Annotated in this window: 233 protein-coding genes, 6 pseudogenes and 1 other annotated feature (2 of these 240 cut by a window edge); of the genes and pseudogenes, 46 read left to right on the plus strand and 193 right to left on the minus strand. The window is 38.1% G+C overall.

Features of this window, described 5'->3' with window-relative positions:
- The 31 genes from hslV to RCG22_RS07845 form a co-directional block, all read right to left on the minus strand.
- Positions 1-393, minus strand: partial view of an ATP-dependent protease subunit HslV gene (gene hslV / locus RCG22_RS07695; protein WP_066252722.1) — the 5' portion only. 150 nt of this gene lie to the left of the window's left edge; 393 of the gene's 543 nt are visible here — the first part of the coding sequence; it begins with the start codon at positions 391-393; the stop codon falls past the left edge of the window.
- A 267-nt stretch (positions 394-660) separates the two neighbouring features.
- Entirely contained in the window at positions 661-1968 is a 1308-nt protein-coding gene (gene trmFO / locus RCG22_RS07700; RefSeq protein ID WP_308106427.1) for an FADH(2)-oxidizing methylenetetrahydrofolate--tRNA-(uracil(54)-C(5))-methyltransferase TrmFO, read from the minus strand.
- A gap of 195 nt (positions 1969-2163) precedes the next feature.
- Positions 2164-4242 carry a type I DNA topoisomerase gene (gene topA / locus RCG22_RS07705; protein WP_308106428.1) on the minus strand — a complete coding sequence of 693 codons (2079 nt, stop codon included), beginning with the start codon at positions 4240-4242 and terminating at the stop codon, positions 2164-2166.
- Between the two features lie 343 nt (positions 4243-4585).
- Positions 4586-5473, minus strand: a complete 888-nt coding sequence (gene dprA, locus RCG22_RS07710; protein ID WP_308106429.1) for a DNA-processing protein DprA — start codon at positions 5471-5473, stop codon at positions 4586-4588.
- A 90-nt stretch (positions 5474-5563) separates the two neighbouring features.
- Positions 5564-6466 (minus strand): succinate--CoA ligase subunit alpha, encoded by a 903-nt coding sequence (sucD, locus tag RCG22_RS07715; protein ID WP_308106430.1) that lies wholly within the window; start codon positions 6464-6466, stop codon positions 5564-5566.
- A 22-nt stretch (positions 6467-6488) separates the two neighbouring features.
- Positions 6489-7649 carry an ADP-forming succinate--CoA ligase subunit beta gene (gene sucC / locus RCG22_RS07720; RefSeq protein WP_098261171.1) on the minus strand — a complete coding sequence of 387 codons (1161 nt, stop codon included), beginning with the start codon at positions 7647-7649 and terminating at the stop codon, positions 6489-6491.
- Between the two features lie 229 nt (positions 7650-7878).
- Positions 7879-8646: a ribonuclease HII gene (gene rnhB, locus RCG22_RS07725; RefSeq protein ID WP_308106431.1), complete on the minus strand. Its 768-nt coding sequence runs from the start codon at positions 8644-8646 to the stop codon at positions 7879-7881.
- A gap of 14 nt (positions 8647-8660) precedes the next feature.
- A complete protein-coding gene (gene sdaAA / locus RCG22_RS07730) occupies positions 8661-9566 on the minus strand; it encodes an L-serine ammonia-lyase, iron-sulfur-dependent, subunit alpha (RefSeq protein WP_308106432.1) in 906 nt (301 codons plus the stop codon).
- A 31-nt stretch (positions 9567-9597) separates the two neighbouring features.
- A complete protein-coding gene (gene sdaAB / locus RCG22_RS07735) occupies positions 9598-10260 on the minus strand; it encodes an L-serine ammonia-lyase, iron-sulfur-dependent subunit beta (protein WP_098261565.1) in 663 nt (220 codons plus the stop codon).
- 121 nt (positions 10261-10381) lie between these two features.
- Positions 10382-11065: a helix-turn-helix transcriptional regulator gene (locus tag RCG22_RS07740; protein WP_286137859.1), complete on the minus strand. Its 684-nt coding sequence runs from the start codon at positions 11063-11065 to the stop codon at positions 10382-10384.
- 245 nt (positions 11066-11310) lie between these two features.
- Positions 11311-12174 carry a ribosome biogenesis GTPase YlqF gene (gene ylqF / locus RCG22_RS07745; protein ID WP_308106433.1) on the minus strand — a complete coding sequence of 288 codons (864 nt, stop codon included), beginning with the start codon at positions 12172-12174 and terminating at the stop codon, positions 11311-11313.
- Between the two features lie 36 nt (positions 12175-12210).
- Complete coding sequence (gene lepB / locus RCG22_RS07750; RefSeq protein WP_098261167.1) at positions 12211-12768, minus strand: signal peptidase I; 558 nt, start codon at positions 12766-12768, stop codon at positions 12211-12213.
- Positions 12769-12988: 220 nt separating this feature from the next.
- The gene (gene rplS, locus RCG22_RS07755) at positions 12989-13333 is read right to left on the minus strand and encodes a 50S ribosomal protein L19 (protein WP_066252697.1); all 345 of its coding nucleotides are present in this window, start codon (positions 13331-13333) and stop codon (positions 12989-12991) included.
- Between the two features lie 145 nt (positions 13334-13478).
- A complete protein-coding gene (trmD, locus tag RCG22_RS07760; protein WP_098261166.1) occupies positions 13479-14222 on the minus strand; it encodes a tRNA (guanosine(37)-N1)-methyltransferase TrmD in 744 nt (247 codons plus the stop codon).
- The gene (gene rimM, locus RCG22_RS07765; RefSeq protein ID WP_098261165.1) at positions 14219-14737 is read right to left on the minus strand and encodes a ribosome maturation factor RimM; all 519 of its coding nucleotides are present in this window, start codon (positions 14735-14737) and stop codon (positions 14219-14221) included. Before rimM ends, trmD begins: the two co-directional genes overlap by 4 nt.
- A 12-nt stretch (positions 14738-14749) precedes the next feature.
- Positions 14750-15136 (minus strand): YlqD family protein, encoded by a 387-nt coding sequence (locus tag RCG22_RS07770; protein WP_308106434.1) that lies wholly within the window; start codon positions 15134-15136, stop codon positions 14750-14752.
- Positions 15137-15215: 79 nt separating this feature from the next.
- Positions 15216-15446: a KH domain-containing protein gene (locus RCG22_RS07775; protein ID WP_098261163.1), complete on the minus strand. Its 231-nt coding sequence runs from the start codon at positions 15444-15446 to the stop codon at positions 15216-15218.
- Between the two features lie 9 nt (positions 15447-15455).
- Positions 15456-15728: a 30S ribosomal protein S16 gene (gene rpsP, locus RCG22_RS07780; protein WP_066252689.1), complete on the minus strand. Its 273-nt coding sequence runs from the start codon at positions 15726-15728 to the stop codon at positions 15456-15458.
- Between the two features lie 291 nt (positions 15729-16019).
- Positions 16020-17372 carry a signal recognition particle protein gene (gene ffh, locus RCG22_RS07785; protein WP_098261162.1) on the minus strand — a complete coding sequence of 451 codons (1353 nt, stop codon included), beginning with the start codon at positions 17370-17372 and terminating at the stop codon, positions 16020-16022.
- 12 nt (positions 17373-17384) lie between these two features.
- Complete coding sequence (locus tag RCG22_RS07790; RefSeq protein WP_098261161.1) at positions 17385-17717, minus strand: putative DNA-binding protein; 333 nt, start codon at positions 17715-17717, stop codon at positions 17385-17387.
- A gap of 95 nt (positions 17718-17812) precedes the next feature.
- A complete protein-coding gene (gene ftsY / locus RCG22_RS07795) occupies positions 17813-18799 on the minus strand; it encodes a signal recognition particle-docking protein FtsY (protein WP_098261160.1) in 987 nt (328 codons plus the stop codon).
- Between the two features lie 17 nt (positions 18800-18816).
- On the minus strand, positions 18817-22383 hold the full coding sequence (smc, locus tag RCG22_RS07800; RefSeq protein WP_308106435.1) for a chromosome segregation protein SMC: 3567 nt from the start codon (positions 22381-22383) through the stop codon (positions 18817-18819).
- Positions 22384-22438: 55 nt separating this feature from the next.
- Entirely contained in the window at positions 22439-23179 is a 741-nt protein-coding gene (gene rnc, locus RCG22_RS07805) for a ribonuclease III (RefSeq protein ID WP_308106436.1), read from the minus strand.
- Between the two features lie 170 nt (positions 23180-23349).
- Positions 23350-23583: an acyl carrier protein gene (gene acpP / locus RCG22_RS07810; protein ID WP_098261157.1), complete on the minus strand. Its 234-nt coding sequence runs from the start codon at positions 23581-23583 to the stop codon at positions 23350-23352.
- Between the two features lie 97 nt (positions 23584-23680).
- A complete protein-coding gene (fabG, locus tag RCG22_RS07815; protein ID WP_098261156.1) occupies positions 23681-24424 on the minus strand; it encodes a 3-oxoacyl-[acyl-carrier-protein] reductase in 744 nt (247 codons plus the stop codon).
- Positions 24421-25368, minus strand: a complete 948-nt coding sequence (gene fabD / locus RCG22_RS07820) for an ACP S-malonyltransferase (RefSeq protein ID WP_308106437.1) — start codon at positions 25366-25368, stop codon at positions 24421-24423. The genes fabG and fabD overlap by 4 nt, the downstream gene beginning before the upstream one ends.
- A gap of 12 nt (positions 25369-25380) precedes the next feature.
- A complete protein-coding gene (plsX, locus tag RCG22_RS07825; protein ID WP_308106438.1) occupies positions 25381-26385 on the minus strand; it encodes a phosphate acyltransferase PlsX in 1005 nt (334 codons plus the stop codon).
- A 12-nt stretch (positions 26386-26397) separates the two neighbouring features.
- The gene (gene fapR, locus RCG22_RS07830; protein ID WP_308106439.1) at positions 26398-26964 is read right to left on the minus strand and encodes a transcription factor FapR; all 567 of its coding nucleotides are present in this window, start codon (positions 26962-26964) and stop codon (positions 26398-26400) included.
- Between the two features lie 143 nt (positions 26965-27107).
- Complete coding sequence (gene recG, locus RCG22_RS07835) at positions 27108-29156, minus strand: ATP-dependent DNA helicase RecG (RefSeq protein ID WP_308106440.1); 2049 nt, start codon at positions 29154-29156, stop codon at positions 27108-27110.
- 116 nt (positions 29157-29272) lie between these two features.
- Positions 29273-30955, minus strand: a complete 1683-nt coding sequence (locus tag RCG22_RS07840) for a DAK2 domain-containing protein (protein WP_308106441.1) — start codon at positions 30953-30955, stop codon at positions 29273-29275.
- Positions 30956-30989: 34 nt separating this feature from the next.
- Positions 30990-31352, minus strand: a complete 363-nt coding sequence (locus tag RCG22_RS07845; protein ID WP_098261150.1) for an Asp23/Gls24 family envelope stress response protein — start codon at positions 31350-31352, stop codon at positions 30990-30992.
- 284 nt (positions 31353-31636) lie between these two features.
- Between RCG22_RS07845 and rpmB the strand changes: the two genes are divergently transcribed.
- Entirely contained in the window at positions 31637-31825 is a 189-nt protein-coding gene (gene rpmB / locus RCG22_RS07850) for a 50S ribosomal protein L28 (protein WP_026566424.1), read from the plus strand.
- Positions 31826-31988: 163 nt separating this feature from the next.
- Here the strand turns inward: rpmB and spoVM are convergent, their stop codons facing one another.
- The 17 genes from spoVM to RCG22_RS07935 form a co-directional block, all read right to left on the minus strand.
- On the minus strand, positions 31989-32072 hold the full coding sequence (gene spoVM / locus RCG22_RS07855) for a stage V sporulation protein SpoVM (protein WP_035445740.1): 84 nt from the start codon (positions 32070-32072) through the stop codon (positions 31989-31991).
- Positions 32073-32178: 106 nt separating this feature from the next.
- Positions 32179-32826, minus strand: a complete 648-nt coding sequence (locus tag RCG22_RS07860) for a thiamine diphosphokinase (RefSeq protein WP_098261149.1) — start codon at positions 32824-32826, stop codon at positions 32179-32181.
- Positions 32827-32880: 54 nt separating this feature from the next.
- The gene (gene rpe / locus RCG22_RS07865) at positions 32881-33525 is read right to left on the minus strand and encodes a ribulose-phosphate 3-epimerase (RefSeq protein WP_308106442.1); all 645 of its coding nucleotides are present in this window, start codon (positions 33523-33525) and stop codon (positions 32881-32883) included.
- A gap of 2 nt (positions 33526-33527) precedes the next feature.
- Positions 33528-34409: a ribosome small subunit-dependent GTPase A gene (rsgA, locus tag RCG22_RS07870; RefSeq protein ID WP_308106443.1), complete on the minus strand. Its 882-nt coding sequence runs from the start codon at positions 34407-34409 to the stop codon at positions 33528-33530.
- 93 nt (positions 34410-34502) lie between these two features.
- Entirely contained in the window at positions 34503-36494 is a 1992-nt protein-coding gene (gene pknB, locus RCG22_RS07875; protein WP_308106444.1) for a Stk1 family PASTA domain-containing Ser/Thr kinase, read from the minus strand.
- Positions 36491-37249, minus strand: a complete 759-nt coding sequence (locus RCG22_RS07880) for a Stp1/IreP family PP2C-type Ser/Thr phosphatase (protein ID WP_166254000.1) — start codon at positions 37247-37249, stop codon at positions 36491-36493. The genes pknB and RCG22_RS07880 overlap by 4 nt, the downstream gene beginning before the upstream one ends.
- Before the next feature lie 5 nt (positions 37250-37254).
- Positions 37255-38346: a dual-specificity RNA methyltransferase RlmN gene (gene rlmN / locus RCG22_RS07885; protein ID WP_098261145.1), complete on the minus strand. Its 1092-nt coding sequence runs from the start codon at positions 38344-38346 to the stop codon at positions 37255-37257.
- A gap of 3 nt (positions 38347-38349) precedes the next feature.
- Positions 38350-39699: a 16S rRNA (cytosine(967)-C(5))-methyltransferase RsmB gene (gene rsmB, locus RCG22_RS07890; RefSeq protein WP_308106445.1), complete on the minus strand. Its 1350-nt coding sequence runs from the start codon at positions 39697-39699 to the stop codon at positions 38350-38352.
- A gap of 1 nt (position 39700) precedes the next feature.
- Positions 39701-40639, minus strand: coding sequence for a methionyl-tRNA formyltransferase (fmt, locus tag RCG22_RS07895; protein WP_308106446.1), 939 nt, complete (start codon positions 40637-40639; stop codon positions 39701-39703).
- A complete protein-coding gene (gene def, locus RCG22_RS07900; RefSeq protein ID WP_308106447.1) occupies positions 40636-41121 on the minus strand; it encodes a peptide deformylase in 486 nt (161 codons plus the stop codon). Before def (RCG22_RS07900) ends, fmt begins: the two co-directional genes overlap by 4 nt.
- Positions 41122-41238: 117 nt before the next feature.
- Positions 41239-43653, minus strand: coding sequence for a primosomal protein N' (gene priA / locus RCG22_RS07905; protein WP_308106448.1), 2415 nt, complete (start codon positions 43651-43653; stop codon positions 41239-41241).
- Positions 43640-44863: a bifunctional phosphopantothenoylcysteine decarboxylase/phosphopantothenate--cysteine ligase CoaBC gene (gene coaBC / locus RCG22_RS07910; protein WP_308106449.1), complete on the minus strand. Its 1224-nt coding sequence runs from the start codon at positions 44861-44863 to the stop codon at positions 43640-43642. The genes priA and coaBC overlap by 14 nt, the downstream gene beginning before the upstream one ends.
- A 203-nt stretch (positions 44864-45066) precedes the next feature.
- Positions 45067-45285, minus strand: a complete 219-nt coding sequence (rpoZ, locus tag RCG22_RS07915) for a DNA-directed RNA polymerase subunit omega (RefSeq protein ID WP_098261140.1) — start codon at positions 45283-45285, stop codon at positions 45067-45069.
- A 2-nt stretch (positions 45286-45287) separates the two neighbouring features.
- Positions 45288-45902 carry a guanylate kinase gene (gmk, locus tag RCG22_RS07920; protein WP_098261139.1) on the minus strand — a complete coding sequence of 205 codons (615 nt, stop codon included), beginning with the start codon at positions 45900-45902 and terminating at the stop codon, positions 45288-45290.
- A gap of 11 nt (positions 45903-45913) precedes the next feature.
- Positions 45914-46177, minus strand: coding sequence for an extracellular matrix/biofilm regulator RemA (gene remA, locus RCG22_RS07925; RefSeq protein ID WP_026566410.1), 264 nt, complete (start codon positions 46175-46177; stop codon positions 45914-45916).
- Between the two features lie 67 nt (positions 46178-46244).
- On the minus strand, positions 46245-47120 hold the full coding sequence (locus RCG22_RS07930; RefSeq protein WP_098261138.1) for a YicC/YloC family endoribonuclease: 876 nt from the start codon (positions 47118-47120) through the stop codon (positions 46245-46247).
- 106 nt (positions 47121-47226) lie between these two features.
- Positions 47227-49905 (minus strand): calcium-translocating P-type ATPase, SERCA-type, encoded by a 2679-nt coding sequence (locus tag RCG22_RS07935; RefSeq protein ID WP_308106450.1) that lies wholly within the window; start codon positions 49903-49905, stop codon positions 47227-47229.
- Positions 49906-50085: 180 nt separating this feature from the next.
- On the opposite strand from RCG22_RS07935, the gene RCG22_RS07940 reads away from it, so the two are divergent.
- Entirely contained in the window at positions 50086-51795 is a 1710-nt protein-coding gene (locus RCG22_RS07940; RefSeq protein ID WP_308106451.1) for an Rqc2 family fibronectin-binding protein, read from the plus strand.
- A gap of 304 nt (positions 51796-52099) precedes the next feature.
- On the opposite strand, the gene pyrE is transcribed toward RCG22_RS07940, so the two are convergent.
- The 42 genes and pseudogenes from pyrE to mraZ all read right to left on the minus strand — a co-directional run bounded on the left by pyrE (position 52100) and on the right by mraZ (position 95655).
- Positions 52100-52759, minus strand: a complete 660-nt coding sequence (gene pyrE / locus RCG22_RS07945; protein WP_308106452.1) for an orotate phosphoribosyltransferase — start codon at positions 52757-52759, stop codon at positions 52100-52102.
- On the minus strand, positions 52756-53472 hold the full coding sequence (gene pyrF, locus RCG22_RS07950; RefSeq protein WP_308106453.1) for an orotidine-5'-phosphate decarboxylase: 717 nt from the start codon (positions 53470-53472) through the stop codon (positions 52756-52758). Before pyrF ends, pyrE begins: the two co-directional genes overlap by 4 nt.
- On the minus strand, positions 53444-54385 hold the full coding sequence (locus RCG22_RS07955) for a dihydroorotate dehydrogenase (protein ID WP_098261133.1): 942 nt from the start codon (positions 54383-54385) through the stop codon (positions 53444-53446). Before RCG22_RS07955 ends, pyrF begins: the two co-directional genes overlap by 29 nt.
- A complete protein-coding gene (locus RCG22_RS07960; protein ID WP_308106454.1) occupies positions 54382-55155 on the minus strand; it encodes a dihydroorotate dehydrogenase electron transfer subunit in 774 nt (257 codons plus the stop codon). Before RCG22_RS07960 ends, RCG22_RS07955 begins: the two co-directional genes overlap by 4 nt.
- A complete protein-coding gene (carB, locus tag RCG22_RS07965; protein WP_308106455.1) occupies positions 55152-58358 on the minus strand; it encodes a carbamoyl-phosphate synthase large subunit in 3207 nt (1068 codons plus the stop codon). Before carB ends, RCG22_RS07960 begins: the two co-directional genes overlap by 4 nt.
- Positions 58351-59442: a carbamoyl phosphate synthase small subunit gene (locus RCG22_RS07970; RefSeq protein ID WP_098261130.1), complete on the minus strand. Its 1092-nt coding sequence runs from the start codon at positions 59440-59442 to the stop codon at positions 58351-58353. Before RCG22_RS07970 ends, carB begins: the two co-directional genes overlap by 8 nt.
- Positions 59439-60723: pseudogene (gene pyrC / locus RCG22_RS07975) on the minus strand (dihydroorotase). The gene RCG22_RS07970 and the pseudogene pyrC overlap by 4 nt, the downstream one beginning before the upstream one ends.
- A complete protein-coding gene (locus RCG22_RS07980; protein ID WP_308106456.1) occupies positions 60683-61627 on the minus strand; it encodes an aspartate carbamoyltransferase catalytic subunit in 945 nt (314 codons plus the stop codon). Before RCG22_RS07980 ends, pyrC begins: the two are co-directional and overlap by 41 nt.
- Positions 61628-61780: 153 nt before the next feature.
- Entirely contained in the window at positions 61781-63094 is a 1314-nt protein-coding gene (locus RCG22_RS07985; RefSeq protein WP_308106457.1) for a solute carrier family 23 protein, read from the minus strand.
- A gap of 159 nt (positions 63095-63253) precedes the next feature.
- On the minus strand, positions 63254-63796 hold the full coding sequence (gene pyrR / locus RCG22_RS07990; RefSeq protein WP_308106458.1) for a bifunctional pyr operon transcriptional regulator/uracil phosphoribosyltransferase PyrR: 543 nt from the start codon (positions 63794-63796) through the stop codon (positions 63254-63256).
- A 184-nt stretch (positions 63797-63980) separates the two neighbouring features.
- Positions 63981-64892, minus strand: a complete 912-nt coding sequence (locus RCG22_RS07995) for an RluA family pseudouridine synthase (RefSeq protein WP_308106459.1) — start codon at positions 64890-64892, stop codon at positions 63981-63983.
- Positions 64864-65373 (minus strand): signal peptidase II, encoded by a 510-nt coding sequence (gene lspA / locus RCG22_RS08000; RefSeq protein WP_286137853.1) that lies wholly within the window; start codon positions 65371-65373, stop codon positions 64864-64866. Before lspA ends, RCG22_RS07995 begins: the two co-directional genes overlap by 29 nt.
- 90 nt (positions 65374-65463) lie before the next feature.
- The gene (locus tag RCG22_RS08005; RefSeq protein ID WP_098261123.1) at positions 65464-65757 is read right to left on the minus strand and encodes a hypothetical protein; all 294 of its coding nucleotides are present in this window, start codon (positions 65755-65757) and stop codon (positions 65464-65466) included.
- A 142-nt stretch (positions 65758-65899) separates the two neighbouring features.
- Positions 65900-68665 carry an isoleucine--tRNA ligase gene (gene ileS, locus RCG22_RS08010; protein ID WP_308106460.1) on the minus strand — a complete coding sequence of 922 codons (2766 nt, stop codon included), beginning with the start codon at positions 68663-68665 and terminating at the stop codon, positions 65900-65902.
- A gap of 74 nt (positions 68666-68739) precedes the next feature.
- Positions 68740-68982, minus strand: a binding site (T-box leader).
- 49 nt (positions 68983-69031) lie between these two features.
- Entirely contained in the window at positions 69032-69547 is a 516-nt protein-coding gene (locus tag RCG22_RS08015; protein WP_166253891.1) for a DivIVA domain-containing protein, read from the minus strand.
- A gap of 87 nt (positions 69548-69634) precedes the next feature.
- Positions 69635-70408, minus strand: coding sequence for a YlmH family RNA-binding protein (locus RCG22_RS08020; protein WP_308106461.1), 774 nt, complete (start codon positions 70406-70408; stop codon positions 69635-69637).
- Between the two features lie 30 nt (positions 70409-70438).
- Positions 70439-70702 carry a YggT family protein gene (locus RCG22_RS08025; RefSeq protein WP_066252618.1) on the minus strand — a complete coding sequence of 88 codons (264 nt, stop codon included), beginning with the start codon at positions 70700-70702 and terminating at the stop codon, positions 70439-70441.
- Positions 70703-70708: 6 nt separating this feature from the next.
- Positions 70709-71170 carry a cell division protein SepF gene (locus RCG22_RS08030; protein WP_308106462.1) on the minus strand — a complete coding sequence of 154 codons (462 nt, stop codon included), beginning with the start codon at positions 71168-71170 and terminating at the stop codon, positions 70709-70711.
- Positions 71171-71181: 11 nt separating this feature from the next.
- A complete protein-coding gene (locus tag RCG22_RS08035; protein ID WP_308106463.1) occupies positions 71182-71859 on the minus strand; it encodes a YggS family pyridoxal phosphate-dependent enzyme in 678 nt (225 codons plus the stop codon).
- Positions 71856-72683: a peptidoglycan editing factor PgeF gene (gene pgeF / locus RCG22_RS08040; protein WP_308106464.1), complete on the minus strand. Its 828-nt coding sequence runs from the start codon at positions 72681-72683 to the stop codon at positions 71856-71858. Before pgeF ends, RCG22_RS08035 begins: the two co-directional genes overlap by 4 nt.
- Positions 72684-72752: 69 nt before the next feature.
- Positions 72753-73022, minus strand: a complete 270-nt coding sequence (locus tag RCG22_RS08045) for a YlmC/YmxH family sporulation protein (RefSeq protein ID WP_098261116.1) — start codon at positions 73020-73022, stop codon at positions 72753-72755.
- A gap of 96 nt (positions 73023-73118) precedes the next feature.
- Positions 73119-73898: an RNA polymerase sporulation sigma factor SigG gene (sigG, locus tag RCG22_RS08050; protein WP_026566385.1), complete on the minus strand. Its 780-nt coding sequence runs from the start codon at positions 73896-73898 to the stop codon at positions 73119-73121.
- Positions 73899-74242: 344 nt separating this feature from the next.
- A complete protein-coding gene (sigE, locus tag RCG22_RS08055; RefSeq protein ID WP_098261115.1) occupies positions 74243-74962 on the minus strand; it encodes an RNA polymerase sporulation sigma factor SigE in 720 nt (239 codons plus the stop codon).
- Between the two features lie 44 nt (positions 74963-75006).
- A complete protein-coding gene (spoIIGA, locus tag RCG22_RS08060; protein WP_308107111.1) occupies positions 75007-75945 on the minus strand; it encodes a sigma-E processing peptidase SpoIIGA in 939 nt (312 codons plus the stop codon).
- A gap of 211 nt (positions 75946-76156) precedes the next feature.
- Positions 76157-77293 (minus strand): cell division protein FtsZ, encoded by a 1137-nt coding sequence (ftsZ, locus tag RCG22_RS08065; protein ID WP_098261113.1) that lies wholly within the window; start codon positions 77291-77293, stop codon positions 76157-76159.
- A 38-nt stretch (positions 77294-77331) separates the two neighbouring features.
- A complete protein-coding gene (gene ftsA, locus RCG22_RS08070) occupies positions 77332-78624 on the minus strand; it encodes a cell division protein FtsA (RefSeq protein WP_308106465.1) in 1293 nt (430 codons plus the stop codon).
- A gap of 126 nt (positions 78625-78750) precedes the next feature.
- Positions 78751-79113, minus strand: a complete 363-nt coding sequence (locus RCG22_RS08075) for a small basic family protein (protein ID WP_308106466.1) — start codon at positions 79111-79113, stop codon at positions 78751-78753.
- Complete coding sequence (locus tag RCG22_RS08080; RefSeq protein ID WP_308106467.1) at positions 79113-79844, minus strand: DUF881 domain-containing protein; 732 nt, start codon at positions 79842-79844, stop codon at positions 79113-79115. Before RCG22_RS08080 ends, RCG22_RS08075 begins: the two co-directional genes overlap by 1 nt.
- A gap of 55 nt (positions 79845-79899) precedes the next feature.
- Positions 79900-80610 carry a DUF881 domain-containing protein gene (locus RCG22_RS08085; protein WP_286137850.1) on the minus strand — a complete coding sequence of 237 codons (711 nt, stop codon included), beginning with the start codon at positions 80608-80610 and terminating at the stop codon, positions 79900-79902.
- Positions 80597-81376: a cell division protein FtsQ/DivIB gene (locus RCG22_RS08090; protein ID WP_308106468.1), complete on the minus strand. Its 780-nt coding sequence runs from the start codon at positions 81374-81376 to the stop codon at positions 80597-80599. The genes RCG22_RS08085 and RCG22_RS08090 overlap by 14 nt, the downstream gene beginning before the upstream one ends.
- A 295-nt stretch (positions 81377-81671) precedes the next feature.
- The gene (gene murB, locus RCG22_RS08095) at positions 81672-82580 is read right to left on the minus strand and encodes a UDP-N-acetylmuramate dehydrogenase (protein WP_098261109.1); all 909 of its coding nucleotides are present in this window, start codon (positions 82578-82580) and stop codon (positions 81672-81674) included.
- Positions 82581-82641: 61 nt separating this feature from the next.
- A complete protein-coding gene (gene murG, locus RCG22_RS08100; RefSeq protein ID WP_098261108.1) occupies positions 82642-83745 on the minus strand; it encodes an undecaprenyldiphospho-muramoylpentapeptide beta-N-acetylglucosaminyltransferase in 1104 nt (367 codons plus the stop codon).
- A gap of 164 nt (positions 83746-83909) precedes the next feature.
- Entirely contained in the window at positions 83910-85010 is a 1101-nt protein-coding gene (gene spoVE / locus RCG22_RS08105) for a stage V sporulation protein E (RefSeq protein WP_098261107.1), read from the minus strand.
- Positions 85011-85116: 106 nt separating this feature from the next.
- Positions 85117-86469 carry a UDP-N-acetylmuramoyl-L-alanine--D-glutamate ligase gene (murD, locus tag RCG22_RS08110; protein WP_308106469.1) on the minus strand — a complete coding sequence of 451 codons (1353 nt, stop codon included), beginning with the start codon at positions 86467-86469 and terminating at the stop codon, positions 85117-85119.
- Entirely contained in the window at positions 86470-87444 is a 975-nt protein-coding gene (gene mraY, locus RCG22_RS08115) for a phospho-N-acetylmuramoyl-pentapeptide-transferase (protein ID WP_066252589.1), read from the minus strand.
- Position 87445: 1 nt separating this feature from the next.
- Positions 87446-87886, minus strand: a complete 441-nt coding sequence (locus RCG22_RS08120) for a hypothetical protein (RefSeq protein ID WP_308106470.1) — start codon at positions 87884-87886, stop codon at positions 87446-87448.
- Between the two features lie 2 nt (positions 87887-87888).
- Positions 87889-89349 carry a UDP-N-acetylmuramoyl-L-alanyl-D-glutamate--2,6-diaminopimelate ligase gene (locus RCG22_RS08125; protein ID WP_308106471.1) on the minus strand — a complete coding sequence of 487 codons (1461 nt, stop codon included), beginning with the start codon at positions 89347-89349 and terminating at the stop codon, positions 87889-87891.
- 195 nt (positions 89350-89544) lie between these two features.
- Positions 89545-91464 (minus strand): stage V sporulation protein D, encoded by a 1920-nt coding sequence (locus tag RCG22_RS08130; protein ID WP_098261103.1) that lies wholly within the window; start codon positions 91462-91464, stop codon positions 89545-89547.
- A gap of 118 nt (positions 91465-91582) precedes the next feature.
- Positions 91583-93811 (minus strand): penicillin-binding transpeptidase domain-containing protein, encoded by a 2229-nt coding sequence (locus RCG22_RS08135; protein ID WP_308106472.1) that lies wholly within the window; start codon positions 93809-93811, stop codon positions 91583-91585.
- Position 93812: 1 nt separating this feature from the next.
- Positions 93813-94166: a cell division protein FtsL gene (gene ftsL / locus RCG22_RS08140; RefSeq protein ID WP_098261101.1), complete on the minus strand. Its 354-nt coding sequence runs from the start codon at positions 94164-94166 to the stop codon at positions 93813-93815.
- Positions 94167-94227: 61 nt separating this feature from the next.
- Positions 94228-95160 carry a 16S rRNA (cytosine(1402)-N(4))-methyltransferase RsmH gene (gene rsmH, locus RCG22_RS08145; protein WP_308106473.1) on the minus strand — a complete coding sequence of 311 codons (933 nt, stop codon included), beginning with the start codon at positions 95158-95160 and terminating at the stop codon, positions 94228-94230.
- Between the two features lie 63 nt (positions 95161-95223).
- Positions 95224-95655, minus strand: coding sequence for a division/cell wall cluster transcriptional repressor MraZ (gene mraZ, locus RCG22_RS08150; protein ID WP_066252575.1), 432 nt, complete (start codon positions 95653-95655; stop codon positions 95224-95226).
- Positions 95656-96089: 434 nt separating this feature from the next.
- Here mraZ and RCG22_RS25495 point away from each other — a divergent pair.
- Both RCG22_RS25495 and RCG22_RS25500 read left to right on the plus strand, forming a co-directional pair.
- Positions 96090-96502, plus strand: a pseudogene (locus RCG22_RS25495) (transposase); the annotation flags it as partial.
- 1 nt (position 96503) lies between these two features.
- A pseudogene (locus RCG22_RS25500) lies at positions 96504-96798 on the plus strand (transposase); the annotation flags it as partial.
- Between the two features lie 235 nt (positions 96799-97033).
- Here RCG22_RS25500 and bshC read toward each other — a convergent pair.
- The 4 genes from bshC to RCG22_RS08175 form a co-directional block, all read right to left on the minus strand.
- The gene (gene bshC, locus RCG22_RS08160; protein WP_308106474.1) at positions 97034-98668 is read right to left on the minus strand and encodes a bacillithiol biosynthesis cysteine-adding enzyme BshC; all 1635 of its coding nucleotides are present in this window, start codon (positions 98666-98668) and stop codon (positions 97034-97036) included.
- A gap of 88 nt (positions 98669-98756) precedes the next feature.
- Positions 98757-99149: a DUF3397 domain-containing protein gene (locus RCG22_RS08165; RefSeq protein ID WP_286137901.1), complete on the minus strand. Its 393-nt coding sequence runs from the start codon at positions 99147-99149 to the stop codon at positions 98757-98759.
- Positions 99149-100051: a 2-dehydropantoate 2-reductase gene (locus tag RCG22_RS08170; RefSeq protein ID WP_098261097.1), complete on the minus strand. Its 903-nt coding sequence runs from the start codon at positions 100049-100051 to the stop codon at positions 99149-99151. The genes RCG22_RS08165 and RCG22_RS08170 overlap by 1 nt, the downstream gene beginning before the upstream one ends.
- A gap of 114 nt (positions 100052-100165) precedes the next feature.
- Positions 100166-101707: an acyl-CoA carboxylase subunit beta gene (locus RCG22_RS08175; protein WP_308106475.1), complete on the minus strand. Its 1542-nt coding sequence runs from the start codon at positions 101705-101707 to the stop codon at positions 100166-100168.
- 226 nt (positions 101708-101933) lie between these two features.
- On the opposite strand from RCG22_RS08175, the gene RCG22_RS08180 reads away from it, so the two are divergent.
- Complete coding sequence (locus RCG22_RS08180; RefSeq protein WP_098261095.1) at positions 101934-102410, plus strand: N-acetyltransferase; 477 nt, start codon at positions 101934-101936, stop codon at positions 102408-102410.
- A gap of 37 nt (positions 102411-102447) precedes the next feature.
- Here RCG22_RS08180 and RCG22_RS08185 read toward each other — a convergent pair whose 3' ends face one another.
- The 4 genes from RCG22_RS08185 to RCG22_RS08200 all read right to left on the minus strand — a co-directional run bounded on the left by RCG22_RS08185 (position 102448) and on the right by RCG22_RS08200 (position 104811).
- Positions 102448-103077: an RsfA family transcriptional regulator gene (locus tag RCG22_RS08185; RefSeq protein ID WP_098261094.1), complete on the minus strand. Its 630-nt coding sequence runs from the start codon at positions 103075-103077 to the stop codon at positions 102448-102450.
- A gap of 86 nt (positions 103078-103163) precedes the next feature.
- Positions 103164-103922, minus strand: a complete 759-nt coding sequence (locus RCG22_RS08190) for an enoyl-CoA hydratase/isomerase family protein (protein ID WP_308106476.1) — start codon at positions 103920-103922, stop codon at positions 103164-103166.
- Positions 103923-104027: 105 nt separating this feature from the next.
- Entirely contained in the window at positions 104028-104201 is a 174-nt protein-coding gene (gene rpmF, locus RCG22_RS08195; RefSeq protein WP_026566356.1) for a 50S ribosomal protein L32, read from the minus strand.
- 88 nt (positions 104202-104289) lie between these two features.
- Positions 104290-104811: a YceD family protein gene (locus tag RCG22_RS08200; RefSeq protein WP_098261093.1), complete on the minus strand. Its 522-nt coding sequence runs from the start codon at positions 104809-104811 to the stop codon at positions 104290-104292.
- A 235-nt stretch (positions 104812-105046) separates the two neighbouring features.
- Between RCG22_RS08200 and RCG22_RS08205 the strand changes: the two genes are divergently transcribed.
- Positions 105047-106267: a nucleotidyltransferase gene (locus tag RCG22_RS08205; protein ID WP_308106477.1), complete on the plus strand. Its 1221-nt coding sequence runs from the start codon at positions 105047-105049 to the stop codon at positions 106265-106267.
- A 22-nt stretch (positions 106268-106289) separates the two neighbouring features.
- Here RCG22_RS08205 and RCG22_RS08210 read toward each other — a convergent pair whose 3' ends face one another.
- Positions 106290-107315: a SepM family pheromone-processing serine protease gene (locus RCG22_RS08210; RefSeq protein WP_308106478.1), complete on the minus strand. Its 1026-nt coding sequence runs from the start codon at positions 107313-107315 to the stop codon at positions 106290-106292.
- Positions 107316-107323: 8 nt separating this feature from the next.
- Positions 107324-108103 (minus strand): patatin-like phospholipase family protein, encoded by a 780-nt coding sequence (locus RCG22_RS08215; RefSeq protein WP_308106479.1) that lies wholly within the window; start codon positions 108101-108103, stop codon positions 107324-107326.
- A gap of 237 nt (positions 108104-108340) precedes the next feature.
- Between RCG22_RS08215 and ylbJ the strand changes: the two genes are divergently transcribed.
- A complete protein-coding gene (ylbJ, locus tag RCG22_RS08220; protein WP_308106480.1) occupies positions 108341-109561 on the plus strand; it encodes a sporulation integral membrane protein YlbJ in 1221 nt (406 codons plus the stop codon).
- 8 nt (positions 109562-109569) lie between these two features.
- Here the strand turns inward: ylbJ and coaD are convergent, their stop codons facing one another.
- Together coaD and rsmD are read right to left on the minus strand one after the other, a co-directional pair.
- On the minus strand, positions 109570-110055 hold the full coding sequence (gene coaD, locus RCG22_RS08225) for a pantetheine-phosphate adenylyltransferase (RefSeq protein ID WP_308106481.1): 486 nt from the start codon (positions 110053-110055) through the stop codon (positions 109570-109572).
- Positions 110056-110067: 12 nt separating this feature from the next.
- Complete coding sequence (gene rsmD, locus RCG22_RS08230) at positions 110068-110628, minus strand: 16S rRNA (guanine(966)-N(2))-methyltransferase RsmD (RefSeq protein WP_098261087.1); 561 nt, start codon at positions 110626-110628, stop codon at positions 110068-110070.
- Between the two features lie 372 nt (positions 110629-111000).
- On the opposite strand from rsmD, the gene RCG22_RS08235 reads away from it, so the two are divergent.
- Positions 111001-111390, plus strand: coding sequence for a DUF7147 family protein (locus RCG22_RS08235; RefSeq protein ID WP_098261086.1), 390 nt, complete (start codon positions 111001-111003; stop codon positions 111388-111390).
- Between the two features lie 181 nt (positions 111391-111571).
- Here RCG22_RS08235 and RCG22_RS08240 read toward each other — a convergent pair whose 3' ends face one another.
- The 5 genes from RCG22_RS08240 to RCG22_RS08260 all read right to left on the minus strand — a co-directional run bounded on the left by RCG22_RS08240 (position 111572) and on the right by RCG22_RS08260 (position 113722).
- Positions 111572-111847, minus strand: a complete 276-nt coding sequence (locus RCG22_RS08240; RefSeq protein ID WP_098261085.1) for a YlbG family protein — start codon at positions 111845-111847, stop codon at positions 111572-111574.
- A gap of 159 nt (positions 111848-112006) precedes the next feature.
- Positions 112007-112450, minus strand: a complete 444-nt coding sequence (locus RCG22_RS08245) for a YlbF/YmcA family competence regulator (RefSeq protein WP_098261084.1) — start codon at positions 112448-112450, stop codon at positions 112007-112009.
- Positions 112451-112510: 60 nt separating this feature from the next.
- Positions 112511-112876, minus strand: a complete 366-nt coding sequence (locus RCG22_RS08250; RefSeq protein ID WP_098261083.1) for a hypothetical protein — start codon at positions 112874-112876, stop codon at positions 112511-112513.
- A 109-nt stretch (positions 112877-112985) separates the two neighbouring features.
- Positions 112986-113225 carry a YlbE-like family protein gene (locus RCG22_RS08255; RefSeq protein WP_098261082.1) on the minus strand — a complete coding sequence of 80 codons (240 nt, stop codon included), beginning with the start codon at positions 113223-113225 and terminating at the stop codon, positions 112986-112988.
- Between the two features lie 20 nt (positions 113226-113245).
- Positions 113246-113722, minus strand: a complete 477-nt coding sequence (locus tag RCG22_RS08260; RefSeq protein ID WP_308106482.1) for a YlbD family protein — start codon at positions 113720-113722, stop codon at positions 113246-113248.
- A 76-nt stretch (positions 113723-113798) separates the two neighbouring features.
- On the opposite strand from RCG22_RS08260, the gene RCG22_RS08265 reads away from it, so the two are divergent.
- Positions 113799-114278, plus strand: a complete 480-nt coding sequence (locus tag RCG22_RS08265; protein ID WP_308106483.1) for a PaaI family thioesterase — start codon at positions 113799-113801, stop codon at positions 114276-114278.
- Positions 114279-114364: 86 nt separating this feature from the next.
- Positions 114365-114661, plus strand: coding sequence for a hypothetical protein (locus tag RCG22_RS08270; protein ID WP_308106484.1), 297 nt, complete (start codon positions 114365-114367; stop codon positions 114659-114661).
- Positions 114662-114683: 22 nt separating this feature from the next.
- On the opposite strand, the gene RCG22_RS08275 is transcribed toward RCG22_RS08270, so the two are convergent.
- Together RCG22_RS08275 and RCG22_RS08280 are read right to left on the minus strand one after the other, a co-directional pair.
- Positions 114684-115763 (minus strand): CAP domain-containing protein, encoded by a 1080-nt coding sequence (locus RCG22_RS08275; RefSeq protein ID WP_098261079.1) that lies wholly within the window; start codon positions 115761-115763, stop codon positions 114684-114686.
- A gap of 182 nt (positions 115764-115945) precedes the next feature.
- A complete protein-coding gene (locus tag RCG22_RS08280) occupies positions 115946-116377 on the minus strand; it encodes a CBS domain-containing protein (RefSeq protein ID WP_098261078.1) in 432 nt (143 codons plus the stop codon).
- A 186-nt stretch (positions 116378-116563) separates the two neighbouring features.
- On the opposite strand from RCG22_RS08280, the gene RCG22_RS08285 reads away from it, so the two are divergent.
- On the plus strand, positions 116564-116923 hold the full coding sequence (locus tag RCG22_RS08285) for a YugN family protein (protein ID WP_308107112.1): 360 nt from the start codon (positions 116564-116566) through the stop codon (positions 116921-116923).
- Positions 116924-116981: 58 nt separating this feature from the next.
- On the opposite strand, the gene RCG22_RS08290 is transcribed toward RCG22_RS08285, so the two are convergent.
- The 7 genes from RCG22_RS08290 to cyoE form a co-directional block, all read right to left on the minus strand.
- A complete protein-coding gene (locus RCG22_RS08290; RefSeq protein WP_308106485.1) occupies positions 116982-117446 on the minus strand; it encodes a DUF420 domain-containing protein in 465 nt (154 codons plus the stop codon).
- Positions 117447-117564: 118 nt separating this feature from the next.
- Positions 117565-118470, minus strand: coding sequence for a cytochrome c oxidase assembly factor CtaG (gene ctaG, locus RCG22_RS08295; RefSeq protein ID WP_308106486.1), 906 nt, complete (start codon positions 118468-118470; stop codon positions 117565-117567).
- 140 nt (positions 118471-118610) lie between these two features.
- On the minus strand, positions 118611-118946 hold the full coding sequence (ctaF, locus tag RCG22_RS08300; protein WP_066252518.1) for a cytochrome c oxidase subunit IVB: 336 nt from the start codon (positions 118944-118946) through the stop codon (positions 118611-118613).
- A 4-nt stretch (positions 118947-118950) separates the two neighbouring features.
- On the minus strand, positions 118951-119577 hold the full coding sequence (locus RCG22_RS08305) for a cytochrome (ubi)quinol oxidase subunit III (protein ID WP_098261074.1): 627 nt from the start codon (positions 119575-119577) through the stop codon (positions 118951-118953).
- Complete coding sequence (gene ctaD / locus RCG22_RS08310; RefSeq protein WP_098261073.1) at positions 119577-121448, minus strand: cytochrome c oxidase subunit I; 1872 nt, start codon at positions 121446-121448, stop codon at positions 119577-119579. Before ctaD ends, RCG22_RS08305 begins: the two co-directional genes overlap by 1 nt.
- Positions 121449-121479: 31 nt before the next feature.
- Positions 121480-122538, minus strand: coding sequence for a cytochrome c oxidase subunit II (gene coxB / locus RCG22_RS08315; protein ID WP_308106487.1), 1059 nt, complete (start codon positions 122536-122538; stop codon positions 121480-121482).
- Positions 122539-122653: 115 nt separating this feature from the next.
- Positions 122654-123589: a heme o synthase gene (cyoE, locus tag RCG22_RS08320; protein ID WP_098261071.1), complete on the minus strand. Its 936-nt coding sequence runs from the start codon at positions 123587-123589 to the stop codon at positions 122654-122656.
- Positions 123590-124160: 571 nt separating this feature from the next.
- Here cyoE and RCG22_RS08325 point away from each other — a divergent pair.
- Positions 124161-125069, plus strand: a complete 909-nt coding sequence (locus tag RCG22_RS08325; protein ID WP_098261070.1) for a COX15/CtaA family protein — start codon at positions 124161-124163, stop codon at positions 125067-125069.
- Between the two features lie 42 nt (positions 125070-125111).
- On the opposite strand, the gene pyc is transcribed toward RCG22_RS08325, so the two are convergent.
- From pyc to RCG22_RS08340, 3 genes are all read right to left on the minus strand, one after another.
- Entirely contained in the window at positions 125112-128555 is a 3444-nt protein-coding gene (gene pyc, locus RCG22_RS08330) for a pyruvate carboxylase (RefSeq protein WP_308106488.1), read from the minus strand.
- 71 nt (positions 128556-128626) lie between these two features.
- Positions 128627-129832 (minus strand): FtsW/RodA/SpoVE family cell cycle protein, encoded by a 1206-nt coding sequence (locus tag RCG22_RS08335; RefSeq protein WP_308106489.1) that lies wholly within the window; start codon positions 129830-129832, stop codon positions 128627-128629.
- Between the two features lie 203 nt (positions 129833-130035).
- A complete protein-coding gene (locus tag RCG22_RS08340) occupies positions 130036-130317 on the minus strand; it encodes an Fpa/YlaN family protein (protein WP_098261558.1) in 282 nt (93 codons plus the stop codon).
- Between the two features lie 222 nt (positions 130318-130539).
- On the opposite strand from RCG22_RS08340, the gene RCG22_RS08345 reads away from it, so the two are divergent.
- Complete coding sequence (locus RCG22_RS08345) at positions 130540-131037, plus strand: peptidyl-prolyl cis-trans isomerase (RefSeq protein WP_308106490.1); 498 nt, start codon at positions 130540-130542, stop codon at positions 131035-131037.
- Between the two features lie 37 nt (positions 131038-131074).
- On the opposite strand, the gene RCG22_RS08350 is transcribed toward RCG22_RS08345, so the two are convergent.
- A complete protein-coding gene (locus RCG22_RS08350) occupies positions 131075-132403 on the minus strand; it encodes a PhoH family protein (RefSeq protein ID WP_098261066.1) in 1329 nt (442 codons plus the stop codon).
- 205 nt (positions 132404-132608) lie between these two features.
- Between RCG22_RS08350 and RCG22_RS08355 the strand changes: the two genes are divergently transcribed.
- Positions 132609-133193 (plus strand): YhcN/YlaJ family sporulation lipoprotein, encoded by a 585-nt coding sequence (locus RCG22_RS08355; RefSeq protein WP_098261065.1) that lies wholly within the window; start codon positions 132609-132611, stop codon positions 133191-133193.
- 208 nt (positions 133194-133401) lie between these two features.
- Here the strand turns inward: RCG22_RS08355 and RCG22_RS08360 are convergent, their stop codons facing one another.
- Positions 133402-133857, minus strand: a complete 456-nt coding sequence (locus RCG22_RS08360) for a pyridoxamine 5'-phosphate oxidase family protein (protein WP_308106491.1) — start codon at positions 133855-133857, stop codon at positions 133402-133404.
- A 168-nt stretch (positions 133858-134025) separates the two neighbouring features.
- On the opposite strand from RCG22_RS08360, the gene RCG22_RS08365 reads away from it, so the two are divergent.
- A complete protein-coding gene (locus RCG22_RS08365) occupies positions 134026-134226 on the plus strand; it encodes a YlaI family protein (protein WP_308106492.1) in 201 nt (66 codons plus the stop codon).
- A 68-nt stretch (positions 134227-134294) separates the two neighbouring features.
- On the opposite strand, the gene RCG22_RS08370 is transcribed toward RCG22_RS08365, so the two are convergent.
- The 3 genes from RCG22_RS08370 to typA are packed head-to-tail and all read right to left on the minus strand — an operon-like array spanning position 134295 to position 136767.
- Complete coding sequence (locus tag RCG22_RS08370) at positions 134295-134588, minus strand: hypothetical protein (protein ID WP_098261062.1); 294 nt, start codon at positions 134586-134588, stop codon at positions 134295-134297.
- Between the two features lie 15 nt (positions 134589-134603).
- The gene (locus tag RCG22_RS08375) at positions 134604-134909 is read right to left on the minus strand and encodes a YlaH-like family protein (protein ID WP_098261061.1); all 306 of its coding nucleotides are present in this window, start codon (positions 134907-134909) and stop codon (positions 134604-134606) included.
- Positions 134910-134928: 19 nt separating this feature from the next.
- Entirely contained in the window at positions 134929-136767 is a 1839-nt protein-coding gene (typA, locus tag RCG22_RS08380; RefSeq protein ID WP_308106493.1) for a translational GTPase TypA, read from the minus strand.
- Between the two features lie 176 nt (positions 136768-136943).
- Here typA and RCG22_RS08385 point away from each other — a divergent pair, with 176 nt between their 5' ends.
- Positions 136944-137129, plus strand: coding sequence for a YlaF family protein (locus tag RCG22_RS08385; RefSeq protein WP_308106494.1), 186 nt, complete (start codon positions 136944-136946; stop codon positions 137127-137129).
- A 25-nt stretch (positions 137130-137154) separates the two neighbouring features.
- Here the strand turns inward: RCG22_RS08385 and RCG22_RS08390 are convergent, their stop codons facing one another.
- Together RCG22_RS08390 and RCG22_RS08395 are read right to left on the minus strand one after the other, a co-directional pair.
- Positions 137155-137955 (minus strand): inositol monophosphatase family protein, encoded by an 801-nt coding sequence (locus RCG22_RS08390; protein ID WP_098261058.1) that lies wholly within the window; start codon positions 137953-137955, stop codon positions 137155-137157.
- A 263-nt stretch (positions 137956-138218) separates the two neighbouring features.
- Positions 138219-138413, minus strand: coding sequence for a hypothetical protein (locus RCG22_RS08395; protein WP_066252482.1), 195 nt, complete (start codon positions 138411-138413; stop codon positions 138219-138221).
- Positions 138414-138592: 179 nt separating this feature from the next.
- On the opposite strand from RCG22_RS08395, the gene RCG22_RS08400 reads away from it, so the two are divergent.
- The gene (locus RCG22_RS08400) at positions 138593-139225 is read left to right on the plus strand and encodes a YktB family protein (protein WP_308106495.1); all 633 of its coding nucleotides are present in this window, start codon (positions 138593-138595) and stop codon (positions 139223-139225) included.
- A gap of 41 nt (positions 139226-139266) precedes the next feature.
- Here RCG22_RS08400 and RCG22_RS08405 read toward each other — a convergent pair whose 3' ends face one another.
- Both RCG22_RS08405 and RCG22_RS08410 read right to left on the minus strand, forming a co-directional pair.
- Positions 139267-139539, minus strand: a complete 273-nt coding sequence (locus RCG22_RS08405) for a UPF0223 family protein (RefSeq protein WP_308106496.1) — start codon at positions 139537-139539, stop codon at positions 139267-139269.
- Between the two features lie 42 nt (positions 139540-139581).
- The gene (locus tag RCG22_RS08410; RefSeq protein WP_308106497.1) at positions 139582-140541 is read right to left on the minus strand and encodes an NAD(P)H-dependent flavin oxidoreductase; all 960 of its coding nucleotides are present in this window, start codon (positions 140539-140541) and stop codon (positions 139582-139584) included.
- A 207-nt stretch (positions 140542-140748) separates the two neighbouring features.
- Here RCG22_RS08410 and RCG22_RS08415 point away from each other — a divergent pair, with 207 nt between their 5' ends.
- Positions 140749-142221 carry an aminotransferase class I/II-fold pyridoxal phosphate-dependent enzyme gene (locus RCG22_RS08415; RefSeq protein ID WP_308106498.1) on the plus strand — a complete coding sequence of 491 codons (1473 nt, stop codon included), beginning with the start codon at positions 140749-140751 and terminating at the stop codon, positions 142219-142221.
- Positions 142222-142276: 55 nt separating this feature from the next.
- Here RCG22_RS08415 and RCG22_RS08420 read toward each other — a convergent pair whose 3' ends face one another.
- From RCG22_RS08420 to RCG22_RS08430, 3 genes are all read right to left on the minus strand, one after another.
- Positions 142277-142402: a GapA-binding peptide SR1P gene (locus RCG22_RS08420; RefSeq protein ID WP_098261053.1), complete on the minus strand. Its 126-nt coding sequence runs from the start codon at positions 142400-142402 to the stop codon at positions 142277-142279.
- A 287-nt stretch (positions 142403-142689) separates the two neighbouring features.
- Positions 142690-143964, minus strand: coding sequence for a group II intron reverse transcriptase/maturase (gene ltrA / locus RCG22_RS08425; RefSeq protein WP_308106499.1), 1275 nt, complete (start codon positions 143962-143964; stop codon positions 142690-142692).
- Positions 143965-144498: 534 nt separating this feature from the next.
- Positions 144499-144798, minus strand: coding sequence for a DUF3055 domain-containing protein (locus tag RCG22_RS08430; RefSeq protein WP_308106500.1), 300 nt, complete (start codon positions 144796-144798; stop codon positions 144499-144501).
- 165 nt (positions 144799-144963) lie between these two features.
- Between RCG22_RS08430 and RCG22_RS08435 the strand changes: the two genes are divergently transcribed.
- Positions 144964-145398, plus strand: a complete 435-nt coding sequence (locus RCG22_RS08435; RefSeq protein ID WP_176525498.1) for a DUF1885 family protein — start codon at positions 144964-144966, stop codon at positions 145396-145398.
- 24 nt (positions 145399-145422) lie between these two features.
- Here the strand turns inward: RCG22_RS08435 and RCG22_RS08440 are convergent, their stop codons facing one another.
- The 6 genes from RCG22_RS08440 to RCG22_RS08465 form a co-directional block, all read right to left on the minus strand.
- On the minus strand, positions 145423-145665 hold the full coding sequence (locus RCG22_RS08440) for a hypothetical protein (protein WP_308106501.1): 243 nt from the start codon (positions 145663-145665) through the stop codon (positions 145423-145425).
- 195 nt (positions 145666-145860) lie between these two features.
- Entirely contained in the window at positions 145861-147276 is a 1416-nt protein-coding gene (gene lpdA, locus RCG22_RS08445; RefSeq protein WP_308106502.1) for a dihydrolipoyl dehydrogenase, read from the minus strand.
- Positions 147277-147282: 6 nt separating this feature from the next.
- Complete coding sequence (locus RCG22_RS08450; RefSeq protein ID WP_308106503.1) at positions 147283-148599, minus strand: dihydrolipoamide acetyltransferase family protein; 1317 nt, start codon at positions 148597-148599, stop codon at positions 147283-147285.
- A 78-nt stretch (positions 148600-148677) separates the two neighbouring features.
- Positions 148678-149655, minus strand: a complete 978-nt coding sequence (locus tag RCG22_RS08455; RefSeq protein ID WP_066252465.1) for an alpha-ketoacid dehydrogenase subunit beta — start codon at positions 149653-149655, stop codon at positions 148678-148680.
- 3 nt (positions 149656-149658) lie between these two features.
- Positions 149659-150774 (minus strand): pyruvate dehydrogenase (acetyl-transferring) E1 component subunit alpha, encoded by a 1116-nt coding sequence (pdhA, locus tag RCG22_RS08460; protein ID WP_098261048.1) that lies wholly within the window; start codon positions 150772-150774, stop codon positions 149659-149661.
- 460 nt (positions 150775-151234) lie between these two features.
- Positions 151235-151897 (minus strand): YkyA family protein, encoded by a 663-nt coding sequence (locus tag RCG22_RS08465; RefSeq protein ID WP_308106504.1) that lies wholly within the window; start codon positions 151895-151897, stop codon positions 151235-151237.
- Positions 151898-152055: 158 nt separating this feature from the next.
- Between RCG22_RS08465 and def (RCG22_RS08470) the strand changes: the two genes are divergently transcribed.
- Positions 152056-152610 (plus strand): peptide deformylase, encoded by a 555-nt coding sequence (gene def, locus RCG22_RS08470; protein WP_308106505.1) that lies wholly within the window; start codon positions 152056-152058, stop codon positions 152608-152610.
- Positions 152611-152688: 78 nt separating this feature from the next.
- On the opposite strand, the gene RCG22_RS08475 is transcribed toward def (RCG22_RS08470), so the two are convergent.
- Positions 152689-153459 carry a Cof-type HAD-IIB family hydrolase gene (locus RCG22_RS08475; RefSeq protein WP_098261045.1) on the minus strand — a complete coding sequence of 257 codons (771 nt, stop codon included), beginning with the start codon at positions 153457-153459 and terminating at the stop codon, positions 152689-152691.
- Between the two features lie 504 nt (positions 153460-153963).
- On the opposite strand from RCG22_RS08475, the gene RCG22_RS08480 reads away from it, so the two are divergent.
- Together RCG22_RS08480 and rnjA are read left to right on the plus strand one after the other, a co-directional pair.
- Positions 153964-154173: a DNA-dependent RNA polymerase subunit epsilon gene (locus tag RCG22_RS08480; protein WP_098261557.1), complete on the plus strand. Its 210-nt coding sequence runs from the start codon at positions 153964-153966 to the stop codon at positions 154171-154173.
- A 6-nt stretch (positions 154174-154179) separates the two neighbouring features.
- A complete protein-coding gene (gene rnjA, locus RCG22_RS08485; protein ID WP_098261043.1) occupies positions 154180-155847 on the plus strand; it encodes a ribonuclease J1 in 1668 nt (555 codons plus the stop codon).
- 171 nt (positions 155848-156018) lie between these two features.
- On the opposite strand, the gene RCG22_RS08490 is transcribed toward rnjA, so the two are convergent.
- The 11 genes and pseudogenes from RCG22_RS08490 to RCG22_RS08540 form a co-directional block, all read right to left on the minus strand.
- Positions 156019-156678: a potassium channel family protein gene (locus RCG22_RS08490; protein ID WP_308106506.1), complete on the minus strand. Its 660-nt coding sequence runs from the start codon at positions 156676-156678 to the stop codon at positions 156019-156021.
- An 84-nt stretch (positions 156679-156762) separates the two neighbouring features.
- On the minus strand, positions 156763-157680 hold the full coding sequence (locus tag RCG22_RS08495; RefSeq protein WP_308106507.1) for a DUF4349 domain-containing protein: 918 nt from the start codon (positions 157678-157680) through the stop codon (positions 156763-156765).
- Between the two features lie 143 nt (positions 157681-157823).
- Positions 157824-158279 carry a TlpA disulfide reductase family protein gene (locus tag RCG22_RS08500; protein ID WP_066252448.1) on the minus strand — a complete coding sequence of 152 codons (456 nt, stop codon included), beginning with the start codon at positions 158277-158279 and terminating at the stop codon, positions 157824-157826.
- A gap of 64 nt (positions 158280-158343) precedes the next feature.
- Positions 158344-158892, minus strand: a complete 549-nt coding sequence (locus tag RCG22_RS08505) for a peroxiredoxin (protein WP_098261040.1) — start codon at positions 158890-158892, stop codon at positions 158344-158346.
- Positions 158893-159172: 280 nt separating this feature from the next.
- Positions 159173-160297 (minus strand): N-acetyldiaminopimelate deacetylase, encoded by a 1125-nt coding sequence (locus tag RCG22_RS08510; RefSeq protein WP_308106508.1) that lies wholly within the window; start codon positions 160295-160297, stop codon positions 159173-159175.
- 123 nt (positions 160298-160420) lie between these two features.
- Positions 160421-161131, minus strand: coding sequence for a 2,3,4,5-tetrahydropyridine-2,6-dicarboxylate N-acetyltransferase (gene dapD, locus RCG22_RS08515; RefSeq protein ID WP_308106509.1), 711 nt, complete (start codon positions 161129-161131; stop codon positions 160421-160423).
- Between the two features lie 70 nt (positions 161132-161201).
- A complete protein-coding gene (gene ccpC, locus RCG22_RS08520) occupies positions 161202-162089 on the minus strand; it encodes a transcriptional regulator CcpC (RefSeq protein WP_098261038.1) in 888 nt (295 codons plus the stop codon).
- A gap of 33 nt (positions 162090-162122) precedes the next feature.
- On the minus strand, positions 162123-163634 hold the full coding sequence (locus RCG22_RS08525; protein WP_308106510.1) for an MDR family MFS transporter: 1512 nt from the start codon (positions 163632-163634) through the stop codon (positions 162123-162125).
- 55 nt (positions 163635-163689) lie between these two features.
- Positions 163690-164132: pseudogene (gene cbpB, locus RCG22_RS08530) on the minus strand (cyclic-di-AMP-binding protein CbpB).
- Between the two features lie 152 nt (positions 164133-164284).
- Positions 164285-164521, minus strand: coding sequence for a YkuJ family protein (locus RCG22_RS08535; protein ID WP_066252435.1), 237 nt, complete (start codon positions 164519-164521; stop codon positions 164285-164287).
- 209 nt (positions 164522-164730) lie between these two features.
- Positions 164731-165942, minus strand: coding sequence for an EAL-associated domain-containing protein (locus tag RCG22_RS08540; RefSeq protein ID WP_308106511.1), 1212 nt, complete (start codon positions 165940-165942; stop codon positions 164731-164733).
- A 250-nt stretch (positions 165943-166192) separates the two neighbouring features.
- Between RCG22_RS08540 and RCG22_RS08545 the strand changes: the two genes are divergently transcribed.
- The 5 genes and pseudogenes from RCG22_RS08545 (at position 166193) to RCG22_RS08565 (ending at position 170268) form a co-directional block, all read left to right on the plus strand.
- Complete coding sequence (locus RCG22_RS08545; protein WP_308106512.1) at positions 166193-166927, plus strand: C39 family peptidase; 735 nt, start codon at positions 166193-166195, stop codon at positions 166925-166927.
- 163 nt (positions 166928-167090) lie between these two features.
- Entirely contained in the window at positions 167091-167963 is an 873-nt protein-coding gene (locus tag RCG22_RS08550; RefSeq protein ID WP_308106513.1) for a metallophosphoesterase, read from the plus strand.
- Positions 167964-168122: 159 nt separating this feature from the next.
- Complete coding sequence (locus RCG22_RS08555; protein ID WP_308106514.1) at positions 168123-168596, plus strand: YkyB family protein; 474 nt, start codon at positions 168123-168125, stop codon at positions 168594-168596.
- 162 nt (positions 168597-168758) lie between these two features.
- Positions 168759-168959, plus strand: a complete 201-nt coding sequence (locus RCG22_RS08560) for a hypothetical protein (protein WP_066252426.1) — start codon at positions 168759-168761, stop codon at positions 168957-168959.
- A 158-nt stretch (positions 168960-169117) separates the two neighbouring features.
- A pseudogene (locus tag RCG22_RS08565) lies at positions 169118-170268 on the plus strand (aminotransferase A).
- 43 nt (positions 170269-170311) lie between these two features.
- On the opposite strand, the gene RCG22_RS08570 reads toward RCG22_RS08565, so the two are convergent.
- From RCG22_RS08570 to RCG22_RS08595, 6 genes are all read right to left on the minus strand, one after another.
- The gene (locus RCG22_RS08570) at positions 170312-171190 is read right to left on the minus strand and encodes an NAD(P)-dependent oxidoreductase (RefSeq protein ID WP_308106515.1); all 879 of its coding nucleotides are present in this window, start codon (positions 171188-171190) and stop codon (positions 170312-170314) included.
- Positions 171191-171366: 176 nt separating this feature from the next.
- Positions 171367-171840 (minus strand): hypothetical protein, encoded by a 474-nt coding sequence (locus RCG22_RS08575; RefSeq protein ID WP_098261029.1) that lies wholly within the window; start codon positions 171838-171840, stop codon positions 171367-171369.
- A 95-nt stretch (positions 171841-171935) separates the two neighbouring features.
- A complete protein-coding gene (locus RCG22_RS08580; protein WP_308106516.1) occupies positions 171936-172721 on the minus strand; it encodes an SDR family oxidoreductase in 786 nt (261 codons plus the stop codon).
- 180 nt (positions 172722-172901) lie between these two features.
- On the minus strand, positions 172902-174614 hold the full coding sequence (gene ptsP / locus RCG22_RS08585; protein ID WP_308106517.1) for a phosphoenolpyruvate--protein phosphotransferase: 1713 nt from the start codon (positions 174612-174614) through the stop codon (positions 172902-172904).
- Positions 174614-174880: a phosphocarrier protein HPr gene (locus tag RCG22_RS08590; RefSeq protein ID WP_066252410.1), complete on the minus strand. Its 267-nt coding sequence runs from the start codon at positions 174878-174880 to the stop codon at positions 174614-174616. Before RCG22_RS08590 ends, ptsP begins: the two co-directional genes overlap by 1 nt.
- Positions 174881-175189: 309 nt before the next feature.
- Entirely contained in the window at positions 175190-175384 is a 195-nt protein-coding gene (locus tag RCG22_RS08595) for a hypothetical protein (RefSeq protein ID WP_066259849.1), read from the minus strand.
- 233 nt (positions 175385-175617) lie between these two features.
- On the opposite strand from RCG22_RS08595, the gene RCG22_RS08600 reads away from it, so the two are divergent.
- On the plus strand, positions 175618-175806 hold the full coding sequence (locus tag RCG22_RS08600; RefSeq protein WP_066252404.1) for a YkvS family protein: 189 nt from the start codon (positions 175618-175620) through the stop codon (positions 175804-175806).
- A gap of 70 nt (positions 175807-175876) precedes the next feature.
- On the opposite strand, the gene RCG22_RS08605 is transcribed toward RCG22_RS08600, so the two are convergent.
- Entirely contained in the window at positions 175877-175996 is a 120-nt protein-coding gene (locus RCG22_RS08605; protein ID WP_286138105.1) for a DUF6254 family protein, read from the minus strand.
- A gap of 144 nt (positions 175997-176140) precedes the next feature.
- Between RCG22_RS08605 and RCG22_RS08610 the strand changes: the two genes are divergently transcribed.
- On the plus strand, positions 176141-176752 hold the full coding sequence (locus RCG22_RS08610) for a CPBP family intramembrane glutamic endopeptidase (RefSeq protein ID WP_308106518.1): 612 nt from the start codon (positions 176141-176143) through the stop codon (positions 176750-176752).
- Between the two features lie 35 nt (positions 176753-176787).
- On the opposite strand, the gene RCG22_RS08615 is transcribed toward RCG22_RS08610, so the two are convergent.
- Entirely contained in the window at positions 176788-177837 is a 1050-nt protein-coding gene (locus RCG22_RS08615; protein WP_308106519.1) for a YkvI family membrane protein, read from the minus strand.
- Positions 177838-178025: 188 nt separating this feature from the next.
- Between RCG22_RS08615 and RCG22_RS08620 the strand changes: the two genes are divergently transcribed.
- A complete protein-coding gene (locus tag RCG22_RS08620) occupies positions 178026-180176 on the plus strand; it encodes an ATP-dependent Clp protease ATP-binding subunit (RefSeq protein WP_308106520.1) in 2151 nt (716 codons plus the stop codon).
- Between the two features lie 36 nt (positions 180177-180212).
- On the opposite strand, the gene RCG22_RS08625 is transcribed toward RCG22_RS08620, so the two are convergent.
- Together RCG22_RS08625 and RCG22_RS08630 are read right to left on the minus strand one after the other, a co-directional pair.
- The gene (locus RCG22_RS08625) at positions 180213-181907 is read right to left on the minus strand and encodes a M3 family oligoendopeptidase (protein WP_308106521.1); all 1695 of its coding nucleotides are present in this window, start codon (positions 181905-181907) and stop codon (positions 180213-180215) included.
- Positions 181908-182009: 102 nt separating this feature from the next.
- Positions 182010-182450: a MarR family winged helix-turn-helix transcriptional regulator gene (locus tag RCG22_RS08630; protein ID WP_098263140.1), complete on the minus strand. Its 441-nt coding sequence runs from the start codon at positions 182448-182450 to the stop codon at positions 182010-182012.
- Positions 182451-182713: 263 nt separating this feature from the next.
- On the opposite strand from RCG22_RS08630, the gene RCG22_RS08635 reads away from it, so the two are divergent.
- On the plus strand, positions 182714-183955 hold the full coding sequence (locus tag RCG22_RS08635; RefSeq protein ID WP_308106522.1) for an MFS transporter: 1242 nt from the start codon (positions 182714-182716) through the stop codon (positions 183953-183955).
- A gap of 23 nt (positions 183956-183978) precedes the next feature.
- On the opposite strand, the gene RCG22_RS08640 is transcribed toward RCG22_RS08635, so the two are convergent.
- A complete protein-coding gene (locus RCG22_RS08640; protein WP_286138107.1) occupies positions 183979-184500 on the minus strand; it encodes a hemerythrin domain-containing protein in 522 nt (173 codons plus the stop codon).
- 224 nt (positions 184501-184724) lie between these two features.
- Here RCG22_RS08640 and RCG22_RS08645 point away from each other — a divergent pair, with 224 nt between their 5' ends.
- Positions 184725-185072: a hypothetical protein gene (locus tag RCG22_RS08645; protein WP_098263142.1), complete on the plus strand. Its 348-nt coding sequence runs from the start codon at positions 184725-184727 to the stop codon at positions 185070-185072.
- A gap of 200 nt (positions 185073-185272) precedes the next feature.
- Here RCG22_RS08645 and RCG22_RS08650 read toward each other — a convergent pair whose 3' ends face one another.
- The 4 genes from RCG22_RS08650 to RCG22_RS08665 are packed head-to-tail and all read right to left on the minus strand — an operon-like array spanning position 185273 to position 188737.
- Positions 185273-185557 (minus strand): ferredoxin family protein, encoded by a 285-nt coding sequence (locus RCG22_RS08650; RefSeq protein WP_066252392.1) that lies wholly within the window; start codon positions 185555-185557, stop codon positions 185273-185275.
- Positions 185557-186852 carry an FAD-dependent oxidoreductase gene (locus RCG22_RS08655; RefSeq protein WP_308106523.1) on the minus strand — a complete coding sequence of 432 codons (1296 nt, stop codon included), beginning with the start codon at positions 186850-186852 and terminating at the stop codon, positions 185557-185559. Before RCG22_RS08655 ends, RCG22_RS08650 begins: the two co-directional genes overlap by 1 nt.
- Positions 186845-187876 carry an electron transfer flavoprotein subunit alpha/FixB family protein gene (locus tag RCG22_RS08660; protein WP_308106524.1) on the minus strand — a complete coding sequence of 344 codons (1032 nt, stop codon included), beginning with the start codon at positions 187874-187876 and terminating at the stop codon, positions 186845-186847. Before RCG22_RS08660 ends, RCG22_RS08655 begins: the two co-directional genes overlap by 8 nt.
- A gap of 36 nt (positions 187877-187912) precedes the next feature.
- The gene (locus RCG22_RS08665) at positions 187913-188737 is read right to left on the minus strand and encodes an electron transfer flavoprotein subunit beta/FixA family protein (RefSeq protein ID WP_098263145.1); all 825 of its coding nucleotides are present in this window, start codon (positions 188735-188737) and stop codon (positions 187913-187915) included.
- 379 nt (positions 188738-189116) lie between these two features.
- On the opposite strand from RCG22_RS08665, the gene RCG22_RS08670 reads away from it, so the two are divergent.
- Positions 189117-189851, plus strand: a complete 735-nt coding sequence (locus tag RCG22_RS08670) for a ZIP family metal transporter (protein WP_308106525.1) — start codon at positions 189117-189119, stop codon at positions 189849-189851.
- 18 nt (positions 189852-189869) lie between these two features.
- Here the strand turns inward: RCG22_RS08670 and RCG22_RS08675 are convergent, their stop codons facing one another.
- Positions 189870-190112, minus strand: a complete 243-nt coding sequence (locus tag RCG22_RS08675) for a Spo0E family sporulation regulatory protein-aspartic acid phosphatase (protein ID WP_308106526.1) — start codon at positions 190110-190112, stop codon at positions 189870-189872.
- A 227-nt stretch (positions 190113-190339) separates the two neighbouring features.
- Between RCG22_RS08675 and RCG22_RS08680 the strand changes: the two genes are divergently transcribed.
- Positions 190340-191125, plus strand: a complete 786-nt coding sequence (locus tag RCG22_RS08680) for a carbon-nitrogen family hydrolase (protein ID WP_308106527.1) — start codon at positions 190340-190342, stop codon at positions 191123-191125.
- Between the two features lie 328 nt (positions 191126-191453).
- Here the strand turns inward: RCG22_RS08680 and RCG22_RS25505 are convergent.
- From RCG22_RS25505 to RCG22_RS08715, 7 genes and pseudogenes are all read right to left on the minus strand, one after another.
- A pseudogene (locus tag RCG22_RS25505) lies at positions 191454-192402 on the minus strand (transposase).
- Between the two features lie 332 nt (positions 192403-192734).
- A complete protein-coding gene (locus tag RCG22_RS08690; RefSeq protein WP_098263148.1) occupies positions 192735-195029 on the minus strand; it encodes a thiamine pyrophosphate-dependent enzyme in 2295 nt (764 codons plus the stop codon).
- Positions 195029-196042 carry a 2-oxoacid:acceptor oxidoreductase family protein gene (locus tag RCG22_RS08695; protein WP_308106528.1) on the minus strand — a complete coding sequence of 338 codons (1014 nt, stop codon included), beginning with the start codon at positions 196040-196042 and terminating at the stop codon, positions 195029-195031. Before RCG22_RS08695 ends, RCG22_RS08690 begins: the two co-directional genes overlap by 1 nt.
- Before the next feature lie 277 nt (positions 196043-196319).
- Complete coding sequence (locus RCG22_RS08700) at positions 196320-197039, minus strand: LutC/YkgG family protein (protein ID WP_308106529.1); 720 nt, start codon at positions 197037-197039, stop codon at positions 196320-196322.
- 2 nt (positions 197040-197041) lie between these two features.
- The gene (locus tag RCG22_RS08705; protein WP_098263151.1) at positions 197042-198466 is read right to left on the minus strand and encodes a LutB/LldF family L-lactate oxidation iron-sulfur protein; all 1425 of its coding nucleotides are present in this window, start codon (positions 198464-198466) and stop codon (positions 197042-197044) included.
- 46 nt (positions 198467-198512) lie between these two features.
- Positions 198513-199229 carry a (Fe-S)-binding protein gene (locus RCG22_RS08710; protein ID WP_308106530.1) on the minus strand — a complete coding sequence of 239 codons (717 nt, stop codon included), beginning with the start codon at positions 199227-199229 and terminating at the stop codon, positions 198513-198515.
- Positions 199230-199439: 210 nt separating this feature from the next.
- Complete coding sequence (locus RCG22_RS08715; RefSeq protein ID WP_308106531.1) at positions 199440-200168, minus strand: FadR/GntR family transcriptional regulator; 729 nt, start codon at positions 200166-200168, stop codon at positions 199440-199442.
- A gap of 328 nt (positions 200169-200496) precedes the next feature.
- Here RCG22_RS08715 and RCG22_RS08720 point away from each other — a divergent pair, with 328 nt between their 5' ends.
- Positions 200497-202191: an L-lactate permease gene (locus RCG22_RS08720; protein ID WP_098263153.1), complete on the plus strand. Its 1695-nt coding sequence runs from the start codon at positions 200497-200499 to the stop codon at positions 202189-202191.
- A 127-nt stretch (positions 202192-202318) separates the two neighbouring features.
- Complete coding sequence (locus RCG22_RS08725; RefSeq protein WP_308106532.1) at positions 202319-204064, plus strand: B12-binding domain-containing radical SAM protein; 1746 nt, start codon at positions 202319-202321, stop codon at positions 204062-204064.
- A gap of 19 nt (positions 204065-204083) precedes the next feature.
- Here the strand turns inward: RCG22_RS08725 and RCG22_RS08730 are convergent, their stop codons facing one another.
- Together RCG22_RS08730 and RCG22_RS08735 are read right to left on the minus strand one after the other, a co-directional pair.
- Positions 204084-204221: a hypothetical protein gene (locus RCG22_RS08730; protein WP_308106533.1), complete on the minus strand. Its 138-nt coding sequence runs from the start codon at positions 204219-204221 to the stop codon at positions 204084-204086.
- Entirely contained in the window at positions 204221-204382 is a 162-nt protein-coding gene (locus tag RCG22_RS08735; RefSeq protein ID WP_166257651.1) for a hypothetical protein, read from the minus strand. The genes RCG22_RS08730 and RCG22_RS08735 overlap by 1 nt, the downstream gene beginning before the upstream one ends.
- Positions 204383-204516: 134 nt before the next feature.
- Here RCG22_RS08735 and RCG22_RS08740 point away from each other — a divergent pair, with 134 nt between their 5' ends.
- The 5 genes from RCG22_RS08740 to RCG22_RS08760 all read left to right on the plus strand — a co-directional run bounded on the left by RCG22_RS08740 (position 204517) and on the right by RCG22_RS08760 (position 209323).
- Positions 204517-204870: a DUF3905 domain-containing protein gene (locus tag RCG22_RS08740; RefSeq protein ID WP_098263156.1), complete on the plus strand. Its 354-nt coding sequence runs from the start codon at positions 204517-204519 to the stop codon at positions 204868-204870.
- Positions 204871-204981: 111 nt separating this feature from the next.
- On the plus strand, positions 204982-206109 hold the full coding sequence (locus RCG22_RS08745) for a CdaR family transcriptional regulator (protein WP_308106534.1): 1128 nt from the start codon (positions 204982-204984) through the stop codon (positions 206107-206109).
- A gap of 122 nt (positions 206110-206231) precedes the next feature.
- Entirely contained in the window at positions 206232-207644 is a 1413-nt protein-coding gene (gene glcD / locus RCG22_RS08750) for a glycolate oxidase subunit GlcD (RefSeq protein WP_308106535.1), read from the plus strand.
- The gene (locus RCG22_RS08755) at positions 207641-208966 is read left to right on the plus strand and encodes a (Fe-S)-binding protein (RefSeq protein ID WP_308106536.1); all 1326 of its coding nucleotides are present in this window, start codon (positions 207641-207643) and stop codon (positions 208964-208966) included. The genes glcD and RCG22_RS08755 overlap by 4 nt, the downstream gene beginning before the upstream one ends.
- A 153-nt stretch (positions 208967-209119) precedes the next feature.
- Positions 209120-209323, plus strand: a complete 204-nt coding sequence (locus tag RCG22_RS08760) for an alpha/beta-type small acid-soluble spore protein (RefSeq protein WP_066252362.1) — start codon at positions 209120-209122, stop codon at positions 209321-209323.
- A gap of 57 nt (positions 209324-209380) precedes the next feature.
- Here the strand turns inward: RCG22_RS08760 and RCG22_RS08765 are convergent, their stop codons facing one another.
- The 6 genes from RCG22_RS08765 to RCG22_RS08790 form a co-directional block, all read right to left on the minus strand.
- Entirely contained in the window at positions 209381-210541 is a 1161-nt protein-coding gene (locus tag RCG22_RS08765; protein WP_308106537.1) for an anti-sigma-I factor RsgI family protein, read from the minus strand.
- Positions 210538-211284: an RNA polymerase sigma factor SigI gene (gene sigI, locus RCG22_RS08770; protein WP_098263161.1), complete on the minus strand. Its 747-nt coding sequence runs from the start codon at positions 211282-211284 to the stop codon at positions 210538-210540. Before sigI ends, RCG22_RS08765 begins: the two co-directional genes overlap by 4 nt.
- A gap of 193 nt (positions 211285-211477) precedes the next feature.
- Positions 211478-211942: a hypothetical protein gene (locus RCG22_RS08775; protein ID WP_308106538.1), complete on the minus strand. Its 465-nt coding sequence runs from the start codon at positions 211940-211942 to the stop codon at positions 211478-211480.
- Between the two features lie 109 nt (positions 211943-212051).
- A complete protein-coding gene (locus RCG22_RS08780) occupies positions 212052-213563 on the minus strand; it encodes an aldehyde dehydrogenase family protein (protein WP_308106539.1) in 1512 nt (503 codons plus the stop codon).
- Between the two features lie 44 nt (positions 213564-213607).
- Positions 213608-214705, minus strand: coding sequence for an SDR family oxidoreductase (locus RCG22_RS08785; RefSeq protein ID WP_308106540.1), 1098 nt, complete (start codon positions 214703-214705; stop codon positions 213608-213610).
- Positions 214706-214844: 139 nt separating this feature from the next.
- Positions 214845-216425 (minus strand): peptide chain release factor 3, encoded by a 1581-nt coding sequence (locus RCG22_RS08790; protein ID WP_308106541.1) that lies wholly within the window; start codon positions 216423-216425, stop codon positions 214845-214847.
- Between the two features lie 109 nt (positions 216426-216534).
- Here RCG22_RS08790 and RCG22_RS08795 point away from each other — a divergent pair, with 109 nt between their 5' ends.
- The 3 genes from RCG22_RS08795 (at position 216535) to RCG22_RS08805 (ending at position 219285) form a co-directional block, all read left to right on the plus strand.
- Positions 216535-216861 (plus strand): hypothetical protein, encoded by a 327-nt coding sequence (locus RCG22_RS08795; RefSeq protein ID WP_308106542.1) that lies wholly within the window; start codon positions 216535-216537, stop codon positions 216859-216861.
- Positions 216862-217009: 148 nt separating this feature from the next.
- A complete protein-coding gene (locus RCG22_RS08800; RefSeq protein ID WP_308106543.1) occupies positions 217010-218743 on the plus strand; it encodes an AAA family ATPase in 1734 nt (577 codons plus the stop codon).
- A gap of 119 nt (positions 218744-218862) precedes the next feature.
- Positions 218863-219285, plus strand: coding sequence for a YkvA family protein (locus RCG22_RS08805; RefSeq protein WP_308106544.1), 423 nt, complete (start codon positions 218863-218865; stop codon positions 219283-219285).
- Positions 219286-219311: 26 nt separating this feature from the next.
- Here RCG22_RS08805 and RCG22_RS08810 read toward each other — a convergent pair whose 3' ends face one another.
- Positions 219312-219449 carry a YjcZ family sporulation protein gene (locus tag RCG22_RS08810; RefSeq protein ID WP_098263168.1) on the minus strand — a complete coding sequence of 46 codons (138 nt, stop codon included), beginning with the start codon at positions 219447-219449 and terminating at the stop codon, positions 219312-219314.
- A gap of 35 nt (positions 219450-219484) precedes the next feature.
- Positions 219485-219580, minus strand: coding sequence for a YjcZ family sporulation protein (locus tag RCG22_RS08815; RefSeq protein WP_066252345.1), 96 nt, complete (start codon positions 219578-219580; stop codon positions 219485-219487).
- A gap of 250 nt (positions 219581-219830) precedes the next feature.
- Here RCG22_RS08815 and RCG22_RS08820 point away from each other — a divergent pair, with 250 nt between their 5' ends.
- Complete coding sequence (locus RCG22_RS08820) at positions 219831-220649, plus strand: glycerophosphodiester phosphodiesterase (protein WP_308106545.1); 819 nt, start codon at positions 219831-219833, stop codon at positions 220647-220649.
- 44 nt (positions 220650-220693) lie between these two features.
- On the opposite strand, the gene RCG22_RS08825 is transcribed toward RCG22_RS08820, so the two are convergent.
- The 6 genes from RCG22_RS08825 to RCG22_RS08850 all read right to left on the minus strand — a co-directional run bounded on the left by RCG22_RS08825 (position 220694) and on the right by RCG22_RS08850 (position 226056).
- A complete protein-coding gene (locus RCG22_RS08825) occupies positions 220694-221146 on the minus strand; it encodes a CotY/CotZ family spore coat protein (protein ID WP_308106546.1) in 453 nt (150 codons plus the stop codon).
- 181 nt (positions 221147-221327) lie between these two features.
- Positions 221328-222023 carry an ATP-binding protein gene (locus RCG22_RS08830; RefSeq protein WP_308106547.1) on the minus strand — a complete coding sequence of 232 codons (696 nt, stop codon included), beginning with the start codon at positions 222021-222023 and terminating at the stop codon, positions 221328-221330.
- Between the two features lie 433 nt (positions 222024-222456).
- A complete protein-coding gene (locus tag RCG22_RS08835) occupies positions 222457-223287 on the minus strand; it encodes an undecaprenyl-diphosphate phosphatase (RefSeq protein ID WP_308106548.1) in 831 nt (276 codons plus the stop codon).
- A gap of 256 nt (positions 223288-223543) precedes the next feature.
- Positions 223544-224740, minus strand: coding sequence for a C40 family peptidase (locus tag RCG22_RS08840; RefSeq protein WP_308106549.1), 1197 nt, complete (start codon positions 224738-224740; stop codon positions 223544-223546).
- A gap of 298 nt (positions 224741-225038) precedes the next feature.
- A complete protein-coding gene (locus RCG22_RS08845; RefSeq protein WP_308106550.1) occupies positions 225039-225638 on the minus strand; it encodes a hypothetical protein in 600 nt (199 codons plus the stop codon).
- A complete protein-coding gene (locus RCG22_RS08850) occupies positions 225619-226056 on the minus strand; it encodes a helix-turn-helix transcriptional regulator (protein WP_098263178.1) in 438 nt (145 codons plus the stop codon). The genes RCG22_RS08845 and RCG22_RS08850 overlap by 20 nt, the downstream gene beginning before the upstream one ends.
- Positions 226057-226204: 148 nt before the next feature.
- Between RCG22_RS08850 and RCG22_RS08855 the strand changes: the two genes are divergently transcribed.
- Entirely contained in the window at positions 226205-226984 is a 780-nt protein-coding gene (locus RCG22_RS08855; RefSeq protein WP_308106551.1) for an alpha/beta fold hydrolase, read from the plus strand.
- Between the two features lie 77 nt (positions 226985-227061).
- Here the strand turns inward: RCG22_RS08855 and RCG22_RS08860 are convergent, their stop codons facing one another.
- The 5 genes in view from RCG22_RS08860 to RCG22_RS08880 are tightly spaced (at most 20 nt apart) and all read right to left on the minus strand, a layout consistent with a single transcriptional unit that may run on beyond the window.
- Positions 227062-228126 carry an alpha/beta fold hydrolase gene (locus tag RCG22_RS08860; RefSeq protein ID WP_308106552.1) on the minus strand — a complete coding sequence of 355 codons (1065 nt, stop codon included), beginning with the start codon at positions 228124-228126 and terminating at the stop codon, positions 227062-227064.
- A 5-nt stretch (positions 228127-228131) separates the two neighbouring features.
- A complete protein-coding gene (locus RCG22_RS08865; protein ID WP_308106553.1) occupies positions 228132-228710 on the minus strand; it encodes an MreC domain-containing protein in 579 nt (192 codons plus the stop codon).
- Positions 228711-228730: 20 nt separating this feature from the next.
- On the minus strand, positions 228731-229486 hold the full coding sequence (locus RCG22_RS08870) for a hypothetical protein (protein ID WP_308106554.1): 756 nt from the start codon (positions 229484-229486) through the stop codon (positions 228731-228733).
- Positions 229487-229506: 20 nt separating this feature from the next.
- A complete protein-coding gene (locus RCG22_RS08875) occupies positions 229507-230310 on the minus strand; it encodes an alpha/beta fold hydrolase (protein ID WP_098263182.1) in 804 nt (267 codons plus the stop codon).
- 15 nt (positions 230311-230325) lie between these two features.
- A protein-coding gene (locus tag RCG22_RS08880; protein WP_308107113.1) for a long-chain-fatty-acid--CoA ligase crosses the window boundary here: on the minus strand, positions 230326-230686 show its 3' end. Its footprint extends 1262 nt past the window's final position; only the last 361 of its 1623 coding nucleotides appear in the window; its start codon lies off the right edge, out of view; the stop codon is at positions 230326-230328.

Here is a 230686-nt window from a genome sequence, read left to right on the forward strand (position 1 = left end):
TGAACCAATCGCAAGAATCCCATCGTCAGGTTCGATGACTTCACCCGTTCCTGATACAAGCAGCAAATATTCATGATTCATAACAATAAGCATCGCTTCAAGCTTTCGGAGCACTTTATCACTTCTCCACTCTTTGGCAAGCTCTACAGCAGCTCTTTGAAGGTTACCGTTAAATTCTTCTAATTTCCCCTCGAACAGTTCGAAAAGAGTAAACGCATCCGCAACAGAACCAGCAAAACCGGCTAATACCTTTCCATTAAATATCTTTCTTACTTTTCTTGCTGTGTGCTTCATCACTACCGCATTACCAAATGTCACTTGTCCATCACCAGACATTGAATATTCACCATTATGATGGATTGCAAAAATTGTTGTTGCATGAAATTGGTTCATTAAGATGAGCCTCCCTTTGGAGTGATATATATTCACATTTCCTCGCAGATAAAGTATGTAACCTGTGAAAGGACTTTTTACATGAAAGTTTATAAAGAAATTTTACTGATATCATGTTGATAATGTTCAATAGTTTATTTTGAGTAATTAATTTCTATTTGTAAATACTCATTAGTTAATTTTAAAAAAACATTCACATTTGTCATAATATTCACCTCGCAAGGGCTACTAAATCGTAACATACTTCCAATGCCCTTGCAATAAACTTTACAAAACTTTCACAAAGTTCTGAATTGTTTCTAGTGCTCTATTTGCATGTTCTAAATTTCTTTCTTGCTTTCCTTTAATTCTTACCGCCAGCTCCGGAAATAAACCAAAGTTTGCATTCATTGGTTGAAAATTTTTAGCGTTTGTAGTTGTAATATACCGGGCCATGCTTCCAATCGCAGTCTCTGCAGGAAATTCAAGCGGCTCATTTCCTTGTATTAGACGCGCTGCATTTATACCAGCGACTAATCCGCTAGCAGCAGATTCTACGTAACCTTCTACCCCAGTCATCTGACCAGCAAAAAACAAATTTTCCCGATTACGGAATTGATATGTTGCATTTAACACCTTGGGCGAATTGATAAACGTATTACGGTGCATGACACCATAACGGATAATTTCTGCATTTTCTAGCCCAGGTATTAATTGTATTACTTCTTTTTGAGCACCCCACTTTAAATGTGTCTGAAAACCGACAATATTAAAAAGAGTTCCAGCAGCATCGTCTTGACGAAGTTGTACAACAGCAAATGGCCTTTTTCCTGTTTTCGGGTCCTCTAAGCCAACTGGCTTTAACGGTCCGAAAAGCATGGTTTTCTTTCCCCTTGATGCCATCACTTCAATTGGCATGCACCCTTCAAAAAAGACTTCTTTTTCAAATTCCTTTACAGGGACTGTTTCAGCAGATATCAGTCCATCATAAAAACGATTAAACTCTTCTTCAGTCATCGGGCAGTTAAGATAGGCTGCTTCCCCTTTATCATAACGGGATTTTAAATAAACTTTATCCATATCAATGCTATCTTTTTCTAGAATTGGCGCCGCAGCATCGTAAAAATAAAGGTAATCCTCACCTGTCAAACCTTTGAGCTGTTCTGATAGATCCGGGCTTGTCAATGGCCCTGTTGCAATTATAGTTGTTCCCTCAGGAATTTCAGTTACCTCTTCATTTATGACCGTAACATTTTCATGATTTTTAACCAAGTCTGTTACTTTCGCAGCAAACTCATGGCGATCAACCGCTAACGCACCTCCAGCAGGAACAGAGCAGGCATCCGCAGCAGCAATAATAACAGAATCAAGCTTTCGCATTTCTTCCTTTAACACGCCTACTGCATTCGTTAATGTATTTGCCCGTAAAGAATTACTGCAAACCAATTCGGCAAATTTATCTGTATGATGTGCAGGTGTTTGTCTCACCGGTCTCATCTCATATAAGCGTACCTTAACTCCGCGCTTGGCAATCTGCCACGCTGCTTCACTTCCTGCCAATCCAGCACCGATAACATTTATAGTTGTGTCTTTCATTTAGTAACCTCCTTATTTTAACCTTTGTTTAATCTATCAAGGGATGTGTATGTACCTATCAATACTCTTCCCACATTTAAGTCCATCTTGCATTGTACTATACGAATAAGAAAGAAAAAAGTTTTAAGTATTTCGGAAAGGTTTATTTAAAGTTATTTTGCAAAATGAAAAGAGTGGACTTTGTCCACTCTCCCCTTAACTTTGCGGCTCTTCCTTGTAATCACACTTAACACATTGAACTTGAACACCTTTTTTTAATTTCTTTTCTACGAGCAGCCCCTCACACTTAGGGCATTCCCTTGGCAGTGGTTTATCCCACGAGATAAATTCACACTCAGGATATTTGGTACACCCGTAGAACAGTCGCTTCTTCTTGCTTTTCCGCTCAATAATTTGACCCTCTTTACAGCTTGGGCAGGTAACACCGATTTCTTTAACAATTGGTTTAGTATTTCGGCAATCAGGAAAATTGCTGCATGCCATAAATTTACCATATCGGCCCATTTTGAAGACCATTGGGTGCCCGCAATTTTCACAATCTTCACCCGCTGGCTCATCTTTAATTTCAACAAATTGCATTTCTTCCTCTGCTTTTTTCAAATGAATATCAAAGTCTTGATAAAACTCATCGATAATATGGACCCAGGGAACCTTTCCATCCTCGATATTATCTAAACCTTGTTCCATCTTAGCTGTAAATTCGACATCTACTATATCGGGGAAAAACTCTAAAATCAACTCATCAATAATTTCACCAAGTTCGGATGGAACAAATCTTTTATTATCAAGTGATACATAGCCCCGTTTTTGTATTGTATCAAGGGTAGGTGCATAAGTTGACGGACGGCCAATCCCCAGCTCCTCTAGCGTCTTAACCAGCCTTGCCTCTGTATACCTTGGCGGTGGCTGCGTGAAATGCTGCTTCGGCTCGATGTCCTTCTTAAACACTTCATCTCCTTCTTTAAGGGCTGGAAGCATTTTGTCCTTTTCATCTACCTGGTCATCTGACCCTTCAACGTAAAGTTTCATAAAGCCGGGAAACTTAATTTTTGAACCATTGGCACGGAATAGAATGTTGCCATTTTGTAAATCTACACTCATTGTATCCATAACAGCCTGAGCCATTTGACTAGCTAAAAACCGATCCCAGATTAATTTATATAAGCGGAATTGGTCTCTCGATAAAAATGACTTTAGACTATTAGGATCCCTTAAAGTACTGGTTGGACGAATCGCTTCATGGGCATCTTGAGAATTTGCCTGCTTTTTCTCTTTTCTTTGTTCCTCTTTTAAATAATCTTTCCCATATTCAGAGGAGATGTAATTAGCCGCTTCCGTTTGAGCAACTTCAGAAATCCTTGTAGAATCCGTTCTCATATAGGTAATGAGACCAACCGTTCCCTCTTTGCCAAGCTCAATTCCTTCATAAAGCTGCTGTGCCAGCATCATCGTTTTCTTTGCTCGGAAATTTAGTTTTCTGGCTGCTTCTTGCTGCAAGGAAGAGGTAATAAAGGGCGGTGCCGGATTTCTCTTTCGTTCCTTTTTGGTAACAGCTACAACTTTGAATTTATTTTCATTCATTTGCTTTAAAATCGTTTGGACATCTTGTTCAGATTTTAATTCAAATTTTTCCTTGTCTGCTAATGAAAAATATTGTGCGCTAAAATGATCTTTCCCCTTTAAAAATTCCCCATCTATCGTCCAGTATTCTTCTGGGACAAAGGCTTTAATTTCATTCTCTCTATCAATAATTAAACGAACAGCAACAGATTGGACCCGACCTGCACTTAACCCTTTCTTGACCTTTTTCCATAGCAGCGGGCTGATATTATAACCAACAAGTCTGTCAAGGATTCTCCGAGCTTGCTGAGCATCCACTAAATCCATATTGATTGGACGAGGATGTTTAAATGACTCTTTTATTGCATCTTTTGTGATTTCATTAAAAACGACACGGCAATCTGAATTAATATCAACAGATAAACTATGGGCTAAATGCCAAGCAATAGCTTCCCCTTCGCGATCCGGGTCAGCCGCGAGATAGATTTTTTTTGCTTTTTTTGCTGCTGCTTTTAATTCCTTTAATACGGGGCCTTTTCCGCGAATGGTAATATATTTTGGTTCATAACTATTTTCTACATTGACCCCCATTTGGCTACGTGGCAAATCGCGAATATGACCCATCGATGCTTTAACTTTATATTTATTCCCTAAATATCGTTCAATCGTTTTTGCTTTTGCCGGCGATTCAACGATTACAAGAAAATCTGCCATTTAAAAATCCTCCTTAAGAGGGAAAGCGTAGAAGTGCCCCGAATCTAGCAAATGTCTGTTTCTAAGAAGCTTTTCATTTGTGAAGCTTTCCTAATTTCAGTTTTACCTAATTTGACCGGAGAAAATACTTTACAAAACTGCCCTATCCCAAGTTTTTCATTATATATTAATTTATTTATTATTTATTCTATTTCCTAATATTCCTTTTTCGAACATCTGTTGGAAAATGTATAACAAATTAGAAAATAATGCAACCTTTTTTAGGTAAATTCTCCATTAATTCATAAAAACCTTTAAAATTCACAACTTTTTTAAGCAAATTTTCTTTAGATAACTTAGATTCTTATCTAATTTCCTCTAAAATATCCTCTGCACTTGTTACAAGTTTAGCACCTTGTTGGATTAATTCATTTGTACCGATGGAATATGGATTAAAAATATTCCCAGGTAAGGAAAATACCTCTCTACCCTCATTTACTGCAAAATTCGCTGTGATTAATGATCCGCTTTTTCGTTTTGCTTCTATTATAAGTGTCCCCTGGGACAAGCCGCTAATAATTCGATTTCTGGACGGAAAATGCCATCTAAGCGGCTTTGTATCCGGAGGATATTCGGAAAGAACTAGCTGGTTTTTCATCATTTCTAAAGCTAAACTCATATTTTCCTTTGGATAGATATGATAGAAACCACCTGCAATCACTGCAATTGTCCTCCCGCCATTTTTTATCGCATATTCATGGGCAAGGGCATCAATTCCCCTTGCTAACCCACTCACAATGAGAACACCTTTGTCAACTAAACCAGGGAAAATTGACCGGATTGCATTTTTCCCATATTGGGTCGCTTGACGTGAACCAACCACCGCGAGTTTTGGGACAGTTTCAAGAAGCGAGAGATCCCCTTTGATAAACAACGCCCATGGTGGCTGGTAAATTTCTTTCAATAATGGCGGATATTCCTTATCAATAATTGTAATGACTGTAATTTCGTTTGTTTTATATTGACGAATTTGATCACGGATAATGTCAGGATGAAGTGGTATATTTGAAGGCTTTTCTGAAGGGTTGTTGGTTACCAGTGGCGGAAACAAGAAGGTTTGCTGTGGAGGTTGCTTTTGTAACTGATATATATTTCGCAATGTCGGGTCTTTTTTTAAAACTTGCAAAACAGTATTCCAAGATATATCGGGATAATGCAGCAAGGAAATAAGTCTTTCTTTGAATTCATCCATGTGAATATTTTTCCTCCTTAAGATATAGAAATAGTATAAATAGCCCCTCAATTATGAGGGACTATTCGATAATATCTAGTTGCACATTTATTAGTGTGTTTTACACTTTTCGTAAAGACCTTGTTCTTTTAAAACTTCAATTAATGTTTCACCCATTACAGATGGAGTGTCAGCAACTTTAATACCGCATTCGTTCATTACGCGGATTTTTTCATCTGCTGTTCCTTTACCACCAGAAATAATTGCACCTGCGTGACCCATACGTTTCCCTGGAGGCGCTGTACGTCCGCCGATGAAGCCAACAACTGGCTTGGTCATGTTTGCTTTAACCCATTCTGCTGCTTCTTCTTCAGCAGTACCGCCGATCTCACCAATCATGATTACCGCATAGGTTTCAGGATCTTCATTAAATGCTTTTAATACATCGATGAAGTTTGTTCCGTTCACAGGGTCGCCGCCAATACCAACTGCAGTACTTTGGCCAAGTCCGGCCTGAGTTAATTGGTGCACCGCTTCGTATGTTAATGTTCCGGAGCGAGATACAACACCTACATGGCCTTTTGTATGGATATAACCAGGCATGATGCCGATTTTACACTCATCAGGAGTAATAACACCTGGGCAATTCGGGCCAACCAAGCGGGTCTTTTTGCCTTCCATATAACGTTTAACTTTAACCATATCCAAAACTGGAATATGTTCAGTAATGCAAATAGCAAGATCTAATTCCGCATCAACTGCTTCAATAATCGCATCAGCTGCAAATGGTGCAGGTACGTAAATAACGGATGCAGTAGCACCAGTTGTGCTGACAGCATCTTTAACCGTGTTAAAAACAGGTACACCTTCTACTTCCATACCGCCTTTTCCTGGTGAGGTACCGCCAACAATTTGTGTACCATATTCAAGCATTTGCTTTGTATGAAACAGGGCAGTTGAACCTGTAATCCCTTGAACAATAACCTTTGTATTTTTATTAATAAAAACGCTCACGTTAATTCCCCTTTCTTCGATCCTATTTCACTAATGAAACGATTTTTTGTGCGCCGTCAGCCATGGATTCAGCAGCAATTATGTCTACGCTTGACTCTGAAAGAATTTTCTTACCTAAGTCAACATTAGTTCCTTCTAAGCGAACAACTAATGGAACACTTAGCCCAACTTGCTTAGCTGCTTCTACAATCCCCTCAGCAATAACATCACACTTCATGATTCCACCAAAGATATTGACGAAAATACCTTTTACGTTTGGATCAGAAAGGATAATTTTGAATGCTTCTGTAACCTTTTCAGCTGTCGCACCGCCACCAACATCAAGGAAGTTAGCGGGATCTCCGCTGTAATGTTTGATAATATCCATCGTTGACATAGCAAGTCCAGCACCGTTAACCATACAGCCAATATTTCCATCTAAAGCAACGTAGCTTAAATCATATTTAGATGCTTCGATCTCCTTTGCATCCTCTTCTTCAAGGTCACGATACTCTAAAACATCCTTCTGACGATAAAGGGCATTTGAGTCAAAGTTCAATTTTGCATCCAGGGCCATTACTTTTCCGTCACCTGTAACTACGAGCGGGTTAATTTCTGCAATTGAACAATCTTTTTCGATGTAGGCGCTATACAAGGCTGTCATAAATTTTACGGCCTGATTAATTAATTCTTTTGGAATATTAATATTGAACGCAATTCGGCGTGCCTGGAATGGTTGTAATCCGACGACCGGGTCAATTTCTTCTTTAAAAATTTTCTCCGGAGTTTTTTCAGCAACCTCTTCGATTTCTGTTCCGCCTTCTTCTGACGCCATTAAAACAACACGTGACGTAGCACGGTCTAAAACTAAACCAACATAATACTCTTTTTTGATGTCACAACCTTCTTCGATAAGGAGGCGCTTGACTTCTTTTCCTTCAGGACCTGTTTGGTGTGTTACAAGTGTTTTACCGAGGATTTCGCTTGCATATGTACGAACCTCATCAAGGTTTTTCGCAACTTTAACACCACCGGCTTTCCCCCGTCCACCAGCATGAATTTGTGCTTTTACCACACAAACCTGTGTGCCTAGTTCTTTTGCTGCTTCTACTGCTTCTTCTACAGTGAATGCTACTTTCCCATTCGGAACTGCAACCCCGTATTTTCTGAGGATCTCTTTCCCTTGATACTCATGGATATTCATTTCCCATCCTCCTATTCAAACTCTTCTAAAAACTGACTCCGTTTTCATTTTATATAATGACAGATACCTTGTCTACCATTATGCTAAAAAATTATATACATCTTTAAAATATTCGGAATAGTCAATCACTTAATTCTAATAAATCAAGGAAATCGACTCCTTAATTGGTACAATTTGTTTTCTACAATAATAAAAAAAGCAGGCACTGCCTGATTTTTATTATCGGGATTTAAATATAATCCTTGACTGGTGCGAAGCTTTTTCTGTGATAGGAGGTTATGCCATGCTTATGGATCGCCTCGATATGTTCTTTTGTTCCGTAACCCATGTTTTGCTGAAATCCATAGACTGGATAGGTTTGTGATAGTTCTTTCATCAAATGATCTCTTGCCACTTTTGCGACAATCGAGGCAGCTGCGATTGAGATACTTTTGGCATCACCTTTGATAATAGATTCAGAGGGAAACGGAATATCAAGTTTCATTGCGTCAATCAGCAATAAATCTGGTTTTGGCTCTAATGAAACAATAGCAGCATTCATTGCTTTTTTGGTCGCTTCATAAATATTCATTTCATCAATTTCCTTCGCATGAATCATCGAGATGCTATAGGCAATTGCCTCCTTACGAATGATTTCATCGAACTCCAGACGTTTTTTTTCAGATAGCTTCTTAGAGTCATCTATCCCTGCTAAAAAAAAGTCTTTTGGTAAAATAACAGCTGCAGCCACTACTGGACCAGCTAGCGGACCTCTCCCTACTTCATCGACACCCGCAATTAATTCATATCCTCTATTGTGCCCTTTAAGCTCATATGAACTCATTTCAACAAACTTTTCTTTTAATCGTTGATTTTCTGCCAATTTCTTTTTCCATTTATGTACAAGCTGTTGGACACCCTTTCGCTCATCATGAAGGATGCCCAACAAGAACGGATCATTTTCTTGTACGACGTTTTCTAATTGCTGTTCTATCTCTGTAATGGTTAATAGCTTCATTTTATCTCCTATGGTTACGATAACACTAGGTCTTTTAGCTTAAAGGTTTTACTTTCGCCAAAGATTTCCTGTTCCAGTCTTCTTCCTGTCGGAGTTGCTGCAAGTCCACCCTCTGCCGTTTCCCTTAAAGAAGATGGCATGGATTGGCCAATTAGGAACATCGCATGAATGACCTCATCACAGGGGATTCTGCTTGTAATGCCAGCTAGTGCCATATCGGCTGCAGTAATGGCATTGGATGCGCCCATTGCATTTCGTTTCACACAAGGAACTTCCACAAGGCCTGCTACAGGGTCACATACCAATCCCAGCATATTCTTTAGTGTAATTGCCATCGCTTCTGCAGCTTGCTTTGGTGAGCCGCCAGCTAGTTCTACAATTGCAGCAGCTGCCATTCCACTTGCTGAGCCTACCTCTGCTTGACACCCGCCTGCCGCACCGGAAATAGAGGCATTATTAGCGACAACAAAACCAAACGCTGCTGAGGTAAATAAAAATTCGATCATTTCTTCTCTGGTTGGATTTAACTTTTCTTTTACTGCAAATAATGTACCAGGTACAACACCTGCTGAACCAGCTGTTGGAGTAGCACAGATTACTCCCATTGCGGCATTAACTTCATTGGTTGCTACCGCTTTACTGACCGCATCTAATAAAACTGTCCCGCCTAGGGCCTTGCCGCTTTTAATATAGTTTTGAAGCAGAACAGCGTCTCCACCGGTTAGGCCTGTATGGGAATGCACACCCTTTAGACCTCTTTCCACTGCTTGTTCCATGATTGTTAAATTATTATCCATTTTTCCAATTACTTCTTCTCTACTAAGACCTGAAACTTCTATTTCTTGACGAATCATGATTTCAGCAATTTTTACTTGATTGCTTTCTGCAAGTTGTACAAGTTCTGCTACATTTCGAAACATGAATATTCCCCCTGATGTGTGCTCAATTTATCTAAACAACCATACGAATGATTTGCGATACATTTGAAAGATTTGTTAATTCCTCAATAACTATATCTTCAATTCTCTGGTCGACTTCAATAACCATTAAAGCCATTTCACCTTTTTCTAACCTCGAAACCTCCATATGGCCGATATTAATCTCATAGGATGATAAAACATTGGTTACCGCAGAAATGATACCAAAGCGGTCTTGATGAACAACCAAAATGGCAGGATGTTCGCCCGATAACTTTAACGGGAAAGAATTTAATTCTGTAATTTCAATGGTTCCACCGCCAATAGAAATCCCCACCATTTCAAGGTCGTTTACCTCATCATATAAGTTGATTTTTACCGTATTTGGATGATCCACTACTGCATCTTCCGTTCGAAATTCAATCGCTAATCCCATTTCATTTGCGATTTCCAAAGCTTTAGGCAATCGTTCATCCTTTGTATCAAAATCTAACAGCCCTGCGACAATAGCAAAGTCTGTTCCGTGTCCCTTATAGGTTTTTGCAAATGAACCATATAATGAGATTATGGCTTTCTTTGGTAATCTTCCGAACAAGGTCCTTGCCACCCTGCCAATTCTTGCTGCACCTGCTGTATGAGAACTTGACGGCCCAATCATAACTGGACCGATAATATCAAAAGCGGATCGATATTTCATGTATAACGGCTCCTTTTTTTCTTCAATATTTATGATTTCCATAATAATAAGGTCTTTTTAATCAATTTTACTAGGAATGCTACGAAGTAACTAGCGATAAATCTTGGTAGTATTCCAACCGTTACCTTTTTTCCCTTATTTTTGAAATCTCGTCAATTTGGTATTCATTGTGTGTTCGGATTTTTTGAAGGTAATTGTAGATTGTAAACTTTGACACACCTAATACGGTAGCCAAGTACTCAGTCGATCCCTTTATCAAGAAAGCCCCTTTTTCTTCTAATCGAGCAACACATTCTATCTTTTCTTCAAGGGTGAATCCACCCGGAGCTTTTTTAAATTCATGAATGACTTGGTCGACCATATTCTGAATAACATCTTGGACAGTCGAATAAAAATTTTCAGATTTAGTTTGTTCCAAATCATAGCTAATAAACTCTTCTAATTCCCCTCCAACTTGCATCAACAGAGAAATATCGTAATTCATACATAGGGCACCTATCACCTTCTGCTCATGGTCACGTAAAAAGACCGTTGAAGACTTCATAATATTACCTTTACTTGATTGTGTTTTATAGTTAGGAATATCATGTACTTCAGAAAAGGGCTTAGCTAGTTCGGTTAGAACTAAATCTGTTATTGGCGAGCCAATTTTCCTTCCTGTTACGTCACCCGCTAAATAAACTAATGACTTTTTCAAATCACTAAAATCATGAACAGCAACCTCACAGCGCCTGCCAAACATTTTCACTAGCATATCAGCCGTTCGAAATGCTAAATTAAAAACGGGTTCATTCCTGTCACTCAAAATTTTCCCCTCCCGCTATTGAAAACGATTACAATTGTAAACTTACAAATAGAATCGGTTAAGTCGTTTTTCAATTACATTAACAATCAAGATTGTATCATATATTCTCTAATATTAAAATAAAATTGTAATAGTTACAAAAAAATTGTAATAACAAAAATTCTCCTTATTACTTAAAAATCAATAAGGAGGGATGACAAAAAAATAGGCTCTCCAATTGGAGAGCTTGATGAAGTCAATATTCTTTATTCAACAATAAAATCAGCTGGTCGTTCAAATGTAACCCGGCCAAATTTTTCTGACCTTATTTCCTTGATGACCAACTCAGCAACTTTATCATAATTTACGATACCACCTGCCATTAGGCAACCACGCAGTACGCCAATTTTGTCAAACATATCGACCACATCTTCTGGAAGACTGTCAAGATTGTAACGTTCTTTTAAACGCTCTGGATATTCTCGTTCTAAAAACCTTAGCGTATAGACCGTGAGATCCTGAAGATTTAATAACGTATCTTTGATTGCGCCTGTGACCGCAAGTTTTTTACCGACTTCTTGGTCTTCAAATTTTGGCCATAATATCCCAGGGGTATCAAGCAGTTCCATTTCCTTCCCCACTTTAATCCATTGCTGGGCCTTAGTTACACCAGGTGTATTTCCTGTTTTAGCAATATTCTTCTTTGCCAATCGATTAATTAACGTCGATTTACCTGCGTTAGGAATTCCGACAATCATCGCCCTGATTGCTCTTGGATTAGTTACACCTCTAGCTCTTAAACGGTCAAACTTTTCCTTTAAGATTTCCTTAGAAGCGTTGGCAATATCTCTCATACCTTCACCCGCAAACGAATTAATCGCAAGTGCTTTTATTCCCTTTTTAGCAAAGAACTCTATCCATTCCCTAGTTGCTCCTATATCAGCCATATCAGCCTTATTTAATAAAACAAGTCTAGGCTTATGCTGAATAATTTCATCTATCATCGGATTTCTCGAGGAATAAGGAATCCTCGCATCTACCAATTCAAATATAATATCTACTAATTTTAACTTTTCCGTGACCTCTCTGCGAGCCTTAGCCATATGGCCTGGAAACCATTGGATCGTCATCGTTGGCCACCTCCTTTAAGGTCGTAAGCGCCCTGTCTATTTCACTGTTACAATATGTGCATCATTTAACGGCCAGTATACGAAACTTGTTTTCCCGATAATTTTATCAAACGAAACGGTTCCGATATGGCGACTATCTTTACTGAAGCGGCGATTGTCACCCATGACAAATAATTCACCTTTTGGAACAGTTTTACGGCCAATTTTTTCTTCCAAGGTAAAAGGATCTGTTAACGGTCCATCCTCTACTTCTTTTTTATATTTATCCAAATACGGCTCTTCATACGCTTTTCCATTAACAAATAATGTATCATCTTTATACTCAATGGTGTCACCTGGAAGTCCAATTACACGCTTTATGTAATCCTTTTGTTCTGGTGCATGAAAGACAATGATATCAAATCGCTTAGGCTCACCAATATTATAACTAAACTTATTTACAATCATTCGATCCTGATCCTTTAAAGTCGGCATCATCGATAATCCATCGACAACAATCGGTGCAAAAAGAAAGTATCGAATAACCGCAGCTAAAATAACGGCAATCAAAAGGGCCTTTGTCCATTCCCAAAGTTCATTTTTCTTTTTTGTCATAACAATCCCCGCCAATCTCTGCAAAAAATGTTTTATCAAACTTATTTTACATAACTTCAACAAATTTAACACGATGGGATTCTATTTTTTAATCAAACTTTAATTATTTGTTAAAAAATCAGCAACAATTTGAAAACCCCATAATTTTATGGTTATAAGGCAGCAAAACGAAAATATAAAAAAAGAGCCTGCTCCCGAGCAAGCCCTTTTTCTTTTCATATTATCGAATCTCTTTAATTCTTGCTTTTTTACCACGAAGGTTACGCAAGTAGTAAAGCTTAGCACGGCGAACTTTACCGCGACGAAGTACTTCTAGCTTCGCAATTTTTGGTGTGTGTACTGGGAAAGTACGCTCAACGCCTACTCCGTAAGAAATTTTACGAACTGTAAAAGTTTCGCTAATTCCACCACCACGACGCTTAATCACAACACCTTCAAATAACTGAATACGCTCACGAGTACCCTCGACAACTTTAACGTGTACACGTACAGTGTCACCGGGACGGAATGAAGGAAGATCAGTACGAAGTTGTTCTCTTGTGATATCTTCAATCAATTTTTGCATCGTTTTCAACTCCTTCCAACAGACGCTCATGCACATCAAACTCTTAAATACATTGCAGCGGAACATCGTTATAGGACCATAATCTGATTTGTATCAGTTCAAGTCACAAGTAGTATCATAACATAATTGCTAGGACCGCGCAATACTACTCGTATTCTTTTTTTACTTCTTTAAGCCATTTTTCCTGTTCCTTTGTTAATTCTATTTTCTCCAATAAATCCGGGCGTCTTAACAGTGTACGCCGTAATGCTTCCTTAGTGCGCCATTCTTCTATTAATTTATGATTACCTGATATTAGTACATCAGGAACCTTTAGACCACGGAAATCAGCTGGTCTTGTGTAGTGCGGATGTTCAAGTAGTCCCGTGCTGAAAGAGTCCTTCAAATGTGATTCCTGATTTCCGAGCACTTCCGGCAGTAGTCGGACAACGCTATCAACCACAACCATCGCACCAAGTTCACCGCCAGTCAAGACATAATCACCAATCGAGATTTCATCTGTTACTACATGTTCACGAATTCGTTCGTCATACCCTTCATAATGACCACAGATAAAAATCAAATGATCTTCTTGTGCTAACTCCTCTGCTTTCCGCTGCTCATATCGTTCACCTTGCGGACAAAGAAGAATCACACGTGGCTTCTTACTTATTGCTTTTTCCTTAAGATCTGATACTGCATCAAAGATAGGCTGTGGTTTTAGGACCATTCCTGCCCCGCCACCATAAGGATAATCATCAACAGTAGAATGTTTGTTATCTGCATACTCGCGGAAGTTAACAACGTTATAGCAGACCGCCGATTTCTCAGCAGCCTTTTGCAAAATTGATTGACCAAGTACCCCGGAAAACATCTCCGGAAATAATGTGAGAATATCAATCCTCATCATGAAAGTAACCCTTCCATAGGATCGATTAGGACGACTTTTTCTTTCACATCTACTTTCTTGACTACATCATGGATATAAGGAATTAGTAAATCTTTGCCGCCCTTACCTTTGACAACCCAAACATCATTGGCACCAGGAGAGAGGATTTCGGTTACTTTTCCAAGTTCTTCTCCGTCGATAGTAGTTACCAGACAACCAATCACTTCATGGTAATAAAATTCATCCTCTTTTAATGTCCCTAGCTGGGACTCAGGAACTTTTATAATTCCATCTCTAAACTTTTCTACTTCATTGATATTGTTATAACCTTCAAAGCTAAGTAATTCAAAATTCTTATGGGTTCTGTGGCTTTTGACAGTTAATTCAATTGGCGAACTGGAATTCGGCATAAATAAATATAATACATTTCCTGTTTTATAACGTTTCTCAGGGAAATCTGTCTTTGATATGACCCGAACTTCACCTTTAATACCCTGTGTATTTACAATTTTCCCGACATTAAACCATTTTTCCATTGTTTTACACCTCTAGCGTATATCTTCTATTATTCCATCTTTAATAATAATTGTAGGTTGCCCAATCTGCTCATTCCATATGTCACCTATCTTTATCTCTACAAGCGCTTGGACTTCCTTTTCCTTTAATTCACTACCTAATGGGAGTATATGTAATTGTTCGATTTGAAACTCAAGCAGCTTTTCTTTTTCCGACCGCTTATTGAATTCTTTTTCATAATGATTCTTCAATGCGCCTGGCGAAAAGTTCTTGGTTTTATCTATACGTTTCAATTCAAATTGAAGCTGATTTTTTTCTCTTTGCAGCTGGAGTTTTTGTACTTCAAAATGATTAAATAATTTTTTTTTGCTATTTTCCGTTAGAATTTGTTTTACCACAACGGTCTGAATAATTTGCACAGAAATACCTCCCATTTGCCTCACATCGTATGAAAAAAAGGGAGGAATAAATTCCTCCCTTTCCTCTAGATGCAATAAGCTATTCACTAATTTCTAGAAATATTTTCTTTTGTTGTGATGATCCTGCTGCATATACAACAGTTCTAATGGCCTTTGCAACACGCCCCTGTTTGCCTATCACTTTACCCATATCTGTTTTATTAACAGATAGCTGATAAGTGATACGGCTGTCGTCTTCCTTAACATCCACACGGACGTCTTCCGGAAAATCAACAAGAGGTTTAACAATCGTTTCGACTAATTGCTTCATAGTCGATTCTTACTTACTTAATTTTGCATTATGGAATTTTTCCATGATGCCTTGATTTGAGAAAAGGTTACGAACTGTATCAGATGGTTTTGCACCGTCTTGTAACCATTTAAGAGCTAATTCTTCGTTGATGTCAACTTTTGCCGGTTGTGTAACTGGATTATAAGTTCCAACAACCTCAATGTAACGTCCATCACGTGGTGAACGAGAATCTGCTACTACGATACGATAAAAAGGAGTTTTGTTAGCTCCCATACGCTTTAAACGAATTTTTACTGCCATTTTAAATAAGCACCTCCGAATAGTTTCACACAAGATAGTATAATATCAATTCTTTTATAGTTTGTAAAGTGTTTTTTCTTTACATACAGCATTACCAATAATTAACTAAATAAACAGATAAAAATTTGAACTTAGATGACTGTCTAGCTCCAGCGCCCAACGGCTAGTGGCCTTCGCTCTCCGCCCTACGATAAGTCAACATCGAATCGCAATCGCTCTCCGTGTTTCCTTTATCTCAGTTGGAGTGCTCTAGGCCATACGCCGCTAAACGGGCGCTTCCGCTTTTCGATTTTAAAACGGCTTAAAAGGGAATTTAAACCCGCCCTTTTTCTTGCCTTTTTGCTGCATACCAGTCATTTGTTTCATCATTTTTTTCATATCTTCAAACTGCTTTAACAAGCGGTTTACTTCTGTTACAGAACGACCGCTGCCTTTGGCAATACGATTTTTCCGTTTGGCGTTTAAGATTTCCGGGTTATTCTTTTCTGCCATTGTCATTGAACGGATGATTGCCTCAACATGAGCAATTTGCTTTTCATCGATTTGAAGATTATTTAACCCTTTAATTTTGTTTGCACCAGGCATCATCTTCAATAGTTCATCAAGCGGTCCTAAATTACGAACCTGGCCAAGCTGATCCAAAAAATCCTCAAGCGTAAAAGAAGCTGTCCGCATTTTTTGTTCTAATTCCTTAGCCTTTTCTTCGTCAACATTAGCCTGGGCCTTCTCGATCAACGTCAGCACGTCACCCATACCAAGGATTCTAGATGCCATTCGTTCAGGGTGAAAAGGTTCCAACGCGTCTAATTTCTCGCCTAAACCGACAAATTTAATCGGGGTTTGCGTTACAGCGCGAATCGAAAGTGCCGCACCACCCCTAGTATCGCCGTCTAGCTTGGTTAATACAACCCCAGTTAGGCCGAGCTGCTCATTAAAGCTTTGAGCCACATTGACCGCATCTTGACCCGTCATTGCGTCGACGACTAAGAAGATTTCATCAGGTTTTGTTAATTCTTTAATGTCCTTTAACTCACCCATTAATGCTTCATCCACATGGAGTCGTCCTGCAGTATCAATAAGGACATAGTCATGATGTTCTTCTTTTGCTTTGGCAATCGCCTGCTTGGCAATTTCAACAGGGCTTACTTGATCACCAAGTGAGAACACAGGCATGTCTAATTGTTTACCAAGTGTTTCAAGCTGTTTGATTGCAGCCGGTCGATAAATATCGGCAGCAACAAGCAATGGCTTACGGTTATACTTTTTGCGAAGCAAATTGGCAAGCTTTCCGGAGGTTGTCGTTTTACCGGCACCCTGTAAGCCAACCATCATAATAACGGTTGGGGGGCGATTAGACGCGGCGATTTTGCTTTGTTCCCCGCCCATCAATTCCGTTAATTCTTCATTAACGATTTTAATAATCTGCTGACCGGGTGTTAAGCTTTTCAGTACTTCCTGCCCAATGGCACGTTCACTGACCTTTTTCACAAAATCTTTAACAACCTTGAAGTTTACGTCTGCTTCTAGCAAAGCCAGGCGTACTTCACGCATCATTTCTTTTACATCCGCTTCTGAAACTTTCCCTTTTCCACGGATTTTTTGGATTGTATTTTGCAGTCGGTCGGCTAATCCTTCAAATGCCATTCATGCCGCCTCCTAATCTAAATTCTCCAGCTCAGCAACGGCTTCTAACATTGCCTGCTTTGAAGGGTGATCCTCATTGAGCATTTCTTTTACATTTCTTAAAAGTTTGCTGCGCTCTTGAAATTTCTGAAATAATAGCAGCTTTTCCTCGTACTCCTCGAGCATTGTCGCCGTCCGCTTAATATTATCATATACGGCTTGGCGGCTTACATCATACTCTTCAGCTATTTCACCTAAAGAGTAATCATCGAGATAATAGAGAGACATATAGCTTTGCTGCTTTGGGGTTAACAACGAATGATAAAAATCATAAAGATAGTTCATTCGTGTCGTCTTTTCAAGCATGCAATCCCCTCCAATGAGCATGTTAAGTGAAAAGCCTTTACAAAAGTAGTTTACAGGGTCAGACATTATCTGTCAAGATACTACCTTTACATCCATTACACTGTTTTTTCCACTTGATCTGCAAATAATCCATACACATATCTTTCCGCGTCAAATTCCTGAAGGTCATCCATTTTTTCGCCTAAACCTACAAATTTTACCGGGATTTTTAATTCATTACGGATGGCAAGAACAATTCCGCCCTTTGCCGTACCATCTAATTTTGAAAGAACAATTCCGCTGACATTTGTCACTTCTTTAAAGGTTTTTGCCTGGATAAGAGCGTTTTGACCTGTTGTTGCGTCAAGGACTAATATTACTTCATGTGGAGCCCCGGGTATTTCTTTTTCAATGACTCGCTTGACCTTTTCAAGTTCCTTCATTAAATTCACTTTGTTCTGTAAGCGGCCAGCGGTATCACAAAGCAATATATCTGCTTTTCGAGATTTTGCTGCTTGAATGGCATCGTACATAACTGCGGCAGGGTCAGAACCTTCTGCCTGCTTAATAACATCAACACCGACTCTCTCGCCCCAGACTTCCAGTTGTTCAATCGCTCCGGCACGGAAGGTATCACCTGCTGCTAAAAGTACTTTCTTTCCTTCATTCTTAAACTTGTAACTTAGCTTACCGATGGTTGTTGTTTTTCCAACCCCGTTGACTCCAACAAATAAAATGACGGTCAGGCCATTTTCTTGAATATTTAATTTTGAGGATTGTTCTTCCCCTGCATTATAGATATCTACCAACTTCTCGGAAATGACACTTTGGACTTCCTGAGGATCTTGTATGTTCCGGCGTTTGACTTCCATTTTCAACTCATCGATTAGTTTCATAACTGTATCAAAGCCGATATCGGCCTGAATCATGATTTCTTCTAATTCTTCGAAGAAATCTTCATCCACTTTGCGGTATCTTGCGACAAGGTCGTTTACTTTACCTGAGAAATTATCCCTTGTTTTCGTTAGACCTTCTTTAAACTTCTCGGTTACTGCATCCGTTGATTTGGTGATTTTTTCTTTTAATTTTTTAAAAAAACTCATATTATCACTTCCTAATATTAAGATTCAACAAGCTCTTTTGTGTCTTCTAAGCGGACGGACACTAGTTTTGAAACGCCTGATTCTTGCATGGTTACCCCGTAGAGGACATCTGCTTCCTCCATGGTCCCTTTGCGGTGGGTAATCACTATAAATTGCGTCTCCTTGCTATATCGTTTTAAATATTGGCTGAAGCGCTGGACATTTGCTTCATCCAAGGCCGCTTCGACCTCATCAAGGATACAGAAGGGAACTGGGCGTACTTTTAATATGGAAAAAAGAAGGGCAATCGCTGTTAATGCTCGTTCTCCACCTGATAATAAGCCCAAATTTTGCAGCTTTTTCCCCGGTGGCTGCGCAACAATTTCAACACCTGTATTTAATAAATCACCTGGTACGGTAAGCACCAAGTCGGCTCTTCCACCGCCGAAAAGTGTTCTAAATACCGGTTCAAAATGTTCACGAATCCCATTAAAGGTCTGTTCAAAGCGTTTTTTCATTTCTTCATCCATTTCATCAATTACCTTGAATAGAGTCTCTTTTGCTTCTTGGAGATCGTTTTTTTGTTCATTAAGGAACTCGTATCGTTCGGAGACACGCTCATACTCTTCAATGGCACCTATATTGACATTCCCAAGTTCTTCAATGGACAACTTGATTAGCTTGACCTTTTTCCGCGCTTCTTCAATGGATATCTTTAATGGATATTGTTCTTTTGCACCTTCAAACGATAATAGGTATTCCTCTCTTAAGCGGGCAAAACGGTTTTCGAGATCGACATCCAAGCGGTTGATTTTCACTTCCTCGTCTTTTAAAACGACAGTCATTCCGCGGTGAAGTCTTTTTAATTCCTTGACTTCCAATTCTAAGTCTTCTAAAGCCGATTTTAAGGATAGGCGTTCTTCTCGTCTAACCGTAATTAACTGTAACGCGGCTTCTTTATCCTGTTGTTTTCGAATAGCAGCAGTTTCTAACTGTACCTCTCCAGACGAACTATTTGTCATTTCCGAGGTTAACAAATTTAAGTCTTCTGTAAACAGTGAAAGCTTTTGTTCACTCTCTTCAAAATCTGCTTTTAGATTTGTATAACGTTCCTGTGTACTCATATACTGTTCATTTTTAGAAGCAAATGCTACTTTCAAATCACTTATTTCAATTGTCAGCGCTTCTTTCGAGGTTAAATCACTCGACTTACGTTCAGTAAGTTTCGCTATTTGAGCCTCCAGCTCAGCTATTAAAGTTTTATAGGACTCCATCGAAAGGGTTAATTCATTTTTTCTTTTTAATAAAGTTGTTTTCTCATCAGTAAATTGCCCTTTTTCTAAATCATAAATAGCTAAACGTTCGTTGATATTTTTTTCTTCTTGTTCTGCTTGACGAAGGTCACCCTTTAAAGAAAGTTCATTTAATCTCAATTCTTCGCCATCTTTGCGCAATTCTTCAAGTAGTTTTTCTGAGAGCTGAACGTCATCTTTTAGTGACTTGACCAGCTTTTCTAGTTGGGTTGTTTTTTCTTCCATCAAATTAAGCTTATCTTTTAATTCCTCAAGCTCAACTTTGCGCGTTAATAATGAAGAGTTTTTTTGTTTAATGGCACCACCGGTCATGGAACCGCCTGGATTGACGATATCACCATCTAACGTGACCAGCCTACAGCGATATTGTAGAATTTTAGCTAATTCATTGGCACCTTTTAAGTCACTCGTAATGACTACATTCCCCAACAGATTGCTCATGACCTCCAAATATTTTGGATCAAATTTAACAAGACTTACAGCGGTTCCAACAAACGATGTATGCTTTTGAATAGAAGCTAACTGAGCTGCTGATAAGGGTCTTCCCTTAATGACACTCAATGGCAAGAAAGTAGCCCGGCCAAATGAATTCTGTTTCAAATATTGAATGGCTGTCCGTCCATTTTGCTCATTATCTACAATGATATGCTGCAGAGCTCCGCCAAGGGCTGTTTCTAATGCCGTTTCATACGCTTTCGGGACCGTCACAAGCTCGGCAACCGCTCCTTCAATTCCCTTTAGGTTTTTCCCTCTAGCCTTAAGGATTTCTTTTACCCCTTGAAAAAAGCCTGAGTAATCCTCTTCCAGCTCTTCAAGCATTTCTTTTCTTGACTTTGCCTGTTGGAGAATTTGATAAGCCTGGTACAGTGTCTTTTCTTGTTTTTGATAATTATTCTTGGTTGTCTCCAGCTTTCGCTGCCGTTCTCGAAAGGAATCTACCTGCTCTGCTATCTTTTGTTGTATATCTTCTAAGGCTGTTTGGATATTCGCTTTTTTAACCTTAGCAATTTCCCGTTCCTCGATAAACTTGTCATTCTCAGAATCAAGACGTGAACTTTTTCTTTCCTGCTGTTCAAGCTGCTGTTCAATGTATTTCACTTCATTTTTTGCAGCAGCTTGGTTGTTTAGCCACTCGATATATTCACTTTTTAATTCTTCTATTTTGTCTTCAATATTTTCGGTAAATAACTGCAGCTTTGCTTGTTTTTCTTTTAATTGAGTTTGCAATTCGCTTACTTGCTTCCCAAGGTCCTCGGCAGATGCTGCAAGTATGTCCCGATTATTTTTTAGCTGGGTAATTTTATCTGTTAATTCTAAGATATTCGTTTGAAGCTGCTCTTTATTTTGGGAGGCATTTTTCTTCCGTTCTTTTAAGACTTCTTTTCGGCCTTCCAGTTTTTCTAACTCCTCTGTAGCATAGAGGAGTACATTCTGAAGGTCTGTTATAGACTCATCGAACGCGGTGATTTGATCTCTTTTTTCAACTATTTTTGCTTCCTTTACTTGCAGTTCAGAAGAAAGCCGAAGCTCTTCCTCCTGATGTTCGTTTAACTGTTTGGAAAGACTTTCCCATTTTTGATGAAGATCCTCAATTTCGTATACTGTTAAGGCCACTTCAAATTTTTCAAGTTCCTCTTTCTTCTCTAGAAAATCCTTTGCCATCGATGCCTGGATTTTTAATGGTTCAACTTGGCTTTCGAGCTCATGTAAAATGTCATTTACCCGGTTTAAATTGTCTTGAGTTTCAAACAGTTTTACCTCTGCTTTTTTCTTTCGCTGTTTATATTTTAGAACACCGGCAGCTTCATCAAAAATGGTTCTACGTTCTTCGGCTTTACTATTTAAGATTTCTTCCACTTTTCCTTGGCTAATAATTGAAAATGCTTCTCTTCCCAACCCGGAATCCATGAATAAATCAACAATATCTTTGAGGCGGCATTGCTGCTTATTAATTAAGAATTCACTATCACCAGAACGGGATACTCTTCTTGTGACACTTACTTCATTATAATCAAGTGACAGGCCTTGCTCCTGATTATCCAAAGTTAAAGTTACTTCAGCAAAATTTAGGGGTTTACGGGAATCGCTTCCTCCAAAAATAATATCCTCCATTTTACTGCCTCTAAGCGATTTAGCCGACTGTTCGCCCAATACCCAACGAATAGCATCGGTAATATTGCTTTTTCCACTGCCATTTGGACCTACTACAGCTGTTACTCCCGGTACAAAATCAACTCCAATACGATCAGCGAAGGATTTAAAGCCAATAATGTCCAACCGTTTTAAAAACATTTCTTAATCCTCCCTATGCTTGCAAGCTGGACTACTTGCAAACATTTTGTCATTTCTAAGTTGTTTTTTCCTTTAAAATATCGAGAGCCATCTGGGCGGCATGTTGTTCGGCTTCCTTCTTTGATTTCCCGGTTCCTACACCTAATTCCTTACCATTCAAGGAAACTTTCGAAACAAATTCTTTATTATGGGCAGGCCCTATTTCTTGAAGAACACGATATTCAATCGCGCCTGTCCCATCCCGTTGAATAAGTTCCTGCAACTGGCTTTTATAATCCATCACATGAGAAAAAGCACCAGCATTAATCTTTGGAAAAACAACCTTCTCGAGAAATTTAATGACTGTTTCAATTCCTTGGTCTAAATAAAGGGCTCCAATGAATGCTTCAAAAACATCCGCTAGAAGAGCGGGACGCTCCCGTCCACCTGTCATCTCTTCCCCTTTACCCAACAAAACTAATTTTCCAAAGTCAAGTTCATTGGCAAATGCAACAAGAGATGGCTCGCATACAATAGCAGCTCGAAGCTTCGTCAATTCTCCCTCTGTCATCGTAGGATATTTTTTGTAAAGGAATTGTGAAACAGTTAACTCAAGAACGGCATCTCCTAAAAACTCAAGCCTCTCATTATCTTCAAAAGGCTTTCTGCGATGCTCATTCACATAAGATGAATGAGTAAATGCTTGTTTTAATAGTTTTTCGTTTTCCAGCCTAATACCAATCGTATTTTGAAAATCTTTAAATAGATTTTCTTTTGCGCGGTTATTTAAATCTTTTTCCTTATTGTTCTTGCGCATAAAAACTTCTCCACCTTGCATCAAATAATTTACACACCACTCAAGTATAAGTTTAAAAAAAATATTTAGCAAAACGCAAAGAAACTTGGCATCACATCGGGAAGCCAAGTTCTATTTTACAGAATAAAGCTCCGTTTGAAAACGGAGCTTTTGTGAATAAAATCTAACGATTACTTTATGCTTTGTATGTAATTAACAGCGTCACCAACTGTGCTAATTTTTTCAGCGTCATCGTCAGAAATTTCCATATCGAACTCATCTTCTAATTCCATAACTAGTTCAACTACGTCAAGGGAATCAGCACCAAGATCATCTTTGAATGATGCTTCAAGTTTAACTTGAGATTCATCCACGCCTAAGCGGTCAACGATGATTTTTGTTACACGTTCTAATACCTCTGCCATGCCTGTTCACCTCCCCTCAAGCTATTATAGAGTATTTCAACAAAATAATACACTAAGATTTTATTAAAATTAATTTTGAACCTATATTACTGTCTAGCTACATTACCATGCCGCCATTTATATGCAATGTTTGTCCAGTCATATAGGCAGAATCGTCAGATGCAATGAATGCCGTGATTTTAGCGATATCTTTAGGCTCTCCTAATCTTGCTAACGGAATTTGTTTTAACATTTCTGTTTTTACTTCTTCAGTTAATTTATCAGTCATATCTGTTGTGATGAAGCCAGGTGCAATCGCATTTACGGTAATATTGCGCGATGCAAGTTCTTTAGCAGTTGTTTTTGTTAAACCAATAACTCCGGCCTTTGCAGCGACATAGTTTGCCTGTCCGGGATTCCCGCTTACACCGACAACCGATGCAATATTAATAATGCGCCCTACACGTTGCTTCATCATTTGTCTTGTTACCGCTTTTGTACACAGGAAGACACCTTTAAGGTTGATATTAATGACGTCGTCCCATTCTTCTTCTTTCATTCTCATCAATAAATTATCTTTTGTAATTCCAGCATTATTTACGAGAATATCAAGTTTTCCAAAATTGTCGATCGTCCCCTTAACCATTGCTGCAACTTCTTCAGTGTTTGATACATCGCATTTTACAGCAAATGCCTCTCTGCCCAAAGCTTTAATTTCATCAACAACCTCATTAGCCTTTGCTTCACTACCAGAAAAATTTACTGCAACATTTGCTCCTTGACGTGCAAGTTCAAGGGCAATTTCTCTGCCAATCCCTCTCGATGCACCTGTTACAAGAGCTGATTTCCCTTCAAGATTCATAGTCTTTCCTCCTTTAGCGCATCCATAACAGCTTGTGCACTTTCCTCATCGGATACTGAATAGGTTGTAACTGTTTTATCAATTTTTTTAATTAAGCCTGAGAGAACTTTCCCAGAACCAATTTCTATGAATGTATCGACACCCAAATCAATCATCTTCCGAACAGAATCTTCCCATAAGACAGGGGAATAAAGTTGTTCAATTAACTTATCCTTGATCTCTGATGCAGAACTGATTGGTTCTGCAGTGACATTGGCCACGATTGGGATGCTGGCATCTTTCATCTCAATTTCATCTAATACTTCTCGCAATTGTACCGCGGCTGGCTTCATTAATGCGGAATGGAATGGACCGCTCACGTCTAATGGAAGCACTCTTTTTGCCCCTGCTTCTTTTGCTTTCACTGCTGCAAGCTCTACCCCTTTTTTAGAGCCTGAGATAACAATCTGACCTGGACAGTTTAAATTTGCTAATGATACTGGATTACCATCATCACTAATTTCTGTTGTCACCGTTGAAAGGGGTGCACGATCAAGACCTAATACCGCTGCCATCGACCCTTCCCCATTTGGAACGGCACTTTCCATAAACTCGCCCCGTTTTCTAACCGCAAAGACTCCTTCTTCGAAAGTAAAAGTGCCCGCAGCAACAAGGGCCGTATATTCACCTAAGCTATGGCCAGCAACATAATCAGCTTTAATCCCAGATTTTTGGAAGTATTCCAATATAGCAATACTGGTTGTTAAAAGGGCTGGCTGTGTATTATAAGTAATTGTTAATTCTTCTTTTGGACCCTCAAAGATTAATTTACTTAGTTGCGTATTAAGCGTTTCATCCGCTCTATTAAAATAATCCATTACATCCGGATGGTTGTCTGCTAACTCTTTACCCATACCGACTGCTTGTGACCCTTGCCCAGGAAACACAAATGCTATTTTGTTCATTACCTTACTCCTTTACCTTTCAACTTTTGTGGTACCCGCTTCTTCTGTTGAAACTTTTATTAATCCAACAACATCATTGCTTACCATTTCCCTTGTTTGCCGGATTGCGCTAAAAATAGCTTGCCCATTCGAAGAGCCATGAGCCTTAATAACCGGTGCATTTAAACCAAACAGTGCAGCACCGCCATATTCGGAATAATCCATTGTATTCTTTAAGGTTTTTAGATTTGGTTTTAAAACAGCGGCCGCTAATTTACTTGTAAAACTGCTCATTAACGCCGTTTTTAACATTTTAAACATAGATAGTGCCGTTCCTTCAATTGTTTTTAGGACCATGTTTCCCGTAAATCCATCGGTAACAACCACATCAGCAACACCATCTAGCAAATCTCTTGCCTCAACATTCCCTACAAAGTTAAGATCGGCATTTTTTAACATTTCAAAGGCAAGCTTGGTCAGTTCATTCCCTTTCTTTTCCTCGGTCCCAATGTTTAACAGACCTACTCTTGGCTTCGTAATGCCTCTTACTTTTTCACTATAAATAGATCCCATCAATCCGTATTGGAGCAGATGCTCCGGCTTGGCATCTGCATTTGCCCCAACATCTAGTAACAGAAAGCCTTCACCGCCAATGGTTGGAAGTGTTGGCGCTAAGGCTGGACGGTGAATCCCATTTATTCTGCCAACCACAAATAGACCCGCGGCTACTAAGGCACCTGTATTTCCCGCAGAGATACAAGCATCCGCCAATCCATCTGCTACTTGCTGTGCGGCCAACACCATAGAAGCATCTTTTTTACGGCGCACCGCTTTTACAGGTTCGTCCGTACCAAGGATAACTTCGGTGGTATGGATAACTGAAATCCGTTCATGATTTGTTAGTGTTTCTTTAATTTTATTTTCATCCCCAACAAGGGTAATATGTAAATCTGAAAATGCTTGTACAGCTTTAAGTGCCCCTAAAACGATTTCTTTTGGAGCATTGTCGCCGCCCATTGCATCAATTGCTAGTTTCATTTTTCTCATCCTTTACCGATTTTTCGAACGGTACATTTCAAATTCTCCGGTAAAAACAAGTTCATTATTCACAAAACTTGTGACTTCGACACCTGTTCTGCCTAAGTTCCCATCAATTTTTATTACTTTTGCTTTGGCAATCACACGCTCGTTCAATTTCACCAAACGATTGAATTGAATATTCGCTTTTGCTGTTAATGCTAATTCATCGTTAATAACGGCTACAGCGAGGGAATTAGCCTGGGCGAATACATGATGGCCACGAGCGATGTTATTTCGTTTAAAGACATGTTCTTTTTTTACATCAAAAATCGAAATGGCATTCTGATCCAGTTCTATATGAATAATTTCACCGATGACTTCTTCTAGCGGTAAGGAGCGGACTTCATCTTCAAACCGTTTTTCTGCAACGGTCTTAATTCGTTCCCGAAGTTCAGGAATGGATAATTCTAAACGGTCTAGACGAATTGTTTGTACGCTCACTTCAAATTTTTCTGCTAAATCCTCATCAGTTATAAATGGATTTTCATTAATTGTAGTAGTCAATAATTGTTGCCGTTCTTTTTTACTTTTTCTCATAATTTTTTCACACCGTCCGAGATCTTATGACTAGGTACTAATAGTAGTATAAAATTAGAAAAAGCAGATTGCAAGAATTTGTTTTCTATTCATAGCATCTACTTTTTCTATTTAGAAATTCTTAAAAAGGTAAATGAACTGATTTAATCTAGCTTTTCCCCTTCTAAAACCCCTGATTCCCCAAGCGCTTCTCTTAAGAATAGATACTCAGGGGCTGTCCAAAAAGTTTTTGACTGGATAAGAATCATTGCATCATTTCTGGCTGTTTCTAGCGCACGATAGTCATGGACCATATCTGCAACCTTAAATTCAGGAACACCGCTTTGCTTTCTGCCAAAAAAGTCACCTGGTCCTCTAAGTTCTAAATCCTTCTCACTTAGAACAAATCCATCATTTGTTTCCGTCATGATCCGCATTCTTTCTTGACCCACTTCTGATTTAGGGCTTGCAAGTAAAATGCAGTAGGATTGATCGCTGCCCCGTCCAACACGTCCACGCAGCTGGTGGAGCTGCGAAAGGCCGAATCTTTCTGCATCATAAATAACCATCATCGTCGCATTCGGAACATTTACTCCTACCTCAACTACTGTGGTTGAGACAAGCACCTGTACTTCGTTGGCACTAAACGCCTTCATTACTGAATCTTTTTCTTCCGAGCTTAAGCGACCGTGCATAAGCCCCGCCTTATAGCGATTTTGAAAGAAGTGACTTAGAGTAGTGAACACATCAATCGCGTTTTGGACATCGAGCTTTTCTGATTCTTCGATCAGCGGACAAATAACATAGGCCTGATGCCCTTTTTGTAATTCCTTTTCTACAAAAGCTAGGACGCGTTCGAGCATTTCCGGTTTTGCCCAGTAAGTTTCAATTGATTTTCGCCCTGCAGGCATCTCATCAATTATGGAAACATCCATTTCACCAAATACCGTGATGGCAAGGGTTCGTGGAATCGGTGTCGCAGTCATAAAAAGAACGTCAGGATTCTCACCTTTTTCCCTCAGCACTCTTCGCTGTTCCACCCCAAAGCGATGCTGTTCATCGGTGATTACAAAGCCCAATTTTTTGAAGGTGACCTCATCCTGTATAAGTGCGTGTGTACCAATCAAAATATCAACGTTACCATTCGCTAGTTCTTGAAGAATTTCTTTTCTGCGTTTGCCCTTAATAGAACTTGTCAAAAGTTCGCACCTAATATCGAATGGATCTAGCATGCTTTTTAAGCTTTGTGCATGCTGCTCTGCCAGAATTTCTGTTGGTACCATTAAAGCTCCCTGAAACCCCGCAGTCACACTGGCATATAAACCAATCGCAGCAACAACCGTTTTCCCTGAACCCACATCCCCTTGTAACAATCGATTCATCCGGAGTGGTGATTTTAATTCCGCTAATACTTCATTGACTACCTTAGTTTGAGCATTTGTTAACGGAAAAGGAAGACTTTTAATAAAACCTTCTACCTGTAACTCATTATAATTTTGGCAAATACCCGGGGAATGTTCACGTTCAAACTTCCTTAATGCCTGCATTTTTAGTTGAAACAAAAGAAATTCTTCATAAACAATGCGCCTTCGTGCTTGTTTGACATCTTCTTGGCTACTTGGAAAGTGCATTGTTTTAATCGCTCTCTGTTTATCAAGCAGGCGATATTTCTTTAAGAAAACAACTGGAAGTGTTTCTTCTATGAATTGTCCATATTGTTGGAATGCATTGTTGATAAATTTGCGAATACCCTTTGTTGTTAATTTCCCTCGTAAGGAGTATACCGGCTCAAAATCCTTTGTCTTTGTGTTTGTGCCTTGTTGCATTTCAGTTGCTGTGATTGTTTGCCGATGGGCATCCCATTTTCCAGTGATCGTTATCGTTTCATTGATAATAATTTTATTTTTTAAATAGGGCTGGTTAAAAAAGACTACTTTAATTAAATGAGAGCCAACGAAAAGCCGGATCATTAGTTTGGATTTCTTCCTTCCAAAATAGCTAAGAGAAGGTTCACTATGAACCTTCCCTTCTACTGTTACTTTCTCATCATGCTGCACCTCTGTTATATCACGAAGGCGGTAATCTTCATAACGATAAGGAAAATACTCCAATAAATCTTTTATCGTAAAGATTTTCATTTCTGAAAAAATCTCAGCAGTTTCTTCACCAATTCCCCTAATAACGGTTATTGATTGATTAAGATGTGGATTCACTTTTACAAGACTCCCCCCTTAGCGCTGTTATATCTATTGATATTGTTCTAATTTACTCTTTCTAACTTCTTTTTCACAAAAAAAGAAGGGATCTCCCCTTCTATTTTAGCGGTTCATTATTCAATTGAAAAGATAAATGAATACAACGGCTGGCCGCCATTATGGATTTCAACCTCAACATCTCGATAATTCTCTTCAACAAATTGGGTTAACTGGCTTACTTCTTCTTCGCTTACGTCTTCCCCATAAATAATCGTCAAAATTTCGGAATCATCATCGAGCATTTGGGAAAGTAACTCTTCAGCTACTTTTCCTTTGTTCTTGTTCTTAACAACAATTTTCCCTTCAGCAATACCCATGAAATCATCTTTCTCAATGTCTAATCCATCAATTTGGGTATCTCGTACAGCAAAAGTAATTTGGCCCGTTTTAACATGTTCTAAGGCATCATTCATTGATACTTTATTGGCTTGAAGCTCAGCTGACGGATTAAATGCTAAAAGAGCTGAAAGTCCTTGCGGGACAGTTTTGGATGGTATGACATAAATATCTTCTTCTGAAACATCGGCCGCCTGCTGGGCTGCCATGATAATGTTTTTATTATTAGGTAATATAAATACCTTCTTAGCGTTAACTTCTTTAACAGCCTTGACGATATCCTCTGTACTCGGATTCATCGTTTGCCCGCCTTCTATGACGGCATGTGCCCCAATACTTCTAAATAGATCTGCAATGCCTGATCCCATCGATACCGCAACAATTCCGTATTCTTGCAGCTCTTTAGGTGACCCCTGCTTTTCAGTAACGGGCGCAACATGTGTTTCGCCAACAATATTGGTATGCTGTTGACGCATGTTTTCAATCTTCATATTAATTAAATTTCCGTACCTTTGCCCGTAGCTTAGTACATCGCCCGGTTGCTCGGAATGGATATGGACTTTCACAACTTCTTCATCGGCAATGACTAATAAAGAATCTCCTAATTTGCTGAGGTCATTGCGGAAAACGACTTCACTGAAAGGATGCTTGGCTGTCTTTTCCTGTTCAAAACGAACCATAAATTCAGTACAGTATCCAAATTCAATATCTGCCGTGTTTATATGTCCTTGGACACTCTTGTGATGTTCCGTATTTACCAATTCATCCATAGAAAGTGATGCAGAAGGTGTATCGGGCAGCATTTCGCCTTTTAGGACTGCTAGAAATCCTTCATAAACAAATACAAGCCCTTGTCCGCCGCTGTCAACCACACCGACTTCTTTTAAGACTGGAAGCAGGTCAGGAGTGCGTTTTAGTGATGCCTTTGCTTCTTTTAATACTTCTTCCATAATGACAATAATATCGTTTGAATTCTGGGCAGCTTGAACGCCCTTCTTAGCTGAATCCTTAGCGACGGTTAAAATGGTTCCTTCAACAGGCTTCATGACTGCTTTATAAGCAGTCTCTACCCCTGACTCGAGGGCATGTGCAAAATCATTCCCTGAAATTTGCGCTTTCATTTCTACTGCCTTCGAAAAACCGCGGAATAATTGGGAAAGGATGACACCTGAATTTCCGCGTGCTCCCATTAGTAAGCCTTTAGATAGAGCTATTCCAACTTTACCAATATGTTCTTGAACATTATTTTTTACTTCTTTCGCCCCTGAGGTCATTGATAAATTCATGTTCGTTCCAGTATCACCATCGGGCACGGGAAAAACGTTTAGAGCATCCACCATTTTTGCATTTGCAGCCAAATGATTTGCTCCTTGAATCACCATCTCGGCAAAACGTTTTCCATCTAAAGCTGTTATTGACACAAACTTTCCTCCTCACTTGAGGTTCGGAGCGAACTTAAGTGTTCGTCACTCGAACTCCCTGAACGTAAATATTTACCGATTCAACGGCAAGTCCAACAGTCTTATCGAGGGTGTATTTAACCTTTGATTGCACGTTGTGGGCAATTTCGGAAATTTTTGTTCCATAGCTAACAATAATGTACATATCAATATGTAATTCCTCATTTTCTTGGCGGACAATCACGCCCCGAGTAAAATTTTCTCTTCGTAATATTTCCGTAATTCCGTCTTTGATTTGATTCTTTGAGGCCATACCGACGATGCCGTAGCATTCGATTGCTGCTCCTCCGGCGATGGTTGCGATTACTTCATTTGAAATATCAATTTGTCCGAACTTTGTTTTTAATTCAATGGACATGAATCGTTCCCCCTCCTGAAAAAATTGCTCCTTGACTACAGTCATTTTACTATAGTCAATGCAATATTGAAAGTTATTCCTGCCTGTTTACTATAAGAGCATTTTATTAATAGTCATGTCAAGGTATTTTTCTTGAAAGCTAACTATTGCAATCAAATACGTTGTATGATAAATTATTAAGGTATCTCAAGACTAGAAAATTTGTTCAGCCAATTTTCTTTTTTCTGATGAGGATCTTAAAGATAGCTGTATAAAGCTTTTGGTAGTTAAGGAGGGAAATCATTATGCCACGTCAATGTGTTGTAACTGGAAAGAAAACAACAACTGGTAACGCACGTTCTCACGCTATGAACGCAAACAAGCGTACATGGGGTGCTAACCTACAAAAAGTACGTATTCTTGTTGATGGAAAGCCTAAACGTGTTTGGGTTTCTGCAAGAGCGTTGAAATCAGGTAAAGTAGAACGCGTTTAATATGGAATGGGCATCCGAATCGGATGTCTTTTCTTTTTGTCCAAAAAATAAAATTTAACATAACAGCACTACTCTTTATTATTCCCAAATAACCGAAATAAAAAGCACCCAAATTTATCGGGTGCCATTCGTTAAGAAAAGGTTATCAACACTAATACCTATGCTATTCGTTCTTTTTAAACGCCCCAATCATCGCACGGACAAGTCCGCCTAAAAATTTCGGCAATTTAATTGTATAGAATTTCATACTGTCCCTCCTCATAAATCTCCCCAGCTTATTTCAACTCAACTTTTTTCGAACGCCCTACCATTTTATTCAAACGAACGAAATCAGTACCTAATTGTATTGCCTATTAATCATGACTTCTTATCACTATTAATATGCCTTCAGAAAATGAAAAAGTACCATAATCACTATTAAGTTCATTACTAATACATAGTGTGGACCCGATTGAAATATGACGATTTTCCAAAGGAAATTTAAAGCCCTCAAGGGTGAGATTCTGTACATTAAGTGTTAAAGGAACGAAGGAAATATATTTTTTTGTATTTATTTTTTCAATCGTATAACGACCAGGTCCTTTAATAAAAATGAGATTATATTTATCAATTAAGCAGATATTCGCTGATTTTTTAGTTCTAAGCGGATTTACTAATAAGTGGACATTGGCAAATAAATGATCGAGCCGGCCCCCGGTTGCACCAAATAACCGGATCATACTTGGATTTTGATCAAGTGCCCAATTGAGGGCTAACTCCATATCTGTTTCATCTTTTTCAGGCTTATACTTCTTCAATTCGGTTACGCGTTCTTCAATAAACATCAATTCTTCTGCTGATACAGAATCAAAATCCCCAAAAGCAATCTTTGGAGTAATATTTCTTTTTAACAAATAATAGACACCCCGGTCAACTCCAACCCAAATCGAGTCTTTCTCTAAGTACTCGCTTAAATCAGGCAAAAGGCTTTCAGGGCCGCCGGCTAGAATATTTATAATCATAAAAAATCTCCTTTTCCATATGCAAAAAGCCAGCACGAAAGCTGGCTTTTTGCATTAACCTCTTATCAGCGAAATTGCCTCCGCATAATCTTCTTGATTATATATAGCTGAACCCGCGACTAACACAGTAGCTCCTGCTTCCACACACAGTTTTGCCGTTTCTGAATTGACACCGCCATCAATTTCAATCTCAATGTCTAAGCCTTTTTGCTCAGCCATTTCTTTAACTTTCTTTATTTTCGGAAGGATCTCTGGAATGAATTTCTGCCCGCCGAAACCTGGATTGACAGACATTAATAATACCATATCAATATCTCCAATGATGTGTTGAATACTCTCAACGGGAGTAGCAGGATTTAAAACCACTCCCGCTTTGATACCAAAGGACTTTATATTTTGAATTGTGCGGTGAAGATGACGACATGCTTCCACATGAACTGTAATATAATCGGCTCCAGCTTTAGCGAATGCCCCAATATATTGATCCGGATTTTCAATCATTAGGTGGACATCAAGTGGCAGCTTCGTGATTGGTCGAATGGCCTCAACAATGAGTGGACCAATCGTAATATTCGGTACAAAGTGACCATCCATGACATCAACATGAATATAGTCTGCTCCACCTTTTTCAACAGCAATAATTTCTTCACCCAATTTCGAAAAATCGGCAGAGAGAATCGAAGGTGCTATTTTTACCATACTTAATACCTCGGCTTTCTATCTTTTATCTCCTGGAGGAAATTCAAATAATGTTCATATCGATACGCTGGGATTTGACCAGCTTCAACTTCCTTTTTGACACCACATTTTGGTTCAGTTCCGTGCAGACAGGCTCTGAATTTACAATTCTCACTAGCTCTTTGTATTTCAGGGAAACAAGAAGTCAAATCTTCCACTTCAATATTCGTAAATTCCAATGAGCTAAATCCTGGTGTATCTGCGATTAGACCATCTCCAATCTGAATTAACTCCACATGTCTTGTTGTATGCTTTCCTCTGCCTAGATGCGAGGAAATATCATTTGTTTTTAATTCAAGATCCGGTCTTAAGACATTCAGCAAGGAAGATTTCCCCACTCCTGATTGGCCGGCAAAAACGGATATTTTATTATTAACGTGCGGACTTAAAAGTTCGACGCCTGCTTCTGTTTCGGAAGAAGTTAAGATTACTTGATAACCTGCAGTAGTATATTGCTCTGCATATATCTTTATCTTCTTTTGTTGCTCATCGTTGGTCAGATCCATTTTGGTAATACATATAAGCGGTTCAATCCGATTAAACTCAACCAGAACAAGGAAACGATCTAAAAGAACTGTACTAAAATCTGGCTCAACAGCCGAGAACACAAGAATTGCTTGATCGACATTCGCGATTGGCGGACGAATCAATTCGTTCTTGCGTGTCTTAACTTCCATAATATACCCTTCCAAGTCATTTTCAGCTTGAAAAACAACCTCGTCACCGACAAGAGGGGTAATTTTATTTTTTCTAAATACCCCTCTCCCACGGCATTGAATCATTTTATTGTCATCAAGTACATAATAAAAACCGCTTAATGCTTTAACAATTTTCCCTTCAGGCATAGTCACACTCCTTGTCTTTCAATAAGAAAACGTCAACTTATCATTCATATTTTGCGGGAAAGCTGATTTTTATAAAAAGCAAAGAAATATTGTTTATTCTGATTCCGGGTAGTTAATTACGTCCTCTGCTATTACTTTCTTGTCGCGAATAATCTTGTAACCGGCTTTACCACCAAAAGGAATCGTAAGTTCAATTTGTTTTTTTGTTGTTTCAGTAATAAAAAAGGTTTCAGCAGGTTCTGTCATACTGTGATTCATATCTTCGATGTAGATAAGAACTTCTTGTTTTTCCACTGGTTCACCAGGCACTGGCACAGGGACAGTTGGTTCGTAATCAATTGTTATGTCTTTAATTACCGTTTTAGGCGGTTTTTCTTCTTTTCCTTTTGAAATAATAACTGAAACCTTATCGCCTTTTTTCAGTTCTGTTCCAGACGATGGTGTTTGTGAAATCACCATGCCAGCAGGTATTTTCTCATCATATTTTTCTTCTGAGACGTTTAATGACAACCCTACTAATGAGGCATAATCCTCGGCCCCTTTTAAATTGTACTCGGTTAGGTCCCTTAGGACAATTATTTCAGGTCCTTTACTGACTTCAAATTCTAATTCAGTATCTTCTGGAATAATTTTTTCGCCACCTGAAGGGTTTTGGCTAATAATAGTCCCTGGTTCACTATCATCGTATTTCTCAGTTTTTAATATATCTTTAAAATTCCCATCTTCTAATAAATGGAAAATATCATCATAAAGCCTGCCTACATAATTAGATAGTACAATTTTTTCTTTTCCGGTACTAATATATAAATTAACTTTTGCGTTCTCCTTGACTGTATTGCCAAATTCGGGGTCGGTCTTGACAACCTTTCCTTCAGCCACCAAATCATCAGAAATTTCAACCTGTTTGTCAACCACTAATCCGCTGAGTTGAAGCTCAGAAATCGCATCATCTGCATCCATCCCACTTACATCAGGAATTTTGACGTCCTTAGCAGACAATAAACCAGGTAAAAATGTAACAGCTAATATTCCAAGAATGGAAAGAATAAGGAAAGTTGATATTAACACGATCGGCCATTTTTTTCGCTTTTTCTTACTACTTTGCTCCTTTTTTTGTGCATCCTTTTTAACAGGAGATATTTTTTCATTACTATGCACTAATGTTTCATCCAGGTTTTTATGTGGACGGTCATCAGTTATAATTGGAATGGCTTTGGTTGCCTCATCATCAATTGGAATAATAAACTTTGGTTCATTCATTCTTTCAGGATTTAGTGCCGTCCTTAAATCCTCCTCCATCTCATCAACACTGTTATAACGATGGAATGGGTCCTTTGCCGTTGCTTTAAGGACAATATTTTCTACACTTTGCGGGATATTTGAATTCCACCTTCTAACAGAGGGTGTTTCGGACTGGAGATGCTTTAATGCAATCGATACTGCCGATTCCCCCGAGAAGGGAAGCCTGCCCGTTAATATTTCGAACATGACAATTCCAAGTGAATAAATATCCGATTTTCGATTAGCCATTCCGCCACGAGCCTGTTCCGGCGATAAATAGTGGACAGAACCTAAAACAGAATTGGTTTGGGTAATGCTTGTTGCGCTTAATGCCATGGCTATTCCAAAATCAGTGATTTTCACATTGCCATTCCGGTCAATTAGTATGTTATGCGGCTTGATATCACGGTGAATAATATGATTTTGATGGGCATGGGAAATTGCAGACGTTATTTGCATCATTATATCTAATGCTTTTTCGACACGGAGTGACGAATGTTGATTTATGTATTGCTTTAATGTTTGCCCATTCACGTATTCCATGACAATATAGTATAAGGAATCCTCTTCACCCACATCAAAAATACTAACGATATTTGGATGGGTTAGACTTGTTGCTGATTGTGCTTCTCTATGAAAGCGTCGAATAAACTCCTCATCATTGACAAAATCGAGGCGGAGCATTTTTACGGCTACTTCTCTGTCTAAAATCATATCATGTGCTAAATAGACATTGGCCATTCCGCCTCCGCCAATCATTTCAAGAATTTTATAGCGGCCGCTTATTCTTTTTCCAATAATCACTGCTCATCACCCAATTCAATATCATTAGCATACTCTAATATGATTAGGGTAATATTGTCTTCTCCGCCATTCTCATTTGCGATGTCAATCAGTGTGGAAGCTTTTTGTTCAAGCGAATCTTCATTTTGAAGTATATTAACTATTTCTTTTTCATTAACTTTATTTGACAACCCATCAGAACACAACAGGAGAAAATCTCCTTCTTCGAACATAATTGTTTTAATATCAATTTTTACATCTTGTTCCGTTCCTAACGCTCTTAGTATCCAATTTTTCCTTGGATGATGTTCGGCATCTTCTTTGCTGATTTGTCCGGTTCGAACTAATTCATTAACCAGTGTATGATCCTCAGTTAACTGCTTGAAGCCTGAATCATTTAAGATAAACACACGACTATCCCCTACATGTGCAATCGTTGTAAAGTTATCTGCAGCAATCACAGCTTCAATAGTAGTCCCCATACCTTCACATTCCACGTGACTTCTTGAATGGTCAAACAATAATTGATTAACCTGAAGAACATGGGTTTTCAGCCATGCTTCTGCTTGATCAGCTGTTTGAATTCCTTCGGATTGCTCCCACATTTCTTGAAGATGCGATACTGTCATTTTACTTGCAACATCACCGGCAAGGTGTCCGCCCATACCATCTGCTACGATGGCAAGGCGGTGTCCGTCCCGATTAACAAAAGTACCACCACTATCCTCATTGTTCTGCCGAACTCTACCCTGGTCCGTTTTAAATACAGCCTTCACTTTTGTCACCTCGTCTCCTCTTTCCGCTCCTTTGCACGAAGTTGCCCGCATGCTGCAGCGATATCTGACCCTTGCTCCCTGCGAATGGTTACGTTAATTCCTCGGTTTTTTAATGTTTTTTCAAAAGCGAAAATTTTGTCTCTTGGTGTCCGAACATAATCTCTTTCAGGAACATAGTTTACAGGAATTAAATTCACATGGCATTTTAAACCTTTTAATAAAACAGCTAACTCCTCCGCATGTTCGACTGAATCGTTTACACCGCCAAAAAGACCATATTCAAAGCTTATTCTACGTCCTGTCTTATCGATATAATACCTTACTGATTCCATTAAGTCATCAAGTTTATATGCCTTGTTAATAGGCATTAACCTTGAGCGCAATTCCGTATTAGGAGCGTGCAAAGAAATAGCAAAATTAATTTGTGTATTTTCATCTGCAAATTGATAGATTTTTGGAACAATACCGCTTGTCGATACGGTTATATGGCGTGCTCCGATATTAAGAGCCTTTTCATGATTAATTATTTTTAAAAATGAAAGCATGTTATCGTAGTTATCAAATGGTTCACCAATACCCATGATGACAACGGAATTTACACGCTCATCTGTTTCGTCAAGTGTTTGTTGTACTTTTACAACTTGAGCGACGATCTCGCCTGCTTCTAAATGTCTTTTTAATCCGCCTAATGTGGAGGCACAAAAAGTGCAGCCAATTCGGCAGCCAACCTGTGTCGTAACACAAACGGAGTTTCCATAATCATGGCGCATTAGCACCGTTTCGATCGAATATCCATCATGAAGTTCAAACAGAAATTTGATTGTTCCATCAGATGATGTTTGTTGAATCGCCGTTTTTAATGTTGTAAGGTCAAAATGACTTGCAAGCTTATCACGTAAACCTTTTCCGACGTTACTCATATCCTCAAATGATGTAATTCGTTTTTTATAAAGCCATTCAAAGATTTGTTCGGCACGGAATGGCTTTTCACCATTCTCTGAAAGCCAATTCTTTAATTCGTTAAGCTGCAATGAATAAATTGATTTCTTCTTTATTTCCTTAGCTGTATTTGTCTCAGTTGTATTTAATTGTTCCAACCGTTACACCTTCTTCCTTAAAACTGCAATATAAAATCCATCTGACCCAATATCTTGTGGGAATATTTGCAAATCAAAGCCCGTGATTAATGGCTGGATAGCTTCAGGCATCCTGCTTTTGAAGGATGCATCTCCTTCAAATTGAGGGTTATTCTGAAGGAATGTCTTAACCGTAAATTCATTTTCCTCTTTATCTACTGTACATGTACTATAGACAAGAATGCCGCCCTTTTTCAATAAGGGGGTTACGGACGTTAATAAGTCTTGCTGAATTGTACTTAACCGCTGAATATCCATCTCGGTTTTAGTATACTTCATATCTGGCTTTCTCCTCATGACCCCGAGACCGGAACAAGGAGCATCAAGAAGAATCCGGTCAAATGATTCAGTTTGGAACTTTTCTTGTATTTTTCTTGAATCAGATACACTTGTTTTAATATTTTCTAACCCTAAACGTTTTGCATTATCATTAATTAATCTTACTTTGTGCTGATGAAGATCAACCGAGATAACTTCACCCGTATTATTCATTTTCTCAGCAATATGTGTACTTTTACCACCCGGTGCCGCGCAGGCATCGAGGATAAATTCGTTTGGCTCCGCCCCTAATGCATAGGCTGCAAGCATTGAACTTTCATCTTGTATCGTAAACATTCCATACTTAAATGAGATTGTCGATGCTAGATTTCCCTTTATCGATCGAATTGCCTCAGGAATAATAGGACTCGTTTCGATTTGAAAACCATCCTCTTCTAAAATTGCAACACATTCATCTCTTGAAACTTTTGTAAGATTAACTCTGGCTGTTTGCAATGGAGCTGTTAGGTTGATCTCACACATTTCTTTCGTTTTTTGGTAACCAAATTGGTTTACCCATCTAGTAATCAGCCATTCAGGGTGACTCGTTTCAAGTGATAATCTTTTGTTTGGGTCCGTGACAACCTCCATGGACGGAAGTCCTTCTCTTTGAATGCTCCGCAACACTCCATTTACTAAACTTGCTATCCCTTTATGACCACGACTTTTAGCAATTTCCACTGCTTCATAGATAGCAGCTCTATCCGGTATACGATCGAGATAAACCATTTGATAGAGCGTAAGTCTTAGTAAATGATGAACCCAACTGGCTAACTTCTTATTATCTTTGACAAACGGCTCTAAATAATAGTCAAGCGCCATTCTTCTTTGTAATGTTCCATACGTCAATTCAGTAAGAAGTCCGACATCCTTAGCAGACAAATCGTGTTTTTCAATTGTAGAATTAAGCAGTAAATTACTGTAGGATTGGTTTTTTTCAATCGCAACTAAGATATCCATTGCAATTGCTCGTACATTCGTTATTGTTGAAGTCATTTTATTCTCCCAGCTTGGTGCCAATTGAAATTTTTGAACCTCTTAAAAATTGTTCACTCATCATTTTTGTTTTTCCAGAAGGCTGTAGCTCAATGATTTTGATGGCCGTTTCATTACCGGTACTTACTGAAAACCCGTCAGGTTCTATCGTAAGAATTGTTCCAGGTGTAACGCTCTTTTGTCCTGTTAACTTTTCTGCCCGCCATATCTTTATGACCTGACCATTCAAGGTGGTAAAGGCAACTGGCCATGGATTTAGGCCGCGGATATGATTATAGATTTCTTCACCTGTTCTCGACCAAATAATTTTTTCTTGTTCGCGCTTAATATTGGCTGCAAACGTGGCTTCTTCATTATTTTGAGGCTTGGGGGTCAGACGGCCATCCAATAGAAGCGGCAAGGTTTCAGATAACAATTTAGCTCCGGCTGTGCTCAATTTGATATGCAGTGTTCCCACATTGTCCTCTTCTGCAATCGGGACTTCAATTCTTGTTAAAATATCACCTGCATCTAATTTTTCCACCATATACATGATGGTGACACCAGTTTTCTGTTTTCCTTGCATAATAGCATAATGGATAGGAGCACCACCGCGTAGTTCCGGAAGCAGGGAGGCATGAACATTTATACATCTGTACCTAGGAGCTTCTAGCAGCTGTTTAGGTAAGATTTGGCCAAACGCAGCCGTGACAATTAAATCCGGATTCAATGAAAGGATTTTATCAAGTTCTTCTGCTTGACGAATTTTTTCTGGTTGATAGACGGGAATATCGTGCTTCAACGCCTCAACCTTCACAGGGGGAGGGGTTAGAATCCTTTTTCTTCCCACCGGTCGATCTGGTTGGGTAACTACACCAATGACTTCATATCCATCCTGAATCAATTGTTGTAAAATCGGGACAGAAAAATCTGGAGTACCCATAAAAACTATTTTGGTCATTCAGTTTCTACTCCTTTTAACTCATCTTCCTCTAAATATCTCGTTACTTTGGTTATAAATAAAATCCCATCAAGATGATCGATTTCATGTTGAATCGCCCTTGCCAGGAACTCCTCTGCCTCTAACGTGTATTTTCTGCCTTTTCGGTCAAAGGCATTAATTTTAACAAAATTCGGCCGTGTCACTTCTCCGAACAATCCAGGGAAACTCAAACAACCTTCTGGTCCAGATTGTTCTCCCGAGGTCTCTATAATCACAGGGTTAATCATTTCAATTGTCCCTAATTCATCATCAATATCCACAATTGCGATACGTGCGTCCAATCCAATTTGCGGAGCAGCTAGTCCCACCCCGTCATATTCAATCATCGTGTCATACATATCATCAAGTATTTTTGCAAGCTTTCTATCAAACTTAATCACTGGTTTACAAGTCTGCTCAAGTATCTCAGCAGGGTAATTTACTACTTTGAGTACAGTCAAATTCTTTCCCCCATTAATGCCAATCTTTTCAAGGCTTTATAAATTTATTAATTGCTTACATTTTCACCAAAAAAGCGAAATAATAACCTTTTATAGCATGATTATCTAAGGCTTGCCTTACATTAAAATGAATGGGTTAACATCTATTGAAACCAGTAAGCCGCTTTTGGTATCTTTTTGATATTGGTCCAAGATCGTTTTTAACATTTTTGTCATGTTCGGTTCCCGCTTGTATTTTATCAGACATTGATAGCGATATCTATTATTAATCTTAGGTATTGGCGAGGCTGCAGGTCCTAAAACGACAGCATCCTTTGATACTTGCGAACGTACATAATTAACAATTTTCTCTGTCGCCGCTACAACTGTCATCAACTTTTCATGGCTGACTGTTATCAAGGATAGATAATAGAAGGGTGGATAATGACGGATTTTTCGAATCATCATTTCACGCTGATAAAAGAGATCATAATCTTGTGTTCCCGCAAGCTCGATACTGTAGTGTTCCGGCGAATAGGTCTGAATAATGACCTCTCCCGGCAACTGATGACGTCCCGCCCGACCGCTTACCTGAGTTAATAATTGAAACGTTTTTTCAGATGCACGGAAATCAGGTAAATGCAGCATGGTGTCAGCTGAAAGCACACCAACCAAGGTGATATTGGGGAAATCCAACCCTTTGGCAATCATTTGGGTCCCGAGGAGAATGTCTGCTTTGCCATTCTGGAAATCAGTTAATAATCGTTCGTGTGATCCCTTGCGTCCGGTAGTATCGACATCCATGCGAATAACTCTTGCCTCAGGAAGTATCTTACCAAGTTCGTCTTCGACCTTTTGAGTACCAGTCCCGAAATAACGAATATAATCACTGGAACACTCCGGGCATTGATGCGGAACATGACTTTCATACCCACAATAATGACATTTCATTTGTTCATTTACCCGGTGATAGGTAAGCGAAATATCACAGTTTGGGCAATTCATTACATAGCCGCAATCACGGCACATGACAAACGAAGAATGTCCCCGTTTATTTAAAAATAAAACAGATTGTTGTTGTTTTTCTAATCTGTCCTTGAGCATGTCAAAAAGCTTTCGAGAAAACATGGACCGATTTCCGTCACGAAGTTCCTCGCGCATATCAATGATCTCCACTGCTGGCAAGGCTTGATTATTCATCCGGCTTGGGAGCGATAATAGATGATACACCTTCTTTTGAGCCCTGGCAAACGACTCAAGTGACGGAGTAGCACTTCCGAGCACAACCGGACAGCTATACGTTTTTGCCCTTTCTATTGCCACTTCTCTAGCATGATAACGGGGCATTTCCTCTTGTTTATAGCTGGTTTCGTGCTCCTCATCAATAATAAGAATGCCGAGGTTTTCAAATGGGGCAAAAATGGCTGATCTCGCTCCAACAGCTACTTTTACTTCTTTTCGTTGAATTTTACGCCACTCATCATATTTCTCCCCCGCAGACAAACCACTGTGCAAAACTGCCACTAAGTCCCCGAATCTCCCTTTAAATCGATTCACCATCTGAGGGGTGAGTGAAATTTCCGGTACGAGTACAATGGCTTCCTGTCCTCTTTCAATAACTTCCTGAATAGATTGGAGATAAATTTCTGTTTTGCCGCTCCCCGTTACACCATAGAGCAAGAATACTTCATGTCGTTTGGTTTCAATTGCGTTTAGGATCGGTCCAATCGCTGTTTGTTGGGAATTTGTTAGTGGTAATGGCTTGGTTCGTTTAAAAGTCTTATGTTCAAAAGGATTGCGATAAACCTCCATGTCATACTCAATAAGCAGCTTTTTTTCAACCAGCACCTTTACTGTTGCGGAGGTTGTTTTTACTTTAGCGACAAGCTGTCTTAATTCGACTGGCTCGAAATGCTCGGTAAAATAACTCAATACCTGTTTTTGCTTTTCCGCTTTTGCCGGGAATCGGTCTACTTCCAATTTTAATTCTTCCAGCGATACAAGCGGTCGAACAAACTTCCGCTGCTTCTTTCTAACCTTTTCCTTCACAATGTAAATGACTTCAAGCGTCCCTTTTGCTGCTTCCTTTAGTAATAAAGGAACGATTCCCTGTTTCAAAGCATCTTCCCAGTCAACCATAAGATTGTTCTCAAAAAGAGTTTGGAGAGGTTCTGATGATAAAGCAGACGCCTCCACCCCCTGAGCAAGTTTAACTTTTTTTTCGTATTTAGCCTTTAACGCCGCAGGAAGCATAACCTGGAAGGCAAAGATTTTAAAACATAGCGTATGCTCAGTCATCCAATCACCTAGTTCAAGTAATTCCTTGTTTAAGACTGGCTCGAAATCCATCGGCTCGATAATTTCTCTTAATTTTTCAAATTCAGATTGTGTTTTAAGTGAAGTGACAAATCCTTGGATTTTTCTCGGACCAAATGGAACGATCACTCTCATTCCCGGCTGAATTGTACCACTCCATTCAGCTGGAATTAAATAATCGAACGCCCTATCGGTTTGTTTTGCCGGGATATCCACAATCACATTAGCGATTTCCATTTTCATCCATATCCTTCAAAAGGAAAGTAATTTCACCGATAATCCTTTTTGCCACTTCACTTTTTGACATAAGCGGTAAATCCAAAACAGAGCCGGACCGTTTGAAAAGAGTGACAATATTTGTATCTGTCCCAAACCCCGCTCCTTCTGCTTTCACGTTATTCGCAACAATCATATCTGCATTTTTTGCCGTTAATTTTTTCCTTGCGTACTCTTCAATATTTTCCGTTTCAGCTGCAAAGCCCACCAATACTTGGTTCTTTTTCCGTTTTCCCAATTCTAACAATATATCTTTTGTTCTTTCTAATTCAATACTTGAATCACCGGCCTGCTTCTTAACCTTATGGTCATATGTGATTTTTGGACGGTAATCGGCAACTGCAGCTGTTTTAATGACGACATCAGCAGTGTCATAGTATTTCAAGACTGCGTTGTACATTTCTTCGGCGCTCTCGACTTTCACCATGTCCAATCCCAATGGAGCTGGCAACTCAACTGGACCCGAAACTAATACAACATGGGCTCCTTGTTTTTTTGCCTCCTCAGCCAGTGCATACCCCATTTTCCCTGTGGAATGATTGGAAATAAAACGGACCGGATCAATCTTTTCCCGGGTAGGCCCTGCTGTTACGACTACTATTTTACCTTTTAAATTTTTGTGAGCTTGATTGGTAAAAAACTGTTGGACAAGCTCGACAATCTTTTCTGGTTCTTCTAATCGGCCCTTTCCGACATAGCCACAGGCAAGATACCCTTCACTTGGTTCAATAAATTGATATCCGAAATCAGCTAAAATAGAGAGGTTTTTTTTCACAGCTGGATGGTCGTACATATGCACATTCATCGCAGGGGCAATCCAAACTGGTGATGTAGCTGCTAGCAATACCGTTGTGATCATATTATCGGCGATTCCACCAGCTATTTTCCCTATCGTATTTGCAGTTGCAGGGGCCAAAAGGATTAAGTCGGCCCAATCAGCTAAATCAATATGAGCAATTACATGCGGATTTTTTTCATCAAAGGTATCAACATATACCTCATTACGTGCTAACGCCTGAAAAGTTAATGGGGTAACAAATTTTTGTGCAGATTCACTTAAAATGACTTTTACATGGGCTCCCGCCTGTACTAGCTTACTTGTTAGTGCGGCAGCTTTATATACGGCGATTCCGCCTGTAACACATAATAATATTTTTTTATCCTGTACCATTATTGGATTCCCCCGCTTCTCGTCCATTTCACTCTTCCTTTATTATGCTAGAATGAAAACAATTTTTCATCTTTTTCCACTCGTAATTCGACAAATTCTACATAATCAGGATAACCAAAATAAAAAAGGCTGACACGTAAGGATTACCCCCTTTTGTCAGGCCTTCTCTCAGAAAATCTCTGTCAATTTATCATTGATGAAAACTATTCCGCAGATCCTTCAGCTTTTTTGGAAATCCGGTAGGTTAATTCACCGCTATATATTTCCTCAAGTGCCTTGCCAACATGCTTGTAGGAAACATACTTTGGCAATCTTTCATCCTTTATTTGGGACATAACACGTGCACGCTTCGCAGCAACAGATACAAGCGAGTATTTAGAATCAATTTTTTCAAGTAGCGAATCAATAGAAGGATATAACATTATCATTCAACCTCCAGCAATTTTTTATAACGGTGTTCAACACGTTCCCTACGGCAATGCTCCGCGGTAACAATACATTTTACGCGTTCACATGCGCGCTCCACTTGGTCATTTTCAACAACATAATCATATAGTTCCATCATTTCAATTTCCTCGCGTGCAGACAGCATGCGGTTTTGGATGATGTCATCTGTTTCTGTCCCTCTGGTGACAATCCGATTCTTTAATTCGGATAAACTTGGTGGCATAAGGAAAATAAATAAACCTTCAGGGAACTTTTCTCGAACCTGACGGGCACCTTTTACTTCGATTTCTAAAAAAACATCCTTACCAGCATCTAAGGTTTCACGCACATAGTCCACAGGGGTCCCGTAATAATTACCGACAAATTCGGCATACTCCAACAATTTCCCCTGTTCTATTAATTGTTCAAACTCTTCCCTTGACTTAAAGAAGTAATCGACACCATCAATTTCCCCTTCTCGCGGTACGCGGGTTGTCATCGAAATAGAGTATTCAAAAGCTGTATCCGGGTGGGAAAATATTTCTTTCCGAACCGTTCCTTTTCCAACACCTGAGGGCCCAGAAAGTACAATCAGCAATCCTTTTTCCTGCATTTTAAAAAATCCTACCCTTCATCAATTATTTCGTCACGATCAGCTAAGCGGTGTGCTACCGTTTCAGGTTGTACAGCTGAAAGAATAACATGATCACTATCCATAACAATTACTGCTCGTGTCCGCCTGCCGTATGTGGCGTCAATTAATGCACCCCGGTCCCGGGCATCTTGTATTATTCTTTTTATTGGAGCAGATTCAGGGCTGACAATTGAAATAATTCGATTGGCAGAAACGATATTTCCAAATCCAATATTAATTAATTTAATCGACATGGTATTCATCCAATCATTAATAATATATTTTGACCGTCCCAAACAGTTTCTAAACAAGATTACTCGATTACTCGATATTTTGCACCTGTTCTTTCAGCTTTTCAAGTAAACTTTTAATATCGACAACCTTTTTTGCAATGTTGGAATCGTTCGCTTTAGAACCAATCGTATTGGCTTCTCTGTTCATTTCCTGAACGATAAAATCTAACTTTCTCCCGATTGGTTCGATACTATCAAGGGTTTGCAAGAATTGCTGCAGATGGCTCTTTAAGCGAGTGACTTCTTCATTTATATCTGCTTTATCAGCAAACACAGCTACTTCCGTCAATAGTCTCGTCTCATCCAATTGCCCATTAACAAACTCTTCCATTCTTTTGGTTAAACGCTCTTTAAAGGATTGAACCACGAGTGGAGCAAATTTCTGGAGTTCTAATACATGGGTATCTAATTGAGATAAAATGGCGAGCAAATCTTTTTTTAATTCTTCTCCTTCTGCCATTCGCATTTTTTTTAACAGCCTGGCAGCTTCTTCTATTGCAGCTAGAACTAGATTCTCAAGCTCTTCATTACCAGTTTCACTTTCTTCAATATGTAAAAGTTCACTTCTATTAAGCAAGTCCTGAAGCGTTACCGTTCCCTCAACGTCATATTTTTCATGAGCATGTTTAATCACTTGGTAATACTCATCAAGCAATTTCCAGTCAACGTGGACTTTGCGGGTTACGACACCTTCACCCTCCAGGCTAACGTAAACTTCTACCCTGCCACGGCGGATATACTGATTAAGTTTCTTTTTCATACGATCTTCTATTTTTAAAAGCTGCCTTGGCATGCGGATATTCATTTCACAAAAACGGTGGTTCACTGTTTTTACTTCCACATTAACAGAGAAGCAATCTGATTCTGTTTTAGCTCTTCCAAAGCCTGTCATACTTATAACCATTTAGTGCACATCCAATCTCCTGAAAAATTGATCGGCTTGCTAAAAATTCTTTAATAGGCAAAAGGTAATAGAGTGGAATCTATTACCTTTTGGATTATAACACACTTTATTTTGTTTTTCTTAACAAAAATGACCCTGCTAGTAAAAAAGTTGGTATGGATGATAATCCAACAATCAACAGCCAATCCTTAGCTGCTATCGGCAGTGTATGGAAAATAGGCTGTAGCGGCGGGTAATAAATGACGACAAACATCAATGCAAGCGAAGATATAACCGCCCAAACTAGATACTGATTTCCGAAAGGATTTCTTGAAAGGACTGATTTTTCACTGCGACAATCAAAGACATGAATTAATTGAGCCATTACAAGTGTAGCAAATGCAACGGTTTGTGCATACTGCAACTCGGATGGATTATTATCGTAAACAATCATAAAGGAAATCAATGTGACGAGCCCGATTAGAAACCCCCGTGACACTACCTTCCAGCCTAATCCTCGTGAGAAAACACCTTCATCGGGGCTGCGCGGTTTGCGTTTCATTACATTTTCTTCAGGACGATCGAGGCCTAAGGCCATAGCCGGCAACCCATCTGTCACCAAATTCACCCAAAGAATTTGGATCGGAATGAGCGGCAGCGGCAGTGCTAAGATCATCGCAAATAGCATGACCAAAATCTCCCCAACATTGGAAGCCAGTAAGTAACGAACAAATTTCCGAATATTTTCATAGATATTTCTACCTTCTACGATTGCAGCCTTAATTGTGGCAAAGTTATCATCCAACAGGATTAGAGCCGATGCTTCTTTGGCGACATCTGTACCTGTAATCCCCATTGCCACTCCAATATCAGCTGCCTTAATGGCCGGAGCATCATTCACTCCATCCCCTGTCATCGCGACAATATGACCGCGATTTTGTAAAGCTTTAACAATTTTCAGTTTATGTTCAGGTGAGACCCTCGCAAATACCGACACATCATCTACGACTTCTTCGAGCTCATCGACTGACATTTTAGATAAAGCATTCCCATCTATGACCTTACTTTTATTGGTTATGATCCCAAGTTGTGCGGCAATCGCTTTTGCCGTAATCACATGGTCACCCGTAATCATCACTGTTTTAATACCCGCTTCTTTACATTCCTTTACCGCCTTTTTCACTTCAGGTCTTGGCGGGTCAATCATTCCCTGAATGCCAATAAGGGTTAAATTTTTCTCTGCTTCATGTTCACTTAAAATGATCGTGTTCGCTTGAATAGGTTTAAACGCAATTGCAATCGTTCGAAGTGCCTGTGAGGCTAGTCCGTTTATTGCCTCTTGAACGTTTTCCTGTGTCTGCTTATTTAAAAATTGTGTCCGCTCGTCCCAAAGGACCGACTCACTAATTCCTAAGATGACGTCCGGGGCCCCTTTAGTAACAATAAAATGCCGGCCCTGCTTGTCTTTCACATGTACGCTCATCATTTTCCTGGCTGAATCAAAAGGGAATTCATTAATAATCGTAAATTCATCTAATAATTTAGTTCGAGCAAAACCTGCTTTCATAGCGCTTACCAACAGTGCCCCTTCTGTTGGGTCTCCGTCAAGAAAATATTCATCATCCCTCACGATTAAATCTGAATGGTTACATAACATTCCAAAGATCAGCATTTGCTGCAAGGCCTTTTCATCGCGTGGATTAATATTTCTTTCATTTCTATAAAAATTACCTTGAGGTTGATAGCCAACCCCGTCAACCGTCCACGTTTGACCCCCACTCCACAAATGAGTAACCGTCATTTTGTTTTGAGTCATTGTACCTGTTTTATCAGAACAGATGACTGATGCACAGCCAAGGGTTTCAACGGCGGGCAGCTTCCTGACAATTGCATTTTTCTTGATCATTTTTTGAACTCCGAGCGATAATGCCACGGTAACAATCGCCGGCAGTCCTTCCGGGATAGCTGCAACCGCAAGAGATACACCGGCTAAGAACATTTCATAGAGGTCATGTCCACGTAAAACACCAACTACAACCACAAGAACGGTTAGCAACAAGGCGACCGTTATTAGGATTTTACCCAACTGCTCTAAGCGGCGCTGTAATGGAGTATCCTGGGACTCAGCATTTTGGAGTAAATCAGCAATTTGCCCCATTGCTGTTTTCATGCCTGTTGCAATAACGACGCCTATCCCGCTTCCCCGTGTTATCATCGTCCCCATAAACGCAATATTCTCCATGTCGCCAATTCCCGGGTTTGGGTTCGTCAAGGACTCAATATGCTTTGAGACGGGGACGGATTCTCCTGTAAGTGCGGATTCTTCAATTTCTAAACTTTTTGACTCAATTACCCGGACATCCGCTCCAATGCGATCTCCGCTAGTAAACTTCAAAATATCCCCTAATACTATTTCTTTTGAAGGAATTTTAATCCATTGACCATCACGTAGAACTGAAACCTGTGGTGCCGATAATTCCTTTAAAGCATCAAGCGATTTCTCTGCCCGCCTTTCTTGAAAAAAACCAAGAAATCCGTTGATTATGACGATGGCAATAATCGCAATCGCATCGATATATTCACCAAGCAATCCGGAGATCAGTGTAGCTGCAAGGAGAACCAAGACCATAAAATCCTTAAATTGACTAAAAAATAAGAGTAAAGCGGATTGCTTTTCTCCTTCGTCCAATTCATTGAGGCCGTACTGATTTATTCGTTTTTTTACTTCTTCCTGTGATAATCCAGAAGAAAAGTCGGTTTCTAAGGCCTTTTCTACTTGTTCTATCTTCATTTCATGGAATTTCATCCGACCATCTCACTTCCCCCATTATTGTATGAGACTTGCTCTATGGAAAGCTTATTCAGGGTCGTCCAAAAAAATGCTATGATATGGTGAAAGTTAAATTAGAATAAAGTTAAAAATAAGACAGGATTTTTTTAAGTAGGATATAATGAATTCATATGAATGTAGTAAAGGATGTTTTCCATGTCATTTGATGGTTTATTTACAAAAGCAATGGTCGATGAACTTGTTCGTTCCTTAAAAGGCGGGCGTATCAATAAAGTTCATCAACCCTATAAAAATGAAGTGATTCTCACAATTCGTGCGAATGGAGTGAATCAAAAGCTGCTTTTATCCGCTCACCCAAGCTACGCACGTGTCCAATTTTCTAATGAAGCCTATGAAAATCCAAGTGAAGCTCCCATGTTTTGTATGCTCCTTAGAAAACATATTGAGGGATATATTTTAGAGGATTTATATCAAGTAGAAACAGACCGGATGATTGTCCTAGAAATTAAGGGCAGAAATGAGATTGGCGATATCAGCTATAAACAATTAATTATTGAAATTATGGGCAGGCATAGCAATATCGTTCTGGTCGATAAAACTCGAAATGTCATTCTTGACAGCATCAAACATGTTTCCTTTGCGGTCAACAGTCATCGGGCCATTTTGCCTGGGCAACCTTATATTTCCCCACCTGAACAACATAAGCAAAATCCGTTTACTGCCACGGAAACGGATGTATTAAGAAAAGTGGATTTTAATGCAGGAAAAATTGACCGCCAATTAGTTGAGCAATTCGCTGGTGTCTCTCCTCTTTTTGCCAAGGAAGTTATCTTCCAAAGCGGCCTTGCGAATCGTGCAACTGTTCCGGAAACATTTCTTAGCATGGTGAAAAATGTTGAAGCGGGTGATATTTCCCCTTCGATTGTCTCAGCAGGCGGTAAGGATGCTTTTTACTTATTTCCACTTGAGCATTTAAAAGGAGAAATAAAAACCTATCATACACTAAGTGAAATGCTTGACCGTTTTTATTTTGGCAAAGCGGAGAGAGACCGGGTAAAACAGCAGGGGAATGATATTGAACGGTTTATTGATAATGAGATAGAAAAGAATGTAAAGAAAATTGACAAGCTCAAGGCTACTCTAAAAGAAGCTGAGCGTGCCGATCAACATCAACGCTTCGGCGAGTTGTTAACTGCCAATTTATATGCCGCTAAGAAAGGAATGAGTGAGATTGAAGTTCTCGATTATTATGATGAATCCGGTGGCACTCTATTAATTCCGCTCGATCCCAGAAAAACACCATCTGAAAATGCCCAAAAATATTTTTCTAAATACCAAAAGGCAAAAAATTCTGTTGAAATTGTCGTTGAGCAAATTGAAATAGCACAAGTTGAAGTAGCTTATTTTGATAATTTATTGCAACAGGTACAAGCTGCTTCTCCAAAGGATATTCAAGAAATTCGTGAAGAACTAGTTGAGGGCGGTTATATCCGTGAACGGCAGAAAAAGAAATTGAAAAAGCCCCAGAATGCTAAGCCGGTTTTAGATCAGTTTGTATCTAGTGATGGGACAGATATCATCGTCGGGAAAAATAATAAGCAAAACGACTATTTAACCAATAAGCTGGCCGCAAGGGATGAGATTTGGTTGCATACGAAGGATATTCCCGGGTCTCACGTGGTGATACGCAGCAAAGAACCGTCTGACGAGACGATTCGGGAAGCTGCTGTTTTGGCCTCCTATTATAGTAAGGCAAGAAATTCAAGCTCAGTTCCTGTTGATTTCACTAAGGTCCGGTTTGTTAAAAAACCAAGCGGTGCTAAGCCAGGTTTCGTGATTTATGATAATCAACAGACCGTTTTTGTCACACCGGATGATGAATTGGTGCTTAAATTGAAGAAATAGGAACAAAAAGCGCAAGCGCCCGTTCAGCGGCGTATGGCCTGGAGCACTCCAACTGAGATAAAGGAAACACGAAGAGCGTTAGCGAATTCGTGCTTGACTTATCGTAGGGCGGAGAGCGAAGGACACTAGCCGTTGGGCGCTGGAGCTGGATTCAAAGAGACTAAATCAATTTATCCACAATTAATATTTTATAATTTCCTATACAGCAAGGAAAGAGGATGTCCGGAAGATCTTGGACACCCTCTTTTTCTATTTATCAGCGGGAATTACCTGTTTATCAGCGAAAACACATGATTTTTCAGCGTTAATTAAATTTTATCAGCGATTCTTTTTCCACGAACAGTTTGCTCCATGTAGCAGGATCCTTGCTCCATGAAAGTAGACTTTTCTGATCTTCTGCAGTAACGTTGCCATTTAAAATCGCTACATCTATTAATGTGGCAAAATCAGTTAGAGAAATACTGTTAATCCCGTTTTCTTGTAGCAGTTCTTTTCCCTTTTCAAGCCCATATGTAAAAATGGACACAACTCCAAGCACTTCACAGCCTGCTTCTCTTAACGCCTGAACAGCTGTTATCACACTGCCGCCTGTTGAAATTAAATCTTCTACAACAACAACTTTTTGACCCGATACAACCTTGCCTTCAATCTGATTACCTTTACCATGTCCTTTTGCTTTGGAACGTACATAGCACATAGGCAAATTCATAAGTTCACTCACCCATGCGGCGTGTGGGATTCCCGCTGTCGCGGTACCGGCAATAACTTCTGCTTCTGAAAAATTCTCTAGGATAAGTCTTTGCAACCCAGCTGCAATTTCTCTTCTAACTGCAGGGAAAGAAAGCGTTAAACGATTATCACAATAGATTGGCGACCGAAGCCCTGATGTCCAAGTAAATGGTTCCTGCGGCTTTAAGGCCACCGCATTAATTTCTAATAATTTTTCGGCAATTACGTGTTTCATCGTCTGATCCCCTTCCATGCTTCCATCCATTTTTCATAGCTTTTTACCGGGTCTACTGACCTCGTAATTGAACGCCCGACCACAATCGAGCTTACACCTGATTTTCTCGCGAATTCTGGTGTAGCAACTCGTTTTTGGTCTCCAACCTGATCCGATGACATTCGTATTCCCGGGCATACAGTCAAAAATGCCGGGCCGGCATTCTCCCGAATATATGCCGCTTCCCATGCCGAGCATACCACTCCATCCAGGCCTGCTTCTTTTGTAAGCAAAGCATAATGCATAACGGATTCTTCCAATGAAACAGGAATGAGCTGTTCCTTCTTCATTTGCTCTTCCGATGTGCTTGTCAACTGGGTTACGGCAATACATGCCGGCCGCTTCCTTCCAGATGTGCTCCCCGCTTCCAGACCTTCAAGGGCGGCTGTCATCATCTCTTTTCCCCCGGCAGCATGAACATTTACTAAGTCACATTCCAACCGAGCCAGTCCCTTCATTGCACTTTTCACCGTATTTGGGATATCATGAAGCTTTAAATCTAGAAAAATATGATGACCTTTTTCTTTTATTTGATGAACGATTGAAGGACCTTCCTGATAAAATAACTCCATTCCAACCTTCACAAAAAGCTTCTTTCCTTCAAAAGGCTGCAAAAAACGATTTACTTCGCTGCCATTGGCAAAATCAAGCGCGATGATAAGCGGGTTGTCCATGTTTCTTCCAGCTCCTTCCTGTACATTCATTGATGTGTTCAAACCCTAATTTTTCTAGTAAATCAGGTAGTTCTTTAATAATCGTCGGGCAAACGAATGGATCCACAAAATTTGCAGTCCCAACCGCTACCGCACTTGCGCCAGCATAGAAATACTCAATTACATCTGCTGCTGACTCTATTCCACCCATGCCAATAATCGGAATGGATACCGCTTGACTGACTTCATAAATCATTCTTATTGCAACAGGCTTAATGGCCGGACCCGACAAACCGCCTGTTCGATTGGCTAAAATCGGTTTACCCGTTTTTAAATCTAGCCGCATTCCAACAAGTGTATTAATCATCGTCAGACCATCCGCACCTCCGGCTTCAACTGCTTTAGCCATTTCCACAATATTCGTCACATTGGGTGACAGCTTCACGTACACCGGCACTTCGGAAACTTCCTTAACCTTCCGCGTTAATTCCTTCGCTACTTCTGGTATCGTACCGAATGCAATCCCGCCTGTTTTTACATTTGGACAAGAGATATTCAATTCCAACGCATGCACATTTGGTGCTTGGGAGATTTTGCGAGCAACCTCTACGTAATCCTCCTCGAGAGACCCGGCCACATTGGCAATAATCGGTGTATCGTACTGAGATAACCAAGGAAGTTCCTCGCCAAGTACTTTGTCTAACCCGGGATTCTGCAATCCGATCGCATTTAGCATTCCTGCTGTTGTTTCTGCCACCCGCGGTGTTGGGTTTCCGAACCTAGGTTCTAAGGTTGTTGCTTTAATCATGATCGCGCCAAGAACACTCAAATCATAAAATTGGCTGTACTCCCGTCCAAACCCAAAACATCCTGAGGCAGGCATAATTGGATTTCTCAGTGTTAAACCTGGTAATTCAATGTTCAATCGGCTCATATTAATACCTCCCCGGCACGAAAAACAGGTCCATCACTGCATACTTTTTTATAGGAAACCCCTGTAGGATCATCTGCACGTTTACAAACACAAGCAAAGCAAGCACCAATTCCGCAGCCCATTCTTTCTTCCAATGATAAGAATACCTTTTTATCGGAATAGCCTTGTTCAATTGCTTTTAACATGGGGGTTGGACCGCATGTATAGATACAATCAAACTCTAAATTTTTCATAACATCTGTGACAAACCCTTGTCGCCCGTAAGAACCGTCCACAGTAGTAACATAGGTTTCACCATTATTTAAAAATTCCTTTTCGTAAAAAACTGCCTCTGCGGTTTGAAAGCCGAGGACATGGATAACCTTTACACCTTTAGCAACTAATTGATTAGAAAGTTCATACAGTGGAGGAACACCGATTCCACCACCTACCAGTAAGGCCGTCTCACCAACGCTGACTTCATTGACAGGAAATCCATTTCCCAGTGGTCCAAGGATGTCAATTAACTCCCCTGGACCTGATTCTGCAAGTAACGATGTCCCCTTACCATCTTTCCGATAAATCATCGTCATGCTCTTTTGCTTTTTATCGAAGGAAGATATACTAATGGGTCTTCTTAAAAGCGGATCCCACCCATTTGAGACTCGTATATGCACAAATTGACCCGGAGCACTAATTTGATCGACTAATTCTCCTTGTACAGTAAGCTCATATATATCTGCCGCTATTTCTTGTTGGCTGCTAATTTTGCATAACTCTTTTCTAATCATGCAAAAACAGCCTCCTTTGTCACTGAAGCCATCGCTTCTGCTGAAAAGTTCATCGATTCAATTACTTTTAAGATTGCGTCTGCCGTGTCTAGTGAGGTTAAACATGGAACACCATTTTCTACGGCCTCCCGGCGAATCCTAAAGCCATCACGCTCCGGCTGTTTTCCTTTGGTCAGTGTATTGATAATGAATTGCGCCTCTCCATGTTGAATGACATCAAGAAGTGTCTTTCCTTCCGAACCAATTTTCCCAACCACCTTGACTCTGAGTCCGGCAGCTTCTAAGACAGCCGCTGTCCCACTTGTTGCCATTAAACGATAGCCGTTAGCGGAAAAGCGCTTAGCCAGTTTTAACGCTTCTTGCTTATCTTTATCCGCGACAGTAAACAAGACTGTGCCAAACTTTTGGATGGTCATTCCAGAGGCAACTAATCCTTTATAAAGTGCTTTTTCAAGTGTGACATCCTTACCCATTACTTCTCCAGTCGATTTCATTTCCGGCCCGAGTGTTATATCGACACTTTTAAGCTTCGCAAAGGAGAATACGGGAACCTTTACGAAAACTCCTTCTTTTTCAGTGACAAGTCCCGGAATGTACCCTTGATCTACAATCGATACGCCTAAAATAGCTTTCGTCGCAATTTTTGCCATCGGAATATTTGTTATTTTACTTAAAAACGGAACCGTACGGCTTGAGCGCGGATTAACTTCTAGTACATATACTTGGTTTCCTGCCAGAACATACTGGATATTTAGTAATCCGATAATGTTTAAGCCTTTGGCTAATTTCTCTGTATAGTCTACAAGTGTTTGTTTTACGATCTCCGAAAGAGTTTGCGGCGGATAGACAGCGATGGAATCACCAGAATGAACCCCTGCACGCTCGATATGTTCCATGATTCCAGGGATTAATACATTTTCCCCATCACAGATGGCATCTACTTCGATTTCTTTACCTGTTAAATAACGGTCAATCAACACGGGATGATCCGGATTAATTTTCACAGCATTTTTCATGTAATGCAGCAATTCCTCTTCATGGTAGACAATTTCCATGGCTCTTCCCCCAAGAACATACGATGGGCGGACAAGGACGGGATAACCGATATCATTGGCAATTACGGCTGCTTCTTGAGCAGATAGTGCTGTTTTTCCTAACGGCTGCGGGATATTTAATTGTTGAAGCGCATGTTCAAACTTATCTCGATTTTCAGCGCGATCTAAATCCTCAAGGCTTGTTCCAAGGATTTTAACCCCATTTTCAGCAAGCTCTGCGGCTAAGTTAATCGCTGTCTGCCCGCCAAATTGGACCACTACTCCAATTGGATTTTCTAACTCAATAATACTCATGACATCCTCAATTGTCAGTGGTTCAAAGTAGAGTTTATCGGAAATACTGAAATCGGTGGATACCGTTTCAGGATTATTATTAATGATGATTGCTTCATAGCCTGCTTCCTTAATGGCTTTAACAGAATGAACTGTTGCATAGTCAAACTCAATTCCTTGACCAATTCGAATGGGTCCCGATCCAAGGACAATGACACTTTTTCTATCCGTTACCACTGACTCGTTTTCCTCTTCATACGTGCCATAGTAATAAGGTGTTTCTGATTCAAATTCTGCTGCACAGGTATCAACCATTTTGTAAACCGGGATAATTCCGTGACTTTTACGCAGATTTATGATCTCTTTTTCTGTTGCTTTCCAAAGTTCAGCTATTTTTTTATCGGTAAATCCTTTTTGCTTTGCTTCCATTAAGATTTCCTTTTCAAAAGGATTGGCAGCAATCTTAGCTTCCAGCTCGATGAGTCCTTCCATTTTCTTCAGGAAAAATAAATCTATTTTACTCCATTGATGCAAGGTTTCAATGGTTAAACCACGTTTTAACGCTTCTGCAATGTAGAAGAGACGCTCATCGCCTGCTTTTCGAATCCGCTTTTCAAGCAATTCATTATCGATGTCCTCTGCACCGTTTAATTCAAAATGGAAGACACCCGCCTCAAGGGAACGAATGGCTTTCAAGAGAGATTCTTCAAACGTGCGGCCAATTGCCATGATTTCGCCTGTTGCTTTCATTTGTGTTCCTAATGAACGATTTCCCGATTCAAATTTATCAAACGGCCATCTCGGGATCTTTGTTACGATATAATCGAGAGCCGGTTCAAAGCTTGCGTACGTTTTCCCCGTAACAGGATTCAGCATTTCATCCAGTGTTAAGCCAACGGCAATCTTCGCTGCAAGCTTTGCAATCGGATAGCCCGTTGCTTTAGAGGCTAATGCCGATGAACGGCTGACACGGGGATTTACTTCGATAATATAGTAATTATAGCTATATGGATCTAAAGCCAGCTGAACGTTACAGCCTCCTTCGATTCCCAAGGCACGTATGATTTTAAGTGATACATTCCGGAGCAGTTGATATTCTCGGTCACTTAAAGTCTGGCTTGGTGCGACAACGATGGAGTCCCCTGTATGCACACCCACCGGATCAATATTCTCCATATTACAAACAACGATGGCATTGTCGTTTCCATCACGCATCACTTCATATTCAATCTCTTTGAACCCGGCGATACTTTTTTCAAGCAAGCATTGCTTCACAGGACTGTGCTTAAGTCCACTTGAAACGATTTCCTCAAGTTCTTGTTGATTATGACAGATTCCTCCGCCCGTACCTCCAAGTGTATATGCAGGTCGGACAATTACTGGGAAGCCAATCTTTTCTACAAAAGCATTCGCTTCAGCTATTTCATGGATAATTTCACTATCAGGGACCGGTTCATTTAATTCATTCATTAAGCTGCGGAATAAATCGCGGTCCTCTGCTTGTTTAATTGCTGAAAGTTTCGTACCAAGAATTTCAACCTCGCACTCAGCCAAAACTCCTGATTCAGACAAGTCAACAGCAAGATTTAGACCTGTTTGCCCGCCAAGAGTAGCTACAAGGGCATCCGGACGCTCTTTCCGAATAATTCTGCTGACAAACTCAACGGTTAATGGTTCGATATATACGGCATCAGCAATTTCTGTATCTGTCATGATCGTTGCGGGATTAGAGTTTACTAAAATGACCCGATAGCCTTCTTCTTTTAGTGCAATACAGGCTTGGGTACCGGCATAGTCGAATTCTGCTGCCTGCCCAATGACGATTGGTCCTGAACCAATTACTAATATGGAGTTGATATCTGTACGTTTAGGCATTTGCTGTAACCTCCTGTTTGTTCTCTTCCATCATCGCAAGAAACTGATCAAATAAACCGTTCGCGTCTTCTGGTCCCGGAGAGGCCTCTGGATGGTATTGAACGGTAAAAGCCGGATAATCTAAATGACTTAGTCCCTCGACCGTATTATCGTTTATAGCAATGTGAGTGATCGATAATCTTGTATCTTTTATAGACTCTGCTTCCACTGTATAGCCATGATTTTGTGAGGTAATCGCTATTTTCCCTGTGGACAGATCTTTGACAGGGTGATTCGAACCGCGATGACCAAACTTCATTTTCTCTGTATTAGCCCCGCAGGCAAGTGCAAATAATTGATGACCTAAACAAATGCCAAACAATGGTACACGACCTAAAACCCCTTTTAACATATCAATGGCTTCGGGAACATCCTTAGGATCCCCAGGACCATTGGAAAGCATAATCCCGTCCGGACTTAATTGAAGAATTTCATCAGCCGTTGTATGATAGGGAACCACGATGACATCACAATCGCGTCGGTTTAGTTCACGTAAGATACCGTGCTTCATCCCGAAATCAACAAGGACAACTCTTTTCCCGCGCCCCGGACTTGGATAAGCATTTTTGGTTGATACTTGTTTTACTTGATTGACTGGGAGCGACGATTTTCGTAATTTATTTAAAACCTCGGTCGGATTTTTTTCGATACTGCAAATGGCGCCTTTTAAGGTTCCATATTGACGGATGATTCTTGTTAATTTTCGCGTGTCTATCCCGGCAATTCCCGGGATTTTTTTCATTTCAAAGTATTCATCTAATGTATATTCACTTCTCCAGTTCGATGGGAAGTCAGCTGCTTCCTTAACCACGAAGCCTTTGACGGCCGGGGTGATTGATTCAAAGTCGTCACGGTTTATCCCGTAGTTCCCAATTAGCGGATAGGTTAGTGTGACAATTTGCCCGCAATAGGATGGATCAGATAGAATTTCTTGATAGCCCGTCATACCTGTGTTAAAAACGACTTCACCAATCGTTTCAGTATCACTGCCAAATCCTTTACCGATAAAAATTGTACCGTCTTCTAAGATTAGTTGTTTTTTCATGCTAGTACACATCCTTTTTCCCAAGCTATTTGCCCACAAGCTATGGTCATCTCTGGCCAGCCTTTACACTTCCAGCCGCCAAATGGGGTATTTTTCCCTTTTGATAAGAACTCTTCTGGCTTAATTTCACTTTCATCCTCGAGGTTCAAGATAACTAAATCAGCTGGTGCTCCTACTTCTATTCTTCCGAGCGTCAGCCCGAACGCCTCTGCTGGTTTTATTGTTAAAAATGCGATTAATTGCTCGAGTGAGATGATATTTTTTAATACAAAATGAGTGTAAAGCAGTGGGAATGCTGTCTCTAGTCCTACAATCCCGAATGGGGCGAGAATCATTCCCTCACTTTTTTCTTCTGCCGTATGCGGGGCATGATCGGTTGCAATAAAATCAATCGTTCCATCAAGAAGTCCCTCAATAAGGGCTGTTCTGTCATCCGTTCCGCGCAGCGGAGGATTCATCTTGAAATTTGTATCAAGTCCCGGGATGTCATCTTGAGTTAATAATAAATGATGCGGTGTCACTTCAGCAGTGACATTAATGCCTGCCCGTTTTGCATCCCTTACCACCCGGACCGATTCCTTTGTACTGATATGACAGACATGATAATGACAGCCTGCTGCTTCAGCTAAGAGGACATCTCTGGCAATTTGGACTGATTCACAGGTGGAAGGAATTCCATTTAGTCCATGTTTCTCCGAAAATGATCCTTCATGAACACAGCCTTTATTTATTAAGGTGTTTTCTTCGCAGTGAGCAACGATAGCCATTTGGTTAGCTGCAGCCTTACGCATGGCCGCAAGCATCCTTTCTGCCGACTGAACACCAACACCATCATCAGTAAAAGCAAACGCTCCAACTCTTTTTAGTGCCTCAAAGTCTGTTAAATCCTGCCCCAGCTGTCTGGTTGTAATTGACGCATACGGCAATACCCGAATAGATGCCGTATCTTGAATACGCTGTTGCAGCCATTCCATTTGTTCTTTGGTGTCAGGCACCGGTCTGGTATTTGGCATCGCTGCTATCGTTGTGAACCCGCCCCTGGCTGCGGCACGTGTCCCTGTAGCGATGGTTTCCTTTTTTTCCCCCAGGTTCGCGAAGATGAACATGTAAATCGATAAATCCCGGTGAAACAAACTTCCCGGCTGCATCCACTTTACGATCAACATCTTCATCTATATGTGATTCAATTTTCGTTATCATGCCGTTTTCTATTAAAATATCAGCTTCGTTCGTTTCACCATTAAATGCTATGTAACATGCGTTCTGTATAAGTAGTTTCATATTGTTTTCCTCCTTCAAGACTCTCAATTGACCTTTTAATGGCTGCCATTCTGACATATACACCGTTTTCCATTTGTTTGAAAATTCTTGATCGCTTGCACTCCACAAGACTATCAGCTATTTCAACATTTCTATTAACCGGAGCAGGATGCATAATGATGCTTTCTGACTTCATCATTTTTTCTCTCTCTAATGTAAGACCAAATTGTTGATGGTACTCATTTGCTGTAAAACTGCTTTTAGTTTGGTGCCGTTCATGTTGAACGCGGAGCAACATCACAACATCACTCTCTTGTACTGCCTGATCAATGGGCCTATACCTGGATATATCTACACTTCTAGTATCAAACCATTCTTTTGGACCTGAAAAAATCACCTCAGCACCCAGCCTTGTCAGAACATCTGCATTTGATCGGGCTACACGACTATGTCGAATATCGCCGATGATGGCAATTTTTAAACCTGAAAATTGGCCATACTCTTGCTGGATGGTCATCAAATCCAGAAGTGATTGTGTGGGATGATGTCCGCAGCCATCCCCGCCATTTATGATTGGAATCTTTACCTTGCCTACTAGTTCGTCAAAGTAACGATCCTGTTCATGACGAATGACGATACTATTAACGCCAATCGATTCTAATGTTTTCACTGTATCGTAAAGTGTCTCCCCTTTTTGAACACTTGAGGTCAAGACTTCAAACGGGATAACCTCTAAACCTAATCTTCTTTGCGCCACTTCAAAGCTGCTCTTTGTTCTAGTGCTTGGTTCGAAGAATAAGTTAGCAGTAAACATTTGGCTTTCGGGTTTCCATCTCATCCCGCCTGCAAACCTCTTGGCATCTGTTAAGATTTCATAAATCTCTTCCACCTTCAATTCATTCGTGGTCAGTAAGTGATTTACCATCCATCATCCCCGCCTCTCAATTGTTATAAAAAAACACTCTGAACATCGGTTCAGAGTGTAAGAAATCACAACTTATCTCATGATTCAAAATCATGGAACTAAGCTTACACCCTTATAAACCTCACAGGATTTATTTAAAGAGTTGAAACTTTATTATGCAGTTTTTCGCTTTTCAGAGATTTTATTATCCTCAAGCATATTTTCATCGATTGGTTCTTTGCCAGGCAGGATGATATTTAAGAGAACCCCGCAAATGGCTGCCAAAGCCATACCTTGAATTTGTAATGATTCCGATACCTTGATCACAGCACCGCCGATTCCAATCACTAGGATGACGGAAGAAATGACAAGGTTGCGTTTGTTTCCAAAATCAATTTTGCTATCAACCAGCATTCGCAAACCAGAAGAAGCTATTATTCCGAAAAGCAGAATCGAAACACCTCCCATAACTGGGGTTGGAATAGTCCCGATCAAGGCTGTAATTTTTCCAATAAAACCAAAGATAATCGCGAAGACTGCTGCACCAGCAATAACATAGACACTGTATACTCGGGTGATGGCAAGGACTCCGATGTTTTCACCGTACGTTGTTTTCGGTGGACCACCAATCAACGAGGAAATAATTGTTGCTGTTCCATCCCCTAATATCGACCGGTGCAAGCCTGGTTCCTTAATATAATCACGGCCAACTACTTTACTAAGCACCAGTTGGTGTCCAATATGTTCTGATAAAGTTACGATTGCCACTGGTACCATTAACAGGGCCAAGTCCCATGTGAATTTTACTTTATAGCTTATGAAAGGAAACATAAATTCAGGCATTTCAAACCACTTCGCATCTAGGACTGGTTTAAAATCGACGACCCCGACCGCAAACGCGTAGATATATCCAACAATAATTCCTGCTAAGATAGGAATCATGCTTAACATTTTTTTTGCATAGATTGAAAAGATAATGGTTGCTATTAAGGTGACAAGTGCGACAGAGAAATGAAGCATACTATACTTTCCACTTGCAGGATTATTCATCGCCATATTCACAGCAGTTCCTGATAGCGCTAATCCGATAACAATGATAACTGGTCCTACCACAATTGGCGGAAGCAGGTTCATGATCCAACGATGACCCGCCTTGCTAATTACAAGGGAAACTATTCCATAAACAAGTCCCGCAAGGAACGTACCTACCATGGCACCGCCAGGTCCTCCTGCTGCTTTTGCAGCAATCACCGGGCCGATAAAGGCAAAGGATGAGCCCAAGTAGGCTGGTACTTGGAATTTTGTTATTAAGAGAAACGCCAATGTGCCAAGTCCGCTTGAGATAAGGGCAATCGATGGGCTTAACCCCACAAGGTAAGGGACAAGAATGGTTGCTCCAAACATAGCGAATAAGTGCTGTAAGCTCAAGGTAATCCATTGAAAGGGTTTAGGAATCTCTTTTACGTCTAAGATTGGTTTATTGTTCATTATATTTTCCCCCATTTTTAATACTGGATAATTTTTTTCATAAAAAAACCTCTTTGTCCGTGAAGGTACAAAGAGGGTATGGATATGCCTAATAAAGTTTTAATTCGGCATAATCCCCTTTGTCAGCCTCACAGGACTACATTTAAAAGGGTCTGCTATTTATTTTTCAAATATACTTACTTGCTCGATTTTATCGACTTCGGTTAGCTCGACAACAATTTTTTCTTCACTAGAGGTTGGGATATTTTTTCCGACATAATCTGCCCGGATGGGAAGCTCCCTGTGTCCCCTATCAACTAAGACTGCAAGCTGAATCACTGCAGGGCGTCCTATATCGATTAAAGCATCAAGTCCTGCCCTGACTGTTCTACCCGTATATAAAACATCATCAACGAGTATCACCTTTTTATTATTTATGCCAACCGGAATATCCGATCCTTTAACAAGGGGCTCTTGGTTTTCCGTCTTTTTTGTTAAATCGTCGCGGTATAGGGTAATATCTATTTCACCTACTGCAATTGCCTTTCCCTCAATCTCTTCAATTTTTGCTGCAAGTCGATTGGCAAGATAAATTCCTCTTGTTCGAATCCCAACCAGTATGCAGTCATCGATCCCTTTGTTTTTTTCAATAATTTGGTGAGCAATTCTAGTCAACGCTCGACCGATTGCTTGTTCATCCAGGACAACAGCTTTTTGGTTCATATTACACCTTCTTCTTTTGTAAAAATAAAAAACCTCTCAGCCAATTTTGGTGAGAGGTTAACGAGTTAATTTAAAGATATGGACATAATTTATCCATAATCTTAACCGTTTCCTTCTCAGCCTCACGGGACTGTTTTAAAGGCTTATTAAGCTAAAATTATCTTACTTTAAATTAACGACTGTGTCAATGATTATTTCGAAGCTGTGTAAGCAGCATTTCCATATCTTCAGGAAGCGGTGCTTCAAATTCTAAATATTCGTTTGTTCTCGGGTGGTTAAAGCCAAGCACTCCTGCATGTAATGCTTGTCCTTCAATTTCCAGCGTTTTTTTCGGTCCATATTTTGGATCTCCAGCAAGCGGATAGCCAATATATTTCATATGAACACGAATTTGGTGTGTTCGTCCTGTTTCCAATTGACACTCAACAAACGTAAAATCTTTAAACCGTTCAATCACATGGAAATGCGTGACAGCATGCTTCCCATGGTCAACTACTGTCATGCTTTGGCGGTCTTTTGTATCCCGGCCAAGCGGGGCATCCACTGTTCCAAAGTCATGGGGAATGACACCATGAACAATCGCTTTATATTTACGGGTAACCGTTTTAGCTACTAATTGATTCACAAGGCTTTCGTGGGCCATATCATTTTTGGCCACCATCAGCAGTCCCGTTGTATCCTTATCTATCCGGTGAACTATCCCTGGTCTTAATACACCATTGATACCCGATAAATCATTACAGTGGTACATTAAACCATTGACTAATGTCCCTGAGATATGCCCGGGAGCAGGATGAACGACCATCCCCCTTGGTTTATTTACAACCAAGACGTCTTTATCTTCATAATAAATCTGTAAGTTTAGATCTTCAGGTAAAACATCTAGTTCTTCTGGGTCTGGAATGGTGATCACAATTTGATCATTTGTACTGCATTTATAATTGGTTTTTATCTGCTGCCCATTCACAAGGATATTACCTTCTTTTATCCATTGCTGTACTTGTGTTCGGGACCATTCGGGGTCAAGATTAGAGATCACCTTATCAATCCGATCTCCTTTTTGCTCCTCAAGAATGGTGTGTTCCATTTTCTCCATATGATTTCTCCTTTGATTCTCTCTCTTCAAGCAACATTTGAATCATTAACATGATAACACCGATTACTAATGCAGAATCCGCAATATTGAAGACAGGGAAATTATAACCAAAAACATACGTATGAATGAAGTCAACAACTTCCTTACGAATCACCCGATCAATAAAATTGCCAACTGCACCTCCAAGCATCAGAGCTAACGATACGCCTAGCATCCATTTACCTTTTACTGCTTTATAAAGATAATACATAATTGCGACGATAACGATCACAGTAATTACATAAAAGAGCCACATTTGACCTTGCAAAATCCCCCATGCTGCTCCACGATTTCGGTGTGAAGTAATATAGAAAATGTTATCAATGACGGCAATACTTTCTCCTAGATACATGTTACTTACAATTAACCATTTCGTAATTTGATCTAATAAAATAACAAAAAGAGCGATTAAGTAATAAAACACTAAGAAATACCTCCACATAACCTGGGACTTACCATTCCAGGCGCTTTTACTTTTCATACTTCTTAAGCATTTTAGCATACTTTATCGCTAAACGAAAATGGTACTTGATTAAAAAGAATGGTAAATCGTTTTTTTGAAGTAACTCTCCAAATACTCTGAATCCTTTTGTGATTTTAATGTTGGAATCATGTTTAATAAATCATTGGATAAAAATTCACCGGAAATTTCACATAGGCCATAATTTCCATTTTCTAATTTGTTAATAGCAGTCATAATATCTGACAATTCTTCCTCTAAAATGGTTATTAACCATCCTTGGGATTGTTTGTTTTTTAAAGAATCTTCGATTTCTTCTTTCGTTTGACGGAGTTCCAAGAACAGCTTTTCCTGCATGGCATTCATAGTTGCTACCTCCGTTAATCATTTGTCTTATTATTTCCGTGACCTATTACTTCACACGGAAAAACATTTAACAACTACTACAACAATTAACGGAGAAGGAAAAAATTAAAAGCCCCATGCAAAATGCACAGGGCTTATGATTTTAATTATGGGTGTAGTTAGCTTTCACTACTTCGGCACAACGTGGGCAAAGTGTTGGATGTTCTGAATCTTGACCAACATCTGGCGTAACAATCCAGCAACGCTCACATGTTTCACCTTCAGCTTTTGTAATAACAATCGCCGCTGTTTCTAATTTCAGCGCATTTTCAGGTGCTTCCTCATAGTGACCTGCTACTTCGAAGCCTGAGATGATAAACAACTGCTTCATATTTTCATCAATTGAATCTAAAAGTGCTCTCGATTTTTCATTAACATACAGGGTTACTTTTGCCGTTAATGATTTTCCGATCACCTTTTGATTCCGGGCTTCTTCAAGTGCTTTTAATACATCATCACGCAGATGCATAAATTCAGTCCACTTATCTTCCAAAGCTTTTGCATTCGTTAATTCCTGATACTCCGGAAGGTCTGTCAATTGTACACTTTCTTCAATAACGGATGGGATGTACTTCCACACTTCATCAGCAGTGTGAGATAGAATAGGCGAAACCAACTTCGTTAAAGCAAGAAGTGATTCATATAAAACAGTCTGGATTGCACGTCGTTCATGATTATCTGTGGCCTCAATATAAAGGACATCTTTTGCAAAGTCAAGATAGAATGAACTTAAATCAAGGGTACAAAAATTATTAATAGCATGATAAATACCTGCAAATTCATAGTTTTCGTAGGCATTACGCACATTTCTGATCAGCTTGTTTAATTTGACCATCATAAACTGATCGACTTCCCTTAAATTTTCATAAGGAACTTTATCACTAGGGGTAAAGTCTGCTAAATTTCCCAATAAGAAGCGGAACGTGTTACGGATTTTCCTGTAAACTTCAGCCACCTGTTTTAAAATCGGATCGGAAACACGAACATCCGCTTGATAATCTACAGAGGCAACCCAAAGTCGTAAAATGTCTGCGCCCAACTGATTCATTACCTTCGCCGGTACAACCACATTTCCTATTGATTTACTCATCTTTCTTCCTTCACCATCAAGTGCAAAGCCGTGGCTTAATACTCCTTTATATGGTGCTTCACCTGTAACAGCGACAGCAGTAGATAATGACGAGTTAAACCAGCCGCGATATTGGTCAGATCCCTCAAGATATAAGTCAGCAGGACGGACTAAATCATCTCTTTCAAGTAAGACCGCTTGATGGGAGGAACCGGAATCAAACCACACGTCCATGATATCCGTTTCCTTTGTAAATGTTCCGTTTGGACTTCCTGGATGTGTAAAGCCCTCCGGAAGTAAATCTTTTGCCTCACGTTCAAACCAAATATTGGAACCATTCTCGCGGAATAAGTCAGATACATGATTGATCGTTTCATCCGTAATAATTTCTTCCCCATTTTCTGCGTAGAAAACAGGAATAGGTACTCCCCAGACACGTTGACGAGAAATGCACCAGTCCCCACGGTCACGAACCATATTAAATAGCCGTGTTTCGCCCCAAGCTGGTACCCATTTGGTTTCCTTCACAGCTTCGAGTAATTCATTGCGGAAGTCCTTAATAGACGCAAACCACTGTGCTGTAGCACGATAGATGACCGGCTTCTTCGTTCTCCAGTCATGCGGATAAGAGTGAGTAATAAACGAAAGTTTTAGTAATGCACCTGCATCTTCTAAAGCTTGTGTAATAGGTTTATTCGCAGTATCGTAAAATAATCCTTCAAAGCCTGGTGCTTCAGCTGTCATTACACCTTTATCATCGACAGGACATAATACGTCTAAGCCGTATTTTTGACCAACATAAAAGTCATCTTCCCCGTGACCCGGTGCTGTATGAACACAACCCGTACCGGCATCTGTTGTTACATGTTCTCCCAACAAAACCAATGAATCACGATCATATAGAGGATGACTCGCTAAAATATTTTCTAATTCATTACCCTTTAATTTATTAACAACCGTTGCATCTTCCCAGCCAATTTCCTTCGAAACAGATTCAAGAAGAGCTTCTGCAACAAGATATTTGTTCCCATTCACAGAAACCACAACATATGTTAAATCAGGGTGAACGGAAATACCTAGGTTTGCTGGAATAGTCCATGGTGTTGTTGTCCAGATAATAATTTGAGTATCAGCTTCTAAAACACCTTTTCCATCTTTCACCTTAAAGCCAACATAAATAGATGCGGACTTTTTGTCTTGATATTCGATTTCAGCTTCAGCAAGTGCTGATTCACTTGACGGTGACCAATAGACAGGCTTTAGACCTTTATAAATATACCCCTTTTTTGCCATTTCGCCGAAAACCTTAATTTGTTGTGCTTCATATGCCGGCTTAAGAGTAATATACGGATTTTCCCAGTCACCACGGACTCCAAGACGTTTAAATTGTTCACGTTGATTATCGATTTGCTCAAGGGCGTATTTCGTACAAAGCTGACGGAATTCTGCAACCGTCATTTCCTTACGTTTTACTCCCTTATTAGTTAAAGCTTGCTCAATTGGAAGGCCATGTGTATCCCAGCCAGGTACGTATGGTGCATGATAACCGCTCATTGATTTATAACGGACAATCATATCCTTTAAGATTTTATTAAGGGCATGCCCCATATGGATATCACCATTGGCATACGGAGGACCATCATGTAAAACAAACATCGGACGCTCTTTGGTTCGCTCCTGAACCTTTTGATAAATATTCATCTCTTCCCATTTTGCCTGAATCTCTGGTTCTCTTTGTGGAAGATTACCACGCATTGGAAATTCTGTTTGTGGCATTAACAACGTATTTTTATATTCCATCTCTACTTCCTCCTGTAATCCTCTTCATATAACAGAATAGCCAATCGACAAACAAAAAAACCCTCTCATCCCAAAATAGGGACGAGAAGGTTTTATTCCCGCGGTACCACCCTGATAAATAGAACAAAATAATGTCCCATCCTCTTAAAGATTCGTAACGTGAATAACTCGCCTAAGCCTACTTTTCCTTTAGAAGGAGGTTCGACTGCGGAACTCGAGGGTGATTTTCCAATTTCCCAACTTTACCGGGCTTCCACCACCCCCGACTCGCTTTATAAAGCCTTAGAAAATTGTACTGTCCCTTTCATCGTCGTTGACCATTCTTTATAACTGTTAAGAAATTATATGCTAAAAAAACGTATTTCGTCAAGCTAATGAATCTTCTTCTTGATGAACTTTTAACTCAGTCGCATCTAGCTCGTACTCTAATAAATGATCCCAATCATCCGTATTCAACATATCCAACTGCGCTTCGATTAACATTTTAAAACGGGTTCGGAATACTTTTGATTGCTTTTTTAAATCCTCAATTTCCAGAGCAATTTTCCTTGCCTTTGAGAGGGATTCATTGACGATTCGGTCCGCATTTTTCTCTGCTTCCTTAATAATCAGCTTTGCTTCCTTTGAGGCATTACGTTTTACATCTTCCCCAGCTTCTTGAGCAATGATAATTGATTTATTTAGAGTATCCTCAATTGTGACAAAATGAGAAAGGCGCTCATTCATATCGTTCAAGCGCTCTTCCATTTCTTTTTTCTCTCTGAGCACTAATTCATAATCTTTGATGACTTGATCAAGAAATTCGTTCACTTCATCTTCATCATATCCTCTAAAACCCTTATTAAACTCTTTATTGTGAATATCCAACGGTGTTAACGGCATTGATGCCACCTCCATAAAATCTCTGATTCTATATGTATAAGCAAATATTCGACAGCATTCTTCGAATTTCCTTCTTTATTTATGTAGTTATTTTTGTTTTCCGACATTAATTCGCCATTTTTCTTTTTTTGTTTTCCCTTCAATGGCGAGAACTTTTGCTCTTCCATAACCTCTTACCGAAAGCATATCACCGATTCCACATTCAAATGAAGGGTTTTCGGTTAATGTCCAATTTACTTTTACAAGCCCTTGTTGAATAAAAAGCTGTGATTTTTGCCGTGATACATGATATATACCTGAAATAACCGTATCAAGTCGTAAGGAAGATACTGTTAATTCACTCTCAATCAATAATTCTTTGGTTGGAATTGCATTCTCAATATCCGTTTCAATCAGTTTTACCCCTGCCCTGCCAATTGTTTCAACATTGCTTTTAATATAATCACTTATTTCTTTTGCAGCGAAAAATTGGCACTTACCATCTTTTGTAAGAATGTCACCGAATTTCCCCCGCTTTAGTCCCAAGGACATGAGCGTGCCCAAGACCTGTCGATGTTCAATCGTGACGAACTTGACGGGATATTGGATTTCAAAAAGACTGATTTGAAATTCATCTTCAGTAACGGGTAAATAATCTGGAAAGATTAGGGCTCTTTTCCGTTCAACATCAGGGGTGCCGCCAAAAAGTTTGTAGTTCACATCACCATGTTCACCAATTAACATTTTTAGGATATGCTGCTCCCTTGGATCAAGAAAATCTGTTAACTTTGGAGAATAGGTTGTCTCGACATAATCCTTCCAATTTAACACCTGGTCAATATAATCTCGTTCTTCCGGACGAAAGTGCTGATATATGTTCATTTTTCATTACACAACCTAGACTCAATATTCTTAAGCTAGCCAGCCATATACGCTGTTTAACCCACTACTAGCGAAATTTAAAACAAGAAATGCAACAATGGGCGAAATATCCATCATCCCAATCGGAGGGATTATTTTTCTAAATGGCTCTAAATATGGTTCACAAATCTTCGCTAGAAATTGACCAATCGCTGACTCCCTGGCATTAGGAAACCAAGACATTAATATATAAATAATTAAAGCCCACGAATAATAATAAATTACCTTACCAAGTATCACAAAAATTAATTCCATTAGGATCTACCACCTCGTATTTTGATTATCAAAATCAGGAATCAAATCGGATATATTTCCTGATACCTCAACATTATCAGGTGTACATAAAAATATACTTAAACCAATTTTTTGAATGTCTCCCCCGAGTGCATAGACAACTCCACTTAGAAAGTCCACAATTTGCCTTCCTTGTTCACTATCAATTCGCTGCAGGTTCACTACAACTGCACGGCGATTTTTTAAATGGTCAGCAATATCAGTGGACTCCGAATATGTTCGTGGTTCGACTAATATGACCTTGGACGACTTTGAAGAGATGGGCGCTTTTTGGACACTTTGTAAGCTAACTACATTTTGATTTTTTACCACTGGCTGCAGCTTTTGTTTAACAGGTGCTAGCTCAGCTGTTTGTGCATAATCTTCATTATTATCATCATATTCCTCATCCAAAAAGAAAAAGGTTTTTAATTTTGATTTAATCGTCATTATCTTCTCTCCTAACCATCTTCACCAACAAGCGCTGTACCTATTCTTACCATTGTAGCCCCTTCTTCAATTGCAATGACATAATCATTAGACATGCCCATTGAGAGCTCTGTACACGGGGCGTAATCCAAATCTAAGGCCTGAACTTGATCGCGAAGTTCTCTTAATTTCCGAAAACATTCTCGAATTTGATTTTCATCATTTGTTAAGGGAGCCATTGTCATTAATCCTTCCACACAAATCTTCTCAAATTTGTGAAGCGATTCTATAAATAATACCGCTTCCCCAGAACTTAAGCCGTGCTTAGATTCCTCCCCGGATACGTTAACTTGAATCAGACATTTTACCTTTTGCTCAGCTCGTTTATTAATTTCTTCAGCAAGTGAAATCCGGTCCAAGGAATGAATATATTCTACTTTATTAATTATATTTTTTACTTTACGTGTTTGCAGTGAACCGATATAATGCCAGGTAGGCTTGTCCTTTAGAACTTCCCACTTTTGAAGAAGCCCTTCATCACGATTTTCACCTAAGTTTGTTATACCTGCCTCTAAAGCTTCACTTGCTCTCTCTGTACTAACATATTTTGTGACGGCTATTACTTTTATTTCCTCAGGGTTCCGCTTTGCTCGAAGACAGGCGTTAATAATTTTTTGTTTAATTTGTTCAAAATTTACTGCTACCCTCATAAATGTTCCGTTGTCTCCTTCCAACCAATAAAACTTAACATTCTTCCTGTCCGACCTTGATCACGACGGTGGGAAAAGAACTCCTCATCACAACTAGAACAAAATCTAGTCTTCAGGATATTAGACTCTGGTACACCAGATTTCATAATAATATGCCGATTTACTTCACGTAAATCTAAAGAATATTGACCATCATTAATTAAATTATAGGGTAATATTTCGACATCTTCTAGTGTATTTTCAACCATATTTATGACATGCTTATCAACAATATAACATTTTTCACATATCGATGGACCAATTGCGACTAAAATTTGTTGAGGATCGATACCTTCGCGTCCCCATGCAATGATCATTTCCTTAGCAATCTGACCTACGGTCCCTTTCCAGCCAGCATGTGCAATTCCAATCATCTTTGATTCAGGTGCAATAAAAAATAGAGGGACGCAGTCGGCAAAGCACAGCGATAACAGAATGCCCTCCTCATTCGTATAAAAACCATCGGTGTCTTTAATTGAATTTTCATAGGAATGGGACCCTTTCCCACGATCTGCTTTGGTTATTTTCTTCAGATGAATACCATGTGTTTGTTCTGCCCCCACCCAGGTGTTTAGAGGAAATTCCACTAGATCAGACACTATACTTCTGTTGGAGCAAACAGCACTTAATTCATCACCAACATGAAAGCCAAGGTTTAAGGTATCGTAATCCCCTCTGCTCGTTCCTCCATGTTTGGTGGTTATACCGACAGCCAAACCGGGCAATTGTTTTATCCAGTTTTCTATTGTGAAAAACGACTGATTCTTTAAAACAAAGGGTTCCATTCCCATACCTCTTTTGTTTTTCTATAGTTTACCATGAAAAGAAAAAATGGTCACCGTTAATAACTAATATCATCCTTCAGTTTCCGAAGGTAACATCTCCTCACTTCCTCTATATCGAACCAAAATTACATCCTGACCAATTTTTATGATATTTTTCCAAGGAATAACGACGTCATCATCTTTTCCAAAGAACCCTAGTACTCTGCCGCTGCCGCTAATCACAACCGCATCGATTTTTCCTGTCGTTAAATTTATCTCAATATCACCAATATTTCCAAGCCTTTTTCCATCTGCTACATTAACCACATCTTTTATTTGGAATTCGGATATTTTCACCATCATCTCTCACTCCCAATTTAATTACTATAGAAAATATATGATAGTTCCACCCATTTTAGTAAAAGGAATAAAAAATAAAGCTGCCCAAAGGACAGCTTAACTTTGAATATTTTTATTCATTTGTCTGATAGCCGCCTTCTCTAGTCGAGAAACCTGAGCTTGTGAAATCCCGATTTCATCCGCGACCTCCATCTGGGTTTTTCCTTGAAAAAATCGTTTACGTAAAATTAATTTTTCACGATCGTTTAACCTTCGCATGCCTTCTTTTAAAGCAATTTCTTCAATCCAGTGGATATCTTTATTCTTCTCATCGCTTAATTGGTCCATTACATAAATCGGATCGCCGCCATCATTATAAATTGGCTCGAAAAGGGACACTGGGTCCTGTATGGCATCAAGGGCGAATACAATTTCTTCATGTGGAACCTCTAAGACCTTGGCAATTTCTTCTGCAGTCGGCTCCCTTGAAGTCTCGCTCATCAATCGTTCCCTTACTTGAAGGGCCTTATAGGCAATATCCCTAAGGGACCTTGACACACGAATTGGATTATTATCACGAAGATACCTTCGAATTTCTCCAATAATCATCGGAACCGCATAGGTTGAAAACTTTACGTTTTGGCCTAAATCAAAGTTATCAATTGACTTCATCAGCCCTATACAGCCAACTTGAAACAAGTCGTCAACAAACTCTCCTCGATTGTTAAAACGTTGAATGACACTTAATACGAGTCGTAAATTACCGTTGACGAGCTTTTCTCTGGCATAAATATCGCCCTCTTGCATTTGCTTGAAGAGTATTCTCATTTCTTCGTTCTTTAAGACAGGAAGTTTTGCTGTGTCCACACCGCAAATTTCAACTTTATTTCGAGTCAATCCTTTTCCCTCCTCACAGGAGTTGCTGTACAAAAAACAGTATCTCCTTGAGAAGGAAAAATATGCACTTATCCACGTTGGTGGACAAGTGCATATTTGTCGAAAAATGGAATAAAGTCGCGAAAATCTTAGGTTTTTTTTATGAAAAAAAAATTCTTTTCCCGCGGTAAAAATAGTAATTCGTTTTACTTAGACAACTGTCTAGCTACATCGCCCAGCGTCTAGTGGACTTCGCTCTCCTCCCTACGATAAGTCAACATCGAATCGCTACGCTCTCCGTGTTTCCTTTATCTCAGTCGAAGCGCTCCAGTCCATACGCCGCTAAACGGGCGATTCCGCTTTTCTTATACCATTTTATTAAATTCTTTTCGTAGCCTTTTAATAATTCTTTTTTCTAAACGGGAAATATACGATTGAGAAATACCCAGCATATCAGCTACGTCTTTTTGTGTTTTTTCTTCTCCATTTGTAAGGCCAAACCGTAGTTCCATTATTTGTTTTTCACGGTCTGTCAGTTGATGGAGAGCTTTAGTCAAAAGCTTTCGATCCACGTTCGCTTCTAAGTCCTTTGTGATAATATCATCATCTGTTCCTAATACATCAGATAATAAAAGTTCATTCCCATCCCAATCAATATTTAATGGCTCATCAAAGGATACTTCAGATCTGATTTTATTATTACGTCTTAAGTACATGAGAATTTCATTCTCGATACATCTAGAGGCATATGTAGCTAGTTTTATTTTTTTCTCAGGATTAAAGGTGTTTACAGCTTTTATTAATCCAATCGTACCAATACTAATTAAATCCTCGATATTAATCCCTGTATTCTCAAATTTCCTAGCAATATAAACAACCAGACGAAGATTTCGCTCAATTAATATCGACCTTGCAGCTTTGTCGCCACCGGGAAGTTTTTTTAATAGCATCTCTTCTTCATCTTTATTCAAAGGAGGCGGTAATGCCTCGCTACCACCAATATAATAAACTTCATCTGTTTTTAAGCCTAATTTCATTAATAGTTTATACCAGTAGTAGGATAGGCGAAGCCTCCATTTTTTCATGCGTGTTCCTCCTTCTAAAATATGTTTTTCTGAGTATAGTAATATTAACTTACCTTAACGGTATCTGTTTGGTGCTTTTGTCCTGTCAGCATCTTTGGATGAACAATACATTGAAATGCATCCTCACTAGAGAGTTGCTTAATTGTGAAAGATACAAGTCCCTTTTCACATAAATACTGAGTCCCATTGTGTTCAATTAAGATACTTTCAGGTTTAACTGCTATGATCAGCTGATGCTCTTGTCCAATAACTCGCGTAGGAATGATTCTAAGCCTATTTTGCCATTCCTCTGGGAGCTCCCCGCTGCCATTAATAAGGGCATCAGGATCGTCTGCAAGTTTCCTTATTATCCCAGAGATAGTGTCTAACTGGTTTTTAATTGATACAAACATAACAGGAAGCTTTGACAATGGATCATAAAGTTGATTTCCACTATCCACTAATCCTTTTAGAGTAAGGGTTTCGTTGTCAATTTTCACAGTTACCTTAACAATTTGATCAAATTGTATTTTGGTCATCTCCATACTTTCAATATTTTTTCTAGAGAAGTGCCATGCGACAGGAAATCCAATAAAGACAAATAGCCAGCTAATTGGATCCCCGAACCCTTTTACACTTGTCATTAGGACTCTAGTGGTCAATTCAGAGTCATATTGAATAAAATAATGGGTCCCCATTAATGCCCCGCCAATTAAAAAAGTTGAAACATAAAGTGTCATTAAGGCTTTAAAGAAAAAAGTTAACCGTTTATACCCAAAGGCTATTAATACCATCACGATTGAAAATAAGAATTTTGAAATTGGGTGGCTTGTGTAGACATTTAATGGTGTAAATGATAATAAAATGATCAATGAACCAATAAAGCCACCAGCAAACAGCCGTGCTAATTTTACTTCTCTTTTTAGAAAAATAGCTGTTAAATATAGAAGCAGGCTATCAAAAAACAAATTTAGTGCCCAAATCACATCTAAATAAATAGTCAGGCGAGCTTCCTCCCTTTAAATTGTCAGCTTTTCCTTTCTGTTTACGAAAAAGTATAACGTACTTGTATGGCTGAAGTGTGTCACTTTCTGTAATCAAAAAAACAGAATTTTCCACTATTCACAACGGATTTTGTCAGATAGATTTGGTTGCAATAAAATAGAAAAAGACACGACCTATTGTTGGCCGTGTCTTTTTTGTTGTATTCAATATTTATCTTCTCCGATTACGATTGCGTAAGAAGGTTGGAATATCCAATGTTTCTTCTTGGGAAACTTGACTGTGGCGAACTGGTTCTTGCTGAACCTCTTCACGTTTTGGCTGTTCCCTCTTAACATTGCCCATTGTCGGCTTAGCTTGTCCAAATGTCGGACGAGTAGCTTTTTGCTGCGTACCTTCTTCTTTAAATCCAGTCGCAATTACTGTAACAATAATTTCATCTTTAAGCGCCTCATTGATAACCGAACCAAAAATCATATTAACTTCCTGGTCAGAAGCAGTGGCTACTATATCGGCAGCTTCTTGTACTTCGTAAAGACTTAAATTTGTTCCGCCTGTAATGTTCATTAGAACCCCTTGTGCTCCATCAATTGAGGTTTCTAATAAAGGAGAACTAATAGCTTTCTTTGCAGCCTCCGCTGCACGGTTTTCACCTGCAGATACACCGATTCCCATTAATGCAGAACCCTTATTAGACATAATTGTTTTCACATCTGCAAAGTCCAAGTTAATTAGACCGGGGACAGCAATTAAATCCGAAATACCTTGAACACCTTGGCGAAGCACATTATCTGCTTCACGGAATGCTTCAAGCATCGGCGTGCTTTTGTCAACGATTTCCAAGAGTCGATCATTAGGAATGACGATTAAAGTATCCACAGCTTCTTTCATTGCACCGATACCGCCAGATGCTTGACCTGAACGTTTTTTACCTTCAAATGTAAACGGGCGTGTAACAACACCCACAGTCAATGCGCCTAAGTCACGGGCAATTTGAGCAATTACAGGTGCAGCACCTGTACCAGTACCACCGCCCATTCCAGCTGTTACAAATACCATATCTGCGCCGCTTAACGCTGCTTCTAGTTGTTCTTTACTTTCTTCTGCAGCTTTCTTCCCCACATCAGGATTTGCACCTGCTCCTAGTCCGCGGGTAAGCTTTGCACCAATTTGCATCTTAACTTCTGCTTTGGAAAGATTTAATGCTTGAGCATCTGTATTAACTGCGATAAATTCTACCCCTTGAACGCCATGTTCAATCATACGGTTTACCGCGTTATTACCACCGCCGCCAACACCGATTACTTTTATTGTTGCAAGAGAATCTAAATTTGTATCAAATTCTAACATGACAATCCTCCTAATTCGTCGCTTCCTTTTTCGAATTTCTATTCAAAAAAGTAACCAAGGAATTTCTTTACTTTTGATGACATCTTATCTTCCGGATGTTTTTCTACTTTTGGTTTAGGCTGTTGTTGTTTTGGTACTCTCTTTTCGACAGGTTCAGCAATAGTTGATGAACCAATGGTACCACCTGGTAATCTAGCATTCTTGTAGGCGTATTTAATTAAACCAACAGCCGTAGTATATTGAGGTTCTCTCACACCAATATAGTCAGGCACGGCAATTCGGACCCGGTTTTGCAAAATTACTTGGGCAAGTTCTAGAACACCTTGCATATTTGCAATTCCGCCAGTTAAAACATAACCGCCGGGGAGATCACTTAATCCTAAGCGTTTCATCTCATGTAATACTAGTTCAAAAATTTCTTCCATTCTAGCTTCAATAATATCAGAAATTTCCAGCTGATTAAATTGCTGATGTTGATCACTACCAATTATTGGAACACTAAACACTTCATCTTCTGAAGCCTCATCATAAAAGGCATGTCCATGTTTAACTTTAATTTTTTCAGCATCTTCAGTTGAGGTTCGTAATCCTACAGAAAGATCTTTAGTGATATAGTCTCCACCAACTGGAATGACACTAGTTTGAGTTATAAATCCCTCTTCAAAAACAGCGATTGTTGTTGATCCTCCACCAAGGTCAATAAGAGCTACCCCAAGGTTTTTCTCATCCTTTGACAAAGCATAATCTCCTGCTGCCAAAGGTTGAAGGACAATGTCTACAATCTCGAGTCCGGCGCGTTCTACACAACGGAGGGTGTTAATGATAATGGATTTAGAGCCGGTAATGAGTGTTCCGTCCATTTCCAAGCGGACACCAATCATTCCGCGAGGATCATTAATTTCATCTTTTCCATCCAAAATAAATTGTTTTCGAATAACGCCAATGTTCTCTCTTTCAGGTGGGATTGATCCAACATGTGATGCCTCAATAACACGAATGACGTCCTCATTCGTAATTTCTCGGTTTTGGCTTGAAACTGCTACAATCCCATGACAGTGTTGCAGCATAACATTGTTCCCGGAAATGCCAACCACCACATCCCGAATTTCCATCCCAATCATTCTTTCCGCTTGTTCAATTGCCCTTTTAATCGAATGAACGGTGTCGTCCATGTCTACAATGGAGCCTTTTCGTAATCCTTCAGACTTCACATTTCCAACACCAATTATATTTAATGAGTCTTTACCCGAGTCATTGACCATTTCACCAATGATAACTTTCACACTGGATGTACCGATGTCAAGACTAACATATATTTCATTGCTGTTCATTCTTTGGCACCTCCTTTAGATTTCCTTAAGTTGAACAACAACTATATTTTTTTGTCCAAGAAAAGTTTCCATAGTCATATTTTATTAAATTATTCGTCACAACTAAATGATTCCCTTTAAAAAATTTCAATTTTTTTCTACTTTTTCTTTGTTTGTTGACCATTTCGTCAATATTATTCGCCTTATTACGGCAATATTCTGAAATAATCTAACACCAAACGCGAAAACTGCCGCTAAATATAAGTCTACACCAAGATGTACACCGAGAAAAGCTAAACTTGCAGCAAGCATAATATTAAAAAAGAATCCTGATACAAACACCTTTTCGTCATATATATTTTGCAGGTAAGCCCTGATTCCACCGAAAAGAGTGTCGAATGCCGCTAAGACAGCAATCGACAAATAATTGGAATATTCTTCAGGAATTCGTATCTCTGATAATAAGCCAAGAATGATCCCAATTATTAATCCAATGAATGGAAGCCACATTAAGAATCGCCCCCTTCTTTTTCCGGTTCCATGTAGCGGATACGTATGGAATTATCATAGGCTGGTACCGTTATGTTCAGATTTGGTCTTGAAACGGAAAGTTTTAGATTTTCAATAAAAAATTCTTCCAAAGATTTGGATACTTTCATCCGATTGTATAGTTTTTCAGCTGAACTATTACCATCAACACCCACGATAATTTCAATTGGCAGACTATTAATCGTATGTCCATCGATTTTTGTGACCCCATTGATGTCACGAATCACAGTCGTATTAATAACTCTTTGGCCATCAATCGCCACATATTTTGCTTCATACATATTTAATTCGTTAAGTAACCTTTTTAAAAGTTCTGGAGAAACAACCTTATTCACTGGGGTACCCGGCTTGATTTCTTCGATTACCGGCTCTATATGTAATGTAATTCCAGGAACATTTATTTCAGTTAAACCAGCTTCAATCTTTAATTCCTTTAGTGTATCGATTAAAGTTTGTTCTTTACTTTGTTTTCGCTTAGATTCATAGGCTGCCAGCTTTTCTTCATTCGAACGGATTTCACTTAACAAATTGGATTGAAGTTCTTTTTCTTTAAGTAATGCTTCACGCAGCTGCCAAATATCACGTGTGTCACGTTCAGCAGGTTCTTTAACCGTTTGAAATTGGACAGCAATCATGAAACCAACCAAGACTGCTATCAATGTAAAACTTGCATTAAGTTTTTGGTTGTCCACTTTTTTTCACCTAACCTTTTAAATTATCAACTCGTGGACAGTACTTAGAAATAGCCTAACTCCCTAGAATTGGATTTAGGACAATTTCATCGTCTTTTTCTAATGTAAAAACGATATTATCATTCACTAGTTGATCCTTCACCCCTCCAATTAGGTTTATCGATGACGAGAGGACGTCAGGGTCTCCGATGGCTGTAATTGTAAATGGTGCCGGATGTTCAATACCATCAACCGTTATAACCGGTCCATTACAAATAATATAAGAATGGCTAGTCAGCCTTTGTCCATTTATGGCAACTGCTGCAGCTCCTGATATATATAGTTCATTGACCACTTTAAATACGTGATGTTCATGAACGAGGTAATTATTGATGTTGTCTTCTTTTGGGTCGTATGCACCATCAGTGAGGGTAACCTTGACCCCTTTCCCATGGACTTTCACCTTTCCTAAAAACATTCGATATTTTTCAGCATCTTCTGCAAGGTTAAGAAAAATCTGTGCTTCCTTCGAAAGTTCCTTTTCATTTTTAAGAACCATATCTTGTTTTTGGTTTAACTCCTTTTGCAGTTCACGATTGCTTTTTTCTTCTGCAATTAATTGATTTCTTAATGCAAGCGTCTTCTCCCATTGTTTACCAGATACGTTGGGGTTTTTTTCTTTATTTTCTATTTGCGTCAAATGATAAGAAAAAGCAATCATAAATCCTAATACAAGGCAGACTAGGGATAAAACAACATGTTTACCCCTTACCTTAATCTTGCTCAACTTTTTTTTCCTCCACTTCCGATTCAAAAGACTTAAAATATGATCCTACTTCTAAGTCAATAATCCCCTTTTGGTTAGGGTCTAATTGCGAGATAATTGAAGGATAATACAACATCTTTTCCGAAAAACTTCTTAATGTCGCACTCACCTCAAATCCATCATTCATAAATAATGAAATATGGTAGGGATCTGTTTTCTTCGGAGTGTAATGGATTTCAGAAATAGAGTTTGAAATTTCGCTAGGAAGATTTTCTAAATCTTTAACCATTTGATTAAGGGCTCCCCCTTCTTTGAACTCAAATAAAATTGGAGAGTTAACAGGAATTTTATTTGCCTCTCTATTTTTTATAATTTTCCCATTATCCATAATCGGAAAAAACTTATTCCCTTGTTTAAGATAGGCAATTCTTTTATGTTCTTTTACAAAAATAATCACTGTATTAGGCCAACGAATCTTTATTTCTGCCTTTTTGATTTCAGATAATCGCTGTATTTTAGAAACAGTTTCTTCCTTTTTTATTTTCCAAATATTCGTATTATTCGAAAGTCCGCTCTGACTGACTACTTCCTCAGCGGAATACACTCCATTACCTTTAATTGTTATCGTCTTCACATGACTTAAAGGTGATTGTGAATAAGCGATAACAACTATCATTGTAAAAAACAGAATTAACAAGAGCACAAGTCGTCTATTTGCTTTTCGTCGTCTTTGCTCCTTTAACTTAGGGATTCGGTCCTCGAGAGCAACAATTTTTCCTTTTTCCATTTATTTTTCCTCCAAATAAAAAGCAGCTGCCTCAGGAAAAGCTTTCTATGCCTGTCCAAACATTCGATAGTGTTACCTCGAAAAGAGAAACAACGGCACGAAAAATCATGCCGTCTGTTACTTTTCGAGGATGCACCTATAATATTATCAGTAATTATAACACAATATTTGTCATTCGTACGGGAATTATGATAAGAAATGAAAGTATTATTTCTTGGAAATTTTGCTACTTGTCTTATCCCATCGTCCGAATAGCGGCTAGTATACTAGCCGCTATTCGGACGATGAATATTTCTTACTTTCTCCCTACTATTTCTACTTCTGTTTCCATTTTTACTTCATATAAACTGTAAATGATATCCTTTACATGTTGAATTAAGGCAAGCACATCACCTGCTGTTGCATTTCCGGCATTCACGATAAAGTTCCCATGCATTTCTGATATTTTTGCGCCGCCGATACTATATCCCTTTAAGCCAGCTACTTCAATTAATTTTCCAGCGTAATTCGGCAATGGATTCCTGAATATACTTCCCGCACAAGGAAAATTCCACGGCTGTGTTTCTTTTCGATAATCCTTATTCTTAATCATTTGTGAAACAATTACTTCTTTATCACCTTCAACAAGCTGAAATGAAGCTTCCACAACAATGCCGGGTCGGATTTTCTGGAGGACCGATGTTCTATAAGAAAACTTCATTTCTTCATTCGAAAGCCACTCCATCGTCCCATCTTCAAATAAAATATGAGCCCGTGTCAGTATTTTGCTAATATCAGATCCATGTGCACCTGCATTCATATATACTGCACCGCCAACAGATCCAGGGATTCCACTAGCAAATTCCAGACCGGACATCCCTTTTTTACTAATAAGGGTAGCCAAACTTACCAAGGAATGTCCGCCGCCTACTGTAATCTCTGTGCCATTGATTTTGAGTTCATCAATTCCGGAACCGAGTTTAATTACTGCCCCTTCAATGCCCTTGTCAGAGACTAAAAGATTAGAACCTCTCCCAATTGCCCGCCAATTTAAGCTGTATTTTTTCACCAACCCCATAACCTGTTTTAAATTTTCTACAGATGAAGGTTCAATAAAAAGATCAGCAGGGCCGCCTATTTTAATCGTTGTGTGGTTGACAAGCGGTTCATTTTTTTTCACTTTACCAATCTTTAAATTTTCTAATTCAGTTATAATTGCGTCCATATTAATCACCCTAACTTTCCAAGATGCATTTATTTCAGTTTATGCTGCAAACTATTTTGGGCTACCCTTGTTTTGTCTTTACAAGCTCCTGCATTAAGGAATAAAGTCGAAAGGCTGAATCCGGAACACCCATTTTTTTAGACTTAAGCTTCATTTCCTTTAAATTATCCTTATTTAAAAGAATACGATCTATATGATTTACAAGGCTTTTATTATTTAAATCCTTTTCTAGGAGTAATTCTGCCGCGCCATGGTCACTTAATGATCTTGCGTTTTTCTCTTGATGATTATTTGTAACATATGGGCTAGGGATAAGAATGCTGGGAATACCGAGCGAAGTAATCTCTGCCAGTGTCGTTGCTCCTGCTCTTGAAACCACTAGGTCAATCCCCGCCAGAACTTCTGGCATATTATGAATAAAAGGTTTAATTACTACGTTTTTAGGGTTTCCAATTAAGTCCACTTCTTTTTTGACATCTTCAAAATGAACGTCACCTGTAATATAAAGAATTTGATATGGTTTTTCAGCCAATTCTGCAAATGCCTTTACGACAGCTTCATTTATAGGTCTTGCACCACGGCTGCCTCCAAATACTAAAACAGCTGGCATTGTTGTACTAAGTCCTGCCGCAAGCCGACCTTGAATCCCATCCTTGCCAATTACTTCAGATGCACGAGGATTACCTGTGAAAACCGTCTTCTCTTTCGGAAAGAATTCTTTAGCTTCTTCAAAGCAGATTGCAATTTTGTTTACATAACGGCTTAAAAATTTATTAGTTAACCCGGGAACACTATTTTGCTCGTGGATGATTGTCGGGATTCCTAGCTTTGATGCAGCATATACAACCGGCCCGCATACATATCCACCTGTTCCTATGACAATGTCCGGTTTGAACTCCCTTAACATTCTTTTACTGTCTTTTACACCTTTTAGAAAGCGCAGGACAGTTTTAATATTTTCAAAGGAAAGCTTTCTTTGAAAACCAGTAATATGAATGGATTTAAAAGCTATATTCTCCCTAGGAACAAGTTTACTTTCCAATCCGTTACGAGTCCCTATGTATAAAAATTGTGCATCTTTATTTTGTTTTTGAATTTCTCGAATGAGTGCAAGGGCCGGATAGATATGTCCACCTGTTCCTCCACCGCTAACAACTATTTTCATTTTTTCCACCTCATTAACTATTTAACACCAGATTGCCATAACTATCTTACTATAAAAACGAACGAAATAACTCATATGAAAAAAGAATGTTATCTAATTGTAAAGTTATCAATTACATTTCTTATTAAAATAAAAAGAACCCTGCCACTAAACAGGGGGAAGGTTCAAAATCGTGAATACCTGCTAATATTAAGGAGAACCCCGATAGCCATTAACATTAACGTCAATGAAGAACCTCCATAGCTTAAAAATGGCAAGGTAATACCCGTAACGGGCATAAGCCCTGTAACAACTCCGATATTAATCATCACTTGAATCGCCACCATGGCGATAATTCCCACCGCCAAAAAGCTGCCATATAAATCTGGTGCACCTAATGCAATTCGAATCCCTCTCCATAACAACAATGCAAATAATAGTAATATGAACGATCCACCAATAAAGCCCAATTCTTCTGATAAAATCGCAAAGATAAAGTCCGTTTGTGGTTCTGGTAAGTAAAAGAACTTCTGCCGACTTTCGCCAAGTCCAAGTCCAAACAATCCGCCTGGACCTATCGCGTAAAGCGACTGAATAATTTGAAAGCCACTATTTTGCGGGTCGGACCAAGGGTCTAAAAAGGAGGTTATCCTTTGGATTCGATACGGTGCCGAAGCAATTAAGCCCACGAAACCGGCGACACCTAATAGCCCAAGAAAACCAAAATGGCTAACCCGTGCACCTGCAATAAATATCATCACGACACAGGTTCCCATCATAACCGTTCCTGTACCTAGATCCGGTTGAAGCATAATCATTGAAAAGGCAACAAAGGCAAGCCCTAATGAGGGAACAAGACCTTTTTTAAAAGAAGTAATCAGCTTTTGTCGTTCTGAAAGATATTTCGCCAAAAACGCAATCATCGCCAGCTTCATAAATTCTGAGGGCTGGATGGAAAATGCTCCTACCCCAATCCAGCTTCGAGAACCATTTCTCTCATTACCAATCCCAGGAATTAAGACTAAAATTAGTAGGACAAAACAAGCAATAATGAAGGTTTTCGACCAGGTCCGCCATGTCCAATAGTTAATGTTCATAATAAAAAACATGGCAATTACTCCAACCCCTGCAAAAAGAGTTTGTCTTTTTGCAAAGAAAAAGGAATCATTAAACTTATGTTCAGCCCAAATAGCACTTGCACTGTACACCATGATAAGCCCTATAGCCAATAGCGTGAATGTTACGATCATTAAAATAAAATCAGGAGTTGTTCTCTTTGTCGGCACAACATACACCTCAACTGCTAAGTTTTAGGGCTCCGTTATATTAACATAGATAATTGTCTAGCTTGAGCACTAAACGCGTGCTTCCGCTTTTCTTGTAGACAAGCCCTTACTTAAGCTTATGCACCGCTTCGATAAAAATGTCTCCCCTGACTTCAAAAGTTTTATATTGATCCCAGCTTGCACATGCAGGAGATAACAATATAACATCACCTGTTTCGGAGTAGCGATAAGCTTCAGGCACTGCCTTGTCAACATTATCGACACGTACGATTGTTTTTATTCCAGCCAGTTTCCCAATGCGTTCCATCTTGGGCGCAGTTTGCCCAAATGTAATCATCGCTTTTACATTTTTTAAATAGGGCAGGAGCTCATCAAACTCATTACCGCGGTCTAACCCGCCCGCTAAAAGTATAATTGGAGCTTCAAAAGCAGCCAACGCATTAATCGTTGCTAGGATATTTGTCGCCTTAGAATCATTGTAAAATTTCCTTCCATCTACCTCTGTAACATACTGGAGTCGGTGCCTGACACCAGTAAAGGTTTCCAGAACCCTTTGTATGGCTCTGTTTTCCACTCCTGAAAGCTTTGCTGCAGCCATAGCAGATAAGATATTTTCTAGATTGTGGTTGCCGGGAAGAGCTATATTTTCGATTTCCATCACTTTTTCTCGTTTAAACATTATCCAGCCATCAGAAATATATGCACCTTCCGGAAGTTCCTTCTTTGTCGAAAAAGGAATGATGACGGCCTTAGAATGCCTAGCAACCTCTAAGGTCTCTTCTTGATCGGCATTGACAATTAGATATTCGAGTTCTGTTTGATTTTTTGTGATATTTGCCTTTGCTGCAATATATTCCTGTTTAGTCCCATGATAATCTAAATGGGCATCATATAGATTGGTTAGAATGGCAATCTTTGGATTAAAATCAACAATTCCCATTAGTTGAAACGAAGATAATTCAATGACAATCGTATTTTCTGATGTTGCTTCTTCGGCAACCCCTGATGCAACAGTACCAATATTCCCTGCAATTAGCGGATGCTTTTGACCCGCTTTCATCATTTCATAGACTAAGGTAGTTGTTGTTGTTTTTCCATTTGTTCCTGTAATCCCAATAAACGGGGCTTCCGATATTGCATACGCAAGCTCCACCTCCGTAATGACTGGTATGCCTTTTTCAATAGCTCCTGCAATCATTGGGTTTTTATAAGGAATACCAGGATTCTTGACGATAAGCTCGAATCCCTCATCAAGAAGTTCAATTGGATGTTCACCACAAATGACTTTAATCCCTTGCTCTAACAACCCCTGAGCCTCAGGATTCTCCGAAAAAGGCTTTTTATCATTTACGGTTACAAATGCACCAAGCTTATGTAATAATGCGGCTGCTGTTACCCCGCTTTTAGCTAAACCTAGGACTAGAATTTTTTTATGACTGAAAGAATTAATCTGTTTCACTTATAACCACACCTCAATATAGATTCCTAGTATCGCAAGAATTAATCCAACACTCCAAAAAGTGACGACGACCCGCCATTCTGACCAGCCTACCAATTCATAATGATGATGCAACGGACTCATACGGAAGATCCGTTTCCCAGTCGTTTTAAAGGAAATAACCTGTAAAATAACAGATAAGGTTTCAATGACAAACACGCCGCCAATAATGATCAGCAAAATTTCAAGCTTAGTCAGAATAGCAATCGTAGCAATTGCTCCTCCGAGAGCAAGTGAACCTGTATCTCCCATAAAAACCTTAGCAGGGTGCGCATTAAACACTAAGAACCCTAACACTGCCCCTACAACTGCTACAGAAAAGATTGCAATTTCCATTTGAGATTGATTCCAAGCAAGCACTGCTAATGCACCAAAAGCAATAGCTGCGGTGCCTGACACCAAGCCATCAAGTCCATCTGTTAAGTTGACTGCATTTGAGAAGCCTACTAGCCAGAATATGACGAAGAAGATGAAAAACCAGCCTAAATCAAATGTGGTTTCAGTAAATGGAAGGCTAATTTCAGTAGAGAAGCCCTGTTGTTTGTAAATAAGGTAAAAGATAATGGAAATAATGATTTGACCTGCTAGTTTTTGTTTAGAGGTTAACCCTAAATTCCGTTTTAAGACTACTTTGATAAAATCATCTAAAAAGCCAAGTAATCCAAAGCCAAGTGTTACGAGAAGCAATAAATACGTTTTAACGGTTGGTTCTGAAAATTTACCTGTCATTACAAGAGTTGTAATGACGATTGAAAACATAATCATCACACCGCCCATGGTCGGTGTGCCAGATTTTTTCTGATGGGATTTTGGTCCTTCTTCACGAATGCTTTGTCCAAATTTCAACCTTCTTAAGAAGGGAATAAAAACAGGAGAAAGTAATACCGATATAAGAAAACCCATTATAATTGTGAAAAATATAACTTGCTCAAGCATTTTATTCCCTCCTTTCTGGTTTGTTTTTACTCGTGATCTCGTTTAACATCACAGCTATATCATATGTTTCATTATTTTTATTAAGAAGTTTTTTATTTGAAAATTTAAAGTTAGTTATCTCCATAATTTTGTCTGTTTCTCCATTTAATTTTTCAATATATCGTTTTAAAATAGTTACGATTGCAGCAGCAGGATCGTTTGTAAAGAATACTGGAAATTGATTCGGTATATACCTTGGAAGATCGTAGTTGATATTCCAAATGGCTGCGATCGCCCCATTCGAAATCGCTTCGGAAAGCTCCCCATCCGTTCCATTAAATGATACAAATAATCCTTTTGGCTGTGCTTCGTTTGCTTGGTCGCACACGGAAGCAAACGAATGGTCGTCTTGGATGCCACGGCTATCAAATAGACTCCCCAAGTCTTTCAAAGCTAAATACATAGCTATCTCCCCTCAATTGCTTCTCGTGCCACGAGTCTATCATCAAAATCGTGAACTATATTGCCAATAATTTGATATGTTTCATGTCCTTTACCTGCAATTAAGACCACATCATCTTTTGATGCCTGTTGAATTGCTGTATTAATTGCTTCTTTGCGGTCAGGGATGATTTTATATTTCTCACCCTTAACCCCCGCTTCCATTTCCTTCAAAATTGCTAAAGGGTCTTCACTTCTAGGGTTATCCGAAGTAAGGATTGGATCAGTAGCCCATTGGCAGGCTATCTGAGCCATTAATGGCCGCTTGGTACGATCGCGGTCTCCACCGCAGCCAACAATGACAAAAACTTTTTTCTTCGCAATATGCTGAATCGTTTTTAATACATTTTCAAGACTATCAGGTGTATGGGCATAGTCAACGATAACGGTAAAATCTTGTCCTGCATTTACAAGTTCAAACCTTCCGGAAACACCTTCTACACTTTCAATAGACTTGATAATTTGATTAATTTCGATTCCTGACACAAGGGAAGCAGCTATACTAGCTAAAACATTATAAACACTGAATTTCCCAATTAATTGCATTTGAACCGGATATATTTCTGTTTCAATTATAAGATTGAAACGAGTGCCTGAAGAAGTCATTTGAATATCCTTCGCCTGAATATCAGCCCTCATGTCAATACCATAGGTAACTATATGTGCAGCGGTTGCCCTGCTATACATTTCTGATGCTTGGTCATCTGCATTTAAAACAGCAAATTTGGGGTGTTGATGATTAAATGTATTCCCAAGCTGGGCAAATAATAAACTTTTGGCACGCTTATATTCGTCCATTGTTTTATGATAATCAAGATGGTCCTGCGTTAGATTTGTGAAAACTGCCACATCATAATCACAGCCATGTACCCTGCCAAGATCTAAGGCATGCGAAGACACTTCCATTACTGCTGTTTCTACCCCTCTATCAACCATTTGTTGAAAGGTTTTTTGCAATGTCAAGCTTTCAGGAGTTGTGTTTTTTGTTTCAATGGTCTCTTCAGCAATTTTAGTGTACATCGTGCCTATCAAACCTGTCCTTTGACCGGCATCTACCATTATTTTTTCAATTAAATGGCTGGTGGTTGTTTTCCCGTTTGTTCCTGTGATTCCAATTAAATGCAGCTTTTTGGTTGGCTGCCCATAAAAGGAATCAGCAAGCACAGCCATTGCTCTTGTTGTATCTTTCACAAGAATTACCGGCACATCAAGTGCTATCGGACGTTCTGCAAGTATGGCTGCTGCACCGTTTTTAACAGCTGCTTTCGCAAAATCATGGCCGTCAACTGTGTAGCCTTTAATACAAATAAATAAGCTCCCGTTTTGCACCTTTCGATTATCGTTCTCAATCGATGTAATTTCCAAATCCTCACCTTTAAAAGGAATTAAAAGATGCAAATTCTTAAGCAGCTTTTGTAGCTTCATTTCACTCAAATCCTCTCATAACCGTTCAAACAAAATACCGGTATCTACCTTAGGGATCTTTCCCTAACGAAAGTTCCATCTTATTTTACATTAAAATATTTTATTTTGCTATTTAGTAATCAAACCTTAATGAAAAAATTAGGCGGCGGAAACCATTCCGACCGCCCTGCCACAAAGAATTGCATTTCCCCCGAATTAATCTTCCTTCCCGAAATATAGCCTTATTTTCGAGCCTTCTTTGACTTTGGCTCCTGCTTCAGGTGATTGTCTAATCACCACATCTCCCTCTCCACTTGCATCCACCTTTAAGTTAATAAGCTGATCCATTAACTCCATTTTCGTTAAACCAGTAAAATCAGGGAGCTTTATTAAAGGGGTATCCGGCCATTTTAGTTCTTTTTCAATTTGGTCTTTTCTCGGCTTAATACCCATTGCTTTCATGCTATCCTTCATAATATTACCTACGATTGGAGCCGTGATGGTTCCCCCAAATGCCGTTACTCCTTTCGGATTATCAACAGCAACATATACGACAATCTCTGGGTCATCTGCAGGAGCAAAGCCCATAAAAGAAACAATAAAGTTATTTTCTAAATATCTCCCGTTTTGTGCTTTTTGCGCTGTACCAGTTTTACCACCTACACGGTAGCCTTCAACAAATGCCCTACCACCTGTCCCTTGGGCGACAACACTTTCAAGTGCATGGCGAATTTCTTTTGAAGTCTTTTCGGAAATTATTCTTCTTTTTTCAACTGGAGAATTTCTCATCACAATCTCTTTTGTTACGGGATCAATTAACTCCTTCGCAATAAACGGCTTGTATAATATTCCACCATTGACCGCTGCGGACACTGCAGTTACCTGCTGGATAGGTGTTACAGATACTCCTTGTCCAAAAGCAGTCGTTGCCTGTTCAACAGGACCTACTCGATTCAAATTAAATAATATCCCCGTACCTTCTCCTTGTAAATCAATACCCGTTTTCTGTCCAAACCCAAAATCCTTAACATATTTAAAAAGCTTCTCTTTTCCCAAACGATCACCTAATTCAACAAAGCCAGGGTTACACGAGTTTTCAACCACTTCTAAAAAGGTTTGATCACCATGACCGCCCCTCTTCCAGCATTTTAACCTCGCCCCGGCTACCTGAACCGAACCAGAATCATGGAAATGTTCCTTCTCCAAGTTAACCTTTCCTTCATTCAATGCTGCAGCCAGGGTAATGATCTTAAAAGTTGAACCAGGTTCATAGGTTGACCAAACTGGCAGGTTCCGGTTATAGACCTCTTGGGGGACATTCCGGAAATTTGCAGGATCAAAAGTCGGTCTGCTTGACATGGCTAAAATTTCACCACTATTTGGGTTCATGGCAAGTGCAATAATACCATCTGGATTGTATTTCGCCTCAGCAATATCCAGTTCTCTTTCGACAATAGTTTGTATTTTTGAATCGATTGTCAGTTTTAAATCAAGACCGTTAATTGGCTGTTCATAATCATCTGCCATACTATTCATTCTTTTTCCTTTGGCATCCGCATAAAACTTAACTGCTCCACGTTCACCGCTTAACTCTTTATCATAGTACTGCTCTAGCCCCATCAATCCTTGGTTATCCACCCCGGTAAATCCAAGCACATGAGAAAGATAACTCCCATTTGGGTAATGGCGCTTGGAGTCTTCCCCAATATAGACGCCATCTAGACCAAGGGCTCTGATCTCTTTTGCCTTTTCATGGGAAATTTTTCTTCCTTCCTTTATCCGCACGGAAGAAGCACTTTTTGTAATTTCTCGATATGCTTTCTCTTTTGGCATATTTAACACGGAGGCCAGCTTCTCTGCTGTTGCAGCCGGATCTTTTACTTGTCTTGGCATAACATAAACAGTTGGCGCACTAATATTTGTTGCCAGTGGCACCCCATTACGGTCAACAATTTGTCCACGCTCAGGTTCGAAGGGGATATTACGACTCCATGAGTCCCTTGCCCCAGAAGTCAGCCAATCCCCCAAAACAAATTGAACATATCCAAGCCGTACATCAATAATTAAGAAGGTTAGAATACCAACAAATAGAGCAATCATTAAACGTTTGCGAACAGTTACATTAGAAACACGCATTTTTTGAACGAACCTCCTTTTTCTATCGTTCATTTATATGCTTGTACTCCCTGTATTAGAACGCAGCTTAACGTGTATAAAGAAGAGAAAATCCCACTTAAATAAGCGGGATTAACAATTAATCTTGGACTTTTACTTCAGTTTTTTCTTGGACGTCTGATCCAGCCTTATTGTCTAAATTCCATTGCTCTTCAGGGGTTTTTAAATCAACTATTAAGAAATCACCGTTTCGCATAATAGTCTTTGGTTTGATATTCTGCTGAGCTACGTAGCCTTGGCCCTTTGAATTTAGTTTTAAGCCTGCAATATTAGCAACTTTCATGACATCTCTAAGTGACCATCCTGTCATATTTGGGGCAAGTTTTTCTCCATCAGTTTGGATAATTACCTTTTCACCTTCTAAAACAGTCGTTCCTGACGCTGGCAGTTGTCTGACAACCTTTACTCCCTTACCAATTACAACCGATTCAATACCTTTTGCCTTTAGTTCCTTTTCAGTTTCATCGGCCGACTTCCCAATAAAATCTGACAGTTTGTTTAATTGTGCTTTTTGACTCTTAGAAGGCTTAATATTTAAATATTGCAGGCTGTTTTTCATGACAGGGTTAAAAATACCCGATACAGGAAGGGCACCCATCCCAGTACCGTCAAGATCAGGCTGCTGAACAGCAACATAGACAATTAATTTGGGATCATCCTTAGGGGCCATACCTAGAAACGAAAACATATAATTATCTGCCCCTTGTAAATACCTTCCGTTCGGCCCTGGTATATTAGCGGTCCCCGTCTTCCCGGCAACACTGTACCCATCGATTTTATAACGGCCACCCGTTCCATTTGGTGAGGTAACAACGGTTTCAAGGATATCGCGGACCTGTTTTGCTGTTTCTTTTGATATTGGAGTTGAAACTACTTCAGGAGAGTTTGATTTAATTGTTTCTCCTGTATCATGATTAACAATTTTTTTGACAACATGCGGTTTTATCATTTTCCCGTCATTAGCTATTGCTGTTGCCGCTTGAATTTGTTGAATCGGTGTTATTGCCGTTCCTTGTCCGTAGGCCGTCGTAATTTTTTCAATCGGATAGGTAAACTGAATCTTTCCAGATGTTTCATCTGGAAGGTCAATGCCTGTAGGTTTATCAAAACCAAACTTTGTTAAATATTCTCTAAACTTTTCAAATCCCAACTTCTCTTTTGCGATTTTCGCAAAGGCAACGTTAGACGAACGTTGCACACCTTCAAGATAAGAGATCGTTCCCCACCCTGAGTAATTATGGTCATGAATTGCTTTGTCCTTATTAGTGACTTGATAGGAGCCAGATTGATAGGTTTCATTCGGATTAAATACCTTTTCCTGGACAGCTGCTGCAAGCGTAAAAATTTTCATCGTCGAACCGGGTTCAAATGAGGTTTCAATCGCTTCATTATGCCAGCCTTTATCAATCCCTTCTTTTGTTTTCGGATGAAAGGTCGGGCGTTGCCCCATCGCTAATATTTCCCCCGTTTTCGGATCTGCAACTATTGCAATAATTTTTTCAGGTTTATATTCCTTGTCTACCTTGTTCATTGCATCTTCTAGAAAGGTTTGTATTTTTTGGTCGATGGTCAAATAGACATCATTCCCATTTTGAGCAGGAGAAATTTTTTCCTTCCCATCAGGAAGTATATACCCCCATAAATCGCTCTCAAAATTTACCTTCCCATTCTTCCCTGTTAATTCATCGTTAAGAATTTTCTCAATTCCCATTTTCCCAATCGATTTAATCGTTTTATCTTTTTGCTCAATCCGGTCTGCATACCCCACTAAATGTGAAGCGAAAACTCCATTTGGGTAAAAGCGTTTGGAATCACGAATAAAAGTGATTCCTGGCAGCTTCAAATCTTCTATCTTTTTCTTTGTTTGATTTGTAATATCTCTGCCTGACTTACCAAACTCAACTTGAAACTTTTTACTTTTTTTCCCTTTGGATAAGATACTATAAATCTCTGATTCATCCATTTCTAGGTACTTTGACAATTCTCTTGCTGTTTTGTCCAGATTTTTTACATGCTGTGGTTTTTTTGGATTTGTTGTCATCTTCTTATCTAAAATTGCAATTATGGTATATGCATTGGTATCCTCTGCAATTACTCCGCCATTCCGGTCAAAGATATCGCCCCTTAAGGCAGTCAAATTCCCTTCTCTGCTATATTTTTCTTGTGCTTTCGCCGCTAGCGGCTGCCCGTCAACCTCTCCGGAGATTTGAATAGAAAAATACCTAAAAATTAATACAAAAAAGAGCAAGCCAAAAAATCCAAATAAAATGGCTGCTCCTACATTCATATATGGCTGTTTCTTGTTCATTTTAATGCACTACCTTGACATTATTTTCATCTTTAATAAGGCCCATATCCTTAGCCTTTTTATAAATCCGGTCGTAAGCACTTAATTCGCTTACTTGTACCTGTAAATCGCTATTTACCTTCTGTTGTTCAGATACTTTTGCTTCGATAATCTGAATATCTTTATTGACCTCGTAAATTTTTGCTTGGTTCGAAATAATATGAACGGCACCAAAACACACAAATCCGGCAAAGGCTAGTCCAATTATTTTTTCTCCAGGAGTGAGCCAGGATTTTTTGATTAGTACTTGACTCTTTTTTTCGACTTTCTTCTCTGTTAGTTGCTGCTCTAAATACTTCCTGGCAAGATTACTCAAACATTTCCCCTCCAGATTTTTTCTTTTTCTTTTTCTGTCACGGCCTAGGCGATGGCATTTTTTATAATTTTTCTGCTATACGGAGCTTTGCAGACCTTGCACGATTGTTTTGTTCCAATTCTTCTTCAGAAGGAAGAATAGGTTTCCGTGAAATTAGCTTTAAAATCGGTTTATACTCATCTGGAATGATTGGTAAACCTGGAGGTAAATTAGGAGTTTCACTTGCTTTCTTAAAGGCTGCTTTACAAATCCTGTCCTCTAGAGAGTGAAAGGTAATAACACTTATTCTCCCCGCTGGGTTTAATAAATCGATTGCTTGATTTATTGACTTTTCAAACACAGCTAATTCATCATTGACAGCAATCCTGACTGCTTGAAAAACCCGCTTGGCAGGATGTCCACCTTTTCTTCTAGCCGGCGCCGGGATAGCATCCTTTATCAATTCAACTAATTCTGCTGTTGTCTCAATCGGTTTCAAAGCTCTTGCCGCTTCAATTTTACGGGCTATTTGTTTAGAGAATTTCTCTTCACCATAGCGAAAAAAGATGCGAACTAAGTCTTCCCATGCCCAATGATTAATCACGTCATAGGCAGAAACATCTGCTTCATTATCCATCCTCATATCGAGTGGTGCATCATGATGGTAGCTAAAACCTCTTTCCGGTGTATCCAATTGTGGCGAGGATACCCCGAGATCGTATAGAACTCCGTCCACCTTAGCAATTCCTCGATTTTCTAGTTCTTCTTTTAAATATAGGAAATTGCTTTTAATTATCTCTAATTGGTCTCCATATTGCGCTAACTTCTCTTTAGCATGTACAATCGCAGTTTCATCCTGGTCAAATGCAAAGAGTTTTCCTTGGGGCCCGAGTTTTGAAAGAATCAAGGCACTATGTCCTGCCCCACCCAAAGTACAATCAACATAAATACCATCTGACTTAATATTTAATCCTTCAACAGCTTCCTTTAACAACACAGTTGTATGTTCAAACATGTAGTAACCACCTTTTCCAATCGAACGATCTATAACAGAAATTATATTAACATAATTTATCCATTATATATCAAAGCCAATCATATTTTCTGCAATTTCCGCAAAAGATTCTTCTGACTGTGAAAAATAGTCTTCCCAAATCTGTTTGCTCCAAATTTCAATTCGATTGGAAACACCCAAAATTACACATTCTTTTTCTAGCTTTGCATATTGCAATAGTGGTGCTGGGATATTAATTCTTCCTTGCTTATCAAGTTCACTTTCTGTTGCTCCAGAAAAGAAGAAGCGAGTAAAAGCACGGGCATCTTTTTTTGTCAGAGGTAAGCCTTTTAACTTTTCTTCAATCAGCTCCCACTCTGATATGGGGTAACCAAATAAACATTGATCCAATCCACGCGTGATTATAAACATCTCACCAAGCTCATCACGGAATTTGGAGGGCACAATCATGCGGCCTTTATTATCAATGCTGTGATGGTATTCACCCATGAACATACCCATGACCCCCACTTTCTATTAAAAATGTACCACATTCCCCCACTTTCCACCACCTATTTTTTAACTATTCGCCTTAATTCTTAATATTCCTTTTTCATTATGTTATTTTTTTACAAAAAAAGAAAAACTCCACTGCTTAAGTGGAGTCAGGCTTTCGAGAAACTCTCGACAGCCTCTTATTTTATTCAGATATTTTAATAATCCACTGCATTAATTTGCTTAAATATTATTAGTTTAAGCTTTGGGACTTGTCTGTTGATTGGCACTCCAGACACTTCGCTTTCCGCGGGCGTGCCGGGGAGCCTCCTCGGCGCTGAAGCGCCTGCGGGGTCTCCCCTGCCCCGTACTCCCGCAGGAGTCTTCGTGTCTTCCGTACCAATCAACAGAGTGTTATTAATAAATCTTAATAATCTACCAATATCTAATAAAAAGTGGCGAAATCAAAGTTTAAGCTAAAAGAATCTAACCAAAAAGAATATGAATTTATTTCAAATGATGAATTAGGTCCTGATCATCACCTTCTTCGTTTGATTGATAAATTTATTGATTTTTCTTTCCTTACTGAAAAAATTCATCCGTATTATAGTGATGACAATGGACGCCCTTCCAACCCACTTATTCTATTTAAAATGATGTTTATTGGTTATATTTACGGTATCCGTTCAGAAAGACAATTACAAAGAGAAATTGAAATGAATGTTGCTTACCGTTAGTTTTTAGGTTTTTAGGTTTGAAGTTCAAAGATCCTGTTCCACACCACTCTACGATCAGTTGGAATCGCCAGCACCGATTTAATGGTACCAATATTTTTCGGGAATTATTTGATGAAATCGTCCTTCATGCAACGCTCCAAAAATAAGGTAAAAGTAGTGACACGTCATGTTTGGGAGGAGCACAAAGAAAAGGTAAGGAAAAATCGCTTATCTAAATCTGGAAAAATGCTTTATAAATTTAGGAAGGAAAAAATTGAGAGAAGCTTCGCAGACTCAGGAAGAGCTGCAAGGGCTTCGCTATTGCCGGTTACGGGGATTAAAGAATGCAAGTGAACAGGCTCTCCTTACGGCAGCCTGCCAAAGTATGCCACTTAGCCAAGTTGGAAAAATTGTGTGGCGATTCTTCAGGTTGATTTCTCCCTGTTGATTTGCGCGGAAGGCACGAAGACTCCTGCGGGAGTACGGGGCAGGGGAGACCCCGCAGGCGCTTCAGCGCCGAGGAGGCTCCCCGCCACGCCCGCGGAAAGCGAAGTGCCTGGAGCGCAAATCAACAGGATCATTAGCAGGGACAAAAATCAATAATTGGTTTCGGTGAAAAAAAAATTGCCGAGAAAAGCACCCTTTCTCGACAATCTGACTCCACTTCTAAAGTGGAGTTTAACTTAAAATTTCATAACCTTGTGCCGTCCATCAAATTCGAAACTTCCTGCCATTAAGTCATTAATAATGTTCAATCCATATTGATTGAGATAATAAAAGATATTCCAAACCCTTTCTTGAGGAAAGCCGTCTGGTCTTAAAGCAAGATCAACACGTGCATATTTTTTAATAATATTATCGTGTTTTAATCGTACCGATTCATCTAATTTCTTTTCCAAAAACTCGATTTCTTTTATTAAATAACTTTCGTTTTTCTTTAACAAAGGTAACAGTCCGCGGTCCAACTCGAGCGTTTTTGCTTCTAATTGACGATACTGCTTTACTAATTGGTCTTTCGTCATTGAAAATAGTGACTCCACTTCTTTATCCTTAATTGATTCTAGAAATTGGTGTCTTCCTTTTTCCGTACCACCGCTCAATACGTCTGCTAAATTTAGATGTAATTCTGCCACATCCGTTTCAACTGATCGGTCAAGGATAGTAATATTCAAACGGGGTACTATCGGCGGCATTTTAATATCAAAATGTTCAAAAACTAATTTGAGTTCTGCCCAGTATGCTATTTCTCCTGGACCCGCAATAAAAGCAATTGTTGGAAAAAGCCATTCCTGCATTAACGGCCGCGTCACCACATTATTGCTTAAATAAGCCGGATTCTCCTCAGCAAGCACGACTAAATGTTCTCTCGTAAATGCCAAGGAACCACTTTTCCCCACAAAACGATCCTTCCCTCGATCGTATTCAAGTAAAATCCGTTCACCCATATTTTGATCATAGTAAAATAGGTTTGCATTTTCTTCACTTGCTTCAATCGTAATTGGAAAACCACTTTTTTCAATTTTCCTCTGTTGTTCCAATAATTTGTCTGTTATTGCTTCATGTTGAAAAATTTGACTCTTGAAAAATTCTTTCTGCAGCTGACGAAACTCTTTGTTACCAGAATCGACAATTAACAACCCATAATCCTTAAACAGTTCCATAATTATATTTGCAAAAAAGTCAACGAAGGTAGCTGAAATCGACACTTGTTCTTTCGCAAATTCTAATAATTTATTCGTGTGCTCGGTCTCACCGAAATTCTCAATTAGATTTTGCATCCATGTAAGACAAACCTCTTGATTTAACTGTATATCAGAGACCATTTTCTTCTTAACTACTCTTTCCGGATAGGTCCATTTATCCGCCTTTTGATTAACGGGCACAAATACATGATTAACTTCTTGGAAATCATGATCTTCTCCCGCAATCCAAAATACAGGAACAACTGGTATTCCTAGCTGCTTCTCCTTTTGTTCCGCTAACTTAATAATTGAAATAACTTTATGTATTGAATAAAGCGGTCCTGTTAAGATACCTGCCTGCTGCCCCCCAATAACTACGAGGCTATTATTTGTTTTAAGTTTATCAATTGACTTTATAACAGCTTCAGACGATGGAAACCGCTTCATAAAGCTCTCAATGTGTTCAGCAACTTCCACGCGAGGAAAGGACCGGTTACTTAGTTCAGAAACCCTTTTGTCATCATCAGTAAATTCATTATACCTGTAATGAAAAAAAGACTGGATTTCAGGAGATTGTTCCAAATAATTCGACGCAAACCGATTTGTTGCTGGTAGAGAGAGATTTAAAATCTCCATTCATGTACTTCCTTTCTGATCACCCAAATTCATTCTTTTAAGAGTATACCACTACCAACCGCATTTGAAAAAAACTTTGGCTTACTATTCAGTTGGAAAAGGTAAATATTATTGCCCGATGAAGTAATCCAAATAGAGTTAAGGTAATATATGCCAGGAGGAAGAGAATAAAATTAAATCGCCAAAAACCCTTCAACACTTTTCTCAAGACAATTTCTTCTTTAACCTTCCAATGAACAAACACAAAAATCATTGCAATTAAAATCATTATCAGTATTATTAACCAAAAAAGCGATTTCCCCCAAATAGTTTCAATTAAAAAATGAACTGAAATAACAAATAAAATTGTTGTGTAATCAAGAGCCTTGTGAACTGATTTCCGGTTATTGTTTGTCACTAGTTTTGTAATAATAAACACAAGTAGAAATCCTAAAAATGGTAATGCAAAGAATATAGAAATTATAGAGGATAAAAAAGCCATCAAGAAGTTACCCCCTTTATCCACTCTTTCCCTTTTATTAAATAATAAAGGGTTTCAATGGTAGGTGCCGTCATTTCTTTGCGTTGTGCTTCCCCTAAAATATAACCAAGGATTGCATCTACTTCTGTCATTCTGTTTGCTTCAATATCTTTAAGCATGGAGGAGCGGTTTTCGGAAGTATTTTTACAAATATCAATAATTTGCTGCAAATGATCTTCAACATTTTCCAAAGTTAATACTGTTGAAATTTCGGAAAATAATTTTTTTAATACTTGAAGGTAGTATTGATTTTTTATTAATTCACCATTGTTCACCTGAAGGATGGCTGTTAATGGATTAATCACTGCGTTGACAATTAATTTATTTTGCAGCATTCTCATGTAATCTTTTTTGAGAATCACTGGAAATTCATTTGGCGCTGAGGAAACAAACTCATTCAAAAGAGTTGGATCCCCCTTAAAAACAGCAACATTTGTTATTCCCTCACCATTATGAGCTAGAGTAAATAAATTCTCTTTAAGTGCTCCGTGTTCCACAGACCCCACAAAAATATTTGTATTCGAAATCACTGACAGCTGTTTTAAATGCCCCATACCATTCTGTAAAAATAATAGATTGTTAGGAGTTATCGGGAACCGATTAATTGTCTCAATGATTGGATTAAGTTGATACTGTTTAACGGCGATTATTGTTAGATCCTCCGCTCCCGTCCACTCTGAAATGGGCAGGGCCTTTACAAAGGAAATCGTTTGTTCTCCTTTTTTCTTTAGAACGATCCCATATTTATTTAACTCAGATGCTTGCTCTGTCGTTCTTGTGTAGACTGTAACCTCAAATACTCTACTAATATAAGCGGCAAATAATAAGCCAATCGAACCAGCACCTATAATTCCTACCCTCATGGAAACCCCTCTTTTTAGTCAACTTTACCCATATTTTATCAGAAGCTGTCGATAGTTTGTTAGAAAGATTAGAAAAAAAAGCCCTATTCGATAATCATCGATTAGGACTTACAATCAGACAGGATAAACCGGATGCTTGCGGACGCTGAAAGTTATTTCTTTTGTTTCATAGTAAGTAAAGCGTTGAATAAGCACATTTCGTAATTCAGATGGAGCAACAATTTCATCTACAATAAGCTCGGATGCTAGCTTATAAATATCGATATGTTCTTTGTATTCTCTCTGCTTCTCTAGGACAAAAGCATTTTTTTCTTTTGGGTCTTTTATTTCATTAATCTTATTTGAATAAACGGCATTGACAGCAGCTTCCGGCCCCATAACAGCAATCTGCGCAGTCGGCAACGCTATGCAGCAATCCGGTTCAAAAGCAGGACCTGCCATGGCATATAAACCGGCACCATATGCTTTCCTAATAATGACAGATATTTTCGGAACGGTGCTTGAACTCATTGCAGCAATAAATTTTGCTCCATGACGGATAATCCCAGCACGTTCAACCTTTGTTCCGATCATAAAGCCAGGTACATCTGCCAAAAATAATAATGGGAGATGAAATGCATCACAAAGCTGAATAAATTTAGCAGCTTTATCAGCAGAATCAACGAATAAAACGCCGCCTTTTACTTTTGGCTGATTAGCAATAATTCCAATCGCTCTTCCATCGATTCTAGCTAATCCAGTTATCAATTCTGAGGCAAATAATTTTTTAATTTCATAAAAACTATCTTGGTCCACAAGCCTATCAATACATTCATACATATCAAACGGGGCGTTCTGGTTTTCTGGAATGATTGCTTCTAATTCACGTCCCTGTTTCGCAGCAATCCCATTAGTCATCTTTGTTTTTTCTTTAAAACTGCCTGGAAAGAAGCTGATATACTTTTTAGCTGATTCTATCGCTTCTTCCTCATTAAAGGTGAGTACATCCCCACAGCCACTGACAGAACAATGCATCTTTGCACCGCCCATTTCTTCAAGCGATACCTTTTCGCCGATAACCTTTTCAGCCATGCGGGGTGATCCCAAATACATAGAAGCATTTTGATCGACCATAATTACAATATCGCAAAATGCAGGGATGTAAGCTCCACCTGCCGCGGATGGGCCAAACAGAATACACACTTGAGGAATCATCCCGGAAAGCTTCACTTGATTATAAAAGATTTTTCCAGCGCCACGACGATTTGGAAACATCTCAACTTGATCTGTAATTCTCGCTCCAGCAGAATCGACCAGATAAAATAACGGAACTTTTAATTTCTCGGCTACTTCTTGAATGCGAATAATTTTTTCAACCGTTTTTGCTCCCCATGAACCTGCTTTGATTGTCGAATCATTTGCCATGACACATACCGTCTGGCCTTTAATTCTACCAATCGCCGTTACAACACCATCAGCAGGAAGATCCCCGGCTTTAAAATTGGCAAACTTACCATCTTCTTCATAATTTCCTCCATCAAACAATAAAGCAAGACGTTCTCGAACAAAAAGCTTTTTTTGTTCTTTAGCCTTCTCATGATATTTTGGATGTCCGCCCGCCTCAATCATCTTACGGTTCTCGTTTAAGTGATTATTCCATGTGTTATTTACAGCCATAATTCCCCTCCTCAAAAAACTTCCGTAAATATGTTTCTGAATCATTCTCTACCTACCATGCAAATAATGAAAACGCCTTGAACTTATTTGAAGAATTTTTTGAGTTTTTGTTATATAATGATAGTGATTCATTTGAATAATCCAAAAAATGTTTCATATCATGATATTCAGGGACAAATGAATATATACAAGGTTATGAGGTTCTCATTTATAAGGGGGTTTGGCTATGGTAACAAAGGTGGAAAAACTAAAAGTAAACTTTAAAACACTAGAAGAATTTAAAAAATTTAAAGAATATGGGATTCAAGAACTATCAATGTCGGAAGACCTTGAAGAAAATTTGGTCGATAACGATAGCGACTCTCCATTTTACGGAATTTACTTTGGGGACAAATTAGTAGCACGGATGAGTTTATATCAAATTGAAGCAAAATTTGACCGCTACTTCTATCCACCGCAAAACTACTTAGAGATTTGGAAGCTTGAAGTATTACCTGAATATCAAGGTAAGGGGTATGGGAAAGTACTTGTAGAATTTGCGAAGAGCTTTGGTCTCCCAATTAAGACAAACCCTAGAGTCCAATCAAGAGACTTCTGGGAGAAGATGGACTTTGCCAATGTAGAATACGATATGGAGCGTGACCGTGGGGAAAATCCATTGGTTTGGTATCCAACCGGTGTCGAGGCACAGCATAATAATTAACATATAAAATAAAAAGCGGACGATTAGTCCGCTTTTTCTACTTTTCTACTCTTTCAAGGTTTCCATTTTTGTCCATTTGAAATTTCACCTTTTGTTGTCGGTCCTCATCCTGCAGGACGACCATTTTCCGTGCTCTTTCCATAATTTCAATTAACGAACGATAATCCTCTTCAATCGCTTTTAAATTTTTGGCTAATCTTTCATTCTCCGCAGCCAAATGGTATGCCTTCTTTTCCAACTCTTTAATTTTTTCAGTAGAACGCTTCCGGTCTGCTTCAAAACTGGTTGAGGCTTGCGCTTTTTGTTGGAGACCTTCTAAGAAATGAATAACAGTCGCAAACGTGATTTTGCTGCCTTGCTCATTAACTACGGGTGATGGAACGACTTCTTCCTTAACGGCTTCATGAACGGATTCTTCTTCATTATAGGCTGGTTGCTTTTTCAACTCTTTACGCTGCTTTTTTGCTAGCTCTATTCCCGATTTATATTGTTTTCTGACAAATGAATTCCAACGAAAGCCACAGGCTGCTGAGGTACGCGTCAGCTGCTTCCCTACTTCCTCAAAAGCTTGAAGTTGTGTCCCGCCTTCTCGGATGTAACGTAACACAACTTCAGCAAGCAACAAGTCTTCGTCTTGAGACCATGCATCTTGTCGAGTCGGTGACATAAAATCATCCCTCCTAGTGTTTTTATAATACATATGCATCTACTAGAAAAGATAGACTTAATCAAGCCCTGTGTTTTCATCTTAAGTCATTGTTTTTTTCGTATAAAAGCTTTTACGTATTCATGATGAGCATCGCTTTCCCAAAGAACAGCACAATTTCTTACCTCATCCTCCATTCTTTCACGCAGTTTTGTTTCCTCCCACTTTCTAATCCAGATCTTTTTATAGGAGTTTAGCACACTTAAATCGTTCGATAGCATTGTTTCAAGATATGATTCACAAGCCTGAAGAGAGTTATCCGTATATAAAGAGTTGATAAAGCCAATTTCTTTTAAATAGGCAACTGTTTGGAGTTCAGCTTCCATTAAAAGTTTCATAGCAATCGCCGATGGCAGCCTTTCAGCTAAAATTGAACCTCCTCCCCAACCTGTTGTTATTGCTTGCTTCCCCTGGACAAACCCTGCTTTTATTCCTTCTCGGGCAAGACGAAAATCACAAGCCGCTGCAAGTTCACACCCCCCACCGACTGCTGTTCCATTAATAAGAGCAATAGTAGGGATAGGCAAGGTAAGTAGAGAATAAAGGATATTTGCCATTTTTGAGAGCATGTTGTATGCCTCTTCCTTTGTATGAAGTTGGTGAAAAACAGATAAATCTCCACCTGAACAAAAAGCCTGATCGTCTTTTCCGGTAATAACAAGTGCCTTAATATCAGGTTCAGTTGCTTTTTTTATCGCTTCTGCCAAGCCTTCCATCACGTCAAAATTAATAGCATTTCTTTTTTCACTTCTATTAATCGTAAATAATAAATAACCCTTTTCGTGTTTTTCAATCGAATATGACATACTGTCGCAACCTTTCATTTTATATTTTTTTATGTAAGTATTTATCTAAAAACGACAAAAGCACAAGGACTCTTAAGTCCTTGTGCTTACTATCTTACCTTAAAATTAGTCGTTTACTACATCTTTTCCTTTGTATGTTCCGCAAGCTTTACATACGCGGTGTGAAAGTTTCATTTCACCACAGTTTGGGCAGCTTACCATACCAGGTACGTTTAATTTAAAATGAGTACGACGTTTTCTTTTTGCAGTTTTAGAAGTCCTTCTAAAAGGTACAGCCATTCTTCCCACCTCCTTAAAGAGTATTAAGAAAGTAATGAAGACCAGGAACACTGGGCTTCACTTTGCTTCTTAGATTTGTCGATTAGATTTACGAAGAAGAATTGTTTTCGTCAAAAAACTTTGCAAGACCTGCAAGCCTTGGATCCATTTTTTTAGATTTATCTTCCTCATGAACAACTTCCCAATCCTTGCCAGACTGTGGAGCCGCATCTTCATGATTAACATCTTCGCAAAAAACCTGCATTGGAACTTCAAGTAAAAGAATCTCTCGAAGGATTGGCATAATATCAATCACATCACCATTTACTTGATATGCTTCCTCTTCAGTTTCATATACTGAAGCTTGTAAGAGGAACGTTTCAGTTGTTTCGACATTAATTGGAAGTCTAACATCCACTAAAGTACGAGAACAAGGAAGTATTAAGTAACCTTCAATTTTTAAATGGAAAGTTACTTTTGTTGAATCAATATCTCCCCGACCAGTAATATGCATCGGAGAAACTTCTCGAATGGTTGGATCATCTTGTATAATCTCATCCACACGAACTATTTCATCAATCAAAAAATCCTTGTTTCGATATTTTTGTAATTGACTTAATGTCCATTTCAATTGAATCACCCCAAGGCAACAAAAATAATTATAGCCTTCGATAAATTTTTTGTCAATGTTTTTTCTTTACACCCCGTCAGGTGATTAAAAAAGGCAAAACGCTCACATGAGTTTCCTATACTAGTTTAACCAGATAAGCTATTTGCAAACATCTTTAATATCTTATCATATAACTTGATTGATTACCTTAAAATTTTGCTATAATATTAGTACTTTTAAAAAAGGGAGAGAAGATATGAAATCTGTTGGTTTAATCGTGGAGTACAATCCTTTCCATAATGGACACGCCTATCATTTGCAAGCGTCTAAAGAGGCAGCGCAGGCAGATGTTGTCATTGCTGTAATGAGTGGGAACTTTTTGCAGCGCGGAGAACCTGCCCTTGTATCCAAATGGCAGCGCACTAAGATGGCCTTGCTTAATGGAGTTGATATTGTTTTTGAACTTCCGTATCGTTTTGCTACTCAAAAAGCGGAGACCTTTGCCTTCGGGGCTGTGTCAATTTTAGATGCTGTCCACTGTGAATCCCTTTGTTTTGGAAGTGAAAGTGGAGATTTATCCGACTTTCTTCAAACGATTGATTACTTAAAAGAACAGCAAAACCCATATAATGAAAATATCAAAAGTCACTTAGATACTGGTGTCAGCTATCCAAAAGCCCTATCCCTAGCTTTTCAACAATTGCCTGCTGCAGATAATTATTTGGATCTAGCAAAGCCCAATAATATTCTGGGACTTGAATACATAAAAGCAATCCAACAGCAAAAGTGCGCAGTCAGACCGCTGACAATCGCTCGGAAAAACGCTGACTATCACGATGAGCATTTCGCTTCGGCAACAATTGCCAGTGCAACTAGTATCCGTAAAGCTATTTTTACAAATGACAATAGCCAAACAAATATTGATCAATATGTGCCAGAGCAAACGAAAATTTTGTTAAAAGAGTATATTCAGCAATATCATGGATTTCACCAATGGGAGAATTATTGGAACTACCTGCAATTTCGCTTGATTCATTCTAGCCCTGGTGAACTTAGGGAAATCTACGAGGTGGAAGAGGGGCTTGAAAACAGGCTTCAAGCTGCTGCTCTTGAGGCAGATAATTTTCATCAATTTATGCAGAAAATTAAAACAAAACGCTATACTTGGACAAGACTGCAAAGGCTATGTGTTCATATTTTAACGAATACAAAAAAAGAGGAAATGGCAAGACATTCGGAAAAAGCCACTTATTTAAGACTTCTAGGAATGACCTCTACTGGTAGAGAATATTTAAATAAAAAGAAGTCTCACCTTAGTTTGCCGCTTATTTCGAAGCTAGCTTCGTTTAAGGGAAATGAAATAAACCTCGATATTAAAGCTGCTCGTATTTATTCGCTCGGGATTCCCAGTCATTTAAAAGCAAAGATGCTTCGGCAAGAATATGAGCAGCCGCCTGTATATATAAAAGGGAAATAAAAAAGATGATGCAGCCGCACCATCATTTTTTATTTTCCTTCAAATTTTCTAAATAATTTACCGCGTCATCAAAGGTATCAATTGGAATGATTTTCATTTTAGTCTTAATATCCCGAGCTGTCTTTACAGCATCATGGTAATTAGAATTCTTTATCCCTTTTTCATTAGGGGCTAAAAAATATTCTGCACCCGCCTTATCAGCTGCAACAATTTTTTGTTCAATTCCTCCAATAGGTCCGACTGTACCATCCCCATCAATCGTTCCAGTGCCAGCAATTTGATAGCCTTTAGTTAAGTCCCCTTCTGTTAACTGGTTATAGATTTCTAATGAAAACATAAAGCCGGCAGATGGTCCACCTATTTCATCCGTCTTTACCCTAACCTTCGGCTCCACTACTATTTCTTTATCGTCCACAAGCGAAATCCCAATACCCACCTTTTGAGGATCCTCTTTAAAAGGCTGAAGTTCTAATGTAACGGTATTTGTGCTTTTATTTCGCTGATAAGTTAATTTTACTTTGTCACCAGCTTGTTTTTTGCTTACGTAATCAATAAATTTCTCCGAAGAAGGCAATTGCTTTCCATCCACCTTAAATATGCGGTCCCCCGCTGAAAGGTTCCCATCCGCAGGCATATCTGGAATCACCTGCATAACATAAATCCCCTTATATTTATATTTCACAGGCAATCCTGCTTTACGGTACGCAACCTCAATCGCGTTAAGTTTCGACCCGGCCATCAAATGAAGTTGTCTTGTATTGTATTCTTCCTCAGTTTCTTTTTTATTTAAAATCATATCTAATGGATAGAGTTCTTCATATTTTCGGCTTTTTGCTTCTAAATAGGAGTAAATATTTGCCCTGCCCATCCTAACTGTTGTAAGCATAAAATTGCCTACATCCTTTTCACCACCATCAACCGTGATGATGGGTCCAAGTTCTTTTGCCATTCCAGGTTTTGAAACATAATAAGGTAAAGAATAAAACATTCCCCAGATTAAAATAATGGCAACAAATAGTGTAGATCCTATATATATTTTTTTTCGCATGGCAATTTCTACCCCTTCCACTGGTCAATCACGGTTTTTATTTGATGTAAAGATTTTTTTGCTTCTTCCTCACCAAGATTAATGATTTCATCAATATTTGTGAAGGCTCGTGAACTATAAATTTCCACTGGGGGTCGAATCATTACACTAGCTGCAATTTCCCTATTGTTAATTATTTCCGCTTGCATAATGTCTATACTTTGCATAATTACATCATAAATAGATAGAATCTCTGCGTTTCGTTTCACCCTGGAAACATCTACTGCGATCACTATATCCGCCCCCATCTCTTTAGCAACAGACACAGGAACCCGGTCAGATACACCACCATCCACTAGGATTCGTCCATTATATTTTTCCGGAACAAAAATCCCGGGGATAGAGATACTTGCTCTAACTGCATCAGCGACTGGTCCTGTTTGAAATACAACTTTTTCCCCTGTCAGCAAATCAGTGGCGACGATTCCAATTGGGATGTCTAGCTCCTCAATGTTTTTTCCATGTGTAAAAACTTTAATAAATTCCTTTACTTTTTTCCCTGAAATAAACCCCATTTTCGGAACAGTAAAATCCAAAAAGTATTTTCTTTTAAAGGCAGTCGATAGTTTATATAACCGCTCCATGTCAATTCCAGCTCCGTAAAAACTCGCAACAAGCGCTCCCATACTGCTTCCTGCAATAAGATGAATCGGAATTCCAGCGTCCTTTAATGCTTTAATAACTCCTAAATGAGCAAACCCGCGTGCACCACCTGAACCAAGCGCCAAGCCTATTTTAGGGTGCTCCATAACGAAAGACCTCCTATTTAAAGCGATTGAAAATTTTATCATCTTATCAAAATGGACCCACCGAAGTCTATTCCACGGAAATGAGAATTCTCGTTCAATCTTATGGTCTAAATATACGTTCTATGAGTATATTTGTGTTATATGAGGACAAGTCAGGATAAGAATATTTCTTATTTTAACATTCAATTTATTGATTGCACAGTTTCAGGCGATTCCCCTCGGAAGGAGGCCCCCTCATTGTTTCGGTCCAAACTAAAAACTATTTTTTTATCCGTTTCTGTCACCATTTTAGCTGCATCACTTATTTCATTTCCACAAGAGTCTTTAGATGCTTCCATACGGGGACTAAATATGTGGTGGGAGATTGTCTTTCCTTCCCTATTACCTTTTTTTATCGTTTCTGAGATGTTGATTGGATTTGGGGTTGTCAAATTTATTGGTGTATTATTGGAACCATTGATGAGGCCTCTTTTTAAGGTACCTGGTGTTGGCGGATTTGTTTGGGCGATGGGTATGGCATCAGGATTCCCTGCTGGTGCGAAATTTACCGCCAGGCTGCGGCAGGAAGGCCACTTAACACAAATCGAAGCAGAAAGACTCGTTTCTTTTACTAATTCATCAAATCCTTTATTTATCTTTGGAGCTGTATCCGTTGGATTTTTCTATAACCCACAATTAGGTGTACTCCTTGCCATAGCCCACTATTTAGGAAATATTTGCGTTGGATTAATCATGCGTTTTTATGGAAATGAATCTCCTGACGAACCTAGTACGAAAAATAAGAAATTCAAAATACGATCGGCTCTTTCTACTTTACATCAAACCAGATTAAAAGATAATCGACCCATTGGTAAACTTCTAGGCGATGCAGTCAATTCTTCCATTCAGACTTTATTAATGGTTGGCGGCTTTATTATTTTATTTTCCGTAATTAATAAATTACTTTATCAATTACATATCACAGCAGCACTGGCAAAAGCAGTTGAGATATTGTTATCCTCAATGTCTTTCCCGGATATGTTAAGTATTCCCTTTATTTCCGGTTTATTTGAAATCACATTAGGCAGTAAGCTAACTAGTCTGGTACAGGATGCTACTCTAGTGCAGAAAGCAATGATTACCAGCTTTATCCTCGCCTTTAGTGGATTTAGTGTCCAAGCACAGGTTGCAAGCATCCTGGCCCAAACAGATATTAGATTTAAGCCCTTTTTTATTGCAAGAATCCTTCAAGGTATTTTCGCAAGCTTGTTTGCCTTGATTTTGTGGAAACCCGTTTACTTGCGCTTCAGTAGGCAAGAGCAGCCTTCTAATGCCCTGCCCGTTGGTTTTTTCGAGGAAGGTTCCTGGTCAAACCATTTTTATCATAAAATGATTGACGTCGGTCCTCTTGTCACCATCTGTTCTCTTTTAGTGTATGTGCTTATTTTGTTTTCCCGCTTAAATAAAAAAAGAGCCTAGCTCTTTTTTTATTTATCTTTATATTTCTTTTTTAGTTCTTTTTCCACAATTGGCGGGACAAGTGACGAGATATCGCCATTATATTTTGCTACTTCTTTTACAATACTAGAGCTTAAAAATGAATATTGATTGTTGGTCATGATAAAGAAGGTTTCAATATCCTCATTTAGTACTCTATTCATCGAAGTGATTTGCATTTCATACTCAAAATCTGATACCGCCCTTAATCCACGAATAATAGCACTAGCATTAACAGCCTTTGCATAATCCACAAGTAAGCCCGAATGGACATCTACTTTAACATTAGTTAGATCTTTTGTTACAGCCTTAATTAGATTCATTCGCTCTTCAATAGTGAATAAAGGATTTTTCGATGAATTGTTTAAAACGCTCACATAAACAGTATCAAATACTTTGGCACCTCTTCTAATAATATCTAAATGGCCATATGTAATTGGATCAAAACTTCCCGGACAGACAGCTATTCTTGTCAAAATGACTCCCCCTTATTCAATATCTGTTTTTATATAAATAGTTACCGCGATCATACCATATTTTTCATGTTTTATTTGTGTCAAACGCCCCGCTGATTTTGGTAACTCCACATCAAAACTATGTTCACAGACAATTATGCCATCTTTTTTTACAACATCCTGTTTATCCATTTTTTCCATTAAACTGACCAGTTGTTGTTTTTTGTATGGTGGGTCTAAAAATATGTAATCAAAGCAGATATCTCTTTTGATGAGAGCCTTTAATGCTCTATCTGCATCGTTGCGATAAACCTCGGTTTGGTCCTCAAATTTACAAGCTTTAATATTTTCATGAATTACTTGAATAGCCTTGGATTCCCGGTCAATAAAGATCACTTTATCCAATCCCCTGCTAAGTGCCTCCAAACCTAATCCACCACTGCCAGCAAATAGGTCCAACCCTATTCCGCCATCAAAATAAGGACCAATCATATTAAATAAAGCTTCTTTTACCTTATCTGTTGTCGGCCTTGTTGTATTTCCTGGAACTGCCTTTAAAGGTCTACCTTTACAAACACCTGAAACCACTCTCACGTACTTATCACCACATTTTTTCATAAATAATTTCTTAGTACATCCTACCATAATTTATAAAAAGTAGACAATTCTGCGGATGATATCTTTTCATTACGAATTTTTATTATAAAGTACGTATAAGCTTTTGGGTTGTGGAAATAATGAAAGTAACAACATCAATTCGAGGATGTTGTTGCCAACCGCGGAGAAGACTTACGTTTCCCCATAAGTTCTTCCTCCGGTTTCTCCTCTCCCTTTGCCTTCTATCCTTTATGAGGATGTGGAAGGACCCTGCAGAATTTTCTGCAGGTTTTTTTTATTTTTATTTTAAAAATGAATCATCCATGATAAAGTATTGATTAATTGCCCCATTTTAAAGGAGAGTTTTCAGTGATCCAGCGTTTTATTGAATTAGGAGAAGGATATTCAGATTTATATGAATTGCTAGAGCTTACAGATGCGAATCAGCATCGTCTTCAACACATGCTCGCACTAAATACAAAGATTGATGATAAGGAGAGAACTTCCCTGGTTGTGATTTTAAAGCCAACTGACCCTGGGAAGTTCCAAGCACTATATATTTGCCGCGAGGGTGTCCCAAACCCCAATTTTATACCTAATAAAAGATATGACCTCTTTGCCGCTGCAGCTGATAAACATGGTAAGAATATACACGAGCTATCTGTAAAGCCATCTACCATCTTTTATGAAAAAGAACTATATTACCAGCACCTTATTGGTATTCTCCGTCTAAATCATTATTTATTGCCACTACAATAGGAAAAGCGGAAGCGCCCGTTTAGCGGCGTATGGACTGGAGCGCTTTGACTGAGATAAAGGAAACACGGAGAGCGAAGCGCATTCGTGCTTGACTTATCGTAGGGAAAAGAGTGAAGTCCACTAGCCGCTGGGCGCTGGAGCTAGACATTAGGAAAAGGTGAGGGATTTCTCCCTCACCTTTTTAAATACCCATTTTATAATCGTATTCTTTTGCTTTATCTGGTGATGAATTCTCATATTCCATTCTTAAGAATGGTTTATAGGAAGGTTCTACTTTCTTTACAAACGAAAAAGAATTCAACTTTTCCATTATTTCATTCACTTCTTCTTGATTACAATACAGAACGACATATTTCAACTTTTTTGAAACGTAATGTACATTTCCGAACCGTCTAAGCATTTTGGCTTGTTTTAAAGAGTAAAGCCAAACAACCAATCCTTGTCTTTGAACAAACATACTTTTTTCCCCTTCAACAGAACCATCATTTTAACTAAGTCTAGCATATCAAAACGCTTCATTTCAATTCAAACTTTGATTCTTTTCAATATTCTATGATTGCAACAGAATAAACACTGCGATTATAAAGAAAAAATCAGCCTTATTTAGCTGATTTTTTTACCCGCAATTACAACTGCCGCCTCCGCCGCAACCACTGCTATGACTGGTTTGGGTTTCAAAAAACTGGTTGCCTGTTGGAACTTTTATATGTTCAGAGACCGAACCGCCGACAATGATACTAATCGCATCCAGCAGATCTTGCAAATCATTTTCAGCTAATTTAAACTCAGCTACAAGAGGATCCAAATCCATTTCCCGCTTATTTTCACGGATTTGAGTCATGACTTTTTTATAATCAGGATGGTATTTACCAAATCGCTGAACTTCTTCATATAGTTCCTTTAAACTCACAAATCGGTTTATTTTCCGTTGTGATTCCTTGTTATTTTGCAATTTATATAAACAAATTTGATATTGTTCAGCTATATCAGATTCTAAAACCATTTTTGCTAATTGCTCAGCTTGTTCTAATAATTCAATACTTTCTAACGTAGCAAGCACTTTACGCCCACCTCCACAGATATTTTAACATGAAAGTGTTAGTAATGCGAAAATTTCCTATTATCTAGGGATATTTACCATAAATTCTTTTGCAATTCCATAGGATTCATTCTTTAAGTTGACAACCTCGAGCTTCACTATATGTCTACCTGGTGATAAGTCACTAATAATAAATGCTGCTGAATTAACTTCGGTTTTCTTCATCCCATCAACCCAAACCAAAATCTTACCAATTCTCTGCTTGGATTGGTCTGTTTCCCGGAAACTGACTCCTGTAACGATACATTCAATCAATACTTGTTCACCCTTTATTTGATGGTGAACAACTACCGAAGGAAATTCTGTGCTTGGCAATACATGATTAAATCCCGAAAGTATGCCTATCAATAAGACTAGTAGGATTAGGTACGGAAAACGATTTTTCATTTCATTTCACTCCTTCTTTTGCTTGTATTGTTCGCCCTCATCTAATTTTTTAGTCTCCACTTCTCTTTCTCGCACAAAAAAAGCCACATGATGGATAATGTGACTTAAGTTAATTTTGATTTTTCATCGCTTGAAACATGTGATACATCATCGAAGCCATTTGTACACTATTTGAAAATTTATTAACCTGGTCTGGAATGGTCTTTTTATAATAATGTAACGATTCAATTTCAAGTGTCTGTAATTCATAGGGATTCCGAGAAAGCTTTCGATACCAGATTGGCTGTTCACGAATAAATTGTTTTAGGTCCTTTTGACCTTCGATATATTCAAGCACATCTCTTCGCATTAGTTTAAATTTCCTTTCTCTCAATCTTTTCTAAATACAAATGGATTTTTAGGTCCTTCCGACGGCTTCACAGACCCCACTGCCGGATTATTCCCTTGAAACTGTGTAATTACTCCTTGAATTGCACCAAGTGCCTGACTTAAGTTATTAATATGGTTTTGCACTTGATTTGGGTCCATTTTCTTTACCATACTAACAATACTGGACATCCAATCCCCTTTAGATTCTACGCTGCTGTCACTTTCTGAAACATTGACAGTTCCAATTGTTTCCCAGTGACTATCATCCTCACCTAATAAATACCAATCTTCATATAACTCCTGCCAGGTCGATTTCCCTTTCCGGACTTCTTGGATAATTTTCGGGTTATTTTTTACAAATTCTTTAAATTGTAACACGGAAGGGTGTAATTTTTTTTCCGTCACTTTTCTCACCTCAGCCCATATTAATGCCAATAATAGAATATGAAATAATTTTACAAATGTGATTGCTCCCATCAAGTTGAATATATTTAATAATTTCCTGGTAAATGGTAAGATGTCAAAAGACAAAGAAATGTGGGAGGAAAAGATTTTGAAAGATGAATTACGTCAATTATTTGAAACTTGTATCGAAGGTGGTTCAGAGGAAGACTTAAATTCCCTAGCCCACTTTTTAGAAGGATTCCAAAGAAAAATTCAGAACAACAGCACCTATATTGACGGGATTCTCCACATGGAGAGAAAAATAGATGAGACAAGTTGTGAAATAACGATTCCTTTACACCCAGTTCTCAATAATAACCTAAATATACTCCATGGAGGAATGACGGCAACCGTCCTTGATACAGCGATGGGGAGTTTAGCTAATTATCTTCAGCCAGAAGGATTTGGGGCTGTAACAAATCAATTAAATATCCATTACATTGCACCAGGTATTGGAGAAACACTTCGATGTAAGGCAGAGGTTGTACATAAAGGCACTAAAACGATGGTTATTTCAGGGGAAGCTTATCGTGCTGACGGAAAAAAAATCGCTTATGCAACAGGTACTTTCTTTACCATCAGTAAATAATGATTGAAGGAGTTTGATCAAACATGGTCACCGCTATTGTTATCCCAATAATTTGCCTTTACTTTTTTTTCCTTACAAAAAAAGAAATGAGGGAGAATGATAGGAAGTGGCTTAATTCTGGCTTTGTAAATCAAGAAGCAATCTTGACGGGGGAAATTAAAGACATTTCAGAGGAAAAACAACGTTTTTACTATCACCGCAACATTTATGTCCAGTCATTAAAGCTGCAAACAGAAACAAGATTAATAACAACTCAAAAGATAACACCCGTAACCAACCACTTCAAAAAAGAGTCCTTTCAAATAGGGGATGTGATACGGGTGTATGGAACCTGGGATAACAATAAATTTTTATTTAATGAATATAAAGTTGAAAAAAGGTGACCAAGTGGTCACCTTTTTTCATTTATTGTTCTGTTTTTTGAATAAAGTTTTGTGTATAGTACTTCTGATATACTCCAACACCAAGGTGTGAAAAATCCTTATTTAACAGTGATTCACGATGTCCCTTACTATTTAACCAACCCTCGACAACTGCAGGTCCATCGGTATAATTGGCTGCAATATTCTCCCCGGCTGCTTTGTAGACCACCTGTGCTGTTTTCAATCGCTTGGAAAGGTCTCCAAACTTCTTAGAGGTGTGTGAAAAATCATTGTTTTCAGACATATCCTTACTATGCTTGAACGCAGCCTCCGCTGTATTTTCATCCCATTTTAATTCATTTAGTTTATGCCTTGCCCGTAAGACATTGGTTATATCAAATATCTCTTGTTCCGCATCTTCTTCAATTGTACGCTGTAATTCCTCGGAAATTACAGGGGCTTGAATTAAGATTCCACTATAAACAAGTTCATATGGGCGTTGTTTAATTAGTGTTTCTGCATTCAGGAAACGTACACTTGAAAGATTGCCGGTAAACTTATCAAAATATAGCTGGACGTATATATCACCTAATTGTACCATTGGCCGAAGATTTAAATCGGTATCGTTTAATTCAAAGCGATAGGTGTTCCCTCTATATTCAAGATTAATATTAGTATCAATAAATTGGGTATTAAAAATTTCCTCAACAGGCTGGCCTATTTCAAACGGGGCCACATCTAGATTTTGACCAAGGGCAAAAATCGTCACTACACGCTTATTTTCAACACCAACTTGCAGATAATTTTTATGGTCGTGATTATAGATGTACCACTGATAGCCATACATGGACTCATCAATTCTCGTTGGTGTTCCAAGTTTTTTTTGTAGTTCAGATAAATTTTTCCCAATCAATATTGCTAAGCCCTCTTTCGGTTTTTCAGAGGATATTTTTTTACTTTGCTTTAAATCAGGAATTTGTGTGTTGGCTGGTTTCATTTCTGTCGTATGATCTTCTTTGATCAAAATATTACCATCATTATTATCATTTATACTTGCATAAAAACCAATGGTTAAAAAAACGGCTGAAAGGATAAGTATTCTAGACAGTATACGCAGAGGCATTCACCCTCTCTATTACTTTTTCTATCATTATATGTATAGATAAAATTATTATATCATTTATATCATGAATAGTAATAGGCATTATCAAAAATGTCAGTCAAATGAAATGATTAAAAGAAAACAGGTACTATGAGTACCTGTTTCATTTTCGTAAAACTATTTTATTTATATAATAATTTTGATTATTGGACTCCGTTAAAGCTTTGCTCAGATATTTCCGTTAATGCTACTTTAGCCTGATCATCCGTTAATTCATGAACGGCGAAATCTCCAAGGGAAACGATCCCGATTAACTTTCCTTCCTCTACCACTGGTAATCGTCTAATTTGATGTTCTGACATTAACTTTGCAGCCTCTTTGCTCGTGGCATCAGTTGATATGGTAATAAGGTTATTACTCATGATATCCTCGACTTTGGTTGAACCAGGATGTTTTTCAGCAACTCCTCGAATAACAATATCACGGTCTGTAATCATACCTACTAGCTGTTCCTTATCAACAATCGGAATGGCCCCTACATTAAGCTGTTTCATTTTTAAAGCAACTTCATAGACATTATCCAATAACGTGCAACTTTCAACATCACTTGTCATGATATCTTTGATTTTTTCCATATTAATACCCCCATGTATTTTTGCTTCTTACATTTTTCTAGTTTTTCCAATCAAGAATGTTTTATTCGTTGTATGAATTCATTGCAAGTTGCTACATTTTCAACTATTATTAAATTGAATTATATTGCTTTACTATTGAAATAAGAAACATAGGGGCAATGGTATTGTTTTTAGGAGGGATTAATGATGAAATTCGAGAATACCGAATTTGAAAAGTTAAAGGCTGACTTAAACCGTTTAGATGAGGTAATGCTAGATCACGGTTTAGTTCGAGAGGGACAATGGGACTACGAACGTGTTACATACGACCGCAAGTTTGAATTAAGAGAAGGTGTATTTTACCTGCGTGTTCGTGGCCATGCAATTGAGGGCGACATTGGTGCTGATAAGGCAACCATTCAATTAATGACCCCACTACTTGGCAAACATTATTATCCACATGGTGTTGAATATGGTGAAGGCGAAACTTTCCCAACCTCTCTCGTGAATCAATGTAAAAAAATACTTGATGATGTTAAAACTGAGATCAGTAAATTCGCCTTATAAGCAATAATAAAAGACGCATAGATTTATGCGTCTTTTATTATTTTACATATAATTTATTCTAGAAGCCAAGAATTGCTTTTATCATCGATGTTGTCTCGCCACCTTGATAAAATACGTATAGCAATAGGTAAACGGCTACACCCGTGATGGCAGTAAAGAACCAAATAAAACTAGTTAATGGTCCAAGCTTGCGATGGATAGTAAGTTTGTTTTTGTATCCTGTCATGATAGATACAATCCCGAATCCAGCCCCCGTAGTTGCAAGAGTAATATGAAATATTAAAAATATAGTGTAATATTTTTTAATATCATCAGGACCTCCAAATGAAGTATTCCCAATAAATAGTGTTCGAGATGCATAGATAATAAAGAAGATAACAGCAAAAATAGCCGCAATAAACATCGTCTTTTTGTGAGATTCAATCTTTCTTTGCTTGATTTGCCACCAACCAATAGCAACGGTAATAGCACTTAATACAATAAAGGATGTACTGATTGTCGGTAAAATCGGTAAGGAATTCATTCAAAAATCCTCTCTTTTCATATATTCTAGAACAATCTTAGTGTAACTAAACTAGTTTTTCAACAAATAACATTTAAATCATAGTAATCAGTAAAAAATCTCCCTATAAGAGGGAGATTTATTTGATTAGTGATGGATTTAAGGTTTGTTTCATTTCTCGTTCAGAATCAGCCTGGTCCTTACGGTACCATTCAAAGAAAACATGCCCAAGGATAACTCCATAAATGATTTCTTGAATAATCTTCATTAATACTCCACCAAGTTGCTGGTCATGTAGTAAGGACATGGAACTAAAAAGTTCAGGACCACTCAAATTTAAGCTTTCGAAATTGGCAGTACCTACGCAAAGGCTCATAACTTGTCCCCACACATGTGGATCAGAATAGGTCCCATACATGGGTGTATCTGCAAAAATAATTAAAGCGCAAGCAGGGGTTAATAATATTCCATCAGCAAAAATATATCCAACCTTTTTCAGTCCACTTAAAGTCTGATGATCAGGCATTTGGTTAAGTAAAGGCCACCACATGAAGGTGGCTACAATAAATAGAAGTATAGAGTAGCCAGCATGCAACCATACATTTTGCATAACATGATCGAAAATCATAGGCACATGATAAAAGGAAAATAATCCATTAAAAACTATCAATGCAATGAGTGGCTTGGTTAACACCACAAAAACGGAATTAACTACCCCATTGCTAAATAATTTTCTCCAAAACCAGTTCGGAATACTTAAGATAAAAATTGGTGGAACGACTAAAACTAAAGCAGCCATTTGTATCATGTGGACCCAAAACATAAGGTGGGCTAATAAATCGATTGGAGATCCTTTAATAGCATAAAGCAGGATCATCGATAATAAAAATAAACCACCTTGTTTTTTTGTTAAAGGCTCACTATCTAAAAATAAGCTTCTGTATTTTGTGGTAAGAACAAAATACCCTACAGTAATGGCTATTATAATCAGTAAAAAATACGGGCTCCAAAGTGCTTTAAAACCGAATATATCTAATGTAAGCACCCAAATCACCTCATTATGAATTAGAAGAATTATTGACTATATTATACCCTTGGACAAAACGATTAGCAAAGAAATGGAACCTTCTATATACATACTGTTAAAAAAGAAAATCGGCCTAAGCCGATTTTCTTTTTTACATATTACCACCAAATAATAGTTGTAAATGCAAGAATAGTGACTGCACCTACCAACACACCTGAGTACAAAAAGAGTGAAGGAGCTTCATGTCCTTTGTGACTCATATGCATGAAATAATATAATTGAAAAATTACCTGCACAACAGCTAAAAGGATAATAAATGGAACTGTAAACCATGCAGTAAATCCTTTTATATAAACAGCGGAAAAAGCAATGAGCGTCAAGAAAATCATTAACGCAAATGAAACCAATTGATATCTCATTTCTTCTGCATTTTTCTTGCGACGATATTCAATGTCAACTCTTGGGTTACCTGAATTTAACTGTTGATTTGCCATCAGCTTATCCCACCATTCCCATTAAATATACTACTGTAAAGATAAATACCCAAACAACATCGATAAAATGCCAATATAAACTAAATACATAGAATTTCGGCGCGTTGTAAAGGTCTAAGCCACGTTTAGAATTTCTAAACATTAATGTTAGACACCAAAGTAGACCAAAAGCAACGTGACCTCCGTGAAAACCAACTAATGTGTAGAAAGCAGATCCGAAAGCACTACTTGTAAATGTATGCCCTTCATGAACATAATGGGTAAACTCATAAACCTCAAGTCCTAAGAAACCTGCACCTAAAAGTGCTGTAAGTCCAAGCCAAACCATCATTTTTTTGAAGGCAAAGTTCTTCATATGGTACATCGCGTAAACACTTGTTAATGAGCTAGTTAACAATAGCATCGTAGCGACAAATGTTAACGGTAATTCAAATAAATCCTTTGCTAAATGGTGAGTTGTACTTGGAACTTTATCCTTTAATGCAAGGTAAGTGGCAAAGAGAGAGGCAAAAAGAACCGTCTCTCCACCCAAGAAAAACCAAAATCCTAAGAATTTATTTTTTGATTCAAGGGTTGATTTTTCTGGCGCAGCAGGCCAAGTTTCATAAGTAAATTTTTCATCAGCGTGCATTATGCCTTAACCCCCTTATCATCCTCATCCATTAAATCTTCCTTATGAATATGGAATCCATGATCATCCTTCACTGAACGTAAGAACATGGAACCAAAAGTTACTAATAATCCAATGATCAATACTGGTAATGCCCACGCTTTATCATTTACATGGTACATTGCACCAAAGGCTGCAATGAATAATCCCATGGCCATAGTAAACGGTAAAAATGAAGAATTTGGCATATGAATATCACCAAGAGGTTCAGCTGGAGTCATTCCCTTTTTACCATCCATTTTTTCTAACCAGTAAGCATCTAAACCACGAACAAGTGGGAGTTGCTTAAAGTTATAAAAAGGAGGAGGTGAAGGAATAGACCATTCAAGTGTTCGGCCATCTCCCCATGGGTCATTGCCAACTCTAACATTTTTCACGGATGTCATAATGACGTTATAGAGAAGGACTAATACTCCCAACGACATAAATAACGCACCCACGGAACTTACCATATTTGCAGAGCTAAATCCTTGGCCAGGAAGGTATGTGAATACACGTCTTGGCATTCCCCATAAGCCTAAGAAATGCTGAATAAAGAATGTTAAATGGAAACCGATAAAGAATAACCAGAATGTAATCTTCCCTAATGTCTCATTTAACATCGTACCGAACATTTTAGGCCAATAAAGATGTGTCCCTGCAAGGACTGCAAATACAACCCCACCAACAATTACATAGTGGAAGTGAGCAACTACGAAATAAGTATCATGATACTGATAGTCAGCTGCTGCAGATGCAAGCATTACACCTGTTACCCCACCGGCAACAAATGACGGGATAAAAGCAAAAGCGTAGAGCATTGGAGTTGTAAATTTAACACTACCGCCCCACATTGTTAACAGCCAGTTAAAGATTTTAATACCTGTAGGTACACCTATAGCCATTGTTGCAACAGCAAAGATTGCATTAGCGACTGGACCTAAACCAGTTGTGAACATATGGTGTGCCCAAACCATGAAGCCTAGGAACCCAATTAAAACAGTTGCAAAAACCATTGATGAATAACCAAACAACCGTTTTCTTGAGAACATTGGAAAAATTTCCGAGAAAATACCAAACGCAGGGAGTACTAAAATATATACTTCAGGATGTCCGAAAATCCAGAAAAGATGTTCCCAAATAACGGTATTACCACCCATAGTGACATCAAAGAAATTCGCGCCAAACAATCGATCAAACATCATTAATACTAAACCAACTGTTAATGGAGGAAATGCAAATAAAATTAGAGCTGAAGTTACAAAAGTCGTCCATGTAAACAATGGCATTCTCATATACGTCATACCCGGAGCACGCATGTTAATGATAGTAACCAGGAAGTTAATACCACCAATCAAGGTTCCAATACCGGAGATCTGTAATCCTAAGATATAGAAGTCTACACCATGCCCTTGTGAATGAAGTGCAAGGGATGCGTAAGATGTCCAACCTGCATCAGGTGCTCCTCCTAAAAACCAAGAAAGGTTTAAGAAGATTCCACCAAAAAAGAACAACCAAAATCCTAGTGCATTAACAAATGGAAAGGCAACATCGCGTGCTCCAATTTGTAATGGCATGACGGCATTCATAAAAGCAAAAACCAATGGCATTGCCGCCAAGAAAATCATCGTGGTTCCATGCATTGTTAAAATTTCATTATATAAACCTGCACTTACAAAATCATTATTAGGTACTGCAAGCTGGATACGGATAAATACTGCCTCAAGTCCGCCTACTAAGAAGAAAAATCCACCTGCAATAAGATATAGGATGGCGATTTTTTTATGGTCCACTGTTGTTAAAAAGTCCCATAAAGTCGCGCCAAATCCCTTTTTTTGAGCATAGGTACTCACAATTTTACCTCCCTTTCTACCAATTCCCCTTTTATTGCTGAGCCTTTAAGCCCATTAAATACTCAGCTAATGCATCAAGCTGTTCTTCAGACATTTCCGGGTATTTACCAGTCATCATGTTACCTGGTTTATAGGTTTCTGGATTACGGATCCAATTTTTTAATTCTTTTTTATTATGGTCTAAAACACCGGCTACACGAGATCGATCACCAAAGTTTGATAAGTTTGGTGCCAGACGTGCAGTTTCAGGCATTTTATTTGAAGGTGTAACGGCATGACAGCCAATACAGCTTTGATTAAATATTTCTTGACCTTGAGCAGCCACAGTACCTTGAGCTTTTTGTGGTTCTTTCACATTTTGCATCGAGGTAACCCAGGCATCAAATTTGTCTCGACTGATTGCTTTAACTTTAAAGTCCATCAAAGCATGTGATGGTCCGCAAAGTTCTGCACATTTCCCATAAAAAAGATTACCTGCTTCTTTTGCTCGTTTATCATCAAACTCTAACCAGAATTTATTAACATTTTCAGTATTCGTATCCAACTTACCACCAACTGCTGGAATCCAAAATGAATGTTTAACATCGGAAGATTTTAAATTGAAATAAACTTTTTCATCCGTAGGGACGACTAAATCCTGACTTGTCACAATCTTCTGACCAGGATACTCAAAATCCCACCAGTATAAATGTGATCGAACATTAATAACAAGCGCCTTAGTATTTTTCTTATCCATTGGAGATACATCTGCAAGTTTAAATGTTGCAGCTACAGTAGGAACGGCAAGAATTAATAGTAAAAGAATAGGTACAGCAGTCCAAATAATTTCTAATTTGTGACTCCCTTCTACCTGTTTTGGAATCTTGTCATCCTTCCTTCTAAAACGAACCATTACTATAAAGAATATGACCATTACAATAACGATTACCCCAACCATAATTAATGTACTTAGCTTCATTAAATCATATTGCATGTCTGCAACTTCACCGGCTGGCTTTAACGCGGAAAGGTACGGTTCGCCACATCCGGAGAGTACAAGCGCTAAAATTCCAAACAACGAAATCAAACGCCACTTTGCAAGCCTTTTCATAGCTTAATCAAACCCCTCTTTCACTAATGTATTCTTAAAAATATTTTTGATTGATCAAAGAAGTATGTAGTATGGTTGTTTCCTCGTTTTCATTAGGAAACAATCATTTGCAAAACTAAATCAATGTAACTATAACCATTGCTACAAAAATAATAGTTAAATATTGCAAGGAGTAAACAAACATTAGTTTTGCCCACTTTATGTCATCTTTGATTCTATATCCATAAATCCCTAATGCAAGCCACCCGATATTTAATACGATGGCCAGAATTAGAAATGGGATTCCTAATTTGGTTAGAAAAAACGGAATAGGCTGAAGTGCAGCTACCCAAAGGATGATGTGAATTTTTGTAGTTTTAAAACCCTTTACTACAGGTAACATCGGAATACCAGCTGCCTTATATTCTTTCACCCTTCTCATCGCCAGTGCATAAAAATGCGGAGGCTGCCATACAAACATTAATACGAATAATGACCACGCCATGATATCAAGATTTGCATCAACTGCTGCCCAACCGATCAGCGGAGGCACTGCACCTGATATGCTCCCAATAATAGTATTGGAAACTAATTGACGTTTTGACCACAATGTATACAGGAAGACATAACTAAAAACTCCAAGCAGTCCAATTACTGTTGCAGTCATGGTAGTAAAGAATAAAGACAGTGTTCCCAGTCCAATAAGTAAAATACCTAACGAGAGAACTTTTCCTGGACCTACTTTCCCTGTAACAGTTGGTCGTGCTTTTGTTCTTTCCATTAAATGATCAATATCACGATCAACATAATTATTGATTGCACATGACCCAGCAATGATTAAAGATGAACCTACTACTGTAAAAAACACAATATCTAAATTATTTAGAAAACTTTGCCCTGAAAAATGAAGCGCGAGCCATAGTCCGGTAAACGTTGTAATTAGATTTGAGTTTACAATCCCAATTTTGATTAGGGCCATCAAGTCTTTCCATGCTGTGGTTTTTATATCGGAATGCAGGCTTGCAGTACCATTTTCTATGGCAGCTTCTCCAAAAGCCTTAGAGTTTGGCATTTGTTTCTCCTCCTAAACCTAAAAAACAGTTCAATTTTATCAATTCGAAAAAATAATTAATTATAAAGTGCAGTGAGAAATAAAACACTTTCTCTGTATATTAAATCACACTTTCCGATATTTTTGTGAACTTTTTTTGAATAATTTAAAACTAAATTGTGACAAAGTTCATTTTCGTAAAATATAGTTGCATTTTTTTACAAAAATCTAAACCAATTAAATTTATTATCTCCAAAATTCGTTATAAAACCTTGTATCTTTAAAAAATTCATAGTTAATTTATATGAGTACTAATTAGGAATAATTCTAATTAAAATGCCTCATATATATTTCTAACAGACTCTAATCAAAGTTTCAATGGTTTTCACTATAATAATAGTGTAAATTATTTATTATTCATCAGCTTGGTTTAATTATAAAAGTTATCTTAAAATCTCTCCTTAATTCCTGTTCATTTTCGACTTTATTCGTTATTATTAATAGGGAATTTAATTTACAGATGACTTTTCCATTATTATACTGTTAGGCTTAACTTATGACAAATTTTTGAATTTTTTAAGAGGTGAATTTTTTGAGGCAATCTTTGAAGTGGTTATCGGTTGCCACTACCATTGGAATGATTTTTATCTTAATAGGCGGGGCTTTAGTAACAAAGACAGGTTCTGGTATGGGCTGTGGACGATCTTGGCCCCTTTGCAACGGAAAATTTCTTCCGTTGGAAATAACCCCGGAATTAGTTATCGAACTATCCCACCGACTTGTTTCCGGTGTAGTAGGCATCATGGTTCTTGTACTTTCTGTTTGGTCATGGAAGGCGATAGGCCATATTAGAGAAACGAAATTTCTTTCCTTCCTTTCCTTTTTCTTTTTACTTTTACAAGCACTAGTTGGAGCAGCGGCTGTAAAATGGGGGCAATCGGGATTTGTACTCGCTTTACATTTTGGAATTTCACTTATTTCCTTTTCAGCGGTTTTATTGTTAACACTGCTAATTTTCGAAATTGATAAGAAGTTTGATGCAGAAAAGCTCTATATTGATAAGCGAATGGGGTTTCATATTATCGGAGTCTCCATTTATAGCTATCTTCTCATCTACACAGGCGCACTTGTTCGCCACACAAAATCGAGTCTTGTTTGTCGAGACTGGCCATTATGTTTAAATGACTCTCCTTCCTTGCCCTCAAACATGTACGAATGGGTACAAATGGGGCACAGAGCCGCTGCCGGTTTAATTTTTCTATGGATTGGTTACATCCTTTATTTGGTTGTTCGACATTACAAAGACCAAAAGATACTTTATTGGGGCTGGATTATATCCTTCATCCTAGTTTCCTTACAAGTTATTGCGGGAGCATTCATTATTATCAGCAGACTAAACTTGTATATCGCCCTACTGCATGCATTCTTTATTACGTGCCTGTTTGGCGTTTTAAGTTACTTTATTTTGTTATATTCTAGATCAAAAAGAAATAATCAATAAAAAAGCTGCCAGGGATACCCATACCCTGGCAACTTTTTTATTTTAGGCTTTGGTTAGTTCAATTAAGAGGTCACCAGTTAGTATCGCATCACCATTTGTGACATAGATATCCTTTACCACACCTGAAAAAGGTGCTTGAACCGTTGTCTCCATTTTCATTGCTTCGGTTATCATTAAATGATCACCACGTTCAACTTTTTCCCCTTTTTCAACGACCACCTTAACCACAGTTCCCGGCATCGTCGCTGCAAGGTGATTTTCATTTTTCTCATCAGCTTTTAGCCTTGATAAAACCGTAGATTTTACATTCTCATCCTTTATGAATACTTCTCGCGGCTGACCGTTTAGCTCAAAATAGACAACCCTCGTACCATCTGCTCGAGGATGACCAATTGAAACAAGCTTTACAATTAATGTTTTCCCTGTTTCAATTTCAACCTCTATTTCTTCACCCAAGCGCATTCCATATAAGAACGTTGGTGTATCTAATACCGATATATTTCCATACAGTTCATCCGTTTTAATATAATCCATAAATACTTTAGGGTATAAAGCGTACGAAATTATTTCAAAAGAGGTAACCTGGCGGCCAAGTTCTTTGTATAGTTTTTCCTTCAGTTTTTCAAAATCAACCGGTTCAAGTAATTCACCTGGACGAACTTCCAACGGTTGTTTACCTTTTAATATGACCGTTTGAAGTTCCTCTGGAAAACCACCATAAGGCTTGCCAAGATACCCTTCAAATAATTCAACAACGGAATCAGGAAAATCGAGCATATGCCCCTTTAATAGTATATCTTCTTCATTAAGATCATTTTGAACCATAAAGAGTGCCATATCACCAACTACCTTTGATGATGGCGTCACTTTAACAATATCCCCGAACATGTTATTAACTCTCGAATACATTTCTTTCACTTCATCCCAACGCTCGCCTAGGCTAACTGCTCTAGCCTGTTGTTGGAGATTGCTATATTGTCCGCCCGGCATTTCATGTTGATAGACTTCAGTATGAGGGGAGATCATTCCGCTTTCAAAATCTTGATAATATTTGCGGACATCCTCCCAATAATACGACAATTTTTCAAGTGATTCTATGTTTACTTTTGGTTTTCGAGGAGTACCTTCAAGCGCATAATATAGCGAATTAGCACTAGGCTGTGAAGTTAATGCAGCCATTGACCCCAAGGCAGTATCAACAATATCCACTCCACCGTCAATCGCACGCGCATAAGTAAAGAGACCATTTCCGCTTGTGTCATGTGTATGGAGATGAATTGGAATATTAACCGTTTCTTTTAACTCAGAAACAAGTCTATAAGCTGCTTCAGGCTTCAATAATCCTGCCATATCCTTAATGCCTAGGATGTGGGCACCTTGTTCTTCAAGCTCTTTGGCCAACGCTTTATAATAGTGTAGATTGTATTTCGTCCTAGTCCCGTCTAATATATCCCCGGTATAACAAATCGAAGCTTCAGCTATTTTACCGCTTTGACGGACGGCATCAATCGCAACTTCCATTCCTTTAACCCAGTTTAAGCTGTCGAATATTCGAAAAACATCTATTCCAGCGGACGCAGATTGATCAACAAATTCACGAATTAAATTATCCGGATAATTTTTATATCCCACTGCATTGGCACCACGGATTAACATTTGGAATAATACATTTGGAATTTTCTTACGCAGTGACACTAATCTATCCCAAGGGTCTTCTTTTAAGAATCTGTAAGCAACATCAAATGTTGCTCCTCCCCACATTTCAAAAGAGAATAAATCAGGCAAAAATTTTGCAGAGTGCTCAGCGATATGGAGAATATCTGTCGTCCGCATCCGGGTAGCTAATAGCGACTGATGGGCGTCTCGAAAAGTGGTATCGGTTAATAATACCTGTTTTTGATTTTTCACCCATTCCACAAGTCCTTCGGCACCATACTTGTCGAGAATTTGCTTTGTCCCTTCTTGATACGGTAAATCATAAGGTAAATTAGGGATCCTTGGCTTTGGAAATACCGGTCTCTTCTTCTTTTCAACACCTGGAAAACCATTTACAGTGACTGTACCAATGTATGAGAGCATTTTAGTCCCACGGTCTTTTCGGAATGGGAAAAGAAACAATTCAGGTGTTGTATCAATAAAGGACGTATCATATTCACCATTCCTAAACTTCTCATGCTTCACAACGTTTTCTAAGAACGGGATATTTGTTTTAATCCCTCTAATTCTGAATTCCTGCAGATTACGAACCATTTTTGATGCAGCTTGTTCGAAGGTTAAAGCCCATGTTGAAAGTTTTACTAATAAAGAGTCATAATAAGGTGTAATTACTGCACCTTGAAAGCCATTACCAGCATCAAGCCGTACCCCAAAGCCGCCGCCTGAGCGATAGGCCATTATTTTCCCGGTATCAGGCATGAAATTATTAAGCGGATCTTCTGTTGTTACTCTTGATTGTATCGCAAATCCATTAATTTGAATTTTATCTTGTTGTGGAATTCCAATAATTGGACCATGTAATTCATGGCCCTCTGATACCAATATTTGTGTCTGGACGATATCGACACCTGTTACCATCTCAGTCACAGTATGTTCAACTTGAACACGTGGATTTACTTCTATAAAATAAAAGTCATTTCCTGAAACTAAAAACTCGACCGTACCAGCATTCAAGTAATCAACATTTTTCATCAGTTTTAAAGCAGCATTACAGATCCTAGTTCGTAACTCATCAGAAATGGAAACACTCGGAGCAACCTCTACGACCTTTTGATGGCGTCTTTGAACAGAACAATCGCGGTCAAAGAGATGGACAATATTCCCATGCCTATCCCCAATGATTTGTACTTCGATATGCTTAGGATTTTCAATTAATTTTTCAAGATAGACTTCATCATTTCCAAAAGCTGCTTTTGCTTCCGATTTTGCCCGATTGAAGGATTCCTGGATTTCCTCTTTCTGTTTGACAATCCTCATTCCGCGCCCGCCTCCGCCAAGAGAGGCCTTTATGATAATAGGTAAATTATGAACTCGGGCAAAATCCTCAACTTCACTAACCTCTGTAACCGGTCCGGGACTGCCCGGAATGACTGGAATCCCAGCTAGCTCAGCCTGATGCCTTGCTTTTACCTTATCACCAAACATATCAAGTTGTGTAATTGACGGACCGATAAATATAATCCCTTCCTCTTCACAACGTTTGGCAAAATGGATATTTTCTGACATAAAACCATAACCGGGATGAATAGCATTTGCCCCACTTTTTTTGGCAATTGCAATGATGCCATCAATGTCTAAATAAGCATCAATTGGTTTTTTTCCTTCCCCAACCAAATAAGCTTCATCTGCCTTATAACGATGATAAGCCCCTGAATCTTCTTTCGAATAAATAGCAACAGTTCGAATATTCAGCTCAGTACAAGCGCGAAAAACCCTTATCGCTATTTCTCCCCTATTGGCAACCAATACTTTATTTATCTGTCTTGTCACTTAAAGCACCTCATATTCTATGTATTTTTATAAAAACGCGGAGTGCAAAAAATTTGTCCTCCGCGCTTCGATTAAATATAGAAAACCTTACCATCTTTTGGACGAATCTTTTTATCAACTTGTTCCTGTTTATTTTTATATTTTTTTTCATATTTAGTGAACATAGAAACATTTACAAGTATTCCAGTCGCACCTGCTAACATTAAGAGTGAAGAACCCCCATAGCTAATAAATGGCAGAGGTACACCAGTTAGCGGAATTAGCCCTGAAACACCCGCAAGATTGATAAACGACTGAATTCCTATCATGCTCGAAATTCCAATCGCAAGCAGACTGCCAAAAGGATCTTTACATTGCAGGCCAATATAAATTCCCCTTAATACAATATAGAAAAGGAGAATGATAACGAAACCTACACCCCAAATCCCTAATTCCTCTGCAATTACCGCCATGATGAAATCTGTATGTGATTCTGGCAAATAGCCCAGCTTTTGAATACTTTTCCCAAGACCTAATCCATTCACTCCGCCGGAACCAATCGCAATATAGGAGTTTGCCAAGTGAAACCCTTCATTATTAACGTATTTATCCGTAAAGGGATTATCTAAAACCGCAAAACGGCTTTGTTGTTCTTCTGAAAAAAACTTCCCCCAGGAAACTAAAATAAGCGGCAGCAGGACAACAAGCGCCAAAATAAGTAATTTACCAATACTTTTAAAATTCATCCCGGAGCATAAAACAATCATACAAGCTATGGCAATGATAATAGCTGCTGTTCCGAAGTCCGGTTGAAAAATAATTAGTGCACATACAATAAAAAGATATACTAAAGGCGGGAGAACTCCTTTATTAAATTGATTGATATAGGCTTGCTTTTTTGCATAGACAGCTGCTAAATAAATGATGGCTGCAAGCTTAACAAATTCTGATGGCTGAAATAAGAAAGTGCCTATGGGGTACCAGCTTTGCGCATTATTTTTTTCTACCCCAAATACAAATAATCCTAATAGAGACAAAATAGATGCCAGCACAATCAAAACCATAACTTTTTTGAACATCATAATCTTATATGGAATAACGGCTGCCAATAAGAAAATAACTGTAAAAATCAGCAACCATACTTTTTGTTTTTGGTAGAAAAAATCAGATGGATAACCATATCGTTGAACGGCGGAAGCCATGCTCGAGCTATAGATCATCACCAGTCCAAAGGCACACAAAAGGATGGTGGCAATAATTAAGGTATAATCATATGATTTCAATATCTTTTTCAGCATATAGAAGGTCCTCATTTTCAATATTGATTTATATCATTCTATTATAATAGAAAATAAACATTATTACTTGAGGAAAAGTTAATTTGTTACAACAATTTAACAAAGAATATTCTGAAGTAGAAAGTAGTAAACGCCTGTTGTGTCTTCCTTGGAATAATAAAAAACCCAAACAATGAACATTGATTGTTTGAGTTCTTTTGCTCCTATTTCCTTAACGAGGCATCGTGAAGTGCTGATAATTCACTTTCTAATGCATCTAGGATTGTCTTACCATCTTTACTATCAATTAAGCCTAATCTAACAGCAAAATCTATTTCTCTTGATAAACCAAACATCTGCGTATCCAATACCTCTTCATAAAGTGGGCATTGAGGCATCGTGAGATTGTCCATTTGCACTTTGATTAGCTTTAATATTTTTTCAGCGTCAGCCTGTAGTATGGCATATGCTTTTTCCTGATGATTCACGATCATTTCAGACGCCAACATTGATCCCCCCATTTCAGAGCGATAATTCAACTTATCTATAAATTTTACCGTTTACACTGGAAAATTGCAAGAACATAAAGTAGATTACATAAAGGAGTTATTTAAAAACGGCTGCTGTTTTCAGTATGATCCCTCTTCTAACCAAACCAGCTTATGCGATTATGACATTTACTCAAAAAAAAGTTATACTAATTAAAGAAGGGTTTAGGGGGAATGAAAATGGAAAATATCATTATCATATCAGGCGAAGTGAAATATTCGATTACACTTGATCCGGGTGTGTGGATTTTTGATGACAGACGAGTTGATTTAACCACCTTTTTTTCAAAAAAAATAGAGAGTTCCAATCCTATAGATGAATATACTAAAGCCGTTTCAAAGCATTGGGACCGTGAAATTATCGAGGGAGCAATTTATCCTCCTACATTGAAATCCGAAAAGAAATTTGAAAAGGAAAAGGTGTTGACTGGCACCTTTGGAATTCCGTTGAAGCCTTTTTTATTAAACTCTGAGCCAGCTAGTGATGCTCACACTTTTGTCATTCAATGCACAGAGGGTGAATATGAGTATCCACTTGAAACGGCCTATGATTTTATATTGGGATTCTCCAATAAAGGAAAGCCACTAACGGCAGATGGTCCCATTCATGTCTATTTAGGTGATGGTTCAAATCTACAAAGTCCAATAAAAAATGTAATGAGTTTCATCATAAAATAAGACGGGTGCCTTGGGCGCCCGTTTCTTTTATGGATATTTACAGCAAATCAGCTGCCAAAAGTGCCAATCCTGACCTCTCCCCTTTTAATAATTTTACATGCCCGGAAATTACTTGATCCTTAAACTTCTCTACAACATACGTTAAACCATTGTTGTAAGCATCAAGATAGGGATGGTCTATTTGTTCAGGGTCGCCCATTAAAACGATTTTACTGCCTTCCCCGACACGGGTAAGGATTGTCTTCACTTCATGCTTCGTTAAGTTTTGTGCTTCATCAATAATGATAAACTGCTTCGGTAAACTTCTCCCTCGAATATACGTTAATGCCTCCACCTCAATTGAACCCATTCCTGCTAAAATAGCATCTAGTTCACCAGGCTTTTTGGTATTGAAAAGATATTCAAGATTATCAAAGATGGGCTGCATCCATGGTCTAAGTTTTTCCTGTTTTTCTCCTGGTAAAAAGCCTAAGTCTTTTCCGACCGGTACAATCGGCCTAGCCACTAATAGTTTCTTATATTCCCTGAAATCTTCTGTTTGCATTAATCCTGAAGCAAGTGCTAGTAAGGTTTTCCCTGTACCTGCTTTCCCTGTTAAGGTAACTAGATGAATATCCTTCCGAAGTAATAATTCAATGGCCATCGTCTGTTGAACATTCCTTGAATGGATTCCCCACACATGATCTTGATTTAGTGCTAATTTTTTTACCTTCGTGCTCGTTTTGTCGACCATCCCAATTGCTGATGCTGAACTGCCAAGGGCGTCCTTCATAACTAGAAATTGATTTGGATAAAATGGGTGATTTGCCAGTTCAGAGAGATTTAACTCTCCTTTCTCATAAAAGCGTCCTAATAATTCAATTGGTATCAATACTTCAAAAAAGCCAGTGTATATATGATCTATATCTACTACACGATCACTTAAAAAATCTTCGGCCTCTAAACCAATTGCATCCGCTTTTACCCTGACAAGAGTATCCTTACTTACTAGAATAACCGGCTTCCCATTTTCCTTCGTTTGTTCCTCTAAGAATAAATTCTTTGCCACTGCAAGAATGCGATTATCATTTGTTTTTTCAATAAATATATCCTGAAGTTCATGAAAGCTACGATGGTTTAATTCAATTCTAATTGTCCCCCCGCTCTCTAGTGGGATTTTTTCATGAAGCTTTCCTAATGCCCTAAGTCCATCAATTAACCTTGATACATGTCTTGCATTTCTCCCGACTTCATCCATATACCTTTTCTTTGAGTCCACTTCTTCAAGAACCACTGCAGGAATAACAACTTCATTATCTTCAAAAGAGAAGAGGGAATACGGGTCTTGTAATAAGACATTTGTATCTAACACGTATATCTTACTCAAAGCAACGCCTCCTGCTTTACTTGTTGTGGGATTGCCAACTTGCAAACAACCCTTTTGCTAGATTGGACTTTGGTAAAATATATGTTTATTGGAATAAAGATAGAAGGAGTTCCGCACAATAAATGTTAGTGAGACCATTCAAGACAGAGGATTGATCATAGTTTTATCTCAATTATTTATTAAGCTTTACGGAGGTGGATGATACATGAAGAAAGCCTTAATTATCACAACGTTATGTCTGATGATAGCCGGTTGCAACACCAAAAATGATCTGACAAACAATGGGAACGATAAATTTGTTAAGGTAAAAAACAGCTATATTGAAAATGTTGACCGGAAATCCGGTCAAGAAATCTCCAAACGGTTAGTAAAACTTGCAACCAGTATCCCAAATGTTAAAGATGCCACAGCTGTAGTGATAGGCAGATATGCGATTGTCGGTATTGATGTAAATTCGAAAATTGATCGTTCGCAAGTTGGATCGATTAAATATTCTGTCGCTGAAAGTTTAAAAAAGGACCCATACGGCGCCAAAGCAGTCGTCGTTGCTGATGCAGATACCACACAGCGCTTAAAAGAAATACAAGCAGACATCAAAAAGGGGAGGCCGGTACAGGGCATTATGGAAGAACTCGCCGATGTGGCAGGCCGACTAATGCCAGAAATACCTGGAGACTTAATTACACCAAGCCCTAAAAAAGCTCCCGAAAAACCTGATAAAAAACTCCCTGCAAAAGATGATAAAAAGTTAGAAAAGGAACAAGAAGACCAATCCAACCATTATAAATAGAAAAGCGGAAGCGCCCGTTTAGCGGCGTATGGACTGGAGCGCTTCGACTGAGATAAAGGAAACACGAAGAGCGATAGCGCATTCGTGCTTGACTTATCGTAGGGAGAAGAGCGAAGTCCACTAGACGCTGGGAGCTGGAGCTAGACAGCGAACAAATTTCAAAGAGAAATTCTGAGTATAAAATGTGAAAAGAAAGGCTTAGGAATTCCTAAGCTTTTCTCATTGCTTCCATGACTTGTTTATCTAGCTTTTGGGCAGCGTTCTTATCATAGGTTTTATCATACTGAACATCAGAAACAATTTTAGACCCATAAAACATAACATCCCTGACCGCTGTAATTGAAACTTCAATCAAAGCAAGTTTCAATGGTACATCCTTCAGACGTTCTTCCTTTACCTGTGCCAGTCCTTGAATTGCATAGGTAGATTCGTTTGCAATCAAATTAATAACCACTTGATTATTTTCACCTAAATTAGCAAGTATCCTCGAACGATTATCCACAGCAAAATAGATTGTACTTTCATCCTTTGCAAGCACCCAAGAAATTGCGCTGATATTTGGCCCACCTGTTTCATAATCAACCGTTGCCAATGTCACAAACCGCTCCTTTTGCAGTTCATCATATAAAGGCTTAATTAGCTTTGGTTCAACTTGATTAACCATTAAAACATCCCCTTTATTTCTTCATTTACCCTGTTTAAAAACAGATATTCTCATATTACTACTATCCCATGCTTTCATCAAATTAAACCAATTGATTACTTTCAAACTTTCTGCCATGATATAGTAGAGGAAATAAACGGCTTTAGAAATTGTTAAAGAGGTGTCTTAATGAGAGTTAAATGTGTAATTTGCGATATAATCGAAGCGATTGAAGATGAATCTTTTGAGGCTAAGCGTCTGCGTAATCGTCCCATCCATACATATATGTGTAAAGAATGCAAAACAAGAATAACTGAAAAAACAAACGCAAGATTTGAGACAGGTAATTTCCGATTATATCGTACAAAATCGGAAGAGGATGACTGGTAAAAAAGGAAGCGCCTTTTGGCAAAAAAACCATCATGCACAATCCAAAGTGGAATGTGCATGATGGTTTTTTATTCTTCTTCAATTGGGTAGTTCTCATATTTCTTCGGGTCTTGATTAATTTGTTTTAGCATGATATCAATTAATTCCTGAGGAAATCGAGCTTTTTTTGTCTCTTCCCCCTGTTGGTAGGAAACATAATACATGAGATCATCTTTCGTTACCACAAGGTTTGAGAGGTGAAGATCAGCTATCATTTCTTCAAAAAGCATTAGAGTATCCTTTGCCGCTGTGTCATCAGGCCGTGCGTCGCATACAACCTTAATTGTAAGCCAATTATATAGTGTATCCTGTACGGATTTCATTTCAATAAACCCCCGTTATTTCGCTTCAGCCTGATGCTTTTTGGTTTGATGTAAGCGTATTTTATAAATTATCAATAACACCGCAGCACCTGCTAGTCCTTCCGCAATAGGCAGAGCATAAGAAAGAATAAGCATTACAAAGCACCCAATTAAGAGGCAAATATAAATCACAAAGTTTTTCAAAAGAGGCAATTTTTTTGCAAAGCCTAACTTATAGACAATTGCTGCTAAAATTACAATATAAACATACTGTAACCAAACAGCAGTTTTGACATCTGTTAGCTCAATAAAAAATCTAAGACTGGGAGAGAATCCTTCCATCTTCATGCACTCCTTTTACTTAACTTTGCTCTGCATATTTTTTCTTTTTAGCGGCTTTTTCCCGTTCATTCTTGTCAAGAATTTTTTTACGAAGACGAATCGATTCAGGTGTAACCTCACAATATTCATCTTCATTTAAATATTCTAATGACTCTTCTAATGTCATGATGCGCGGTTTTTTAATAACAGATGTTTGGTCTTTGTTTGCAGAACGAACATTTGTTGCTTGTTTCATTTTTGTAATATTAACGGTGATGTCATTTTCACGAGTGTTTTCGCCAACGATCATCCCCTCATATATTTCAGTACCCGGCTCAACAAAAATGGTTCCACGGTCTTCAACTTGCATGATACCATAGGTCGAAGCTTTTCCAGATTCCATGGAAACAAGAACACCTTGATGTCTTCCGCCTACTTGACCTGGTAACATTGGCTGGTAGCTGTCAAAGGTATGATTAATAATTCCATAACCGCGTGTCATTGTTAAAAACTCGGTTGTGTATCCAATTAATCCACGAGCTGGAACGTTAAAGATTAAGCGTACTTGACCTGAACCATTGTTTATCATATCAATCATTTCACCTTTACGGGCACCGATTGATTCCATCACTGAACCTGTATGTTCTTCCGGTACATCAATTTGAACTCTTTCAACTGGTTCACTGCGAACACCGTCAATAACCCTAACAATTACTTCAGGTTTGGAAACTTGAAGTTCATAACCTTCACGGCGCATGTTTTCAATTAGGATTGATAAATGAAGTTCACCACGGCCCGAAACAATCCAAGCATCCGGTGAATCAGTGTTATCAACACGTAAGCTTACATCTGTTTGTAATTGCGAGCGAAGTCTTTCTTCAATCTTTCTTGAAGTTAAATACTTTCCTTCTCTACCCGCAAATGGACTGTTGTTTACAACGAAAGTCATTTGCAGTGTTGGCTCGTCGATTCTTAGAATTGGCAGAGCTTCCTGATGTTCAACAGGACAAACGGTTTCACCAACATTTATATCTTCCATTCCTGAAACAGCAATCAAGTCACCTGCTACTGCTTCTTGAATTTCCTGACGTTTTAAACCAAAGAAACCAAAAATCTTGGTAACGCGGAATTGTTTTACTGTACCGTCTAACTTCATGAGGGCTACTTGTTGGCCTACATGCATCGTTCCACGGAATACTCGGCCGATCCCAATTCTGCCAACATAATCATTGTAATCGAGAAGGGCAACCTGGAATTGCAACGCTTCCTCACGATTATCAACTGGTGCAGGGATATATTCGACAATGGCTTCATACAAGGATTGCATGTTTTCATCTTGCTTTTCCGGGTCAGTACTTGCAGTACCATTAATTGCAGAAGCATAAATAACTGGGAACTCAAGCTGATCTTCATTTGCACCAAGCTCGATAAATAAATCGATTACTTCATCAATTACCTCTGCAGGTCGAGCAAAGTCACGATCAATTTTATTTACAACTACAATTGGAGTTAAATTCTGCTCTAATGCCTTTTTAAGTACAAAACGAGTTTGTGGCATACAGCCCTCATAGGCATCAACTACAAGCAATACTCCATCAACCATTTTCATAATCCGTTCAACTTCGCCGCCAAAGTCTGCGTGTCCCGGTGTATCCAATATATTAATCCTTGTTTCTTTGTATTGAACTGCGGTATTTTTCGCAAGGATTGTGATTCCACGTTCTCTTTCTAAATCATTGGAATCCATAGCTCGTTCTTCTACGTGCTCATTGGAACGAAACGTCCCTGATTGACGAAGTAATTGATCCACTAACGTCGTTTTTCCGTGGTCAACGTGGGCAATAATTGCAATATTACGTATATCATTTCTAATTTCCAAAAAGTTCCACTCCTACCTATATTCTAAAAATAAAGCTATTTATAGTTTCCCATTTATAACTAAAACATTATACCACAAATAAAGTGGAAACTCCTAACCATTTTATTGTAGAATAAAAAATATACTTAAAACAGTGATACTTTAAACTGTATTTTTATGATAAAGGGGTATAAAAAATGAAGAATGTGAAATGGCCTTTACTTGTTTATGCAATCCTTGCAGCAACAAGTATCATGGGAATTGGTATTGCAATAAGTGAAAAAAGCATAACAGGAGCAATCGGCTGTATCGTTGCCATTGTTGTTATAATGGGAATGGGCTTTAAAACAAAAAAAAGAATGCGTGAAAATGGAGAAATTTAAAAAAGAAGCCTTATCGGCTTCTTTTTTACCATTTTCCCTCTTTTAGGTAATCATTTAAAATCGATTGATGTAAACCGGGTTTGGCTGCAAATAAAGAGTCCTGCGAAAGGAAATTCAGTTTTTCTCCCCTCAAATTGGTCACAATTCCGCCTAGTTCTTCTATGATTACCGCCCCTGCTGCAAAATCCCATGGGGATAACCGCATCGAAAGATAGGCGTCAACTCTTCCCGTCGCAACAAAAACCATTTCGAGGGCGGCAGAACCATAGGACCTTGTTCCCCTCGCTGCTTTAACCAGAGGAATCATTAATTTATGATCAATACGATGATTTTCCATCACCCATGTTGCATTTAATGCAAGGATTGATTCCTTAACAATTGATTCCTTTAGTGCATTTAAAGGTGTTTCATTTAAATAAGCTCCATTTCCACTAGTAGCATGGTATAATTCGTCATGGACGACATCGTAAATGAGTCCTATCTTACCCACGCCATTTTCATATACACCAACGGAAATAGCAAAGTTTCTTTGTTGATGAACAAAATTCAACGTTCCATCAATTGGATCAATCATCCATACAATTCCCTCAAGACTATCAAGTGAATCTCCAAATCCCTCTTCCCCCATTATTTTATGATCTGGATAAGCTTCTCTAATTTTACTAATAAAAAATTGCTCAATTTCTTTATCAATATTCGTCACAAGATCATTAGCGTTACTTTTCGTTTCAATATTTAATGTTTGATTAAAAGAAAGCCTGATTTTAGCTCCTGCCTCATTTATCCATTCCTTAGCATGAGCATAAATTTGGTCCAAATTCATGATTCTCCTCCAAATAACATATTTCCATCTTAGCTTTCAATTCAATGTATGTAGTATGATTCATGTTAATTTAAATGATGTACCTTTAGCTTAATCAAATTGTTATAATACAGCAACTTATTGGCTTTATGTGAGTTCTAATTAATGGACAATAATAAACGAACCCCCCACATTTTGCTGGAGTTCGTTTTAGATGTGTATAGGATATATTCTATTTTGATTCATTCTTATTTATATCTCCTTGGATAAAAAAACTGTTTTATTTATCAAAGAGCCTTTAATCGTAATAGTTCTTGGCGGATTTTTTCTAATTTTTGTTTGCACTCTCTCATTTTTTTCTCATTTTTTTCTTCTATCGCTTCGAACAATGTTGCTAATTCATAATCCATTTCTAATCTCAAAACCGCTGTTCTTTCCTTTTCGCCTGCTTTTTTAAGTGAGGTATTCATCAATTGTTTCACGTTTCTCCTCCCCTTCCTAAATTTAACTAATTTTTCAGATTATTTTTTTACTGTATAATATGAGTAAGGGAGATATGTTGCAACAAATATGTGCTCTTACCTAGAGAGCATCTAACTACTTGTCTTCCAAAATGATATGCTACAATAAAGGACAAATGTTTTGTTGGAGGTTTAAATTTATGAGCTTCAAGGGATTTACTAATGAGGATTTTGATGTATTTTTAATAGATGGCTTAGAGGCTAGAATGTCTGCTCTTAAAGAAACCGTTCGACCAAAATTGGAAGGTTTAGGAGAATACTTTGCGCCCATCCTCTCAGCATTATCAAACGATGAAATGTTTGTTCATGTTGCCAAGCACGCTAGACGTACTATTAATCCGCCAAAGGATACATGGGTGGCTTTTTCGAATAACCCTCGCGGTTATAAAATGATGCCCCACTTTCAAATTGGCATGTGGAACACCCATTTATTTATTTGGTTTGCTGTTATTTATGAAGCACCCCAAAAGCAGGTAATTGCTGAAAGGTTTTCAAAAAAATTAACGAAGATTTATAAAGAAACACCAAAAGATTTTGTTTGGTCTGTTGATCACACAAAACCAGAAACCATTGAACATCGAAAACTGAAAAAGGACGATTTAGGTTCGTTTTTTGACCGTCTGCAAAATGTAAAGAGCGCAGAATTGTTATGTGGTTATACAATCGACAGGGAAAGAGTTATCCAGTTAGGTTCAGATGGGTTAATTCAGCAAATCGAGGACGTTTTTAACACAGTAACCACACTTTACAAAATATCTCAAAATAGGAAATAATCAAAAGAAGCTCCCCGACCAAATGGTTTGGGAGCTTCTTCTTATTTCATTTTAATTCTATCCCCGGATACGGAATTTTTTGCCTTTTTTATGGTTTGATAGGACGAATAGCCACTCATTTCTTCAAATTCACCGCAAATTGTTTTTTCTTCCGCTTTACTTGGGACGATTTCTTTAAAGCGACGATATACCTTCATTACGGCATCACGATCAATTCCTTGTTCATAAGCCTTCTCAATTGATTCAAAAAATGCGATTACATCGACTATTTCATCTGTACTCCAGTGGTAATCTATAGGGTATTGGTATTCCATTATTTTCACCTCTAACTAGTTTAACTAATATGCATCATACAATTATTTTCCCCACTTTGCACGAATTTGTTCAGCATCGCAAATCATTCGATCAAACAATTCTTGAACGGCAGGGACATCTTTGATTAGACCCATTACTTGTCCCGCCCAGGCGAAACCTGCTTCCGGCTCACCATCATAAATATACCGTTGATTGGCCCTTCCACTAATAAGATCTTTTAATTGATCATAACCACCATTGTTCTTTTCAATATCGATTATTTTTTCTGTCCAGCTATTGGCTAATGCTCTTGCCGGAGCTCCTATAGTTCTCTTGATAACTACCGTTCCAGATTCGTTTCCTTCGACTAGGGTTTTCTTATATAACTCGTTTGCGTGAACACATTCTTTAGTAGCAATAAATCTGGTGCCCATTTCAATCCCCTCTGCCCCTAAACTAAGGGCTGCCATAAGCCCTCTGCCGTCTCCTATCCCACCTGAAGCAATAACGGGTATAGAAACCGCATCTACCACTTGAGGAACCAAAACAAGCGTACCAATATCATCTCGCCCTAAGTGGCCTCCACCTTCCTGCCCCACTACCATAACTGCATCTGCACCAAGTTCTTCTGCTTTTACTGCCTGTCTCCTAGCGGCCACAAGAACCAAAGTTTTTATTTGAGTGCCTTTTAATTGGTCAAATATTGGGGCAGGGTTTCCCCCCGTCATTGAAACAACTGGTACCTTTTCATCAATAGCGACCTGAAGAAAATCAGAAAATGGTCTACCATGCTGTCCAATGGCAAAATTAACACCAAAGGGATTGTTCGTCATTTTTTTCACCTTACGTATTTCAGTTCTTAGCTGTTCAGGATCACCTAATGACATAGCCGTAATTTGGCCAAGCCCCCCTGCGTTCGATACTGCTGCAGCCAATTCTGAATAGGCTAAATAGGCTAGACCTCCTTGTATAATCGGAAATCGTATATTTAGTAATTCAGTAACACGAGTTTTCCATTCCAAATTAATCCCTCCTAAAAACATTCTATTTTGTTATTTCGTCTCTTTCGGGTAATTTTCCTTTCTTAATGGAAAACTATTGTTAACAGAATAGGAATATAATATATATTTCTTTGCAAGGCATGGGAATAATGCTATAATTCCTATGGTTTTTATGTTATAAAAAGCAACATATTTAGAGTATTTTTATTAAAGAGGTGTGGTTATAAATTGTCTCAAAATCAAACACCGCTTTTTAGCGGTTTATTAGCACACGCAAAAAAAAATCCCATTCAATTTCATATTCCTGGGCATAAAAAGGGAGCCGGGATTGACCCAGAGTTTCGAAACTTTATTGGGGACAACGCCCTGTCTATTGACTTAATTAATATTGGACCATTAGATGATCTCCATCAGCCAAAAGGCATCATTAAGCAGGCACAGGATTTAGCTGCAGAAGCTTTTGGAGCTGACCGAACCTTCTTTTCTGTACAGGGGACAAGCGGGGCAATTATCGCGATGATTATGGCAGTATGCGGCCCTGATGATAAAATCATCGTTCCAAGAAATGTTCATAAATCCATTATGTCCGCCATCGTTTTTTCAGGCGCTATTCCCGTGTTTATCCAACCTGAAATCGATAAGGACCTAGGAATTTCTCACGGGATTACACCCGATGCAGTTGCAAGGGCCCTGCATCAACATCCGGATGCAAAAGCTGTGTTAGTAATCAATCCAACTTATTTTGGAATTTCCGGAGATTTAAAAAAGATTGTTGAAATTTCTCATTCTTATCATATTCCTGTCCTTGTCGATGAAGCTCATGGTGTTCATATTCATTTTCATGATGACCTTCCACTTTCTGCGATGCAGGCCGGTGCAGATATGGCCGCTACTAGTGTCCATAAATTGGGCGGGTCGATGACCCAAAGTTCCATCCTAAATGTAAAAGAAGGACTTGTTTCTGCAAAGCATGTCCAGTCGATTCTAAGCATGCTTACTACTACTTCCACTTCTTATTTATTACTTGCTTCACTTGATGTGGCACGTAAGCAGTTGGCTACAAAGGGAAGGGAACTAATTGACCAAACCATTAAATTAGCACAATCCATGCGGAAAAGAATTAATGAAATTGAACATCTACATTGTATTGGTGAGGAAATTCTAGGCTCAAAAGCAACCTATGATTACGATCCAACCAAGCTGATTATTTCCGTTAAGGAATTAGGATTGACTGGATATGACGTTGAAAAATGGTTAAGAGAAAAACACAATATTGAAGTGGAACTTTCTGATCTTTATAACATTCTTTGTATTATTACGCTTGGAGACACAGAGGTGGAGGCAAGTTTGTTAATTAATGCCTTAAAAGATTTGGCAGACGAGTGTGAACATCGTACCGAAAGAATCGAACCGGTTGAAGTTCTTCTTCCTGAAATCCCCGTGCTCGCTCTAACACCAAGAGATGCATTTTATTCGGAAACAGAAGTAATACCTTTTGAAGAATCTGAAGGAAGAATTATTGCTGAATTTATTATGGTTTATCCACCTGGGATCCCAATCTTTATTCCCGGTGAAATAATTACAAAGGAAAACCTTCACTATGTTCGGAAAAACCTTGAAGCAGGCTTACCCGTACAAGGTCCGGAAGATGAAGAAATCAAATCAATTCTGGTCATTAAAGAGTACAAGGCAATAAAATAGAACAAAAATACAGGATTCCGTTTATCGGAATCCTGTTTTAATTTATGTTTTCTTATTATAAATCTTCTTCTGTATGATGTCCCTCGCAACAATTGCATTTTGTAGAATAAAGGACCGTTACTTTTTCATCTTCAAAATGATCAATAGTAGAGTTACATGTTTGGCATACTAAAGTACCCATCTGTTCAATCCCCTTTTCATTATTGAATTTACTCAAAATGAAGCATTTATATATCACAATTTAATAATAATATATCACATTAGAAATATCAAGCCTAATTTGTATGTCACATTTAAAAAAATTAGATCATTTAAACGGGTTGTTGATTTCAGCTCCCTCTAATCAACTTGTCCAAAAAAATTAAATGATACCCATAATCGGAATAGAGTAGAGGGAAAATAATTAATTTATTTATTTACGCCCCTCTCACACCACCGTACGTACGGTTCCGTATACGGCGGTTCAATTTATATTACAGTGTGTACTTTTAGATAATGTTCTAAAGCAGAGGGAAGTCCCCTCTGCTTTAGTCTTTTATTTGAGATTGCTCTTTGTACGACTTTCGATAATCCGATATACCGGTAACCTCTTCGACAGAAAGTTAATCCTTTCGCCTCTTCCTCAGGAATCCCTAATTGAACAAGCGATTTGATTTGTTTCCGTGATACCTTCCATTGCTTCCAGATGATAACTCTAATTCTGGAGCGAAGCTTCATATCTATAGCAGTCATCGCTTTTTTCATGTTTGAGATTCTAAAGTAATTGACCCACCCAAGTATGACCTGTTTTAGTTTTAAAATTCGGAAGTCTAGCTGTACACTCCAATTTCGCTTTGTTAGTTTTCGGAGCTTCCTTTGAAACTTCTGTATTGACATGAGATGGGGTTTTACTTGATACCTCTTGTTATTGGTATCGTAATAATACCCAAATCCTAAGAATTTTAAATCTTTTGGGCGAGAGATTTTGCTCTTTTCCACATTGACTATTAATCCTAGTTTTTCTTCTATAAATCTCACGATTGATTTCATCACTCTGTTTGCTGCTATCTCACTCTTTACAAAAATGAGAGCGTCATCAGCGTATCTCACAAACCGTAGTCCTCTTTTCTCTAGTTCCTTATCGAGTTCATTTAACATAATATTACTCAATAATGGGCTAAGGTTCCCTCCTTGCGGAGTCCCGACTGGTGTTTCTTCATATTTCCCTTTCACCATGACTCCACTGACTAAGTATTTTCTGATTAACGAGATGACATCGCCATCATCTATTGTGTTGGCAATTATTCGCATGAGTTTGTCGTGATGGACTGTATCGAAGAATCTTTCGAGGTCAATGTCTACCACCCAATCGTGTCCATCGTTTAGAAATTCCAAGCTTTTTATAATAGCCATCTCACAACTTCTTTTTGGTCTAAAGCCGTAACTGAATTCGCTGAATTGCTTTTCAAATATCGGATTGAGAACTTGATGAATGGCTTGCTGAACTACCCTATCCACTACTGTTGGTATTCCCAACTTGCGCATCTTACCGTTTTCTTTTGGGATTTCCACTCTTAAGGCAGCTTGTGGTCGGTATTTTCTTGTTCTGATGCGCTGACGTAGTTCATCCTTGTTCTCTTTCAGATATTGATTTAGTTCGTCGACTGTTACTCCATCGACCCCACTCGCACCTTTATTTTTGTAGACACGTAAGTAGGCTTCATTCATATTTTGATTGCTTAGAATCTGTTCTAAAAGTTCCACACTCGTTTCTCCCTTCCTCTCACGTAATAAGTGATAGCTCCATTTTGGTTATCCTTTGAGATACGCTCATACTTTCCCCATTAACACATTCGGAGTAGGTCACTTATGCATTCGTGGTGTTGAAACACTATAAATTGTTCAGCCCTTCATGAATTACTTCATTACTATGGCTTCTGCTGACTTCTTGCGGCAAACCTTTTTCGACTGTACCTATGTACATCCGCAAGACCTCCCAGGGTAAGACAACTATCTTTCCTCTTTTACTCGCCTGATTTACCCTACAAAGTTACGCACATCTTTTGGACTTTGACTTGCTTGGGAGCCTTATCCCTTTGTAGAGCCTTAGTATCAGATTTCTGTTCGTCGAGCCAAGATTTTATTCCACGCTTCCTCCAGCCCTTACCTCACGGTAAGTACCTTGCGCTTCCTTAGTGGTTGGTCGATGTGTACCCCCACAGTGGACTTTCACCACCTAGATAGTTGCCATGCCTGGCACACCAAAGAAAAAAAGGCCTCATCGGCCTTTCCTTGAAATTATTCGTACTGGGTTACAAACGGGATGGATGGCAGTGTTTCGCTGAAAAACTCTGCTAAATCTGCAGCTTGTTGATGGTCAGGGATACGGAAAACGGTTTGAAGGTATTCAATATCTTCGATGTCTTTGGGGTCAAGGAGGGTGGAACGGCCAGTTTGCATGCAGACAACTAGAGGTTTACCAAAAAACATATTGGTGTAAATGATTCCGAAATCATAACGAGTATGTTCCGTTGTAAAACCGATAAACCTTACTTTTGCATTTTCATGTTCATCGTAGAGCTTATCAAATAATTCCATATGGATCCTCCTTTTTTAAAAGAATGTTTAGAATATTATTATAATTGATATTCACAAAAGAAACAAGAAAACTTCTACTTTTATTTAAAGCATAGTTGTCATAAGATTTAAATAAATGCTAGAATAGAGAGGCATATATTATTGGACTAATGGGGGGGAATGATGATGGCTGTCAATGCATATATAAAGCTAGTGCCTTCATCTGCTAAACAAACTGTAACAAGCGAAGAAGTAAAAGAATTATTTTATGACTATAAAAATAACACGACAAAAACCGGTAATCAAATTGGGTGGCAATACGGAGAATCTGCCTTTCCGTATGAAATTAAAGAAACTGTCGAAGCCAAAGGAAAATGGTTCTATCTACACTCTAATGATGAACGCTATTACGCCATCTTAATTGGGGTTGATCGGGAAACGATTAAAAATGACGATGGTCAAGAACTGGAACAAACTTACATACAAGTCACATTACCGGAACAATCTACGTATGGTGATAAAGGAAAAGCGAATGAGTTTTGTAAATACCTCGCGAAAAAGCTTCAAGGGGAGCTCCATCTTTTTAATGAGAGAGTCATGTATTATTATCCACGAAAGTAAAAAAGCTCCTTTGGGGCTTTTTTTTTAATGAATAAATAATTCCATGGTATAGTGAATTGATGTATAAATAACAAGGCTTAAACTAGTGATAAAAAGCGTTTTACGCACTGATTTTGTTACTTGATTTCCTAATAAAAATGCTAAATAATAGAACACAAAAAACATGATGACTTTATAAATCAGCTGGTCATGCGTTGATAACCATTCAATAAATGTATATCCGCTCCAAATGATAAATTGTAGTATCACAACAATATAGACCTTCATATTTATCACCACTCTTAATACTTCATCTTCTTTTTAAAATGCTAGTATCTTAAGTATATGTTCTAAAACCAAGAGTTATATAATATTTTTTGGATGACAAGGATTTTTTTGCTTAATCTTTTTTAAAGATACAATTCGCTAAAAACAATAAAAGTCCTTTCCGTTTTTTAACGAAAAGGACTTTATTATTTATTTTTACTTAATGATGTGTATTGGGCTTCCGATTGCAACTTCGGCAGCTTCCATTGTAATTTCACCAAGTGTTGGATGTGCATGTATGGTCATCGCAAGATCCTCAGCAGTCATACCTGCTTCAATCGCAAGTCCTAGTTCAGCAATCATATCTGATGCACTAGTACCGGCAATCTGGGCTCCAATTACTAGTCCATCTTCTTTACGAGTAATTAATTTCATGAATCCATCACCACTATCAAGTGATAACGCACGACCATTGGCAGCGAATGGGAATTTAGATGCATTTACTGCAATTCCTTCTTCTTTTGCTTGGGCTTCTGTATATCCAACTGAAGCTAATTCAGGCTCAGAGAAAACAACTGCAGGAATACCTAAGTAATCAATCTCTGCTGCATGTCCGGCAATTGCCTCAGCGGCAATTTTAGCCTCATATGATGCCTTATGGGCCAATTGAGGACCAGCAACAACATCACCAATTGCATAGATATTGCTGATATTTGTCCGGCATTGTTTGTCAATTTCAATCAGGCCGCGCTCAGTTAATTTGACACCTGCCTGCTCTAGACCCATTTCATCCGTGTTAGGACGTCGACCAACCATTACAAACACGTAATCAGCTTCGAGTTTTTTCTCTTCGCCTTTTGTTTCGAATGATACTACAACACCATTTTCGGTTTCTTCTACACCCTTAGCAAATGCCTTTGTATAGAATTCCGCACCTTTTTTCTTCATACTCCGCTTAACAAGCGCAGCCATTTGCTTATCGAAAACACCAAGTCCTAAAATCTCTTCGGCACCTTCTAAGATAGTCACTTGGCTGCCAAAGCTTGCATAAGCACCACCTAATTCAATTCCGATTACTCCACCGCCAATGACAATGATCTTTTCAGGAATTTCCTGTAAATTAAGTGCACCTGTCGAATTAAGAACACGTTTCGAATATTTAAAGGCAGGTAACTCAATCGGACGTGATCCAGTCGCTATAATGGCATTTTTGAAGGTATAAGTTTGAGCTGAATTTTCATCCATAACACGTAGTGTATTGGCATCCACAAAGAAAGCTTCACCACGGACAATATTTACTTTGTTTCCTTTTAACAACCCTTCAACGCCGCCGGTTAATTTATTGACAATACCCGATTTAAATTCTTGTACCTTTGAAAAATCAACTTTTACATTTTCAGCAGTAATCCCGAATGCTTCTGAATGCAACGCTGTCTCATAGCGGTGACCTGCTGAAATTAAAGCTTTAGAAGGGATACATCCTACATTTAAACAAACGCCGCCTACATATTCCTTTTCAACAATCGTAACTTTTTGTCCTAACTGGGCAGCACGAATTGCTGCAACGTATCCGCCGGGACCAGCTCCGATGATTATAGTATCTGTATCAATTGGGAAATCTCCAACTACCATAATATTTTAAGCCTCCATTAACAATAGTTCTGGATCGTTTAATAAACGTTTAATATGATTCAATGCATTTTGTGCTGTTGCACCGTCAATCATCCGGTGATCAAAGCTTAATGATAAAGCTAAAACTGGTGCCGCAACAATTTCACCGTTTCTAACGATTGGCTTTTCTGCAATTCGGCCAACGCCCAAAATGGCAACTTCTGGGTGATTGATAACTGGAGTAAACCACTGGCCACCAGCTGAACCGATGTTTGAAATAGTACAAGATGCGCCCTTCATTTCATTTGGAGCAAGTTTTCCATCACGTGCTTTTCCTGCTAATTCATTAATTTCATTAGAAATAGTGAATACTGACTTACGGTCTGCATCTTTTACCACCGGAACGAGCAAGCCTTTTTCCGTATCAGCTGCAATTCCAATATTATAATAATGTTTATGAATAATTTCGCTTGACGCATCATCTAGTGATGTATTTAAGGCTGGGAATTCACGTAATGCACTTGTTAATGCTTTGACGATGTATGGTAAGAAAGTAAGCTTAATGCCCTTGGCAGCTGCAACTTCTTTAAATTTCTTGCGGTGAGTAACTAGTTTAGTTACATCCACTTCATCCATAAGTGTTACGTGTGGTGCAGTATGCTTGGAATTAACCATAGCCTTAGCAATTGCTTTCCGTATTCCACTCATTTTCTCGCGAGTTTCTGGGTATTCACCTTGTGGAATCGCAACAGCTTCTTGCGTTACCTCCACTTTAACTGTTTCAGCTTCTACATTAGCAGCTGCTTGTGGTGCAGGTGCTGCTCCGCCGCTAACATAGGAATCAATATCACCTTTAAGAATACGCCCATTATTTCCAGTACCAGGTACCAAATTGATACTAATACCTTTTTCTCGTGCATATTTACGAACAGAAGGCATAGCAATAATCCGTCGACTTGGATCAACATCTGTCTGCTGCACCACAGCTACCGCTGCCGGCTGTTGAGCTGCATCTTGTTTAACCTCAGGAGTAGGAGCTGCTGGTTTTTCCTCCTGTTTAGGTTCATCAGCATGTTCATCGCCCTTAAATTGAATGTCTTCGTATCCTGGGGCATCAAAGGTTACTAAAACCTGTCCCACAGTTGCGACTGTACCTTCTCCAACTAAAACATCAATAACTGTTCCTGCCACAGGGGAAGGGATTTCAACCACTGCTTTATCATTTTGAATTTCGCAAAGTACATCATCTTCGGCAATTTTGTCGCCTGGCTTTACGAACCATTTAACAATTTCGCCCTCATGAATTCCTTCACCGATATCAGGCATTTTAAATTGAAATGACACTAGGATTCATCCTCCAAAATTACATGTATTTTTGAGCATCGAAATTATAGTAATTAGATCGTCAAATTACGGATTTAATTAAAAGTTTAAAACTTTTTTAGCAGTTTCAATTACATCCTTGTAGTTTGGAAGCCATGCAGCTTCCGCCTGAGGGAATGCAAAGACAGTATCTGGTGCAGCCACACGCAATACAGGTGCTTCTAAGCTTAATATTGCTCGGTCATTAATTTCTGCAACAACGTTGGCAGCAATACCTGCTTGTTTTTGTGCTTCTTGAACAACAATCGCACGACCGGTTTTTTCAACGGAAGCAATAATTGTTTCAATATCGATAGGACTTACAGTTCTTAAGTCGATCACCTCAGCTGAATGACCTTCTTTTTCTAATTCTTCAGCTGCTTTTAATGACTCGTGAACCATCGCTCCATAAGTAACGATCGTAACATCTGTTCCTTCACGTTTTACTTCAGCTTTTCCTAATGGAATGGTATATTCGCCTTCTGGAACTTCTTGACGGAAAGAACGGTATAACTTCATATGTTCTAGGAAAATAACTGGGTCATTATCACGGATTGATGAAATAAGCAGCCCCTTCGCATCATATGGAGTTGATGGAATAACAACCTTTACACCAGGCTGTTGAGCCATAAGGCCTTCTAGGCTATCAGCGTGCATATCAGGAGTATGTACGCCGCCTCCAAATGGCGAGCGAAATGTTATCGGCGCGTTAAATTTTCCGCCTGTACGATAACGAAGACGAGCAGCCTGACCAGAAATAGAATCCATTACTTCATAAACGAATCCAAAGAATTGAATCTCTGGAACAGGACGGAATCCTTGTAAACTAAGACCGACTGCTAAACCGCCAATTCCGGATTCAGCAAGCGGTGTATCAAAAACACGATCTTCGCCAAATTCCTTTTGTAACCCTTCAGTTGCACGGAATACCCCTCCGTTTACACCCACGTCTTCCCCAAATACTAATACATTCGGATCATTGCTTAATTCCACTCGCAATGCATCTGTAATTGCTTGAATCATTGTCATTTGAGCCATGGCTTACTTCGACTCCTTTTCTTTATATATTTCATACTGTTCTTTTAGATTTTGCGGCATTTCTTCATACATAATTGACATTAGATCAGTAACCTTTTGTTTAGGCGCTGTATCAGCTTTTTTAATGGCTTCTTTAATGTCTTCTTTCGCTTGTTCAATTACTTCATTTTCCTTTTCCTCGGTCCATAGACCTTTCTTTTCAAGGAATTTACGGAAACGTACAAGTGGATCTTTCTTTTCCCATTCATTATCAAGGTCGGCAGTACGATAGCGTGTTGGATCATCTCCAGCCATGGTATGAGGACCATATCTATAAGTTAAAGTTTCAATTAATGTTGGGCCTTCTCCGTTTAGGGCACGGACGCGGGCATCATGTACAGCTGCGTAAACAGCAAGTGGGTCCATTCCGTCTACTTGAACACCAGGAATTCCGGCAGCTACTGCCTTCTGAGCCAATGTCTTTGCAGCTGATTGCTTGTCAACAGGTGTTGAGATCGCAAAACGGTTGTTTTGAACAATAAAGATTGCCGGAGCTTTATAGGCACCTGCAAAGTTGATTCCTTCATAGAAATCACCTTGTGAGGTTCCACCGTCACCTGTATAAGTAATCGCTACAGATTTCGCACCTCGTTTTTTCATTCCTAGCGCTACACCAGCTGTTTGAACATACTGAGCACCAATAATGATTTGCGGGATTGCTATATTAACACCATCAGGAATTTGTCCACCTTCAAAATGACCTCTTGACCATAAAAATGCCTGGTATAAAGGTAATCCATGCCAGATAATTTGCGGTACATCACGATATCCCGGTAAAATAAAGTCTTCTTTTTCAAGTGCAAACTGTGATGCTAGTTGTGAAGCTTCTTGTCCAGCAGTCGGAGCATAGAAACCTAATCTTCCTTGACGATTTAATGAAATAGAGCGTTGGTCCAAAATTCTTGAATAAACCATACGGCGCATTAATTCTTGAAGCTGTTCATCAGTAAGGTCCGGCATTGCTGCCTCGTTTACCACTTCACCAACTTCATTTAGAATTTGAAGTGTTTGAAATTGTTCTTCGACAACTTCGAGTGTTTTCTTCGCGTCAAGCTTGACGTTCTGAGTTTTAGAAACCATTGTGGTCACCTCTTCCTTTCCATTCAAAGCTTAAATTTTTTTAATTACCCACTAAGTTAGAATGCCCAAAACATTTTCCACTTATCATTTGGATAATCTTGTGATATTACATTGGATTTGGTAGGCAAAGTGCATGAAAGATACTCTAAGTAGTTTTTCACATAAAAGACCCATTAAGCAAAAGATCTTATATCTACCATCATCTTATTCTGTACCACTATTTTTTGTAACATCATTAATACAATTAATTAACTCATTTCAAAGTTTACATCAATATTTTTCACGCGTCAAATACTATGTTTTAAATTTTTCAACACAAACAAGTTGTTAATGATTTAATCGTTATTTTTTCTGTATTACCTTTTCTCAACTTCTGTTATATAAGATTTACCTCTTAAATCAGGTGTTATAATATAAAAAAAATCGGCCTATTCAGCCGATTACTTTGATGCCATAACATTTATTTGCCCGATTTTAGACCTGCTTGCTTATAAAATGACAACTTTTTATTATTGTATTGATCTGTTAGCATATTAAATTTTTCATTGGCAGTATAAACCCGCTTATACGTTTCATTTAACTTAGTTACTTGTGCTTCAAGATCTTCAAGAGGTAAATTTTTATTTTTAAACATTCCATACAATTCTTTATCGTCTTTCAGCGCTTCATTATATTCTAGGTATAAAGCGTCATGCGCTTTATATCTTTCCATCATAATTTCATATAATTCATTGGCTAATTTCGTCAAAGCAGGATCTTCAAATTTATCTTTAATATCTCTAGCCTTTATGAATTCTTTCTGAGATTCTTTAATACTGCTCGTTTCCTTCTCCATTAACTCTTTTCTTTCATCGGCCAAAAGGACAGCTTCATCTGAAAGCTTTACGATTTGATCATATTCTTTCATGCCCAGTTTGATTATCTGATCATAAATTTCTTTTTCTCTTTTTTCCAGAGTAACAAGTGGATTCTGTTGTTCCTCAAATATTTTTTCTGCTGAAACGACTTTTTCTAACACATCATACATTTTTTCGACTGGAGTCTTTTCTTTCGTACATCCAGCAATAATAACAATTAAAATGGATAAACATAATAATAAACTACACTTAACTTTTAATGACAATTTATAAACCTCCTGCCTATTCCAAATTTAACTATATCGACACCTTGTTTGTTTGACAATAAAAAAATCAGATCATTTAATCGCATGTTAACTTTTTATTAATTGTCTGATAGACTATTTATTATGAATTAAGTTAAAGTACAGGAGTGAGTGGAATCATGATTACGATGGAAGATATCATCCGAGATGGCCATCCTTCCTTAAGAAAAGTGGCAGCAGCAGTATCCATGCCGCCATCAGAAGAGGATAAACAAATACTTTCTAGCTTATTAGAATATGTAATAAATAGTCAAACTCCAGAAAAGCAAGCCCAATTTGGGTTACGCCCAGGTATAGGATTGGCTGCACCGCAAATAAATGTTCTAAAAAGAATGATAGCCGTGCATCTTACCGATGACACAGGCACTCTTTATAGTTATGCATTATTTAATCCCAAGATTATCAGCCATTCCGTTGAAAAGGCCTACTTAGAAGCAGGGGAAGGCTGCCTATCAGTTGATCGAGTGATTCCCGGCTTAGTCCCACGGCATGCAAGAATCACTGTAAAGGGGACAACGCTAAACGGGGAAGAAGTGAAACTAAGGTTAAAGGGGCTTGCTTCCATTTGCTTTCAACACGAAATCGATCATTTAAATGGTATAATGTTTTATGATTATATCAATAATGAAGATCCTTTAAAACCAATAGCCGGGGCAAAAGCGATTGAACGGTAATCAAACAGGGTTGTACCTTAATTTTATGGTGTAGATATAAAGAACCGACCGCTTGACAGGGTCGGTTCTCTTCTTTGTTTATATTAATTGCAGTTCTTTTAACCCATTCCAAATGCCATCTTCGGAAACATCACTTGTAATAAGATCGGCAAGTTCTTTGGCTTCAGGGACACCATTGCCCATTGAAACTCCTGTACCAACCGCTTTCAACATTTCCAAATCATTTAGACCGTCTCCGAACGCATAGACATCTTCCAACTCAAACCCTAAGCGTCCGATCATTTTTTTGATACCTTCTGCTTTTGAACCACCTTTCGGTAAAACATCGACAGAATATGGATGCCATCTAATAAAATCAAATTGAGGATAGTTTGAGAAATATAAACTTTCATCTTGATTTTCACAAAAAAGGAGGCTCTGATACATCATTCGGTTTACATAAAAGGAGTTGTCCTCCTCTGGATGTGGGAAATTCAGACTCCCCATGCTTTTTTCAATAAATGGATGATGCTTCACACTTGCCTTCATTGTTTTCTCGTTCATAAAAACTAAGGGATGATTGTTCGACTTAGCCTTGTTATAAAGTTGTTTAAGCTCATTTTCATCCAAAGGGTTCTCATAGATTACTTCATTTTCAAAAACTACAAATTGACCGTTAAAACTCACATAGGAGTCAATGTCAAGCGCTTTCCGCAGACCTTCAAACATAAATGGAGCTCTCCCTGTGGCAATTGCGACAAATACGTCGTTCTTCTTTAGTAAATTGATTGCTTTTTTCGTACTTTCAGGTAGGTTTTTTTCATGATCGAGCAAAGTGCCATCTATATCAAAAAATACAATCTTCTTCATTTTATTATGTACTCCTTTTCCAGGTATCTCTTCTCTCAGTACTTATTTTTAAAAACACTAAACTTAATATTAAAAAATGTCAATTTAACATTTATCAATGGAATTCCATGTTTAACCATGATTGAATCAGCAATTTTAACATATAATATAGTAAAAATACTCTTATTTTAAAAAAACTTCAATAATCTGCCATCACTTACTTTACATTGGACAAGGATTGTATAAAATAAGAGGTAAGGAGATGATCCACTATGTTAAAGAAGCTAAGGAAAAAGCTTTTAAAACAGTGGAAAGAATTACTGCGAAAGAAATCGATTGCCTAAATTTTTTAGGGCCCTTCAAACTTGCGAAGGGCTCCTTCATTATTGTAAATTGTAAAAACAACGATTCTTTTTTACATACTTTTCATATAAGTCTAATGGTTTCTAAAGAAAATAAATGAAAAAGATGAAAATGTTTTATATAATAGAAAAAGTTATGAACTCAGTTGGGAGCGATATTGTAATGATATTTAAAGTTTACTATCAGGAAAGCAACAAAGAAGTACCTGTCAGAGAGAATACCAAAACTCTGTTTATTGAAGGAGAATCGGTAAGAGATGTCCGCTCAAAAATTGCCGATCGCGGGTTTAATGTTGAATTTGTACAAGAAGTTACGGGAGCTCATCTAAACTATGAACTTCAAAATGAAGACTATAAAGTATTGGAGAAATGATAATTTATGAAATTTGTTAAGAATGATCAAACTGCGGTTTTTGCCCTGGGCGGTTTAGGCGAAATTGGCAAAAACACGTATGCAGTTCAGTTTCAGGATGAAATAATATTAATTGATGCCGGAATAAAATTTCCTGAGGATGAACTATTAGGTATTGATTATGTTATCCCTGATTATACCTATCTGGTTAAGAATCAAGATAAAATAAAAGGTTTATTTGTTACTCACGGACATGAAGATCACATTGGTGGTATTCCCTATCTATTACGCGAGATTAATGTTCCAATTTATGGCGGGAAACTCGCTCTTGGATTAATTAAAAATAAATTAGAGGAACACGGCCTATTAAGAAACGCGAAGCTGATTGACATTAAAGAAGACGATATCATCAAATTCCGCAAAACATCTGTCACTTTTTTCCGCACCACCCACAGTATTCCTGATTCCTATGGAATTGTCGTTAAAACTCCGCCAGGGCAAATTGTCCATACAGGAGATTTTAAATTCGATTTTACCCCTGTCGGTGAGCCAGCCAATTTAACAAAAATGGCTGAAATAGGCAAAGAAGGCGTTTTATGTCTACTTTCAGATAGTACGAATAGTGAAATACCTGAGTTCACCATGTCAGAACGTCGGGTTGGCGACAGTATTAACGATATTTTCCGTAAAGTAGACGGCCGGATCATATTTGCTACCTTTGCATCTAATATCCATAGATTGCAGCAAGTCGTAGAGGCAGCTGTAGTATACGGTAGAAAAGTAGCGGTATTTGGCCGCAGTATGGAAGCAGCTATCAATATCGGACTTGAATTAGGATATATTAATGCACCTAAAGAGACTTTTATTGAAGCGAATCAAATCAATCGTCTTCCTGCCGATAAGGTAACAATCCTATGTACCGGAAGTCAGGGCGAAGCAATGGCTGCACTTTCAAGAATAGCTAATGGTACCCACCGACAAATTCAAATCATCCCTGGTGACACCGTGGTATTTTCATCATCACCAATTCCAGGGAACACGATTAGCGTGAGTCGAACGATTAATATGCTCTATAGAGCTGGTGCGGAAGTTATTCACGGTAAGCTAAGTAATATTCATACGTCTGGTCATGGTGGTCAAGAAGAGCAAAAGCTAATGCTGCGGTTAATACGTCCAAAGTTCTTTATGCCAATACATGGTGAATATCGCATGCAAAGAATGCACGCCAAGATTGCAGTTGATTGCGGTGTTCAAGAAGAAAATTGTTTTATTATGGACAATGGTGAAGTGTTAGCACTTTCTGAGGATACAGCACAGGTTGCAGGGAAGATTCCATCCGGTTCTGTTTATATCGACGGTAGTGGTGTAGGTGACATTGGAAATATCGTCTTACGTGACCGTAGAATTCTTTCAGAGGAAGGTTTAGTGGTTGTAGTCGTAAGCATTAATATGAAGGAATTCAAGATTGCTTCAGGACCAGACCTAATTTCTAGAGGATTTGTCTATATGAGAGAATCTGGTGATTTAATTAATGATGCTCAGAATTTAATCACAAAGCATTTAAATAGAGTGATGGAAAGAAAGACAAGCCAATGGTCGGAAATTAAAAATGAAATCACAGATACATTAGCACCTTTCCTTTACGAAAAAACAAAGCGCAGACCAATGATTTTACCAATCATTATGGAAGTGTAAGCATAAAAAAGCGGAAGCGGCCTAAACAGCCCGCTTCCGCTTTTCTTATTGTCTAGCTACAGCGCCTAGGGGCTCGGGGTCATAAGCCAATCAGACCTGAAGGTTAAAGAGCAACCTTCATGCCTGCTCGTCTTATGCCTGACGCCCCTGAGCAAGGCGCTTCCGCTTTTCTTATTCTAATACCTTTTTTTCAAATTTATTGATGTCTTGGTCGGTTCCGATCACAATTAGAACATCCATCGCATGAAAGGTTTCTGTTGCTTGGGGAGAAACAATAATTTCTTCTCCTCTTTTTATTGCTACAATATTCAACCCATATTTCTTGCGAATATCCAAATCCATTATCGTGTAACCGTTAAGTTTTTCATTCGCCACTATCTCAACAATACTGTGTTCATCCGAAAGTTCAAGATAGTCAACCACATTACTTGAAGCAATATTGTTGGCAATCCGTTTTCCCATATCTCGCTCCGGGTGAACAACACTATCTGCACCAATTTTCCTCAATACTTTTTCATGGTAATCGTTTTGAGCCTTTGCTGTTATACGCACCACACCTAATTCCTTAAGAATAAGAGTTGTTAGTATACTGGATTGAATATCATCGCCAATCGCTACGATTACATGATCGAAGTTACGAATCCCCAGGCTTTTCAAAACAGCTTCATCTGTTGTATCGCCAACAACCGCATGAGAAGCAATCATCGCAAATTCATTTACACGTTCCTCGTTTTTATCAATTGCAAGGACTTCCATCCCCTCATCTGTTAGCGTGCGACATATACTACCGCCGAATCGACCAAGCCCTATGACAGCAAAACTTTTCTTCATATCTAATACCCCCGGCTAAATCATAATCTATCTTGGTTCCATTTTAGCATCATTCAGTAGATTAAAATAGAGCAAGCGATTCTTCTAATCCTGTCCCTGTTTTGATTTCCTCTTTTTAAAATAGAAAAGGAGAAAAAATCCGATAATAAATATTATCGCCAATACTGGAAGGTTACCTACGATAAAAACAACCAAGCCTGATAAACCAACTAATAACATATTGATGCTTTTCATAAATTGTTTTTTTGTTTTCTCCCAAGTATTTAATTTGTCTTTATCAAGGCTCGGAACCACAACGGTTTTTTCGTAAAGGGTGATGTTAATGGTTGATAGAGAGGTTTGATTTTTTAAGTACTTCATTTTTCCTTCAATGGTCTCAATTTCCTCTTGAACCGCTCCTAAATCAGCTGAAATCTTTAATAAATCTTCCGTTTTTACAGCACTTTTCATAAAAGTGGTTAACCTTTCTTCCACGACCCTTTTTGATTTTAATCTGGATTCAAGGTCAACATATTCCTCGGTTACGTCCTGCCCTGTTATGCTTCTTTGTAGAACCTCTGCCGCTTGGCCCTCAGCATCATGTAGAAAGGCCTGAAAATGCTTTTGTGGGATTCTAATCATCATGTTGCCACTCACCTGCTCGCTGCCTTCTTTTGATACATTGGACTCTGAAATATAGCCTCCGTATTTTATTACCTTTTCTTCAAGGAGACGGACCGTTTGATCAAATTTCTTTACGCGCAGCTGGAGATCCGCTTGATAGATAACCATTTGATTTTGGACTTTTATTATTTTGGCAGAATTAGCTGCTTGTTGTGATTTATCATTTTCACCGTTGTATAAGTCAGCTTGTTCACCGCCACTTGATTCAGCTGAGTTCGTTTTAGCATTATTACTGTCAGCCATATCCGCACTTTTTTCTTCGCTGCCGGCACTACACCCTGTTATAAAAATGACTAGGAAAATAAAAAAAATAGTAAACAAACGGTTTAGTTTTTTCACTTTTAGACACCCCTTTTTGTCTGGTGATTACTGCATGTATAATCTTATCTTTATACATACGGACGAGTAAAAAGAGGTTAAGTTACAGTTATAAAAAAATAATAAAGCTGCCCGTTTCATCTCACGGACAGCTTTTGATTGTTTTATTCTGTTTTTTCTAACTCATCTAGTACACGGTTAACACGCTTTTCGAGCATTTTCATGCCGCTTCCACCAGCTTGGAAATGACGCAATTTCCCTTCACGGTCAAATACGTAATAAGCAGGTACATATTGATTATCAAGGGCTTCTGTTAACTTGTGGTCACTGTCGACAAAAATTGGTTGATTAATACCATGCTCAGCTGCAACTTGTTTAATTTCTTCTATGTTTAGATCATTTTCTGAACGTGGCATATGAACAGCAACCACATTTAACTTGTCCTTAAAATCATCACGAAATTGATTTACCTGAGGCATAGCTTCCTTACATAAATGGCAGCTAATCGACCAAAAATGAATCAAGGTTGGCTTTTCTCCAATTAAGTCTGCTCTTGTTACTTCACCGTTTAACCACTCAGTAGCCCCGGTTAGCTCCGGCATTGGTTCACGTAATTTCATTGATAATCCCCCTATTAAAAAGACCTAACACTATAAAAGGTTAGGTCTATCTATTTTGTGTCAATTATACGTTCAATGTAGCTTGTCCAGGCTTCCAGTTTGCAGGGCATAGACCGCCTGTTTGTAATGCTTGAAGGACACGTAAAGTTTCATCAACGTCACGGCCAATATTGTTGTGATTCACAACTGAATACTTTAATTCACCTTCAGGATCGATGATGAATAAACCACGAAGTGCGATACCTTCTTCTTCAATTAACACTCCATAATCACGAGCAACTACATGATTAGTATCTGCAGCTAATGGATAGTTTAAATCGCCAAGACCATTTTCTTTACGATCTGTTTTAATCCAAGCTAAATGAGTGTGAATTGTGTCTGTAGAGACACCAATTACCTCTGCATCTAAATCATCAAATTCTTCATAACGATCAGACATCGCTGTAATTTCAGTTGGACAAACAAATGTAAAGTCCATTGGATAAAAGAACAATACTGTCCATTTATCATTTTTGATATTTTCTTCAAGGCTTACTTTTTTAAATTCTTTGTTCGGCATTACAGCATCCATTTCAAAGCGTGGTGCTTGTTTACCTACCATACGTTCTGGCATTTAAATCCCTCCAAATAATTATTTAATCAGTATTAATAGCAATTCTTAGTTGCTATCCTTTTCACAATTCTCATTATAGGATATATCTAATTTTGAGTCAATATTAAATTATAATTATTTTAATTAGATACTAATTATAATTATAACCTTATTTCCCCTTCATAAGTTTTCCCTAATGGATTGAGAATAAACGACGATATGTAACAATTTCCCTTTTAATTCTCTTTAATTTTATCACATTTGTAAAACGGGACAAAATAATTAGCCTGCTTGTTATTAATTAAATTTTATTCTCCAGATGAGTAATATAGCTTGTCATTACACTAACTGCTACATCTAACGCGGCCTCATTCGGAGTTAATTTAGCATGGTGTAAACCGTATGGAGAATCAACGCCTAGCCAAAACATAAGACCAGGAATTTCTTTCAACATATAACCAAAGTCTTCTCCCGTCATTGCTTCCTTGCACTCAATAACTTTAACCTCTGTTTCATTTTGAAGATAGTTCATGAAATCTCTGGTGACTAATTCAGTATTATATACTTGATGGTACATCGAACCATAATCGATTACAGCTTCACATTCAAAACCTGCCTCTATCCCCTTCACAAGTGCTGCGATACGATGTTTAACCATTTTCATCGATTCAGAAGAAAGCGTCCTGATGGTCCCCTCAAGTCTTGCATTTTCTGCAATAATATTTTGAACGGTTCCTCCAGTAATTTTCCCAATGGTAATTACTGCACTATCTAAGGGGTCTACATTCCTTGAAATAATCGTTTGCAATTGATTGACTAGCGTACAGGCTGCGACTACCATATCATTCGTTTCATGCGGTCTGGCAGCGTGTCCTCCCTTGCCTTTTAGATCGATAAACAGTTCAGAAGTATTGGCAAATAACAAGCCTTCCTTAACCGCGATCGTTCCAACAGGATATTCAGGTGCAATATGTAAGGCAAAAATCAAATCAGGTTTCCATTCCATCATTTCTTCAGATTTCAACATCGGCTCTGCCCCGCCGGGTCCTTCTTCCGCTGGTTGAAAAATAAACAAAAGGTTATCTGCAATGGGGTTCTCCGTAAAATATGTTAATACCCCAAGTGCAATGCTCATATGAAAATCATGACCACAGGCATGCATGTGGTCTGCATGAGAAGATGAAAATGGTAAACCTGTCTCTTCGTTTATTGGAAGTCCGTCGATGTCTGTTCTATAACCAATTGTTTTTTGTGGATTTATGCCCTGAATCTTTACAAACAGCCCCGTTCTCCATTTTTTTATCGTGATACGGTCTTGAGGTAAAGACTTAAGGTAAGATAATAAATAGGCTTGGGTCTTAACCTCCTGAAATCCTAGTTCTGGAATTTGATGGAGGTCACGGCGGATTTTAATCAATGGATTCATTTACTATTCTCCTTTTAAAAAAGAAGCGTGGATAGGCTCCACGCTTTGTTGTTGTACTTCGAGAACTATCTAGCTCCAGCGTCCCAACGTCTATTGGACTTCGCTAAACGGACGCTTCCGCTCTTAAAGTTGACGAAGCTCTTGCATTATTTCAGTTTTTGACTTCGTTTTTTCATCAATATCTTTAATTTTCCTTGCAGGCATCCCTGCCACCACTGTATAAGGGGCTACATCTTGAGTAACTACTGCACCGGCAGCAACAACTGATCCTGTTCCAACAGTGACTCCTTCAAGGACTACAGCATTTGCTCCGATAAGGACATCATCTTCAATGACCACTGGTTTTGCAGAAGGTGGTTCAATGACACCTGCTAAAACAGTTCCAGCCCCTATGTGACAATTCTTACCGACAGTTGCTCTGCCACCAAGGACAACACCCATATCAATCATAGATTTTTCTCCAATAACAGCACCAATATTGATAACTGCACCCATCATAATAACAGCATTGTCACCAATTTCTACTTGGTCACGAATAGTAACGCCTGGCTCAATTCTGGCATTAACGTATTTTGTATCTAATAATGGAATTGCTGAATTTCGACGGTCATTTTCAATGACTTTATCTTCAATTTTCTCTTTATGCGCTTCTAATACTTCATTAATTTCAGACCATTCACCAAATAGGACACCGGTATTTCCACTAATAAAGGTTTTTGTATTGCTTCCAAAATCTATTCCTTCTAATTCACCTTTTAAATAAACCTTAACAGGTGTGGATTTTTTACTATTTTGGATAAAAGAAATAATTTCATTTGCATCCATCATCTTCATAAATTTACCCCCTATGTTGTACTAAAAAATACTTTAACAAACAAAAGAAATGAAAACAAGAAAAACAACCTTATTCTTCTGAAGATTCAGCGATGTATTCCTTAATTAACTCCACAAAGGCATTAACTTGCTTTAGTTGAAAGGAAGACTCATAGCCTAAAAGCCATGTATCACGTTGTAAAGGTTCATTATTTTCATCAACAAGGGGAATTTTGAAAATATCCCTGTCAGCTTTTGTTAATGTTATTGCTGGTAAGATCGCGTAACCAATACCATTAAAGGCCATCTGTTTGCAGGTCTCAATTTGATCTACAACAACCGTTCTTTTGGGTGAAGTCTTAAAGTTGCGCATCCACCAATCTTGAATTTCCTGATAATAATTTGAATCACTTTTAAATTGAATGAAGGGGCGGTCAGTATTTAAAACTTGTTCCGGACTGGTAATTTCCCTATCAACTAAATAAAGCGGGTCATTAAATAGATGAACTTTAATTCCTTTCCAATCAGGTGTACCACGTATAATCCCAATATGAACCTGGTCGTCATATAAGCATTTTAATATTTCACTGCTCCAGCCGGTTACTAATGAAATTTTGGCTTGCGGATATCGATCAATAAATTTCTTTAAAACCTGTGGAAGCCAGTTTTGGCCAACAATTGAAGCAACAGCAATCTTCAAAGTGCCTGACACTTCTGATTGAAGTGAATAAATGGTTTCACGCACCTTTTCTTGCTTGGATAGGACTTCATTTACAAATTGAATGACATGTTCACCAGAAGGAGTAAGTGCTAACCCTTTTTGAGATCGAATAAATAACTTTGTTCCCCAATCTTTTTCGATTGTTTGTAATCTCTGCGATAGAGCTGGTTGTGAAACAAATAGTCTTTCTGAAGCCTTTCGCATATTCATCTCCTGAGCCAAAACAGATAATAATTGAAATTCTGATAATGAGGACAAGATATCCCCTCCTTAAAAAAGACTCTGTGAAGGTTACACAGAGCTATCATTCCTTTTCGGTATAAAGTATATTAACAATAAACTAATGATGGCCAATGCGAGAACGGCATAATAAACAGAGTGCAAGGAAAAAGTTAGCCCATTCTGCAATACACCTCGGACTGATTCAGAGAGCTTTTCTCGCTCAGCTGGTTTTAAGAGCCTATTTACATCTTCTATTGATAAGGAAGGATCTTTCTGACTTAAATAAAGACTTAAACGATTATTAAGGATCCCACCCATTAATGCTGCACCCATTGTGTTACCAAGATTTCGCATAAACATATTCGATGCGGTTGCGATACCTCTCTGTTCCCAACCGACAGTACTTTGAATCGAAACAATAAAGGCAGTTGATGTTAGACCCATGCCTAAACCAACCAAAAAGGAACCTACCGCAGCCCATAATGGGCCTGAAGAAGCTGACATCGTCACAAATGTAATGCTTCCAATGATTAACAACACTCCACCGATAATAGATGTTTTACGATAACCCATGGAAATCAGCATTCGTCCAGCTAATGTCGATGCTATTGGCCAGCCAATTGACATAGATGTCAACGTAAATCCCGCAACAATAGGCGTTTGTTCCATAACACCTTGTACAAAAGTAGGCAAAAAGCTCGATATTCCAATTAACATGATACCCGTTGCAAGCGATGTGGTGTTTGCGATGAGTATCGAGCGTTCCTTCCAAATTGAAAAAGGCATAACCGGTTCACTAGCCCGTCCTTCCTGAAGGACGAACCCCAGTAAGGTTAAAGCGCTAAAAGCAAAAAAGCTTAACGACTGCCAAGAGCCCCATGCAAAATGGTTCCCACCTTCTACAAGGATAAACATTAACGAAGAAATTGCTACTGTTAACAGAATAGCTCCAAGGTAATCTATTTCATGTTTTTTCCTTTTGACATTTTCATGTAAGAACAACCATAGTCCAGTTAAAGAAAGAATCCCAAGTGGGATGTTAATCCAAAAAACATAATGCCAACTTACAAATTGGACAAGTAAACCTCCCACTGCAGGTCCGGTAATCGCTGAAATACCCCAAACACTGGAAAGATAACCTTGAACCTTTGCCCTTTCTTCCGATGTATAGATATCACCAATAATGGTTGTCGCAATCGGTGTGACTGCACCTGCTCCAAATCCTTGTATTAAACGAAAACAAATGAGCATCTTCATTGAAGTGGCAAATCCACAAAGAATAGAGCCAATTAAAAAGATGATTATTCCAATCGTAAGAATTGGTTTTCGACCAAATAAATCAGATAATTTCCCATAAATAAGAACGGTGACTGAATTCATTAATAAGTAAGCAGAAAATACCCAGCTATATAGTTTAAACCCGCCCAAATCTGCGACAATTGCAGGCATAGCGGTCGAAACAATCGTTGCTTCAATCGCACCCATAAACATAGCTAACATGACGGCAACTAAAACTAGTGTCTTTTTCGTTTGCCGTTTTTGGAGCTTTCCTTTAGATATGTCCTCAGTAGAACTACTCATATTCGCACCTCTAACTTTAAAAAAATCAAGCCCCCTTCACGGGAGCCTAAATGTGTTATTTTCCATTCTTTTTTAATATTTTAGTTAATTGATTTAATAAAGTACTTCTAGGCAAAATTCCTTCAAAGTAACCATCCTCAGTCTCCACACATAGAAATGGCTGGGTAACGAGCAACTCAAGGCATGTTTGAAGAGATGCTGAAATTTTAACTCGTGGAATTGAGCTTTTCATAACCTCTTCCACTCTTTTTTCTCTAATTGTTCAAATTCAATTCTTTCTAGACCAAGGATAGAATCCATTATAATCGGGGTACTAATTAACCCATGAAGCTTGTAATGAGGGTCTAATACAGGTATAGCTGTATAACCGCTTTTTGTTAAGACTAATAAGGCATGTTCGAGATTATTACCAATCTGGACATGGGCTACACGCTCGGATGGTATCATTAGTTCTTTTATCGTTAATTTTAAAAATTCGCCATTAGGAAGACTGATCATTGCCGAAAACTCCTCAAAAATTTGTTTTTCCACAGATACATTCTACCACAGTTTTCGGGTGTCTGTGCTAATTTTGGAAACGTAATAAAAGATACATTCAAGCGAAAATCCGCATCTCTTGAATATAAAAAGAAAGGAACCCAAAAGGTTCCTTATTGAATCAAATCAAAAATTTCAATTGTAATCATATCAACATTATCAAATTGATATCTTTTTGGTTTTTCCTTTTCATTGTATACTTCTAATTCGAATGTCTCCGTTTTCGGATGAAATGTTACTTGACACTTTCTATCCCCGTTAACCTCGAAATAGCGTTGTGCTGGTTCACCACTATTAGCTTGTTCCTGAAGATTTTTTAATCTTGTTAATATACCTTGAAGCTGTGACATCGGCTCCGTCTCCTTTCAAACCCAAACAAACATCTACAATTATGTTTCTCAATTGGCACATTTTCTATCCGAGTGGGTTACTTTCATAATTTTCCAACCTATAATTCAATATGCCAATATTAAAAGAATAAAATAACGTTGCCCATTTGTCCAAGTAAAAATAAAAAAATAGGGTTTTTTTTTTAAATCCTCATAAAAAAAGGTAATCGCTAAAGTAATTGGTCGTGTTGAAACAAATATTGATAGGCTATATCAATAAACAAATACTCTTCCCCATTCATGGGGAATGAAAACGTGCGAATGGTCTCCCCGGTATCAATATCACAATACAAATCAGATAAGATGCCTTTTCGTTCATTTCTCATTTTAATAATATTTTCTAAAAAGTAAGGCCGCCAACTCCAATTTTTTTGAATGTACTCGGATTGGGTAATCCAACCCTCTTTTCCCTTAAAAATATTGGCGGATTTCTGAAAACCATCCTCATCGCAAACATACATTCGAAAGGCAATTTGATCTAATTCCTTTATAAGATTTTGAAATAGGATTTGATAGGTTGCACTTCTGTTTTTTATCACAATTTCTTGAACCTTGGCTTGAAAAAATTCAGCAGTAGTATATACAGCTTCTAATTTCTTTTTCTCATAGGAGATAAAGTCGTGAAACTTCTCTTTTAAGCGATCTTTTAGAATTTCACGTGAAATGAATTCGGCTGCGGGTGGCTGCAAATAATAACCTTGATAATATCGACCGCCATTTTTCCAAGCAAATTGAAGCTGGTAGCTCATTTCTATATTTTCAAACAAGAGCGTGGCACCTATTTTCCTTGCCAAAAGGGATAAGGTAAATAATACATCGTTAAAATTTATTCCTGTTGATGTTGACTTTAAAGCCTGCAAGCTAATCTTTAAAATATCTGGTTCAAGTTGTCCAAGCCGTTCGAAGTAACTACTTTCACTATCAATTCTTGCAATCGCTATTTTAATCCCGTAGGTTCGATAATATTGCAATAAGTGATCAAATTGGTCTAAATCTCCAGTATAATTCCGATCAGAAATTTCTAGAACAATTCGATTTAACATAAACCCCTTTTTTTCAAATGCAAGCAGCTCTTGTAAGAAAGGCTCACCATGCCCATACATTAATAAATCAGCATTCCGATTGAGAAATATACTTATATCCTCATCAAGCTTTAGCGCTTTTTCCAGCGCCATTTTGACTATTAACAAATCCACCTCAAATTTATATTCATCAGGAATTTGGTCATCCTGAAAAAAGGTCCCTAAACTAATGATGTTCCCTTCTGATTTATATCTCCCCAACACCTCATAGGCAATTACACTTTGTTCATCGGCACTAAAAATCGGTTGAAAATAGGGAAATACATTTTCAAGATCCGATAGTATTTCCAATGCATCCATCCAAGTACCTCCAAAATTTTTTTCTTATTATACCATACGCTGAACGGCGATACCCGTTCTTTTCCAAAAGGATACCATTATAGTCGCTTATAAACAATCATATCCTATATATAAGCTGTTCAATAAGGAGGATAAGTTTCTGAAAAAACTTTGCTTATTAGCCTCGATCCTTCCCATGTTTGGATGTAGCCACTCTCACGCGGATACAAATCTTAGCACGGAAAGTAAACAGCCTCTTTCCACGATATCCGTGAAAGAGAATACTCAAAACACATCATCAGTAGACTTAGAAAATAAACGTTTCACCATAAAGGAACTAAATAAACAAGTGATTAGTGTTAAAAATAAACAAATAAAAAATGATTCAGTTACTGCTGCCCCGAAGAAGAAATCTGCCATGCTAAATGTCGTTTTAATTAGGCAAAATCCTGAACTTAAATATGGCTGCGAAGTCACAAGCTTGGCAATGGTACTAAATTATGCTGGCGTAAAAACAACGAAAATGGATCTTTACCGATCTGTCCGGAAGGATTTAGACCCGCTCATTAAATCCCCAAAGGGTGATATTATACGTTGGGGAAACCCCTCAGATGGATTTGTTGGGGATATGACAGGCAGAAGAGCAGGGTATGCAGTATTTGATCAACCAATGATTGCCTTAATCAACCAAAAACTCCCTGGAAGAGCCATCAATTTAACTAACCAGCCCTTTGATCAGGTCTTAGAGCATGTTTCAGCGGGTTATCCAGTAGTTGTATGGACAACCGGGGATTACCGTTTACCAGACCGCCCTGAGGGCTGGTATCACGGGAACCAATATATTAAAACACCGCTCGATTTACATGCCGTCGTCTTAGTTGGATATGATTCAAAATATGTCTATTTAAATGATCCACTCTCTGGTAAAAAACAAGTAAGAGTTGGGAAGCAACAATTTATTTCTTCATGGAAGGCATTAAGGAGCCGAGCCGTTAGCTATAAATAAGATAAGCAGCCATATTGTTGGCTGCTTTTTTGAATGTTTTACTTTTTTATGAATAAAGGTTACAAAGGACCTTTTCACTTGCAATCTGGTTAGTTTTTAAAGAAAATACAAAGGGACTCTTCTCATTGGTAGAAGGTTAATAAAAGATAGGCTGGTTGAAAAAATGGCTAATAAACAGACGAGGAGAATTTTTTTAAAACGAACATTTGGTTCATTTCTTACTGTTCTTGGATTAAGTTCGGGTGGCTATCTTTATGCCAATCGAATTGAGCCTTCATTACTCGATATTCAAAAACTTCAAATAAAACATCCACTTATCCCTAACAGTTTTGATGGAATAAAAATCATTCAATTTAGTGATACCCACCTTGGTTTTCAATATAACCTTCATCAATTTAATAAATTAGTTGAAAAAATTAATCTTCTTAAACCAGACATTATCTTATTTACCGGTGATTTAATGGACGAGCCAAATCAATATACAGAAATTAATAAATTGATTCCTATTTTGAAGAAATTACATGCTCCGCTAGGAAAGTACTGTATCTTTGGTAATCATGATCATGGTGGGTACGGCTCTGACATTTACAGAAATATCATGGAAACGACAGATTTTACCGTACTTTTGAATGAATCAGCACCCATTAAATTAAAGGATGGAAGTACTATTTATCTCCTTGGAATTGATGATGCGATGTTAGGGAAACCTAATTTACCACTGACCCTAAAAAATGTACCAAAAGACACTTTTAAAATATTATTATCTCATGCCCCAGACCTTGCAGAGACCGCTTCTCAGTATCCTGTCCATTGGCAGCTTAGTGGTCATAGCCATGGAGGGCAAATTAAGATTCCTTTTTTCGGGGCACTTGTGACTCCTCCTTTTGCTCAAATATACCCAGAGGGTCTTTATTCAATTGGCGAGAATAATCCTCTTTCGCTTTATGTCAATCGAGGAATTGGAACAACACGCCTCCCTTTTCGCTTTATGTCCAAACCAGAGTTAAGTATATTTACATTAAAAGCAGAAAAGTAGCATCAAAAAAAATCCTTATCATCAATAGGTAAGGATTTTTTTTACAATAAGCATTAACTATTTGATATTTATTTCACTAAAAGATTACTGCTTTATTCCTATTTCTTTTAAAAAAAGGTATAATATAGATGTTTTATATAACTGAAAGGAGAACATATTTTGAATTATGACCAGAAAGACCCTCTAACAAACCTAAAACTAACCATCGAAAACCTCGCTCAAGCTATCTTTATTGTGAATCGCCATGCGAAAACAGCTCCAAATCCCAAATTATTGTACAAATTAAAACAGGAAACATTAAAAAAATTGATTGAAGAAGGTAAAGCTAAAAAAGTTGGTCTCCATTTCTCTGGAAATCCACGAAATAGTCAACAGCAGTCGGATGTGTTAGTTGAATGCGGAAGGTATACATTTCATATTCCTCCCACCAAGTCCGATTTTTTAGAACTACCACATTTCGGTAAATTAGATGAACGGGTACGAAATCCAAAGGCAACACTCTCACTAAATTCAGCAAAAGCATTACTCCAGCTATATACCGGAATTTCAGAACTTGATCAAACCCCATCTAATAAAAAAAGCAAAACTTATCAAAAGCCTATTTTCAAAAAACTAGGTGAACGATATTCATGAAGCCAGGATTCCTGGCTTTTTCTTTTGGAGTATCCATCCTAACAGTTAGTGATGTTTTTGTGAACAACATCACTAACATATAGACTCTTTATTGATACGGAATTACAATATAATTATGAGAAGATACTTAGTTTGAAAAAATTTAAAAGAGGTGCTTGACCAATGAAAGGAACAGCGATTCTTTTTCAAGAACAAAAGGTTACATTTATTGAAGATGTGGATCATTCCATTTATGAAGAAATTAAAGAGCAATGCGGCTGCGAGGATTGTAACTGCAAGCTAGAAGATAAAATAGTTAATTTCGGTTCTGTGTCACCAGTTTTTTGGCACGAGGACGAGGTTGACTGGGATTATGGTTATTAAAACACTTTAATTTGAAATAAACTCCCCTTCCCTTAAAAACGGTCTGAGTAAAAACTTAGATCGTTTTTTTATTTCTCTTTAGTAGTACCTTCAGCTAAAAATAGTCTATAATCATTATATTCATAAAAGGGTAAACTTCAATTGGAAGGATGGACAATATGGAACAATTAATTAATCAACGTGTAAAAGATATAGAAATCTCAGGAATTAGAAAGTTTTTTAATATGGTATCCCATATTGAAGATTTGATCTCATTTACGATTGGACAACCTGATTTCCCAACTCCGGAGCATGTGAAGAAAGCTGGTATTACTGCGATTGAGCAGAACTTTACCTCCTATACCCATAATGCAGGGACGATTGAATTAAGGGAAGCTGCGTGCAATTTTGTAAAAAAAAATATGGCTTACTTTATAAACCTGACTCAGAGGTGATTGTTACTGTAGGTGCAAGCGAGGCTATTGACATTGCTTTTCGGACAATTTTAGTTGAAGGGTCTGAAGTCATATTACCAGGTCCTATTTATCCAGGCTATGAACCGATCATTAAAATGATGGGGGCTACACCTGTACATGTGGATATCCGGGAAAATCAGTTTCGCTTTACTTTAGAAATGATAAAACCTTTTATTACTGAGAAAACCCGTTGCATCGTCCTGCCATACCCCTCTAATCCGACCGGCGTTAGTCTCTCTGAGTCAGAGCTAAGGGAAATAGCAGAGTATCTTAAAAATAAAGATATCTTTATCCTTGCAGATGAAATATACAGTGAGCTTACCTATGACCAACCGCATATATCCATTGCTTCCTTTCTAAAAGAACAAACCATCGTCATCAATGGGTTATCCAAATCCCACTCGATGACTGGTTGGAGAATTGGCTTTTTATTTGCACCTGAAGTCATTTCGAAACATATTTTAAAGGTTCATCAATATAATATATCTTGTGCGACGTCCATTGCCCAGAAAGCAGCCTTTGCGGCAGTTACTAAAGGGATGGATGATGCGCTTGTGATGAAAAAAGAATATTTAAAAAGAAGAGAATTTGTTTACAAACGCTTAACTGCGATGGGACTTGATGCTGTCAAGCCAGACGGAGCGTTTTACTTCTTCGTAAAGATTCCTAAAACCATTCAATTAAATAGTTTTGACTTTGCCCTAAAGCTTGTCCAAGAAACAAAAGTGGCCGTTGTTCCCGGCAGCGCTTTTTCAGAATATGGAGAAGGCTATTTCCGGTTATCGTTTGCTTGTTCTATGGAAACTCTTGAAATCGGTTTAAACCAAATAGAACAATTTTTAAGGAACGCATAATAATACCCTCACCTTTTACGGTGAGGGTATTATTATGCGTTCCTTAGCTCTTCCAAAATTTATAAAGGGCATGGGTCCCGCTGTTTTCCTCTCCTTTTTCGACTAATTGGTCATACAAAGATTTCGCTAATGAAAGTCCCGGAACTTCCATCTCCATTTTTTCAGCTTCATCTATCGCGATTTTCATATCCTTAATAAAATGTTTTATGTAAAAACCAGGTTCAAAGTTTCCTGCTAACATTCTTGGTGCAAGATTACTTAGGGACCAGCTCCCGGCTGCCCCAGTTGTAATACTTTTCAAGACATTCTCAGGGTCTAACCCGGCTTTTTCTGCATATATAACTGCCTCACAAACACCTATCATATTTGAAGCAATGGCAATTTGATTGCACATTTTTGTATGCTGCCCAGCACCTGGTTTTCCTTGATAAACTATGTTTGTTCCAAGCAATTCTAATATAGGAAGAACCCCGTCAAATGCTTCCCGTTCACAGCCAACCATAATGGAGAGCGTAGCTTCCTTCGCACCCACGTCTCCACCTGAAACCGGTGCATCTATTGCCTGAATTCCTTTCTTTTTAGCCTGTTCATAAATTTTAATAGCCAGTGATGGTGCAGAGGTTGTCATATCGATAAGGTAGCTTCCAGATGCCCCATTGTGGATTAAACCATTTTCGCCAAAATATATTTCCTCCACATCCGTCGGATAGCCTACCATAGTAAAAATTACCGATGCTTTTTCAGCTACTTCTTTTGCTGTTGCGGCCCACTCTGCGCCGTTATCCAATAGGTCTTGTGCCTTTTCCTTTGTTCTTGAATAAACAATTATGGAATAGCCGGCATTGATTAAATGTCCTGCCATGCTCTTACCCATAACACCTATCCCAATAAAGCCAATTACCGTATTTTCTGGAGTAAGCAAAATAATCCTTCCTCTCTATTTAAATATTCATTTATATTTTAGCATTAAGTTTTGATACCTGAAAAAATAAGCACAAGAAAGACCGGAACGTCCCAGTCGCTCCGGTCTTCATGCTCCTTCTCTCCAAAGTTATGCACAAATTTATTTTGCCCTTTTAGAAGAGAACATAATCACTTTTACAACTCTGAAGAAAAGTTTGTTAAATAGGCACGACCGAAAACTTCTTGATTATTAAATACTTCAATCGAGACGGCATTATTCTTTTCAATCATATTTTTAAGTTCATGAATATGTAAATCTACGTTTAGAGGAAGCGGGTCCATAAAAATATATTTTTCACCTTTTCCTTCAACTTCCAAATATTCTCCATTCTGCACTTGCTCTTCGCCGTAAACTATTTCCCGTTTACCAATTGCTGCTGCTAACTTGTCATCATGAATAGTAACCTTCACTTTATATAATTGTTGACCTGCTAATATTTCACTATTGATTCGAAACCGGAATTGTAGTTCATTATTTTTTGTTAACAAAGCATCAGCATACCGATTGACAATTAATTCATTGGAAAAAAGTAAGCCGCAGCCATTTAATAGCGTGGTTACAGACAGTAACAAGAGCAAAACAGTAATTAATCGAATATTCTTCAGCATTTTATAACACTCCCTTAATATTTTTACCATAGCCAAATTACATCGGTAATAAACGTAAAGAAAGGTTAATATAGGAAAAAATAAATCATATGTTTCTAGATTGCTTTGACCATCCCTCCGTCTACTAAGAATGAACTGCCCGTCATATAAGAATTAGCATCAGATAAGAGGAAAGCAGCAACATTTGCAAATTCCTCCGGGGTACCGTACCGCTTTAAGGGAATTCCTGCTTGTGATTGTAATGCAATTGTCTCCCTGTCCACACCAAACTTATCAGCATTCATCTGATCTAAATGACTGATGCGGTCTGTTGCAATTCGTCCAGGCGCAATTGTATTAATCAAAATATTATATTGAGCCAATTCTGAAGCAAGTGTTTTTGCTAGTCCAACTATGCCCGTCCGAAACGTATTCGAGAGAATAAGACCCGGAATTGGTTCTTTAATAGATGTAGAGGCAATATTCAAGATTTTACCACCTTGCTCTTTTAAATAAGGCAGTGCCGCCCGAATCATTCGGACGTAAGATAATAAATTCAATTCAAAGGAATTCTGCCAGTCTTCATCACTCAAGTCTTCAAACGAACCTGCAGGAGGACCTCCGGCATTATTAACTAGCAAATCAATTGTTTGAAATGTTTCTGCAGTTGCTTTCACCAACCGATTAATGTCATTTATATCTGTTATGTCTGTTTTTTGATAAGCTACTTTTCCTAAACCAATAGATTCAAGCTGACTTGCTTTTTGTCTCAGCTTTTCCTCATCGCGGCCGGAAATCATAACATTGGCTCCTTCTCTAACTAAACGCTCAGCTATTGCAAATCCTAAGCCTTGGCTCGAAGCGACCACCAAAGCTGTTTTACCAGTTAAATTCAATTCCATTAACGTTCCAATCCTCCTTGATAAATAAATATAATTATAGTATACAGGATAATTGAAGGGAATACTTGTCAAAAGAATATAAAATAAGAGATAGATTTGCTCTGCCTCTTTTCAAAAAATAATCAATGCCATAGAAAAGACCGACTAATAAATCAGTCGGTCTTTTTCTATATCATAAATTTACTTTGTAGCAGCATTTACTGCTTCAATAACCTGAGCAGTAGTTTGCATGTTTAATACTTCTTGAGCAAGCTTCTCCATATCAGATTTTTTCAAATTCCTGATTTGCGAGCGAGCTTTTAATATGGAAGTGGCACTCATTGAAAATTCGTCAAGTCCAAGTCCTAAAAGAAGTGGAATTGCTGTTTCATCCCCTGCCATTTCCCCACACATACCTGTCCATTTTCCTTCTGCATGTGAAGCATCAATAACCATTTTTACTAAACGTAAAATAGACGGGCTATAGGGCTGATACAAGTAAGAAACACGTTGGTTCATGCGGTCAGCAGCCATCGTATATTGAATTAAATCGTTTGTCCCGATACTAAAGAAGTCTACTTCTTTTGCAAATTGATCCGCTAGAATGGCCGTTGAAGGAATTTCCACCATGATACCAAGTTCAATTTCATCGGAAACCTTTTGTCCTTCAGCAAGAAGCTTTTGCTTTTCTTCTTCAAGGAGCGCCTTTGCAGCACGGAATTCATCTAGGGTTGCAATCATTGGAAACATAATTTTTAAATTCCCATAGATACTAGCACGTAACAGTGCTCTTAGCTGGGTACGGAAAATATCCTGCTCTTCTAAGCATAAACGGATTGCCCGGAAGCCTAAAAACGGGTTCATTTCTTTTGGTAAATCCAAATATGGCAGTTCTTTATCCCCGCCAATGTCCAAGGTACGAACAACAACTGGTTTTCCTGTTAATCCTTCTAAAACGGCTTTGTAGGATTCAAACTGTTCATCCTCTGTTGGAAGTTGATCTCTTCCCATGTAGAGGAATTCAGTCCTATAAAGGCCTACACCTTCCCCACCATTTTCAATGACTCCTTTTAAATCCTTAGGAGTACCGATATTGGCAACCAATTCTACATGGTGATTATCACTTGATACAGTTGGTTCATTAACAAGCTTAGCCCATTCAGCCTTTTGAGCTTCATACCCTTCATGCACTTTACGGTATTGCTCAACAAGTTCTGGAGTTGGATTAATATGTACTTCACCTTTTAATCCATCAACAATAACAAGATCCCCATTATTGATTTCCTCAGTAGCTGTCTTTGTTCCAACAACGGCTGGAATTTCCAGAGAACGAGCCATTATTGCTGAATGTGAGGTACGTCCGCCAATATTTGTAGTAAATCCTAAAACAAATTGTCTGTTTAATTGTGCGGTGTCTGATGGGGTTAAGTCCTCAGCCACAATTATCACTTCTTCAGCAATCATGCTTGGATTAACCAATTGAACACCCAACAAATGGGCTAATACACGTTTGGTTACATCTCGAATATCTGCTGCACGTTCCCGCATATATTCATTATCCATTTGTTCAAACATCATAATGAACATATCTGCCGTTTCCTTTAGAGCAGACTCAGCATTCACTTTATCAGACTGAATCTTATCTTCAATCGGTGCATTTAATTCAGGGTCGCTTAGGACGAGTAAATGTGCTTCAAAAATCGCAGCTTTATCTGCGCCAAGGTCGACTTTAGCCCGGTCTCGAATCGCTTCGAGTTCTGCTGTTGATTTCGACATTGCCTGTCGGAAACGGTCAACCTCCGCATTAGTATCTTCAATTTTTTTTTGTTCAAATAATAAATCCGGTTCGACAAGACGGTATGCTTTTGCAATTGCAATCCCGTTTGATGCAGCTATACCATGTAAAAAAGTCATTATTCTGCCAATCCTTCTTTTTTCAAGGTTTCTTCAAGGCTATTTAATGCATCGTTTGCATCATTTCCTTCTGCTGAAATGGTGATATCAGCACCCTGGCCCACACCTAAAGACATAACACCCATTATTGATTTTAAGTTAACTTTCTTACCTTTATATTCTAAATGAATTTCAGAATCAAATCGGCTAGCTGTTTGCACTAATAATGTTGCTGGTCTTGCATGTATACCTGTTTCTGCGACTACTTTAAATTGCTTTTCTGCCATGATAATCAAACTCCTTTAATATTTATATAAAAATATAAACTTGCTTTATTAAAAATAAACATTTCTTATCATTTAGTCAACTAAATCAATAATTGACTAAAGAGTGAAAGTGAAATATTTTTCGTTTATTTTTTCCAAAAAGAAAACAAACATGTATTGAATTTTCACTCTGATGATAATGTTTTGTTTATACAAATGCTAGAATATCACTTTCGCCTTTTTCAGACAACTGAAAAATCTATTTTATACCACATGTCACAAATCTGTCACAAATCTGTCAAAACCAGTCACAAACTTTCGTTTTAAAAATTAACTTCTTGGTTCTTTTAGGTATTGATACAAAACATCGCCGCCCCTTTGACCTATTCCACGAAAATGCTTAAAATCTTTTCTTTTTACTAATACTTGACGAAATTCCATAAAATCATCATTTTTAACATAATACTCCGATAGTTCTCCTGTCATTAATTGATTCAAGATTTCTGAAATCATTTCTTCTTTCATCTTATTGCACCACCTTTACCTAGTATTTTAACGTTATGGCTTTTCTTACGCCAACTTCAAAAAAATGAAAGCGCTACCGATTCTTTCGCGGCCCTTTTTCTCATATACTAATAATGTTTAAAAGAATTAACATAATTGTCAAATAAAAGCCTTTACGAATTGAATAAAGTAGTGCAAACTGTTATTTAACTGGATTTTATTTATAGTTTTTGAGGTAAAGGAGAGAGACTAAAATGAGAAAAGCAGAAGTAGGAAATATCATAGAATTCCGTGGTGGTTTGAAGGGGATTGTTGAAAAGGTAAATGAAAATTCTGTCATAGTCGACCTAACATTTATGGACAATTATCGTGATTTAGAATTGGATCAGCGCACAGTTGTCAATCACAAAAACTATAAGGTTGTAAAAGAAAGCGCTTATTAAATTAATAGAATTCTAGAAAAGGCAGTCCCAACATGGCTGCCTTTTCTTTTTTTGATTCCTACCCGAATCGTTATTGACCTTTTCCAGTTTCTTTGGTTAATTCCTTTAAAGATTTTACTTTTCCATGGGGATTTTGATCTTGCTTCCTGACTGTCCATTCACGTTCTTGCTCACTTTTTGATTTGCTCATTCTTTTCACTCCCTTCCTTATTATTTTTTTCTTTTCTTTTTGTTCTAATCAAACGAATTGCTGAAAGGGGCAATGTAATGATTTCCATTTGAAAAACTTATTTGTTAAAATAAGTTCTATTGTTCCTAAAAGGAGATCATGATAATGAAAAAATTCTTCCAAGACCCTCGCATACTTATTGGTTTACTTATTGCTCACGTTCTTTTATTTTTTTCATTTCAGGATCGAACGATCTTTTGGTATATATTTTCCGGATCCATTTTGGTGTTAATCGCATACTCATCCTTTCAGGAAGATGTCGATGATAAGTTATCAGTTATTCAATTTATCATTTTTGGAGCACTGTCAGGTTTCTTATTATATTTCGTTTTTTGGCTTGGCCTATGGGCAATGAAGATCCTTCATCTCCCGTTTGATACGAGTATTAAGAATCTCTATAATTGGTATGCGCCAGCATTATTTTGGCAATACCTAGCTTTAGTTTTAGTAGCAGCACCGGGAGAAGAACTTTTCTGGCGTGGATTTATCCAAACAAGATTGAGTAAGTACTTTAATCCAATTGTAAGTATTTTAACTGGATCGGTCCTGTACGCTTCCGTTCATATTTATTCCGGCTCGTTTTTGTTAGTTCTTGCTGCCTTTATTTCAGGTCTTTTTTGGGGATATCTTTATTTTTTGAAGAAATCTATGCCACTTGCAATTGTATCTCATATTATCTTTGACCTGATGATATTTATTATATTGCCTATTAAGTAGAAAAAGCAGTGTGTCCTTTTTAGACACCTGCTTTTCTATTTTCTTACTCTTGGTGTAAATGGTTTCATCCAAAGTAAGATAAAAAAAATCATGCAGATGTACCCAAACAATGGATATAAATAGGATAGAAGCGTACCGTAATTCACAAGACTAATCAGATAAGAAACGGCAAAAATCAGGGTCACCGATAGCATGGTCGGTATGGTCAAATATTGCTTTAACTGACGGTCCAGCCCAAAGACATTTCCAATCACAGAAGTGAAAATCTCCCCATAAATTACGAGAACAAAGATCCAATAAAGAAAAGGTGCTAAATTTTTCATGACAATCGCCATCGGAATATTATATAGTTCTAAATTTGGGAGCATGATTAACGTAAAGTGACCGGCAATTAATATTACAGTTAAAGCCGCCCCTCCAAGAAACCCTCCCCACTTAATCGTCCAATCATCCTTAACCTCTGTGGCGATCGGTACTAAAACAGCTTGGGCCAGACCTAGATTCAATGCCACATAGGAAAATGGGGCAATGACACTTTTCCAACCATCATCGGCAGGTGGAATAAATAATAATTGATCTAGGAAGTTAGGCATTTGAACTGAAAAGAGCATTAATATTATGCTAAAAGTAATCATTACCGGAACAACAAACGTATTAACAGCAAATAGACCTTTAGTACCAACTATCATGACTAAATAGGATAAAAAAATAGTCAGGAAAACACCGACTGCTTTTGGCAGATTTAACTGTTCCTCAAAAACCGCCCCCGCCCCTGAAAGCATCACTGCACTGACACCCAAAAGCATAAAAATCATAAAGATATTAATGACACGACTTGGCCACTTACCAAACAAGTACTCATTAAACTCTTGATAAGATTTTGCCTCTATAAATGCAGCCATTCTCATTAATTTAGAGCCCAATGCAATAAAGAGATAACCGCTCATTAATATACTAATTAAGCCAAAGAAACCAAACCGCGAAAAAAATTCAACGATTTCTTTTCCCGTGGCGAATCCAGCGCCTACTACTGTCCCCACATAGACCGCCGCAATCTGAAATGCTTGAGTCCAATCCCTCTTCACAACATCATCTCCTTATCATCAATATATGATGATAAGGACAAACAAAGACGAGCTTTTTTCCTTAAATAGAAAGCATTACCATAAGTAAAGCACTTGAAAGTCAAAAAAGGTCAGAGTATACTAGCGTCACAAGGTCAAATATAGTCAAAGTCAAACTAATTATTAATTTTCGAGGAGGTTATTCTCTTATGCTTTGTCAACAATGTAATGAACACAATGCAAACATCCAATTTACAATGATTATTAATGGACAGCGTAAGGAAATCAGACTCTGTCATGAATGCTTTACTAAAGAAAAGCAAGCTCTTGGTGCAGGCTTGGGTCCAAATATGAATTCCTTTCCAAGCCTTCCATTTGAAAATCTATTCATGAATAACAATATTGATAATGGTTTTAGCAGTCAGCCTGCACAACAAACTCATAGAAAAACCGAAAAAGGCGGCTTAATTGACCAATTCGGCCGAAATTTAACTCAATTGGCGAAGGCTGAGTTGATAGATCCCGTCATTGGCCGTGATGGAGAAGTAAAGCGTGTCATTGAAATATTAAACCGACGGAATAAGAATAATCCAGTGTTAATTGGTGAACCAGGGGTCGGGAAGACAGCCATTGCTGAGGGACTAGCCCAAAAGATTGCTGAAGGAGATATCCCAGGCAAGTTACGGGGTAAAGAGGTCTATTTGTTAGACGTCGCTTCCCTTGTAGCCAATACTGGCATACGCGGCCAATTTGAGGAAAGAATGAAGCAAGTCATTTCCGAATTAAAAGAGCGGAAAAATATCATCCTTTTCATTGATGAAATTCACCTGCTTGTAGGTGCTGGTTCTGCTGAAGGTTCCATGGATGCTGGAAACATTTTAAAGCCTGCCCTAGCTCGTGGAGAACTACAAGTGGTTGGTGCAACCACATTAAAAGAATACCGCCAAATCGAAAAAGATTCTGCATTAGAACGGCGTTTTCAACCCGTTCATGTATTGGAACCTACTACTGCAGCTGCGATTGATATCTTAAAAGGGATACAACAGAAGTACGAGGATTACCATGAAGTCGTCTATTCCGATGAAGCAATTCTTGCTTGTGTTCAATTATCTCAGCGCTATATTCAAGACCGCTTTCTACCTGATAAAGCGATTGACTTATTAGATGAAGCAGGTTCGAAATTAAACTTGATCTCGGATTATAAGAGTAATGAACAAATTGAAATACGTCTAAAAGAGATTGCTGTAGAGAAGGAAGAAGCCCTTAAAAATGAACAGTATGAAAAGGCCGCATCCCTTCGCGATGAAGAAACAAACCTTGAGAAGTCTTTAAATTTAATTTCAGGCACCGAAAGACCCATGGTCGATGCAGCGCTTATCCAAGAAATCATCGAACAAAAAACAGGGATTCCCGTTGGAAAACTGCAACAAGATGAACAGCAAAAAATGCAGACATTAGAGGAGGATCTTAGCCAAAAGGTTATCGGCCAGAAAAAGGCTGTAAAAAAGGTAGCAAAAGCGATTAGACGCAGTCGTGCCGGACTAAAATCAAAACATCGGCCAATCGGTACCTTCCTATTTGTCGGACCAACCGGCGTTGGGAAAACAGAGTTAACTAAAACACTTGCTGAAGAATTATTTGGTTCGAAGGATTCGATGATCCGCCTTGATATGAGTGAGTATATGGAAAAGCATAGTGTTTCCAAATTAATTGGCTCGCCTCCCGGCTATATTGGGCATGAAGAAGCAGGTCAGTTGACCGAAAAAGTGCGGAGAAATCCATACAGCATCATTTTATTAGATGAAATTGAAAAGGCTCATCCAGATGTACAGCATCTGTTCCTACAAATTCTTGAAGACGGCCGACTCACAGACAGCCAGGGCAGGATTGTCAGCTTTAAGGACACCGTTATCATCATGACAAGCAATGCGGGTGCAGGTCACAAAACAGCTCATGTCGGCTTTGGTACCAATAATGCCATCGAAGAGGCTAGTATCCTTGATTCCCTTGGCAGCTTCTTTAAGCCAGAATTCTTGAATCGCTTCGATAATATCGTTGAATTTAATTCTCTCGGCAAAGAACATATTCTCTCTATTGTTGACCTTATGATTAACGAGTTACAAGAGTCATTAACTGAACAAAATATTGAATTAACGATTAGCAATGAGGCCAAAGAAAAACTTGCAGAGCTTGGGTACCATCCTGCATTCGGAGCACGACCACTGCGCCGTGTCATCCAAGTACAACTTGAAGATCAGATTGCTGATATTATTTTAGAAGAACCTGATGTAAAAAATCTAAACGTCGTTGTTGAAGATAATCAACTGACAGTTATCTCGAATCTAATAACTGTTAAATAGCTTAAAAGCGAAGCCTAGGCTTCGCTTTTTTTAATTTTATAGATTTTTATCCTCGATAGAGTTTAACCAGCCATCAATAACACCCACTACTGACTCTACACACCCCAGTTCAAATGGTGAGATTAAATTGGCTGCCTCAACAAGCTTTGTGAATGACATACTGCCACCCAGCTTACAAAGCTTCACATAATCTTCCCAAGCTTCTTCTTGATTCTCTCTTGAGCGCTTCCAAAATTGGAAAGCACAAATTTGAGCCAGTGTATAATCAATATAGTAAAATGGTGAATTATAGATATGACCTTGGCGCTGCCAGAAACCGCCATTCTCTAAATATTCATTACCATCGTAATCTTTATGCGGCAAATATTTTTTCTCAATCTCACGCCATTGAAGCTTTCTCTCTTTCGGGGTAGCTTCTGGATTTTCATAGACCCAATGTTGGAATTCATCAACGGAAACCCCATATGGCAGAAATAATAGTGCATCACTCAAATGTGAAAACTTATATTTATCAGTGTCCTCCTTAAAGAACAGGTCCATCCATGGCCATGTAAAAAATTCCATACTCATCGAATGTATCTCACATGCTTCATAAGTGGGCCACGCATATTCAGGAATCTCAAAATGACGGCTTGAATACACTTGGAAGGCATGACCTGCCTCATGTGTTAGGACATCAATATCCCCGGACGTACCGTTGAAATTAGAAAAAATGAAAGGAGCTTTGTAATTCTCTATAAAAGTACAGTAACCTCCACCAGCCTTACCCTTCTTGGCAACAAGATCCATCAAATGATTATCTTGCATATATTGAAAAAATGCCCCTGTTTCTTCTGAAAGATCTTCATACATTTTTTGTCCATTTTCAATAATCCATTCCGGATTACCCTTTGGTGTCGCATTTCCTGTTTGGAAATTAAAGCTTTCGTCATAATATTTTAATTTATCCAATCCGATTCTTTCTTGTTGACGACTTTTTAATTTTGTTGCAAGCGGAACAATAAATTCCTTCACTTGATTACGGAAATTTGCGACCATTTCTGCATTATAATCTGTTCTCATCATCCGGTAATAACCAAGTTCAACAAAGTTTTTAAACCCAAGTGATTTGGCAATTTCTGTCCTTACTTTCACCAAATCATCATAAATCCGATCAAACTCTTCTTCATGTTCAACCATAAAACCAAATTTTGCTTCATTGGCTTGCTTTCTCATTTTTCTGTCAGTCGATTGGGCGAATGGTTCTAACTGTGCTAATGTTCTCTCTTCACCTTCAAATTCTATCTTTGCTGAAGCCATTAACTTGGTATATTCCGTTGATAGACGATTTTCCTTTTGAAGTAAGGGCACAATTTCAGGTTTAAAGGTTTTAAGTTGTCCTTCAGCAAGGGCAAATAGCTGACTACCCCATTTTTCTTCTAATTCGGGTCTGAACTTTGAATTTACTAGTACTTGATAGTACTTTGTCACTAACCCTTCCACTTCAGGCTGGATTTCATCAATATAATCTTGTTCATCTTTATAAAAATCATCATTCGTGTCAATTGAATGACGAATATACACAAGATTGAACATCGTACCTAAGTCATTTCTTAGCTTATTAATCTCATTCATTACGGTGCTTTGCTCTTCTGCTGACTCAGCCGTTTTTAGGACTTCTAGTGACAAATAAAATTTTTCTGTTACTTCTTCTAAATTTGGACGTATGTATGTATAGTTCTCAAATCCCATTGAGACGTCCCCCTTTTAAATTTTTATAATATTCCAATCTATTCTATTATATACTATCCCCTAACATGCCTAACAATAAAAAAATACGACCTATTGGCCGTATTAAAACTTACCTGCAGGCAAACCTAATTTTTTCAACAAGTCAATTGCTTCTAGTTTTTCAGTTTCAGTCAGTGTTGACATGAGTTTATCGATTTGCTCGGCATGTTCAGGAAAAATGTTCTGAATGAACTTTTTCCCGTCTTCCGTTATTTGTGCATACGTAACCCTGCGGTCTTTCGGACAGGCTATCCTTTTTAACATCCCTTTTTGTTCAAGCTTGTCAACCACGTAAGTTATACTGCCACTTGCAAGTAAGATTTTTCCGCCAATTTGCTGCATTGGCTGGTCACCTTTATGATAGAGGAGCTCCAGAACGGCAAATTCAGTTGGATTTAAACCACTTGATTGGATTACTTTATTTACATGTTCGTTTATTGCTTTATACGCTCTTGAAAGGACAATAAAAAGCTTTAATGAATTAGCTGTTGAATTATTTTCCATAAAAAACTCATCCTTTTAGGTTTAATTAATGATATTTACTAAGAATGCAAAAATAAAAAAATATCTTGATTTCAAGATTATTATAAAAAATAATTGCTGATTTGTCAAATCAACCTGAAAAATCATCAATATTTTGTAAACATAGGTATCATGGCATACTAGGAATTTTCAGAAAATAAATAATAAATCTTTCTTATTTTTATCGTTCGGTAGTAAGATATGGTTAGAAAATAATTTAGTCACACGAAAAAGAAGGGATAATTATGAGTTCACAAGCTGTTTTACCTGCTAAAGCACCAAAAACTTCTGAATCAACCATGTTTAAAATTCTCTTTATTATCGGATTGTGCCATTTATTGAACGATGCAATTCAAGCTGTAGTACCAGCTATGTTCCCAATTTTAGAATCTTCAATGGGCTTAAGTTTCACACAGCTTGGAATTATTGCTTTCTCATTAAATATGGTCTCATCAGTCATGCAGCCCGTAGTCGGCTTTATAACTGATAAAAAACCAATGCCTTATGCCCTGCCGATAGGACTGACCTTCACGTTAATCGGTATTCTTGGATTAGGGTTTTCCTCAAGCTATGGATTAATTGTCTTATCAGTCCTTTTCATCGGTCTTGGATCAGCAATATTTCATCCTGAAGGTTCGCGTGTTGCCTATATGGCTGCAGGCAACCGTAGAGGACTTGCACAGTCAATCTATCAGGTAGGGGGTAATACCGGTCAAGCATTAGCTCCAGTGATTACCGCCTTAATATTGGTTCCATTGGGGCAGATTGGTGCATCCTGGTTCACAATTGTTGCAGCACTAGCAGTCATTTTACTAATTTATATTGCAAATTGGTATAATAATAGGTTGATAGCTTCTCCAACTATACGCAAGAAAAAGGGCGTCAGCTTAGCTACTAAAGTAACGATATCTAAAGAAATAAAAAATACCTTGGGGTTGATATTATTATTAATATTTGCAAGGACATGGTATTCATCCGGGATTACCAATTTTTATACCTTTTACGCGATAAAGGAATATGCCCTTACGATTAAGCAGTCACAATTATTCCTGTTTGCTTTTTTACTTTCCGGGGCTGTTGGCACATTTTTTGGTGGTCCACTTTCTGATCGCTTTGGAAAGAAAACAATCATTTCCTTTTCAATGTTAGCAACCATTCCATTTTCAATTTTTATTCCACATGTAACACCAACGCTGGCGTTTATTTTCCTCATATTGACTGGGTTTATTTTAATGACTAGTTTTTCTGTAACGGTAGTATATGCACAGGAATTAGTCCCTGGAAAGATTGGAACGATGTCTGGTTTAACTGTAGGACTAGCGTTTGGAATGGGGGCCATTGGTTCTGTAGGACTTGGATATATTGCAGACTGGATTGGATTACCGTCGATGATTAGATGGCTTGGAGTTCTTCCCTTGCTAGGCTTAATCGCATTTCTTCTTCCAACAGACCAAAAGGTCAGAGAGTGGAATCAACAATCAAAATAAGGATGGGCACGATGCCCATCCTTTTAAATTTCCTGTATTTTTTGATATAATTCTTCTTTTTCCTCATCTGTAAGCATTCTTTCTGCCATTGGGAACAAAACGTTTTCCTCTTTAGAAAAATGCTCAGTTAAGATAAAGTAAGCATTTTGAATCAGTTCTGCCGTTTTTTTCTTTTCTTCTGTGGACGCTAGACCACCCTCTGCCTTGGCAAGAAATGCTCCAATATTGGTTTTTGCCTGATCATGTTCATATTCCATAACAGCTATTGGTCCGGAAGTAGTCCCGATGTACACGCCCATCATTGGAAAAAGAACGCCTTCTTCTCGTTCTGAATGGGGATCTAAGGCAGCCTTAAATTCTTTTACTTTTATTATTAATGCATCAAGGTTTGTTTCTACATCTATTTCTTGATCAATTTTTTGTGTTAAGTCATACAATCCCTCTAATTGTTCTAATAACGGAGGATGTTCACTTTTTAATTGCTTAAGTCCCTTACTTAATTCAGCTTGGGGCATACCACCAAGAGCACTCATACAGCCACTCATCAACAATCACCTCTATCTCATTCTATTGCTTCAAGTATAAAATCACCCATTCGTTAATGTAGTGACTTAGGTCACAAATATATAAAATTATAAAACAGAGGAAGAAGTTTTGTCAGTTTCATGAAAACGCTATATTTTTTTTTGAAATTTTAACATTTATCACACAAAAAAAGTTTAAATGTTTCATATAATAGAGACAGGAACATATTAGGGAGGGAAAATATATGAAAACCCCAAATTATCACGACTTTTATCAAAAAGCATTAATACCCATTGGTGTAAATGACCTTGTTTCCTTACAGGAATCCGAAGCATTCTACCCAAATTCTCCTTCGACACATTGGCTTATTGCCGTAGAAGGGGTTCAACTCCCGCAGCAAAAAATATACTATCATTGGAAGGTAAGTATCTACGCTGCTGATTCTGAAGGAGATTTCAATTGGAAAAAACCATATTATTGTTCACCAAATATGGAGTTAATCGATCATGCCAACTCATTTGCAGCTTTACTAGTTAACGCCAGTAAAAACGATAATCTTTCTTCTGTTGCTTTATTAGAGAAAATAAGCTAACCCTCTAAAAATATACCTTCTGCTTCACCTTCTTTTTACCCTCACTTGTGAAATAACCCACATATAGTATTAATTAAAAAATTTACATAAATTAAGGAGCTGTTTGCATATATCGCAAACAGCTCCTTATCTTCTAGCTAGGTATAAGATTTGAACCTGGATAACTGTCTATCTTCCGCGCCTAGGAGCTATAGCTTTTCCTATGCTAAACGGAAAACAATTCCGTGTCCGCCTTTTGGATATTCCCATTTTATATTCTGGTATGGACAGCCAATCCGGCAGCTTCCACATTCATGGCAGCCTTCGTAGCCTACCTGCATCCGTGTTCCTTCCCACTTATAAACCTCTGCAGGGCAAAATACTGTACAAATTTTATCGGGACATTTTGTCATACAAACATCATGATCCAGTACGGTCAAATGAGATTTTGTATCACACTTAAAACGGAGAAGATACTGTTTTTCCTCGATATTTTTCGTTGACATTATTTCACCGCCTTCCAAGCTCGATAGATATCTTGCAACACTCGAATGGTTCCTCGTTCAGAAGTCACACTTTTCATGATTTGTTTCTGTTTTTCACGTTTTGGTGTTCCATCAACAGTAAAGAATTTGCTCATTGCTTTATTCATCATTGGAACATATTCATTAAAGTATTGTGGATATTTCTCAAACGTATGGGCAGCATCTTTATATTTCTCTAAATCCTTCATTATGAAACTACTATTAAGCGCTTCACGGTAACTATTTAAGCTGGATTCACTAAAGTCCCCACTTTTATGCGCCTTAACCACAGCTTCAGCAGCCATTTTACCAGATGACATCGCCATGTTCGAACCTTCACGATGAATGGCATTAACAAGCTGGGCAGCATCACCGACGACAATCACTCCATTGCCAGCTACTTTAGGTACTGAACGGTAGCCGCCTTCAGGGATAAGATGGGCAAGATACTCCGCAGATTCCCCACCAGCAAGCATTGGCTTGACCATTGGGTGAGTTTTCAAGTAGTCTAAAAGCTCATATGGCTTTATTTTTGCTTTGATCATGCTTGATAGCGTAGTACCAACTCCGATATTCAAGCTATCTTTATTCGTGTAAACAAAAGCTGTTCCAAGATTACCTTTTGTAGAATCACCAAAGATTTCAATTGTACAACCCTGGTTGTCTTCCAAATTAAAACGGTCATTTATTTTTTCTTTTGGTAAATTAATAACTTCCATGACTGTCAAAGCTACTTCATCTGGCCGAAATTCTTTATGGAAGCCTAACTGCTTAGAAAGGAGTGAATTAACACCGTCAGCAAGGACCACAACATCAGCATATACCTCACCATTTGGACGGTCCGTACGTATCCCGACAACCTTGCCATTTTCAACGATACATTCCGTTACTACTGTTTCATTGATAAGAAGTGCCCCAGCTTCAACTGCTTTTTTAGCAAACCATTGGTCAAACTGAGCCCGAAGGACTGTAAAGTTATTATATGGTTCCATTCCCCATTCAAGACCCTTATACCCGAATTGAACGACAGATTCTTTATCCAACATCCAAAAGCGCTGTTCAATGACAGGTCTTTCAAGTGGAGCTTCCTTCCAAAACTCAGGAACTAATTCTTCCATTTGCTTGCGGTACAATACCCCGCCCATTACGTTTTTCGCTCCCGGGTATTCTCCTCGCTCAATTAGCAAGACGTTTAGTCCATTTTTTGCACAAGTTAGAGCACATGCACTTCCTGCTGGACCTGCCCCCACGACAATCACATCAAATTTTTCAGACATAACTTATTTCACCGCCTTTTTCAGTTCTAAGCTGCTTAAATTGTTCGATTAATTTTGGTAAGATTTCCATTGCATCTCCAACAATTCCATAAGTAGCAACATCAAAAATTGGTGCATTTGGATCTTTATTAATTGCAATAATAAAATCCGAATTTTTCATGCCGACAACGTGTTGAATAGCTCCGGATAGGGCAACTGCAAAGTAAATTTTGGGTGTAACTGTTTCACCTGTTTGACCAATTTGCAGATGGTGTGGCAGCCAGCCTGCTTCAACCACGTCACGCGTACCACCGACCGTTGCTCCAATGGTTTCCGCAAATTCATAAAGTAGCTGGAAGTTTTGCAAATCTCCCATCCCTTTTCCACCACATACGATTACATGTGCATCGGCCAAATTAGCTTTTTTTGTTACATCATTCACAATTTGGAGCACTTTTGTGCGCATATCTTCTTCTTGCAATGATATAGTCTCTTCGATAATCTTGCCTGTTCTTCCAGACACAGGTTCTAATGCCTTCATAACCTTTGGCCTAACGGTAGCCATTTGCGGTCGATGTTTTTTACAAAGGATTGTTGCCATAATATTTCCGCCAAAAGCTGGTCTGCTTGCTTCTAGCAATCTATTATCAATATCCACATCAAGCATTGTAGTATCTGCAGTTAGACCTGTATTTAAATCCGTTGCTACAGCGCTGGCTAAATCTTTACCGTTTGGCGTTGCACCGTAAAGGATAATCTCAGGTTTATATTTTTCAGCGAGCAGCATTACGCCCCTCATATAGGATTCAGTCCGGTAATTCTTTAATACAGGATGGTCGACCATATATACGATATCTGCACCATAAGAAATAATTTTGTTAGCTAATGGTTTGATTTCATTTCCTAGTAAAAAGCCAGCTAAAGGAACTTGTAGTTTATCTGCTAACTTCCTTCCAGCACCAAGTAATTCTAGAGAAACACCTTCGATTTTACCATCGTTTTGTTCGATGAATACCCAGACTCCTCGATAATCGTCTAGATTCATGTAAAATTCCCCCCCATGACAAAAGATTAATCCTTATTATTTAGTTGACTGGATTGTTAATAGGTCCTTCTTTTCCATCAACAGTTCCATTAACTGCTTAACTTGCTCATTAGTCGTACCTTCTAGCCTTTTTCCACCTTCTGGACGTGGTGGTGTAAACATCTTTCCAACAATTGTTGGTGAACCTTTTAGTCCCATTTGTGACCGATCTACATTTTCAAAGTCACTTACCGCCCAAATAATGGGTTCGTAACGTGCCGCCTTAATCATGTTTGTCATTGGCGAATAATCGATATCATTAATTTCTTTTTCAACTGTTAATAAGCAAGGAAGATTGGATTGAATCAATTCATATCCATTGGTTAATTTCCGCTTAATTAGAACCGTATTTTCTTTCTGATTGACTTCAGACACTTCAATTACATTTGTTATTGGCGGGATATCCATTCTTCTTGCAATACCTGGTCCAACTTGTCCAGTATCACCATCGATCGCGTGCTTTCCGCAAATAATCATGTCTACTGGATGCTCATTATTAATTTTTTCTAATGCTTTTGAAAGGGCATAACTAGTGGCCAGTGTATCTGCACCCGCAAAGGCACGGTCAGAAATTAAATATCCTCTATCGGCACCTATTTCTACACTCTTCCTAATAATTTCAGTCGCTTGCGGTGGTCCCATTGATAAGACAGAGATGGTCCCCCCTGTTTTTTCCCTGATTTTCACGGCCTCCTGAACTGCATGAGCATCGTAAGGGTTCAAGATGGCTGGTGCACTGCGTCGGTCGAGTGTGTTAGTTTTTGGATTAATTTTAATAATTTTTGTATCGGGTACTTGTTTGACACATACGACAATATGCATGTAGGACTTTCCCTCCTCCATATGATCTAAGATTATTGAAAGCGTTTGCTTCCTTATGGTTTAAAAATGCTTTTATTAACGATATATGAATCGCAACACAAGCATAGTACCAAACAATGATAGTTTTCTTTTTTTTCTTTCTTGTTTATTAAACAATCCTTACAAGTCACCTTGTGCAGTAGCTAAGAAGTAGTTTTAAAAAAGTTGAAGTTATTATAGAATGTGGTAAGATATGTAGTTAATCGTGATGTAAATTAAAAAAGTAGTACTAATATAACTATAAGAAATATTTAGATATTAACAATGATAAAAATCACAGCTAATGTCTAAATTTGTAGATATTTGAATCGCTTTAATTGGATAAGAAAGGAGATGTGTAATGGCTGAAGTTTTTTTGGGAAGTGTACTTTCGGCACTATCAACAGGGGCTGGGGCACTAATTATTCTATTTATTCATCAATCCATTACCCATCGATGGAAGGATGTTTTATTAGCTTTTAGTGCAGGAATTATGATGTCTGCTTCGACGATAGGGTTGATTCCTGAAGCCTTAAAAACTGGGGGATTTGGTCCACTTTTTGTAGGTGTTTGTTTAGGCGTATGGGCGCTGACTCTTTTGGAAAAAAATATTCCACATATTGACTTACAGCATAACAAAAAGGGAATTCAATTTGATGAGAAGGCATTATTGATTATTTCTGCAATTACCCTTCATAACATTCCTGAGGGACTGTCAGTTGGCGTAAGCTACGCATCCGAACAGGGGGACACCGGAAATCTAATCGCTTTAGCGATAGGCTTTCAAAATGCACCGGAAGGCCTTCTTGTCGCATTATTTTTAATCAATCAGCGAATTAGTAAACTGAAGGCCTTCATTATTGCAACTTTAACTGGAGCCATTGAAATCATTACTTCCTTATTAGGGTATTTTTTAACCACATATGTTCAGGGGCTTGTCCCATATGGTCTATCTTTTGCAGCTGGTGCCATGTTATTTATTATTTATAAAGAATTAATTCCTGAAAGCCACGGGGACGGGAATGAGCGGATATCCACCTATGCATTTATCTTGGGACTGCTTGTCATGGTGTACATAATTGATATTTTTTCGTAGCAAGGTACTTTCAAATTATTAGACTAAAATTTTTGGCCAAATCATGATCATTTGTTTAAAGGCAAATTTAATTTCTTCATTTGGCCTAGGGATTTGCTCCATCACTTTTTGATATTTATTTATTAATTCATCAAGCTCCTGGCTGTATTGTATCGTCATCTCATTGGTAAATCCCTGGGTATTGGCACTATTTATCATTAATTCTCTTTTAAGCTTTATTTCCTCAATCATTTCCATTTGGGTATTACTATACTCGCACACAATTATCCTCCTACCTCTTACTCTATTACTGTAAATTATTAAAAATTAGACTACTTGATGAATTATGACAAGAATTAATATAAAAGTAAATACAATCGCAAAAGTAGACAAAACAATCTATTTCTTTCGTTTTTCGACAAAATCCTTATTTTTTTTCGTAGTAATCCGACAAAAAATGAGGAATTGTCCAAAATAAATTTTGAAATTTCAAAACGAGGTGAAGAACTGTGAAATTAAAAATTTCATGTATACAAATGGATATTGCTTTTGGTAACCCGCAAAAAAACTACCAAACTGTCGAAAGACTTTTTGATAAAACTCACACTGAAAAACCCGATATTATTGTACTGCCTGAACTTTGGACGACAGGATATGACTTGACACACCTTAATGAAATTGCGGACTTTAAAGCAGCACAAACGATAGAATTCTTGCAAAATGCAGCCCAAAAATATCAGGTACATTTAATTGGCGGTTCTGTTGCCAATCGTGTGGAAAATGGTGTAAGGAATACACTCCTCATCATCAATAAAGATGGCCGGCTTGTGCACCAGTACAGTAAACTACATCTATTTAAACTCATGGATGAGCATGTTTATCTAGAAGCTGGGTCCGAAAAGGGGCTTTTTCAGCTTGATAATTATCAGTTTGCTGGGGCAATCTGTTATGATATTCGTTTTCCAGAGTGGATCCGAGCTCATACATCAAAAGGTGCAGAAGCTTTATTTGTTGTGGCGGAATGGCCAGCACAGCGTCTGTCGCATTGGAGGGCACTATTGGTTGCCAGAGCAATCGAAAATCAATGTTATGTTATCGGATGTAACCGTTCCGGACAGGACCCAAATAACCACTTTGCCGGGCACTCTTTGATTATTGACCCGTGGGGAGAGGTTATAGCAGAAGCGGGTGAAAATGAAGAAATTTTATCAGCAGAGATTGAGATGGACTTAGTCAAAGAAGTCAGGAAACAAATTCCTATCTTCGCGGATAGAAGACCTGAATTCTATAAATAAACTCTCAAGCAATAGTATTTTAGAAAAGCAACCCAACAAGGATGGATTTTTCGATCTATCTATTGATTGGCGCTCCGCAAAAAAACACTTCCAAGATGGAAATCAGATTGTCGAGAAAAGGGTGTTTTTCTCGGCAATTTTTCTTTTCACCGAAACCAATTATTGATTTTTGTCCCTGCTAATAGTCCTGTTGATTTGCGCTCCAGGCACTTCGCTTTCCGCGGGCGTGCCGGGGAGCCTCCTCGGCGCTGAAGCGCCTGCGGGGTCTCCCCTGCCCCGTACTCCCGCAGGAGTCTTCGTGCCTTCCGCGCAAATCAACAGGGAGAAATCAACCTGAAGAATCGCCACACAATTTTTCCAACTTGGCTAAGTGGGTGGCAATCTTTTTCATATTTTGGCAGGCTGCCCGTAAGGAGAGCCTGTTCAATTGCTTTCTTTAATCCCCGTAACCGGCAAAAGCGAAGCCCATGCAGCTCTTTTGAGTCTACGAAGGTTTCGCTCTATTTTTTCCTGCCTAAATTTATAAAGCATATTTCCAGATTTAGATAAGCAATTTTCCCTTACCTTTTCTTTGTGCGCCGCCCAAACATGATGTGTCACTACTATTATCTTATTTTTGGAGCGTGTACATTGGGAAAGAAGCGGACAGGTTTCACACCTCTTCGAATCAGATTTATATTCTTTATAGCCCTCACGGTTTGTTGTACTGTATGGTAATTCCCAATTGTTACTTCAACGTCTTTATTTAATTCATCAAAATATTCACGCGTCTCTACTTCAATTTCTTGTTTTGAATATTTATGTTTATTAGCGTTTGCCTTTAAATGGGTAGTATCCGAAAATAAGACACGACCACCTACCATTTTGTGGTTCATTGCATGAAGGACGATTTCATCAAATAATTCCTGAAGAATATCGGTACCATTAAATCGGTACTGGCGATTCCAACTGATCGTAGAGTGGTGTGGAACATGATCTTTGAACTTCAAACCTAGAAACCAGCGGTAAGCAAGATTCATTTCAATTTCTCTTTGTAATTGTCTTTCTGAAGGGATACCGTAAATATAACCAATAAACATCATTTTAAATTGAATAAGTGGATCGGAAGGGCGTCCATTGTCATCACTTTAATACGGACGAACTTTTTCAAGGAGGAAAGAAATATCAATAAATTTATCAATCAAACGAAGAAGGTGATGATCAGGAACAAATTCATCAATTGAAACAAATTCATATTCATTTTGGCTAGCTTCTTTTGGCTTAAACACTGATTTCACCACTTTTTATTAGATATTGGTAGATCATTAAGACTTTATTTATAACACTCTGTTGATTGGTACGGAAGACACGAAGACTCCTGCGGGAGTACGGGGCAGGGGAGACCCCGCAGGCGCTTCAGCGCCGAGGAGGCTCCCCGGCACGCCCGCGGAAAGCGAAGTGTCTGGAGTGCCAATCAACAGACAGGTCCCAAAGCTTGTACTTATAACATTATAGCAAATTAACGCGGTGAATTATTAAGGTATTTCTATAAAATAAGAGGCTGTCGAGAGTTTCTCGACAGCCTGACTTCCAAGAGGGAAGTGTTTTTTTGTTTGATATTTTCTGCTTCTTATAACATTGGATTTTCGTCTTTCGCTTTGAGACGACCCCATCTTTTCTCAACTTCTGCTTCGAATTCTTCTAACATTGGTTTGTTTTCTTCTTTTAGAAGGTGTTTTGTTTTACCCATATATTTTAACCATTCAGAAAGTGGAATGCGTTTATTCTTTTCTTCAGGATTGTAAGTAATTGTTGTCACACCTTGTTCCACTTCATAAAGTGGGAAGAAGCAAGAATTTACTGCAGCTTCGATAATGGTGGCACCGAAACGGTCATCAGATTTCCAGTTAAGTGGGCATGTAATGAGAATTTTCCCATAAACTGTTCCGACATTTTGGGCATACCATTGTGCTTTAGCGCCTTTTTTAACTAAGTCCTGCGGGAATGCTTCCGAACCGGTAAACACATAAGGAATATTCGTTGCTGCCATAATTTGGGCTGTGTCCTTATGATGGAATGCCTTACCTTTCTGTGCTTTTCCTACTCCAGATGTACTTGTCATATGACCAAGTGGTGTAGAATAAGACATTTGTGAACCTGTATTCATGTAGCCTTCATTATCATATTCAAGCATAATCAGTTTATGTCCACGAAGAGCAGTACCAATCGCTGAACCCATACCGATGTCCATACCGCCATCACCAGTAATCATAACAAATGTAGCGTCATCTGAAACTTCAATTTCACCGCGGCGTTTTAATTCCATGAACGCTTCAACCGTACCTGAAAGCGTTGCGGCACCGTTTTGGAACAAATTGTGCATCATCGTTTGCTTATGTGATGTGCTTGGATAAGATGTTGTTGTGACATAGGCACAGCCTGTTTGGAATAGAGTTACAATGTCTCCCTCAATCCCTTTAAAGAATAACTCAAGACCAGCAAAAATTCCGCATCCTGGGCATGCCCCGTGACCTGATGCAATTCGTTTCGGTTTACCAGTTAAGGCACGAAGCGGCGGGATTTTCACCTTTAATTTATTGGTTTCTTCATCCATTTTCACATCAATTAGACCTGTTTTAAATACATCCCCATGCTGTGGTAAAATAACCGGCTTAAGGATTTTTTCAGGATTGCCGGGAATATGACCATAGTAATCAAATGGCTTTTCCGCATAGCCTTTTTCCATTGTATCAATTGCCATATCAAAGAAGGCCTGGGCATCACTTGCATAGAAGTCCTTGCCGCCAAGACCGAATACGCGGCTTAACACGATCGTCTTGTTATCTTTATCATCTTGAAGTGCAGATTTCACTTCATGCGTTAAGTTTGGACCATTTGCTCCGTAAGAATCCGCACGTTCCCCAATTAATAATGATTTTACATTTTTAAGGGCTTCGCGAATTTCTTTTGCAGGGAATGGACGGATAATATTCGGGCTAATTACACCAGCCTTAATTCCTTTTGCGCGAAGTTGATCTACTACATCTTTGGCTGATTCAGCAGCAGAGTTTAATAGGAAAAGGGCTACTTCTGCATCTTCCATTTTATATAAATCTAGAACAGGATATTCTCTTCCGGAAAGCTTAGCATATTCCGCTGCTACCTCTTTAAAGACCTCACCTGCATTATACATTGCTTCTGACTGTTGGTAGTGATTGTTAAGGAAATCATCCCCACTCATATGTGCACCAATGGTAACTGGTTTTCTTAAATCCCTAACAAAGTTGTAATCAGTAGGACATTCACCAACAAATTGCTGTACAACACTGCGGTCCTTAAAGAATTCCACCCTGCGTTTTTGGTGGGATGTAAAGAATCCATCATAAGCAACAATAACTGGTAAGCGCACTTTTGAGTGTTCAGCAATTTTAAGTGCCATGATATTCAAATCATAAACAGCTTGTGGTGTTTTAGCTGTCAATATTACCCAGCCAGTATTTAATGCATAATAGAGATCCGAATGATCTCCACGAATATCAAGTGGACCACTGACGGCACGAGTAACGAGATTCATAACCATTGGAAAACGAGTTCCTGATTGTACAGGCATTTGTTCAAGCATATATAAGAATCCATTTGCACTCGTTGCATTGATTACCCGGGCACCTGTAGCTGCAGCACCGTAACAAATACCTGCTGAACCATGCTCGCCATCGGCAGGAATCAACTTAATATCATGCTCCCCGCGGGTTTTCATTTGATCTAAAAATTGTGCAACCTCAGTGGACGGTGTTATTGGGAAGTACCCCATAATATGATAATTGATTTGTGCGGCAGCCATAGCGGCCATTTCATTTCCTGATTCAAAGGTAGAAACTTGTTCTGCAACACTTTTTGTTATTAATTTATCTTCTAAAGTAGCCATTATTGGATTCCTCCTGCAATATAAGGAAAGTTATGCTTTACGCGGTTATCATCTGCATATCCGAGCAGTTCACGAAGATCACTAAGTGCGTCGGTTGGGCATGCTTCTACACATTTTAGGCAGCCTTTACAGTATTGGTAATCAATACCTTGAAGGAACATTTGTTTTCTGCCACGCTTATCTTCTCCTTCTTTCCAAACGAAGCAAAAGTCAGGACAAACATTGTCACAAGCTGCACAATGAATACATTTGTCTTGTTGGAACTCGGGAAGGAATCCTTGGCGTGAACCACTTAGATCTTTTAAAATGCTATTTGCTTGAGTAACCATGACTCCACCGATTTCTTGAGTCATGTAGCCTAGCTGTGGTTGTGGGCGTGAGAAGGCTTTCCCTTCCGCCCCTGCTGTCACTTCATATGTTTTAAATTGAACCTCATTATACCCGCGGTCAAAAGTACGGATATTCGGCTCAACAAGATGTGGGTATTTTTTAGTAAACGTTTTCCGAATTACATCTCTCATTGATTCAGGATCTAAAAAGTCACATAGACGATATAATGCACCAAGCATTGCCGTATTTACTTTGGTTTTTTCCTCTACGGCAATTGATAAGGCATCAACAATCGCAAGTGTTCCGTATTCTAATTGTAAATCTGTTTTAACTTCATCAAAATCCCTAGCTGTATTTACCAAAACGATACTATCAGCATTTAAGCCGCTGACAACATCAACAGTTCTATATAATGCTTCATGAAAAACACCAACAATATGTGGTTGTTCAATTGGACTATGATCTCTAATTTCTACATCTGGTTCACAAAAGCGAATGAAGCTCTTTACTGGAGACCCCTTTTTTTCAGACCCATAAGATGAAAAATTAGAGCCTTTCAAACCAAGACTAAAAACTCCAGCCTCTGCTAACATTTTTCCAGCTAGATTAGCTCCTAGCCCCCCAATTGATTCAAGACGGATTTCAAAAAATCCTAGTTCATTTTTTTTCGGTAAAATAGACATAATGTCCCTCCCTAAATTCGTTCAATAAAATAACACGAAATAGACATAAAAATTTAACTTCTTCACAACAACTATTGTAAGACAGCTATTTTTATTTTGCTGTGATAAATGTCAAACATCATAATATTTATTTTGAAACACAAAAAAATACTTTCGGATAAATGTTGCCCTATATGATTTTAAAGAGCTTTCATAATTATATAACAGGATAATCAATGTTGTATAACAGATAAAAATAGCCTGCACCCAATTTAGGATGCAGACCATTTTATATCATTTATAAATCGTTAATAACAATATACGACGCTTTAACTGGTCCGTGGACACCAACGACTAAATTCAATTCTATATCTGCAGAATTACTTGGTCCGGTAATAAAGTTGATACACGAGGCAACATGACCCGTTTTCTTGTGGATCTCCCGCATCTTTTGAGCCGCTTGAGTGATTCGTGGGACTAATGTGCTTTTCGGTATAAGGGCAATATAGGTTGCAGGTAAAAAGCTCACCGTTCTCCCTTTATTCTCATCGCTATACAAAACAACCGTTCCCGATTCAGCAAGTGTCACTTCACTAATTGTAATCCCTACATTAGCCCTCTCCGCTTTTGCGATGTTCTCTTTCCCTTTCAGGTGATCCCATTCGTAAACTTCGATCTTCTGATCAGACCATACCTGATTAAAGAGTGGGTCTAAGCCCCACTGCGAAAAGCGCTCATCCTTCCAGGTTACAATTGGACCTCCACCATAATCTGAAACCACGTTGTTAAGAGTAGCTGCTAAATCCTTTTTGTCAGTTACGTGGATATTTGTATGGATTTTCTTACATTGCTCCGTTAATACTTCTAGTAATTCGTCCTGAGTAGCATTTTTGAGCACTTCATATTGGGGCTGAAATTTCCAGATCGGCCTTTCCACCGAAGAGGAAATTCTCGGGCGTTCCAAACGACTGGCAATTTGATTTAAAAATTTATCCCGATTTTGAATCATCCCTGCCATGATTATTTGCCTCCCTTTTCACGGTTTTTAAACCAATCTCTGAATCGTTCTTTATTTGGTGCTGGAAAATCACGAATATCTGTCCATGCTTTTAAGGGGCCTGGTCCTTTGGTGATCTTCTCTCCAACAGTAAATGGATTCATTGCAGCAGGTGCAATTTTAGACCCAATGTTATACATAAGTGGCGATGCTGCCCCTAAACCAAATGCTTTCATTAATAATTTTTCGGATATGGGTGCCTTTCCCTCTTTTTCAACTATGACTTCACGGTGTTTATGAAGAAGGTTATGTAACGGTATTTTTACCGGACATACTTCTGTACAAGCACCACATAGAGTTGATGCGTAAGGTAGTTCTTTAAATTCATCATATCCCCCTAATAATGGAGACAAGACTGCACCAATTGGACCTGAATAGATAGAGCCGTATGCATGTCCGCCGACATGACGATAAACTGGGCATACATTTATACAAGCTGCACAACGAATACATTGTAGGACCGACTGGAACTCGCCCCCAAGAATTTTGGATCTACCATTGTCAACAATGACAAGGTGAAATTCCTCTGGACCATCAACATCCAATGCTTCTTTTGGCCCTGTTAACACTGTAATATAACTAGTTAATTTCTGTCCGACCGCACTTCTAGTTAATAAACTAACTAGGACCTCCATCTCTTCAAAAGTAGGGACAAGTCTTTCCATCCCCATAACAGTAATTTGTGTTTTAGGTAATGCAGTCACTAGGTCAGCATTTCCTTCGTTTGTCACTAAACTGAAAGATCCGGTCTCTGCGACGGCAAAGTTACAGCCTGTTATCCCGATATCCGCTGAAAGGTATTCCTTTCGCAGCATTTGACGAGCATGCCAGGCTAATTCTTCAGGTTTTGATGTTTTTGTATAACCTAGCTTCTCAGTAAATACGTCACGAATTTGCTCTTTATTTTTATGTAAAGCTGGTACAACAATATGAGAAGGCGGATCATGATCATCAATTTGTAGAATGTATTCGCCTAAATCCGTCTCAATTACCTCACAGCCTTCTTGCTCCAACATTGCATTTAAGCTGATTTCTTCGGTTACCATTGATTTTGATTTAACAATTTTCTTTGCTTCCTTCTTTTTTACAACCCCACGGATATACTCGTTAGCCTCTTCCTTGGTCTGAGCAAAAAATACATTTCCGCCGCGTTTGGCAACATTCTCACTTAATTGCTCCAAGTAATAATCCAAGTTTTCTAGTACATGCTGACGGATTTCTTCCCCATGCGAACGCCATTCTTCCCAGTTGCCTAATTCCTCAGTTGCAACTCGTCTTTTTACTCCCATACCGTCCTGTGCTCCTGCAACGGCGCCGCGCATGAAGTCATCATGAATCCCTTTATCAACACGATCTTTAAATTGATCCGTGCTAATCTTCATTGACATACAATCATTCCTCCACTCTCTGAATTTACTAAACAAGTAAGAACAATCATCGACTATTTAATACCTCAGCAATATGCATCACTTTGATTGGCTTTCCTACTCGATCAATCCGCCCGCCGATATTCATTAAGCATGCCGCATCAGCACCAATAAGGTACTCTGCGCCTGTTTCTTCTACATGGCGAACTTTTTCATCGACCATTTGCTCAGAAATTTGAGCCATTTTTACGGAAAAGGTCCCCCCAAATCCACAGCATTGTTCCTTCCCGGGTAATTCTGTAAACTTAAGACCTTTTACATTGCTCAAAAGAATCATTGGAGCTTTTTTAACACCTAATAACCTCGTCATATGACAAGAAGTATGGTAGGTAACACTACCTTCAAAACGGGCACCAACATCTTCAATTTTCAAAACGTCAACAATAAATTGGGTTAGTTCAAATGATCTTTCTGCCAATCTTTTTGCCTTAGGTTCCCAAACTGGGTCACCCTTAAATATGTGTTGGTATTCATGAAACATCGTTATACAAGAGCCTGATGGCGAGACTATGTACTCCGCATCTTTAAATGTATCAATCATACGTTTCATCGCTTCTTTTGTTTCTTTTACATAGCCACTATTGTATGATGGCTGACCACAACATACTTGGGATTCAGGAAAATCTATTTCACATCCAAGTCTTTCAAGCAGCTCAACCGTTGCTTTTCCTACATTACTTTGAAACATATCTACAATACAGGTTGCAAAAAGTGTTACCTTCATGTCTGTCTTCCTCTCCTACATATCAAATTTTCATAAGTCATACAGTAAACAGGTCATCAGATGACTTGGTAAAAAAAGAAATAATTTTTATAACATTTATACTACTATAAAGTTAGTTACGATTGAAAGGGTTTGCAAAAAAAAATATAAAAAAAAAAACATGCGGTCCAAAATAATTGGCTAAGCATACTTTTTTTAGAAATATATGGATCATTTCGAAAAATCTGCAGATAGAAAGTACTTTTGTAGAATTATTTCAACATTCTCCAAATGAATAAGCATATATTTGCTCGCTTTTTCTTCATCTTGCTCCTTAATCGCCTCATAAATATCATTATGTTCTTCATAAAGTTGTTCAACTGTTCTTTGTTTAGAAAAGAGCCAAACCCGTCTTGTTTCTTTCATCGTTTCTCCCATTAATCCAGAAACTTGATTCATCAAACTAAGCAAAAGAGGGTTTTGAGCTGCCTCTGCTAGTACAAAATGAAATTGTAAATCTGCCTTTTCACCTAGCGTCTCATCCCCATTGGCATGTTTCATTTCATCTAGAGCATTCTCCATCCTGGTTAGATGCGAACTTGTTCGTTTTTTAGCTGCTGCTGCTGCAGTACCAACTTCAATAATCTTACGAACCTCTAAAAGTTGTGCGATATCTTCTTTATTCATTAAAATAGCTGTTGAAAGTGGGAAAGTAATTCGATTTGTTTCAAATTCGTTTACATAGGTACCTTCCCCTTGCTTCATTTCAACAAGGCCCATCGCTCTTAATGATGTTAATGCTTCGCGAATCGCAGATCTCCCCACTTGAAAGTTTTCCGCCAACTGTTGTACCGAAGCAAGTTTCTCACCAGGTTTAACTTGGCCCGATCGAATCAATTCATAAATAGCCTCTGCTACTTCTTCATATATTTTTTTTGGTTTAATTTTTTTATATTTCACACAACCAACCCCTAACAAGCAATTCCTCTTTCAGACACCCTCTTATTATACCGTTTTTTCAAAAAATGCATATACCATCCAACATCAGTCCACTAAAACATTTTTACACTACCATCATATGAAAATGCTATAAAATATTAATATTTTCAAAAAAAAGATTGTATTTCTACCAATTTGTCACTTATAATTCATTTTAGCACCGTGATACATCTTATCATCAGATGACCTAATCACCATTTGTAAGCGGTTACCGATTTTAAGGAGGGTAGATATTATTTACTTAGGGGAAAAAACAAAAAAAAAGCTAATTCGGGGGGATTAAGCGATTATGACATTTACTCAAAATTTTACCGCAGTGGGAGATAATCTCGCACTTTCAGCTGTTGTTGCACTAATTCCAATCATTTACTTTTTCTGGGCTTTAGCAGTCAAACGGATGAAGGGCTATCTAGCTGGAATATCTACACTAGCAATTGCCTTAGTCATTGCAATTTTTGCCTATAAAATGCCGGCTGGGATGGCATTTATGTCCGCATCCCAAGGTGCCGTATATGGTATTCTGCCAATTGGCTGGATTATTATAACTTCAGTATTTTTATACAAACTTACAGTAAAAACGGGACAATTTGATATTATTCGAACATCTGTTGTATCCATTACTGAGGACCGCCGTTTACAGGCTCTTTTGGTTGCCTTTTCTTTCGGGGCGTTCCTTGAAGGTGCTGCAGGTTTCGGTGCACCAGTAGCAATATCTGCTGCTCTATTAGTAGGTTTGGGTTTCAATCCTTTATACGCCGCCGGGCTTTGCCTAATTGCAAATACTGCACCTGTAGCATTCGGAGCTATCGGTGCCCCGATTATTGCTATGGAAGGTCCTACCGGAATTGCGGCTACTGAAATCTCCAAGATGGTAGGCCGTCAATTGCCGTTTCTATCTGTCTTTATCCCGTTCTATTTAGTATTTATTATGGCAGGCTGGAAGAAAACGAAAGAAGTAATGCCCGCCATTCTTGTTTCGGGAGTAGCATTTGCTGGTACACAATTTTTCACTTCAAACTTTATGGGACCAGAACTTCCCGATATCTTATCAGCATTAGTTTCATTATTCGCACTTGCAATCTTCTTGAAATTCTGGAAGCCTAAAACGATTTTCCGTTTCACTTCTGAACAAGAGCTTGCTGCAACCTCAACCGTAAAGACTCTAAAAACCCAAGATGTTAAACATTCAGGTGGGCAAATTTTCAAAGCTTGGTCCCCTTTCCTATTGTTAACAGGAATCATTACTTTATGGGGTATGCCTACTATTAAACTAGCTTTAACCGGGCATTATGAAGGAGCAAATGCAATCTTAAAAGCTCTTAATACCATCGGACATTCACTAACGTTTATTCCAAATGTCCCACTAATAAACAATAAAATTATCAACACTGCCGGTGCTGCTGTTCCTGCTATATACAAACTTGAGTTGCTTGGAGCAGCAGGGACTGCGATCTTGATCGCAGCCATCTTAACAAAATTCATTGTTGGGATTTCCTGGAAAGATTGGGCAATTACGTTTGGAGAAACCCTTAACGAGTTAAAATATCCAGTTATAACAATTGCTTCTGTTGTTGGTTTTGCTTATGTCACCAATTCCTCTGGTATGAGTACTACTCTTGGAATGACACTTGCAAAAACAGGTTCAACGTTATTTCCGTTTTTCTCACCTTTCCTTGGCTGGCTTGGGGTGTTTATTACTGGTTCTGATACATCGGCAAACTTATTATTCGGTAACCTGCAAAAAATTACAGCAACTTCCGTCGGCATGAATCCAGTCCTTGCCCTTGCAGCTAACTCTTCAGGTGGGGTAACTGGAAAAATGATTTCACCGCAATCTATAGCTGTTGCCTGTGCAGCGGTAGGTTTAGCAGGAAAAGAATCCGATTTATTCCGCTTCACGATTAAACATAGCTTTTTCTTAGTTATTATTGTGGGGATTCTTACCTTCCTACAAAACGGTGTATTGTCTTGGATGATACCTTAATAAAAATATAAGACGAAGGCACATGCTCAAACAGGGCATGTGCCTTTTGTTATGGTTAGTCTTCTAGTCTTTTGTCAAAAATAAGCTATAATAGTTAAGGTTCTCATATAAACAAAGGAGTTTTTTTATGAATGTAATTTGTTCCACTTTGAATGCTAAGTTTATTCATACGAACCTAGCGATTCGATATTTAAAGGCTTATGCAGCACCTGAATTTAACATACAAATTAAAGAATATACGATAAAGGATCCCGTCTTAAATATCGTAACAGATCTATATCAATTGAAACCAGACGTCATTGGATTTAGCTGTTATATCTGGAACATCGAAGAAACCATTAAAGTGGTTAATTTGTTAAAAAAAGTGGATCCATCACTTATTATTGTTCTTGGCGGTCCTGAAGTTACATATGATACGCGTGAATGGATAGGAAAAATTCCTGAAGTTGACTTTATTGTTATCGGTGAAGGAGAACAAACCTTTAAACAACTTCTAGTTGAAATTGAAAGAAATCATAATTATAACAAGGTACCTGGCATTGCCTTCCGTGATAATGACCAGATCATTATCACTCCCCAAATGAATAAACTGGATCTTAAGGATATACCCTCTCCTTATCGATTCCCAGAAGATATCGTTCATTTAGGCAAAAGAGTCACCTATATTGAAACTAGCCGCGGTTGTCCATTTAGCTGCCAATTTTGTTTGTCATCGATTGAAGTAGGTGTCCGTTATTTTGATCGTGAAAAAATTAAAGATGATATACGTTATTTAATGGCTCATGGTGCAAAGACGATCAAATTTGTGGACCGAACCTTTAATATTAGCAGGAGCTATGCAATGGAAATGTTCCGTTTCTTAATTGATGAACATCTGCCCGGCACCGTCTTTCAGTTTGAAATTACTGCAGATATTATGCGCCCTGAAGTAATTGAATTTCTAAATCAAGAAGCCCCTAAAGGACTATTCAGATTTGAGATCGGTGTCCAATCAACGAATGACTTTACAAATGAACTTGTGATGCGCAAACAAAATTATTCTAAACTTTCTAGAACTGTTTTAATGGTGAAGGAAGGTAATAAGATCGATCAGCATCTAGATTTAATTGCTGGTTTACCAGAAGAAGATTACAATTCTTTCCGAAAAACGTTTAATGATGTTTTTGAGCTGCGACCTGAAGAACTGCAGTTAGGGTTTTTAAAAATGCTTCGGGGAACGGGAGTCCGCCTTCGTGCTGCTGACCACGAATATGTTTATATGGATCATTCTCCCTATGAAATCTTAAGTAATAACGTTCTCTCTTTTAATGATATTGTTCGAATCAAGCAGGTGGAAGATGTATTAGAAAAGTATTGGAATGACCATCGCATGGATGCAACTGTTGAATTCTTAATATCCAATGCTTTTCCATCTCCTTTTGATTTTTTCCAACAGTTTGGTTCCCACTGGGAAAAGCAAGGCTGGTCCAGAATTGGTCATCAACTGGAGGATTTATTCCGCAGACTGTATACCTTTTTGGAACACAAGGGCGTTAACGACCTTGATGTCATTGTTGGCCTAATGAAATATGATTATCTCAAGAACCATAAATATAAACCGAGAAAACCTTGGTGGGAAGCTAGTTTTGATAAGGAAAAGCGAACACAAATTTACAAACAAATTTTCGAACACCCATCTATTTTAGGACAATCGTTTGTTGACCTTGGCTTAGATGAAAAGGAATTATATAAACATACCATGCTTGAGGAAATTCCCTTTGATTTATCACTGTATCAAGCAACAGGACAGATAAATAAACATCCTTCATGTTTATTAACCTATTTTGACCCTATGAATGGGAGAACACTCATATTTTCATTTCTCGAGAACTAACAAAGCCGGCATAGCCGGCTTATTTCTTTTTATTATTTTTCTTCTCTTTCTGTGACACCTGTAGAGTATCATACAATTTTGTGCCGTTAACATCGCCAAATTCAACGCTGAATTCTTCAGTAGGAATACGTGGTGGGGTTTTACGGCGGTTTTTCATCAGCTTCTTCCCTTTTTCCCTAATTTAGAATTTCGGTTCTGAAACCTTATTGCATTATTATTATCTGTGAATTCCGCTGAAAATTCACTCTCCTGAACATTTTTATGGGGTGTTTTTGTATATTTTTCTACTGCATCAAACTCCGCTTTACGCTTAGCCATTGAAAATCCTCCCTTAAAAATTTATCTTACTACCATAGTTTTAAACAAATATAGAGTAATCATTCCTTTCCTTATTTTTCATTAATAAAATTGCAGGACTCGAGGAAAATAAGAAAAAACAGGAGTGATGTGAAATGAAAAAATCGAAAAATACTCAGTTGACAGATCAGGTTAGCATGAATGAAACGATGCCACATCAAATAAATTCGCCCAGCTTTGAAGGTACTGGAATTAAGATGGAGCCTCCTTTTGTGAATAAACATGGTGTTATTATTGGTGATAGTATTTATTCCTCTCCTAATTCCCCATTAGAAACCTGGACAAAGGATACAGACCCTTCAATCATGGCTGGAGATGATTGGGTTCACCCTACAAATGATATCGGCTGGAACACATCCGAAAATCGTGAGTTATTAGAAATGAAAAAGAAACCGCAGGCCTACCCTTTTATGCATCCTACAAAAGATGTTAGTAAAGGTAGCGATTGATGGATATTAAAATTTTGTACACACTCCGGGGTATCCACTCCGGAGTTTTTTAATACACCTCTAAACAAACATTGATATAATAAAGATAAGGATTTTTCGGAGGTGCAAACGTTGCTATTACCTGAGTTAGCAGAAAAGGTCGTTAAAGAAGTAAGAAAGTTAATCGGAGAAGATATTATTGTTGTTAACATTGACGGGTATATCATTGCAAGTACAGACATCAAAAGAGTCGGAACTTTTCATGAAGGAGCATTGGTCTCCGCTCAAAAAAAGCGAAAGCTAACGATTACTGATGAAGATCAATTAAAATTAATGGGTGTGAAAGCAGGAATTAATTTACCAATCTTCTTTCAACATGATGTGATTGGAGTTATTGGAATCACCGGTGAACCAAATAAAGTCACTCCATTTGGAGAAGTAATCCGGAAAATGACCGAACTCCTTATTAGTGAAAATTATTATGCCGAGCAGTTTGATTGGCACACGCGAGCGGTAGAATCCTTCGTCATGGATTGGGTTCAAGCGAAAGAGTGGACAGACTCTTTTTTAAGTAATGCTAAGCTTTTATCTATCGATATTGAAGTTAAGAGAGTTGTGGTCCTTATTGAATTTTTAGAATTAACCTCCCCTCTCTCTAGAGATAGTTGGTCTTCCATCTTTAATCGGTTTCAGCAAAATACAAAAGAAGTGGTTGCCAGGTCAGGCAATGAAAGGATCGTTTTACTGATAAATTGCTCAAATGGTCGAAGTCGAGCTAGTATTGAAAAGCGCCTAAAGCAATTTTTTCAGTTCTTAACAACTAACTTTGGGATACAAGCGGCGGCTGGAGTTGGGCAGGCTTTCGAATCAAAAGAAATTAGCAATTCTTATCGCCAAGCAGAAAAATCATTGAAAATTGCCAAATTAAATAACACGATCACCTTTGATGAAGATCTAACCCTTGAAATGATTTCCGAAGACATCAACCCAAAAACAAAAGCTGATTTTGTAATGAGAACAATTGGACCCCTTCTGAAGGAAAAAGAACTCCTTGAAACTTTAAAGGAATTATTTAAGCAAAACCATTCATTAAAAAATACGTCTAATCAATTACATATACATATTAACACCCTTCATTACCGCTTAAAAAAAGTTGAGGAATTAACACAATTAAAATCAAATAATATTCATGATCTAGTGATCCTCTACCTAGGGATTCTATTTTTAGATGAACAAACAAAAATAATAAATTATAAGTGACTTTTTTTAGATGTTTATCCATAGCAGGCTGATGCCTGTTTTTTTTATACTTTAATTAGGTAAAAAATTTAAAAACAGTGTGAAGAAACTTGTAAGCGTAACCAATGAATGGGGGAAACAGAATGCTTTCCAAAGTTGTGAAGGAAAAGTTAGTAGCTATTGTTTCGAAGGAAAATTTTGATGATGCCAAAACTGAAAGACTGGTTTATTCCTATGATTCAACACCAAATTTGCAATCCATGCCGGATGCCGTTGTCAGTCCAAGAAATACAAAGGAAGTCTCTGAAATTGTTAAGGTATGTAATCAATATAAAGTGCCCATTGTTCCACGGGGTTCGGGAACAAATTTATGTGGAGGAACCTGCCCGACTGAAGGTGGAGTTGTCATTCTTTTCAAATATATGAACAAAATCCTTGATCTTGATGAGGAAAATTTAACCATTACTGTCCAGCCAGGGGTCATTTTAGTTGACGTGGCGAATGCCGCCTCCGCAAGAGGACTTTTCTATCCACCTGATCCAGGTTCAATGAAAATTGCCACAATTGGTGGAACTATTAATGAAAACGCCGGCGGATTGCGTGGACTTAAATATGGTGTCACCCGTGACTATGTAATCGGTCTTGAGGTTGTCATGCCAAATGGTGATATCATCAAAACAGGAGGGAAACTGGCAAAAGATGTGGCTGGTTATGATCTCACACGTTTAATGGTTGGCTCAGAAGGGACACTTGGTATTATCACTGAAGCTATCTTAAAACTAATTCCTATGCCAGAAACAAAAAAGACGATGCTTGCCTTATATCAGGACCTGGAGGCCGCGGCCAAAACCGTTTCCAAGATTATTGCTAATAAAATTATTCCTATCACCCTCGAATTTCTTGACCAGCCTACGATTAGGGTAGTTGAAGACTATTCAAAAATCGGCCTACCTACGGACGCAAAGGCTGTCCTATTAATTGAACAAGATGGCTCACCTGAAGTAGTCGACCGTGATATTGAAAAAATCATCGAGGTTTGTAAGGAAGAAGGTGCGGTCTCCGTCCAAGTTGCCTCTACTGATGAAGAAGCACTTGCCTTAGCGGCTGCAAGACGAACCGCTCTTTCAGCTCTGGCACGGCTTAAGCCAACCACTGTACTTGAAGATGCTACTGTCCCGAGATCTGAACTAGCGAAAATGGTAAGAGCCATCAATGAAATAGCTGATAAATATAAATTGCAAATCTGTACCTTTGGCCATGCTGGTGACGGAAATCTCCATCCAACCTGCCCAACTGATTCAAGAAATCATGAGGAAATGGAACGTGTGGAGATGGCATTTGCTGAAATCTTTGAAAAAGCAGTCGAGTTAGGTGGAACTATTACTGGTGAGCACGGTGTCGGTGTGATGAAAGCCCCCTACCTAGAATTAAAGCTTGGCAAAGAAGGCATTGCTGTAATGAAGGCAATCAAACAGGCATTGGATCCTAATAATATTATGAACCCTGGTAAAGTCTTTGCAAAAGAGGACAGGAAGCGCGTGGTGGTTACAAAATGACAACAGTGAAAGAGAAGGAAATCATCCAAGAACAGTTTAAAGAGAGAATGAATGAAGATGACCTATTAAATTGCATGCGTTGTGGATTTTGTTTACCTGCATGCCCAACCTATATTGAATCAGGCTACAAAGAATCTCACTCACCTCGAGGAAGAATCGCCTTAATGAAGGGAGTTGTTGATGGACTAATTGAACCAGATGAAGATTTTGAGCGATCGCTTAACTTATGTCTAGGCTGCGTGGCATGTGAAACAGTTTGCCCATCTGGAGTAAAGTATGGCCATATGCTTGAAGAAGCACGTGATATTGTCAGTCAAAATAAGAAATACTCATTGCCGACTCGTATTGTGCGAAAAACTGTATTTGAGGGATTGTTTCCACATCCAAATCGTATGAAAAATGTTACAGGGCTTATTGGATTTTACCAACGGTCAGGATTACAATCTATTGCACGAAAAATCGGATTTTTAGGTATTTTGCCTGAGCATTTAGCATTAATGGAAAAAGTCCTGCCAGAAGTAGCAACTATGAAGGAAATGAAAAATAGGCCAGTACATGTAGAGCCTATTGGAAAACAAACACATCGTGTTGCTTTTTTTAGCGGCTGCTTAATGGATTCAATGTTTATGAAAACAAATGATGCAACCATTAAGTTACTTCAACTGGCTGGTTGTGAAATTGTCATTCCAGAGGACCAAACATGCTGTGGTGCCCTGCATGGTCATTATGGTGAAAAAGGTGGTTCTAAGGAGCTGGCAAAAAGAAACATCCAGGCCTTTGAAGACTTAAATGTTGATTTTATTATTACAAATGCAGGCGGATGTGGCGCCTTTTTACTTGGTTATGATCACATTCTAAAGGATGATCCTGTTTGGAGTGAACGAGCCAAGAAATTTACAGAAAAAATTCAAGATGTCTCAGAAATTTTAGTTTCTGTTAATTTCCATAAGAGGGTAAAGCTCGAGCTTTCTTCACAGATCATAACTTATCAGGATTCATGCCACTTACGTAACGTGATGAAAACAGCTTCTGCCCCTAGACTATTGCTTCAGTCTATTAAGGGAGCAGAGTATGTGGAAATGAAAGATGCCGACCGCTGCTGTGGTTCAGCAGGGATATATAATATTATCGAGTCAGAAATGTCGATGAAAATGCTTGATTACAAAATGGTACAAGCAAAAGACACACAAGCAGCAACTATTGTCACAGCTAATCCCGGCTGCTTATTGCAAATGAAGGTTGGGATAGAAAAAGAAGGACTCTCAAAGAAAATGAGAGGCATTCACATTGTTGACCTGTTATTAGAAGCAGTGAAAAAGTAAGGAAAAAGGAGCCGAAGGGCTCTTTTTTTATTATGTATGAAATAATTAATATCCAATACCGAAAAACATTACCACTTATAAATCACTAAAATAAATTCATAATACTTATACAGGGAACAAATTCTCTGTACCTAAAATAAGGAGTTGAATAAAATGGCCAATAGCAGTAACAAGTTGTTAGTGCCTGGAATTGAACAATATTTGGATCAGGTAAAATACGAAATCGCCCAAGAATTCGGCGTTAATTTAGGGTCTGATACAGTTTCAAGAGCAAACGGATCTGTAGGCGGCGAAATTACAAAACGCCTTGTACAACAAGCACAAGCACAACTTTCTGGACAATCCTCACAAAAATAACTAAATAAAAATGGAGAAAAGTCCGGATTAAATCCGGACTTTATTTATTCTTTTTGATTAATTATATTTTCTATGAGGTTTTTGGGGACTATACTCCATATTTTTGTCTCTTACATTAACCTTGTCTTTTTGCTTGTCTTGTTGCTTATCTTTTTGCATGTCTTTTTTCTTGTCTTTAGTTTTAGGGTCCCCGACTTTTTTGCTGTTCCCCTTTAGATTGACTTTCTCTTTATGATTTTCGTTTCTTGTGGTTTTTTTATTCTCAGAAGGTTTTTCCCTTTGATTATTTTGTTTTTGGTGCTGTGGTAGTTTCTTTTTAAGTTCAGCCGCTTCAACCTTTTTTGGTTGTCCTTGTGACTTTAATTTTCCATTCAACCTAATTTTTTCGGTTATCCTTTTATTTTCAGAAATCCCTTTGTTTTGAATGGCTTTATGGTCTGATTGCTTTTTGAATTGCCCCGGAGGAATTTTGCCTGCTGGATTCTTTAGTACGGCTCTATGCTCCGTTTTTTCCTCTACAGCTTTAGTCTTCGCCTTTTTAATTAAATTTCCCTGGATTTTATTTTCCTGGTATTTTCCAGTCGTTATTCCAAGTTTATGAGCTTTATTCATTTCACTTTCAGATGCTTTTAACACTGTAAGCTCTAGCTTTTCTTTATTTACTGACGCTTTAATTTCTTCAATGTTCTCTAGAAGCTTTTTTTCAATCCTATCATCAGATTCTTTCGTCCGTACTGTGGAAATAATAACGTGTTCCTGTGTCTTAAAGAAGCCTTCCTCTTTCATTTCAGCTAAAATAGATTGAGCTAATTTTGAAACATCCTTATTCCTCCATTTATTCAATTGAGAAATAATTTGTTTTCCTTCCTTGTTATAACCAGTTATCTCTACAACCTGCATTTTCTTATTTATACCTAGCTCAATGCTTGGATTTACATCAATAGACATATATGCATATGCCTTATTATTTTGATACATTGGAAAAAACGAACCAAGGAAGATCAATAATGCAGCCATTAAAGCCCAAACTGGTTTTAATTTAAGAATATTTATTACTGTATTATATTTATTAGTTTTAACACTTTCCATTGGAAAAAAGTGTATCTCTTCACCAATTAGATATGGCTGATTTTGTCTCCTTGCATGCAAAAATTCACCTTCAGGGGTTAAAAGCGTAAGGCATGCATCATCAATTTCCATAACAATTCCCTTTTTCATGTTTCAAGCACCCCCTTTATATAATCTTTCATGTAGACATAATCACTAGCTAAAATAAGTGCAATTGCAATAATGTATTTTCTGTTTCGTTCAATTGTCTTTCTGCTGACATCTACCATGGTTTCTAATTGCTTAATTGGAAGACGTTTGTTAGTAAATAACATTTCTTTCAGCTCCTGATTATCCACTAACATTTTAGCTGTTAAAATTGCACTTTTTCGGGCATCGAAGTGCTTTGGTGAATTCTCAACCAAGTCACTAAAATTTAAATCAAAGGAAGTTAATAGTTTTTGAAAGTGAAGAATCTCATCTTTTCTCAATTGCTCATCATTTTTTTTATTGTACTCATCTAATGAGAGCTCGTTAACGATGATTGATCCTGCTGATTCTTCGTCGTTCTTTTCATCAGTTAAGTCAAAACTTAAATGTTGATTTTTGGACTGTTTACGAATATAGTCAATAACTCTTCGTTTGATTATGACTTCGGAAAAACTCAATAGAGAGCTGCCGCGCTCCGTTGAATATTTCTCTATCGCCTCGTTAAATGCGATGAGACCAATGCTAAATTCATCATCGGATTCATAAATATATCGTCTACATACAGAAGACACTGTTTTTGCAATAAATGGCTTATATGCACGGATTATTTCATCCAGTAGATATTGATCACCTTGTTGAATTAAGAGTACGGTTTCTTCCAAAGTTCGCTTTTTCTTTTTGGCCATAAACAATAAACTTAGCATTCGCTCACCTCTATTCGACCAATTATAACATACGAGTGTCGTAATTGAGTCCATGAGTTTTGGCGAATGCTTTTTTCTCTACATAGTTACGTTTCTTCTTAATCAGTTTGTGGGGGTTCTTATAAAAAATTTTTTCCCAATATAAAAGCTTCAAATCAGAATAACCTGATTTGAAGCTTTTATATTAAAAATATTAATTTTTGTCCTTTAAAAACAAGATCGATTGAATCAAAAAACCAATAAGTAAACCGGGAATTAAAAATAACATCGGTAAAAATATAGGACCGGGATGTATATGAAAAATCGTCACTTTAGGAGATACCATTAACCCCACCGTAACAAAGTAGGCACAAAAGACAAATGGTAAAAACGAATATTTTTCATTATCCGGCATGACAGAACGGTAACCATCCCACATAGAAAACATGTAGACACATGGATAAAACATAAGCCATTGATAGTTAATAACCGCTTCTGCCTGCTCAATTTCACCTAGAAAGCTGTACATAATCGCTGTGTTAAAACGACTATAAACATTTATTGTTACCTCTAAGGTAACAAACAATATCCCCTTGATATACTGACCCAATAGTAATTGACTAAAACCAGGAAAAGCAATATTCCATAAAACGGCTTCGAGTTTGCTCATTTTTTTCATTATAATCCCGCTTCTCAGGCATATTTTTGGTAAGCTAAAAAAACACCTCATCTTAGCTTATCCAGTCTATGCCTAAAAATATCGAAAAATAAATATTTTTCCCAACAACTTAATTCTTTTTTAAGATGCGTAAGTAGTTTTTTACAAACCCAACCCAATCTCGATTTTTCTGGAAATAACTCTTAAAAAGTTGTAGAAATAACGGAAATTTGTCAGAATAGGGATACCAATGTATTTCACTTTTTTTTCGACCGTTATCCTCAACAATTGCTTTTTCGTGGCAAAAAATTCTTAAGCCTGCATCCCCATGGTATCTTCCAATTCCACTTTGTTTAGCACCTCCAAAAGGAAGACCATGATTTGCAATACTAATAATTGCGTCATTAATAACAACTGCACCAGATATAAGCTTTGAGGCTACCCTTCTTGCTTTTTCTTTATCATTTGTCCATACGCTGGCATTTAATCCGTAAACTGTATCGTTTGCGAGACCTATCGCTTCCTCTTCATTATCAAAAGGCAAGACAGGAAGAAGCGGCCCAAAAGATTCTTCCTGAATAATTTTCATTTGATGATTTACATTTGTTACGACAGTTAATGGTAAATACATTCCGTTTGCCCACCTCTCAGGTGGGAGCCCTGTTTCTAGTCGTGCGCCTTTACTTAGAGCATCTTCAAGCTGGTCTTTAACGATTTGTAATTGTGCCGGGAACGTCATCGAACCAACATCTGAATTTTGATCATTTCCCTGTTTAAGATTCTTGATTTCTTTTTTTAATAAGGCAAGGAACTGTGGAAAGATTGTTTTTTCAACATATAGCCGTTCTGCACTCATACATACCTGACCGCTGTTGGTAAATGCAGCCCATGCCGCTCCTTTTGCGGCTCTTTCTAAATGAGCGTCAGCAAACACAATCATCGGGTCCTTCCCGCCAAGCTCAAGCGTTGTCGGAATTAGGTTCTCTGCAGCAACCTGCTGAATAATTTTTCCGGTTCTAACGGACCCTGTAAAAAAGATATAATCCGGTTTTCCATTTGTAAATGCTGCCCCTACCTCTTTTCCGCCATGGGCTACTTGCACGACCCCCTCTGGTAAGCCTGCTTTCTCAAATAGCTCCTCAATACATTTTCCGACTAGGGGAGTTACTTCCGATGGTTTTAGAATCACCGTATTTCCTGCCGCCAAAGCACTGAGCATGGGGACCATCGCCAGTTGCATTGGATAATTCCAGGGTGAAATAATTAACACAACACCTCTTGGCATATATTCAATAAACGATTTTTTACCAATCAATAATAGGGGTGTTTTTACTTTCTGGCGACGAAGATGTTTTTTGCCATGCCTAACAATATGATCAATAGCGTCAAGGGTTGGCATAATATCAGCAACCAGTGCTTCCGTGACTACTTTACCACTGTCCTCCGCGATAATTTTCCCTATTTCCTCCATCTGTTCAACAATAATCTCTTTAAGCTTCAAAAGATAGCTCGCTCGGTCTGAAAAAGTCAGATTACTCCACTGTTGAAAAGCCCCTTTTCCCCTTTCATAAAAGCTGTCAACTTTACTGATCGGTGTTTCCGCAATTTCCCCGATTTGTTTTCCTGTTGCGGGAGCTATCACCGTTAGTTTTTCTTGAATTGCAACAATAAGTCGTCACCCCTTTATTATAAAATGTTTATTTGATAGGTTGGGTTATCCTTTTGTTTGATGTAAAAAGCTGTCATAGGCTTAATCCCATCTTTAAAGTCAGGACAGGTTATCCCTGAACCCTCTAAATCAGATACGGTCTGTTTGCAATCATAGTGCCCTTTCCAAGTAAAATAATCTAAAGCTTCTTTCTCCACCCTAAGATATTTTCTCATCGGTTTAATGGATAAGAACCATTTACCTAGGGTTAGCGGAATCATTCCTTTTGGCTGTTTGTTCAGTAATTCTTTCATCATTATTTCATATATTTCAGAAGCACGGTAGGGGTGGGGGTCTGTTAGATGATAGGTCTTTCCAGCAGCTTTGTCTAAATGGCTCAGATAAGTAGTTGCTTGAATAATATAGTCAATTGGAACAAGGTTTACATAGGCTTCACCTTTTCCAAGTCGGGGTATAAGCGGGAGAAATTTTAATCGATCTAAAAAGTTCATAATAAAATACGGCCCATCAAATTTAATGGTTTCACCTGTATGGGAGTGACCTTTGACAATCCCAGGACGGATAATGGTAATAGGTACCTCATCTTTTAGTTTATCCACTAAAACTTCTGCTTTATATTTTGTTTCTTCATAGTGATTTTTAAAACTCTCCGGAGCGATGAGTTCCGTTTCATATAGAGTCCCTTCTCTATTTCCAACAACATACGCTGTACTAAAATAAATATATCTTTCTATGTTTGGTAACTTTTTCACCCACTCATTTACGTTTTCTGTACCTTTAACATTGACTTTATAAGCAATTTCTCTAGGAACAGCTAAATCATAGATCGCGGCTAGATGGTAAACATGTGTAACTTTTTGCTGTAATTCCTGATTTTCCTCTGGTGTAATCGCAAGGTATGGTTTAGTGATATCCCCAATAATAATTTTGAAGGAAGACACCTCTAACCTATATTCTGAAATAATAGCCGTTCGTTCTTTATTTGCCTTCTCCACCATTTCAGGCAGGACAAGAACATAAACAGTTCCATTGAAGTGATTTCTTTTTAGGACTTCACGAATCAATTGGTTACAAATAAAACCGGGAAAACCAGTAAAAAAATACCCTTTTTCCAACGTATCTCCTCCTTAGTCTATAACTAGACGATTGTAACCATTGTAAAGTCCCATGAAAAGATTCGTCCATGGGTAATTAGCCTGAATTTTCTGTTTAATGTTATTTTAAAAGAAGACGGGTTTCAATCCCGTCTTCTTTCTATGCTTCCTGATCCATTGGATTATAGAGTTTGACCGTTGGATTTTTCTCCTGGAACCATCTGAGCGCAAAGTCGTTTTCAAACAAAAATACATATTGGTCAAAACGGTCTTTGACTAGAAGTGACCGGGAACTAGATAAATTTTCATCCACCGTTTCACCTTCTACCCAGCGTGCTATTTTAGAGCCCATTCGTTCCATTAATACTTCAGCATTATACTCATTTCTCATTCGATGCTCAAAAACCTCAAACTGCAATTGACCAACTGCACCTAATAAATAGTCATCGGTTTTAATGGTTTTATAAAGCTGGATTGCACCTTCTTGGACGAGTTGCTGAATTCCTTTATAAAAGGATTTTTGCTTCATTACGTTTTTGGCTGAAACTCTAACATACAATTCTGGTGTAAACTGCGGCAGCCTTTCATATTGAAAGTCATCCTTCCCAGATGTTAAAGTATCTCCTATTTGATAAGTGCCGGTGTCATACAAACCAATAATATCACCACTGACCGCCTCATCCACTGTGCTTCGTTCTTCAGCCATAAAGGATGTCGATTGGGAAAGCTTTATTTGTTTATTTAAGCGAGGAATATTCACTGTCATACCACGCTCAAATTTCCCGGAACAGACACGCACAAATGCAATTCTGTCTCGGTGTGCAGGATTCATATTGGCCTGAATTTTAAAGACAAAGCCAGAAAATTGTTCCCCTAACGGATCAATTTTCCCAACGGATGAATTACGTGCCTTTGGCGCCGGAGCAAATTCCAAGTAGGACTCAAGAAAGGTCTGAACACCAAAGGCAGTTAAGGCACTCCCAAAGAATACAGGTGTTAGGTTACCTGCGGCTATCTTTTCAGCTGAAAATTCATTTCCAGCCTCATTAAGCAGCATAATTTCATCAAGTGTTTGATCATACAGTCCTGACGTTTTTAAGGGATGTTCCCCAGCAATTTCTCCATCTTCATTGAGTGGAATAAATCGTTCACTATCCTCGACACGGAACTGTTCCACCCGATTGTTAAATCGATCATAAATACCAAGGAATTCTTTTCCCATACCGATTGGCCAGTTCATTGGATAGGATTCAATGCCGAGAACCTCTTCTAATTCAGCCAAAAGTTCAAGCGGCGGCTTGCCTTGGCGATCGAGTTTATTCATAAATGTAAAAATCGGAATACCGCGCATTCGGCATACTTTAAAAAGCTTGAGTGTTTGCGCCTCGATCCCTTTTGCAGCATCGACAATCATCACAGCACTATCAACAGCCATTAAGGTGCGGTACGTATCTTCACTGAAATCCTGGTGCCCAGGAGTATCCAAAATATTCACTCGAAATCCATCATAGTCAAATTGCATTACACTGGAGGTTACGGAAATACCCCGCTGTTTTTCTATTTCCATCCAGTCACTTGTTGCAAACTTTCCCGTTTTCTTCGCCTTAACAGTACCTGCATCACGAATGGCACCGCCGAATAATAGTAATTTTTCAGTCAGCGTGGTTTTTCCGGCATCCGGATGGGAAATAATCGCAAATGTCCGGCGTGACAATACATCTTCTTTAAAATTGTTACCCATTTCGTTTTCCTCTCTTTTGACAATAAATATTTTTGTCCATAACTTCAATCTTATCTCTCAAACGGAAACTTTGCAATATTTCTTTAAACACATGGGCATAAAGAATATAATGAAAGAAAGCGGTAATGAGGAAAATAAGTACCGTAAATACATAACCACAACGGAGGTACATGTCTTGGAGATTACTAAAATTGATCAGCAGACTTTAAATTTTTTGCATAAAGCATTTGAAATTGTTCTCAATGAGAATAAGATTCCTTTTAATAAAATTGGCATTGCAGAAGAAGACGCACAATTATTATTTTTGTATGAAGGAAAAGATGAAAAAGTTCATGTTTTTAGATGGAATAAAGAATCATGTATCGGTGCGAGTATCGGCGCAATTGCTCAAAGTGTATTACTGCCAATCATTCCACATCTTCGTTTATTATCATAGCCCTTCTAGCCCACACCAGCATTTTTCCCTAACCGCGCTGGTGTATTTTTTTTGATGAAGGCATTTGAGTTTCCCACTAATTCCCACATCCATTTTTCTGGAAATCCCTTTATAATAGAGTATGACTCTGTTGAAGGAGATGAATGCATTGAATCAAAGTATAAGAAAAGTATCTAAATTTATTCCGCACATTGCAGCGTTCATATTAGTAATTGCAGGCATTATCTGGATCGTTCAAACAACAAATAATGAAATATCTATTCCATTTTCCTCTGTTGAAAAAACAATTCAGGAGCAAAATGGAAAAACAGTCCTATTAGATGAACAGGCGAACGGTAAACTCTATATTAAAATTGGAGAATCAGAATACGTGTCTCATGTCCCTCCAGAGAGCCAAATGATTGACAGGCTAGTTGGTAAATATAATATTGATTATTCGTATTCAACAAGCAGTCGCTATGGGAAGTGGATTTTGGGCGGCGTTATTCTCTTGCTTGTTGGAGCTGCCCTTGCACTTCAAAAAACAAAAGGCGGCTTTGGTCTAAATAATTCAATGAAAAATAGTGTGGCAAATGCTCGACCACTTCCACAAATTAGTTTAAAAGATGTAGGTGGCCTCGGGGACGAAATGAAGGAAGAAATCTTACAAACCCTCACAACCCTAAAAGAACCGGAACGAGCAATAAAGTTGGGGATTAAACCACCAAAAGGAATTTTGCTGTACGGGCCTCCCGGAACTGGCAAAACCTTGCTTGCTCAAGCAATTGCTCGTGAACTAAATGCTTCATTTTTCACAGCCAGTGGATCAGCTTTTAATGAAATGTTTATTGGTGTAGGGGCAAGCCGGGTCCGTTCCTTGTTCAAAACAGCAAGAAAACAAAGCCCCGCTGTTATTTTCATCGATGAAGTGGATGCTCTTGCTGCTAAAAGAAAGGCCCATGGCGGCGAGGAAGCAGAAAAAACATTAACTGAGTTACTTGTACAGTTGGATGGCGGACATTCTAATGATGGAATTCTATTTATTGCTGCAACCAATAGAAAAGATTTGCTCGATGAAGCTTTTCTTCGACCTGGAAGGATTGACTTCTCCTTCCAGGTACCGCTTCCCGATACAAAGGGAAGAAGAGAAATTATTACTATTCATGCGAAAGGGAAATCCTTTGCATCCGATGTACTTCCACAATTAGATGCATTGGCAGAAAGCACCTCTGGTTTTTCCGGTGCAGAACTTCAATCCCTTTTTGAAACGGCCAGTAGAAGAGCTGTTCGGAACGGACAGGATATGATTAAGAAGCAAGATCTTGACTACGCCCTTGATAGAACCATTTTGGGGAGTACTTCCCGTTCATTGCAAGACCTTGAAACAAAGCGAAGAGTTGCCATCCATGAAGCAGGACATGCCATTGTAGCCTCTTTAACAAAGCCAGGTTCTGTAAGGAAAGCTACAATAATCCCTCGCGGAGAGGCATTGGGGTATGTTGCACCCATTCCAAAGGAAATGCAGCTTTCGACAACCAGTGATTTACTAGAGCGTGTGGCAATGGTCTTAGCAGGCGGAGTTGCCGAAAGAATGCATCTGGGTGAACATAGCATCGGTGTAAGCGGCGATGTTGGACAAGCAAAACAAATGATTGAGCAGATGGTGGATTCCGGAATGCTTGAGGAAGGTTTCAGCTTGACTTTCAATAAACAGGATAAAGAAGAAAAAATGAAAGATCTATTTGGAAAAGCGTTAGAAAAAGCAGAAAATCTCATGAAAAGCTATCATGATCAATACCAACATTTAGTTGAAGCATTATTAAAAAAAGAAACACTTGAAGGCTCCGAAATCGAAGAGATTGTTTGGGGAAAGAAGACTAATTTAAGTGAAAAGATTGTTTAATATAGTAATAGAAAACCAGGTTCTAGCGCCTGGTTTTATTTTTATTTGCGATTTATTATTTCATGGTTTTTTAATTTGGTGGAACACTAATTGTAGTTCACAAAAAGGAAGTGGGTATAATGTTAGGCAGTCATATGATTTTTGAAAAAGAGCAGCATAAATATAGTGACAAAGCTAAAGATTACATTGGCGATCAGCAAAAAACACAGGGCTTATTAAATAGAGCAATAAAAATGGCGAATAATAAAAAACAAAATTTAGAAGAAGTATGGGAAAAACTGCAATTATTTTTTGATCTTGTTAAGGCTTATACAAAGGGCGAATATAAAAATGTCTCTCCAAGTACCATCCTTACCGTTGTTGGAACTTTGCTTTATTTTGTTTCACCACTTGATTTGGTACCTGATTTCATAATTGGGCTTGGCATTTTAGATGACGCTGCTTTGATTGGCTTTACCGTAAAGAAAATTTCCAGCGAGCTTGATGCATTTAGTAAATGGAAACGAGCCAATAATTTTGCACAAGAGAACCCGCTTGATTAACCAAGCGGGTTCTCAATTTAATGTTATTATCTAAAACAGGCTGCACCTACAATAATCAAGAGAATAAATAATACTACGATTAAAGCGAAGCCGCCACCGTAACCGCAGCCGCCGCCATATCCGTATCCATATCCACAGCCACCAAATCCACCGTATCCAAACATTTTCATGACCTCCTTTTTATCTTAACTTGAAAAGCTTAGTAGCACCATGAAGCCCCAATAATGATTAACAAAATAAATAAAACGACTAGTAGGGCAAATCCGCCGCCGTAGCCACCAACTGCACCAGACATTTACATTACCTCCTTTTTCTGATTTCCATATATCCTATTCACACAGATAAAAATGTGCGATAGACACATATCCAAATTACCCAGTTTTGGAAAAAAGAAGAAGCCCATTCTTTTCCACTAAAATTAAGTATTAAAATAGAAAAATACGTTCTAGTTGAATTCATTTTTATTAAATTCTTGGCATTTGATTGACAATTGCTACTGTTTTTCATAACATGTTCACATCCAAATGTAGATAGGAGTCCCTAACTTGAGGAATATCGTAACCCTTTTGTTTTTGATATTCATGGTAACTTTTCGAGTGATTACACGTTTAAGTTTAAAAGGAGAGAAACATAGTCCGTTAAAAATTGGTCATAGAGGTGCAGCAGGATACTGCCCAGAAAATACATTTGCTTCTTTTAACAAAGCCATAGACTTAGGTGTAGATTATCTTGAAATTGACGTCCAAATGACAAAAGATGGGGAATTGGTCGTGATTCATGATACCACTGTCAACAGGACAACGAATGGAAAGGGGAAGGTAAAGGATTACACCTTAAAGGAAATTCAAAACCTTGATGCAGGAAGTTGGTTCGATTTTAAATTTGCCGGGGAGAAAATCCCTTCCCTCTCTGAGTTTCTTGATGAGTTTGCAGGGAAAGTTGGAATTTTACTTGAATTAAAAAAACCATCACTATATCCGCAAATTGTGGAAAAGACTGCCGAGGAACTAATCAAAAGGAAATTAACAACTGGGGATAATCAAATGATTGTTCAATCCTTTGACCGAGATTCACTTAAACGTTTTCATGAACTGCTTCCCTCCATTCCGATTGGAGTATTAGTAAAGAATGCGGGAGTAAAAATGATTACGAACAAGGACTTAAGATCATTTACTAGCTATGTTTCTTATGTAAATCCCAAAATAACGATGGTTAATAAAAGACTTATTAAAAGGATTCATCAACATGGATTAAAAACGATTATTTGGACCGTTAAAAAAAAGAATGAAGTAATGACGTTAAAAAAACTACATGTCGAAGGAATTATCACTGACTTTCCAGATTTGTGTGAAGAACTCGATTAGGGTCTATTTTTACTTCCTGATCAGACCCTAACCTCCTCTTTTTATTAACATTTTGGTTCAACGATGGGCAGTTCCCGATTAACCAATTTGGGGGATAAAGGTTGAATACTGCAAAAACAGGATAGATCAACTAATATACAGTTATTTGTTCTTACTAATGAAAACACTTCGTCACAGAGATCAATCGGAATACCATCTATATCAACAGGTATAAGCATCGAAAGCTTCGCACAGCAATTCCTTGTATCAAGGCTTTCTAATCTAAATACTTGAGTAGTAAAAAATATACCACTCTTCGTTCGCCCGAATACTTCAAATGCACATTTATCATTAGAGAGGACAAATGGAATGGTATCATATCCAATTTTATCGCAAACAAATCGAAAATCTTCTAAAGATAATCTTTGTTGCTCTTCAAGCAACTCTTCCATTTCATTACATAAACAGTGCTTTTCACACCGTCCTTTTTCCATGTCTTTCCCTCCCTTCGTTCCCATTTAAGCAATCCCCTATTTTAAATTATTCTATTTAGTGATTATGGTATAGGCTGCTTTCTTATGAAAAACAGGTAAGTGACTAATTATTTCTAAATAGGTTCCTACCTAATTATTTTTTTATAAGTAAATAAACAAAAAACTGGCAGCAAAGAAATCCTTTTCTTCACTACCAGTTTAGCTATTACCCTTCTATAGATACCCATTTCGGGAAATAAAGGCTAAATATCGTCCCTTTATTTAAATGTGATGCAACCTCCACTCGGCCACCCATAGATTCTGTTATTTTATAAGTGGATGCTAGTCCCAATCCTGACCCGTTCAATTTACCAGAGGTTAGCGGTTTTCCTATTTGTCTGATAACATGCTTCGGTATACCATTTCCATTATCCTCGATTACAATAAAAACATCTTTAATCATTTCATGAAGTGAGATATTGACACAACCTTTTGGCGAACAGGCCTCTACCCCATTTTTAATAATATTCAATAGGGCAAACCGTAACATCTCGGGATCACCCATTATGGAAACATCCTCCTTAACTGTAGATGTGAATAAAAGCTCCACTTGATACATTTGAGCATAGGATTTCATTAAATGAACAACGTCTTGCAATTCTTTCATAAAACTCATTTCCCTTTGTTCATTCCACTTTTCATTTAAATAGGGATGATAATGATCTAAACCATATTCCACTTGTTTTAATTCATTTTTTGCTTGGATTAGATTAAATGACTGTTGTTTTGTTAACGGCTCTTTTGCAAGTAAATCCAAATAACAAGTTGCCGATTTTAATGGCGGTAACATTTGCTGTGAATTATTGATAAGCAAATGATTAATCGTATGATTTTTTTCAAACTGGATCACTTTTTTGCTCATCACATTCATTTCTATAAAGTAATTCAGAAGATAAATAACAAGTGAAAGGGTTATATAGTTTAAAATAAATACAACTATCATCGATATAATCCGAAATGCTAATTGAGTGCTATCAGAAATTAAAATTGGGAAAGAAAGGAAGATAATGATTGATAGTCCATTCAATACAATTAAACTTATCCTTTTGAATTTTTTATAATGGAACGTCTTGCGAAAATAGGATCGGCATAAAACCATTGGAATTAAAAAACATAAAATTTGCAGAAGCCATAAACCTAAATAAGTCGGAATAATTAGCAAATTTTACCCTCCCTTCCTTATTAAATCAAGTTTATCCCATTCCTAAGAAATATACCGTTAGTTTTGTCACATTTTAGACAAAATTTAATTTTTTTATAAAAAAATACAGCTCACGTTTAGTAAGCTGTCTAATTTAAAAGAATACAATATACAGAATGAGCGCTAATACAATTCGATAAATGGCAAACGGCAAAAGTTTTATTTTATTAATAAGCTTTAAGAAAAAGCGAATAGACAGTAAAGCAAAAACAAAGGCACTGATAAATCCTGCAATGAAGATTGGTAAGGCATCCATCGTCATATATTCCCAATTCTTTAATAAGGACAGAAAACTTGCACCTGCCATAATTGGCACGGCCATAATAAAAGTAAAATCGGCTGCTGCTTTGTGGCTCATCCCCATCAATACCCCTCCCGAGATGGTTGAACCTGACCGAGAGAAACCAGGCCAAAGGGAGAAACATTGAAATAGACCAACAGCCAGGGCTTGTCGGTAGGAAATTTGATCAACCGTTTGCGTTTTCGGCTGTTTTGGACCAATAATATCTGCAATAATCATTAAAAGAGCACCAATGACCAATCCTATCAAAACCGTTGATGTTGAAAATAAGTGTTCGTCAATATAGTCATCAAAAAGGACACCTAATACACCCGCAGGGATTAATCCAACTAAAACCTGGGTTAATTTAAGACGTCCTTGTCCCGAACCTGTTAGCCTGTTGATACGACCTAGCCCCAATAGATCAATAAATCGATCTTTAAATGTAACGACAACCGCAAGAATCGAACCAAGCTGGATCACGATTTTAAACGTATTAGCTCCTTGTTGTGTCAAAAACGTTTCAGATCGCAGCCACATATCATCAACAATAATCATGTGACCCGTTGAAGAAACTGGTGCAAATTCTGTTAATCCTTCTACTAATCCAAGCAAAATAGCTTTAATAATCATAAGTACTTCCATGTTGTGGGTTTCTCCTAACTATTGCGTCAGTATCGTAAATCATGATGAATTATAACCTAATTATTCTACTGATAAACTAACTTTATAGCAATATCTTTTTATTGGCATTTATATTATATATAACGAAAAGAACAGATAATAGTTTCATTTACTTTTTCCAAACGTCAAAAATGCTTCAAATGAAAACATATCTACAGCAATTAATAAGCAGCACACCATAAAAAATAAGCGATGCATCGACAGCATCGCTTATTTTTTATGGTGTGTCGCTGATAATTCTCATTACACGTCCATTAAATTTCTTTTTATAGAAACCGCTCGTTAGATCCGCAATCGCAATCCCTGTTGAGCTTTGTGAACCAATGAATTTACCTCCACCAAGATAAATTCCAACATGCCCATCAATCTTATAAGTATCAAAGAATACTAGATCACCAGGTTGTGCTTCACTAATTGATACTCTTTTTCCAGTATTTTTTAAAATATCTGTATGTGCTCCAACATTAATTCCTGCCTGTTTAAAGGCCCAGGCAACAAAGCCAGAACAATCAAATCTGCCATGTTCAACATCATAAGAATTTCTTCCCCCGCCAAAAACATAAACAGAATTCCCAATATACTTATCACCTGCGTGGATAACAATATTAGTTGTTTCATTTGTGGTAGTAGGTATTAAAACATTAATCTTATTAGTTTCATTAGTACTATCCTTGTATGTATTACCATTTATTTGTGCCTCTTTCGATGCAAGCGTACCATCTTTAATTTGTAAATCTGCCATTATAGTAAGTTTTTCTTGCTCTTTTAATTTTAGTTCTTCTTTTAGTGTATCATTTTGCTCTTTTTGTTCTAAAATTTGGGCTTGCATTCCAACAAGCTCTGTTTTCACATTTTGCAAATCATTTAGCTTTTTTACTACAGAAGATTGTTTCTTTTCAATTTCCTTTTGGTCCTCTATATGCTGTGTAACAAGATCTTGGTCTGCTTCCACCATTGTCGCAATGGCACCAAGTCGACTCACGAGGTCACTAAAACCTGTTGCTCCAAGGATTACATCTATATAATTAACCTTGCCACTTACTTGAAGGGATAAGGCACGTTTTTTTAATAATTCATTTCGTTTATTGATTCTTTCTTGAATTGTCGTAAGATCCTGTTGAAGGGTCTTCACTTCGAACTGAGATTCCTTCACTTTTTCTTCCGTTTGAACTATCATTTTATTATTATCTTTAATCGCCAACTCAACTCTAGTGATTTGTTCTGATAATTTTGTATATTCTTTTTGTATCTGTAATATTTCCTGATATGTTTTGGAGATGTCCGTTTGAAGACCTGAACGCTGATCGTGTATTTTTTTAAGGTTCTCTGCTTTTGCATTCACTGCTGAAATTGAGAATACACTTCCTAGCCCCATAATAATGGTCGTACTTAGTACGATTAACTTCTTTTTCAATTAAGTTCCCCTGCCTTCTTAATATCCAAATCACCGCATATTTCCAATCTTTTCTTAATTAATAGTATAACATCTAGATTTGTCAACAAAGTAATATTAAAATTAAATTTCTATTTCAATGGTTTTTATTGGAAGACATTTAACAAAGTGTTCAATTTTCACTTGAAATTGCATACAAAAGTACAAAAATAAAAGACCACCATCTCTTATTTTTTAGTGAAAAGAGATGGTGGTCCTTATAATGTGTTCACTGTTTAAGTTTCAAAACTGCTATTTTCCCCTTAGTTGATAAAAATAATTAATTAGTTTTAATTAATTCTTTAAAGCCAGACTTGCCTCTTTCAACAAGATTCAAATGAGAATCTTTTGCTAATTTAACATAATGCTTTCTTACTTTAAGCCACGCATTTCGACGGTTACGCTCAAAAGCTACACCCGATTCTGCATTTTTTTCAAAATTATCTTCCATCTGATCAACAAAATGAACGAACGACTTAATTGGAGTAAGCGCGATTTTCTCTAATTGACCTGAAACCTCAACAAATTGGTTCTTAAGCTCTTCTCGTTCGATTGGTGAAACCTCTTCTTCCTTTGATTCCTCTTTACCAAATGGTAATTGATTCATCAGTTCTGAAACCATTTCCTTGTTGGTTTTTTTAGATTGTTGATACAAATTCCCAACTGATTTCCTAAATTGCTTATTAAACTTTATGACTTCCCTTAATGCATTAATATATGCATCTTCCCTATTTTCCCGAAGCTGTTCAGCACGTTCACGTGATAACTCAAATTGATCCCAAAATGTGTTTACAAATGAACCTACGGCTACCGATTCCTCTGCTGATGGATTAATTGTTTCTACTGCAGATAGAACCGTTTCACTTTTCTTCTGTGCCATCGTCTTTCCTCCTCTTACTATTATTGACTTTCTCTATTGGATCCTTCTTATGAAATGAAGGCATATAGAGCTCAAAGAAACTTGAATACATTTTGAAAAATTGATCCAATAACGATTGGTAGGATTCTAGTTGATTGGCATAGCCTTTTAAGTATGTAATACCAGCTTTAGTTATTGAATATCTCCTTTTTGCAGGGCCACTCCCAGTCGTATCCCATTCTGAAGATAGAAGCTCTTCCTTTTCAAGCTGTCTTAATAATCTGTATAAATTCCCTTGATCAAGTGTCTTAAAACCAAACGCCTCTAGCTTCTGGCTGAGTTCGTATCCATGAAGTGAAACCTTGCTAAGAAGCAATAAAATAAATGGTAGCACAAAATTTTTCGATGGATTAATTGTTTGATTGTCTTGATTCACCATATCTTTATCACCTCACCCTATATGTATTTTACACCTATAAGTAATATTTTGTCAACCGAGTAAATAAATATGAATAAAAGTTATATAACAGCGTTTACAATTTACTTTATTTGGTAATAGACTATTAAAAATAAGAAGGTGGTGTGAAATGGAAAAAGCAAAAATGAGTAAATTGGGAGTTCCTTATTTACGTTTAGGCAAGGGGGAACCATTGGTCTTAATCCATGGTTTAGGTGAAGTTAAAGAAGGATGGGAAGACCAATATGAATTAGCAGACCAATTTGAGCTAATCATCCCCGATTTACGCGGTCATGGAGCATGCCATAAATCGGATGGAATTTCGATTCAAAATTTTGCTTCGGACATAATTGGGTTATTAGAGGAGTTAGAAGTTGAAAACGCACACATTCTAGGTCTCTCGATGGGTGGTGCCGTTGCACAGGAAATGTACCGTCAGGATCCAACCTGCTGTCGTACACTCCTATTAATAAGCTCATTCCACTATTTCCCTAAAAAACTAAAGGGTTTATTATTTGATTCACGAAAAGAAAAACTGGAACGCATATCAGCATCCGGAAAACACTCGGAATTTGCTGCACGGATGGCACTTTACTCTTGGGATAAAGAAACGGTTGAAAAGTTCGATAAGTTTTTCCAACCTAAACGTGGTATTTTTATTGACTCCCTGCTAGCATGCTTTGAGGTTAATAATTTAACCTTACTTCCGATCATAAATGTACCCACCCTAATTGTTGGGGGACAATACGACTCAATATTGCCTATATGGATTCAGTTGTGGATGCATAAGCTAATACCACATTCAGAATTTATTATTATGAGGAATACTGGTCACCTTGCTAAACTAGAAGCAAAAGATCGGTTTAATAATCTCTTGCGAAAATTCCTTGATCAACAAAAAACTGCCTAAAGAATTTTAAAGCGGGAAGGACTGATCCTTCCCGCTAATAATTTATCCAAACACAACTCTATCTATGAGTGAAATTCCTAAATTTCTTGTGAACGTGTAGACAGCCAATTATCTGCAAATGTGGCAAACTTTCCTGTTAAAGCTAATGAGACATGGCCGCCTTCAAAAACCTGGTATGTTTTATCTTTACTAGATACCATGTCGATAACAGGAAGACTTTGTTCCTCTAAGATCAAAGTATCTCTTGAAGTGGAGAAGACATAGAAAGAGCAAGTGATATTTTTTAAATCTACTGTTCTCCCACCAATTTTAAGCCCGCCTTTGAGAAGTTTGTTATCTTTATATAAATCATTAAATAATTGTTTGAAGGCTGCTCCTGAAAACGATGCAGCGTCTTTTGTCCACTTGTCCATCTGCCGCCACTTTTTAACATACTCTGCATCATGCGCACGGGAAATCAGGTTAATCATTGGACTCACATAAACCGGAGAGAGTCCTCTGAACATTCCATACATAATTTCAGATGGGATTACTCCATACACCTCAGAAAGACGATCAAAGTTAATAATCCCTTTTTGCAGCCCTTTTAACCACTTATCTGGAACAATACCAACACTAAAGTCAATTGGAACTGTAGCAAGGACTAAATTCTTAATTGGCAATTTCGTAAGTGAGGCAAAGATTGCCGCAATGGTCCCTCCTAAACAATAGCCAATCATCGAGATTTCTTTTGCTCCTGAATGCCTTAAGGCTCGTTTGACGCCCTTTTCTAAATAATCAAGAATATAATCGTCTAGTGTAATATCATTATCCTCGTATCCGGGCGAACCCCAGTCTAGAAAATATACATCGTATCCTCGTTCGGTTAACCCACCGACTACACTGCTCCCTTCCCCAATATCTAAAATATAAGGTTTATTTAGGAGTGAGTAGACTAAAAATATAGGAATCTGATACTTTTTTTCTTTTGCCGGATGATAATATAAGGTTGATTTATTTTTTTTCCAAATAATCTCTCTTTGTGACGAGACAATATCCGGCTTCGGTTCTGTCAAGACTTTATAGACTGTATTCCACCTTGCAGTTTCTTTTTCAATATCAAGAAGTGGTACTAAATTAGTAACCGATGCTATAGGGCTCATCCTTTTCAGCTCCTTTCTTCCTTAGTGCCAGCACCAGTAAGAACTAGCTCTTTTTCTTTATCTTTTGTCTTTCCTTTTGGTAAAAGGTTTTTCAATGTGGCCAATTCTTGCTTAATTTCCGTTAAATCTACAAGACCCTGCCGTAATTCATGAATTTCTTCTTTCAGTCTTTGTGTCTCTGCTACCTCTTGGGCCATTTTTGGGAATTCGTCCTTCATTTGTTGGACGATGCTCACTATCTCTTGAAACATAGCCAAGTTTTCATTATTTAACGAACCTAAACTATCCTGTAAATTCCAAATTTGCTCTTCTAAAATATCAATTTTTTCTTCCGTTTGAAGAGACAGCTTTGCTACATTTGCAACATCTTTTTTCGTTGGAATATTTATTACTCCTGCCATGAGTTCTTGGTTTTTTCGTAACAATTCCATGTAACGAGCATGACTTTCCGTCCCAACCTTCAATAACCGAACGAACTCATTGTTGTCAGTCATCATGTATAACAGACCATTCAAACGTTTTTCCCACCTACCACTTATTTTTCTGAATCCTAGAAAAGGATCATATATTTTATCCTTAGACATTCATTATCGCTCCTTTGTAATTAGGATTTAGTAAGTTCTTCTGCTTTTTCCATATATTTATTTAATGGGAACATCAGTGTTTTGATTTGTTTCGCAAAAAGATTAACAAAACCCTTTTGATTTTCATAGATAAGATTTCCTGCTTGTTTAACGGTTTTGATATATTGATTCCTGCTTTTTTTCCTTATAGCAATATATTGATCAATAATTTCAAGGTATTTATCCATAGCTTGATAATTTGTTATCTTTAGAAAAGGTTTGTGTAGAATCGACATAGTTCTTTTTTGAATTTGATTAATCTGGGCATTGATTTCTTCATATGATTTTAGCGGGAAGAAATGTTGCAAACTTGTAGTGGACATCAAGAATTCTTCTCTAGCTGTTCTTTCCCATTCGGCAAATTCCTTATTAAATTTTTCGGATAACGCCTTTATATTTCCTTGATTTCTTTGAATGTTATCTGCAAAAAACATGGCCTCTTTAAGGAAAACCTCATCCCGGAAATCACCTCGTTTTGCCCATTCGTCTAATTCATTAAAAGCATTGTGCCAGAGGGTATCTAAGCTTGATAGTTGTGCTTCTCTAGCCTCTTTTTCGGTGACCTTTTCCTCCACTATCTTAGTTTCAAGTACGGGCCCTTCTACCTTTTCTTCTACTGCTTCTGAATCTAGCTCCTGTTTTGCTTCAATTTCGTGAGAGGCTTCAACTTCTTGCTTTTTCTTCTTTGATTTTGTTTCTTTTACTGGTTCCTTTTCTATTTCGTTTTTGTCAGTCATCTTACTCGCATCCTTTCAATTTAATATTTTTTTAAGAAATCGATCACTTTTTCATCGACAGCTTTCTGCGCTTCTGTTAAGTAAAGGTGCCCTGCGCCGGGGACAATATAAAGCTCTGAATCTTTAATTCTATCTGCTAACATTTTCCCATTTTCAACGGGAATGAGCCTATCTTCATCTCCATGGATGACTAATACCGGGATACTGATTTTGGTTAATTCCTCATACGTATCATGGGCAAGACATGCTTGGAGCTGCTGCATAAAACCATGGGCAGGTGTTGGAATCTCTATCATTGTTTCAATATGTTCTGCAATGGAATCTCGATGGTTTTCTATGAAGTATGTGCTGTAGAGTATGGGAACAGATGCCCATGCTGCTTCTAGGGGTGTGGTTGGAATAGAAGCACCTGAGAGTAATGTCATAATAACTTCTGCATCAGGTTGAACTTGATTAATTCCTCCTGGTGATGTACAACCGAGAATCAGTGATTTGATGCGTTCTGGGTAGTTTATTGCCAAACGCTGGGCAATCATTCCCCCCATTGAGATCCCATATACATGTGCCTGCTCAGCACCTGCTGCATCTAAAACTGCTTTTGCTTCTTCTGCCATTAGTTCTATCGTATAAGGGGTTTCTGGTTTATCGCTTCTTCCCGTCCCACGATTGTCAAAAATAATCACCTTAAACTGTTCGGCCAATGCTGGAAGACTTTTTTTCCATGATAATAAATTATGGGCTAATCCCATTATTAATAACAAAGGTTCTCCTTCACCATGGACTTCATAATAAAGATTGATACCATTTGCATTTGTTATTGGCATGATAAAAACTCCTTTTTATATCTCCACTTTTTCCTTTTCTTTGCGGAGCATTCTTCTAAGCAGCTTGCCTACTGATGATTTAGGAAGCTCATCTAATAATTCAATTTCCTTTGGCACTTTATATGGTGCAAGATTCATTTTGGTAAACTCAATCAGACTTTGTGGTGATACTTGAGCACCCGCTTTTAGCTTTACAAATGCCTTTACGGTTTCTCCTCTGTACATGTCTGGAACTCCAATTACAATTGCTTCCTCAACAGCTTCATGCTGATAAAGCACTTCTTCTATCTCACGTGGATAAACATTGTATCCGCTTGCAATAATAATATCCTTCTTACGGTCTAGTATATAAAAGTATCCGTCTTCGTCCATTTTG

The organism is Neobacillus nitrireducens, assembly GCF_030915405.1.
Taxonomy (GTDB): Bacteria; Bacillota; Bacilli; order Bacillales; family Cytobacillaceae; genus Neobacillus.

Bases quoted from the DNA above. Each gene is read 5' to 3' on its own strand.
- trmFO (WP_308106427.1), bottom strand. From the start codon at position 1,968: ATGAAAGACACAACTATAAATGTTATCGGTGCTGGATTGGCAGGAAGT.
- topA (WP_308106428.1), bottom strand. From the start codon at position 4,242: ATGGCAGATTTTCTTGTAATCGTTGAATCGCCGGCAAAAGCAAAAACG.
- dprA (WP_308106429.1), bottom strand. From the start codon at position 5,473: ATGGATGAATTCAAAGAAAGACTTATTTCCTTGCTGCATTATCCCGAT.
- sucC (WP_098261171.1), bottom strand. From the start codon at position 7,649: ATGAATATCCATGAGTATCAAGGGAAAGAGATCCTCAGAAAATACGGG.
- rnhB (WP_308106431.1), bottom strand. From the start codon at position 8,646: ATGAAGCTATTAACCATTACAGAGATAGAACAGCAATTAGAAAACGTC.
- sdaAA (WP_308106432.1), bottom strand. From the start codon at position 9,566: ATGTTTCGAAATGTAGCAGAACTTGTACAACTTGCAGAAAGCAATCAA.
- sdaAB (WP_098261565.1), bottom strand. From the start codon at position 10,260: ATGAAATATCGATCCGCTTTTGATATTATCGGTCCAGTTATGATTGGG.
- ylqF (WP_308106433.1), bottom strand. From the start codon at position 12,174: ATGACGATCCAATGGTTTCCAGGCCATATGGCTAAGGCTCGCAGAGAG.
- lepB (WP_098261167.1), bottom strand. From the start codon at position 12,768: ATGACAAAAAAGAAAAATGAACTTTGGGAATGGACAAAGGCCCTTTTG.
- rplS (WP_066252697.1), bottom strand. From the start codon at position 13,333: ATGCAAAAATTGATTGAAGATATCACAAGAGAACAACTTCGTACTGAT.
- trmD (WP_098261166.1), bottom strand. From the start codon at position 14,222: ATGATGAGGATTGATATTCTCACATTATTTCCGGAGATGTTTTCCGGG.
- rimM (WP_098261165.1), bottom strand. From the start codon at position 14,737: ATGGAAAAATGGTTTAATGTCGGGAAAATTGTAAATACACAGGGTATT.
- RCG22_RS07775 (WP_098261163.1), bottom strand. From the start codon at position 15,446: ATGAAGCAATTAGTCGAAACGATTGTTAAACCTCTTGTTGATTTTCCG.
- rpsP (WP_066252689.1), bottom strand. From the start codon at position 15,728: ATGGCAGTAAAAATTCGTTTAAAGCGTATGGGAGCTAACAAAACTCCT.
- ffh (WP_098261162.1), bottom strand. From the start codon at position 17,372: ATGGCATTTGAAGGATTAGCCGACCGACTGCAAAATACAATCCAAAAA.
- RCG22_RS07790 (WP_098261161.1), bottom strand. From the start codon at position 17,717: ATGCTTGAAAAGACGACACGAATGAACTATCTTTATGATTTTTATCAT.
- ftsY (WP_098261160.1), bottom strand. From the start codon at position 18,799: ATGAGTTTTTTTAAAAAATTAAAAGAAAAAATCACCAAATCAACGGAT.
- smc (WP_308106435.1), bottom strand. From the start codon at position 22,383: ATGTTTTTAAAACGGTTGGACATTATTGGCTTTAAATCCTTCGCTGAT.
- rnc (WP_308106436.1), bottom strand. From the start codon at position 23,179: ATGCGCAAGAACAATAAGGAAAAAGATTTAAATAACCGCGCAAAAGAA.
- acpP (WP_098261157.1), bottom strand. From the start codon at position 23,583: ATGGCAGAGGTATTAGAACGTGTAACAAAAATCATCGTTGACCGCTTA.
- fabG (WP_098261156.1), bottom strand. From the start codon at position 24,424: ATGAATCTTGAAGGGAAATCAGCTCTTGTAACAGGTGCATCGAGAGGG.
- fabD (WP_308106437.1), bottom strand. From the start codon at position 25,368: ATGAACAAAATAGCATTTGTGTTTCCTGGGCAAGGGTCACAAGCAGTC.
- plsX (WP_308106438.1), bottom strand. From the start codon at position 26,385: ATGAAACTAGCAATTGATGCAATGGGCGGCGACAATGCTCCAAAAGAA.
- fapR (WP_308106439.1), bottom strand. From the start codon at position 26,964: ATGAGAAAAAGTAAAAAAGAACGGCAACAATTATTGACTACTACAATT.
- RCG22_RS07845 (WP_098261150.1), bottom strand. From the start codon at position 31,352: ATGTCCATTGAATTAAAAACAAAGTTCGGACAAATTGATATTTCAAAT.
- rpmB (WP_026566424.1), top strand. From the start codon at position 31,637: ATGCCACGTCAATGTGTTGTAACTGGAAAGAAAACAACAACTGGTAAC.
- spoVM (WP_035445740.1), bottom strand. From the start codon at position 32,072: ATGAAATTCTATACAATTAAATTGCCGAAATTTTTAGGCGGACTTGTC.
- RCG22_RS07860 (WP_098261149.1), bottom strand. From the start codon at position 32,826: ATGATTATAAATATTCTAGCCGGCGGCCCTGAAAGCCTTTTGCCTGAT.
- rpe (WP_308106442.1), bottom strand. From the start codon at position 33,525: ATGGTAAAAATAGCACCTTCGATTCTCTCTGCCGATTTTTCGAAATTG.
- rsgA (WP_308106443.1), bottom strand. From the start codon at position 34,409: ATGCCTGAAGGGAAAATTGTTAAAGCATTAAGCGGTTTTTATTATGTA.
- rsmB (WP_308106445.1), bottom strand. From the start codon at position 39,699: ATGACTTCAACAATAACGAATGTACGAGCAATTGCAATGGATATCTTA.
- fmt (WP_308106446.1), bottom strand. From the start codon at position 40,639: ATGACCAAAATAGTTTTTATGGGTACTCCAGATTTTTCTGTCCCGATT.
- priA (WP_308106448.1), bottom strand. From the start codon at position 43,653: ATGGAAATCGCTAATGTGATTGTGGATATCCCGGCAAAACAAACCGAT.
- coaBC (WP_308106449.1), bottom strand. From the start codon at position 44,863: ATGGTACAGGATAAAAAAATATTATTATGTGTTACAGGCGGAATCGCC.
- rpoZ (WP_098261140.1), bottom strand. From the start codon at position 45,285: ATGTTATATCCTTCTATTGATTCGCTACTTGAAAAAATTGATTCTAAA.
- gmk (WP_098261139.1), bottom strand. From the start codon at position 45,902: ATGCAGGAAAAAGGATTGCTGATTGTACTTTCTGGGCCCTCAGGTGTT.
- remA (WP_026566410.1), bottom strand. From the start codon at position 46,177: ATGTCGATTAAATTAATTAATATTGGATTTGGAAATATCGTTTCTGCC.
- RCG22_RS07930 (WP_098261138.1), bottom strand. From the start codon at position 47,120: ATGGTTATAAGTATGACAGGCTTTGGAAGAGCTAAAACAGAATCAGAT.
- RCG22_RS07935 (WP_308106450.1), bottom strand. From the start codon at position 49,905: ATGAAATTCCATGAAATGAAGATAGAACAAGTAGAAAAGGCCTTAGAA.
- RCG22_RS07940 (WP_308106451.1), top strand. From the start codon at position 50,086: ATGTCATTTGATGGTTTATTTACAAAAGCAATGGTCGATGAACTTGTT.
- pyrE (WP_308106452.1), bottom strand. From the start codon at position 52,759: ATGAAACACGTAATTGCCGAAAAATTATTAGAAATTAATGCGGTGGCC.
- pyrF (WP_308106453.1), bottom strand. From the start codon at position 53,472: ATGGACAACCCGCTTATCATCGCGCTTGATTTTGCCAATGGCAGCGAA.
- RCG22_RS07955 (WP_098261133.1), bottom strand. From the start codon at position 54,385: ATGAGCCGATTGAACATTGAATTACCAGGTTTAACACTGAGAAATCCA.
- RCG22_RS07960 (WP_308106454.1), bottom strand. From the start codon at position 55,155: ATGATTAGAAAAGAGTTATGCAAAATTAGCAGCCAACAAGAAATAGCG.
- carB (WP_308106455.1), bottom strand. From the start codon at position 58,358: ATGCCTAAACGTACAGATATCAACTCCATATTAGTAATTGGTTCAGGA.
- RCG22_RS07970 (WP_098261130.1), bottom strand. From the start codon at position 59,442: ATGAAAAAACAACTAATCTTAGAAGACGGTACAATTTTTATCGGTAAA.
- RCG22_RS07980 (WP_308106456.1), bottom strand. From the start codon at position 61,627: ATGGTAAATCACTTACTGACCACGAATGAATTGAAGGTGGAAGAGATT.
- RCG22_RS07985 (WP_308106457.1), bottom strand. From the start codon at position 63,094: ATGAACAATAAACCAATCTTAGACGTAAAAGAGATTCCTAAACCCTTT.
- pyrR (WP_308106458.1), bottom strand. From the start codon at position 63,796: ATGAACCAAAAAGCTGTTGTCCTGGATGAACAAGCAATCGGTCGAGCG.
- RCG22_RS07995 (WP_308106459.1), bottom strand. From the start codon at position 64,892: ATGGAGAAAATGGAACACACCATTCTTGAGGAGCAAAAAGGAGATCGG.
- lspA (WP_286137853.1), bottom strand. From the start codon at position 65,373: ATGTGGAGGTATTTCTTAGTGTTTTATTACTTAATCGCTCTTTTTGTT.
- RCG22_RS08005 (WP_098261123.1), bottom strand. From the start codon at position 65,757: ATGAATGCCATGCAGGAAAAGCTGTTCTTGGAACTCCGTCAAACGAAA.
- ileS (WP_308106460.1), bottom strand. From the start codon at position 68,665: ATGGAATATAAAAATACGTTGTTAATGCCACAAACAGAATTTCCAATG.
- RCG22_RS08015 (WP_166253891.1), bottom strand. From the start codon at position 69,547: ATGCCGTTAACACCGTTGGATATTCACAATAAAGAGTTTAATAAGGGT.
- RCG22_RS08020 (WP_308106461.1), bottom strand. From the start codon at position 70,408: ATGAACATATATCAGCACTTTCGTCCGGAAGAACGAGATTATATTGAC.
- RCG22_RS08025 (WP_066252618.1), bottom strand. From the start codon at position 70,702: ATGGAATTAATTTTTGTGATACTTGGTAAGGTAATTTATTATTATTCG.
- RCG22_RS08030 (WP_308106462.1), bottom strand. From the start codon at position 71,170: ATGACGATTAAATCAAAATTAAAAACCTTTTTCTTTTTGGATGAGGAA.
- RCG22_RS08035 (WP_308106463.1), bottom strand. From the start codon at position 71,859: ATGAGGGTAGCAGTAAATTTTGAACAAATTAAACAAAAAATTATTAAC.
- pgeF (WP_308106464.1), bottom strand. From the start codon at position 72,683: ATGGAACCCTTTGTTTTAAAGAATCAGTCGTTTTTCACAATAGAAAAC.
- RCG22_RS08045 (WP_098261116.1), bottom strand. From the start codon at position 73,022: ATGGTGAAAATATCCGAATTCCAAATAAAAGATGTGGTTAATGTAGCA.
- sigE (WP_098261115.1), bottom strand. From the start codon at position 74,962: ATGAAAAAATGGAGGCTTCGCCTATCCTACTACTGGTATAAACTATTA.
- ftsZ (WP_098261113.1), bottom strand. From the start codon at position 77,293: ATGTTAGAATTTGATACAAATTTAGATTCTCTTGCAACAATAAAAGTA.
- ftsA (WP_308106465.1), bottom strand. From the start codon at position 78,624: ATGAACAGCAATGAAATATATGTTAGTCTTGACATCGGTACATCCAGT.
- RCG22_RS08075 (WP_308106466.1), bottom strand. From the start codon at position 79,113: ATGTGGCTTCCATTCATTGGATTAATAATTGGGATCATTCTTGGCTTA.
- RCG22_RS08090 (WP_308106468.1), bottom strand. From the start codon at position 81,376: ATGGAAAAAGGAAAAATTGTTGCTCTCGAGGACCGAATCCCTAAGTTA.
- murB (WP_098261109.1), bottom strand. From the start codon at position 82,580: ATGGACGCAATTATAACTGAATTAGAAAATTTAAAGATTGGTAAAGTG.
- murG (WP_098261108.1), bottom strand. From the start codon at position 83,745: ATGAAAATAGTTGTTAGCGGTGGAGGAACAGGTGGACATATCTATCCG.
- mraY (WP_066252589.1), bottom strand. From the start codon at position 87,444: ATGCTTGAGCAAGTTATATTTTTCACAATTATAATGGGTTTTCTTATA.
- RCG22_RS08120 (WP_308106470.1), bottom strand. From the start codon at position 87,886: ATGTATTTAGCTTTGAAAGACTTGGGGAGTCTATTTGATAGCCGTGGC.
- RCG22_RS08125 (WP_308106471.1), bottom strand. From the start codon at position 89,349: ATGAAGCTACAAAAGCTGCTTAAGAATTTGCATCTTTTAATTCCTTTT.
- RCG22_RS08130 (WP_098261103.1), bottom strand. From the start codon at position 91,464: ATGCGTGTTTCTAATGTAACTGTTCGCAAACGTTTAATGATTGCTCTA.
- RCG22_RS08135 (WP_308106472.1), bottom strand. From the start codon at position 93,811: ATGAACAAGAAACAGCCATATATGAATGTAGGAGCAGCCATTTTATTT.
- rsmH (WP_308106473.1), bottom strand. From the start codon at position 95,160: ATGTTTGAACATACAACTGTGTTGTTAAAGGAAGCTGTTGAAGGATTA.
- mraZ (WP_066252575.1), bottom strand. From the start codon at position 95,655: ATGTTCATGGGTGAATACCATCACAGCATTGATAATAAAGGCCGCATG.
- bshC (WP_308106474.1), bottom strand. From the start codon at position 98,668: ATGGAGATTTTAAATCTCTCTCTACCAGCAACAAATCGGTTTGCGTCG.
- RCG22_RS08165 (WP_286137901.1), bottom strand. From the start codon at position 99,149: ATGGCTTTTTTATCCTCTATAATTTCTATATTCTTTGCATTACCATTT.
- RCG22_RS08170 (WP_098261097.1), bottom strand. From the start codon at position 100,051: ATGAGGGTAGGAATTATAGGTGCTGGTTCGATTGGCTTATTATTTGCC.
- RCG22_RS08175 (WP_308106475.1), bottom strand. From the start codon at position 101,707: ATGGCTGTAAATAACACATGGAATAATCACTTAAACGAGAACCGTAAG.
- RCG22_RS08180 (WP_098261095.1), top strand. From the start codon at position 101,934: ATGGTAACAAAGGTGGAAAAACTAAAAGTAAACTTTAAAACACTAGAA.
- RCG22_RS08185 (WP_098261094.1), bottom strand. From the start codon at position 103,077: ATGTCACCGACTCGACAAGATGCATGGTCTCAAGACGAAGACTTGTTG.
- RCG22_RS08190 (WP_308106476.1), bottom strand. From the start codon at position 103,922: ATGTCATATTCGATTGAAAAACACGAAAAGGGTTATTTATTATTTACG.
- rpmF (WP_026566356.1), bottom strand. From the start codon at position 104,201: ATGGCTGTACCTTTTAGAAGGACTTCTAAAACTGCAAAAAGAAAACGT.
- RCG22_RS08205 (WP_308106477.1), top strand. From the start codon at position 105,047: ATGAAATCTGTTGGTTTAATCGTGGAGTACAATCCTTTCCATAATGGA.
- RCG22_RS08210 (WP_308106478.1), bottom strand. From the start codon at position 107,315: ATGCGAAAAAAAATATATATAGGATCTACACTATTTGTTGCCATTATT.
- RCG22_RS08215 (WP_308106479.1), bottom strand. From the start codon at position 108,103: ATGGAGCACCCTAAAATAGGCTTGGCGCTTGGTTCAGGTGGTGCACGC.
- RCG22_RS08240 (WP_098261085.1), bottom strand. From the start codon at position 111,847: ATGTTTGTTCAAAGACAAGGATTGGTTGTTTGGCTTTACTCTTTAAAA.
- RCG22_RS08250 (WP_098261083.1), bottom strand. From the start codon at position 112,876: ATGAAAAATCGTTTTCCGTACCTAATCCTACTAGTCTTATTGATAGGC.
- RCG22_RS08255 (WP_098261082.1), bottom strand. From the start codon at position 113,225: ATGCGAAGAGATGTGCTTGAATATATCGAAGGTCAAAAGGACCTAAAA.
- RCG22_RS08260 (WP_308106482.1), bottom strand. From the start codon at position 113,722: ATGGGAGCAATCACATTTGTAAAATTATTTCATATTCTATTATTGGCA.
- RCG22_RS08270 (WP_308106484.1), top strand. From the start codon at position 114,365: ATGAGGGAGAATGATAGGAAGTGGCTTAATTCTGGCTTTGTAAATCAA.
- RCG22_RS08275 (WP_098261079.1), bottom strand. From the start codon at position 115,763: ATGCCTCTGCGTATACTGTCTAGAATACTTATCCTTTCAGCCGTTTTT.
- RCG22_RS08280 (WP_098261078.1), bottom strand. From the start codon at position 116,377: ATGGAAAAAATCAAAGATATCATGACAAGTGATGTTGAAAGTTGCACG.
- RCG22_RS08285 (WP_308107112.1), top strand. From the start codon at position 116,564: ATGAAATTCGAGAATACCGAATTTGAAAAGTTAAAGGCTGACTTAAAC.
- RCG22_RS08290 (WP_308106485.1), bottom strand. From the start codon at position 117,446: ATGAATTCCTTACCGATTTTACCGACAATCAGTACATCCTTTATTGTA.
- ctaF (WP_066252518.1), bottom strand. From the start codon at position 118,946: ATGGCAAATCAACAGTTAAATTCAGGTAACCCAAGAGTTGACATTGAA.
- RCG22_RS08305 (WP_098261074.1), bottom strand. From the start codon at position 119,577: ATGCACGCTGATGAAAAATTTACTTATGAAACTTGGCCTGCTGCGCCA.
- coxB (WP_308106487.1), bottom strand. From the start codon at position 122,538: ATGAAAAGGCTTGCAAAGTGGCGTTTGATTTCGTTGTTTGGAATTTTA.
- cyoE (WP_098261071.1), bottom strand. From the start codon at position 123,589: ATGCCAAACTCTAAGGCTTTTGGAGAAGCTGCCATAGAAAATGGTACT.
- RCG22_RS08335 (WP_308106489.1), bottom strand. From the start codon at position 129,832: ATGCTGAAAAAGATATTGAAATCATATGATTATACCTTAATTATTGCC.
- RCG22_RS08345 (WP_308106490.1), top strand. From the start codon at position 130,540: ATGGAAAATATCATTATCATATCAGGCGAAGTGAAATATTCGATTACA.
- RCG22_RS08355 (WP_098261065.1), top strand. From the start codon at position 132,609: ATGAAGAAAGCCTTAATTATCACAACGTTATGTCTGATGATAGCCGGT.
- RCG22_RS08360 (WP_308106491.1), bottom strand. From the start codon at position 133,857: ATGGTTAATCAAGTTGAACCAAAGCTAATTAAGCCTTTATATGATGAA.
- RCG22_RS08365 (WP_308106492.1), top strand. From the start codon at position 134,026: ATGAGAGTTAAATGTGTAATTTGCGATATAATCGAAGCGATTGAAGAT.
- RCG22_RS08370 (WP_098261062.1), bottom strand. From the start codon at position 134,588: ATGAAATCCGTACAGGATACACTATATAATTGGCTTACAATTAAGGTT.
- RCG22_RS08375 (WP_098261061.1), bottom strand. From the start codon at position 134,909: ATGGAAGGATTCTCTCCCAGTCTTAGATTTTTTATTGAGCTAACAGAT.
- RCG22_RS08385 (WP_308106494.1), top strand. From the start codon at position 136,944: ATGAAGAATGTGAAATGGCCTTTACTTGTTTATGCAATCCTTGCAGCA.
- RCG22_RS08400 (WP_308106495.1), top strand. From the start codon at position 138,593: ATGAGCTTCAAGGGATTTACTAATGAGGATTTTGATGTATTTTTAATA.
- RCG22_RS08405 (WP_308106496.1), bottom strand. From the start codon at position 139,539: ATGGAATACCAATACCCTATAGATTACCACTGGAGTACAGATGAAATA.
- RCG22_RS08420 (WP_098261053.1), bottom strand. From the start codon at position 142,402: ATGGGTACTTTAGTATGCCAAACATGTAACTCTACTATTGATCATTTT.
- RCG22_RS08430 (WP_308106500.1), bottom strand. From the start codon at position 144,798: ATGGAATTATTTGATAAGCTCTACGATGAACATGAAAATGCAAAAGTA.
- RCG22_RS08435 (WP_176525498.1), top strand. From the start codon at position 144,964: ATGGCTGTCAATGCATATATAAAGCTAGTGCCTTCATCTGCTAAACAA.
- RCG22_RS08440 (WP_308106501.1), bottom strand. From the start codon at position 145,665: ATGAAGGTCTATATTGTTGTGATACTACAATTTATCATTTGGAGCGGA.
- lpdA (WP_308106502.1), bottom strand. From the start codon at position 147,276: ATGGTAGTTGGAGATTTCCCAATTGATACAGATACTATAATCATCGGA.
- RCG22_RS08455 (WP_066252465.1), bottom strand. From the start codon at position 149,655: ATGGCTCAAATGACAATGATTCAAGCAATTACAGATGCATTGCGAGTG.
- pdhA (WP_098261048.1), bottom strand. From the start codon at position 150,774: ATGGTTTCTAAAACTCAGAACGTCAAGCTTGACGCGAAGAAAACACTC.
- def (WP_308106505.1), top strand. From the start codon at position 152,056: ATGATTACGATGGAAGATATCATCCGAGATGGCCATCCTTCCTTAAGA.
- RCG22_RS08475 (WP_098261045.1), bottom strand. From the start codon at position 153,459: ATGAAGAAGATTGTATTTTTTGATATAGATGGCACTTTGCTCGATCAT.
- RCG22_RS08480 (WP_098261557.1), top strand. From the start codon at position 153,964: ATGATATTTAAAGTTTACTATCAGGAAAGCAACAAAGAAGTACCTGTC.
- rnjA (WP_098261043.1), top strand. From the start codon at position 154,180: ATGAAATTTGTTAAGAATGATCAAACTGCGGTTTTTGCCCTGGGCGGT.
- RCG22_RS08490 (WP_308106506.1), bottom strand. From the start codon at position 156,678: ATGAAGAAAAGTTTTGCTGTCATAGGGCTTGGTCGATTCGGCGGTAGT.
- RCG22_RS08500 (WP_066252448.1), bottom strand. From the start codon at position 158,279: ATGAAATTACGTGAACCAATGCCGGAGCTAACCGGGGCTACTGAGTGG.
- RCG22_RS08505 (WP_098261040.1), bottom strand. From the start codon at position 158,892: ATGCCAGAACGTATGGTAGGTAAACAAGCACCACGCTTTGAAATGGAT.
- RCG22_RS08510 (WP_308106508.1), bottom strand. From the start codon at position 160,297: ATGAATCCATTGATTAAAATCCGCCGTGACCTCCATCAAATTCCAGAA.
- dapD (WP_308106509.1), bottom strand. From the start codon at position 161,131: ATGAAGATGATGGATGCAAATGAAATTATTTCTTTTATCCAAAATAGT.
- RCG22_RS08525 (WP_308106510.1), bottom strand. From the start codon at position 163,634: ATGAGTAGTTCTACTGAGGACATATCTAAAGGAAAGCTCCAAAAACGG.
- RCG22_RS08535 (WP_066252435.1), bottom strand. From the start codon at position 164,521: ATGTCACAGCTTCAAGGTATATTAACAAGATTAAAAAATCTTCAGGAA.
- RCG22_RS08540 (WP_308106511.1), bottom strand. From the start codon at position 165,942: ATGGATGCATTGGAAATACTATCGGATCTTGAAAATGTATTTCCCTAT.
- RCG22_RS08550 (WP_308106513.1), top strand. From the start codon at position 167,091: ATGGCTAATAAACAGACGAGGAGAATTTTTTTAAAACGAACATTTGGT.
- RCG22_RS08560 (WP_066252426.1), top strand. From the start codon at position 168,759: ATGAAAGGAACAGCGATTCTTTTTCAAGAACAAAAGGTTACATTTATT.
- RCG22_RS08575 (WP_098261029.1), bottom strand. From the start codon at position 171,840: ATGCTGAAGAATATTCGATTAATTACTGTTTTGCTCTTGTTACTGTCT.
- RCG22_RS08580 (WP_308106516.1), bottom strand. From the start codon at position 172,721: ATGGAATTGAATTTAACTGGTAAAACAGCTTTGGTGGTCGCTTCGAGC.
- ptsP (WP_308106517.1), bottom strand. From the start codon at position 174,614: ATGACTTTTTTACATGGTATAGCTGCATCAAACGGGATTGCAATTGCA.
- RCG22_RS08590 (WP_066252410.1), bottom strand. From the start codon at position 174,880: ATGGCAGAAAAGCAATTTAAAGTAGTCGCAGAAACAGGTATACATGCA.
- RCG22_RS08595 (WP_066259849.1), bottom strand. From the start codon at position 175,384: ATGAAAGAAGAAATGATTTCAGAAATCTTGAATCAATTAATGACAGGA.
- RCG22_RS08600 (WP_066252404.1), top strand. From the start codon at position 175,618: ATGAGAAAAGCAGAAGTAGGAAATATCATAGAATTCCGTGGTGGTTTG.
- RCG22_RS08605 (WP_286138105.1), bottom strand. From the start codon at position 175,996: ATGAGCAAATCAAAAAGTGAGCAAGAACGTGAATGGACAGTCAGGAAG.
- RCG22_RS08610 (WP_308106518.1), top strand. From the start codon at position 176,141: ATGAAAAAATTCTTCCAAGACCCTCGCATACTTATTGGTTTACTTATT.
- RCG22_RS08620 (WP_308106520.1), top strand. From the start codon at position 178,026: ATGCTTTGTCAACAATGTAATGAACACAATGCAAACATCCAATTTACA.
- RCG22_RS08625 (WP_308106521.1), bottom strand. From the start codon at position 181,907: ATGGGATTTGAGAACTATACATACATACGTCCAAATTTAGAAGAAGTA.
- RCG22_RS08630 (WP_098263140.1), bottom strand. From the start codon at position 182,450: ATGGAAAATAATTCAACAGCTAATTCATTAAAGCTTTTTATTGTCCTT.
- RCG22_RS08635 (WP_308106522.1), top strand. From the start codon at position 182,714: ATGAGTTCACAAGCTGTTTTACCTGCTAAAGCACCAAAAACTTCTGAA.
- RCG22_RS08640 (WP_286138107.1), bottom strand. From the start codon at position 184,500: ATGAGTGGCTGTATGAGTGCTCTTGGTGGTATGCCCCAAGCTGAATTA.
- RCG22_RS08645 (WP_098263142.1), top strand. From the start codon at position 184,725: ATGAAAACCCCAAATTATCACGACTTTTATCAAAAAGCATTAATACCC.
- RCG22_RS08650 (WP_066252392.1), bottom strand. From the start codon at position 185,557: ATGTCAACGAAAAATATCGAGGAAAAACAGTATCTTCTCCGTTTTAAG.
- RCG22_RS08655 (WP_308106523.1), bottom strand. From the start codon at position 186,852: ATGTCTGAAAAATTTGATGTGATTGTCGTGGGGGCAGGTCCAGCAGGA.
- RCG22_RS08660 (WP_308106524.1), bottom strand. From the start codon at position 187,876: ATGAATCTAGACGATTATCGAGGAGTCTGGGTATTCATCGAACAAAAC.
- RCG22_RS08665 (WP_098263145.1), bottom strand. From the start codon at position 188,737: ATGCATATTGTCGTATGTGTCAAACAAGTACCCGATACAAAAATTATT.
- RCG22_RS08670 (WP_308106525.1), top strand. From the start codon at position 189,117: ATGGCTGAAGTTTTTTTGGGAAGTGTACTTTCGGCACTATCAACAGGG.
- RCG22_RS08690 (WP_098263148.1), bottom strand. From the start codon at position 195,029: ATGGCTACTTTAGAAGATAAATTAATAACAAAAAGTGTTGCAGAACAA.
- RCG22_RS08695 (WP_308106528.1), bottom strand. From the start codon at position 196,042: ATGTCTATTTTACCGAAAAAAAATGAACTAGGATTTTTTGAAATCCGT.
- RCG22_RS08700 (WP_308106529.1), bottom strand. From the start codon at position 197,039: ATGGCAGGGATGATTCAAAATCGGGATAAATTTTTAAATCAAATTGCC.
- RCG22_RS08705 (WP_098263151.1), bottom strand. From the start codon at position 198,466: ATGTCAATGAAGATTAGCACGGATCAATTTAAAGATCGTGTTGATAAA.
- RCG22_RS08710 (WP_308106530.1), bottom strand. From the start codon at position 199,229: ATGAAGGTAACACTTTTTGCAACCTGTATTGTAGATATGTTTCAAAGT.
- RCG22_RS08720 (WP_098263153.1), top strand. From the start codon at position 200,497: ATGACATTTACTCAAAATTTTACCGCAGTGGGAGATAATCTCGCACTT.
- RCG22_RS08725 (WP_308106532.1), top strand. From the start codon at position 202,319: ATGAATGTAATTTGTTCCACTTTGAATGCTAAGTTTATTCATACGAAC.
- RCG22_RS08730 (WP_308106533.1), bottom strand. From the start codon at position 204,221: ATGAAAAACCGCCGTAAAACCCCACCACGTATTCCTACTGAAGAATTC.
- RCG22_RS08735 (WP_166257651.1), bottom strand. From the start codon at position 204,382: ATGGCTAAGCGTAAAGCGGAGTTTGATGCAGTAGAAAAATATACAAAA.
- RCG22_RS08740 (WP_098263156.1), top strand. From the start codon at position 204,517: ATGAAAAAATCGAAAAATACTCAGTTGACAGATCAGGTTAGCATGAAT.
- glcD (WP_308106535.1), top strand. From the start codon at position 206,232: ATGCTTTCCAAAGTTGTGAAGGAAAAGTTAGTAGCTATTGTTTCGAAG.
- RCG22_RS08755 (WP_308106536.1), top strand. From the start codon at position 207,641: ATGACAACAGTGAAAGAGAAGGAAATCATCCAAGAACAGTTTAAAGAG.
- RCG22_RS08760 (WP_066252362.1), top strand. From the start codon at position 209,120: ATGGCCAATAGCAGTAACAAGTTGTTAGTGCCTGGAATTGAACAATAT.
- RCG22_RS08765 (WP_308106537.1), bottom strand. From the start codon at position 210,541: ATGAAAAAGGGAATTGTTATGGAAATTGATGATGCATGCCTTACGCTT.
- sigI (WP_098263161.1), bottom strand. From the start codon at position 211,284: ATGCTAAGTTTATTGTTTATGGCCAAAAAGAAAAAGCGAACTTTGGAA.
- RCG22_RS08775 (WP_308106538.1), bottom strand. From the start codon at position 211,942: ATGAAAAAAATGAGCAAACTCGAAGCCGTTTTATGGAATATTGCTTTT.
- RCG22_RS08790 (WP_308106541.1), bottom strand. From the start codon at position 216,425: ATGGGTAACAATTTTAAAGAAGATGTATTGTCACGCCGGACATTTGCG.
- RCG22_RS08795 (WP_308106542.1), top strand. From the start codon at position 216,535: ATGAAAGAAAGCGGTAATGAGGAAAATAAGTACCGTAAATACATAACC.
- RCG22_RS08805 (WP_308106544.1), top strand. From the start codon at position 218,863: ATGTTAGGCAGTCATATGATTTTTGAAAAAGAGCAGCATAAATATAGT.
- RCG22_RS08810 (WP_098263168.1), bottom strand. From the start codon at position 219,449: ATGTTTGGATACGGTGGATTTGGTGGCTGTGGATATGGATACGGATAT.
- RCG22_RS08815 (WP_066252345.1), bottom strand. From the start codon at position 219,580: ATGTCTGGTGCAGTTGGTGGCTACGGCGGCGGATTTGCCCTACTAGTC.
- RCG22_RS08825 (WP_308106546.1), bottom strand. From the start codon at position 221,146: ATGGGAACGAAGGGAGGGAAAGACATGGAAAAAGGACGGTGTGAAAAG.
- RCG22_RS08830 (WP_308106547.1), bottom strand. From the start codon at position 222,023: ATGAGCAAAAAAGTGATCCAGTTTGAAAAAAATCATACGATTAATCAT.
- RCG22_RS08835 (WP_308106548.1), bottom strand. From the start codon at position 223,287: ATGGAAGTACTTATGATTATTAAAGCTATTTTGCTTGGATTAGTAGAA.
- RCG22_RS08845 (WP_308106550.1), bottom strand. From the start codon at position 225,638: ATGGCACAGAAGAAAAGTGAAACGGTTCTATCTGCAGTAGAAACAATT.
- RCG22_RS08850 (WP_098263178.1), bottom strand. From the start codon at position 226,056: ATGGTGAATCAAGACAATCAAACAATTAATCCATCGAAAAATTTTGTG.
- RCG22_RS08855 (WP_308106551.1), top strand. From the start codon at position 226,205: ATGGAAAAAGCAAAAATGAGTAAATTGGGAGTTCCTTATTTACGTTTA.
- RCG22_RS08860 (WP_308106552.1), bottom strand. From the start codon at position 228,126: ATGAGCCCTATAGCATCGGTTACTAATTTAGTACCACTTCTTGATATT.
- RCG22_RS08865 (WP_308106553.1), bottom strand. From the start codon at position 228,710: ATGTCTAAGGATAAAATATATGATCCTTTTCTAGGATTCAGAAAAATA.
- RCG22_RS08870 (WP_308106554.1), bottom strand. From the start codon at position 229,486: ATGACTGACAAAAACGAAATAGAAAAGGAACCAGTAAAAGAAACAAAA.
- RCG22_RS08875 (WP_098263182.1), bottom strand. From the start codon at position 230,310: ATGCCAATAACAAATGCAAATGGTATCAATCTTTATTATGAAGTCCAT.